Annotated in this window: 214 protein-coding genes, 5 tRNA genes, 1 other RNA gene, 2 pseudogenes and 1 riboswitch (1 of these 223 cut by a window edge); of the genes and pseudogenes, 98 read left to right on the top strand and 124 right to left on the bottom strand. The window is 57.2% G+C overall.

Going from position 1 to position 228,523, the window contains the following annotated elements; all coding sequences use genetic code 11:
• The 3 genes from truC to syd form a co-directional block, all read right to left on the bottom strand.
• On the bottom strand, positions 1-185 hold the beginning of the coding sequence (truC, locus tag DW56_RS07360; protein WP_161808550.1) for a tRNA pseudouridine(65) synthase TruC. 601 nt of this gene lie to the left of the window's left edge; only the first 185 of its 786 coding nucleotides appear in the window; it begins with the start codon at positions 183-185; its stop codon lies off the left edge, out of view.
• 2 nt (positions 186-187) lie between these two features.
• On the bottom strand, positions 188-517 hold the full coding sequence (locus tag DW56_RS07355; protein WP_024554181.1) for a YqcC family protein: 330 nt from the start codon (positions 515-517) through the stop codon (positions 188-190).
• A gap of 645 nt (positions 518-1,162) precedes the next feature.
• Positions 1,163-1,708 (bottom strand): SecY-interacting protein, encoded by a 546-nt coding sequence (gene syd, locus DW56_RS07345; protein ID WP_024554183.1) that lies wholly within the window; start codon positions 1,706-1,708, stop codon positions 1,163-1,165.
• A 70-nt stretch (positions 1,709-1,778) separates the two neighbouring features.
• Here syd and queF point away from each other — a divergent pair, with 70 nt between their 5' ends.
• From queF to xni, 5 genes are all read left to right on the top strand, one after another.
• Positions 1,779-2,621 carry an NADPH-dependent 7-cyano-7-deazaguanine reductase QueF gene (gene queF / locus DW56_RS07340; RefSeq protein ID WP_024554184.1) on the top strand — a complete coding sequence of 281 codons (843 nt, stop codon included), beginning with the start codon at positions 1,779-1,781 and terminating at the stop codon, positions 2,619-2,621.
• A gap of 105 nt (positions 2,622-2,726) precedes the next feature.
• Positions 2,727-4,091, top strand: coding sequence for a nucleotide 5'-monophosphate nucleosidase PpnN (gene ppnN / locus DW56_RS07335; RefSeq protein WP_024554185.1), 1,365 nt, complete (start codon positions 2,727-2,729; stop codon positions 4,089-4,091).
• Between the two features lie 465 nt (positions 4,092-4,556).
• Complete coding sequence (locus tag DW56_RS07330) at positions 4,557-5,843, top strand: HAAAP family serine/threonine permease (RefSeq protein ID WP_024554186.1); 1,287 nt, start codon at positions 4,557-4,559, stop codon at positions 5,841-5,843.
• Positions 5,844-5,906: 63 nt separating this feature from the next.
• Positions 5,907-7,274, top strand: a complete 1,368-nt coding sequence (locus DW56_RS07325) for an L-serine ammonia-lyase (protein WP_024562098.1) — start codon at positions 5,907-5,909, stop codon at positions 7,272-7,274.
• A 130-nt stretch (positions 7,275-7,404) separates the two neighbouring features.
• On the top strand, positions 7,405-8,160 hold the full coding sequence (gene xni, locus DW56_RS07320; protein WP_024553254.1) for a flap endonuclease Xni: 756 nt from the start codon (positions 7,405-7,407) through the stop codon (positions 8,158-8,160).
• A 142-nt stretch (positions 8,161-8,302) separates the two neighbouring features.
• Here xni and rlmM read toward each other — a convergent pair whose 3' ends face one another.
• From rlmM to DW56_RS07300, 4 genes are all read right to left on the bottom strand, one after another.
• Positions 8,303-9,403 (bottom strand): 23S rRNA (cytidine(2498)-2'-O)-methyltransferase RlmM, encoded by a 1,101-nt coding sequence (gene rlmM, locus DW56_RS07315; protein ID WP_024553255.1) that lies wholly within the window; start codon positions 9,401-9,403, stop codon positions 8,303-8,305.
• Positions 9,396-9,791 (bottom strand): DUF423 domain-containing protein, encoded by a 396-nt coding sequence (locus DW56_RS07310; protein ID WP_024553256.1) that lies wholly within the window; start codon positions 9,789-9,791, stop codon positions 9,396-9,398. The genes rlmM and DW56_RS07310 overlap by 8 nt, the downstream gene beginning before the upstream one ends.
• A 45-nt stretch (positions 9,792-9,836) precedes the next feature.
• Positions 9,837-10,754 carry a glycine cleavage system transcriptional regulator GcvA gene (gene gcvA / locus DW56_RS07305; protein WP_024553257.1) on the bottom strand — a complete coding sequence of 306 codons (918 nt, stop codon included), beginning with the start codon at positions 10,752-10,754 and terminating at the stop codon, positions 9,837-9,839.
• A 346-nt stretch (positions 10,755-11,100) separates the two neighbouring features.
• The gene (locus DW56_RS07300) at positions 11,101-11,328 is read right to left on the bottom strand and encodes a YgdI/YgdR family lipoprotein (RefSeq protein WP_024553258.1); all 228 of its coding nucleotides are present in this window, start codon (positions 11,326-11,328) and stop codon (positions 11,101-11,103) included.
• A 191-nt stretch (positions 11,329-11,519) separates the two neighbouring features.
• On the opposite strand from DW56_RS07300, the gene csdA reads away from it, so the two are divergent.
• Both csdA and csdE read left to right on the top strand, forming a co-directional pair.
• Entirely contained in the window at positions 11,520-12,725 is a 1,206-nt protein-coding gene (gene csdA / locus DW56_RS07295) for a cysteine desulfurase CsdA (RefSeq protein ID WP_024553259.1), read from the top strand.
• Positions 12,726-13,169, top strand: coding sequence for a cysteine desulfurase sulfur acceptor subunit CsdE (gene csdE / locus DW56_RS07290; protein ID WP_024553260.1), 444 nt, complete (start codon positions 12,726-12,728; stop codon positions 13,167-13,169).
• Here csdE and tcdA read toward each other — a convergent pair whose 3' ends face one another.
• Positions 13,170-13,979, bottom strand: a complete 810-nt coding sequence (tcdA, locus tag DW56_RS07285; RefSeq protein WP_024553261.1) for a tRNA cyclic N6-threonylcarbamoyladenosine(37) synthase TcdA — start codon at positions 13,977-13,979, stop codon at positions 13,170-13,172. It lies immediately after the preceding gene.
• Positions 13,980-14,036: 57 nt separating this feature from the next.
• Complete coding sequence (gene mltA / locus DW56_RS07280; RefSeq protein WP_024553262.1) at positions 14,037-15,134, bottom strand: murein transglycosylase A; 1,098 nt, start codon at positions 15,132-15,134, stop codon at positions 14,037-14,039.
• 203 nt (positions 15,135-15,337) lie between these two features.
• Between mltA and DW56_RS07275 the strand changes: the two genes are divergently transcribed.
• A tRNA-Met gene (locus DW56_RS07275) sits at positions 15,338-15,414 on the top strand.
• A 41-nt stretch (positions 15,415-15,455) separates the two neighbouring features.
• Positions 15,456-15,532 (top strand) — tRNA-Met (locus DW56_RS07270).
• Between the two features lie 60 nt (positions 15,533-15,592).
• Here DW56_RS07270 and amiC read toward each other — a convergent pair.
• On the bottom strand, positions 15,593-16,840 hold the full coding sequence (amiC, locus tag DW56_RS07265; RefSeq protein ID WP_024553263.1) for an N-acetylmuramoyl-L-alanine amidase AmiC: 1,248 nt from the start codon (positions 16,838-16,840) through the stop codon (positions 15,593-15,595).
• A gap of 229 nt (positions 16,841-17,069) precedes the next feature.
• Between amiC and argA the strand changes: the two genes are divergently transcribed.
• Positions 17,070-18,401 carry an amino-acid N-acetyltransferase gene (argA, locus tag DW56_RS07260; RefSeq protein WP_024553264.1) on the top strand — a complete coding sequence of 444 codons (1,332 nt, stop codon included), beginning with the start codon at positions 17,070-17,072 and terminating at the stop codon, positions 18,399-18,401.
• Positions 18,402-18,432: 31 nt separating this feature from the next.
• Here the strand turns inward: argA and recD are convergent, their stop codons facing one another.
• The 12 genes from recD to rppH form a co-directional block, all read right to left on the bottom strand.
• Complete coding sequence (gene recD / locus DW56_RS07255) at positions 18,433-20,268, bottom strand: exodeoxyribonuclease V subunit alpha (RefSeq protein WP_024553265.1); 1,836 nt, start codon at positions 20,266-20,268, stop codon at positions 18,433-18,435.
• Positions 20,265-23,807 carry an exodeoxyribonuclease V subunit beta gene (gene recB / locus DW56_RS07250; protein WP_024553266.1) on the bottom strand — a complete coding sequence of 1,181 codons (3,543 nt, stop codon included), beginning with the start codon at positions 23,805-23,807 and terminating at the stop codon, positions 20,265-20,267. Before recB ends, recD begins: the two co-directional genes overlap by 4 nt.
• Positions 23,804-26,692: a pitrilysin gene (ptrA, locus tag DW56_RS07245; protein ID WP_024553267.1), complete on the bottom strand. Its 2,889-nt coding sequence runs from the start codon at positions 26,690-26,692 to the stop codon at positions 23,804-23,806. The genes recB and ptrA overlap by 4 nt, the downstream gene beginning before the upstream one ends.
• Before the next feature lie 155 nt (positions 26,693-26,847).
• The gene (gene recC / locus DW56_RS07240; RefSeq protein ID WP_024553268.1) at positions 26,848-30,219 is read right to left on the bottom strand and encodes an exodeoxyribonuclease V subunit gamma; all 3,372 of its coding nucleotides are present in this window, start codon (positions 30,217-30,219) and stop codon (positions 26,848-26,850) included.
• Between the two features lie 12 nt (positions 30,220-30,231).
• A complete protein-coding gene (locus tag DW56_RS07235) occupies positions 30,232-30,561 on the bottom strand; it encodes a prepilin-type N-terminal cleavage/methylation domain-containing protein (protein ID WP_024553269.1) in 330 nt (109 codons plus the stop codon).
• Positions 30,537-30,965: a DUF2509 family protein gene (locus DW56_RS07230; protein WP_049294131.1), complete on the bottom strand. Its 429-nt coding sequence runs from the start codon at positions 30,963-30,965 to the stop codon at positions 30,537-30,539. Before DW56_RS07230 ends, DW56_RS07235 begins: the two co-directional genes overlap by 25 nt.
• A complete protein-coding gene (locus DW56_RS07225; RefSeq protein ID WP_024553271.1) occupies positions 30,962-31,522 on the bottom strand; it encodes a prepilin peptidase-dependent protein in 561 nt (186 codons plus the stop codon). The genes DW56_RS07230 and DW56_RS07225 overlap by 4 nt, the downstream gene beginning before the upstream one ends.
• Entirely contained in the window at positions 31,513-31,986 is a 474-nt protein-coding gene (locus DW56_RS07220) for a prepilin peptidase-dependent protein (protein WP_024553272.1), read from the bottom strand. Before DW56_RS07220 ends, DW56_RS07225 begins: the two co-directional genes overlap by 10 nt.
• A gap of 177 nt (positions 31,987-32,163) precedes the next feature.
• Positions 32,164-32,958: a thymidylate synthase gene (gene thyA / locus DW56_RS07215; protein ID WP_024553273.1), complete on the bottom strand. Its 795-nt coding sequence runs from the start codon at positions 32,956-32,958 to the stop codon at positions 32,164-32,166.
• 6 nt (positions 32,959-32,964) lie between these two features.
• Entirely contained in the window at positions 32,965-33,837 is an 873-nt protein-coding gene (gene lgt / locus DW56_RS07210; protein ID WP_024553274.1) for a prolipoprotein diacylglyceryl transferase, read from the bottom strand.
• A gap of 152 nt (positions 33,838-33,989) precedes the next feature.
• The gene (gene ptsP, locus DW56_RS07205) at positions 33,990-36,236 is read right to left on the bottom strand and encodes a phosphoenolpyruvate--protein phosphotransferase (protein WP_024553275.1); all 2,247 of its coding nucleotides are present in this window, start codon (positions 36,234-36,236) and stop codon (positions 33,990-33,992) included.
• A 12-nt stretch (positions 36,237-36,248) separates the two neighbouring features.
• Positions 36,249-36,782: an RNA pyrophosphohydrolase gene (gene rppH, locus DW56_RS07200; protein WP_024553276.1), complete on the bottom strand. Its 534-nt coding sequence runs from the start codon at positions 36,780-36,782 to the stop codon at positions 36,249-36,251.
• A gap of 682 nt (positions 36,783-37,464) precedes the next feature.
• Here rppH and mutH point away from each other — a divergent pair.
• The 4 genes from mutH to DW56_RS07180 all read left to right on the top strand — a co-directional run bounded on the left by mutH (position 37,465) and on the right by DW56_RS07180 (position 40,463).
• Complete coding sequence (gene mutH, locus DW56_RS07195; protein WP_024553277.1) at positions 37,465-38,151, top strand: DNA mismatch repair endonuclease MutH; 687 nt, start codon at positions 37,465-37,467, stop codon at positions 38,149-38,151.
• 73 nt (positions 38,152-38,224) lie between these two features.
• A complete protein-coding gene (locus DW56_RS07190; protein WP_024553278.1) occupies positions 38,225-38,938 on the top strand; it encodes a TerC family protein in 714 nt (237 codons plus the stop codon).
• Positions 38,939-39,065: 127 nt separating this feature from the next.
• On the top strand, positions 39,066-39,284 hold the full coding sequence (locus DW56_RS07185) for a YgdI/YgdR family lipoprotein (protein ID WP_024553279.1): 219 nt from the start codon (positions 39,066-39,068) through the stop codon (positions 39,282-39,284).
• A gap of 138 nt (positions 39,285-39,422) precedes the next feature.
• Complete coding sequence (locus DW56_RS07180) at positions 39,423-40,463, top strand: NADP(H)-dependent aldo-keto reductase (RefSeq protein ID WP_024553280.1); 1,041 nt, start codon at positions 39,423-39,425, stop codon at positions 40,461-40,463.
• 71 nt (positions 40,464-40,534) lie between these two features.
• Here DW56_RS07180 and lplT read toward each other — a convergent pair whose 3' ends face one another.
• Both lplT and aas read right to left on the bottom strand, forming a co-directional pair.
• Positions 40,535-41,725 carry a lysophospholipid transporter LplT gene (gene lplT, locus DW56_RS07175; RefSeq protein WP_024553281.1) on the bottom strand — a complete coding sequence of 397 codons (1,191 nt, stop codon included), beginning with the start codon at positions 41,723-41,725 and terminating at the stop codon, positions 40,535-40,537.
• The gene (gene aas / locus DW56_RS07170; RefSeq protein WP_024553282.1) at positions 41,718-43,877 is read right to left on the bottom strand and encodes a bifunctional acyl-ACP--phospholipid O-acyltransferase/long-chain-fatty-acid--ACP ligase; all 2,160 of its coding nucleotides are present in this window, start codon (positions 43,875-43,877) and stop codon (positions 41,718-41,720) included. The genes lplT and aas overlap by 8 nt, the downstream gene beginning before the upstream one ends.
• A gap of 977 nt (positions 43,878-44,854) precedes the next feature.
• Here aas and galR point away from each other — a divergent pair.
• Positions 44,855-45,871: an HTH-type transcriptional regulator GalR gene (galR, locus tag DW56_RS07165; protein ID WP_024553283.1), complete on the top strand. Its 1,017-nt coding sequence runs from the start codon at positions 44,855-44,857 to the stop codon at positions 45,869-45,871.
• Here the strand turns inward: galR and DW56_RS07160 are convergent.
• The 5 genes from DW56_RS07160 to DW56_RS07140 form a co-directional block, all read right to left on the bottom strand.
• On the bottom strand, positions 45,859-46,308 hold the full coding sequence (locus DW56_RS07160) for a GNAT family N-acetyltransferase (protein ID WP_024553284.1): 450 nt from the start codon (positions 46,306-46,308) through the stop codon (positions 45,859-45,861). The two genes, galR and DW56_RS07160, sit on opposite strands and share 13 nt — an antisense overlap.
• Positions 46,305-47,078, bottom strand: a complete 774-nt coding sequence (locus tag DW56_RS07155; protein ID WP_024553285.1) for an FCD domain-containing protein — start codon at positions 47,076-47,078, stop codon at positions 46,305-46,307. The genes DW56_RS07160 and DW56_RS07155 overlap by 4 nt, the downstream gene beginning before the upstream one ends.
• Before the next feature lie 66 nt (positions 47,079-47,144).
• Positions 47,145-47,462, bottom strand: coding sequence for a PTS sugar transporter subunit IIB (locus DW56_RS07150; protein ID WP_024553286.1), 318 nt, complete (start codon positions 47,460-47,462; stop codon positions 47,145-47,147).
• A gap of 9 nt (positions 47,463-47,471) precedes the next feature.
• Entirely contained in the window at positions 47,472-48,899 is a 1,428-nt protein-coding gene (locus DW56_RS07145; protein ID WP_024553287.1) for a glycoside hydrolase family 1 protein, read from the bottom strand.
• Positions 48,900-48,906: 7 nt separating this feature from the next.
• Positions 48,907-50,244 carry a PTS sugar transporter subunit IIC gene (locus tag DW56_RS07140; protein ID WP_024553288.1) on the bottom strand — a complete coding sequence of 446 codons (1,338 nt, stop codon included), beginning with the start codon at positions 50,242-50,244 and terminating at the stop codon, positions 48,907-48,909.
• A 325-nt stretch (positions 50,245-50,569) separates the two neighbouring features.
• Between DW56_RS07140 and DW56_RS07135 the strand changes: the two genes are divergently transcribed.
• Positions 50,570-51,598 (top strand): LacI family DNA-binding transcriptional regulator, encoded by a 1,029-nt coding sequence (locus DW56_RS07135; RefSeq protein WP_024553289.1) that lies wholly within the window; start codon positions 50,570-50,572, stop codon positions 51,596-51,598.
• Here the strand turns inward: DW56_RS07135 and lysA are convergent.
• Positions 51,590-52,852: a diaminopimelate decarboxylase gene (gene lysA, locus DW56_RS07130; RefSeq protein ID WP_024562097.1), complete on the bottom strand. Its 1,263-nt coding sequence runs from the start codon at positions 52,850-52,852 to the stop codon at positions 51,590-51,592. The two genes, DW56_RS07135 and lysA, sit on opposite strands and share 9 nt — an antisense overlap.
• Positions 52,853-53,073: 221 nt before the next feature.
• Here lysA and DW56_RS07125 point away from each other — a divergent pair, with 221 nt between their 5' ends.
• On the top strand, positions 53,074-53,997 hold the full coding sequence (locus tag DW56_RS07125) for a LysR family transcriptional regulator (RefSeq protein ID WP_024551497.1): 924 nt from the start codon (positions 53,074-53,076) through the stop codon (positions 53,995-53,997).
• On the opposite strand, the gene DW56_RS07120 is transcribed toward DW56_RS07125, so the two are convergent.
• Positions 53,998-54,696 carry an aspartate/glutamate racemase gene (locus DW56_RS07120; RefSeq protein ID WP_024551498.1) on the bottom strand — a complete coding sequence of 233 codons (699 nt, stop codon included), beginning with the start codon at positions 54,694-54,696 and terminating at the stop codon, positions 53,998-54,000.
• A gap of 148 nt (positions 54,697-54,844) precedes the next feature.
• Here DW56_RS07120 and DW56_RS07115 point away from each other — a divergent pair, with 148 nt between their 5' ends.
• The 5 genes from DW56_RS07115 to DW56_RS07095 all read left to right on the top strand — a co-directional run bounded on the left by DW56_RS07115 (position 54,845) and on the right by DW56_RS07095 (position 59,973).
• Positions 54,845-55,168, top strand: coding sequence for a cupin domain-containing protein (locus DW56_RS07115; protein ID WP_024551499.1), 324 nt, complete (start codon positions 54,845-54,847; stop codon positions 55,166-55,168).
• A 564-nt stretch (positions 55,169-55,732) separates the two neighbouring features.
• Positions 55,733-56,623, top strand: coding sequence for a carbohydrate ABC transporter permease (locus DW56_RS07110; protein ID WP_024551500.1), 891 nt, complete (start codon positions 55,733-55,735; stop codon positions 56,621-56,623).
• On the top strand, positions 56,616-57,530 hold the full coding sequence (locus DW56_RS07105) for a carbohydrate ABC transporter permease (RefSeq protein ID WP_024551501.1): 915 nt from the start codon (positions 56,616-56,618) through the stop codon (positions 57,528-57,530). The genes DW56_RS07110 and DW56_RS07105 overlap by 8 nt, the downstream gene beginning before the upstream one ends.
• A 12-nt stretch (positions 57,531-57,542) precedes the next feature.
• Positions 57,543-58,670 carry an ABC transporter ATP-binding protein gene (locus tag DW56_RS07100; protein ID WP_024551502.1) on the top strand — a complete coding sequence of 376 codons (1,128 nt, stop codon included), beginning with the start codon at positions 57,543-57,545 and terminating at the stop codon, positions 58,668-58,670.
• Between the two features lie 13 nt (positions 58,671-58,683).
• The gene (locus tag DW56_RS07095) at positions 58,684-59,973 is read left to right on the top strand and encodes an ABC transporter substrate-binding protein (protein WP_024551503.1); all 1,290 of its coding nucleotides are present in this window, start codon (positions 58,684-58,686) and stop codon (positions 59,971-59,973) included.
• Positions 59,974-60,145: 172 nt separating this feature from the next.
• Here DW56_RS07095 and kduD read toward each other — a convergent pair whose 3' ends face one another.
• Positions 60,146-60,907, bottom strand: coding sequence for a 2-dehydro-3-deoxy-D-gluconate 5-dehydrogenase KduD (gene kduD, locus DW56_RS07090; protein ID WP_024562096.1), 762 nt, complete (start codon positions 60,905-60,907; stop codon positions 60,146-60,148).
• A 562-nt stretch (positions 60,908-61,469) separates the two neighbouring features.
• On the opposite strand from kduD, the gene DW56_RS07085 reads away from it, so the two are divergent.
• Positions 61,470-62,645, top strand: a complete 1,176-nt coding sequence (locus DW56_RS07085) for an oligogalacturonate lyase family protein (protein ID WP_024551505.1) — start codon at positions 61,470-61,472, stop codon at positions 62,643-62,645.
• A gap of 197 nt (positions 62,646-62,842) precedes the next feature.
• Here DW56_RS07085 and DW56_RS07080 read toward each other — a convergent pair whose 3' ends face one another.
• The 3 genes from DW56_RS07080 to DW56_RS07070 form a co-directional block, all read right to left on the bottom strand.
• Positions 62,843-63,523, bottom strand: coding sequence for an oligogalacturonate-specific porin KdgM family protein (locus DW56_RS07080; RefSeq protein ID WP_024551506.1), 681 nt, complete (start codon positions 63,521-63,523; stop codon positions 62,843-62,845).
• A gap of 433 nt (positions 63,524-63,956) precedes the next feature.
• Complete coding sequence (locus DW56_RS07075) at positions 63,957-65,138, bottom strand: acetyl-CoA C-acetyltransferase (protein ID WP_024551507.1); 1,182 nt, start codon at positions 65,136-65,138, stop codon at positions 63,957-63,959.
• Positions 65,139-65,287: 149 nt separating this feature from the next.
• Positions 65,288-66,487: an MFS transporter gene (locus tag DW56_RS07070; protein WP_024551508.1), complete on the bottom strand. Its 1,200-nt coding sequence runs from the start codon at positions 66,485-66,487 to the stop codon at positions 65,288-65,290.
• Between the two features lie 110 nt (positions 66,488-66,597).
• On the opposite strand from DW56_RS07070, the gene DW56_RS07065 reads away from it, so the two are divergent.
• Complete coding sequence (locus tag DW56_RS07065; protein ID WP_024551509.1) at positions 66,598-67,575, top strand: AraC family transcriptional regulator; 978 nt, start codon at positions 66,598-66,600, stop codon at positions 67,573-67,575.
• 124 nt (positions 67,576-67,699) lie between these two features.
• Here DW56_RS07065 and DW56_RS07060 read toward each other — a convergent pair whose 3' ends face one another.
• The 8 genes from DW56_RS07060 to xerD all read right to left on the bottom strand — a co-directional run bounded on the left by DW56_RS07060 (position 67,700) and on the right by xerD (position 75,794).
• Positions 67,700-68,344, bottom strand: a complete 645-nt coding sequence (locus DW56_RS07060) for a LysE family translocator (protein ID WP_024551510.1) — start codon at positions 68,342-68,344, stop codon at positions 67,700-67,702.
• Positions 68,345-68,627: 283 nt separating this feature from the next.
• Positions 68,628-68,701 (bottom strand) — tRNA-Gly (locus DW56_RS07055).
• Between the two features lie 93 nt (positions 68,702-68,794).
• Positions 68,795-69,550: an amidase activator ActS gene (gene actS, locus DW56_RS07050; RefSeq protein ID WP_024551511.1), complete on the bottom strand. Its 756-nt coding sequence runs from the start codon at positions 69,548-69,550 to the stop codon at positions 68,795-68,797.
• A gap of 145 nt (positions 69,551-69,695) precedes the next feature.
• Positions 69,696-71,213, bottom strand: a complete 1,518-nt coding sequence (lysS, locus tag DW56_RS07045; RefSeq protein ID WP_024551512.1) for a lysine--tRNA ligase — start codon at positions 71,211-71,213, stop codon at positions 69,696-69,698.
• Positions 71,214-71,222: 9 nt separating this feature from the next.
• Positions 71,223-72,321, bottom strand: a protein-coding gene (prfB, locus tag DW56_RS07040) for a peptide chain release factor 2 (RefSeq protein WP_110876819.1) whose coding sequence is annotated in 2 segments (ribosomal slippage) — positions 71,223-72,245 and positions 72,247-72,321 — 1,098 coding nt in all. Because the reading frame shifts where the segments join, the coding sequence is not laid out codon by codon here.
• Between the two features lie 97 nt (positions 72,322-72,418).
• Entirely contained in the window at positions 72,419-74,152 is a 1,734-nt protein-coding gene (recJ, locus tag DW56_RS07035) for a single-stranded-DNA-specific exonuclease RecJ (RefSeq protein ID WP_024562020.1), read from the bottom strand.
• Positions 74,153-74,155: 3 nt separating this feature from the next.
• Positions 74,156-74,875, bottom strand: a complete 720-nt coding sequence (gene dsbC / locus DW56_RS07030; protein WP_024553431.1) for a bifunctional protein-disulfide isomerase/oxidoreductase DsbC — start codon at positions 74,873-74,875, stop codon at positions 74,156-74,158.
• A 22-nt stretch (positions 74,876-74,897) separates the two neighbouring features.
• Entirely contained in the window at positions 74,898-75,794 is an 897-nt protein-coding gene (xerD, locus tag DW56_RS07025) for a site-specific tyrosine recombinase XerD (RefSeq protein ID WP_024553430.1), read from the bottom strand.
• A 101-nt stretch (positions 75,795-75,895) separates the two neighbouring features.
• Here xerD and fldB point away from each other — a divergent pair, with 101 nt between their 5' ends.
• On the top strand, positions 75,896-76,417 hold the full coding sequence (gene fldB / locus DW56_RS07020) for a flavodoxin FldB (RefSeq protein WP_024553429.1): 522 nt from the start codon (positions 75,896-75,898) through the stop codon (positions 76,415-76,417).
• Between the two features lie 7 nt (positions 76,418-76,424).
• On the opposite strand, the gene DW56_RS07015 is transcribed toward fldB, so the two are convergent.
• Positions 76,425-76,841, bottom strand: a complete 417-nt coding sequence (locus DW56_RS07015) for a protein YgfX (protein WP_024553428.1) — start codon at positions 76,839-76,841, stop codon at positions 76,425-76,427.
• Positions 76,822-77,088 carry an FAD assembly factor SdhE gene (sdhE, locus tag DW56_RS07010; protein WP_024553427.1) on the bottom strand — a complete coding sequence of 89 codons (267 nt, stop codon included), beginning with the start codon at positions 77,086-77,088 and terminating at the stop codon, positions 76,822-76,824. Before sdhE ends, DW56_RS07015 begins: the two co-directional genes overlap by 20 nt.
• A 282-nt stretch (positions 77,089-77,370) precedes the next feature.
• On the opposite strand from sdhE, the gene ygfZ reads away from it, so the two are divergent.
• Positions 77,371-78,357: a tRNA-modifying protein YgfZ gene (ygfZ, locus tag DW56_RS07005; RefSeq protein WP_024553426.1), complete on the top strand. Its 987-nt coding sequence runs from the start codon at positions 77,371-77,373 to the stop codon at positions 78,355-78,357.
• Between the two features lie 36 nt (positions 78,358-78,393).
• Here ygfZ and trhA read toward each other — a convergent pair whose 3' ends face one another.
• Positions 78,394-79,047: a PAQR family membrane homeostasis protein TrhA gene (trhA, locus tag DW56_RS07000; protein ID WP_024553425.1), complete on the bottom strand. Its 654-nt coding sequence runs from the start codon at positions 79,045-79,047 to the stop codon at positions 78,394-78,396.
• 166 nt (positions 79,048-79,213) lie between these two features.
• Entirely contained in the window at positions 79,214-79,525 is a 312-nt protein-coding gene (gene yqfB, locus DW56_RS06995) for a N(4)-acetylcytidine aminohydrolase (RefSeq protein ID WP_024553424.1), read from the bottom strand.
• Between the two features lie 167 nt (positions 79,526-79,692).
• On the opposite strand from yqfB, the gene DW56_RS06990 reads away from it, so the two are divergent.
• Positions 79,693-80,421 (top strand): MurR/RpiR family transcriptional regulator, encoded by a 729-nt coding sequence (locus DW56_RS06990; protein WP_024553423.1) that lies wholly within the window; start codon positions 79,693-79,695, stop codon positions 80,419-80,421.
• 160 nt (positions 80,422-80,581) lie between these two features.
• Positions 80,582-82,015 (top strand): 6-phospho-beta-glucosidase, encoded by a 1,434-nt coding sequence (locus DW56_RS06985; RefSeq protein WP_024553422.1) that lies wholly within the window; start codon positions 80,582-80,584, stop codon positions 82,013-82,015.
• A gap of 57 nt (positions 82,016-82,072) precedes the next feature.
• Here DW56_RS06985 and DW56_RS06980 read toward each other — a convergent pair whose 3' ends face one another.
• Positions 82,073-82,816 carry an SDR family oxidoreductase gene (locus tag DW56_RS06980; protein ID WP_024553421.1) on the bottom strand — a complete coding sequence of 248 codons (744 nt, stop codon included), beginning with the start codon at positions 82,814-82,816 and terminating at the stop codon, positions 82,073-82,075.
• Between the two features lie 72 nt (positions 82,817-82,888).
• Between DW56_RS06980 and DW56_RS06975 the strand changes: the two genes are divergently transcribed.
• Positions 82,889-83,431 (top strand): RNA 2'-phosphotransferase, encoded by a 543-nt coding sequence (locus DW56_RS06975; protein ID WP_024553420.1) that lies wholly within the window; start codon positions 82,889-82,891, stop codon positions 83,429-83,431.
• Positions 83,432-83,470: 39 nt separating this feature from the next.
• Here DW56_RS06975 and gcvP read toward each other — a convergent pair whose 3' ends face one another.
• From gcvP to DW56_RS06940, 7 genes are all read right to left on the bottom strand, one after another.
• Positions 83,471-86,344: an aminomethyl-transferring glycine dehydrogenase gene (gcvP, locus tag DW56_RS06970; protein WP_024553419.1), complete on the bottom strand. Its 2,874-nt coding sequence runs from the start codon at positions 86,342-86,344 to the stop codon at positions 83,471-83,473.
• 103 nt (positions 86,345-86,447) lie between these two features.
• On the bottom strand, positions 86,448-86,837 hold the full coding sequence (gcvH, locus tag DW56_RS06965; protein WP_024553418.1) for a glycine cleavage system protein GcvH: 390 nt from the start codon (positions 86,835-86,837) through the stop codon (positions 86,448-86,450).
• A gap of 23 nt (positions 86,838-86,860) precedes the next feature.
• A complete protein-coding gene (gcvT, locus tag DW56_RS06960; RefSeq protein WP_024553417.1) occupies positions 86,861-87,958 on the bottom strand; it encodes a glycine cleavage system aminomethyltransferase GcvT in 1,098 nt (365 codons plus the stop codon).
• Positions 87,959-88,378: 420 nt separating this feature from the next.
• Positions 88,379-89,581, bottom strand: a complete 1,203-nt coding sequence (ubiI, locus tag DW56_RS06955; protein WP_024553416.1) for an FAD-dependent 2-octaprenylphenol hydroxylase — start codon at positions 89,579-89,581, stop codon at positions 88,379-88,381.
• Positions 89,582-89,592: 11 nt separating this feature from the next.
• Positions 89,593-90,771, bottom strand: a complete 1,179-nt coding sequence (gene ubiH, locus DW56_RS06950) for a 2-octaprenyl-6-methoxyphenyl hydroxylase (RefSeq protein ID WP_024562019.1) — start codon at positions 90,769-90,771, stop codon at positions 89,593-89,595.
• Positions 90,768-92,084, bottom strand: a complete 1,317-nt coding sequence (gene pepP / locus DW56_RS06945) for a Xaa-Pro aminopeptidase (RefSeq protein WP_024551311.1) — start codon at positions 92,082-92,084, stop codon at positions 90,768-90,770. Before pepP ends, ubiH begins: the two co-directional genes overlap by 4 nt.
• Before the next feature lie 24 nt (positions 92,085-92,108).
• Positions 92,109-92,687, bottom strand: a complete 579-nt coding sequence (locus tag DW56_RS06940) for a YecA/YgfB family protein (protein WP_024551312.1) — start codon at positions 92,685-92,687, stop codon at positions 92,109-92,111.
• Between the two features lie 163 nt (positions 92,688-92,850).
• Here DW56_RS06940 and zapA point away from each other — a divergent pair, with 163 nt between their 5' ends.
• From zapA to DW56_RS06930, 3 genes are all read left to right on the top strand, one after another.
• The gene (gene zapA, locus DW56_RS06935) at positions 92,851-93,180 is read left to right on the top strand and encodes a cell division protein ZapA (protein WP_024551313.1); all 330 of its coding nucleotides are present in this window, start codon (positions 92,851-92,853) and stop codon (positions 93,178-93,180) included.
• Between the two features lie 42 nt (positions 93,181-93,222).
• Positions 93,223-93,406: non-coding RNA, 6S RNA (gene ssrS / locus DW56_RS21455), on the top strand.
• A 15-nt stretch (positions 93,407-93,421) separates the two neighbouring features.
• The gene (locus DW56_RS06930) at positions 93,422-94,018 is read left to right on the top strand and encodes a 5-formyltetrahydrofolate cyclo-ligase (RefSeq protein ID WP_024551314.1); all 597 of its coding nucleotides are present in this window, start codon (positions 93,422-93,424) and stop codon (positions 94,016-94,018) included.
• Between the two features lie 48 nt (positions 94,019-94,066).
• Here the strand turns inward: DW56_RS06930 and serA are convergent, their stop codons facing one another.
• Together serA and rpiA are read right to left on the bottom strand one after the other, a co-directional pair.
• The gene (serA, locus tag DW56_RS06925; protein ID WP_024551315.1) at positions 94,067-95,305 is read right to left on the bottom strand and encodes a phosphoglycerate dehydrogenase; all 1,239 of its coding nucleotides are present in this window, start codon (positions 95,303-95,305) and stop codon (positions 94,067-94,069) included.
• A gap of 272 nt (positions 95,306-95,577) precedes the next feature.
• Positions 95,578-96,237, bottom strand: coding sequence for a ribose-5-phosphate isomerase RpiA (gene rpiA / locus DW56_RS06920; RefSeq protein WP_024551316.1), 660 nt, complete (start codon positions 96,235-96,237; stop codon positions 95,578-95,580).
• A 165-nt stretch (positions 96,238-96,402) separates the two neighbouring features.
• Between rpiA and argP the strand changes: the two genes are divergently transcribed.
• Positions 96,403-97,296: a DNA-binding transcriptional regulator ArgP gene (gene argP, locus DW56_RS06915; RefSeq protein ID WP_024551317.1), complete on the top strand. Its 894-nt coding sequence runs from the start codon at positions 96,403-96,405 to the stop codon at positions 97,294-97,296.
• A gap of 27 nt (positions 97,297-97,323) precedes the next feature.
• Here the strand turns inward: argP and DW56_RS06910 are convergent, their stop codons facing one another.
• The 6 genes from DW56_RS06910 to epd form a co-directional block, all read right to left on the bottom strand.
• Positions 97,324-98,118: an oxidative stress defense protein gene (locus DW56_RS06910; RefSeq protein WP_024551318.1), complete on the bottom strand. Its 795-nt coding sequence runs from the start codon at positions 98,116-98,118 to the stop codon at positions 97,324-97,326.
• Between the two features lie 104 nt (positions 98,119-98,222).
• The gene (gene argO, locus DW56_RS06905) at positions 98,223-98,855 is read right to left on the bottom strand and encodes an arginine exporter ArgO (RefSeq protein WP_024551319.1); all 633 of its coding nucleotides are present in this window, start codon (positions 98,853-98,855) and stop codon (positions 98,223-98,225) included.
• Between the two features lie 139 nt (positions 98,856-98,994).
• Complete coding sequence (gene mscS / locus DW56_RS06900; protein ID WP_024551320.1) at positions 98,995-99,966, bottom strand: small-conductance mechanosensitive channel MscS; 972 nt, start codon at positions 99,964-99,966, stop codon at positions 98,995-98,997.
• A gap of 192 nt (positions 99,967-100,158) precedes the next feature.
• A complete protein-coding gene (gene fbaA / locus DW56_RS06895) occupies positions 100,159-101,235 on the bottom strand; it encodes a class II fructose-bisphosphate aldolase (RefSeq protein WP_024551321.1) in 1,077 nt (358 codons plus the stop codon).
• Between the two features lie 98 nt (positions 101,236-101,333).
• Complete coding sequence (pgk, locus tag DW56_RS06890; protein WP_024551322.1) at positions 101,334-102,497, bottom strand: phosphoglycerate kinase; 1,164 nt, start codon at positions 102,495-102,497, stop codon at positions 101,334-101,336.
• A 48-nt stretch (positions 102,498-102,545) separates the two neighbouring features.
• Positions 102,546-103,565 carry an erythrose-4-phosphate dehydrogenase gene (gene epd / locus DW56_RS06885; RefSeq protein ID WP_024551323.1) on the bottom strand — a complete coding sequence of 340 codons (1,020 nt, stop codon included), beginning with the start codon at positions 103,563-103,565 and terminating at the stop codon, positions 102,546-102,548.
• 347 nt (positions 103,566-103,912) lie between these two features.
• Between epd and DW56_RS06880 the strand changes: the two genes are divergently transcribed.
• Entirely contained in the window at positions 103,913-105,049 is a 1,137-nt protein-coding gene (locus tag DW56_RS06880; RefSeq protein ID WP_029697289.1) for an ADP-ribosylglycohydrolase family protein, read from the top strand.
• Between the two features lie 58 nt (positions 105,050-105,107).
• Here DW56_RS06880 and tkt read toward each other — a convergent pair whose 3' ends face one another.
• Positions 105,108-107,099, bottom strand: coding sequence for a transketolase (tkt, locus tag DW56_RS06875; protein WP_024551325.1), 1,992 nt, complete (start codon positions 107,097-107,099; stop codon positions 105,108-105,110).
• Positions 107,100-107,380: 281 nt separating this feature from the next.
• Between tkt and loiP the strand changes: the two genes are divergently transcribed.
• A complete protein-coding gene (loiP, locus tag DW56_RS06870) occupies positions 107,381-108,139 on the top strand; it encodes a metalloprotease LoiP (protein WP_024551326.1) in 759 nt (252 codons plus the stop codon).
• 70 nt (positions 108,140-108,209) lie between these two features.
• On the opposite strand, the gene speB is transcribed toward loiP, so the two are convergent.
• The 4 genes from speB to DW56_RS23210 form a co-directional block, all read right to left on the bottom strand.
• On the bottom strand, positions 108,210-109,130 hold the full coding sequence (speB, locus tag DW56_RS06865; protein WP_024551327.1) for an agmatinase: 921 nt from the start codon (positions 109,128-109,130) through the stop codon (positions 108,210-108,212).
• 216 nt (positions 109,131-109,346) lie between these two features.
• Positions 109,347-111,323 carry a biosynthetic arginine decarboxylase gene (gene speA / locus DW56_RS06860; RefSeq protein ID WP_024551328.1) on the bottom strand — a complete coding sequence of 659 codons (1,977 nt, stop codon included), beginning with the start codon at positions 111,321-111,323 and terminating at the stop codon, positions 109,347-109,349.
• Positions 111,316-111,462 carry an acid stress response protein YqgB gene (yqgB, locus tag DW56_RS21445; RefSeq protein ID WP_139152782.1) on the bottom strand — a complete coding sequence of 49 codons (147 nt, stop codon included), beginning with the start codon at positions 111,460-111,462 and terminating at the stop codon, positions 111,316-111,318. The genes speA and yqgB overlap by 8 nt, the downstream gene beginning before the upstream one ends.
• A 91-nt stretch (positions 111,463-111,553) precedes the next feature.
• A complete protein-coding gene (locus DW56_RS23210) occupies positions 111,554-111,697 on the bottom strand; it encodes a hypothetical protein (protein WP_422652281.1) in 144 nt (47 codons plus the stop codon).
• Positions 111,698-112,128: 431 nt separating this feature from the next.
• On the opposite strand from DW56_RS23210, the gene metK reads away from it, so the two are divergent.
• The 8 genes from metK to ruvX all read left to right on the top strand — a co-directional run bounded on the left by metK (position 112,129) and on the right by ruvX (position 119,324).
• Positions 112,129-113,283: a methionine adenosyltransferase gene (gene metK / locus DW56_RS06855; RefSeq protein ID WP_024551329.1), complete on the top strand. Its 1,155-nt coding sequence runs from the start codon at positions 112,129-112,131 to the stop codon at positions 113,281-113,283.
• Positions 113,284-113,686: 403 nt separating this feature from the next.
• Entirely contained in the window at positions 113,687-115,081 is a 1,395-nt protein-coding gene (locus DW56_RS06850; protein WP_024551330.1) for a sugar porter family MFS transporter, read from the top strand.
• A gap of 82 nt (positions 115,082-115,163) precedes the next feature.
• Entirely contained in the window at positions 115,164-115,676 is a 513-nt protein-coding gene (locus DW56_RS06845) for a SprT family zinc-dependent metalloprotease (RefSeq protein WP_024551331.1), read from the top strand.
• An 82-nt stretch (positions 115,677-115,758) separates the two neighbouring features.
• Positions 115,759-116,466 carry a deoxyribonuclease I gene (gene endA / locus DW56_RS06840; RefSeq protein WP_024551332.1) on the top strand — a complete coding sequence of 236 codons (708 nt, stop codon included), beginning with the start codon at positions 115,759-115,761 and terminating at the stop codon, positions 116,464-116,466.
• Between the two features lie 74 nt (positions 116,467-116,540).
• A complete protein-coding gene (rsmE, locus tag DW56_RS06835) occupies positions 116,541-117,272 on the top strand; it encodes a 16S rRNA (uracil(1498)-N(3))-methyltransferase (RefSeq protein WP_024551333.1) in 732 nt (243 codons plus the stop codon).
• A 12-nt stretch (positions 117,273-117,284) separates the two neighbouring features.
• On the top strand, positions 117,285-118,232 hold the full coding sequence (gene gshB, locus DW56_RS06830; protein ID WP_024551334.1) for a glutathione synthase: 948 nt from the start codon (positions 117,285-117,287) through the stop codon (positions 118,230-118,232).
• A gap of 112 nt (positions 118,233-118,344) precedes the next feature.
• The gene (locus DW56_RS06825) at positions 118,345-118,908 is read left to right on the top strand and encodes a YqgE/AlgH family protein (RefSeq protein WP_024551335.1); all 564 of its coding nucleotides are present in this window, start codon (positions 118,345-118,347) and stop codon (positions 118,906-118,908) included.
• The gene (ruvX, locus tag DW56_RS06820) at positions 118,908-119,324 is read left to right on the top strand and encodes a Holliday junction resolvase RuvX (protein ID WP_024551336.1); all 417 of its coding nucleotides are present in this window, start codon (positions 118,908-118,910) and stop codon (positions 119,322-119,324) included. The genes DW56_RS06825 and ruvX overlap by 1 nt, the downstream gene beginning before the upstream one ends.
• Before the next feature lie 169 nt (positions 119,325-119,493).
• Here the strand turns inward: ruvX and DW56_RS06815 are convergent, their stop codons facing one another.
• Positions 119,494-120,186 (bottom strand): IclR family transcriptional regulator, encoded by a 693-nt coding sequence (locus DW56_RS06815; protein WP_024551337.1) that lies wholly within the window; start codon positions 120,184-120,186, stop codon positions 119,494-119,496.
• A 55-nt stretch (positions 120,187-120,241) separates the two neighbouring features.
• On the opposite strand from DW56_RS06815, the gene DW56_RS06810 reads away from it, so the two are divergent.
• Entirely contained in the window at positions 120,242-122,500 is a 2,259-nt protein-coding gene (locus DW56_RS06810; protein WP_029589751.1) for an FAD-dependent oxidoreductase, read from the top strand.
• Here the strand turns inward: DW56_RS06810 and DW56_RS06805 are convergent, their stop codons facing one another.
• Positions 122,501-123,514: a type IV pilus twitching motility protein PilT gene (locus DW56_RS06805; RefSeq protein WP_024551339.1), complete on the bottom strand. Its 1,014-nt coding sequence runs from the start codon at positions 123,512-123,514 to the stop codon at positions 122,501-122,503. It abuts the gene before it with no gap.
• Positions 123,515-123,531: 17 nt separating this feature from the next.
• On the opposite strand from DW56_RS06805, the gene DW56_RS06800 reads away from it, so the two are divergent.
• Genes DW56_RS06800 through hemW form a run of 5 tightly spaced genes read left to right on the top strand, consistent with a single transcriptional unit; the run spans position 123,532 to position 126,840 of the window.
• Entirely contained in the window at positions 123,532-124,245 is a 714-nt protein-coding gene (locus DW56_RS06800) for a YggS family pyridoxal phosphate-dependent enzyme (RefSeq protein ID WP_024551340.1), read from the top strand.
• 15 nt (positions 124,246-124,260) lie between these two features.
• Positions 124,261-124,815, top strand: a complete 555-nt coding sequence (locus tag DW56_RS06795) for a YggT family protein (protein ID WP_024551341.1) — start codon at positions 124,261-124,263, stop codon at positions 124,813-124,815.
• The gene (gene yggU / locus DW56_RS06790) at positions 124,812-125,102 is read left to right on the top strand and encodes a DUF167 family protein YggU (protein ID WP_024551342.1); all 291 of its coding nucleotides are present in this window, start codon (positions 124,812-124,814) and stop codon (positions 125,100-125,102) included. The genes DW56_RS06795 and yggU overlap by 4 nt, the downstream gene beginning before the upstream one ends.
• 15 nt (positions 125,103-125,117) lie before the next feature.
• Entirely contained in the window at positions 125,118-125,711 is a 594-nt protein-coding gene (locus DW56_RS06785) for an XTP/dITP diphosphatase (protein ID WP_024551343.1), read from the top strand.
• A complete protein-coding gene (gene hemW / locus DW56_RS06780; RefSeq protein WP_024551344.1) occupies positions 125,704-126,840 on the top strand; it encodes a radical SAM family heme chaperone HemW in 1,137 nt (378 codons plus the stop codon). Before DW56_RS06785 ends, hemW begins: the two co-directional genes overlap by 8 nt.
• Positions 126,841-126,918: 78 nt before the next feature.
• Here hemW and ftsP read toward each other — a convergent pair whose 3' ends face one another.
• The 3 genes from ftsP to parC form a co-directional block, all read right to left on the bottom strand.
• A complete protein-coding gene (gene ftsP, locus DW56_RS06775; protein WP_024551345.1) occupies positions 126,919-128,331 on the bottom strand; it encodes a cell division protein FtsP in 1,413 nt (470 codons plus the stop codon).
• An 80-nt stretch (positions 128,332-128,411) separates the two neighbouring features.
• The gene (locus DW56_RS06770) at positions 128,412-129,149 is read right to left on the bottom strand and encodes a 1-acylglycerol-3-phosphate O-acyltransferase (protein ID WP_024551346.1); all 738 of its coding nucleotides are present in this window, start codon (positions 129,147-129,149) and stop codon (positions 128,412-128,414) included.
• Positions 129,150-129,444: 295 nt separating this feature from the next.
• Entirely contained in the window at positions 129,445-131,715 is a 2,271-nt protein-coding gene (gene parC, locus DW56_RS06765) for a DNA topoisomerase IV subunit A (RefSeq protein ID WP_024551347.1), read from the bottom strand.
• Between the two features lie 343 nt (positions 131,716-132,058).
• On the opposite strand from parC, the gene DW56_RS06760 reads away from it, so the two are divergent.
• Together DW56_RS06760 and DW56_RS06755 are read left to right on the top strand one after the other, a co-directional pair.
• Positions 132,059-132,640 carry an NAD(P)H-dependent oxidoreductase gene (locus DW56_RS06760; protein ID WP_024551348.1) on the top strand — a complete coding sequence of 194 codons (582 nt, stop codon included), beginning with the start codon at positions 132,059-132,061 and terminating at the stop codon, positions 132,638-132,640.
• Between the two features lie 31 nt (positions 132,641-132,671).
• Positions 132,672-132,989: a putative quinol monooxygenase gene (locus DW56_RS06755; protein ID WP_024551349.1), complete on the top strand. Its 318-nt coding sequence runs from the start codon at positions 132,672-132,674 to the stop codon at positions 132,987-132,989.
• 71 nt (positions 132,990-133,060) lie between these two features.
• On the opposite strand, the gene parE is transcribed toward DW56_RS06755, so the two are convergent.
• From parE to nudF, 5 genes are read right to left on the bottom strand one after another with little or no spacing between them, the layout of a single operon-like run.
• On the bottom strand, positions 133,061-134,953 hold the full coding sequence (parE, locus tag DW56_RS06750; RefSeq protein ID WP_024551350.1) for a DNA topoisomerase IV subunit B: 1,893 nt from the start codon (positions 134,951-134,953) through the stop codon (positions 133,061-133,063).
• A gap of 42 nt (positions 134,954-134,995) precedes the next feature.
• Positions 134,996-135,571 (bottom strand): esterase YqiA, encoded by a 576-nt coding sequence (yqiA, locus tag DW56_RS06745; protein WP_024551351.1) that lies wholly within the window; start codon positions 135,569-135,571, stop codon positions 134,996-134,998.
• The gene (gene cpdA, locus DW56_RS06740) at positions 135,571-136,398 is read right to left on the bottom strand and encodes a 3',5'-cyclic-AMP phosphodiesterase (RefSeq protein WP_029589750.1); all 828 of its coding nucleotides are present in this window, start codon (positions 136,396-136,398) and stop codon (positions 135,571-135,573) included. The genes yqiA and cpdA overlap by 1 nt, the downstream gene beginning before the upstream one ends.
• 24 nt (positions 136,399-136,422) lie before the next feature.
• A complete protein-coding gene (locus DW56_RS06735; protein WP_024551353.1) occupies positions 136,423-136,845 on the bottom strand; it encodes a DUF1249 family protein in 423 nt (140 codons plus the stop codon).
• Positions 136,846-136,847: 2 nt separating this feature from the next.
• Positions 136,848-137,480 carry an ADP-ribose diphosphatase gene (nudF, locus tag DW56_RS06730; RefSeq protein WP_024551354.1) on the bottom strand — a complete coding sequence of 211 codons (633 nt, stop codon included), beginning with the start codon at positions 137,478-137,480 and terminating at the stop codon, positions 136,848-136,850.
• Positions 137,481-137,690: 210 nt separating this feature from the next.
• On the opposite strand from nudF, the gene tolC reads away from it, so the two are divergent.
• From tolC to DW56_RS06715, 3 genes are all read left to right on the top strand, one after another.
• On the top strand, positions 137,691-139,223 hold the full coding sequence (gene tolC / locus DW56_RS06725) for an outer membrane channel protein TolC (protein WP_024551355.1): 1,533 nt from the start codon (positions 137,691-137,693) through the stop codon (positions 139,221-139,223).
• Between the two features lie 157 nt (positions 139,224-139,380).
• Positions 139,381-140,061, top strand: a complete 681-nt coding sequence (locus DW56_RS06720) for a DUF1190 family protein (RefSeq protein ID WP_024551356.1) — start codon at positions 139,381-139,383, stop codon at positions 140,059-140,061.
• Between the two features lie 5 nt (positions 140,062-140,066).
• Positions 140,067-141,227, top strand: a complete 1,161-nt coding sequence (locus tag DW56_RS06715; protein WP_024551357.1) for a glutathionylspermidine synthase family protein — start codon at positions 140,067-140,069, stop codon at positions 141,225-141,227.
• Positions 141,228-141,256: 29 nt separating this feature from the next.
• Here DW56_RS06715 and ygiD read toward each other — a convergent pair whose 3' ends face one another.
• Positions 141,257-142,045: a 4,5-DOPA-extradiol-dioxygenase gene (ygiD, locus tag DW56_RS06710; protein ID WP_024551358.1), complete on the bottom strand. Its 789-nt coding sequence runs from the start codon at positions 142,043-142,045 to the stop codon at positions 141,257-141,259.
• A gap of 196 nt (positions 142,046-142,241) precedes the next feature.
• On the opposite strand from ygiD, the gene zupT reads away from it, so the two are divergent.
• Positions 142,242-143,021, top strand: coding sequence for a zinc transporter ZupT (zupT, locus tag DW56_RS06705; RefSeq protein WP_024562056.1), 780 nt, complete (start codon positions 142,242-142,244; stop codon positions 143,019-143,021).
• A 49-nt stretch (positions 143,022-143,070) separates the two neighbouring features.
• On the opposite strand, the gene ribB is transcribed toward zupT, so the two are convergent.
• Positions 143,071-143,724, bottom strand: coding sequence for a 3,4-dihydroxy-2-butanone-4-phosphate synthase (ribB, locus tag DW56_RS06700; protein ID WP_024562055.1), 654 nt, complete (start codon positions 143,722-143,724; stop codon positions 143,071-143,073).
• 109 nt (positions 143,725-143,833) lie between these two features.
• Positions 143,834-143,982, bottom strand: a riboswitch (FMN riboswitch).
• Between the two features lie 123 nt (positions 143,983-144,105).
• On the opposite strand from ribB, the gene ubiK reads away from it, so the two are divergent.
• A complete protein-coding gene (gene ubiK / locus DW56_RS06690) occupies positions 144,106-144,477 on the top strand; it encodes a ubiquinone biosynthesis accessory factor UbiK (RefSeq protein ID WP_024554268.1) in 372 nt (123 codons plus the stop codon).
• Positions 144,478-144,525: 48 nt separating this feature from the next.
• Here ubiK and hldE read toward each other — a convergent pair whose 3' ends face one another.
• From hldE to DW56_RS06675, 3 genes are all read right to left on the bottom strand, one after another.
• Positions 144,526-145,953 carry a bifunctional D-glycero-beta-D-manno-heptose-7-phosphate kinase/D-glycero-beta-D-manno-heptose 1-phosphate adenylyltransferase HldE gene (gene hldE, locus DW56_RS06685; protein ID WP_024554269.1) on the bottom strand — a complete coding sequence of 476 codons (1,428 nt, stop codon included), beginning with the start codon at positions 145,951-145,953 and terminating at the stop codon, positions 144,526-144,528.
• A 67-nt stretch (positions 145,954-146,020) separates the two neighbouring features.
• Entirely contained in the window at positions 146,021-148,858 is a 2,838-nt protein-coding gene (glnE, locus tag DW56_RS06680; protein ID WP_024562054.1) for a bifunctional [glutamate--ammonia ligase]-adenylyl-L-tyrosine phosphorylase/[glutamate--ammonia-ligase] adenylyltransferase, read from the bottom strand.
• Positions 148,859-148,875: 17 nt separating this feature from the next.
• On the bottom strand, positions 148,876-150,177 hold the full coding sequence (locus DW56_RS06675; RefSeq protein WP_024552833.1) for a CYTH domain-containing protein: 1,302 nt from the start codon (positions 150,175-150,177) through the stop codon (positions 148,876-148,878).
• A gap of 248 nt (positions 150,178-150,425) precedes the next feature.
• Here DW56_RS06675 and DW56_RS06670 point away from each other — a divergent pair, with 248 nt between their 5' ends.
• Together DW56_RS06670 and DW56_RS06665 are read left to right on the top strand one after the other, a co-directional pair.
• Entirely contained in the window at positions 150,426-151,046 is a 621-nt protein-coding gene (locus DW56_RS06670) for a TIGR04211 family SH3 domain-containing protein (RefSeq protein WP_024552834.1), read from the top strand.
• A 98-nt stretch (positions 151,047-151,144) separates the two neighbouring features.
• A complete protein-coding gene (locus DW56_RS06665; protein ID WP_024552835.1) occupies positions 151,145-152,392 on the top strand; it encodes a multifunctional CCA addition/repair protein in 1,248 nt (415 codons plus the stop codon).
• A 4-nt stretch (positions 152,393-152,396) separates the two neighbouring features.
• On the opposite strand, the gene bacA is transcribed toward DW56_RS06665, so the two are convergent.
• Both bacA and folB read right to left on the bottom strand, forming a co-directional pair.
• The gene (bacA, locus tag DW56_RS06660) at positions 152,397-153,215 is read right to left on the bottom strand and encodes an undecaprenyl-diphosphate phosphatase (protein WP_024552836.1); all 819 of its coding nucleotides are present in this window, start codon (positions 153,213-153,215) and stop codon (positions 152,397-152,399) included.
• Positions 153,216-153,340: 125 nt separating this feature from the next.
• Positions 153,341-153,700, bottom strand: a complete 360-nt coding sequence (gene folB, locus DW56_RS06655) for a bifunctional dihydroneopterin aldolase/7,8-dihydroneopterin epimerase (protein ID WP_024552837.1) — start codon at positions 153,698-153,700, stop codon at positions 153,341-153,343.
• A 106-nt stretch (positions 153,701-153,806) separates the two neighbouring features.
• On the opposite strand from folB, the gene plsY reads away from it, so the two are divergent.
• Positions 153,807-154,433: a glycerol-3-phosphate 1-O-acyltransferase PlsY gene (gene plsY / locus DW56_RS06650; protein WP_024552838.1), complete on the top strand. Its 627-nt coding sequence runs from the start codon at positions 153,807-153,809 to the stop codon at positions 154,431-154,433.
• A 34-nt stretch (positions 154,434-154,467) separates the two neighbouring features.
• On the opposite strand, the gene tsaD is transcribed toward plsY, so the two are convergent.
• On the bottom strand, positions 154,468-155,484 hold the full coding sequence (gene tsaD, locus DW56_RS06645) for a tRNA (adenosine(37)-N6)-threonylcarbamoyltransferase complex transferase subunit TsaD (RefSeq protein WP_024552839.1): 1,017 nt from the start codon (positions 155,482-155,484) through the stop codon (positions 154,468-154,470).
• Positions 155,485-155,518: 34 nt separating this feature from the next.
• Between tsaD and DW56_RS22340 the strand changes: the two genes are divergently transcribed.
• The 5 genes from DW56_RS22340 (at position 155,519) to DW56_RS06620 (ending at position 160,443) form a co-directional block, all read left to right on the top strand.
• Positions 155,519-155,716, top strand: coding sequence for a hypothetical protein (locus tag DW56_RS22340; protein ID WP_139152811.1), 198 nt, complete (start codon positions 155,519-155,521; stop codon positions 155,714-155,716).
• Between the two features lie 17 nt (positions 155,717-155,733).
• Positions 155,734-155,949, top strand: a complete 216-nt coding sequence (gene rpsU, locus DW56_RS06635; RefSeq protein ID WP_001144069.1) for a 30S ribosomal protein S21 — start codon at positions 155,734-155,736, stop codon at positions 155,947-155,949.
• 114 nt (positions 155,950-156,063) lie between these two features.
• Complete coding sequence (gene dnaG, locus DW56_RS06630; RefSeq protein ID WP_024552841.1) at positions 156,064-157,809, top strand: DNA primase; 1,746 nt, start codon at positions 156,064-156,066, stop codon at positions 157,807-157,809.
• Between the two features lie 152 nt (positions 157,810-157,961).
• Positions 157,962-159,800, top strand: coding sequence for an RNA polymerase sigma factor RpoD (gene rpoD / locus DW56_RS06625; protein WP_024552842.1), 1,839 nt, complete (start codon positions 157,962-157,964; stop codon positions 159,798-159,800).
• A gap of 220 nt (positions 159,801-160,020) precedes the next feature.
• On the top strand, positions 160,021-160,443 hold the full coding sequence (locus DW56_RS06620; RefSeq protein ID WP_024552843.1) for a hypothetical protein: 423 nt from the start codon (positions 160,021-160,023) through the stop codon (positions 160,441-160,443).
• Positions 160,444-160,706: 263 nt separating this feature from the next.
• Here DW56_RS06620 and mug read toward each other — a convergent pair whose 3' ends face one another.
• Positions 160,707-161,213: a G/U mismatch-specific DNA glycosylase gene (gene mug, locus DW56_RS06615; protein WP_024552844.1), complete on the bottom strand. Its 507-nt coding sequence runs from the start codon at positions 161,211-161,213 to the stop codon at positions 160,707-160,709.
• A gap of 127 nt (positions 161,214-161,340) precedes the next feature.
• Here mug and DW56_RS06610 point away from each other — a divergent pair.
• Positions 161,341-161,416, top strand: a tRNA-Ile gene (locus DW56_RS06610).
• A 128-nt stretch (positions 161,417-161,544) separates the two neighbouring features.
• Here DW56_RS06610 and DW56_RS06605 read toward each other — a convergent pair.
• The 9 genes and pseudogenes from DW56_RS06605 to DW56_RS06570 form a co-directional block, all read right to left on the bottom strand.
• Entirely contained in the window at positions 161,545-161,883 is a 339-nt protein-coding gene (locus DW56_RS06605) for a DUF1493 family protein (RefSeq protein ID WP_024552875.1), read from the bottom strand.
• Between the two features lie 193 nt (positions 161,884-162,076).
• Positions 162,077-162,346, bottom strand: a complete 270-nt coding sequence (locus DW56_RS06600; RefSeq protein WP_024552876.1) for a hypothetical protein — start codon at positions 162,344-162,346, stop codon at positions 162,077-162,079.
• 74 nt (positions 162,347-162,420) lie between these two features.
• Entirely contained in the window at positions 162,421-162,786 is a 366-nt protein-coding gene (locus DW56_RS21430; RefSeq protein ID WP_199899851.1) for a DUF2778 domain-containing protein, read from the bottom strand.
• Positions 162,787-163,367: 581 nt separating this feature from the next.
• Complete coding sequence (locus DW56_RS06595) at positions 163,368-163,640, bottom strand: hypothetical protein (protein ID WP_024552877.1); 273 nt, start codon at positions 163,638-163,640, stop codon at positions 163,368-163,370.
• Positions 163,624-164,172, bottom strand: coding sequence for a DUF2778 domain-containing protein (locus tag DW56_RS21425; protein WP_071789759.1), 549 nt, complete (start codon positions 164,170-164,172; stop codon positions 163,624-163,626). Before DW56_RS21425 ends, DW56_RS06595 begins: the two co-directional genes overlap by 17 nt.
• A 107-nt stretch (positions 164,173-164,279) precedes the next feature.
• Positions 164,280-164,684, bottom strand: a pseudogene (locus DW56_RS06585) (4Fe-4S cluster-binding domain-containing protein); the annotation flags it as partial.
• On the bottom strand, positions 164,647-167,022 hold the full coding sequence (cutC, locus tag DW56_RS06580; protein ID WP_024552878.1) for a choline trimethylamine-lyase: 2,376 nt from the start codon (positions 167,020-167,022) through the stop codon (positions 164,647-164,649). The pseudogene DW56_RS06585 and the gene cutC, both read right to left, overlap by 38 nt.
• Before the next feature lie 11 nt (positions 167,023-167,033).
• Positions 167,034-167,363 (bottom strand): DMT family transporter, encoded by a 330-nt coding sequence (locus DW56_RS06575; protein WP_024552879.1) that lies wholly within the window; start codon positions 167,361-167,363, stop codon positions 167,034-167,036.
• Positions 167,360-167,707 (bottom strand): DMT family transporter, encoded by a 348-nt coding sequence (locus tag DW56_RS06570; RefSeq protein ID WP_024552880.1) that lies wholly within the window; start codon positions 167,705-167,707, stop codon positions 167,360-167,362. The genes DW56_RS06575 and DW56_RS06570 overlap by 4 nt, the downstream gene beginning before the upstream one ends.
• Positions 167,708-168,140: 433 nt before the next feature.
• Here DW56_RS06570 and DW56_RS06565 point away from each other — a divergent pair, with 433 nt between their 5' ends.
• Both DW56_RS06565 and DW56_RS06560 read left to right on the top strand, forming a co-directional pair.
• A complete protein-coding gene (locus DW56_RS06565; RefSeq protein ID WP_024552881.1) occupies positions 168,141-168,593 on the top strand; it encodes an SgcJ/EcaC family oxidoreductase in 453 nt (150 codons plus the stop codon).
• Positions 168,594-168,953: 360 nt separating this feature from the next.
• On the top strand, positions 168,954-169,889 hold the full coding sequence (locus tag DW56_RS06560) for a LysR family transcriptional regulator (RefSeq protein ID WP_024552882.1): 936 nt from the start codon (positions 168,954-168,956) through the stop codon (positions 169,887-169,889).
• A gap of 87 nt (positions 169,890-169,976) precedes the next feature.
• Here the strand turns inward: DW56_RS06560 and mdcH are convergent, their stop codons facing one another.
• The 10 genes from mdcH to DW56_RS06510 form a co-directional block, all read right to left on the bottom strand.
• Positions 169,977-170,876, bottom strand: a complete 900-nt coding sequence (gene mdcH / locus DW56_RS06555) for a malonate decarboxylase subunit epsilon (RefSeq protein WP_024551590.1) — start codon at positions 170,874-170,876, stop codon at positions 169,977-169,979.
• The gene (locus DW56_RS06550; RefSeq protein WP_024551589.1) at positions 170,873-171,490 is read right to left on the bottom strand and encodes a malonate decarboxylase holo-ACP synthase; all 618 of its coding nucleotides are present in this window, start codon (positions 171,488-171,490) and stop codon (positions 170,873-170,875) included. The genes mdcH and DW56_RS06550 overlap by 4 nt, the downstream gene beginning before the upstream one ends.
• Before the next feature lie 3 nt (positions 171,491-171,493).
• Positions 171,494-172,453, bottom strand: coding sequence for an AEC family transporter (locus DW56_RS06545; protein WP_024551588.1), 960 nt, complete (start codon positions 172,451-172,453; stop codon positions 171,494-171,496).
• Between the two features lie 159 nt (positions 172,454-172,612).
• Positions 172,613-173,413 carry a biotin-independent malonate decarboxylase subunit gamma gene (gene mdcE, locus DW56_RS06540; RefSeq protein ID WP_024551587.1) on the bottom strand — a complete coding sequence of 267 codons (801 nt, stop codon included), beginning with the start codon at positions 173,411-173,413 and terminating at the stop codon, positions 172,613-172,615.
• Positions 173,413-174,246 (bottom strand): biotin-independent malonate decarboxylase subunit beta, encoded by an 834-nt coding sequence (locus tag DW56_RS06535; RefSeq protein WP_024551586.1) that lies wholly within the window; start codon positions 174,244-174,246, stop codon positions 173,413-173,415. The genes mdcE and DW56_RS06535 overlap by 1 nt, the downstream gene beginning before the upstream one ends.
• Positions 174,239-174,538: a malonate decarboxylase acyl carrier protein gene (gene mdcC / locus DW56_RS06530; protein ID WP_024551585.1), complete on the bottom strand. Its 300-nt coding sequence runs from the start codon at positions 174,536-174,538 to the stop codon at positions 174,239-174,241. Before mdcC ends, DW56_RS06535 begins: the two co-directional genes overlap by 8 nt.
• 9 nt (positions 174,539-174,547) lie before the next feature.
• Positions 174,548-175,408, bottom strand: coding sequence for a triphosphoribosyl-dephospho-CoA synthase (locus tag DW56_RS06525; protein ID WP_024551584.1), 861 nt, complete (start codon positions 175,406-175,408; stop codon positions 174,548-174,550).
• Complete coding sequence (gene mdcA / locus DW56_RS06520) at positions 175,408-177,063, bottom strand: malonate decarboxylase subunit alpha (protein ID WP_024562052.1); 1,656 nt, start codon at positions 177,061-177,063, stop codon at positions 175,408-175,410. The genes DW56_RS06525 and mdcA overlap by 1 nt, the downstream gene beginning before the upstream one ends.
• 242 nt (positions 177,064-177,305) lie before the next feature.
• Positions 177,306-177,551 carry a hypothetical protein gene (locus tag DW56_RS06515; RefSeq protein WP_024554658.1) on the bottom strand — a complete coding sequence of 82 codons (246 nt, stop codon included), beginning with the start codon at positions 177,549-177,551 and terminating at the stop codon, positions 177,306-177,308.
• 115 nt (positions 177,552-177,666) lie between these two features.
• Positions 177,667-178,062, bottom strand: a complete 396-nt coding sequence (locus tag DW56_RS06510; RefSeq protein WP_024554659.1) for a VOC family protein — start codon at positions 178,060-178,062, stop codon at positions 177,667-177,669.
• Between the two features lie 207 nt (positions 178,063-178,269).
• On the opposite strand from DW56_RS06510, the gene DW56_RS06505 reads away from it, so the two are divergent.
• A complete protein-coding gene (locus DW56_RS06505) occupies positions 178,270-178,803 on the top strand; it encodes a VOC family protein (protein WP_024554660.1) in 534 nt (177 codons plus the stop codon).
• An 11-nt stretch (positions 178,804-178,814) separates the two neighbouring features.
• Here the strand turns inward: DW56_RS06505 and DW56_RS06500 are convergent, their stop codons facing one another.
• Positions 178,815-179,888 carry a cellulase family glycosylhydrolase gene (locus DW56_RS06500; RefSeq protein ID WP_024554661.1) on the bottom strand — a complete coding sequence of 358 codons (1,074 nt, stop codon included), beginning with the start codon at positions 179,886-179,888 and terminating at the stop codon, positions 178,815-178,817.
• A gap of 509 nt (positions 179,889-180,397) precedes the next feature.
• Between DW56_RS06500 and DW56_RS06495 the strand changes: the two genes are divergently transcribed.
• The 6 genes from DW56_RS06495 to crtB are packed head-to-tail and all read left to right on the top strand — an operon-like array spanning position 180,398 to position 187,260.
• Positions 180,398-181,336 carry a polyprenyl synthetase family protein gene (locus DW56_RS06495; RefSeq protein WP_024554662.1) on the top strand — a complete coding sequence of 313 codons (939 nt, stop codon included), beginning with the start codon at positions 180,398-180,400 and terminating at the stop codon, positions 181,334-181,336.
• Positions 181,337-181,387: 51 nt separating this feature from the next.
• The gene (fni, locus tag DW56_RS06490) at positions 181,388-182,428 is read left to right on the top strand and encodes a type 2 isopentenyl-diphosphate Delta-isomerase (RefSeq protein ID WP_024554663.1); all 1,041 of its coding nucleotides are present in this window, start codon (positions 181,388-181,390) and stop codon (positions 182,426-182,428) included.
• Positions 182,425-183,684: a glycosyltransferase gene (locus DW56_RS06485; protein WP_024554664.1), complete on the top strand. Its 1,260-nt coding sequence runs from the start codon at positions 182,425-182,427 to the stop codon at positions 183,682-183,684. The genes fni and DW56_RS06485 overlap by 4 nt, the downstream gene beginning before the upstream one ends.
• Complete coding sequence (gene crtY / locus DW56_RS06480) at positions 183,681-184,847, top strand: lycopene beta-cyclase CrtY (RefSeq protein WP_024554665.1); 1,167 nt, start codon at positions 183,681-183,683, stop codon at positions 184,845-184,847. Before DW56_RS06485 ends, crtY begins: the two co-directional genes overlap by 4 nt.
• 8 nt (positions 184,848-184,855) lie before the next feature.
• A complete protein-coding gene (locus tag DW56_RS06475; protein WP_029589749.1) occupies positions 184,856-186,337 on the top strand; it encodes a phytoene desaturase in 1,482 nt (493 codons plus the stop codon).
• Positions 186,334-187,260, top strand: a complete 927-nt coding sequence (crtB, locus tag DW56_RS06470; protein ID WP_029589748.1) for a 15-cis-phytoene synthase CrtB — start codon at positions 186,334-186,336, stop codon at positions 187,258-187,260. The genes DW56_RS06475 and crtB overlap by 4 nt, the downstream gene beginning before the upstream one ends.
• Here the strand turns inward: crtB and DW56_RS06465 are convergent.
• Positions 187,166-187,732, bottom strand: coding sequence for a sterol desaturase family protein (locus tag DW56_RS06465; protein ID WP_024562341.1), 567 nt, complete (start codon positions 187,730-187,732; stop codon positions 187,166-187,168). The two genes, crtB and DW56_RS06465, sit on opposite strands and share 95 nt — an antisense overlap.
• Before the next feature lie 124 nt (positions 187,733-187,856).
• On the opposite strand from DW56_RS06465, the gene cobD reads away from it, so the two are divergent.
• Positions 187,857-188,954, top strand: coding sequence for a threonine-phosphate decarboxylase CobD (gene cobD / locus DW56_RS06460; protein ID WP_024554581.1), 1,098 nt, complete (start codon positions 187,857-187,859; stop codon positions 188,952-188,954).
• On the opposite strand, the gene DW56_RS06455 is transcribed toward cobD, so the two are convergent.
• The 7 genes from DW56_RS06455 to cbiB form a co-directional block, all read right to left on the bottom strand.
• Positions 188,942-189,418, bottom strand: a complete 477-nt coding sequence (locus tag DW56_RS06455) for a GNAT family N-acetyltransferase (RefSeq protein WP_024554582.1) — start codon at positions 189,416-189,418, stop codon at positions 188,942-188,944. The two genes, cobD and DW56_RS06455, sit on opposite strands and share 13 nt — an antisense overlap.
• Complete coding sequence (locus tag DW56_RS06450; protein WP_024554583.1) at positions 189,409-189,699, bottom strand: type II toxin-antitoxin system TacA family antitoxin; 291 nt, start codon at positions 189,697-189,699, stop codon at positions 189,409-189,411. Before DW56_RS06450 ends, DW56_RS06455 begins: the two co-directional genes overlap by 10 nt.
• A gap of 85 nt (positions 189,700-189,784) precedes the next feature.
• Positions 189,785-190,837, bottom strand: a complete 1,053-nt coding sequence (gene cobT, locus DW56_RS06445) for a nicotinate-nucleotide--dimethylbenzimidazole phosphoribosyltransferase (RefSeq protein ID WP_024554584.1) — start codon at positions 190,835-190,837, stop codon at positions 189,785-189,787.
• Positions 190,838-190,858: 21 nt separating this feature from the next.
• Complete coding sequence (gene cobS, locus DW56_RS06440) at positions 190,859-191,599, bottom strand: adenosylcobinamide-GDP ribazoletransferase (protein ID WP_024554585.1); 741 nt, start codon at positions 191,597-191,599, stop codon at positions 190,859-190,861.
• Complete coding sequence (gene cobU / locus DW56_RS06435; protein WP_024554586.1) at positions 191,596-192,144, bottom strand: bifunctional adenosylcobinamide kinase/adenosylcobinamide-phosphate guanylyltransferase; 549 nt, start codon at positions 192,142-192,144, stop codon at positions 191,596-191,598. Before cobU ends, cobS begins: the two co-directional genes overlap by 4 nt.
• Positions 192,138-193,652 carry a cobyric acid synthase gene (locus tag DW56_RS06430; protein WP_024554587.1) on the bottom strand — a complete coding sequence of 505 codons (1,515 nt, stop codon included), beginning with the start codon at positions 193,650-193,652 and terminating at the stop codon, positions 192,138-192,140. The genes cobU and DW56_RS06430 overlap by 7 nt, the downstream gene beginning before the upstream one ends.
• A 45-nt stretch (positions 193,653-193,697) precedes the next feature.
• Positions 193,698-194,654 (bottom strand): adenosylcobinamide-phosphate synthase CbiB, encoded by a 957-nt coding sequence (gene cbiB / locus DW56_RS06425; protein WP_024554588.1) that lies wholly within the window; start codon positions 194,652-194,654, stop codon positions 193,698-193,700.
• A gap of 665 nt (positions 194,655-195,319) precedes the next feature.
• On the opposite strand from cbiB, the gene DW56_RS06415 reads away from it, so the two are divergent.
• The 3 genes from DW56_RS06415 to yjiA are packed head-to-tail and all read left to right on the top strand — an operon-like array spanning position 195,320 to position 198,719.
• A complete protein-coding gene (locus DW56_RS06415; RefSeq protein ID WP_024554590.1) occupies positions 195,320-197,473 on the top strand; it encodes a carbon starvation CstA family protein in 2,154 nt (717 codons plus the stop codon).
• Positions 197,474-197,530: 57 nt separating this feature from the next.
• Entirely contained in the window at positions 197,531-197,734 is a 204-nt protein-coding gene (locus DW56_RS06410) for a YbdD/YjiX family protein (RefSeq protein ID WP_024554591.1), read from the top strand.
• A 19-nt stretch (positions 197,735-197,753) separates the two neighbouring features.
• On the top strand, positions 197,754-198,719 hold the full coding sequence (gene yjiA / locus DW56_RS06405) for a GTPase (RefSeq protein ID WP_024554592.1): 966 nt from the start codon (positions 197,754-197,756) through the stop codon (positions 198,717-198,719).
• A gap of 160 nt (positions 198,720-198,879) precedes the next feature.
• Here the strand turns inward: yjiA and DW56_RS06400 are convergent, their stop codons facing one another.
• Positions 198,880-199,377, bottom strand: a complete 498-nt coding sequence (locus DW56_RS06400; RefSeq protein ID WP_024554593.1) for a DUF4760 domain-containing protein — start codon at positions 199,375-199,377, stop codon at positions 198,880-198,882.
• A 403-nt stretch (positions 199,378-199,780) separates the two neighbouring features.
• On the opposite strand from DW56_RS06400, the gene DW56_RS06395 reads away from it, so the two are divergent.
• The 10 genes from DW56_RS06395 (at position 199,781) to DW56_RS06350 (ending at position 212,844) form a co-directional block, all read left to right on the top strand.
• Positions 199,781-201,337 carry a class I adenylate-forming enzyme family protein gene (locus DW56_RS06395; RefSeq protein WP_024562288.1) on the top strand — a complete coding sequence of 519 codons (1,557 nt, stop codon included), beginning with the start codon at positions 199,781-199,783 and terminating at the stop codon, positions 201,335-201,337.
• Complete coding sequence (locus DW56_RS06390) at positions 201,334-202,941, top strand: acyl CoA:acetate/3-ketoacid CoA transferase (protein ID WP_024554712.1); 1,608 nt, start codon at positions 201,334-201,336, stop codon at positions 202,939-202,941. The genes DW56_RS06395 and DW56_RS06390 overlap by 4 nt, the downstream gene beginning before the upstream one ends.
• Positions 202,938-203,672 carry a 3-oxoacyl-ACP reductase FabG gene (fabG, locus tag DW56_RS06385; RefSeq protein WP_024554711.1) on the top strand — a complete coding sequence of 245 codons (735 nt, stop codon included), beginning with the start codon at positions 202,938-202,940 and terminating at the stop codon, positions 203,670-203,672. The genes DW56_RS06390 and fabG overlap by 4 nt, the downstream gene beginning before the upstream one ends.
• Before the next feature lie 9 nt (positions 203,673-203,681).
• The gene (locus tag DW56_RS06380; RefSeq protein ID WP_024554710.1) at positions 203,682-204,872 is read left to right on the top strand and encodes a thiolase family protein; all 1,191 of its coding nucleotides are present in this window, start codon (positions 203,682-203,684) and stop codon (positions 204,870-204,872) included.
• Positions 204,873-205,008: 136 nt separating this feature from the next.
• Positions 205,009-206,346, top strand: coding sequence for an MFS transporter (locus tag DW56_RS06375; RefSeq protein ID WP_024554709.1), 1,338 nt, complete (start codon positions 205,009-205,011; stop codon positions 206,344-206,346).
• Positions 206,347-206,360: 14 nt separating this feature from the next.
• A complete protein-coding gene (locus tag DW56_RS06370; protein WP_024554708.1) occupies positions 206,361-207,239 on the top strand; it encodes an SMP-30/gluconolactonase/LRE family protein in 879 nt (292 codons plus the stop codon).
• A 95-nt stretch (positions 207,240-207,334) separates the two neighbouring features.
• Positions 207,335-208,672 carry an MFS transporter gene (locus DW56_RS06365; protein ID WP_024554707.1) on the top strand — a complete coding sequence of 446 codons (1,338 nt, stop codon included), beginning with the start codon at positions 207,335-207,337 and terminating at the stop codon, positions 208,670-208,672.
• Between the two features lie 97 nt (positions 208,673-208,769).
• Positions 208,770-209,927: a CdaR family transcriptional regulator gene (locus DW56_RS06360; protein ID WP_024554706.1), complete on the top strand. Its 1,158-nt coding sequence runs from the start codon at positions 208,770-208,772 to the stop codon at positions 209,925-209,927.
• 267 nt (positions 209,928-210,194) lie between these two features.
• Positions 210,195-211,574, top strand: a complete 1,380-nt coding sequence (locus DW56_RS06355; RefSeq protein WP_024554705.1) for an MFS transporter — start codon at positions 210,195-210,197, stop codon at positions 211,572-211,574.
• Between the two features lie 13 nt (positions 211,575-211,587).
• The gene (locus DW56_RS06350) at positions 211,588-212,844 is read left to right on the top strand and encodes a gallate dioxygenase (RefSeq protein WP_024554704.1); all 1,257 of its coding nucleotides are present in this window, start codon (positions 211,588-211,590) and stop codon (positions 212,842-212,844) included.
• Positions 212,845-213,010: 166 nt separating this feature from the next.
• Here the strand turns inward: DW56_RS06350 and DW56_RS06345 are convergent, their stop codons facing one another.
• From DW56_RS06345 to DW56_RS06330, 4 genes are all read right to left on the bottom strand, one after another.
• The gene (locus DW56_RS06345) at positions 213,011-213,259 is read right to left on the bottom strand and encodes a DUF2442 domain-containing protein (protein ID WP_024554703.1); all 249 of its coding nucleotides are present in this window, start codon (positions 213,257-213,259) and stop codon (positions 213,011-213,013) included.
• Positions 213,243-213,485 carry a DUF4160 domain-containing protein gene (locus tag DW56_RS06340; protein WP_024554702.1) on the bottom strand — a complete coding sequence of 81 codons (243 nt, stop codon included), beginning with the start codon at positions 213,483-213,485 and terminating at the stop codon, positions 213,243-213,245. Before DW56_RS06340 ends, DW56_RS06345 begins: the two co-directional genes overlap by 17 nt.
• Positions 213,486-213,657: 172 nt before the next feature.
• Positions 213,658-214,194, bottom strand: a complete 537-nt coding sequence (locus DW56_RS06335; RefSeq protein ID WP_024554701.1) for a tannase/feruloyl esterase family alpha/beta hydrolase — start codon at positions 214,192-214,194, stop codon at positions 213,658-213,660.
• A gap of 70 nt (positions 214,195-214,264) precedes the next feature.
• A complete protein-coding gene (locus DW56_RS06330) occupies positions 214,265-215,506 on the bottom strand; it encodes a LysR substrate-binding domain-containing protein (RefSeq protein ID WP_029589747.1) in 1,242 nt (413 codons plus the stop codon).
• A gap of 129 nt (positions 215,507-215,635) precedes the next feature.
• On the opposite strand from DW56_RS06330, the gene galB reads away from it, so the two are divergent.
• From galB to DW56_RS06310, 4 genes are read left to right on the top strand one after another with little or no spacing between them, the layout of a single operon-like run.
• Positions 215,636-216,376, top strand: coding sequence for a 4-oxalmesaconate hydratase (gene galB / locus DW56_RS06325; RefSeq protein WP_024554699.1), 741 nt, complete (start codon positions 215,636-215,638; stop codon positions 216,374-216,376).
• Positions 216,373-217,086 (top strand): 4-carboxy-4-hydroxy-2-oxoadipate aldolase/oxaloacetate decarboxylase, encoded by a 714-nt coding sequence (locus DW56_RS06320; protein WP_024554698.1) that lies wholly within the window; start codon positions 216,373-216,375, stop codon positions 217,084-217,086. Before galB ends, DW56_RS06320 begins: the two co-directional genes overlap by 4 nt.
• Position 217,087: 1 nt before the next feature.
• Positions 217,088-218,179: a 4-oxalomesaconate tautomerase gene (locus tag DW56_RS06315; RefSeq protein ID WP_024562307.1), complete on the top strand. Its 1,092-nt coding sequence runs from the start codon at positions 217,088-217,090 to the stop codon at positions 218,177-218,179.
• A gap of 8 nt (positions 218,180-218,187) precedes the next feature.
• Positions 218,188-219,054, top strand: coding sequence for an NAD(P)-dependent oxidoreductase (locus DW56_RS06310; protein WP_161808547.1), 867 nt, complete (start codon positions 218,188-218,190; stop codon positions 219,052-219,054).
• 24 nt (positions 219,055-219,078) lie between these two features.
• Here DW56_RS06310 and DW56_RS06305 read toward each other — a convergent pair whose 3' ends face one another.
• The 3 genes from DW56_RS06305 to trmB are packed head-to-tail and all read right to left on the bottom strand — an operon-like array spanning position 219,079 to position 220,893.
• The gene (locus DW56_RS06305) at positions 219,079-219,795 is read right to left on the bottom strand and encodes a YggN family protein (RefSeq protein ID WP_024553646.1); all 717 of its coding nucleotides are present in this window, start codon (positions 219,793-219,795) and stop codon (positions 219,079-219,081) included.
• 52 nt (positions 219,796-219,847) lie between these two features.
• Positions 219,848-220,174 (bottom strand): YggL family protein, encoded by a 327-nt coding sequence (locus DW56_RS06300; RefSeq protein ID WP_024553647.1) that lies wholly within the window; start codon positions 220,172-220,174, stop codon positions 219,848-219,850.
• Complete coding sequence (gene trmB, locus DW56_RS06295) at positions 220,174-220,893, bottom strand: tRNA (guanosine(46)-N7)-methyltransferase TrmB (RefSeq protein WP_024553648.1); 720 nt, start codon at positions 220,891-220,893, stop codon at positions 220,174-220,176. The genes DW56_RS06300 and trmB overlap by 1 nt, the downstream gene beginning before the upstream one ends.
• Positions 220,894-221,048: 155 nt before the next feature.
• Here trmB and mutY point away from each other — a divergent pair, with 155 nt between their 5' ends.
• From mutY to mltC, 3 genes are read left to right on the top strand one after another with little or no spacing between them, the layout of a single operon-like run.
• Entirely contained in the window at positions 221,049-222,101 is a 1,053-nt protein-coding gene (gene mutY, locus DW56_RS06290) for an A/G-specific adenine glycosylase (protein ID WP_411431237.1), read from the top strand.
• Positions 222,102-222,129: 28 nt separating this feature from the next.
• Complete coding sequence (locus DW56_RS06285; protein ID WP_024553650.1) at positions 222,130-222,405, top strand: oxidative damage protection protein; 276 nt, start codon at positions 222,130-222,132, stop codon at positions 222,403-222,405.
• Positions 222,406-222,447: 42 nt separating this feature from the next.
• Positions 222,448-223,539, top strand: coding sequence for a membrane-bound lytic murein transglycosylase MltC (gene mltC, locus DW56_RS06280; RefSeq protein WP_024553651.1), 1,092 nt, complete (start codon positions 222,448-222,450; stop codon positions 223,537-223,539).
• Between the two features lie 175 nt (positions 223,540-223,714).
• Here mltC and DW56_RS06275 read toward each other — a convergent pair whose 3' ends face one another.
• Positions 223,715-225,850 carry an ornithine decarboxylase gene (locus DW56_RS06275; protein ID WP_024553652.1) on the bottom strand — a complete coding sequence of 712 codons (2,136 nt, stop codon included), beginning with the start codon at positions 225,848-225,850 and terminating at the stop codon, positions 223,715-223,717.
• A 532-nt stretch (positions 225,851-226,382) separates the two neighbouring features.
• On the opposite strand from DW56_RS06275, the gene DW56_RS06270 reads away from it, so the two are divergent.
• The 3 genes and pseudogenes from DW56_RS06270 to DW56_RS22135 all read left to right on the top strand — a co-directional run.
• Positions 226,383-227,102: a DUF554 domain-containing protein gene (locus tag DW56_RS06270; RefSeq protein ID WP_024553653.1), complete on the top strand. Its 720-nt coding sequence runs from the start codon at positions 226,383-226,385 to the stop codon at positions 227,100-227,102.
• A gap of 103 nt (positions 227,103-227,205) precedes the next feature.
• Positions 227,206-227,281 (top strand) — tRNA-Phe (locus DW56_RS06265).
• 505 nt (positions 227,282-227,786) lie between these two features.
• A pseudogene (locus DW56_RS22135) lies at positions 227,787-228,201 on the top strand (Arm DNA-binding domain-containing protein); the annotation flags it as partial.
• Positions 228,202-228,523: the final 322 nt, after the last annotated feature.

The following is a 228,523-nucleotide window of genomic DNA, read 5'->3' as shown; positions in this document are numbered from 1 at the left end:
ATCAGCAACACGCCGGAGGTGGGCCTGTCGAGACGATGGGCGGTAAAAACGTGCTGACCAATCTGGTCGCGCACCGTCTGCATCACCACCACTTTTTCATCACGGTCGAGCCAGCTGCGGTGCACCAGCCAGCCGGAAGGCTTATTCACCGCCACCAGCCATTCGTCCTGATAGATAATCTCCAGGCTCACGCGTTATCCCCTGTAAACAGCGCATCCAGCTCCAGCAGTAAGGCCAACACCGCCTCACGGCCCGGGTGCTGCGCTTCCAGGGCAATTTCATAATAGGGCGCAACCGCGAAAGCGCCGGGGAGTTCGCCGCCAGCATCCAGCAAGGCGTGCATACGCGGGATTAACACCCACTGCAACCATTCGTAAGGCTCCAGCGTGTCCATACAAAAAGGCTGCGTGCTGTTGAATGCCTCCGCTTGCGGCGGGGAGCTTTGCCAGAGCTGATGCTGGCGGAGCGTCGCTTCAACGCGCAAAAGCTGCTGACGAAGTTGTTCTTCGCGTGTCATGAGGACCTCGATTGGGTAGTTAGCCGGGGGCGAAGCATAGCATTGCGTGGCGCAGAGGAAAAAAGCATAAAAAAAGGGAGCACTGTAAAAACAGTGCTCCCGGTTCGTTTCGCAGCAGTCCGGCTACTTTTAGTGCTCCCTGCTCGTCCATGACAACTTTTCCAGCGGCCTTGCGACCTGTCATCCTTTTTAATGCATCCTGCATCACATCATCCTGACGTTTACTTTGCGCCCCCCTGACGCATCGTCCTTAGTCATCCTGACCCACCGTTCATCCTGATCGGCTCTCATTCTCCTTCCTGGAGGTGTCCCTTAGCGCTCCTGCGCTCTCCTCTTGCTCCGTTCCTGAAGCTTTTCCTTTGCGCTCTCCAGCGTGTCCCCTCTTGTGAAGCCCCATCATCCTGACAGCCACTTCACCGCGCGACTCCTTGTCGACGCAGATAGAATCGCTTATTGCCCGATGTCTTACAAGGCATCTTAACTACGCAATTCCACTTAAGTTTCATTCGCAAGTTGTAGATTTTTGCTTAAGCGGCTAATAAATAAAGAAATAATAAAAATGCCTTATAAGGAAATCCCGAAACGTTGCACGGATGTCTTACACGCCTGTGAGAGATCTCTTACAAAGCGAGGAGCAAAAACGGCTTACACGTCCGGCTCCAGCGCTTGCAAAAAGGCGGCCAGGTCTGGCGACAGCACGCTTTTCTGCTTTGTTCCTACCCTTTCACGCACCACTTCGCCGGTGAGGTTACAGAGCGAAATGACCTCCATTTCATCTTCCAGCGTGGCGAGAAAAAGCGTGGGCGAAAGCTTCAGGCGCTTTTGCATCACCAGATGCCCAATCAAATTCTCCTGTACGCGCTGAAAATCGTCTTCACTCCAGGCCTGTAGCAACGTCAGAGAAAGGTCGCTGAAGCGCGCCGGCATGTCGCCTGCAAGCTGCGACGCATAAAAGGCGTGCGCCGAGGGCTGCAACCGGATATCCAGCGCCCGCTCCACCGCCTCCAGCGTGGCGAAAGAAGAAAAAGGCTGCGGCTGCCATTCGACAGTTTCGCCCCGCGTAGTGATAATGCAAGGCGACGGCACGCCGTAAAGCGCCTCGCTTTGCGGGCCGGTTCCCGCTTTTTTTCGCCAGGCTTCGCAGTAGCGGTCAGTAAAAGCGGCGAGCGCCAGTCGTACTTCGTTATCCACCAGATTCTCTCTCTTTGCCAGGTACGGTACACTTAGCGCCATATTGTACCCGTATTATTGATGGTGACGCATGTCTTATGAAAACCACCAGGCGCTGAGCGGCCTGACGCTGGGTAAAACCACAGATTACCGCGACGAATATGACGCCTCCCTGCTCCAGCCTGTTCCGCGCAGCCTGAACCGCGACCCGCTCGGCCTGCGCGCTGAGAGCCTGCCGTTCCACGGTGCGGATATCTGGACGCTTTACGAGCTCTCCTGGCTTAACCAGAACGGTTTGCCGCAGGTCGCCGTCGGCGAAGTTTCCCTGGATGCCCGCAGCCGCAACCTTGTCGAGTCAAAAAGCTTTAAGCTTTATCTGAACAGTTTCAACCAGACGCGCTTTTCCTCATGGGAACAGGTGCGGGAAACGCTGCAACGCGATTTAAGCGCATGCGCCGAAGGCGATGTGGAGGTGCGCCTTTACCGTCTTAGCGAGCTTGAAGGCGAGCCGGTGGCGCATTTTCATGGCGAATGCATCGACGAGCAGGAAATTGTGATTGATAGCTATGAGTTTGATGCAAATTACCTGCAAGGCGCAGCGGGCGAAAAGGTGGTGGAAGAGACGCTGGTAAGCCACCTGCTCAAATCAAACTGCCTTATCACCAACCAGCCGGACTGGGGTTCGGTGCAGATCGCCTATCGCGGACCGCAGATAGACCGCGAAAAGCTGCTGCGTTATCTGGTTTCTTTCCGCCACCATAATGAGTTTCACGAGCAATGCGTGGAGCGCATCTTTAATGACATTCAGCGTTTTTGCCAGCCCGAAAAGCTGAGCGTTTACGCGCGCTACACTCGCCGCGGCGGGCTGGATATCAACCCCTGGCGCGCCAACACCGTTTTCCACCCCGCCACGGGACGCCTGGTTCGCCAGTAAACCGCCGCCCGCCAGGACATTTTCTCCCGGCGGGTTGTTAAACCGAACAGCCGGGGGCTATTGTAATCAGAGGGAGCGGCGTTTCTCGCCCCGTAAGGAGCTCACTTGATTACACATATTAGCCCTCTTGGCTCAATGGATTTATTGTCGCAGCTGGAAGTGGACATGCTCAAACGCACCGCCAGCAGCGATCTTTATCAACTTTTCCGCAACTGTTCGCTTGCGGTGCTCAATTCGGGAAGCCAGACCGACAACAGCAAAGAATTGCTGTCGCGCTTTGAGAGTTTCGACATCAACGTGCTGCGCCGCGAGCGCGGAGTGAAGCTTGAGCTTATCAATCCGCCGGAAGAAGCCTTTGTGGACGGGCGCATCATCCGTTCAATTCAGGCGAACCTGTTCGCCGTGCTGCGCGACATCCTCTTCGTTAACGGACAAATCTTCAACGCCGGACGCTTTCAGCACCTCAACCTGGAAGACTCTATTCACATTACTAACCTGGTCTTTTCCATTCTGCGCAACGCCCGGGCGCTGCACGTTGGCGAAGCGCCGAACATGGTGGTGTGCTGGGGCGGCCACTCCATTAATGAAACCGAATACCTGTACGCTCGCCGCGTCGGCACCCAGCTTGGCCTGCGTGAGCTGAATATCTGCACCGGCTGCGGGCCGGGCGCGATGGAAGCCCCGATGAAGGGAGCGGCGGTAGGCCACGCCCAGCAGCGCTACAAAGACGGGCGTTTTATCGGTATGACCGAACCGTCTATTATTGCCGCCGAGCCGCCAAACCCGCTGGTTAATGAGCTGATCATCATGCCCGACATCGAAAAGCGTCTCGAAGCCTTTGTGCGTATCGCCCACGGCATTATCATTTTCCCGGGCGGCGTGGGCACAGCGGAAGAGTTGCTTTATCTGCTCGGCATCCTGATGAACCCGCATAACCGCGAACAGGTGCTGCCGCTTATCCTCACCGGCCCTAAAGAGAGCGCCGATTACTTCCGCGTGCTGGACGAATTTATCGTTAATACGCTGGGCCATCAGGCACGCGAGCATTATCGCATTATCATTGACGACGCCGCCGAAGTGGCGCGGCAGATGAAAAAAGCGATGCCGATGGTAAAAGAGAACCGCCGCGAGACGGGCGATGCCTACAGCTTTAACTGGTCGATTCGCATTGCGCCCGATTTACAGGTGCCTTTTGAGCCTTCGCACGCCAACATGGCGAACCTGAAACTTTATCCTGACCAACCGACGGAGCTGCTGGCCGCCGACCTGCGCCGCGCTTTCTCGGGTATTGTGGCGGGTAACGTGAAAGAGGTGGGCATCCGCGCCATTGAGCAGTTCGGGCCGTACAAAATCCACGGCGACCCGCGCATGATGAAGCGAATGGACGACCTGCTACAGGGCTTCGTCGCCCAGCACCGTATGAAACTGCCCGGCTCCGCCTACATTCCCTGTTACGAGATTTGCACCTGATAAACCCGACTCATAAGGCGGCTCAATAGCCGCCTTTTTTATTGCGTAAATTCGCCTGCCGAAACCGTTTGCTTCGTTTTTATCCCCGCCAATAATCATTTGAATTTATCTATTAGCAAGGTTAAACGCTGTAGCGCGTCGTTTTTGCAGAGAAAAATGATCTATTCGATTCCCTTATGTTTACCTCCCGCGCCGCAAATGGCAGGCTTTGCACGCCTAAATACTGATTAATGTTTTGAAAGTAGACAGATGCCCTAAAAAACGCCCTTTATATAGGTGGATTATTGCATTTGGGATCGCGATCACTGATGCATTCGTAACATGAATGTATCTTTCCGCCCGCCAATAGTTACGGGGAAAAATTATAAAAAACCCGCTATCAACAGCGTTTCATTTTACAGTCAGGCGATTTTTCATTGGATATGACTAAAAACCTGATATTTAAGCTTCCTTCAGGAGATACAGATGGAAACCACTCAAACCAGCACAGTTGCTTCCGTTGAAGCACGCAGCGCCTGGCGCAAAACCGACACCATGTGGATGCTGGGACTTTACGGCACCGCTATTGGCGCAGGCGTACTTTTTCTGCCCATCAACGCAGGCGTAGGCGGCATGATCCCGCTTATCATCATGGCAATCCTTGCTTTCCCGATGACCTACTTCGCGCACCGCGGCCTTACCCGCTTCGTGCTTTCCGGTAAAAACCCGGGCGAAGACATCACCGAAGTTGTGGAAGAACATTTCGGCGTGGGCGCGGGCAAGCTCATCACCCTGCTCTACTTCTTCGCGATTTACCCGATCCTGCTGGTTTACAGCGTGGCGATCACCAACACCGTTGAAAGCTTCATGACGCACCAGTTGCAGATGACAGCGCCGCCGCGCGCTATTCTGTCGCTGATCCTGATTGTCGGCATGATGACCATTGTGCGCTTTGGCGAGCAGATGATTGTTAAAGCGATGAGCGTACTGGTATTTCCGTTTGTCGCCGCGCTGATGCTGCTGGCGCTTTATCTGATTCCGCAGTGGAATGGCGCCGCGCTGGAAACCCTCTCTTTGAGCAGCGCAACGACCGGCAACGGCTTGTGGATGACGCTGTGGCTCGCCATCCCGGTAATGGTCTTCTCCTTCAACCACTCGCCGATCATCTCTTCTTTCGCCGTTGCGAAGCGTGAAGAGTATGCAGAGGGCGCCGAGAAGAAATGCTCCAGCATTCTGGCTCGCGCGCATGTGATGATGGTGCTGACCGTCATGTTCTTCGTCTTCAGTTGCGTACTGAGCCTGACGCCGGAAAACCTGGCGGAAGCGAAAGCGCAGAACATCTCCATTCTCTCTTACCTGGCGAACCACTTTAACGCCCCGATCATCGCCTGGATGGCGCCGATTATCGCGATTATCGCCATCACCAAATCCTTCCTCGGCCACTATCTGGGCGCGCGCGAAGGCTTTAACGGCATGGTTATTAAGTCGCTGCGCGGCAAAGGCAAAACCATTGAAATCAACAAGCTGAACCGCATTACCGCCGTGTTCATGCTGGTGACCACCTGGATTGTGGCGACGCTCAACCCAAGCATTCTCGGTATGATCGAAACGCTGGGCGGACCGATTATCGCGATGATCCTGTTCCTGATGCCGATGTACGCCATTCAGAAAGTACCGGCGATGCGCAAATACAGCGGCCACATCAGCAACGTCTTTGTGGTTGTCATGGGCCTTATCGCTATCTCCGCTATTTCCTACTCCCTGTTTAGCTAATTGCTCTTCTGCGCCGTCTTCACGGCGGCGCACGCTCTTCCCGGCACAAGCAACGGACGCATCATGATCAGTGTTTTCGATATTTTTAAAATTGGCATTGGCCCTTCCAGCTCTCACACCGTGGGGCCGATGAAAGCGGGCAAGCAGTTCACGGACGATCTTATCGCGAAGGGATTACTGCTGCGCGTAACGCGTGTGGTAGTGGATGTTTACGGCTCGCTGTCGCTAACGGGCAAAGGCCACCATACCGATATCGCCATTATTATGGGGCTTGCTGGCAACCTGCCGGACACGGTAGACATCGACGCCATCCCGCACTTTATTCAGGACGTGAATACACATGGCCGCCTGCTGCTGGCGCAAGGCCAGCATGAGGTAGAGTTCCCTGTTGACCAGTGCATGAATTTTCATGCCGACAACCTTTCGCTGCATGAAAACGGTATGCGCATTACTGCGCTGGCGGGCGAAACGGTGCTCTACAGCCAAACTTACTACTCCATCGGCGGCGGCTTTATTGTGGATGAAGCCCATTTCGGGCAGACCAACGCGGCGCCGGTCGAGGTGCCTTATCCTTACCGCAACGCGGCCGATTTGCAGCGCCACTGCCAGCAGACCGGGCTTTCTCTTTCGGGCCTGATGATGCAAAACGAACTGGCGCTGCGCAGTAAAGCGGAGCTTGAAGCGCACCTTGCTGGCGTCTGGGATGTTATGCGCAGCGGGATCGAGCGCGGCATTACCACGGAAGGGGTGTTGCCGGGCAAACTTCGCGTACCGCGTCGCGCCGCAGCGCTTCGCCGTATGCTGGTCAGCCAGGATAAAACTAACGCTGACCCGATGAACGTGGTGGACTGGATAAACATGTTTGCGCTGGCCGTTAACGAAGAGAACGCGGCAGGCGGCCGCGTGGTGACGGCGCCCACTAACGGCGCGTGCGGCATCGTGCCGGCGGTGCTGGCCTATTACGATAAGTTCATTCGGGAGGTCAACGCCAACTCCCTGACCCGCTACCTGCTGGTGGCGAGCGCCATCGGCTCGCTCTATAAAATGAACGCCTCTATTTCCGGCGCGGAAGTGGGCTGCCAGGGGGAAGTGGGCGTCGCCTGCTCAATGGCGGCGGCGGGGCTTGCCGAACTGCTTGGCGCCAGCCCGGCGCAGGTTTGCATTGCGGCTGAAATCGGCATGGAACATAACCTGGGGCTAACCTGCGACCCGGTAGCGGGCCAGGTACAGGTGCCCTGTATCGAGCGTAACGCCATTGCGGCGGTGAAAGCGGTCAATGCGGCGCGCATGGCGCTGCGGCGCACCAGCGAGCCGCGCGTCTGTCTCGATAAAGTCATTGAAACCATGTATGAAACCGGCAAAGACATGAACGCGAAATATCGCGAAACCTCCCGCGGCGGACTGGCGATGAAAGTCGTCGCCTGCGACTAAGGCTTCATCATTTTTCCGCCCGGCCCCGGGCGGATTTTTTTGCGAGTCACCTTCCTGATTTCCTCCCTTTTCTGGCCCGCATCCTGCTGAAATGGTAGGGTTAGCCCATCTTTTACAGCGGGGTAAGCCAGTGGCCCATTTATTAATCGTCGACGCGCTCAACCTGATTCGACGCATTCATGCGGTGCAGGGTTCCCCCTGCGTTGAAGCGTGCCTTCATGCGCTTGACCAGTTAATTTTGCACAGTCAGCCCACCCACGCGGTGGCGGTTTTTGATGACGACGCGCGAAGCCAGGGCTGGCGGCATCACTTGCTGCCGGACTACAAAGCGGGGCGCCCGCCGATGCCGGAGGCGTTACAGGCGGAAATGCATGGCCTGCGCGACGCCTTCACGCGTCACGGCGTTGCCTGCTGGGTAAGCGAAGGCGATGAAGCCGACGATCTTGCGGCAACGCTTGCGGTAAAAGTGGCGGCGGCGGGCCAACAGGCCACCATCGTCTCCACCGATAAAGGCTATTGCCAGTTGCTCTCTCCCGCGGTTCGCATTCGCGACTATTTTCAGAAACGCTGGCTGGATGCGCCGTTTATCGCCGCGGAGTTTGGCGTTGAACCGCAGCAGTTACCCGATTTCTGGGGGCTTGCCGGCATCAGCAGCAGTAAAATCCCAGGCGTTGCGGGTATCGGGCCTAAAAGCGCGACGCAGTTGATTACGCAATTCGGCACGCTGGAATCGCTTTATGAAAGGCTCGACGAAGCGCCGGAGAAATGGCGCAACAAACTGGAGACGCATAAAGAAAGCGCCTTCATTTGCCGCGAAGTGGCGAGGCTTAAAACGGATTTGCAGCTCAACGGCAATTTACAGCAGCTAAGGCTGGCGGGAAGGTAAGCGCGGCGCCGATCATACGCGGCTTAGCGGCTGGCGGGCGCAACGTTTCACTGCTCTTGTCTGTCTGGTTCGCGCGTTAAGCGTACAAAAAAGGCAGGTACGCGCCCTGCCTTATTCACTTTTAACCTTTGCGGTTAACGCCTTAACGCTCGTCGCGACGGCCGCCTACCGCTGCCCACCAGCGGCGAACGTGAACGGTGACTTCCTCGCGGTCATGATAAAGCTGACGCGCCTGGATTTCTGCGTTGATGCCGTTCGCTTCCAGTTGCTCGCGGATAAAAGCGATATTCTGGGAAACCTCTTCATAGCGCTTTTTCATCGGCAGCTTCAGGTTGAAAATCGTCTCCCGACACCAGCCATTGACCAGCCATTGCGCCATCAGCGCCGCCACTTTCGCCGGCTTTTCAACCATGTCGCACACCATCCAGGAGATGTTGTTGCGGTTCGGGCGATAGCGGAAGCCATCTTCGCGCAGCCACGTGACCTGCCCGGTATCCATCAGGCTTTGCGCCATCGGGCCGTTGTCCACGGAAGAAACCCACATGTTGCGTTTTACCAGCTGATAGGTCCAGCCGCCAGGGCAGGCGCCCAGGTCAACCGCATACATCCCGTTCGCCAGCCGCTCGTCCCACTCATCGGCAGGAATAAAAACGTGAAACGCCTCTTCAAGCTTCAGCGTAGAGCGGCTCGGCGCATCCGCCGGGAACTTCAGGCGCGGAATGCCCATATAAAAAGGCGAATTGTTATTCGTGTAAGAGTAACCGGCGTAGCAGCAGCCTGGCGCAATAAAGAATACGTGCACTACCGGGCGCTTAGCCGTTTCAAAATTCGCCAGGATTTTCGCTTCGCGCAGCGCGGCACGAAGCGGCACCGTAAACTTACGGCAGAACTTCATCAGCTCTTTGCTTTCGTTGGTGTCCGCCACTTCCACGCGCAGCTCGCCGCCTTTTTCCACTACGCCCTGTAGCATGCCGACAATCGGCGTCACGCGGTCTTCAGGCGGCAAATCGGTGAGCAGCTCGCCCGCCACGATCATCTGGCGGGCAAAAATCAGCGAGCTGAACGGCAGCTCGCGGCCAAGCTTATCCGCCTCTTCTGGCTGATAACACTCAAACACCACATAACCAGACTGCTCTTTAACGCGGGCGAACCCGTAAACGCCAAGCTGCGCGGCTTTATCGGTTATCTCCGCCGCGCACTCTTTTTCAAATCCCTGGCGGCAGTACAAAATGACTTTATTCATGAACCGAACCTTTACGCTTCAGACGCACCGCGCCAATTAACATCAATACCCAACCTGCAAGGAAACTTACGCCGCCCACCGGCGTGACAAACGCCCAGAGCCTCAGGTGCGAAAGCGCCAGACAATAAAGGCTGCCGCTAAAAAGCACCGTGCCGAGCGCGAGAAAAACGCTGCTCCAGTAAAACCAGATGCTGATGCGGCGTTGCATCGCCACCGCCAGCCCAAAGATGGCAAGCGTGTGGAACGCCTGATATTCAAGGCCGGTTTGTATCCAGCCCATTTCCACAACGCCTAATGATTTGCTTAAAACGTGCGCCCCAAAAGCGCCGAGAGCCACAAAAATAAAGCCACTAATCGCGGCGAAAATCAGCATAAAACGGCTGGTCATGTTGTAACCCTAAAAGTCAGGCGCGCCGGGGCGCGCAAAATGGTGTTATTGCTCGTAGCGAAAACGGAATTTTTCTTGCTCGCTGGCCGCTTTCGCCAGTATCCATTGACGAAAGGCCGCTATTTTACCCAGTTCTGCCTGGCTGTCATGACAAACCAGATAAAATGCATTTTTACTGACCAGCACATCATTAAAAGGACAGACCAGCCGGCCTGCTTCGATCTCTGACTGCGCCATCACATTATTGGCGAGCGCGATGCCCTGCCCGTGAATAGCCGCCTGCAATACCATGGCGCTGTGGCTGAAAATCGGCCCCTGCTGCACATTGATATGATTAAGACCAAGCTGGCGCGTATAAGTTTGCCAGTCGCGGCGAGAAGCATCGTGCAGCAGCGTGTGCTTTTCCAGATCCTGCGGCGTTTTTAGCGGCTTTTCGCCGGTGAGCAGCAGCGGAGAGCAAACCGGCAGCAGATATTCGGCGTACAGCTTTTCCACTCTGAGCCCGGGCCAGTTGCCGCGCCCGTAAAAAATCGCCACATCCACATCGTCTGCAAGCTTGTCTTCTTCACGGTCCACCGCCTGAATACGTACATCGATGCCCGGGTAAGCCGAGTTAAAGCTGGAAAGCCTCGGCACCAGCCAGTGAATGGCGAAGCTTGGCAGCAGGCTTACCGTCAGGGCGCCTTTGGCGCTGCGGGCCTGAAGTTTGCGCGTCGCTTCCGTCAGCTGAGAAAAGATCTCTTTGATGTCGAGGAAGTAGCTTTGCCCCTCTTCAGTCAACAGCAGCGAGCGGTTGCGACGGCGAAACAGCTTCAGGCCCAGAAAATCCTCAAGCGACTTGATTTGATGACTTACCGCCGCCTGGGTGACAAAGAGCTCGTCTGCGGCTTTGGTAAAGCTTAAATGACGCGCGGCGGCGTCAAAAACGCGTAATGCGTTTAATGGGGGTAATCGCTTGGACATGGTTGCTGGGTTTCGTGTTAATGCTCATTAACAAAAAGGATAACAAGACGTCACCTATTAGTTTTTTTTATCTGAGACATTATAAATTGTCCGTTGAGGTTGCACCAGCAAATACCTATAGTGGCGCCACTTCCTGAGCCGGAACGAAAAGTTTTTCGGGATGAGCGTTCTGAGGGACTTTTGGCTTACGGTTGTGATGTTGTGTTGTTGTGTTTGCATTTGGTCTGCATTTCAGACCATGGTAGCAACGCTACCCTATTTCACTTCCTGTACATTTACCCTGTCTGTCCATAGTGATTAATGTAGCACCGCGAATTGCGGTGCTTTTTTTTGCCTGATACCGGGCTTATTTCTCCAGCGCAACCATCTCTTTCACGTCAGAACGGTTGATCTGCTGCTGGTTGCCGTTGGCGTCTTTATACTTAATCATGCCGGTTTCATCGTCAGTCTTTGGTTTACCGTCGGAGACGATAGAACGGCCATCGTTTGTGTGCATCACATAATTCGGGCCAGAACACGCACTCAGAGCGAAGGCCATCATACAAGCGGATACTACAGCGGCTGTCTTTTTCATCTTCTTCTCCTTGTAGAGTTTAATGCTATATAAACTTCTTCTACTGACAGGCTTAAATGTTCACCTAACATTATTCAGCATAACCTTCCCTCCCTGATTTGCCAGAATAAACAGACTAATCCGATGGTTATGAACTTCCTTGTACGGACGCGATAAATGCGCGACGATCGGGCTCTATTATGAGGAGCATTATGAAAGCATTTAATCCCGCCCGTTTTCGCGGGCAGTTTCCGGCGCTGGCCGATGCGGGCGTCTATCTTGACAGCGCCGCCACCGCCTTAAAACCGCAGGTGGTGATTGAAGCGACGCAGCAGTTTTACAGCCTGAGCGCAGGAAATGTGCACCGCAGCCAGTTTGCCGAAGCGCAGCGCTTAACGGCGCGCTACGAAGAGGCCCGTAGCGCGGTGGCGCGCTGGCTTAATGCGCCAGAAAGCAAAAATATCGTCTGGACGAAAGGCGCGACCGAAGCGCTGAATCTGGTTGCGCAGTGTTACGCTCGCCCGCGCCTGAAGGCGGATGATGAAATCATCGTCAGCGAAGCGGAACATCATGCCAACCTTGTTCCCTGGCTGATGGTGGCCGAGCAAACCGGCGCGCGCGTGGTGAAGCTGCCTGTCGGCGCCGATCGCCTGCCGAACCTTGCCAGACTTCCCGATCTGCTTAACGAACGCACCCGCATTCTGGCGCTGGGACAGATGTCGAATGTGACCGGCGGCTGCCCGGATCTCGCCCGCGCCATTACGCTTGCTCATCAGGCAGACGCCATCGTGGTTGTAGACGGCGCGCAGGGCGTAGTGCATTGCCCGCCGGACGTGCAGGCGGTGGATATCGACTTTTACGCCTTTTCAGGCCACAAACTTTACGGCCCGACCGGCATCGGCGTGCTTTATGGCAAAGGCGAATTGCTGGAGCAGATGTCGCCCTGGCTTGGCGGCGGCAAGATGATCACTCACGTCTCTTTCGACGGTTTTAAAACGCAGCCGGCGCCTTACCGTTTTGAGGCAGGAACGCCAAATGTCGCGGGGGTTATCGGTCTTAGCGCGGCGCTGGAGTGGCTGGACGAGATAGATTTAGTGAAAGCGGAAAGTTATAGCCGCGGCCTGGCCACGCTGGCTGAAGCCGGGCTGTCAAAACGACCGGGTTTTCGCTCGTTCCGCTGCCAGGATTCCAGCCTGCTGGCCTTTGATTTCGCCGGTGTGCATCACAGCGATATGGTGACGCTGCTGGCGGAATATGGCATTGCGCTGCGCGCAGGCCAGCACTGCGCGCAACCCCTGCTGGCGGCGCTTGGCATCAGCGGCACGCTGCGCGCCTCTTTCGCGCCTTACAACACCCAGAGCGATGTCGAAGCGCTGATTGCCGCCATCGACCGTGCGCTCGCTATTCTGGTGGATTAAATGACAACCGCTTACCTTGCCGGACACCCTTTCGGCGCCTCTGTTACCGCCGACACGCTGCGCCAGACTTTCGGTTCGCTGACGCAGTGGGAAGAGAAATATCGCCAGCTTATCCTGCTGGGCAAACAGTTGCCCGCCCTGCCGGATGACCTGAAACGTGAAGAGATCGAGATCCCGGGATGCGAAAACCGCGTCTGGCTCGGTCACACCCGCCAGCCAGACGGCACGCTGCATTTTTACGGCGACAGCGAAGGTCGCATTGTACGCGGTCTGCTGGCCGTGCTGCTGGTGGCGATAGAAGGCAAAACGCCGCAAGCCTTGCTGTCGCACGAGCCGCTGGCGCTCTTTGATGAACTGGGGTTGCGCGCGCAGCTTAGCGCATCGCGCAATCAGGGGTTAACGGCGCTGGCCGACGCGGTGAAACAGGCGGCCCGCGCCGGGTAATTACCGCGCCTCGCGCGCGGCTTTCGCCATCATTTTTTTCAGCGCATGGGAGACCGCCACAAAGCCGAACGTGGCGGTAACCATGGTCGCTGCGCCAAAACCGGAGGCGCAATCCATCCGTTTTGGCCCTTCCGCCGTGCTTTTCATCGCACATACCGTGCCATCCGCCTGCGGGTAAACCAGCGCTTCGGTGGAAAAGACGCAATCGACGCCAAGCTTGCCTTTGCTGTTCTTAACCACGCCAAAATCGCTTTTCAGCCGCTCGCGCAGTTTTGCCGCCAGCGGATCCTGAATCGTTTTCGCCAGATCCGCGACCTGGATTTGCGTCGGGTCAATCTGCCCGCCCGCCCCGCCGGTGGTCACCAGCGGAATTTTATAACGACGGCAATAAGCAATGAGCGCCGCTTTAGGCCGCACGCTGTCGATGGCGTCAATAACGTAGGTGAAACCCTGATTAAGATGCTGCGCTACGTTATCCGCTGTAATGAAATCATCCACCACCGTAACGCGGCACTCGGGGTTTATCTGGCGAATGCGATCCGCCATCACCTCTGCCTTCGCCAGCCCTACGTTATCGCGCAGCGCATGGATTTGCCGGTTGGTGTTAGTGACGCAGACATCATCCATGTCGATAAGCGTGATGGCGCCTATACCGGTGCGGGCCAGCGCTTCCGCCGCCCACGACCCGACGCCGCCGATGCCAACGACGCAGAGATGGGCGTTAGCGAAAAGCTCCAGCGCGGTTTCGCCATATAAACGGGCGGTGCCGCCGAAACGGCTTCGCCAGGCATCAGTAAGAACGACTGCCATGATAACCTCGGGTAATTCAAATGAGCGGGCGGCGTGACCGCCCGCAAAAGGCAGGGATTAACCGCTGAAGACATTGCCTGCGCCCGGCGCTGTTTTCAGCACCCAGACGCGACCGTAGTGATTATACCAGCCTGCGCGGTGCCCCGCTTCCGGGCCGATCCCCTGGTAAATATCGAAGTGCTGGCCTTTGATGGCGCCGCCGACATCCAGCGCCACCATCAGGCGTAGCTCATATTGTCCGTTGAACTTGCCGTTATTGTCCAGCAGCGGAACTTCCGCCAGCAGCGTGGTGCCCGGCGGGATAATTGAACGGTCAGAGGCCACCGAAGCGCGGCCGATAAGCGGCACCGCGCTCGCACCTTTCACCGGCGCATAAGATTGCGGTTTAAAGAACACAAACGACGGGTTCTGCTCAAGCAGTTCGCGCACTTCCGCTTCGCTGTGGGTTTCGCCCCACTGGCGGATCGCCTGCATCGACATGTCTTCTTTTTTCACTTCGCCGCGGTCGATCAACACTTTGCCGATGCTGCGGTAAGCGTGACCGTTTTTGCCTGCGTAGGCGAAGAAGTTAAGCGGACGTCCGTCGCCAAAATCGATATAACCGCTGCCCTGCACGTCCATAATGAAGTTATCCATCAGGGAGTTGCTGTAAGCCAGGACGTAATTTTCACTCAGCGCGCCTGCGTAAATTTCGGCGCGCGACGGCAAACGACCACGCTTAGGCGGCATGCGGTAAATCGGGTACTGGAATTCGCCCTGACGGGTATAGCGCGCCTGCACGACCGGCGTGTAGTAACCGGTGAACTGCACGTTGCCATAATTATCGGCCCCTTCCATCTGCCAGGCGTCTATACCGAACTGGCGCAGCGAACGGGTATCGCCGCCCGCGCGCAGCCACTCCTGCACGGCGCTGTAAACGCTGCTCTGGCTACCGTACAGACGCGGCGAGGCGTTGCGGATTTCGCTCACCTGCTTTGAAAAATCGCCCGCATTAATGGGCGCGCCCACGGCATCCGGCTGATTGACCAGTGAGAACGGCTGATGAAACTTACCGTCTTTATATTGTTGACCGCGATCGGTCGGTTTAGAAGAACAGGCCGCGAGGATCGCCACCATCGCTCCTGTCGCCAGATATTTTGCCAGACGCCCTTTCATTACTCTCTCCACGTTACCGCATTCCGCAGGCGAAGATAGCAAACACGCGGGTTCAATGAAACGGCTGCGCCTTAAGCAGAATCAAATAAGGATAAAAAATAAACAGATGGCGGGATATTTCAGCAAGTGCGCCTGATGATGGCGGTTTGTTTTAAAAAAAGGTTGCAACGAAAGCTCAGCGGAGTATAGTGCGCTTCCACGGACGCGGGGTGGAGCAGCCTGGTAGCTCGTCGGGCTCATAACCCGAAGGTCGTCGGTTCAAATCCGGCCCCCGCAACCAATTAACGCGCCGTGCGCGACAATGTGAAGTAGTATGACGGACGCGGGGTGGAGCAGCCTGGTAGCTCGTCGGGCTCATAACCCGAAGGTCGTCGGTTCAAATCCGGCCCCCGCAACCAATCATAAAATGAACACCCTGACGGGTGTTTTTTTTTGCCTGAAATAAGGCAAAAGGCGCGTTAACCGCGCCTTGCCAGCGTCCCGCCATCGGCGAAATAGGCTTTAATGCCCGCCAGAATCGAAACGGCCACCTCCTGCTGAAAGGCCGCCGTGCGCAACTTTTTCTCTTCCTCAACGTTACTGATAAACGCTGTCTCGACCAGTATCGAGGGAATATCCGGCGCCTTCAGTACGGCGAAGCCCGCCTGATCGACGCTGTTTTTATGCAGTTTGTTAACGTTGCCAAGGCGATTCAACACCTCTTTGCCAAATTTCAGGCTGTCGGAAATCGTCAACGACTGCACCATATCGAACATCGTATGGTCCAGGTAAACATCCCCGCTTTTGCTGACGCCGCCGACCAGGTCGGCCGCGTTCTGCGTTTGCGCCAGATATTTCGCCGCGGTGCTGGTGGCGCCTTTGGTGGAAAGCGCAAATACCGACGAACCGCGCGCCGCCCGGCTGGTAAAGGCATCGGCGTGAATAGAAACAAAGAGATCGGCGCGCTGCTTCTGCGCCTTCGCCACACGCACTTTCAGTGGGATAAAAATATCCTCGTTGCGCGTCATATAGGCTTTCATATTGCTCTCTTTTTCAATGAGCGCCCTTAATCGCCGTGCGATTTGCAACACCACATCTTTTTCACGCGTTTTGTATTTCCCTATGGCCCCGGGGTCTTCCCCACCGTGGCCCGGGTCTATCATGATGACGATAGGCCGATCGCGCCCCGCTTTGCCAGGCTGCGGGCCACCCTGCGGCGCTTTTTTATCCAGCTCGCCTTTGTTGTAATCTTCCAGCAACGCCAGTAGCGGATCCTGCTCGCTGGCGCTGTCGGCCGGATAGAGATCGATAACCAGACGCTCTTTAAATTCCGCCACCGGAGCCAGGGCAAACAGATGCGGCGTGACGTTCTTTTTCAGCTCGAAAACCATCCGCACCGTTTTGGGATCAAACTGCCCGACGCGCGCAGATTTAATAAAGGGATCGTTATGGCTTATCTGGTTGCCCAGTCCTTTCAGCACAGAGTTAAGGTGCACGCCTTCAATATCCACCACCACGCGCTCAGGATTACTAAGCGCAAACTGGCGATATTTCAGCACGCGGTTCGATTCGAGCGTGACGCGGGTATAGGCGGAAGCGGGCCAGACGCGCACCGCAACCACCTGGCTTGAAGCGGCAAAGCCAATCTGACTGACGCTTAATAACCACATGGCGCCCGTCCCCTGCAACAGCTGACGACGGCTTAAAGATTTACTGGAACCAGACATGCCTCTCCCGAGCAAAAAAACGAAACCCTGACATAACATCGTAAAAACAGGCGAAAAACTTTAGCGAATGGTGCCCTGACTGTCATCTATAAAAGGGTAAACATTCGATTTACGCTTTTTTTGCGCCATGTTTAATGCTCGTGCTGAGTGAAATTGTTGCTTGCATGGCTGAACAGAAAAGAATAAAAATACATAAATTACGAATAATAATTCATTGAGAGGTTTAGCCGTGGTGAAGGAGCGTCGAACCGAGCTGGTCCAGGGATTCCGTCATTCCGTTCCCTATATTAATGCTCATCGGGGAAAAACGTTTGTCATTATGCTTGGCGGCGAAGCCATTGAGCATGAAAATTTCTCCAATATTGTCAACGACATTGGTCTGCTTCACAGCCTTGGGATCCGGCTGGTGGTCGTCTATGGCGCGCGTCCGCAAATCGACGCTAATCTCGCCGCTCATCATCACGAACCGCTTTATCACAAGCATACCCGCGTCACCGACGCCCGCACGCTCGATCTGGTTAAACAGGCGGCCGGCCTGCTGCAACTTGATATCACCGCCCGCCTTTCTATGAGCCTTAACAACACGCCATTGCAGGGCGCGCATATCAACGTGGTAAGCGGCAACTTTATTATTGCCCAGCCGCTTGGCGTGGATGACGGCATAGACTACTGCCACAGCGGCCGCATCCGCCGTATTGACGAAGAAGCCATTCATCGCCAGCTCGACAGCGGCGCGATTGTGCTGATGGGGCCGGTGGCCGTCTCCGTTACGGGGGAAAGCTTTAACCTGACCTCAGAAGAGATAGCGACACAGCTGGCTATCAAACTTAAAGCGGAGAAGATGATCGGCTTTTGCTCTTCGCAGGGCGTAATGGATGAAAACGGCGAGATTGTTTCGGAGCTGTTCCCGAATGAAGCCCAGACGCGCGTAGAGGCGCTGGAAGCGGCGGGAGATTACCATTCCGGTACGGTACGTTTCCTGCGCGGCGCAGTGAAAGCCTGCCGCAGCGGCGTGCGCCGCAGCCACTTAATCAGCTATCAGGAAGATGGCGCATTGTTGCAGGAGCTGTTCTCGCGTGAAGGCATCGGCACACAGATTGTTATGGAAAGCGCAGAGCAGATCCGCCGCGCTACCATTAACGACATCGGCGGCATTCTTGAGCTTATTCGCCCGCTTGAGCAGCAGGGCATACTGGTGCGTCGCTCCCGCGAACAGCTGGAGATGGAAATTGATAAATTCACCATCATCCAGCGCGACAACCTGACTATCGCCTGCGCTGCGCTCTACCCTTTCCCCGAAGAGAAAATCGGCGAAATGGCCTGCGTGGCGGTGCATCCTGATTACCGCAGCTCCTCCCGTGGCGAAGCGCTGCTGGAGCGCGTGGCGAGCCAGGCGAAGCAAATGGGGCTTAGCAAGCTTTTTGTGCTGACGACCCGCAGCATTCACTGGTTCCAGGAGCGCGGCTTTACGCCAGTAGACATCGATTCGCTGCCGGAGAGCAAAAAGCAGATGTATAACTACCAGCGGCGCTCAAAAGTGCTGATGGCGGACCTTACCTGACACGGCCAGGCCGCGCAAAAGCGCGGCCTTTTTATGCCCTGAAGCTTTCCATCAGCCCGCTGCGCCGCTCGGTGCGGGTCGCTATCGCCTGCTCAAACACCCGATCGTCGGCATAAAGCGACAGCCTGCTGCGCGCACGGGTTATGGCGGTATAAACCAGTTCACGCGTTACCACGGGAACAAACTGGCCGGGGAGAATTAGCGCCGCGTGGTCAAATTCCGACCCCTGCGATTTATGCACCGTCATCGCCCAGGCGGTATCATGCGCAGGAAGGCGGCTTGGCTGCACGGGTTTTACCGAGCCATCCGGCATTGGGAACCAGACGCGCAGCCCCTGCCCCCTGTCGAGCGCAATGCCAATATCGCCGTTAAACAGCCCCAGCGAGCTGTCATTACGGCTAATCATTACCGGTCGGCCTTCATACCAGCGAGAAAGCGGCACGCGCTTGATAAAACGCCGCTGCGCCAGCGCCTGCTCCAGCCGCTCGTTTAATCCGCCCACGCCAAACGGCCCTTCACGCAGCGCGCAGAGCAATTGAAAGTCGCCAAACGCCTGCAATACGGTTTGCGGCTCTGCGCCTTCACGCAATGAACTGAGAAAACGCTCGTAGCCCTCCAGCGCATCGACAATCATTTGCGCGTAATCGTCGCCGCTTTGCAGCGGTTTTTTGGCGATATCCGTAAAGTTCTGAGTAAACGCGCTATGCGCCGCCCGGTGGTCGCTGCTGTTAACGGCGAAAGCCAGCCGCCCAATGCCGGAATGGCTGCCGAAGCGATAGCTTTTTTGCAGCAGACAAAGACAATCCCGCAACTCAGCGGCGTGCTCGCTTTCCCCTGCGGCTATCTGGCAGCCGGTGATGCGGCTCAACTCCTGCGCTCTGGCGGCAGTAAAACCGTGGCTGACATAGTGACACACATCGCCGAGCACCGCGCCGGCCTCCACCGAGGCGAGCTGATCGCGGTCGCCTAAAAAAATCACCCGCGCATGGGGCGGAAGCGCCGCGATTAGCCGCGCCATCATCGGCAGGTCAATCATTGACGCTTCATCCACGACCAGCACATCCAGATGCAGCGGATTGCCTTCATGGTAGCGCAGCCGCTGGCTGCCAGGCTGCGCCCCCAACAAGCGGTGCAGCGTGCTGGCTTCATCCGGCAGCGCCTCTTTTTGTTTTTGCGCCAGCGGTAAACGGCGCAGCGCGCCGCCAAGCGACTCGGTCAGACGCGCCGCAGCTTTGCCGGTAGGCGCGGCAAGACGAATACGTGGCGGCTTTTCCCCCGCCAGCCGGACTAACGCCGCCAGCAGTTTGGCGACGGTCGTTGTTTTTCCCGTGCCCGGACCGCCGGAAATCACGGAAATACGGCGAGTCAATGCCACCGCCGCCGCGACTTTCTGCCAGTCCACCTCATCGGCGGGCGCGAACAGCTCATTCAGCACCTCGTTCAGCTTCGCCTCATCTGCCGCGATAACCCGGTTTTGCTGGCGGAAAAAAGCGGCGACCGCCTGTTCGTGACGCCACATGCGGTTGAGATAAAGCCGCTCGCCAATAAGCTTGAGCGGCGTTGGCGCGCCGTCATCGCTTACCGCCCGGGAAGCCAGCAGCACTTCATGCCAGTTTTGCGGGTTTCCCGCCGCGTCGAACAGGGTTTTTGCAAATGCTTCCTGCGGCCTGCCGGAAAAGCAGTGTTCGACGCACAGGCGGCTCACGGGCAGACAAACATGCCCTTCGCCTGCGTCACGGCTGACCAGCGCCGCCGCCAGCATAATGGCCGGCTCGTCATTGCTCGCCACCATCATGGCGAACTGCGCATCCAGCGGCCGCAGCAGTTTCTGCTCTACCGCCTGTCGGATAAGCTCCTGCATTTTCATATCGTTGCCTCCTGTTCACCGGCAAATAGCGCATCCATGCCCTCTACCAGTTCCAGCGCCGGACGGGTGGTGAAAATGCCTTGCGAAGCGTCATCACCCGAGACCCCGCGCAAAAAAAGATAAATGACGCCGCCGAAATGGCGTTCGTAATCGTAATCCGCCAGCCGGTGGCGCAAGTAGCGATGCAACGCCAGGGTGTAAAGCTGGTATTGCAAATCGTAACGGTGCGTCTGCATCGCCTGCGCCATCGCCTCGCGGGTATAAGCCTGCGGGCTGTCGCCAAGCCAGTTGGACTTGTAATCAAGCAGGTAGTAACGCCCCTGCCAGCGGAACACCAGGTCGATAAAGCCTTTCAGCATGCCGCGCACCTGACGGAAATCGAGCGGCGGGCAGGATGCGGAAAGCGGGTCGTGGCGGCGAATAAGCGCATCCAACGCCTCGGGGGCGAGCGTGGCGTTGATCGGCACATAAAACTCCAGCTCCACCTGCTTCTCTTTCGGCCCGAGCTGGTTAAGCGATACGCCGCTTTCATTAAGCGGCGCGCGCAATATGTTCTCTATCCACTCCGTCATCACTGGCTGCCAGGCATCGTCAAAGCCGCCCAGTAAGAGCTGCTCGCTGACCCACGTTTTTTCTACCGGCTGCGTGAAATCGAGATTTTCAAACAGGCCATGCAAAAAGGTACCGGGCGACGCGCCGCGAGGAAAAGTATGCGGCGTCTTTTCAGGCTCGCCTGAAGATTCCCGGTCGCCCGCAGCATCGATATCCAGTTTTGGCACCCAGTCCTGCGCAAAAGAGGGACCATGCTGCTGCAATCCGGAATAGCTGGTGACACGCCATTCATCAACGATACGGCGTTGCAACTCGCGCGCAGCGAGGCTTAACGCCTCGCCAGGCGGCGGCGCCCAGGGCTGGTTGTCCGGCTCTGTCGGGAAATCCAGCGCGATGGCCTCATCGCATAAGGCTTCAAGGCAACGTTTAAGGCCAGCGGCATCCAGCGCCTCGCCTTTCTGGATAAGCCGGCCAAGGGCGCTGCGATGCAAATCCGTTTCGCCATTTTTTGCTCCCCGGCTACGGAAGAGCGGCGCGATGCCCAGGCTGCAATGCCAGACCGAGCGGGTAAGCGCCACATAAAGCAGGCGTAAATCTTCCGCCAGTCGTTCCGCTTCCGCAAGCTCGACGCTGCTGGCGTCGTTGCTTAAATCCAGCACTGCCGCGAAGGTTTCGCGATCGTGGTAAAAACCGGTCTTTTGTTCGCGGAAATCGGCGATAAAAGGCAGCCAGACCAGCGGATACTCCAGGCCTTTGGATTTATGGATGGTGACTATCTGCACGAGGTGCTTATCGCTCTCAAGGCGCAACTGCTGACTGGCGGCATTGGCGTCTGGCTCGGCGATATGCTGGGCCAGCCAGCGTACCAGCGCATATTCGCTGTCTGCCTGGGCGGAGGCCTCCTGCAATAGTTCGCTCAGATGAAGGATATCCGTCAGACGCCGCTCGCCGCCAGGGGTCGCCAGCAAGTTTTCTGCCACATGGCGTTTTGTCATTAGCATACGCAACATGGGCATTACGCCGCGCTTCAGCCAGATTTGCCGGTAGCCGTCAAACTCTTCCACCAGGTTATCCCAGGCGTTCTCATCCTGGTTGAGCGCTTCGATGGCTTGCGCATCCAGTCCCAGCATGCTTGCCGCCATTGCGCTGCGCAGGCGAGTCTCGATTTCAGGCGCCAGCACCGCCTGTAGCAACCAGAGCAGCTCAAGCGCTTCCTGAGTGGCGAAGACGCTGTCACGATTGGAAAGATATACGGAAGGAATATTGAGCGCATTCAGCGCTTCGCGCACAACCGACGCCTCGATCCGGTTACGCACCAGCACGGTAATATCGGATGCCCGCACCGCTCTTGTTTCGTCTCCTTTACAGAGCAACGCTTCGCCGCGCAACCCCGCCGTCAGCCAGTCGCGAATCTGGTGCGCGCAGACCCGCGCCATGTATTGTTGGTAATCGCTTACTCCGGCTCCTTCGCCTTCCATTAGCCAGAACTTCATCGCCGGTTGCGTTTTTCCCTGCACAATAAAGCGCAGCGACTGGTTACGCGACGCCGATTTCACCGGCAGAAAAGGGATATCCTGAAACAGGAAAGGATTGTCCAGCAGGCCGAACAACCGGTTTACGCTTTCCACCATCCCGGGCGCCGAACGCCAGTTGGTGTCGAGAGTATAGTGAGCGCTAACTTCGCTACGCGCCTTCATATAAGTGAAGATATCGGCGCCGCGAAAGGCGTAAATGGCCTGTTTCGGGTCGCCTATCAGCAGTAGCGCGGTTTCAGGCTGACCAAGCCAGATACGGCGGAAAATACGATATTGCTGGGGATCGGTATCCTGAAATTCGTCGATCATCGCGGCCGGATAGCGGGTACGGATAGCCAATGCCAGGGCGTCGCCGCCCGGCTGGTGCAACGCTTCATCCAGCCGACTTAGCATGTCATCGAAGCCCAGCTCGCCGCGACGGCGTTTTTCCTGGGCGACGGTAGCGCGTATTTCCGTCATCGCCCGCGCCATCACCAGGTCGCGAATAGTCAGCGGCTCCAGCAACAGCTCATCAATCGCTGCAAACAGCGGATGGCGCGGCGGCTCGCCTTTTTTTGTCTTTTCAATCAGGTTTGACTGCGCGAATTTAGCAAGCGCTTCCGGCAACTGATAAGACTGCGTCTCTTCCTGAGCCCAGGCATTAACTTTATCGAGCCAGTTGGGCAGGTTTTTACTGCTGAAACTGCGTTTATCAACACCGGAGCTGGCGATCATGGCGCCGATTTCGCCCGCAAGAGAACGCCACTGCGCTTTTATTTGATCGATGCGCTCAATGATGCGCTGATGGCGTGCTTCAAGCGTCTCTTCATCGGGTGGCGGCGTTTTAATTTGCGGCGCTTCGCCGTGCAAAAAACCGCTGATATCACGCAGCAGGGATTCCGGCCCGTCCCACAATTCGCTGATAGCACGGGCGACCGCTTTTGGCAGCGGGTAACAGTGGCGCCGCCAGAAATCCGCACACGCCTGGTAGCGCAGCAGAGATTCATCTTCAATGAGCTGTTGTTCAAACGGCATGCCGGATTCGAAGGCGTTCAGGCTAAGCATGCGCTGACAAAAACCATGAATGGTAAAAATCGCCGCCTCATCCATTTGCCGTTCGGCCAACAACAGCGTTTGCGCCGCGTGGCGCTTATCCGGGATCTCATCAAGCAGCCGCTGGTAGAGCGCATCGTCGGTGCGTTCGCGCAGGCAGGCGACGCGCAGCTCGTGAATATTGCTGCGAATACGTCCGCGCAGCTCTTCCGTGGCGGCTTCGGTAAAGGTTACGACCAGCAGCTCTTCAACGGACAGCGGCCGGGTATGGGCGTTTTCGCCGCCCAGCCCCAGCAATAACCGCAGATAAAGCGCGGCGATAGTAAAGGTTTTCCCCGTCCCGGCAGAGGCTTCTATCAGCCTTTCACCCAATAACGGCAAGCGAAGGGGATCAAGGGACTCTGCTCGTTCATCGGTCATTCTTTGTCACTCATCAGGGGTAAAGATTGTTGCAAACCGCTGACGCTCTCCTGTACTTCCCAGCCCTGCGGCGCAGCATAGTCCGCTTTGCCGTCGTGCGTGCCGGACACCTGAGATAAAACCGCCATGCCGGTTGGGGCAATCACCGCCTGGTGAAAGAAGTCGGCCAGTTTTTGCGGCGTCAGCTTTTTAATTTCCGCGACGACTTTATCACGTGAATCAAAAGCCATATTACCCCGGTCGAAATCTTTACTGACCCGCGAGGCTTCTTCTGAAAGCGTCTGCGGCGCCTGGAGCATCTGATTAATCACCCCTTGCTGCGTCTGGGCGAACTCCTGCGGATCAAGCTTGCGCAGTCGTTCCTCTACCGCTGGGAAGAACGCTTTATAGCGCTCCCACAAGAAAGCGGGCTGTTTATCGCTGCTTTGCAGCAGGAACCCTATGCCCCACTGGCGCCCGATACCCATCGGGAAGGCGAAAACGGCATACCCTAGCTGCTCCTGGGTGCGCAGCTGGTTGTAAAACCAGGGCTGAACAATCTGGCCGAGCAGCGCGCTGTAAGCCGAACTGACGGTTTCGTCATACCCTTTCGGCACAAACACCGCCGCCAGCGCCGAATCGGTGCTGCCGCCTGCTTTGTTGAAGATAACCTGCCGCTTTTTGTCTACCAGCACATCTTTATTGCGACACCATTCGTTGCCGTTCGCGCCAAGCGACGTCTTCACCGCGTGGGCAAGTTTGCCGGCCTGCTCCGGGGTTATATTGCCAAGCATCAAAAACTCAGGACGCCCCCCGGTCTTGAGGTTGCTGCGGTAGTCCATCACCTCCTGCAATGTAATGTTATCCAGCAACGCCCGACGCGCTTCGCGCTGGAAATAAGGCACCTGGGACACCATTTGCACCGGCATGATAGCCTGTTCGTAGGCTTTGCCTTTTTCCGCAGACTCCAGCATGCGGCTGTACCAGGATTTTGCCTGCTGTAGCTGCTCTTCCGTCGCGGTATAGGAGAAGTACCCATTCAGTAAGGCCTGGAAAAGCTGCGGCAACCGCTGCGTATAGCCATTGGCGTTCAGCATCAGTCCGTTGTTGGCATTGGTAGAGAAACTGATACCGCCCACCGCCGCCTGGTTGCTCAATTCATCCAGCGCCACGCCAGCCAGGTAATCATTGAGCGCAAACAGCACCTGATTTTTCGCGCTGTCCATTGCCTGCGGGTTACGCAGCACCATCGTAATATCTGCTCTCGGTTCAAGACCAAAATAGCGGCTTGGGCTATAAAGTACGCGCAGTCCCGGTTCATTAATCAGCAGTTCCGGGTGAAGGTACGTTTTTTCCGGCTTAATGAGCGTGAAATCATCCGGAATATAGGGGTTTAGTTGCGGTAATTTAAGCGCGATCTTATCCGCCTGCTCGCGCCAGCTTTTAAGCGTAGCGGCGGGGATTTTATCTACCTGATAAGGCGCATCGACAAAGTAAGCCGTTTTGTTATGCGGTTCGTCAGGGCTGATATACCAGATACGCGCGTTCTCCGGCGTCATCATCGCCAGACGCGCTTTTATCGCCTGCGGATCGTACCTGTCAGCAATGTTCACTACATCGAGCGTATGCGCGATCGGCACGCGGATCATCGTATCCGCCAGCCATTCCACATACTCCATATCGCGCGTAATAGAGGGATAGCGAAAGTCGAGATCGAGCACGTTCGCCAGCTCATCGAAATAACGCTTGTCGATGCCTTTTTCACGTAGCGTGTTCAGATAACTAAAGACAGCGGCAACGACGCTATCGCGCTGCGCCAGCCCTTTATCCGTCAGCGTGACGGAAATAGCGAGCACGCCGCTATTGCCGTTGACGACCGGGTCTGAGTCGGCGCGCACGCCTTCGGCCAGCCCCTGCTTTTGCAACCAGTCGGAAAGCGTATCCGCGCTGCGGTTGCCAATGAGATAACCGATCAGCTCATCCGTTTTGCTGCGAAACTGGTCGCTGTTGTTTTCAATACGAAACTCTATGCGCACCACTTTTCGCGGCATCACCGGCACATAATGAATAACGATCCCCTTTTGCGCATCAGTGACCACAGGAACGTTAATAGCGGGCTTTTCAATATTTTTATTCGGTACGCGGCCATAGGTCTGCGCCGCAAGCTTCGCCAGTTCCGGCAACGGACGGTTACTGTAAATGACCGCTTTCATCAGGTTGGCGGAGTAGTATTTATCGCGAAACGCCACCAGCGCCTGCTGTAACGGGCTGCCCGGCTTATCGCGCAGCGTTTCCAGATTGCCGCCAGAGAAACGAGAGCCGGGATGAGCCGGATTAAGGGTTTCCGCGCTGACCTGCGCCATGCGCATACCATCGCGGGCGCGGGCCATCGTCAGTTCAGCGTTCACCGCATTGCGCTCGCGATCGGCGTAGACTTTTGCCAGGGTTGGCGCGGCAATGGCGTCCGCCAGCCTGTCTACCGCGCCGTCCAGCGCATCGTTTTCCACTTCCAGGTAGAACGCGGTGCGATAAGGCGCCGTGCTGGCATTATGGCTGCCGCCGTGCATTTTCAGATATTCAGCAAGGCTGTCTGGCTGCGGATACTTCTTCGACCCCATCAGCGTCATGTGCTCAAGGTAGTGAGCAAGACCGAGATGGTCGTCAGGATCCTCAAGCGAACCTACCGGCAACACCAGCGCTGACAAGGACTTAACGGCCTGCGGATCGCTAACCAGCATGACCACCATACCGTTATCAAGACGAATAGCCTGGTACTGGCGGTTATCTTTTTCGCTTTTGCGGATGGTTTCCTTTATGGGTTGCCAGCCAGTATCTGCCTGAGTGAGAGGAGCCCAAAGGGCCACGGAGAAACAGAGCGCTTTAAACCAGGTCTGGCAATCAGGCATTTACGAACCTCTTAATCACAAAAACTCCTGAGCTTTTCATCATTAACAACCGCTCTCCCGTAACGGGATCGTTTTGTCGTTTTTTGCATCGGCCCTGAGCAAGATGCGCATCATAAAGGAAACGGATCCGGCTGCGCAATTTTTATACAGTAACGTTATTTTTGATTGAATCTGAAAAGCGGCAGCAGGTAGCGCTGCGCTTCGCGGATAATCGCCTCGTAATATTCCGGCTCCAGGCTACGCCAGAGACGCTGATACCAGATATCCGCGCCTTCGCCTTCCACCATCTGGTTGCCTGTCCAGGCCTGCAACAGCTTGTTGCGCGCTTTTTGCTGCGTTTCTTCATCCCAGGCGATGGTGTCGCTGGCCGGGTCGTAGCACGCCTTCAGCCATTCGCCGCCGCTCTGCGAGAGCAAAACCAGCGGGCTGCTCATTCCTTGCTTATACCCTTCAATCAAGTCGACGAGATAACCTCGCGCCTCTTGCGCCTCAAGCGCAGGAAAACGCCACTGGGTCTCTTTCCGCCCGTAAAGGCGGCTGGTTCCCTTACCGCCGCTGGCACAGTAGACCAGATGCTCAAGCCAAAGTTGCATTCCATGCTCAACCCTTAGCAGAGAAGGCCGCCAGCGTAGCAGCCCATCTTCCTGCACATGCTGCAACCAGCCGGTAAGCTGTACGTTGTTTAGCGTAAGGTCGATCTCCTGGCTTTCGCTGGTGCTGCGCTCAGCGGTGACTCTGTCCGCCAGCGTCTGCATCTCCAGCAGCTGACTTTCCCAAAAAATTTCGCCAAAAGCGCCGTAGGGCAACTCCCCTGCCGCGCGATAGCGGCGGTAGAGCATATCGGGATCTTCTTTTTCAACCAGCGTATTTAATAACTGCTGATTGAGCTGATAACGGCCCAGGCTATCCAGCGTGAAGGGCTCGGCATCCGGCAGCTCGCTCTCTTCGGTACGAAAATTTACCTTAAGGCGCATCTGGAAAAATGCCCTTACCGGGTGGCGCCAGAAGCGCTGCAACTGCTCGAAAGGCAGCTCTTCTACGGGTGCCGGCGCCAGCGGTTTAATAAACTCCGGGTGCGCCTCGCCCTGCTCGCTTGCCGCAGGCAGCCACTCGCGGGCATAGCTTTGTAATTCACGGGCCGGCAGGAAATTTTCCGCGTCAAACGGCGTGCGGGGATGCAAACGCGTAAGGTGCGCTTTAACTCTGCGGGCGCTTTCGTCGCAGTTAAGGGCTTCGTCTCCGGGCAGATAGTGGCTCTGCGCCAGATAATCGATAAGCTCCTGCACCAGTACCGAGGGATATTTCTCGCTGTTATCCTGAATGGAGCGGCCGATATAGCTGATATAAAGACGCTGTTGCGCTGATATGAGCGCCTCCAGAAAAAGGTAGCGGTCATCATCGCGACGGCTGCGATCGCCGCGCAGCGGCTTCTGGCTCATTAAATCAAACCCCAGCGGCGAGAGCGTGCGGGGATAAACGCCATCGTTCATCCCAAGCAAACAAACCACTTTGAAGGGGATAGAGCGCATCGGCATCAGCGTACAAAAGTTAACCGGCCCGGCCAGAAAACGCTGGCTGATACGCTCCTGATCGAGACGCTGCGCCAGTTCATCACGCAGCAGGTTCAGCGGCACGCTGCCATCATAATGGCCTGCCATGCCCTGCTCTATCATCTCTTGCCATTGCTGCTCAATGAGCGCTAACGCCGCCTCGGTCTCTTCATCCGGCTCGAAGAAGCTTTCCAGCATATCCCGGCAAACAGGCAGCCATTCCGCCAGCGGTCTCGGCTGAGAAAGCCCTTTACGCCAAAGGTTAAGCTGCATCAACAACTCGGCAAGGTGCCCTACCAGTTCGGCTATCAGCCCGCTGGACTCATCGTAGGGCAATACCTCCTGCCATTCGCCGACATGGCTTTCCATGGCGTAACCCAACAGCATACGCGTCAAGCCGAACTGCCAGGTATGCTGGCCTGTCGCAGGCAAAGCCAGTTCACGCACGTTGTCGTCATCAATGCCCCAGCGTACGCCTGATTCATTGACCCACTGGCGCAGGTAAAGCAGGCCTTCTTCATTGATGGAGAAGCGGGCGGCAAGCGCAGGCACCTCCAGCAAAGCTAATACATCTTCCGAGACGAAACGGCTGTCCGGCAGGGAAAGCAAAGTGATAAAAGCTTCTAGCGCCGGATGCGCCTGCCGCGCTTTACGATCGGAAATCGCCCAGGGCAGCCAGCGTTCGTTACTGGCGCTACCGAAAACGGCCTGAATAAAAGGGCTGTAGCTGTCGATGTCCGCCACCATGACGATGATATCGCGAGGCGTGAGTTCCGGGTCAGCCTCCAGCATGCGCAACAGCTGGTCATGCAATACTTCCACTTCACGTTGCGGACTATGGCAAACATGCACAGCCACACTGCGATCGTCAGGATCCAGCGGCCTTTTATTTTCGCTTCGCTCAAACTCTTCCAGCGTAACGCCTGCCAGCGCGTTGTTGCGCAGCTCCAGCAAGTCATATTGCAGGCTGTGCAGCAAATTATCAGGCTCGACATCGACGAAAACGTCGAGTTCTTCAAAGTGCTCAAGCCCTGAGAGCAGGTAAGAATAGTCGCGTCCAAGCTTGCCCCATGAAGCAAGCAGCGGATTGCCGACTTCCTGCTCGCCCTCTTCATTAAAGAGCGAAAAAGCCGTCTCGTTGTCTTTAAACAGCGGCGAGGTGCCCGCCTGCGCATGCCGCTGCCGCTGACGGCTCATGAGACGCGCCAGAAATGCCGGGTCTTTAATATCGCCCCAGTAGTAGCGGCAGGGGTTAGTAAACAACAGGTGAACATCAATATGCCTGCCGAGCGCCTGTAACGCCTGCAAATAGACCGGCGGCAAGGCCGAAATACCGCAAATAAAAACGCGGGCGGGCAGCCCAGCCGGGCGTTCAGTGGCGTTTTCCAGCTTTTCGATAAAACGTTGATAAAGATTGGCGCGGTGCCACTGCGGCTGTCCCAGTTGCGCGGTATGCTCCACTAACGCTTTCCACAGCGGCGCCTGCCACTGTTGCGCATCGCCAAGTCCTTCGACCTCCTGCCCCGCCTCCCAGCGCGTCAGCCACTCCGGACGGTAGACCAGATACTGGTCGTAGAGATCCGCCACACGTGAAGCGAGCTGAAAAAGCTTACGCTTGTCGTCATCGTCATTGAGGTAATGACGCAACATCGCAAACTCAGGACGCGGCAGCATCCCCGGCAGCAGCGTCATGAGCTTCCAGCTCATATTCTGTTTAGTAAACGCGCTCTCTTCCGGAATATTGTGCAGCACGCGCACAAACATATCCCAGATAAAACTGGCAGGCAGGGGAAACGTTATGTTGGCGGCAATACCAAACTTCTGTGCGAGGGTCATCTGCAACCACTGGGCCATACCGGTGCTCTGCACCAGCACAACTTCAGGCTCGAAAGGATCGTCGAGCGGCTGGCGTTCAACGATAAACTCCATGATCGCTTCCAGCACATCCAGCCGGTTGGAGTGGTAAACCCGTAACATAAAATCTCCTGACTACAGACCGGACGGGCAGTGTAAACGGGCTAATTGCCCTTGCCTGCCTGTTGGGCTGGTAACAATAACCGAAATGCTGACACATCCGACCAAGGATGTCTCCACCCTCGTCGCTTTCCATCCTTGCGGCAGCCCCGGCGGTGCGATTTCTGCTTGCTGACTCGCAAAACGCCACAGCTGGCGCGCCTGCCACTGCGACTGAAACCCCATCGCCAGGGCCCGGTAAAATCCGCTTAGCGAGACGATAACCACCATAAAGAGCATCATAGCGACAAGCACTTCCGGCAGGCTAAAACCCGCTTCGCTCATGGCGCGACGGGAAGCTGACATTGCGAAGCCTCCAGTGGACAAAAATCCAGCCAGCCGCGAGCGCGGTATTTTATCCCCGCCGTGTCGGGTTCAGCTCTGCGCCAGAGAATTAACGCATCGCTATGCACTGTATCCTGCGCGGCCACAACGGCTTCGCCTTTTCCTGTCTGCTTCACGCAAGCGCGCCCCTTATACGCGGTAAATGCCTGGCACTGCCACTCCCAACTTAGCGTCCAGCGCTGCTTTTCAGCCCACGCGAGAGTAGAGACAGCAGCAGAAAATTGTTTCAGCGCCCGCCTCTCACTTGCCACCGAAACATACCGGGCGTTGAGTTGTTGTTGCAATCCGCCCAACATAAGCGACCCCAACAGCAGTAACATCAAAACCGCTGAAAGCGACGACACGCCTTTTTGTTTGTTGGTCATAAGTTGTATCCAACAACGCTATGTTCAATATTGACCTGCGAACCGCCATAGCTAAGCGGCGTAGCCGCCAGGCGGATAATCATCAGCGGCGGCAAGCCGCTGCGCGCCTGCTGTTTTACAGCGAAGGCATCAACGCGCATTTTTTGCGGATCGGTGATTTTCTCCCACCCTTTGCCATCGCACTGCGTGGCGCCCCGCTGTGTTTCCAGGCTTTTCTCCCGCAAGCGGTAACCGGTTTGCTCCGCCTCCGCTGAAAAAGCCTCCCATTTGCCATTGCTGTTAGCATCCCATTGAATGATGACGCACTGCCCCTGCGAGGCGATTTTCAGCGGCTCACCGGAACAACTGCCATAGCAATATCCTGCACGCTGTAGCTGCTTACCCACAGCAAAAGCGAGTTGCCATAATTCTTCCTGCATGGCTGCCTGTTGCGTCTGGCGCAAGACGCCAAAGTGCAATGCGGGCAACATTCGCACCGCTCCAAGAAGCAATCCGCTGCTGATGGCTAAGGCAATCAGCGTCTCCAGCAAAGAAAAACCTTTTGTTTTTACTGGCATGACGCGCTTCCCCCCGCCGGACAGAGCCGTATGCGTCCCCACACGGAGACAGTAATGCGCCACTCTCCCGCCGGGCTGCTCAGCAAAATATGGCCGGGCCATGCGGTATTTCGCATGCCGTAAAAGGCGAGGTCTGGCGTGATTTCCGCAACAGTCACCTCGCTCCAGCGCGGCGAAAATTGCCGCTTGTCGCCCGGCTTACAGGTTTTCTCCTGTTCCGCTTCGCTGCCTGTGCACCACGTTTGCCCTTCCCGCTTCAACCAGAGCTTGTGGTCGCGGTTGTGCCAGTTAGCGTCTTCACGCAACTGCTCAAGGTAATCTCTGAGCTGACACGCCGTTTGCCAGAGCCGCTGTTGCTGCTGCCAGCGTTGCCAGCCATAAAGCCCACCCGCGCTCACCATAGCGACAATCGTTATTACTAACATCATTTCAATCAGGCTATAGCCCTGCTCGTTTCTGTTCATTGCGGCAGTCTGCCAGTCGCCAAAAAAACCACGAGCGCCGTTTTTCAGTTTCTGAAGTCATCTCGTAAGAAACTTTACGGCTTGCAAGCTATTGCATGAACACTGGAAGACAGCTCGGGAGAATGAAACGAGGGGAAGAAAAACCGGCGCGCAACGGCGCCGGTTATGGCAGCCTGTTTAAATCGCGACAGGTGCTTTGATAGCGGGATGCGGGTCGTAACCTTCTATTTCGAAGTCATCGAAGCAGTAGTCGAAAAGCGACGCCGGCTTGCGCTTGATAATAAGCTTCGGCAGCGGACGCGGCTCGCGGGTCAACTGCAAACGCGCTTGCTCCAGGTGGTTGCTGTAAAGGTGCGTATCGCCGCCGGTCCAGACAAAATCGCCCGGCTCCAGGTCACACTGTTGCGCCATCATATGCACCAGCAGAGCGTAGCTTGCAATATTAAACGGCAGACCGAGGAAGACATCGCAGGAGCGCTGGTAAAGCTGGCAAGACAGTTTTCCATCCGCCACGTAGAACTGGAAAAAAGCGTGGCAAGGCGCCAGCGCCATTTTATCCAGTTCGCCGACGTTCCATGCGGAAACGATGATACGTCGAGAATCCGGATCGCTCTTCAACTGGTTTAACACGGTGGTGAGCTGGTCGATATGGCGGCCATCAGGCGCAGCCCAGGCGCGCCACTGTTTGCCGTACACGGGGCCTAAATCGCCCTTTTCATCCGCCCACTCGTCCCAGATGGTGACGTTATTATCGTGGAGGTAAGCGATGTTGGTGTCGCCTTTTAAGAACCACAGCAACTCATGAATAATGGAGCGCAAATGGCAACGTTTGGTCGTCACCAGCGGAAACCCTTCGCGCAGGTTAAAGCGCATCTGGTGACCAAAAATAGAGAGCGTGCCGGTGCCGGTACGGTCGTTTTTCGGGGTGCCCTCATGGAGCACCTTATTCATCAATTCAAGATACTGTTTCATTACGTCTCACGAAATTTGCTGCTGCGGGCGACGGTAAGCCCAGACCATCATAGCGATGCCGGCAATAATCATCGGAATAGAAAGGATCTGCCCCATGCTGATGTACTGCACCCATGCGCCAGTAAACTGCGCGTCTGGCTGGCGGAAGAATTCGACGATGATACGAAACGCGCCGTAACCGATCAGGAACAGCCCCGAAACTGCGCCGGTTGGGCGAGGTTTACGGATAAAGAGGTTCAGAATGATAAACAGCACGATGCCTTCAAGCGCCAGCTCATAAAGCTGGGAAGGATGGCGCGGCAGCACGCCATAGGTGTTAAAAAGCGATTGCCACTCCGGGTGCGCTGGCAACAGCGCCATATCTTCGCCGCGGGAGTTTGGGAAAAGCATCGCGAACGAAAAATTCGGATCGACGCGGCCCCAGAGTTCGCCATTGATAAAGTTGCCAAGGCGACCGGCGCCCAGACCAAAAGGTATCAACGGCGCGATAAAATCGGACACCTGGAAAAAACTGCGCTTAGTGCGTTTCGCGAAGACAATCATAACCACAATCACGCCGATAAGGCCGCCGTGGAAGGACATGCCGCCGTCCCAGACCCGGAACAGATAAAGCGGATCCTCAAGAAACAGAGGCAGGTTATAAAAGAGGACATAACCAATACGGCCGCCGAGAAACACGCCCAGAAAACCTGCATACAGCAAATTTTCCACTTCGTTTTTCGTCCAGCCGCTGCCGGGACGATTAGCGCGACGAACGGCAAGCCACATCGCAAAAACAAAACCTACCAGGTACATCAAACCGTACCAGTGCAACGAGATCGGCCCAATAGAAAAAATTACCGGGTCAAAATCGGGAAAATGCAGATAGCCACTCTTCATCTGTCACCACAAGTCGTTGTTATTCCGCTGAAAGTGGACAGCGGTAATATGCTGCGCACCTTATTCCGGGTGCTCCCAAAGAGCCGAATCATAGCATAAAGCCCGCCAGGAGACGGCGGTAAGTTGTAAAAGATGTGTAAGAGTAAAAGCCGTTACAAGCCGCCGCGAATCAGGCCGCCCATGCCGCGCCGTTCCATAAACGCCGCCACCTGATGGCGCACTTCTGCCGCCAGTTGCGCCTCCAGGCTGCGTTGCGCCAGGGCTTGCGCTTCTTCAAGCGTAATATGACGCAGCAGATATTTAACGCGCGCCACGGAGCGACCATTCATCGACAAATGATGGAACCCCATACCTACCAACAGCGCAACGCACATCGGATCCCCTGCCATCTCCCCGCACAGGCAGAGATCGATATTATTGCGCCGCGCCTCAATCGAAATAATATTGAGCGCCCGCAACATGCCGGGGTGAAGGCTGTCGTAGAGGTTAGCCACGCGGGTATTGTTGCGATCTACCGCCAACAAATATTGCGTTAAATCGTTAGTGCCGACCGAGATAAAATCGACCCGGCTCGCCAGTTGCGGCAGCATGAAGATCATAGAAGGAACTTCCACCATTACGCCGACGCGCGGTCGGGGAATGGCGTAGCCCAGCATCTCTTCCACTTCACGCCCGGCGCGGTCAATCAGACGGCGCGCTTCGTCCACCTCGTCAATGCTGGTGATCATCGGCAGCAAAATGCTGAGATTGCCCGTCGCCGCGTTAGCGCGCAGCATGGCGCGCACCTGGATCAAAAAGATCTCGGGCTGATCAAGCGTAATGCGAATGCCGCGCCAGCCAAGACAGGGGTTCTCTTCGCTTATAGGCATATAAGGAAGCTGTTTATCCGCGCCGATATCCAGCGTGCGCAGGGTAACGGGCTTATCGATAAACATCTGCAACATGCCCTGATACTGCGCAACCTGCTCTTCTTCGGAAGGAAAGCCGCTTTGCAGCATAAAGGGAATTTCAGTGCGGTAAAGACCAATGCCGTCGATACGGCTGCCAAGCTTTTGCTCATGCTCCGGGCTGAGACCCGCATTAAGCATGACCTGCACCCGCTCGCCGCTTTTCAGCTCGCCTGGCTGCTCGACATCCCCTTCGGCAAGGCGGCTTAGCTCATTTTCTTCCGTTACCAGCCGCTGGTATTCCTGCAACAGTACCGGTTCCGGATCGACCAGCAACTCGCCGCGGTAGCCATCCACCACCAGCATTCGATGATGCAATACCGAAGGCTGAATATCTGCGCCCATCACGGTGGGAATACCCAGCGCGCGCACCATGATGGCGGCATGGGAGTTGGCTGCGCCGTCGCGAACCACGACGCCTACCAGCCTGTCCTGCGGCAGTTCGGCCAGGGTCGTCGCGGAAAGCTCATCGGCGACCAGCACGAAACGCTCAGGCCATGTATTTGGCCCCTGAATGTTGTCATCAAGATGAAACAGCAGACGCTGGCCAAGGGTGCGCAAATCGCCGGCGCGCTCTTTAAGGTAGCCGTCAGTCAGCGCCGCAAACTGCTCGGCGAATTTCTCAATAACCTTTTTTACCGCCCACTCGGCCACTGAGCCTTTATCGATTTCGTTATAAAGCTCCCGGCGCAGACGGGCGTCGGAAAGCAGGTGCGAGTAGAGATCAAAGATAGCCGCCGTCTCTTTTTGCGCGCCGACGGCGAACCGTTTGCTGTAGCGGCGAAATTCGCCCGAAGCTGCTTCCAGCGCCGCGGTAAGGCGCTCTCGCTCAAGCGCGGTATCAAGGGTGGACGCTTCGTAAACCTGCTCCATCAAAGGGAGCGTGGTGTCCATCCATCCCTGCGCTATGGCGACGCCCGGAGAAGCAGGCAGCGCCCGGATACGCGTCTGGCGATACTGACCAAACAGCGCGGCAAGCTGAGATTGCGAAAGGATGGCCGCCATTTGTGTGGCGAGCGTGACGAGAAAAGACTCTTCGCTTTCATCATACTGGCGCAGCTCGCGCTGCTGCACCACCAGCACGCCCAATAGCTGGCGACGCTGAATAATAGGCACGCCAAGAAAAGCGCGATAGCGTTCTTCTTTAACGGAAGGAATATATTTAAAGCTGGGGTGCTTCTGGGCATCCGCAAGGTTGATAGGCTCAGCCAGTCGCCCGACTAAACCTACGATCCCCTCATCAAATGCAAGCGTAACGGTACGGCCGCGCGGTTTTTTCAACCCGCGCGTCGCCATCAGGTAGTAACAGCGCCTGTCGTGATCGGCTAAATAAACCGAGCACACCTCGGTGTCCATCGCAAGACAGATGTCATTCACCAGGATGTTCAGCGCCTCGCTAAGGCGCGGGGCGCTGGCCACCTTCTCAACTATTTCTCGCAACCGGGTGAGCATGATTTGCGTGGCTTAACCTCTTTTACGTCGCCAGGCAGGGGAAGCGCTTCTTGTGGGCGGCGCCGCTTCCTGCAAGGGCATCACTACGCTTGCGAACTCTTTCATCACCCGACGATAGACATCGCGCTTAAAGGAGACAACCTGACGTACCGGATACCAGTAACTGACCCAGCGCCAGCCATCAAACTCCGGTGTGCTGCTGGTCTGCATATTGATATCGGTGTCGTTGCTCACCAACTGCAAAAGAAACCATTTTTGCTTCTGGCCGATACAAACCGGCTTTGTGTCCCAACGCACCAAACGTTTTGGTAATTTATAACGCAACCAGTTGCGGGTGGTGGCGAGGATGCGGACATCTTTTCGTTGTAAACCGACTTCTTCGAAAAGCTCGCGATACATCGCCTGTTCCGCCGATTCGCCAGGATTGATGCCACCTTGCGGAAACTGCCAGGAGTGTTGGCCAAAACGCCTGGCCCACATTACCTGCCCCTGACGATTACAGATCACGATACCAACATTCGGGCGGTAGCCATCATCATCGATCACCGGACTACCTCAAAATAAACCTGGATAGTAACGATTGTTTCATACTCCTTTGTGACGGTAAACCACTCTGTTAAGCGCACCGTCAAGGAATAAACATTGAATAATTCACAAAAACACTACGACTTATAAACAGCGTTGCGCCAGCAAGGCGGTTTTTATTCACTTTTTCTGTGGATATCATTGTGCAGAAGTAGCGGATTTCCCAGGGAAAACCCAGGACTATTCTGTACAGCCCGGATATGTAATTTTACATATAACTTTATTTTTCATAGTATTAAAATAAAAAAACGGTCTCCCTGGCAGTGAAACGTGATGATCATCACATATCTGATCCCAGGAGTGATGAAAGATCGACCAGAGCCGATTTTATCCACAGATTGTGCCAATAAGTTAGTCACAACCTGACGAAAAAGTGCAAAAACTTGTCTCGTCAAGCCTGTAAATCGAACCAGTAGTCCCGACTTTTCACAGTTATCCCATTTTTCTGTGGATAACATGGTGTAAGATCCTGTTCATTGTCAGTGACCAGATTGGTAAAACCGGCTTTACGCTGAAAATAACTGCTGCGGTATTAGCTAAAAAATCAATTGAATCAAATATCTGTGTTATTTGCTCACAGCCGGGCCTACACTGTCCACAAGCGCCTTTTTTACTGTTCATTTTTTAACCTAACGGAAAAGCTATGTTGTCACCTACCCCCTTAGGCCATCCGCCGGAAAATGAAGCTCAACTGCTTGCGCAGGCAGGCGTGCTGGCAGGCCGCACGCTCGGCGAGCTTGCTTCGCTTGCTGGTTTGCCTGTTCCCCCGGATTTAAAGCGCGATAAGGGTTGGACTGGCGTCTTGCTGGAGTTGTGGTTGGGCGCCAGCGCGGGCAGCAAACCTGAGCAGGATTTCGCCGCGCTTGGCGTGGAGTTGAAAACCATCCCCATTGACCGCCAGGGGCGTCCGCTGGAAACAACGTTTGTCTGCGTCGCGCCGCTAACGGGCAATTCTGGCGTGGTGTGGGAAACCAGCCATGTGCGCCACAAACTAAAGCGCGTGTTGTGGATCCCGGTGGAAGGCGAGCGCGCCATCCCTCTTGCCGAACGACGCGTAGGCTCGCCGCTGCTCTGGAGCCCGTCGCCGCATGAAGAGGCGCAACTGCGTCAGGACTGGGAAGAGTTAATGGATCTTATTGTGCTCGGGAATGTTGAGCGGATCACCGCCCGCCATGGCGAAGTGTTGCAGCTTCGCCCTAAAGCGGCGAACAGCAAAGCCCTTACAGAAGCTATAGGCGCACATGGCGAAACCATTCTCACGCTGCCGCGCGGCTTTTATCTGAAGAAAAACTTTACCGGCGCCCTGCTGGCGCGGCATTTTTTGTTATAAAGAGATTAAATTTTTTGCCCGGTCGACCCACATGCATATAATTAGCGTTTTCTTTATAAGCAGGACTTTTTAGATGTTATTTGCATGGGTAACAGATCCCAACGCCTGGCTGGCGCTCGGTACGCTGACGCTGCTGGAGATAGTGCTTGGGATCGATAATATTATTTTCCTCTCTCTGGTTGTCGCAAAACTGCCTAAATCGCAGCAAGGCAAAGCCCGAAAACTCGGCCTTGCCGGCGCCATGATCATGCGTCTGGCGCTGCTGGCGTCCATCGCCTGGGTCATTAAACTCACCCAACCGCTGTTTACCGTGATGGGACAGGAGATCTCCGCGCGCGATTTAATTTTGCTGCTCGGCGGTCTGTTCCTTATCTGGAAGGCGAGCAAAGAGATCCATGAATCTATCGAAGGCGAAGAAGAAGGGCTTAAAACCAACGTCCACTCTTTCTTCGGCGCGATTTTCCAGATAATGCTGCTCGATATTATCTTCAGCCTGGATTCGGTTATTACCGCAGTTGGCCTCTCCGATCACCTGTTCATTATGATGGCGGCTGTAGTCATCGCCGTAGGGGTGATGATGTTCGCGGCGCGTCCGATTGGCGAATTTGTCGAGCGCCATCCTTCGGTGAAAATGCTGGCCCTTTCGTTTTTGATCCTGGTAGGCTTTACGCTGATGCTGGAAAGTTTCGATATTCACGTACCTAAGGGCTATATCTATTTCGCCATGTTTTTCTCCATTGCGGTTGAAAGCCTCAATTTGATACGTAACAAGAAAAATCCTCTTTAAACTCAAGCGCTCCTTCGGGAGCGTTTTTTATTTCTCTTTAAGAATTGGCTGCTTTTTTGTCGCGCTTCGCTGGTTTTTACTAGAATGAGTTAGTTAATCATTCCCAATCCATACGAGGCGAATAACGATGAATAAATGGGCTGTGGTAATTTCCGCTGTGGGTCTGGCTTTTGCGGTTTCCGGCTGTAGCAGCGACTATGTTATGGCGACAAAAGATGGGCGTATGATCCTCACCGACGGCAAACCGGAAGTTGACGATGATACGGGCCTGGTAAGCTACCGCGATCCGCAGGGCAATGAACAGCAAATCAACCGCGATCAGATTTCACAAATCATTGAACGTTAAAGTATAAAAGGCCAGCTGACTCACTGGCCTTTTCGTTTTTTGTGCGGCCTCCTCTTCCCCTTTCGTCCCCCCTCTGCCATGTTTATATTCCTTTGTCGGGAAGTGCCTGACGCAGTCTGAAGAATAAGGAAGCCGGCTATGCATTATCACCGTATCCCTCATAGCTCACTTGAGATAAGCACACTGGGACTGGGCACCATGACCTTTGGTGAGCAAAACAGCGAAGCCGAGGCGCATGAGCAGCTTGACTACGCGGTAAGCCAGGGAATCAACCTCATCGACGTGGCGGAAATGTACCCGGTCCCGCCGCGCCCCGAAACCCAGGGCCTGACCGAAACCTACGTCGGCAACTGGCTAAAAAAGCGCGGCAATCGCGAAAAGCTGATTATCGCGTCTAAAGTCAGCGGTCCGAGTCGGAACAACGACAGCGGCATTCGTCAGAACCAGGCGCTGGACCGTAAAAATATCCGTGTCGCGCTGGATGAAAGCCTTAAGCGCCTGCAAACCGACTATCTTGACCTTTATCAGGTGCACTGGCCGCAGCGCGCCACTAACTGCTTTGGCAAGCTGGGTTACAGCTGGACAGAGAGCGCGCCTGCCGTAACGATCCTGGAAACGCTGGAAGCGTTAACCGAGTACCAGCGCGCCGGGAAGATCCGCTATATCGGCGTTTCCAATGAAACCGCCTGGGGCGTAATGCGCTACCTGCATCTGGCGGAAAAGCACGATCTGCCGCGAATCGTGACGATCCAGAACCCCTATAGCCTGCTCAACCGCAGCTTTGAAGTGGGCCTGGCGGAAGTGAGCCAGTTTGAAGGCGTTGAACTGCTCGCGTATTCCTGTCTCGCCTTCGGCACGCTCACCGGCAAATATCTTAATGGCGCGAAGCCTGCGGGCGCGCGCAATACGCTGTTTAGCCGCTTTACGCGCTACAGCGGTGAACAGTCGCAAAAAGCGGTGGCAGCCTATGTGGAGATCGCCAGGCGCCACGGGCTTGACCCGGCGCAGATGGCGCTGGCCTTCGTTCGCCGTCAGCCTTTTGTCGCCAGCACGCTGCTTGGCGCCACCTCGCTTGAACAGCTGAAAACCAATGTGGAAAGCCTGCATCTGGAATTGAGCGAAGAGGTGCTGGCGGAGCTGGAAGCGGTGCATCAGGTATATACCTACCCGGCGCCGTAAGCGCGGCGCTTAACCGCCCTGCAAAAGCCCTTGCTCTTAAGACAAAAAGACCCGCCGAAGCGGGTCTTTTTTTATTGCTTACGCCGCCAGATCCAGAGGCCAGCAATAGCCAGCGCGAAGATAGCGCCGAAGCCGACGCCAATGCCCACCACCGGCGCGCCAGCTTTTACCGCCAGAGAGTAAAGGCCCAGCATCAGCAGCATGGCCGTGTTCTCGCCAAGATTTTGCACCGCTATCGCATTGCCCGCTCCCACTGAGCGCTTGCCGCGTTCCTGCAACAGAGCATTAAGCGGCACCACGAAAAAGCCGCCGAAAATACCAATCAGCATCAGCAGCAGATAAGCGGGCAACAACGCCTGCTGGAGCGCGAACGCGATAACCGCGAGGCCGATCAGGATCCCTGCCGGCATGCAGCGCGCGACGGTTTCCAGGGTAACCAGTTTCGCCGCCGCGCCTGCGCCAAGCACAATGCCAATCGCCACCATCGCATTAAGGTAGGTGGGCGTCGCGTTATCGGTAATGCCAAGCGCGACCGGCACCCACAGCACCAGCAGAAAGCGCAGCGTAACGCCAGCGCCCCAGAACAGGCTGGTGCCGACCAGCGAAAAACGCGTTTCATCGTTTTTCCATAGCACCCGGCAGGCGTTAAAGAAGCTGCGGGTCATCAGCGCAAAATGCCAGGATTGCCCCGGACGCGCCGGCGCCAGTTTGGGAATAAACAGGTTGGCGACTACCGCCCCTGCGTAAACCAGCGCACACACCGCAAGCGCTGCGCCGATATGCCAGTCTGCCAGCACGCCGCCCGCCACCGAGCCGACAAGGATTGCGGCAATGGTGGATGACTCCATCAGGCCGTTGGCTTTTACTAACCGGTCGCCGGTAGTCAGTTCGCCGAGAATGCCGTATTTGGCAGGCGAATAAGCCGCCGCGCCAATCCCCACCAGCGTATAGCCAATAAAGGGGTTAAAGCCGAAGCCGATGGCTGCCGCGCCAATAAGTTTCAGGCTGTTCGCCACCATCATGACGCGTCCCTTGGCGAAGCTGTCGGCCACCTGGCCGACAAACGGCGCGAAAAGAATATAGGCGGCGACGAACACCATTTGTAGCACCGGCTGGCTCCAGTCCGGATAGACCTGCGCTTTCAGCACGGCGAGCGTGGCGAAAAGCAGCGCGTTATCGCCAAAGGCGGATAAAAATTGCGCGGCGATAACCGCCAGCATGCCGCGGGAAAAGAGCGACGGAGAAAGTTGGGCGTCATGCATGCGTCTGTTCTTCCTGGTCGACCATTGATTTCAGGGTGACGAAATCGGGCTTGCCGCTGCCCAGCACCGGCAGTTGCTTGAGGTAACGAATATCGCGCGGCACCGCCAGCTCCGGCACGCCGTGCGCCCGTGCCTGCTGCTGGAGTGTTTCGCGCGTGAGTTCGCTGTCGGTTGTAAACAGCACCAGCGCCTCGCCTTTAGCGGCATCGCTCTTGATAGCGGTGGCGTGCATTTTTTCCGGCGACACCGCCAGCGCCAGCTGTTCCACCATCTCAAGCGAAACCATTTCGCCAGCGATCTTCGCGAAGCGTTTGGCGCGTCCCTGAATCACCACATAGCCCTGTTCGTCGAAGGTGACGATATCACCGGTGTCGTACCAGCCTTTCTCGCTTTCACCGCTGGCGTTTTCCGCCGTCGGCTCCTCCAGCACACCCGGTTTTTCCACGCGCAGGTAGCCTTTCATCACGTTCGGGCCTTTCAGTTGCAGACGTCCGCCTTGCTCAATGCCCGGCACTGCCAGTAAACGCGCGTCCATAGCCGGCAAAATGCGGCCCACGGTGCCAGGCTTCGCCGCCATCGGCACGTTGATGGACACCACCGGCGCGCATTCGGTCACGCCGTAACCTTCCAGAATGCGCAGGCCGAATTTGTCCTGCCAGATTTGCTTTGTGCTCTCCTGCAATTTCTCCGCGCCAGCCACTACATAGCGCACGCGGTAGAAGTCGTACGGATGCGCAAAGCGGGCATAGTGACCAAGGAAAGTGGACGTGCCGAACAGCACGGTGCAGTTGCGGTCATAAACCAGTTCAGGCACAACGCGGTAATGAAGGGGGCTGGGGTAGAGAAAGACTTCCGCACCGGTTAAGAGCGGCGTGAACAGCCCTACCGTTAAACCAAAAGAGTGAAACAGAGGCAGCGCCGACATAAAGCGGTCGCGCGCGGTGAAGTCGGCAATAGTGCGGATTTGCTCAACGTTCGCCAGCAAACTTTTATGGCTGTGCACCACCCCTTTCGGGTTGCCTTCCGAGCCGGACGTGAAAAGCACCATCGCGGCGTCTTCCGGCTGCTGCGCCACTTGCGCCAGACGCGGCGCCAGCAGGTGGCCGAAAATCCAGAGTTTATCGGCGGTGGTGATTTCACCGCGCAGATCTTCCAGGAATACCCAGCGAACCGAGTCGATCTGCTCGATCAAATGGCCGAGCTTGCCTTTTTCAATAAACTGGCGGGAGGTAAAAATGGTGTTGATCTGCGCAGCCGTAATGGCGCTGTTCAGCCCTTTCACCCCGGCGGTGTAGTTCATCATTGCCGGAATGCGGGCGCGCATAGAGGCGCCGAAAATCACGGCGGCGCTGATGCCGGCATTCGGCAGCATCAGGCCGATGGTTTCGCCAGGCTTGCTGTACTTATCCAGAATCCGGCCGACAAAAAGCGTTTTCTTGAGCAGGCTGCGGTAAGTGTCTGGCTTGAAGTTAATATCTTCGACGCAATTTTTGCCCTCGCCGTAGCGATGCGCCGCCGAAAGCAGCGCTTCAAACAGCGTTTCGCGCGGGCGCACCGCCATTCGCGCTTCCATCATGATCTGGTGCAGCATTTCGCCCGCCAGACGACGGCGGTCGCGGGCGCGCGGCGCATCCGGCATCGGAATGGTCGTCGGCGGCAGGATATGCAGATCGATTGCCGGGAAGAGGCGGCGCTTCACCAGCCCTTTCAGACGGCTGGTAAAGGTAAGCTCCGCGCCTTCGATACGCATCGGCACCACTGTCGCGCCTGATTTCGCGGCGACGAAGCCCGCGCCGTCATAAATTTTCATCAGCGAGCCGCTGACCGAGATACGCCCTTCCGGGAAAATCACGACCGGCCTGCCCTGGCCGATTAACCGCACCAGCTGCTTAACAGACATCGGTTTTGTCGGATCCAGCGGCACAAAATCGATAAACGACGTCAGGGCGCGCATATACCACTGGTTGCTGATAGAGGTATAGACCGCAAACACCGGGCGCACCGGTAAGAAAAGCGCGAGCAGCACCCCGTCCATAAAAGAGACGTGGTTCGGCGTAATCAGCACGCGCGGCTGGCTCAATGCCCGAATGTCGCCGTGAAGCTGTACGCGGAACAGTATGCGAAAGAGGCTGCGGAAAAATCCAAGAAGCATCTCAACTCCCTTTGTCTTCAGTTATCAACGATGAAGTATAGTCGCGGCAGATTACACGAGTTGTCGAGCGTGAGCGACAGCTGAAGAACACACAGGGGGCGCGACGTCCGGATCTGGAAGAAAGATTCAGAATGCAAAAATAGGGGGTTTGGTAGGAGAAGCAGAAAACCTGCGCATCCGCGAAGGCCTGGTGTCATGCTTGTGGTTATCTTCACCCTGGCATCGCCCTGAATCGCAGGCAAAAAAAATCTGCGCATCCGCGAAGGCATGGTGTAATGCTTGTGGTCAGCAGTTAACTGGCTCCACCTGGCAATACTTCTGGTTATCTTCACCCGGGCATCGCCTGAATCGCAAGATCGCAAAATCGCAGGCAAAAAAAACCTGCGCATCCGCGAAGGCCTGGTGTAATGCTTGTGGTCAGCAGTTAACTGACTCCACCTGGCAATACTTCTGGTTATCTTCACCCGGGCATCGCCCGAATCGCAAAATCGCAGGCAAAAAAAAACCTGCGCATCCGCGAAGGCCGGGTGTAATGCTTGTGGTCAGAAGTTAACTGACTCCACCTGGCAATACTTCTGGTTATGTTCACTTGGGCATCGCCCGAATCGCAAAGTCGCAAAACCGCAGGCAAAAAAAAACCTGCGCATCCGCGCAGGTTGGTGTAATGCTTGTGGTCAGCAGTTAACTGACTCCACCTATCAATACCTCTGGGATCTCAAATCTAGCAGCAGCGGTTTACCCGCCGCTACACGGCAATCGCAACAGCGCATCGCAAAGTGTAACCAAAGGTTTTGTTTGACATTATTGCCCGTTTTTCAGTTACACATGACAAAACGGCGTGCCATGTAACGATTACACTCAGCTTTTGGATACCGCCCACAAAATACAGGCATGTTTAAGGGCACTTGCTTGAAGTGATGCGCCTTTTCCGTAACACTTAACGGTGTGTAAACGTTTACCCATGCAGAAGGTGTTTTATGGCGACTATTAAGGATGTTGCGCGGCTTGCGGGAGTCTCTGTCGCCACCGTGTCTCGCGTCATTAACGATTCCCCTAAAGCCAGCGACGCATCGCGTCAGGCGGTGACAGAAGCGATGGAAACGCTCAATTATCACCCCAACGCCAACGCCCGCGCGCTTGCCCAGCAAAATACCGAAACGGTAGGCCTTGTGGTCAGCGACGTCTCCGACCCTTTTTTCGGCGCGATGGCGAAAGCGGTGGAACAGGTCGCCTATAACACCAACAATTTTCTGCTTATCGGCAACGGTTATCACAACGAACTCAAAGAGCGGCAGGCAATAGAACAGCTTATTCGCCACCGCTGCGCCGCGCTGGTTGTGCACGCCAAGATGATCCCGGATGAAGAACTCGCCCCGCTGATGAAGCAAATTCCAGGTATGGTGTTGATTAACCGCATCCTGCCTGGCTTTGAGCGCCGCTGCGTGGCGCTCGACGACCGGTACGGCGCCTGGCTTGCCACGCGCCATCTTATTCAGCAAGGCCATACCCGTATCGGCTATCTCTGTTCAAACCATGCGATCTCCGACGCTGAAGACAGGCTGCAAGGCTATTACGACGCGCTGAAGGAGCATGGTTTGCCCTGCAATGAAAGGCTGGTGAGTTTTGGCGAGCCGGACGAGAGCGGCGGCGAGCAGGCGATGACCGAACTGCTGGGACGAGGTAAACAGTTTACCGCCGTGGCCTGCTATAACGACTCAATGGCCGCGGGCGCAATGGGCGTGTTAAACGACAACGGCGTAGACGTGCCGAAAGAGATATCGCTTATTGGCTTTGATGATGTGCTGGTTTCACGCTACGTGCGGCCAAGGCTTACTACTATCCGCTATCCGATAGTGACAATGGCGACCCAGGCGGCGGAACTGGCGCTGGCGCTGGCCGATAACCGCACGCCGCCGGAAGTCACCCACCTCTTCAGCCCAACGCTGGTAAGGCGCCACTCGGTCGGCGCGCCGCCGGAGAATCAAAGCCCGTAGCGATAAAGATGAACAGACTTATCGGGGTACTCCAGCCCGTCGCCGATATACTGCCAGCCGGAGCGTTCATAATAGTCTTTGCAGGCGGAATAAAGATAAAGCTCGCCAAAGCCTAACTGGCGGGCATAACCAATAACCGTTTCCTGCAACATTCCGCCAAGCCCCTTGCCGCGCTGCGATTCATCAATATAAAGCGCGGCGAGCCATGGAAAGAGATCCTGGCGGCTGATTAAATCGCAGCGCCACAGCCCAACGGTTCCCAGCAAGGTTTCCCCTTCGACGGCGATAAAGGTCAGCGGCAGCGCGCCTGGCTTCTGGCTGTGGTCGACGATACTGGCGAAAAAGTCGCGCGGCTGGGCGGGGCCGAACGCCTGCCAGAGCCAGTCGGTAACGCGCTCCGCATGCTGCGGGGCTTCATAAAGCGGCTGGATAATCACTGCATTTTGCCCTGAAAAATGGGTACGGATTCAAACAGGTAGCCGTCGAAATCGGGCGCATCGGCATCCGACAGCTCCAGCAGGCTGTTTTTGGTGTTTTCAAGATGCTGCCACATCGCCTGCCAGGCGCCCATGACATCGCGGCGGCGCAGGGCGGCAAGAATAGTCTGGTGTTCGCCAAGCCACTTCAACCGGTAGCTGCGGCTTTCAATATGGGCGTGCAGCTGTTGCCAGAGCGGGCTGCTGTCCATATGACGCCAGATGCTCTCGACCGTAGCGAGCAACATCTGGTTTTGCGAAGCGCCCGCCAGCACCAGGTGAAACAGCTTATAGTTATCCTGGCTGCTGTCGTTCATGGCGATGGCGCGCTGTTCCTGCTCCAGAATGCGCTTAAGGTTATCGATATCGGCTTTGGTAGCCATTTTCGCCGCAAACGCGGCGATATTGCTCTCCAGCAACTGGCGCGCCTGAAGCATCTCAAACGGCCCGATATCGCTGTTAAAAAAGCGCTCTTCCTCAGTCTCGTTTTCGGTGGGGATGCGCATCACGTAGACGCCGGAGCCCTGGCGGATATCCACCGTGCCCTGCAACTCCAGCATTAACAGCGCCTCGCGCACAATGGTGCGGCTAACGCCATATTTCTCTGCGATATTTCGCTCTGGTGGCAGCCGCGAACCGACAGGATAGTGGCCCTGGATTATCTGCTCCCTGAGGTCCTCACCAATCTCCTGGTACTGCTTTTTTTCGGGCGGAACAGCCACCTTATCCACGATATCACCTGTGTACTGAATTGAGCCTGAGAAGCTTTTCCGCCTGAAAAGCGGAAAAAACGCGCACTAGATTACCAGACTCAGCGCCTGATCGAGAACTTTCGCGCCGTTTAAGGTGCCATAAGCCATCGTATCGATAACATCGATAGGGATGTGGTGTTCATCGGTCAGCTTTTTGTTCTCGGCAAGCTTGAAGCGCACCTGCGGCCCCAGCAATACCGCCTGAATTTCTGCGCCGTGGCTTTGCAGTTCATCGCGCAGGTTTTGTTCCGGGATGGCGTAAATGTGGTATTCAAGCCCCCGCTCCGCCGCCGCCTTCTCCATTTTCGTCACCACAAGCGAGGTGGACATGCCTGCTGAACAGCACAATACGATACGTTTCATGATCGCTCCTTATTTCCACTCGTCATCAATATTCAGGTTAAGGGTGCGGGTTTCGCGAAGCGCTTTGTACCAGCTGGCTGATTTCTTCGCGCGCCGCGCCCGGTTGTTTTGCAGGTCGATTTCAATCAGCCCGTAGCGGTTTTTGAACGCATTCATTGGCGAAACGTTGTCGGTAAAGGCCCAGAGCATGTAGCCCTGGCAGTTTGCTCCCGCTTCGCGGGCAAGCAGCGTCTGGTAAAGATGCTCGCTGATAAAACCGATGCGGTAGTCATCCTGAATCACCCCTTCGGCGTCGCGGAACTGCCCTTCGTTCTCAATGCCCATGCCGCTTTCGGCGATAAACCAGGGAATGTTGCGGTAATCGTTTTTAATGCGCATCGCCATATCGAAAATGATGCGCGGATAGATTTCCCAGCCACGGGATTTATTCATACGCCGGCCCGGCAGTTCGAACGCTTCGTAGTAATAGGCCGGGTGAAACGGCGTTTGCGGGTTCCAGGCGCGCGACGGCGCTTTCACCCGATGCGGGTAATAGAGATTGATGCCAAGCTCATCGACGGTGTTATCGCGAATGAGCGCCAGCTCGTCAGCGGTGTAATCCCATTGCACGCCGTGCTGCTCCAGCAGCGCCACCAGCGCCTGCGGATAGCTGCCCTTGACCATCGGGTCGAGGAACACGCGGTTATAGAAGAGATCGTAGATTTCCGCCGCTTTTACGTCATGCGGCGCGCTGGAGCGCGGGTAGGTGACTTCCGGGTTCAGGATAGCCCCCACGCTGCCCTTGTAGCCTTTTTCGCGAAACAGTTTCACCACTTTGGCCGTGGCGAGGTTTTTATGGTGGTTCCACTGCATCCAGGTGGAGGTGTTCTGCTCATAAGGCCAGCGCAGCGCGTCCAGATAAACGCGCGTTTGCACTACAACAGGTTCGTTGAAGGTAAACCAGCGCGACACTTTCTGGTGGTAGCGTTCAAAGACCTTTTCGGCATAAAGCACAAACAGCTCTACTACTTTCTTTGACGCCCAGCCGCCATAATTTTCAAACAGATAAGCGGGCAGTTCGTAATGCTCAAGACAGATCATCGGCTCAATGCCAGCCGCCACGATCTCATCGATAAAATTGTCGTAATAGCGGGCGTACTCTTCGTCCACCACGCCGTTTTCATAATCGGTAAAAAAGCGCGACCAGTTGATGGAGGTGCGGTAGTGCGTCAGCCCCGCCTGCTTCATCAGCGCCACCTCTTCCCGGTAGCGGTTATAGAGATCGGTGGCGACAGCCGGGCCGTAGCCGTCGTGCCAGACGTGGCGGTCGTTTTTGTACCATATATCCATATAGGAATCCTGGCCTTCTTTCTTGCCGCTCCAGCCTTCGGTCTGCCAGGCGGACGAGGCCGCGCCCAGAATAAAGTCCTGCGGAATAGTAATGCTTTTTTGACTCATGCTGTCCTCACGCGTTTTTGGCCATTTCCGGGTTGGCGGCCTGCAACTGCGCCTGCTCGGCGCGACGGGAAGCCACTTTCACAAACGGCAGATAAATCAGGATTGAAACCAGGATACAGACCAGCTGCGTTACTACGGCGCCCATAGAGCCGGCGGTGGAAAGCCAGGCGTTGATCAGCGGCGGCGTAGTCCAGGGCACCATGACCACCGCTTTGCCGGCAAAGCCCATCACAGTGGCGAAATAGCCAATCGTGCCGGTCACCAGCGGGGTGATGATGAAAGGAATGGCCAGGATCGGGTTGAGCATGATCGGCATACCAAATATCACCGGCTCGTTGATGTTAAAGATGCCCGGCCCGAAAGAGAGTTTGGCTATCTCTTTCATCTCTTTGCGTTTAGTGGCGATCATCACCGCAATCAGCAGACCAATGGTGAGGCCCGAACCGCCGATGCTCATATAAACATCCCAGAACGGCATGGTGATGATATTCGGCACCTCTTTGCCCTGCTCGAAGGCGCTCATGTTGACGGTTATCGCGCCAAGCAGCAGCGGCTCGCGGATAGGCTTAATCATCTGGTTGCCGTGAATGCCGATAACCCAGAAAAGTTGCGCCACAAACATCAGCAGCAGGATCCCAGGCAGGCTTTGCACCACGCGCTCCAGCGGTTGCTGCACCACCTGGTAAACCGCATCGTAAAGGTACATGCCGGTTAACTGATGGAAGACAAAGCCGAAGGTCGCGATAACCGTGGTGGTGATAATGGCCGGGATCAGCGCGGAAAAAGAGGCGGAGACGTTAGGCGGCACGGTATCCGGCATTTTGATGCGCAAACCCGGACGGCTTTCCAGCCAGCAGTAGATCTCAACGGAAAGAATGGCGATAAACATGCCGAGGAACAGGCTGCGGGTATCGGAGAACTGGCGCGCCAGCACATCCTTCACCACATGCATCTGCCCGTCGATCATCATCTCAAGCGTGGTGGGGGTGACGCAGATAAAGCAGATCACCGCCAGCAGACCGGGAAAGAGCGTTTTAATGCCGTTAATCCGGCCAAGCTCAATACCAATCAGAAAGACCGCGCCGATATTTAAAAAATTGAGCGTCGCGTAGTTAATGGCGCTGGTAATGGGCTTGAGCGCGGCGAGAAAAGAGAGCGCCTGGAAGCTGGCCAGACCGTTTTTCGGATCCAGCACCATATTGGAAATCAGAACGGAAAACGCGCCGACGATAATCACCGGCATCAGGGTAATAAACGATGCCTTGATCGCCATAATGTAGCGGTAGCTGTTGAATTTCGTGGCGAAACTGCCCAGCGAGTCAATCAGCTTTTCCTGTAGTGCCATAGGGTATGACCTCAGTTAGGGGTTATTGTTATGGTGGACGGAGACCGCGAACTTCCGTTTTTTGGTATGCCAAAACATAGATTCCGCCGCGGTAATTATCTGTGACCGATCTCGCACTACCGATGATTGGTATTCCGCAACGGCGGTTCACAGGGAATTTGGCATACCACATTCCCTTTTCTTTAGCAGGGTATTTACCTGTGGTTAAAATTACCGCCTGAAAGCGTGATCGCGCCGGAGCTATTGGCGTAAGCTCGCCCCGCCCCGCTCAACAAACGGCGCGCTGTGATAAACTGCACAGCAATAAGCGACAGGAGAGTAATGAATGGCAACGATGCTGGATGTTTCATTGCGTGCGGGCGTTTCGAAGGCCACCGTCTCGCGCGTGCTGAACGGCACCGGGCAGGTGAAGGAGAGCACCCGTAAACAGGTGTTCCGGGCGATGGAAGAGCTGGGCTACCGGCCTAATTTTCTCGCCCGATCGCTTGCTCACCGCACCAGCAACAGCATTGGCCTTGTGCTCTCCACTTTCGACGGTTTTTACTTTGGCCGCCTGCTGCAACAGGCGTCGCGCCAGACGGAAACCCACGGCAAGCAGCTTATTGTCACCGACGGGCACGACACGCCCGCCCGCGAGCTTGAAGCGGTGCAGATGCTGGCCGACCGCCAGTGCGACGCCATCGTGCTTTATACCCGCCATATGAGCGAAAAAGAGATAATGTCGCTGATTGACGCCATTGGCGTGCCGCTGGTGGTGATTAACCGCGACGTTAGCCAGGCGCGCGAGCGCTGCGTGTTCTTCGAACAGCAGGACGCCGCGTTTCAGGCGGTGGATTACCTCATTCAGCAAGGCCACCGGGAGATTGGCTGCATTACGGTGCCGATCAACACGCCAACGGGCAAAGCGCGGCTGGCGGGTTACCGTAAAGCGCTGGAAAAACACGCCATCGCGTGGGACGAGCGGCGGGTGAGATACGGCGATTCAAAAATGCAGAGCGGCTATTCGCTTTGTCAGGAATTGCTCCAGAGCGGCGCAACGTTTACCGCACTGTTCGCAGGCAATGACGATATGGCGCTCGGCGCCTCGAAGGCGCTGCACCAGGCGGGGCTTCGCATTCCGGACGATATTTCGCTGTTCGGCTTTGACGACGCGCCCAGCGCCGCGTGGCTGGAGCCGGGGCTTTCCACCGTCTATTTGCCTATCGACAACATGATCACCACCGCCATCGACCAGGCTATCCGGCTCGCCAATGACGAGCCGCTGGAGCCTATTCCGCCTTTTACCGGCAAACTGGTGCTGCGCGATTCGGTAACGAAAGGGCCGTACTATGACGGCCCGCAGGGTTCAGAGTAATTCGAGCGCCAGCAGCTCTTCGATAGTCTGACGACGGCGAATCAGCCGCGGCTCGCCATTATCAAACAGCACTTCCGGCAGCAGCGGACGGCTGTTGTAGTTGGACGACATCGAGGCTCCGTACGCGCCGGTATCGTGAAGCACCAGATAATCGCCAGGCTTGACCTGCGCCAGCGCGCGGGTTTCCACCTTGCCCCCCTCCTGCTGGGTAAAGACATCGCCCGATTCGCACAGCGGCCCGGCGACAACGGTATCGATAAGCGGGCTGTTGCTGAGATCGCGCCCGTCTGCCGCCAGCGCTGAAATATGATGATAGCTGCCGTACATAGAAGGCCGCATCAGATCGTTAAAGCCCGCGTCGATCAACACAAAATGGCGGGATCCCATCTGCTTCACGCTACGCACCTGCGCCACCAGCACGCCAGATTCCGCAACCAGGAAACGCCCGGGTTCGATCTCAAGCTTCACCGGATGGCCGAGATGGTCGGCGATTTTTTCCCGCGCCGCATTCCACAGGCCAAAATAGTGATCGGTGTCGATAGCTTCTTCACCATAGCGATAAGGAATGGAGAGACCACCGCCTGCGGAGATAGCCTCCAGATCCTGGCCGAACTCCACAACCTGACGCACCATCGCCCCGCAGACCTGTTCGAGGTGGCCGTAATCCACGCCGGAGCCGATGTGCATATGGATGCCCACCAGCGTCAACTGATGGCGCTGCATAACGGCCAGCGCCTGCGGCAGATCGCTGTGCCAGATGCCGTGCTTGCTGTTTTCGCCGCCGGTGTTGGTTTTCTGACTGTGACCGTGGCCGAAACCCGGGTTCACGCGCAGCCAGACGCGATGCCCCGGCGACACCGCGCCAAGTTGCTCCAGCATATCCACTGAACCGGCATTCACCGGAACGCGCAGTTCGCTTACGCGCGCCAGGGTCGCCTCATCAATCACATCGGCGGTAAAAACCACGTCATCCGGGTTGTTCTGCGGATCGTAACCCGCCGCCAGCGCGCGTTCGATCTCGCCGAGCGAGACGGAATCAACCTTCACGCCCTGCTCGCGCATCAGGCGGAGGATATGAATGTTAGAGCACGCCTTCTGGGCAAAACGCACCACGTCGAACTGCTGCAACTGCGCAATGCGCTCACGGATAATCTGCGCGTCATAGGCCCAGACCGGGCAGCCAAACTGTGCGGGCAGGCGGCTGAGGTTGGCGGCATTGAGTGCGGTTTCGGTGTTGTCTAACGGACGTGGCATAGCTGGCTCCTTATTCGCTTTTCCTCATTACGCCATAACGGGAAGTGAAGAAAAAATATCGTTTTCTCGGGAGTCTATGCAAAACTGATATAGTTAAGCGCGTTTGCGCCTCGTCCTTTTCCTCGCCTGGGGAAATGCTGTGAAAAGAGATAAATGACCTCGCGGTTTTCCTGGCATAACAGCAGGCGGCGGGTCTGGCTGATGAATAAAAGGAAACCAGCATGCCTGGCGTTACGTTGCGTCATATCGAAATTTTTCATGCGGTGATGACCGCCGGCAATCTGACCGAAGCGGCCGGGCTGCTGCATACTTCACAGCCTACCGTCAGCCGGGAGCTGGCGCGTTTTGAAAAGCTGATTGGCCTTGAGCTTTTTACCCGCAGCCGCGGCAGGTTGCACCCGACCGTACAGGGGCTGCGGCTGTTTGAAGAGGTTCAGCGCTCCTGGTATGGCCTGGACCGCATAGTCAGCGCCGCCGAAAGCCTGCGCGAATTTCGCCAGGGCGAACTCTCCATTGCCTGCCTGCCGGTTTTTTCGCAATCTTTTCTGCCGCTGCTGCTGAACCCTTTTCTCACGCGCTACCCGGACGTCAGCCTGAATATCGTCCCACAGGAGTCGCCTTTGCTCGAAGAATGGCTTTCCGCACAGCGGCACGATCTGGGACTGACGGAAAACATCGCCACCCCCGCAGGCACGGAACGCCTGACGCTGCTGACCTTAAACGAAGTGTGCGTGCTGCCCGCCCGTCACCGGCTTGCGAAAAAAACGGTGCTGACGCCGCAGGATTTCGAAGGAGAAAACTACATTAGCCTTTCGCGCACCGACAGTTATCGCCAGCTGCTCGACTCGCTGTTTCAGGAGCATGAAGTGAAACGGCGGATGGTGCTGGAAACGCACAGCGCGGCATCCGTCTGTGCGATGGTGCGCGCAGGGGTGGGCATCTCGGTAGTGAATCCGCTTACCGCGCTGGATTACGCCGCAAGCGGCGTTGTGGTGCGGCGCTTCAGCGTGGCGGTGCCTTTTACGGTGAGCCTGATACGTCCGCTGCACCGTCCCGCTTCGGCGCTGGTGGAGGCGTTCAGCGCCCACCTGCAACAGCAGATGGGCCTTTTCACCACGCCGCTGGAAGCGTTACTGGCGAACTGATCAGGCTTCGTCCAGCATAAACTTCACCGCTGCGGCGGCATGGATAGCGGCAGTATCAAAGACCGGCAGCGGGCAATCTTCCTGCGCCAGCAAAAGGCCTATCTCGGTACAGCCGAAAATAATGCCCTGCGCCCCTTGCGCCGCAAGCTTAGCGATCTCCTGCTGATAAAACGCTTTTGAAGCAGAGGTGAACTGGCCGCAGCAGAGCTCGTCAAAAATAATCTGGTTGATGCGCGCCCGCCCCGCGTCGTCTGGAATAAGCGAGTGAATGCCATACTCGCTGGCGAGCCGTCCGCGATAAAAGTCCTGCTCCATGGTGTAGCGCGTGCCCAGCAGCGCCACGGTTTGCAGGCCAGCTTCGCGAATGGCGCTGCCCGTCGCCCCGGCAATATGTAAAAACGGCAGCGCGCAGCGGGTTTCGATATGGTGCGCCACTTTATGCATGGTGTTGGTGCACAGCACGATGCCCTCAGCTCCTGCCTTTTGCAGGCCCAGCGCCGCCTGCGCCAGCATCTCCCCTGCCCGGTCCCATTCGCCGCTCGCCTGGCAGGCTTCAATTTCATGGAAATCGACGCTGTGAAGAAGGATTTTTGCGGAGTGCAGGCCACCCAGCCGCCCTTTCACCCCTTCGTTTATCAACCGGTAATAAGGCACGGTCGATTCCCAGCTCATGCCGCCCAGCAAGCCAATGGTTTTCATATCGCCTCCGTGAATATATCTCCAACGTTATACCAGACAGCCATAGCAAATGTGATCGGCTTTCCACTTCCCGCGTCTCGCGTTTCCTTTATCTTTCGGCCAGGATAGATTATTTGAAACGTTGTTTTACTTATTAAGAGGCGGCTTCATGTTTACCTTTCATAAAGAGACCCGGCTTGAAGATCTCGGCAATGGCGTTTCGCGCCGTATCCTTGCCCACGACGGCAAAATGATGGCGGTAGAAGTGCATTTCGAGGAGGGCGCCGTGGGCCCGATGCATAACCATCCCCATGAACAATTAACCTATGTGCTCTCTGGCGAATTTGAATTTACCATCGGCGATGAAACGCACCGCGTCAGCGCTGGCGACACGCTTTATAAAAAGCCGCACGTTATGCACGGCTGCGTTTGCCTGAAGCCCGGCACGCTGCTCGATACCTTTACCCCCATGCGGGAAGATTTCCTGAAATAAAAGCGCAACCGGCTCGCCTTACGCGCGTTCGAAAACGACATTATTCATGGCGAGATAATTTGACGGGTTAATAGAAAATAGCCGCCAATATTATCTCGCTAATGATTACATTAATTCTGGTAGTCGCTTTTCCATCTCATTAATGGCAAAACTTCTGCGGGCAAAAAAGTGAGGCGCCGTACAGGCCCCTGGCATTTTGCTTTTTTACCGTTTCCCTTGTTAAAAACGCGGGCGCAGATTTCTGCTGGCGCCTTAAAACCCTACCCGCTTCAAATTTCCAAAACAGCGTTTCGACTCTGATCACATTTCCGTTATTTATCGAATGACGGCGAAATAAATAGCAATAAAATAAATTAAAACGTCGTTTTACAAAAAAGAAACGGCAGTTCATTTAGTTGACACGCCCGCGTTTAGCTTCACCGGCGCCGTGGCGAAAACTTGCTTCACATATCAATAAATACAAAGAGATAGCCAGAGTTTGCTTTCTGAAAGGCGGCTCTCGCTTTCGTCGTGGCACGTATCCGAACCTCTGATTTTTAACCCTTGATTGCCAGGTAGGTATGTATGAATGAAAACAAGTTGCTGGGACTGGCCTGGATATCGCCCTACATAATAGGGTTGATAGTCTTTACGGCCTTCCCTTTTGTTTCTTCTTTCTTACTCAGCTTTACCGAGTATGACTTGATGAACCCGCCCGTATTTAACGGTATTGAAAATTACCGCTATATGCTGACGGAAGATGATCTGTTCTGGAAATCAATGGGCGTCACTTTCGCCTACGTATTTCTGACGATCCCGCTGAAGCTCGCTTTTGCGCTGGGCATCGCTTTCGTGCTCAATTTCAAATTGCGCGGCATCGGCTTTTTCCGCACCGCTTATTACATTCCGTCAATTCTTGGCAGCTCCGTCGCCATCGCCGTGCTCTGGCGCGCGCTGTTTGCCATCGACGGCCTGCTGAACAGTTTTATCGGCGTGTTTGGCCTGGATCCTGTGAACTGGCTGGGCGAACCTTCGCTGGCGCTGATGTCGGTAACGCTGCTGCGCGTCTGGCAGTTTGGATCGGCGATGGTGATTTTCCTGGCGGCGTTGCAAAACGTTCCGCAGTCGCAGTATGAGGCGGCGATGATCGACGGCGCGTCAAAATGGCAGATGTTTATGAAAGTCACCGTGCCGCTGATTACGCCAGTGATTTTCTTTAACTTCATCATGCAGACTACGCAGGCATTCCAGGAATTTACCGGACCGTATGTCATTACCGGCGGCGGCCCGACCTACTACACCTATCTTTTCTCGCTCTACATCTACGACACGGCGTTCAAGTATTTCGATATGGGCTACGGCGCGGCGCTGGCGTGGGTGCTGTTCCTGGTGGTAGCGCTGTTCGCCTCCATAGCCTTTAAATCCTCGAAATACTGGGTCTTCTACTCTGCCGATAAGGGAGGCAAAAATGGCTGACATTCAACAGGAACAACTCTCTTCACGGCCTGAAGCAAGCAACGCCGAGCGCGAAGTGGCGCGCACGCTGCGCCGGGAGAAAATAAGCCGCGCAGTACGCTACGTTATTTTGCTGTTTGTCGGTCTGCTGATGCTCTATCCGCTGGCGTGGATGTTTTCGGCCTCTTTCAAGCCAAACCATGAGATTTTCACCACGCTGGGCCTGTGGCCGACCCACGCGACCTGGGATGGCTTTATCAACGGCTGGAAAACCGGCACGGAGTACAACTTCGGCCATTACATGCTGAACACCTTTAAGTATGTCATTCCAAAAGTCTTGCTGACGGTTATCTCCTCCACCATCGTGGCGTACGGCTTTGCCCGCTTTGAGATCCCCTGGAAGAAGTTTTGGTTTGCCACGCTTATCGCCACCATGCTGCTGCCAAGCACCGTGCTGCTTATCCCGCAGTACCTGATGTTCCGCGAGATGGGCATGCTGAATAGCTACCTGCCGCTCTGGCTGCCAGTGGCTTTCGCCACCCAGGGGTTCTTCGTCTTTATGCTGATTCAGTTCCTGCGCGGCGTGCCTCGCGACATGGAAGAAGCGGCGCAAATAGACGGCTGCAACTCTTTCCAGGTGCTCTGGTATGTGGTGGTGCCCATCCTTAAACCGGCAATGATCTCGGTGGCGTTGTTCCAGTTTATGTGGTCGATGAACGACTTCATTGGGCCGCTGATTTATGTCTATAGCGTCGATAAGTACCCCATCGCGCTGGCGCTCAAAATGTCTATCGACGTCACCGAAGGGGCGCCGTGGAACGAAATTCTGGCAATGGCGAGCATCTCCATTCTGCCGTCCATCATCGTCTTCTTCCTGGCCCAGCGCTACTTCGTGCAGGGCGTGGCCAGCAGCGGAATTAAAGGTTAACGAGGGAATATCATGGCTGAGGTTATTTTTAATAAGTTAGAAAAAGTCTATTCCAACGGCTTTAAAGCGGTTCATGGTATCGACCTGAAGATAGCGGACGGCGAGTTCATGGTCATTGTCGGCCCTTCGGGCTGCGCTAAATCCACGACGCTTCGCATGCTCGCCGGGCTTGAAACCATCAGCGGCGGTGAAGTGAAAATCGGCGAAAAAGTGGTGAATAACCTGGCGCCGAAAGAGCGCGGCATCGCGATGGTGTTTCAGAACTACGCGCTTTATCCGCACATGACGGTGCGCGAGAACCTCGCCTTCGGCTTGAAGCTCAGCAAGCTGCCGAAAGATCAAATCGCCCGCCAGGTGGACGAAGCGGCGAAAATCCTGGAGCTGGATGAACTGCTCGACCGTCTGCCGCGCCAGCTTTCCGGCGGCCAGGCGCAGCGTGTGGCGGTGGGCCGCGCCATTGTAAAAAAACCGGATGTCTTCCTGTTTGACGAGCCGCTTTCCAACCTTGACGCCAAGCTGCGCGCCTCCATGCGCATCCGTATTTCCGACCTGCACAAGCAGTTGAAGCAGAGCGGCAAGCCTGCCACCACGGTTTACGTTACCCACGACCAGACCGAAGCGATGACCATGGGCGACCGCATTTGCGTGATGAAGCTTGGCCATATCATGCAGGTGGATACGCCAGATAACCTTTACCACTTCCCGAAAAACATGTTCGTGGCGGGCTTTATCGGCGCGCCGGAAATGAACATCAAGCCTGGCAAAGTGGTGGAACAAGCGGGACGCCTGTTTGTAACGGTAGGCGGCGATACGCTGGCGCTGACCGAACGCCAGCAGGAAAAGCTGGCCGGTTATGCGGGTCAGAATGTCTTTTTCGGCGTGCGTCCGGAGTATGTCTCTGTCTCCGATACGCCCTATGCCGAAGCATGCGGCACCGGCGAACTGGTGCGCGTAGAGAATATGGGGCATGAGTTTTTCGTCTACCTGAAAGTGGCGGACTTCGAACTCACCTGCCGCATTCCTTCCGATGAAGCTAAGCCCATGATTGAAAAAGGGCTTAATCGCAAGGTGTACTTCAAGTTCGACATGAATAAATGTCATATTTTTGACGCAAAAACAGAACAGAACCTCTCTCTCTGACAGGAGTCCCATAATGAAAAAATTACTACTGGGCGCAGCGATTACCTCTACCCTCACCCTCTGCGCGTTTCCTTCGCTGGCGGCGGAAAACGTCGACCTGCGTATGTCCTGGTGGGGCGGCAACGGCCGTCACCAGGTCACGTTAAAGGCGCTGGAAGAATTTCATAAGCAGCATCCGGAAATTAGCGTGAAGCCGGAATACACCGGCTGGGACGGCCACCTCTCCCGCCTCACTACTCAGATAGCAGGCGGCACCGAGCCGGATGTGATGCAGACCAACTGGAACTGGCTGCCGATTTTCTCGAAAAACGGCGACGGTTTTTACGACCTTAACCAGGTTAAAGATGTTATTGACCTTAGCCAGTTTGACGCCAAAGAGCTGCAATCCACCACCGTTAACGGCAAGCTCAACGGTATTCCGATTTCCGTTACCGCCCGCGTCTTCTATTACAACAACGAAACCTGGAAAAAAGCGGGCGTGGAATACCCGAAAACCTGGGATGAGTTAATGGCGGCTGGCAAAGCGTTTGAAAGCAAGCTCGGTAAGCAATACTACCCGGTCGTGCTGGAACATCAGGATGTGCTGGCGCTGCTTAACTCTTATATGGTGCAGAAATACAACCTGGCGGCCATTGATGAGAAAACCAAAAAGTTCGCCTACAGCAAAGAGCAGTGGGTGGAATTCTTCGGCATGTACAAAAAGCTCATCGACAGCCACGTGATGCCGGACACCAAATATTACGCCTCATTCGGCAAGAGCAACATGTATGAAATGAAGCCGTGGATCCAGGGCGAATGGGCGGGCACCTACATGTGGAACTCCACCATTACCAAGTATTCCGACAACCTGAAGCCGCCGGCGAAGCTTGAACCAGGCGCCTACCCGATGCTGCCGGAAGCGAAAGACGCCGGGCTGTTCTTCAAACCGGCGCAGATGCTCTCTATCGGCAAATCCACTAAGCATCCGAAAGAGGCAGCGCAGCTGATTAACTTTCTGCTGAACAGCAAAGAAGGTGTGGCGGCGCTGGGCCTTGAGCGCGGCGTGCCGCTGAGCAAAGCGGCGGCGGAACAACTGACGAAAGAGGGCGTGATTAAAGATGAAGATCCCTCCGTCGCCGGGCTGAAGCTTGCGCAGTCGCTGCCGACGACGCTTGCCGTTTCGCCTTATTTTGACGACCCGCAGATCGTTTCGCAGTTCGGCACCGCGTTGCAGTACATCGACTACGGTCAGAAATCGGTGGAAGAGACCGCCGCTGAGTTCCAGCGCCAGGCGGAGCGTATTTTGCGTCGCGCCGCACGCTAAGTCTGTTATTCGCCTGCTGATACCCTGCCCTTTGCGGCAGGGTATTTTTTTCGTTTTATAAGGAACGTGAGCTTAGCCGCCCACAGGCTACAGCGTGCAGAGCGCAGCGCCAGCCGCCTTCTGTAAATAAAAAAGCCTCCGCGAGGGAGGCTTTTTTAACAGCGAATAACGCTTAACGCGCCAGCCAGCCGCCGTCTACCGCGACGGTGTAGCCGTTGATGTAATCAGAGGCGCTGGACGCCAGGAACACAACCGGCCCCATTAAGTCGCTCGGCAGACCCCAGCGGCCCGCCGGGATGCGATCGAGGATTTCTGCGCTGCGCTGTTCGTCGGCGCGCAGTTGTTGGGTGTTATTGGTGGCCATATAGCCAGGCGCGATAGCGTTAACATTAATGTTGTGCTTCGCCCATTCGTTCGCCATCAGGCGAGTAATGCCCATTACGCCGCTTTTGGACGCAGTATAAGAAGGCACGCGGATACCGCCCTGGAAGGAGAGCATAGAAGCGATATTGATAATTTTGCCGCCGTTACCCTGGGCGATGAACTGTTTCGCCACGGTCTGAGACATAAAGAACACGCTCTTGATGTTCAGGTTCATTACGTCGTCCCAGTCTTGCTCGCTGAAGTTGATCGCATCTTCACGGCGGATAAGGCCTGCGTTATTCACCAGCACGTCAATATGACCGAACTCCGCTACCGCGCGTTCAATAAGCTCAGGAATGGCGTCGATTTTACGCAGATCGGCGGTCAGGCTCAGGAAACGGCGGCCCAGCGCGGTGACGCGCTCGATGGTTTCCGCAGGTTCGACAATGTTAATGCCAACGATATCGCAGCCCGCCTCGGCAAGCCCGATAGCCATGCCCTGACCCAGACCGGTGTCGCAGCCGGTCACTACAGCGACTTTACCTTGAAGAGAAAATGCATCCAGAATCATGTGTGTTTCCTTGTTAATCGAGCCTGTCACGAACAGGCGTGACTGTCATTACGCTGTCCGCAGCTCGCGCCGTTTTATGACAGCAAGGGATAAAACAGCGGCAGCACGGACTTATCGTTGCCTGCCTCATCAACAAAACATCGTTTCGTTTTCATCAGTGGCATCATCTTAAACCTACCGAAACACGTTTTCAATTATACTTAAAACAATGTTTCAATTTTTTGGCCTGTTCATTCCAAATTTGATGTTGCGATCACGCTTATTCTTAATCCTGTTAAAATCGCATTCATTGCATTTCAAAAAAATCCATTTATAAACAGAAAGATGGAAATAAAATGTGATAACGCACAAACAGAGGAATACAAGAACTACGGGATGTTGAAGCCGCGCCTGAACACAAATTGGCGCCTGGTTAAATGCGCGCAACGGCAAAACAAAGGCACGAAAAAAGGACTTATGAAACAAAAGTGCGCCAGCAGTCACACAAGTTGAAACGATGTTTTGATAAATTATTAATCTATTTTTGAAAATAACTTACGGAACGATAACCGAGGAGCGCACTATGGCGAAAGGCATGCGGGTTAAACTGAATTATGAGGTCAGCCGTGACCCGGATACGGGGGCGGAAGTGACGCGCTTAACGCCGCCGGAAGTGACCTGTCACCGTAACTACTTTTATCAAAAGTGCTTCTTTAACGATGGCAGCCATTTGCTGTTTGCGGGCGAATTTGACGGGCACTGGAACTACTATCTGTTGAATCTGGAGAAAGCGGAAGCGGTGCAACTGACCGAAGGCGCTGGCGACAACACATTTGGCGGGTTTCTCTCGCCTGACGATGCCTTCCTCTATTATGTGAAAAACGATCGCGCCCTTTACGAAGTGAACTTAAAAACCCTGGCCGAACGTGAAGTCTACCGCGTGCCGCCGGAGTGGGTGGGCTACGGCACCTGGGTTGCCAACAGCGACTGCACCAAACTGGTGGGCATTGAAATTGCCGCAAGCGATTATGTGCCGCTGAGCGACTGGAAAATCTTCCACGATTTCTTTCATAAAGGGCCGCATTGCCGCCTGCTGCGCGTGGATCTGCAAACCGGCGCGAGCCAGACTATCCACGAAGAGAAGCTGTGGCTCGGCCACCCTATTTATCGCCCGTTCGACGACAATACTGTCGCGTTCTGCCATGAAGGCCCGCACGATCTGGTGGATGCGCGCATGTGGCTGGTCAACGAAGATGGCAGCAACATACGCAAAGTGAAAGAACATGCAGAAGGCGAAAGCTGCACCCATGAATTCTGGGTGCCGAATGGTTCCGCGCTGGTCTATGTCTCTTACCTGAAAGGAAAACAGGGGCGTACCGTTTATCGCTTTGACCCGGAAACGAACCTTAACGAAGAGATCATGCCGATACCTGCCTGCTCTCACCTGATGAGCAATTTTGACGGTACGTTGCTGGTGGGCGACGGCTCCGGCACGCCGGTGGATGTAAAAGACACTGGCGGTTACACCATCGACAACGATCCTTACCTCTATGTCTTTGACGTTGCGAAAAAGGCTTACTATCGCGTCGCGCGTCACGATACCTCCTGGGCCACCTTCGCCAACAGCCGCCAGGTCACCCATCCGCATCCTTCTTTTACACCAGACGACAGCGCCGTGCTTTTTAGTTCAGATAAAGACGGCAAGCCCGCCATCTATATTGCGAAATTACCTGAGCAGCGGGAAATGCTGCAAGCCTGATTCAATGAGTGGCTCCGTAAGTGGTCTTGCCCTCTCTGTACGAGAGGGCTTTTTTATTTCTGTCGATAATAAATAAAAAAAAGCCGTCCACAGGACGGCCAGCCATTTCGGAGATAAGCACAACAGAAATAATATAAAAGCACATCTGAAAAACCCTGACAGTGTTAGCAGGGTTTTAATCGAGGGTTAAAACATTATCAGAAGCTGTAAGCAACGCCAACGCGTAAACGTGTCTGGCGTTCGTCGGTGCTTTTCACGCCCACGTTACCCACTTCAAAATAAGGCGACCAGTTTTTATCGATCTTATAAGCGACTTTGGCATTATATTCGTTGGAATAGTTTTTATTATTATTACGCGCAAAGCCCTGATCGCTTTTTGCGTAGACATAGTTCAGTTCAGTACGCCATTCACCGAGCGCGAAACCAACCCAGGCATCGCCGCGGTTTACACGGTCGTCATCCTCGGCGCCGTCCGGCACGCGGGTATATTCATAACGGTAACGCGCCGCCAGATAAATACCATTGTCGAAGCTGTACTGCACATGAAGGTTCGGCTTATAAATGGTTTTGCTGTCGCCGCTTTCCAGCGTGAAACCTGGCGTAATGGCAATATTATCCGTGGCTTTCCAGCGCCAGCTGATGTTGTCTTCATGGCCGCTGCCTACCACTTCATTAAAGGGGCGGGACTGCTCGTCGCCGCCGGAACGCCATTTGGCTTCCACGCCAAAGCCAAATCCATTCTCGAAACGATGCGACACGGCTACGCGGTCGGCGTTAGAACCGCTGTCGATATATTCATGACGGAGATCCACGGTAACGGCCTGCGCCGTAAAGGTTGCGCCACACAAAACCGCCAGACCCAGAGCTTTCTTAAACATAGAGTACCCTTAGTAAAATGATGTTTCGTTTTTATGGAACTGCATTTTATTTTTAAGAAATGATTATTTAAGTGATCCGGATCGTAATTGGTTGTTTCAAAAATAACGAAAAAAGACCGCGTGATGGCGCGCAATAAAAAAGGCGTAAAAGCACAGGCAAAACCGTTTTCGATCACAAAAAAAAGCCGTTTCTGGTTTTTATTTTTTATTTAATTTTGCAGGGGATGCTTTGTTTCAAAAAGAGTGAAATAAAAGCATTTCTAATAATAAAGTGGGTGACTGGTTGAGACGGTATTATTTAAATAAAGCGTAATGCGGATACTTAGCAGAAGCAGGCGGCGCACGTAATCAGGCATCAATGCGTAATCAAATAACTATTTCCCCCAAATAAAAACGCCTTCACGAGGAAGGCGTCATTTATTCCTGGGTCTTATTACTCACGGTCGATAGCCAGCGCTACGCCCTGACCACCGCCTATGCAGAGCGTAGCGAGTCCTTTGCGCGCCTGCCGTTTTACCATCTCATGAACCAGCGACACCAGAATGCGACAGCCGGAAGCGCCAATCGGATGGCCCAGCGCAATAGCCCCGCCGTTGACGTTAACTTTGTGCTGATCCCATTCCAGCACTTTGCCGACGGATAGCGCCTGGGCGGCAAAAGCCTCGTTCGCTTCAATAAGATCCAGCTCGTTAAGCTGCCAGCCTGCCCGTTCAAGGCATCGCCTTGTGGCGTAAACCGGTGCAATGCCCATAAGCGCCGGGTCCACCCCAACGCTTGCGAAAGCGCGAATGCGCGCCATTACCGGCAGATTCAACTCTTCCGCTTTGCTGGCGCTCATCATCATGACCGCCGCCGCGCCATCGTTAATCGAAGAGGCGTTGCCCGCCGTTACGCTGCCGCTTTTTTCAAAAGCGGGCGCGAGCCTTGCAAGCCCTTCCGCGCTGGCGTCGGTGCGAGGTTGTTCATCGGTATCCACGATGATCGACGCGCCGCGCGGTCGCTCAACGGCGACCGGAACGATTTCATCGCGAAAGCGCCCGCTGTCGATGGCGGCGCGCGCCTTTTGCTGCGAAGCCAGCGCCCAGGCATCCTGTAATTCACGGCTGATGCCATATTCACGCGCCAGGTTTTCGGCAGTAACGCCCATGTGATAATCGTTAAAGGCGTCCCACAGGCCGTCATGCACCAGGCTGTCGATAAGCTGGCTGTTGCCAAGCCGCGCCCCGGTGCGGCTGTCGATAAGCACATGCGGCGCCCGGCTCATGTTTTCCTGGCCGCCGGCAATCACGATATCGGCTTCGCCGCACTGAATAGCTTGTGTCGCCAGATGGAGCGCTTTTAGCCCCGAACCGCAGACATCGTTGATGGTGATAGCGGATACGGTGTTCGGCAATCCGCCTTTAATCGCCGTTTGCCGGGCCGGGTTCTGCCCTGCGCCTGCGGTGAGCACCTGGCCAAGTATCACTTCATCAACCTTGTGCGGGCTTACGCCCGTGCGGGATAACAATGCTTCTACCACCAGGCTGCCCAGCTCTACCGCGGAGCGGGAGGCCAGCGCCCCCTGAAAACAACCGATGGGCGTACGCGCAGCCCCGACGATCACCACATCTTTCATGTTTCACACTCCCCTGACAGAACCGGCCTATAGTAGTCGATTGTTAAGAAGTGTTATCAAGCTTGTATAAAAAGAGTGAATACAATCACGGCTTATTTGTAGAGGGTTGTCAGACAGATAAAAGAAAGGGCGCCTGATGCGCCCTTTTCTTATTCTGTTGTCGCCAGCGGTTTGACCCTGACCGCCAGCAGCACCGTCGCCATCGCGGCAAGCAGCAGTAATGCGCTACCGGTAAAGACGCCGGTCGCGCCGTTCATATCAAAGATAATGCCGCCGCCTGCCGCCCCTGCGCTGATAGCCAGCTGGATGGACGCCACCAGCAGGCCGCCTGCGCTTTCGGCTTCGTCCGGCACCGTACTGGCAAGCCAGGTGGACCAGCCCACCGGCACCATGCCGAACGCCAGACCCCACAGCGCCACCAGCACGCCGTCCAGCAGCGTTAGATGGCCGAAGAGCGTTAACAGTAACGCCAGCACGCCCATCAGACCCGGCGCCAGCGCCAGCGTATGGCGAAGGCTGCGGGAGATAAAGTGCCCGGCAAGAGAAGTGCCGATAAAATTCACCACGCCGAAAGCGAGCAGGATCAGCGAAATAGCGTCAACGCCCGCTCCGGCGACTTTCTCAAGAAACGGACGCAGGTAGGTGAAGAAGGCAAAATGGCCGCTGAAAATCAGAATGGTCGACAGCAGACCCGCCACTACGCCGGGGCGCTTAAGCACTTTTATCAGCGTATGCAGGCTGCTGACGTTCTCCGGCTTCATGGCCGGCAGTACCCAGAGCTGCCACAGCAGCGCCAGTACGCCCGGCAGCGCCGTCAGCGCGAAGACCGCTCGCCAGCCAATCAGGTTGCCAAGGAAGCTGCCGAGCGGCGCGGCAACTACCGTCGCCATCGACACGCTGGAAAAGATTATCGCCAGCGCTTTCGGCACCTGCGCGGCGGGAACCAGACGCATCGCCGTTGCAGTAGACATCGCCCAGAAGCCGCCCAACGCCACGCCAAGCAGCAGACGCCCGACCAGCAGTAAATCAAACGAGGGCGCCCAGGCCACCATTACGCTGGAGACGGCCTGTAAAAAGGAGAAGAAAATCAGGACCCAGCGGCGGTCAATGTTGCGAGTGGCAGCGGTTATCAGCAAACCGCTGAAAAGCGCCACCAGCGCCGTGGCGGTAACGGCCTGGCCCGCAGTGCCTTCGCTAATGCCAAGGCTGCTTGCCATCGGGGTTAACAGGCTTGCCGGCAGGAACTCCGCAGTAATCAGCCCAAATACGCCAAGCCCGAGCGACCATACGGCAGGCCAGGCGGCTTTTGCAGGTGCCGACGTCGCGGCAGCGGCGGTGCAGGAATTCATTAACTTATCTCCAGCAATATATTTACACAGGCGGCAAGGATAGGCAGTTCTGCCAGGACGATCTATGACATATAATCCTCATCTATTGATAATTCGTCCGGAGTTGCCGCATGACCACCCACGCCCCCGATCTCACCAGCGAACTCTTGCGCGGTATGCGTCTTTCCGGCGTTAACTACCGGCGAATTGAAGCCTGCCGCCCGTTCGGCGTGCACTTTAACTACGCGCCGGGTCGCGCGCAGTTTCATTTTGTCAGCCGCGGGCCGCTGCTGCTGCGCACCGTCAGCGGCAAGATCTATGAGCTGGAGAGCGGCGACGCGCTGCTGATGCCCAACGGCGACGCTCACACGCTGCTTTCTGAACCCGAAGCCAGCGTGGTGGAAGTGGCGCAACTTGCAACCGAACCGTTGTGCAAAACGGTGTGCGAAATTAGCAAGGCAGACGAGAACGATCTTCCCCAACCGCCTGCCGTTGTATTCAGCGCTTGTATGGATTTTGAGTTGGGTGGCATGCAACCCCTGGTCAACGCCATGCCGGAAGTGATGCTGATAAGCCGCTTACAGAAGAGCTGGCCGGAGATCCAGCCGCTGCTCGCCGCGATGGAGCGCGAGTCGCTGACGCGACAGGCCGGTTACGCCACGATCCTGGCCAGGCTTGCTGACGTGGTGGCGGCGCTGATCGTTCGCGCCTGGGTAGAGTGCGGCTGCGGCAAAGCCACTGGCTGGGTGGAGGTTTTGCGCGACCCGAAGCTGAGCCGCGCCATCTATGCCATGCACCGCAAGCCTGGCGAAAACTGGACGGTGGAGAAGCTGGCGCGCGAGGCGGGCACCTCCCGCTCGGTTTTCGCCGAGCGCTTTCTTGCCGCCACTGGCAGTTCGCCGGCGCGTTACCTGACCGAGCTGCGCATGCGCCTTGCGGTGCAGTACATTAGCGAGGCGCGCCAGCCGCTGGAATCTGTCGCGTTTGAGCTTGGTTACAGTTCGCTCGCCGCCTTTAGCCGGGCATTTAAGCGCATTACCGGTAAATCGCCGGGGGCGGTACGGGAGCCGGTGGGGCTGGACGCGCTTTCCGGTCAAAGAGCCGTGTAGTTGCAAAGCGAGCGCCGGTTGTGGCGGGCAGACAACAAACGGCGCAAGGCTTCAGGCCCCTGCGCCATCTCCCTTAAAAAGTTAGAGCAACCGTTTATTACGCGCCGCTTTTCACTCATATTTTTTAGCGACGTGTGAACGCCAGCCTGATGCCCAATGCAATAAATGTCGCGCCGACAATGCGATCCAGCAGCTTTTGCAGAGATCTATTCTGCGAAACGGCGCTCGCCGCGCTTCCGGCCAGAAAGGCAAAAGTCATGTCCGTTAAGTACGCAATCATGGCATAAACCAGCCCCAGTACAAGGAACGAAACGGCATGATGATGGCCTTCAGGCGTAACAAACTGCGGAAAAAAAGAGATAAAAAACAGCAAGACTTTTGGATTAGTGAGGGTGGTGATAAAGCCTTTTGCAAGCAGATTACCGGAATCGAGCCTGCGCCTGGCCAGTGGTAGCGCATCGCTACCGGATCCTTTTTCGCTAACGGTACCGACAATCATTTTGACGCCCAGGCAAACCAGGTAAGCGGCTCCGGCATACTTAATCAGTGTGAACATCCATGGAGAAGCCGTGATCAGCGCCGTTAACCCCACCGCGCTCGCGACGGCATGGGTGCAGCTTCCTAACGCTACGCCAGTTGCAGAAATCACCCCGGCGCGCCTTCCATTCGCAACGCTTTGCCCTACGACATAGGCAATATCAGGCCCTGGAGTAATGGATAAAAGCAAAACAGAAAGAGCGAAAAGCCCAAAATGAGTAATATCAAGCACAGCTACCTCTCTTCATTCATGCGTAAATACCAAATCTCATAAAATCAACATGCATGTTAACAATGTATTATTATGCATTCTATGAATATATTTATTCAGCAAGGGATGGTGGAGAGAAAACTGAACGATGCTTGCTTGTTAGCGAGGCCATGCTTTTTATCACCGACGATGCAGTGGATAACGACGGTTACTGATAAATAACAGCGCGGCAGGAACAGAAATATTCAATGGCGCATTGAACGAGAAGCTGACACAGGGATTGAGTTTTGAAGGCAAGCGATGCTGGAGCGGGCGAAGGGAATCGAACCCTCGTATAGAGCTTGGGAAGCTCTCGTTCTACCATTGAACTACGCCCGCTTTGAGGTGCGTATGGCATTATAGCCCTTCACCTTGCGATGGCAACCCCCGCCTTTTACTAACTGACGGAATAATAAGCAGTTGCCATTTTCATTAGCAGGAAGGCGATTTCCCCTGGGGCGGCAAATAACGCTGCGGATCCAGCGCCGTGGCGCGATAGCGGATCTGGAAATGCAGCCGCACGGAGTCCGCTCCGCTGCTGCCCATGGTGGCGATTTTTTGCCCCGCCTTAACCGACTGGCCGTTATTCACAAGCGTCGTGTCATTGTGCGCGTAAGCGGTGATGTAATCGTCAGTGTGCTTGATCATGATGAGATTGCCGTAGCCGCGCAGCTGGTTGCCGACGTAGACCACTTTACCCGCCGCCGATGCGTAAATCGGCTGTCCCCGCTGGCCTGCGATATCTATCCCTTTGTTGCCGCCGTCCGACGTTGAATAACCCATTATCACTTTACCGCTTGTCGGCCAGCGCCAGCAGCGCTGCCCTACTGGCGGCGCATCCACTTTCGGCAAAGCGGCAGGCTTGCGGGAAGCTGTCGTCGTGCGGGAAGCCGTACGCGAAGCGCCTGAGCTTGCAGAGGATTTCACGCGCAGCCGCTGTCCGACTTCTATCGTATAAGGAGGAGAAATGTTGTTAAGCCGCGCCAGTTCGCCAACGCTGCTGCCGGTCATTCTTGAGATGCGGTAGAGCGTGTCGCCGCGCTTAACCGTGTAGGTCGAGCCGCTGTAGCTGCCTTTCGTCGCGTTCGACACCCCTGCTTTATTGCTGGAACAGGCGGCAAGAAAAAGACAAAAAATCAGGCAACAGCCTTTTTTCTTCAGTAAGGCGGACGACCAATCCGTGCTCAAAACAGCTCCTCGTTACAGACGTTAATCAATTGACGGCGCTTATCTTAGCAGTTCCGTTTCGTTCGCCCAAACCCGCTAAGGCTGTAAAAAAGAAAAAGCCGCGCGCTCTTTGCGGAACGCGCGGCTTGATGGCAAGCGTGACGGGTTATTTCACCGGACGCATCGCCGGGAAGAGGATCACGTCGCGAATGGTGTGGCTGTTGGTAAAGAGCATGACCATACGGTCAATACCGATACCAAGACCGGCAGTGGGCGGCAGCCCGTGCTCCAGCGCGGTTACGTAATCTTCGTCATAGAACATCGCTTCGTCGTCGCCAGCATCTTTTGCGGCAACCTGATCCTGGAAGCGCTGAGCCTGGTCTTCCGCATCGTTCAACTCGCTAAAGCCGTTGCCGATTTCGCGTCCGCCGATAAAGAACTCGAAGCGGTCGGTAATTTCCGGGTTCACGTCGTTGCGGCGCGCCAGCGGAGAAACTTCGGCCGGGTATTCAGTGATGAAGGTCGGCTGAATCAGATGCGCTTCGGCGACTTCTTCGAAGATTTCGGTCACAACGCGGCCAAGGCCCCAGCTTTTCTCGACTTTGATGCCAATGGACTCGGCAATGCCTTTCGCCTTCCCGAAATCATCCAGATCCGCCATTTCGGTTTCCGGGCGATATTTCTTGATGGCTTCGCGCATGGTCAGCTTCTCGAACGGCTTGCCAAAGTCGAACACTTCGTCGCCGTACGGCACTTCGGTGGTGCCCAGCACATCCTGCGCCAGCTGGCGGAACAGAGACTCGGTCAGCTCGATCAGATCTTTGTAGTCCGCATACGCCATATAGAGTTCCATCATGGTGAACTCAGGGTTATGACGAACGGAAATCCCTTCGTTGCGGAAGTTACGGTTGATTTCGAACACGCGCTCAAAACCGCCCACCACCAGACGCTTCAGGTAAAGCTCCGGCGCGATGCGCAGGTACATGTCGAGATCCAACGCGTTGTGATGAGTGATAAACGGACGCGCGGAGGCGCCGCCCGGGATCACCTGCATCATTGGCGTTTCCACTTCCATAAAGCCGCGGCCAACCATGAACTGACGAATGCCAGCCAGAATTTGCGAGCGCGCTTTGAAGGTATTGCGGGATTCTTCGTTGGCGATCAGGTCAAGATAACGCTGGCGGTAACGCGCTTCCTGATCCTGCAAGCCGTGGAATTTATCCGGCAGCGGGCGCAGCGCTTTGGTCAGCAGACGCAGCTCGGTGCAGTGGATAGACAGCTCGCCGGTTTTGGTTTTGAACAGTTTGCCGCGCGCGCCCAGGATATCGCCAAGGTCCCACTTTTTAAACTGCTCGTTGTAGACGCCTTCCGGCAGGTCGTCGCGTGCGACATAAAGCTGGATACGGCCGCCCACATCCTGGAGGGTAACGAAGGAAGCTTTACCCATGATGCGGCGCGTCATCATACGCCCCGCCACGCTCACTTCTACGTTCAGCGCTTCCAGATCTTCATTGGTTTTTTCATCGAACTCAGCGTGCAGATGGTCTGAGGTCTGGTCGCGGCGGAAGTCGTTCGGGAAAGCGACGCCCTGCTCACGAAGCGCAGCCAGCTTCTCACGGCGCGTTTTCAGCTCATTATTAAGATCGACTGCCGCTTCTGCGCCCTGTGGTTGTTGTTCAGACATGTTGGTTCCTCATAACCCTGCTTTCAAACTTGCTTCGATGAATTTATCCAGATCGCCATCCAGCACCGCCTGGGTATTGCGGGTTTCCACCCCGGTGCGCAGATCTTTGATGCGGGAATCGTCCAGCACGTATGAGCGAATCTGGCTGCCCCAGCCGATATCGGATTTGGTATCTTCCATGGCCTGCTTTTCAGCATTTTTCTTCTGCATTTCCAGCTCGTACAGCTTCGCTTTCATCTGCTTCATGGCCTGGTCTTTGTTCTTATGCTGCGAACGGTCATTCTGGCACTGTGTAACTATACCGGTCGGGATATGGGTAATACGCACCGCCGATTCGGTACGGTTAACGTGCTGACCGCCCGCGCCCGAAGCGCGATAGACGTCGATACGCAGATCCGCCGGGTTGATTTCGATATCGATGTCGTCGTCCACTTCCGGATAAACGAACGCGGAGCTAAACGAGGTGTGACGACGGCCGCCGGAGTCAAACGGGCTCTTACGCACCAGGCGGTGTACGCCGGTTTCAGTACGCAGCCAGCCGTAGGCGTAATCGCCGGAAATTTTAATGGTGGCGGATTTCAGGCCAGCCACTTCGCCTTCAGACTCTTCGATAACTTCCGTTTTGAAGCCGCGCGCTTCCGCCCAACGCAGGTACATGCGCAGCAACATGCTGGCCCAGTCCTGCGCTTCGGTGCCGCCGGAGCCTGCCTGAATATCGAGATAGCAGTCGGCGCTGTCATATTCGCCAGAGAACATGCGGCGAAACTCAAGCTGCGCAAGCTTCGCTTCCAGCTGATCCAGCTCGACGACGGCCTCGTTGAAGGTCTCTTCGTCGTCGGCTTCCACAGCAAGTTCAAGCAGACCGGACACGTCGTCCAGCCCCTGCGCCATCTGATCCAGCGTTTCTACGATAGCTTCCAGAGAGGAACGCTCTTTACCGAGCGCCTGAGCGCGTTCCGGTTCGTTCCAGACATCCGGCTGTTCAAGCTCGGCGTTTACTTCTTCCAGTCGTTCTTTCTTGGCATCGTAGTCAAAGATACCCCCTAAGAACGTCGCTGCGCTCCGTGAGGTCCTGAATGCGGTTTTTTACCGGGTTAATTTCAAACATGGTCTGTAAGATCTTTTAGTGATGACGAATGTCAAAATGCGGTCGTAAAACGGAAAGTCTACCGGATTTACGCCGCCTTTTATAGCGAATCCTGGCGTTAAACTGGCCAGAGATAGTCGATGATTAACTGCACGTTACGGTTGCCGCGAAACTCGTTTACATCAAGCTTGTAAGCCAGTTCCACTTCACGTACGCCCTGATCGGGCCAGCGGGTGGTATCAATGTTAAACGCGATACCATCAAGCAGAGGACCGCCGCCGACCGGCTCCAGCATAAGCTTCAGGTGGCGCTCGCCCACCAGACGCTGTTGCAGAATGCGAAAACGTCCGTCAAACAGCGGTTCGGGGAACATTTGTCCCCAGGGGCCCGCTTCGCGCAGCATTTCCGCCACTTCCAGCGTCATCTCTTGCGGCGCCAGCGCCCCGTCGGACCAGATTTCGCCCTGTAGCATCGCCGGATCAAGCCAGTCGTTCACCAGGTCGGAAAAACGTTTCTGGAATTCATCAAAACGCGCCGCTTCCAGCGACAGCCCCGCCGCCATCGCGTGACCGCCAAATTTCAGCATCATGCCGGGGTAAAGGGTATCAAGACGCTCCAGGGCGTCGCGCATATGCAGCCCCTGCACGGAGCGGCCCGAGCCTTTCAACAGCCCCTCGCCCGCTGGCGCGAAAGCGATAACCGGGCGGTGAAACCGCTCTTTGATGCGCGACGCCAGGATGCCCACCACCCCCTGATGCCACTCGGGATGGTAAATAGCGATACCGGCAGGCAGCGTTTCCGCGCTGCGCTCAAGCTGCTGGCAGAGCGCGAGCGCTTCCGCCTGCATGCCCTGCTCAATCTCTTTACGTGTCTGGTTCAGCGCGTCCAGCTCATTGGCCAGCATGCGCGCTTCGCCGATGTTGTCGCAAAGCAGCAGCGCCACGCCGACCGACATGTCATCCAGCCTGCCTGCTGCGTTGAGCCGCGGACCGAGCGCAAAACCGAGATCGCTTGCCGCGAGCCGTTGCATATCGCGGTTAGCGATCTCCAGCAACGCGCGAATGCCGGGGCGGCATTTGCCGGCGCGAATACGGCTTAAGCCTTGCCAGGTCAAAATACGGTTGTTGGCGTCCAGCGGCACGACGTCCGCTACGGTGCCGAGCGCGACGAGATCGAGATACTCGGCAAGATTAGGCATGGGAATGCCCTTCTCTTCAAACCAGCCCGCCTCACGCAAATGCGCGCGCAGCGCAAGCATCAGATAGAACGCGACCCCAACGCCCGCCAGCGATTTTGACGGAAATTCGCAGTAAGCCAGGTTTGGGTTGACCAGCGCGTCCGCTTCCGGCAGCGTTTCACCTGGCAGGTGGTGATCGGTAACCAGCACCGGGATCCCTAGCTCGTGAGCGCGGATCACTCCTGCGTGCGAGGAGATCCCATTGTCCACCGTCATGATCATCTGCGCGCCGCGAGCATGGGCCTGATCCACCACTTCCGGGCTCAGTCCGTAACCGTCGTCGAAACGGTTAGGCACCAGATAGGCGACATTGCCGCCGCCGAGGGCGCGCAGGGCCAGCACGCTAAGCGCGGTGCTGGTGGCGCCGTCGGCGTCGAAGTCACCCACGATCATAATTCGCAATCCTTCGCGAAACGCGCTGTGCAGCATTTCCACCGCCTGCTGAATGCCGCCCAGTTTCTGCCAGGGCAGCATGCCTTTGACGCTGCGCTCCAGCTCCTCAGCGCGCTTAACGCCACGGCTGGCATAAAGCCGTTTCAGCAATGGCGGTAATTCGTCGGGCAACTGAGCGGACTCATCCGCCACCCGACGACGAAGTTGCGTTTGTTGTTTCACCCGTTACTGCCCACCTGCCTTCAGCGGCTTATCATGTTCATTCAGGAAAGCTTTCATCTCTTTCGGCCCCTGATAGCCCGGAACAACGTAGCCGTTGCTCAATACAATCGCAGGGGTGCCCTGCACGCCGAATTGCACGCCCAGCGTATAATGTTTAGCAATGTTCATATCGCAGCTGGCTGGCGCGGTCTGGCCGCCGTTCATCGCGTTATCAAATGCTTTGTTCCGGTCTTTGGCGCACCAGATAGCCTGCATATCTTTCTCCGCCTGGCTTTGCAGCCCCTGGCGCGGGAAAGCGAGATAGCGCACGGTGATGCCCAGCGCGTTGTAGTCTTTCATCTCTTCATGCAGCTTGTGGCAATAACCGCAGGTAATGTCAGTGAAAACGGTGATGACATGCTGTTCCTGCGGCGCTTTGTAAACGATCATCTCTTTTTCGAGCGCGTTGAGCTTACCGAGCAGCAGCTGGTTGGTGACATTCACCGGCTGGGCGCCGCTGACGTCGTAAAGCGGCCCCTGGATCATCTGCTTGCCGTCTTCGGTAACGTAAATCACGCCGCTATCCGTCAGCACGGTTTTCATGCCCGGCAGCGGAGACGCCTGAATCTCTCCACCCTGTACGCCAAGCTTCGCCAGCGACTGGCGAATCGCGGCCTCATCGGCATGCGCGAATCCAGAAAGCGTCGCCGCCAAAAAAGAGAGCAGTAAAACCTGTTTTTTCATAACCGATCCTTTGATATCGCACTCACGCCCGCGGGTGGTGCTGTTGATGTAATTGCCGCAGCCGTTCAGTCGCCACATGAGTATAAATCTGCGTGGTGGAGAGGTCGCTATGCCCCAGCAGCATCTGCACTACGCGCAAGTCTGCGCCGTGGTTAAGCAAATGCGTGGCAAAGGCGTGGCGTAAAACGTGCGGTGATAATTTTTCGCTGTCGATACCCGCCAGTTGAGCATAATGCTTGATGCGATGCCAGAAGGTCTGGCGCGTCATTTGCTGGGCTCGGCTGCTGGGAAAAAGCACATCCAGCGACTGGCCGTTAAGCAGCCAGGGCCGACCGTGCGCGAGATACTGTTCGAGCCAGTAAACCGCCTCTTCGCCAAGCGGCACCAGCCGCTCTTTATTGCCTTTGCCGATAACCCGCACTACGCCCTGGCGCAGGCTGACGTCGCTCATCGTTAGCCCTGTCAGCTCCGATACGCGAAGCCCGGTGGCGTATAACACCTCAAGCATGGCTTTATCGCGCAGTTCGATGGGCTGATCTGTTACTGGCGCTTGCAGCAGGCGTTCAACCTGCGCTTCGCTGAGATCTTTCGGCAGCCGTTGCGGCAGCTTTGGCGAAGCGAGCATGGCGGCAGGGTCGTCCGCCCGCGCTTTTTCGCGATAAAGGTGCTGAAACAGACGGCGCATGGCGCTAAGCAAGCGGGCAGTGCTGGTCGCTTTGTATCCGCCTTCCACTCTTTCTGCCAGCAACGTCTGGAGATCGTCGCGCTGGACGGTAAGTAATGTCAGCCCGCGATGATGCAGCCATTGAGCAACCATCGTCAGGTCGCGCCGGTAGGCGCTCAGGCTGTTCTGGGCGAGATTTTTCTCAAGCCACAGCGCGTCGAGAAACGCTTCTATACGAGCTATATCTTGTTCCATCGCTTTTTCGCCTTGCTCCTGGGTCGCGCCATTATGCCTGATAGCAGGCGGGATCTGGTACACTGGCGCTTCTGCAGATGAAGAAATGAGATGTTACCGCTATGAACATTGGTCTTTTTTATGGTTCCAGCACCTGCTACACCGAAATGGCGGCAGAAAAAATCCGCGATATTCTTGGCCCCGAGCTGGTAACGCTGCATAACCTTAAAGATGACTCGCCCACCCTGATGGAGCAGTACGATGTGCTTATCCTCGGCATTCCTACCTGGGATTTCGGCGAACTCCAGGAGGACTGGGAAGCCGTCTGGACGCAGCTCGACGACCTGGCCCTTGAAGGTAAAATCGTGGCGCTCTACGGCATGGGCGACCAGCTAGGGTATGGCGAATGGTTCCTGGACGCCCTTGGCATGCTGCACGATAAACTCGCGCTGAAAGGCGTTAAGTTTATCGGCTACTGGCCTACCGAGGGCTATGAATTTACCAGCAACAAGCCGGTGATTGCCGATGGCCAGCTGTTTGTCGGCCTGGCGCTGGATGAAACCAACCAGTATGACCTGAGCGAAAGCCGCCTTGAAAACTGGTGCGAGCAAATTTTAGGTGAAATGGCGGAGCAATTTGCCTGAGTCGGTTTCAGGAAGAGGTGTGGCCTGGCCGTTGCAGCAACAAACGCCGCAGATCGCGCCACTCCCCTTCTGCCATACTGTCTGCCGCCAGCCACAAATGCTGGCGTCGGGAAGTCTGAACGTCGCGCAGGCGCAGCATCATGCCGCTAGTGAGCATCCACGGCGCGCCGACGATTTCCCATTCGCTCTCCTGCCAGCGCAAGCGATAATCGGCAGTGAGCTTCACTTCGCCCTGACAGGCATGAATGCGCCGCTGGCTGCGCACGCAGTCGAATACCACCAGAGAAAGCAGCAGCAGCCAGACCGGCATATAGCTCAGCGGCCAGGGCAGCAGCAATATGGCCGCCGCCACAAGACCGTGGATCAGCAACGAAAACCACTGCGCTCGCCAGGAGACGCGTATATCAGATTGCCACAGGACCACGTTCCTGATTCCGTGTCTGGATTAACTGCACCATCCGCGCCAATTCCGCATCCGCAGGCTTGCCGTGATTCATCAGCCAGTTAAATAAATCAGGATCGTCGCATTCAAGCAGGCGGACAAACAGCTGTTTGTCTTCATTGCTCAGCGAGTCATATTCATACTCGAAGAACGGCATGATGGAGATATCCAGTTCGCGCATGCCGCGACGGCATGCCCAGTGAATTCGGGCTTTGTTGTTGATGTCCATGTGCATATTCCCGCTTAACCGCTTTTGGAAGTCGACGGCTAGTGTACCGCTTTTTTCCCCGGCTTTTGATATGAATGTTACGAATTGCGAGGCGTTATCCAGGAAAATAATTTCCTCCAGTAATAATTTAATTTTGATGCGATGTAACTTCCATTCTTCATTAAGCGCACAAAAGGGGATATCAAAACGCTTGCATTGTCCGCAGCCTCCTCAACAATATGGAGTTATGGCGCTTCTGGCGTTAACGTAATCTCGCGTAAGCAACCTGGGACATTAATTGTTATGGTATTCACCCCGTTTCCTCCGCGTCAGCCCGCCGCCGCAGCGCGTCTGCCGCTGACGCTTATCTCTCTGGATGACTGGGCGCTCTCTACTCTGACCGGCGCCGACAGTGAAAAATATCTGCAAGGCCAGGTGACGGCAGATGTCGCCCAGCTGGCGGAGAACCAGCATTTGCTCGCCGCGCACTGCGATGCGAAGGGCAAAATGTGGAGCAACCTGCGTCTGTTTCGTCACGCCGACGGTTTTGCCTGGATTGTTCGTCGCAGCGTGCAGGAAACTCAGCTGACGCAGCTGAAAAAATATGCCGTTTTCTCAAAAGTCACTATTGCCGCTGATGATGAGGCCGTACTGTTGGGCGTAGCGGGTTTTCAGTCGCGCGCGGCGTTAGCGAATCTTTTTACCGCTCTGCCTGATGAACAAAACCCGGTGGTGCGCGAAGGCGCAACGACGCTGCTGTGGTTCAACTTGCCAGCCGAGCGTTTTCTTCTGGTAACGGATAAAACCACCGCCGCAAACATTACGGAAAAATTGCGCGGCGAAGCGCAGCTTAACTCCAGCCAGCAGTGGCTGGCGCTGGATATCGAAGCAGGCTTCCCGGTTATTGACGAGCCGAACAGCGCGCAGTTTATTCCTCAGGCGACCAACATTCAGGCGCTGGGCGGCATCAGCTTTAAAAAAGGCTGCTACACCGGCCAGGAGATGGTGGCGCGGGCGAAATTCCGCGGCGCCAACAAGCGCGCGTTGTGGTTTCTGGCAGGCAAAGCGAGCCGCGTGCCGCAGGCAGGCGAAGACCTTGAACTGCAAATGGGCGAAAACTGGCGTCGCACCGGCACCGTGCTGGCGGCAGCGCAGCTTGATGACGGCCGTTTGCTGGTGCAGGCGGTGATGAATAACGATATGGAGAGCGGCAGCGTATTCCGCGTGCGGGATGAAAGCAGCCAGACGCTGGCTATCGAGCCGCTGCCTTACTCGCTGGAAGAGGCGTAAGCCTGTAGCCCCCTCGTGCAGACGAGGGGGCCGACATTATTTAATGTAGAGATAAATGGCCAGGAAGTGACATACGCTGCCGCCGAGCACAAAGCCGTGCCAGATGGCGTGGTTGTAAGGGATGCGTTTACAGACATAAAAAATCACCCCCAGCGTATAGATTATGCCGCCCACTGCCAGCAGCGTTACGCTGCCCGCCGCCAGCTTTACCGCCATCTGATAAATCACCACCAGCGAAAGCCAGCCCATCGTCAGGTAAGTCGCCAGCGAGAGGATCTTAAAGCGGTGCGCGATGGTGAGTTTGAACAAAATCCCCAGCAGCGCCAGGCTCCAGATAACAATCATCAACCCTTTCGCCAGCGGCGAGTTCAGCCCGACCAGCAAAAAGGGGGTATAGGTGCCTGCTATCAGCAGGTAAATAGCGCAGTGGTCGAATTTCTTCAGCCAGACTTTGGCTCTGGCATGCGGAATAGCGTGATAAAGCGTGGAAGCCAGAAACAGCAGGATCATGCTGCCGCCATAAAGGCTATAACTGGTGATAGCCATGGCGCTGGCGTTGGTATCCGCCGCCTGCACCAGCAGCAGTACCAGGCCGACTATCCCAAACACCAGACCAATACCGTGGCTGATGCTGTTGGCTATTTCCTCAGCCAGCGAATATCCCTGGGCGATTAATGGTTTGCGAACCATAGTGAAGCTCCGACAGACGTGTCAAAAAATATGCAACGTGCATAGCGTAACTGAGAATGATTTCAGTGAACACCTGTTCGCTAAAATAAATCTGTTACCTGCCGCAACCGCACCGTTTCGCTTTGTTCACTACCCTTTGCAGCATCTGAAAAAGCTTACAGCTGTATTATGAAATCTTTTTGAAGGCGATGACATAAAGTTTGTCCAGCCCCGGATAAATCTCGCTAATCACCTGGCGCAGACCAGCCAGCGTCATGTTTTCCTGCCGGGCATGTTCATCGTTCAGTTCGTTAAGCGTCACGGGCGTGATGCTGATCACCTCAAGCGTGCAAAAGTAAGCGTTATCTTCGTAACGCCCGGTGCGCAAACGCTGACCCGGCCTGAAGTGGGATTCAGCCTCGTCGCGAATAGTAATGGTTTTGCGCCCGGCCAGAATGTCCGTCTCAAAGCGGGCAAAAAAAGTTATGTCGTTCGGCATCCTGTTCTCCTTCTGGAAACGTAAAAATGCATGATAAGCGCCAGCGGCAGGTTATGCATTGGCAAACGAAAGAATGGCGCTGCGAACCGGGATTTGTGGCAGCATTAGCGATATGATGAGCAGCTTGTGCTGTCAGCTATTATGCGAAGGAAGCCACGCCCGTGACGATGTTTACCCACTCCGCTATCGCAAGCCTTAATAACCTGGAGATGATGGTTTATAACTTTGTCATTAAAAACCGTGACAAAGTCATGTACATGACCATTCGCGAACTGGCGGACGCAGCGGGCGTCTCTACCACTACCGTGCTGCGTTTTTGCCGCAAGCTTAACTGCGAAGGCTATTCGGAATTCCGGGTGCGCTTTAAATTATATTTAGAGCAGAATGAACCTCAGCAAACTAATTTTGGCGCCAGCGAAATTATCAGTTTCTTCAGAAGCGTAAACAATGAAGAATTTGATAATTTGCTGGATCGCGCAGTCGATATTATTCTTGCGTCCGAACGCATTATTTTTGTTGGCGCCGGTACTTCAGGCTCCTTAGCGAAATATGGCGCGCGCTTTTTCTCAAATGTCGGGAAATTCAGCAACCATATCGACGATCCTTATTTTCCCGTTACCAATGACATGGCGAAAAATGCGCTGGCTATCTTCCTTTCCGTATCCGGCGAAACGGCGGAAATTCTGCGTTTCGCCAGCCAGTTCAGCCTTCACCGTTGTAAGGTGCTCTCTATTACCAGCCACGACAACTCCTCGCTGGCGAAACTTGCCGATTTCAACCTCTCCTGGCATGTGCCGCAAACCCGTATTGCCGGGGTATATGACATTACCACGCAGGTGCCGGTAATTTATATTCTGGAGACGCTGGGCCGCAAAATGGCGAAAAAACTGGCATAAAAAAACAGGCTGTTTTTCATTTGTAACAAGTCACGCACACCGCTATTTGTTATAGCGTGACTTTTAAAAGTCCTTTGTTAGACTCAATTCAGATTTTAATTGGCTCGTCGGCATTTATTGCTTTTTGCCCTATTTGCTGAACAACGAAGAGATAAATGAAATGAAGCAACTGACACTTCCGAAAGATTTCCTCTGGGGCGGCGCGGTAGCGGCGCATCAGGTTGAAGGCGGCTGGAACCAGGGCGGCAAAGGCCCAAGCATTTGCGACGTGCTGACAGGCGGCGCGCATGGCGTACCGCGCGAAATTACCGAATCCGTCGTGCCGGGAAAATACTACCCCAACCACGAAGCGGTCGAGTTTTACAGCCATTACAAAGAAGACATCAAGCTCTTCGCCGAAATGGGCTTTAAATGTTTTCGCACCTCCATCGCCTGGACACGCATTTTCCCGAAAGGCGACGAAGCCGAGCCGAATGAAGAAGGGCTGAAATTTTACGACGCAATGTTCGATGAGCTGCTGAAATATAACATCGAGCCCGTTATCACCCTTTCCCACTTTGAAATGCCGCTGCATCTGGTGCAGCAATATGGCGGCTGGACTAACCGTAAAGTAGTCGATTTCTTTGTACGCTTCGCCGAAGTGGTGTTTGAGCGTTACAAAAATAAGGTCAAATACTGGATGACCTTTAACGAAATCAACAACCAGCGTAACTGGCGCGCCCCGCTGTTCGGCTACTGCTGCTCCGGCGTGGTCTATACCGAGCATGACAACCCGGAAGAGACGATGTATCAGGTGCTGCACCACCAGTTCGTGGCCAGCGCGATGGCGGTGAAAATCGGCCACCGCATCAATCCGCAGATGCAGATCGGCTGCATGCTGGCGATGGTGCCGCTCTATCCTTTCTCCTGCAAGCCAGAGGATGTGATGTATGCGCAGGAATCCATGCGCGAGCGCTACGTGTTCACAGACGTGCAGCTGCGCGGCTACTACCCTTCTTACGTGTTGAACGAGTGGGAGCGCCGCGGCTTTAACATCAAAATGGAAGCGGGCGACGAACAGATCCTGCGCGAAGGCTGCTGCGACTATTTAGGCTTTAGCTATTACATGACCAACGCCGTTAAAGCCGAAGGCGGCAGCGGCGACGCGCTGACCGGCTTCCAGGGCAGCGTGCCAAACCCGCACGTGAAAGCGTCCGACTGGGGCTGGCAGATTGACCCGGTGGGCCTGCGCTATGCGCTGTGCGAGCTTTATGAGCGCTACCAGAAGCCGCTGTTTATCGTCGAAAACGGTTTTGGCGCTTACGACAAAGTGGAAGCAGATGGCAGCATCAATGACGATTACCGCATTGACTACCTGCGCGCCCATATCGCTGAAATGATGAAAGCAGTGACTTATGACGGCGTAGACCTGATGGGTTACACCCCGTGGGGCTGCATCGACTGCGTCTCGTTCACCACCGGTCAGTACAGCAAGCGCTATGGCTTTATCTATGTGAACAAGCACGACGACGGTACGGGTGATATGTCCCGCTCGCGTAAGAAAAGCTTTAACTGGTACAAAGAAGTAATTGCGAGCAACGGCGAGAAACTCTGAGGTTTCCCCTGAGCATCCCTCTCCCCGTCGGGGGAGAGGGAGCAGGATCCGCAGTGGCTACTTCCCGCCCGCCAGCTCGATAAAGCTTCCCGTCACATAAGAGGCTTTATCGCTCAGCAACCAAGCGATAGCTTCCGCCACCTCTTCCGGCTGGCCGCCGCGCTGCATCGGCAAAGCGGATTTAACCCGATCCACACGCCCAGGCTCGCCGCCGCTGGCGTGCATTTCGGTGTAAATCAAGCCGGGACGCACGCAGTTTACCCGCACGCCCTGCCCCGCCACCTCAAGAGACAAACCGATAGTTAACGTATCGACCGCCCCTTTTGACGCCGCGTAATCCACATATTCGCCGGGCGCGCCAAGCCTTGAAGCCGCTGAGGAGACGTTAACAATCGCTCCGCCCTGGCCGCCATGATGATGAGCCATGCGTTTAACGGCTTCGCGGCAGCAGAGAAAGTAGCCGGTAACGTTAGTGTGCAGCACGTTATTAATGCGCTCGGCAGTAAGCGCCTCGACGCGGCACTGGGTAAACAGAATGCCCGCATTATTAACCAGCGCGCCAAGCGGCTCGCCAAGCGCGTCTGTCTGTTCAAACATCGCCATAACCTGCGCTTCGTCTGCAATATCCGCCTGCACCGCCAGCGCTTTTCCGCCTTTGGCCTGAATGGCTTTCACGACCTCCTGCGCCGCCTGGGCGTTTTTGTGGTAATTCACCACAATGGTATAACCCTGCTCTGCCAGCAGCAGCGCCGTGGCGCGGCCAATACCGCGGCTGGCGCCGGTGATAAGTGCAACAGACATCGTTTTCTCCTTTTTATTCGGGTAATTATCGGCGATGCTTCGACGCGTGAAGGCAACAGACAAAGGTAAAAGATGAAATCGCACGCCGACATCAGCAAATTTTTAAGTTACGTTTTGCGCCACCAGCCTGAATCGGTTGGTTTACAACTCAGCAGCGAAGGCTGGGCTTCAACAGACGAACTGATCGCCTGCGCCGCTAAAGCGGGCAGGCGCCTTACGCCGGAAATCATTGAAGCCGTTGTGCGTGATAACGACAAAAAACGTTTTGTATTGAGTGAAGACAAACTACACATTCGCGCCGTGCAGGGACACTCCACAAAACAGGTAGCTATCGACTGGGAAGAAAAGGTGCCGCCGACGATGCTTTATCACGGCACGGCCACTCGCTTTATTGAAAGCATTCGCCAGAAAGGGTTGATTGCCGGTTCTCGCCACTATGTGCATCTTTCAGGCGATGAGGAGACGGCCGTCGCCGTTGGCGCACGCCACGGCAAACCGGTCGTACTGAAAATCCATGCCGAACGGATGCACCAGCAAGGCTATGCTTTTCATCAGGCGGATAACGGCGTCTGGCTGACCCTTGCCGTGCCGGTTGAGTTTATCGCGTTCGAATAAAAAAGGGCGCCGCAGCGCCCTTCGTCATCAGATTGCCGTTTACTGGTATTCGCTCATCGGCACGCAGGAGCAGAACAGGTTGCGGTCGCCGTAGACATCGTCCAGACGTTTTACCGTCGGCCAGTACTTGTTGCCGAAGCCTGCCGGGAAGGCCGCCAGCTCGCGGGTATACGGGCGATCCCAGGCTTCCATCAACTCTTGCTGCACGTGCGGCGCGTTCACCAGCGGGTTATCGTCCGCCGGCCATTCGCCTTTCGCCACGCGGTCAATCTCCATGCGGATAGCCAGCATCGCGTCGATAAAACGGTCCAGCTCGGCTTTGCTTTCCGATTCCGTCGGCTCCACCATCAGCGTGCCCGCCACCGGGAAAGACATGGTCGGCGCGTGGAAGCCGTAGTCGATAAGGCGCTTGGCGATATCCAGCTCGCTAATGCCGGTGGCTTCTTTTAACGGACGAATATCCAGAATGCACTCATGCGCCACGTGGCCGTCGCGGCCGGTATAGAGCACCGGATAAGCCGATTTCAGCCGCGTGGCGATGTAGTTGGCGTTCAGGATAGCCACCTGGCTTGCCTGCTTCAGCCCTTCGGAACCCATCATGCGGATATACATCCAGCTGATCGGCAGAATAGAAGCGCTGCCGAAAGGCGCGGCGGAAACGGCGCCCTGACGGGTCAGCATGCCTTCAATCTGCACCACGCTGTGGCCCGGCACGAAAGGCGCAAGATGCGCTTTAACGCCAATCGGTCCCATGCCCGGGCCGCCGCCGCCGTGCGGAATGCAGAACGTTTTGTGCAGGTTGAGGTGAGAGACATCCGCGCCGATGTGGCCGGGGGAAGTGATGCCCACCTGCGCGTTCATGTTCGCGCCGTCGAGGTAAACCTGGCCGCCGTACTGATGAACGATTTCGCACACTTCGCGAATCGTCTCTTCATACACGCCGTGGGTCGACGGGTAAGTCACCATGATGCAGGAAAGTTTGTCGCCCGCCTGCTCCGCCTTCACGCGCAGATCCGCCAGATCGATATTGCCCTGTTTGTCGCAGGCGACCACCACCACTTCCATTCCCGCCATTTGCGCGGAAGCGGGGTTGGTGCCGTGGGCGGAACTCGGGATAAGGCAGATATCGCGCGCGCCTTCGTTGCGGCTTTCATGATAATGGCGAATAGCCAGCAGGCCTGCGTATTCCCCTTGCGCGCCGGAGTTCGGCTGCATGCACAGCGCGTCGTAGCCGGTCAGCTTCACCAGCCAGTCGGAGAGCTGGCTTATCATATGGTGATAGCCTTCAGCCTGATCCGCCGGACAGAACGGGTGCAGCTCAGCAAATTCCGGCCAGGTGATGGGGATCATTTCCGCAGCGGCGTTCAGCTTCATGGTGCACGAGCCGAGCGGGATCATCGCCTGGTTCAGCGCCAGATCCTTACGCTCAAGCGAATGCATGTAACGCATCATTTCGGTTTCGCTGTGGTAGCGGTTAAAAACCGGATGCGTGAGGATCGCGTCGTCGCGCAGCATGGCCTGCGGAATCGAGCGGCTGTCGAGCGCGACATCTTTATCCAGCGCGTCGATATCCAGACCATGATTATCGCCCAGCAGCACGCTGAACAGACGCAGCACATCTTCGCGCGTAGTGGTTTCATCAAGCGTCACGCCTACGGCATTCAGGATGTCGCTTCGCAGATTGATTTGCGCCGCTTGCGCACGCGCCAGCACGGCGGCTTTATCCGTCACTTCCACGCAAAGCGTGTCGAACCAGGTTTTATGACGCAGCTTCAGCCCTTTGTTCTGCACGCCTGCCGCGAGGATATCCGCAAAGCGGTGAATGCGGCTGGCGATGCGCTTTAAGCCCGCCGGGCCATGGAACACGGCATAAAGGCTGGCGATATTGGCCAGCAGCACCTGAGAGGTACAGATATTGGAGTTCGCTTTTTCGCGGCGGATATGCTGTTCGCGGGTCTGCATCGCCATGCGCAGCGCGGTGTTGCCCGCCGCGTCTTTGGACACGCCGATAATACGGCCAGGCATAGAGCGTTTGAATTCGTCTTTCGCCGCAAAGAACGCCGCATGCGGGCCGCCGTAGCCCATCGGCACGCCAAAACGCTGGGCGGAGCCGAAGACGATATCCGCACCCTGCTTGCCTGGCGCCGTAAGCATAACCAGCGCCATAAAGTCCGCCGCTACGCTCACAATCACTTTGCGCTCTTTGAGTTTTTCAATCAGCGCGCTGTAGTCATGAACTTCGCCCGTGGTGCCCACCTGTTGCAGCAGCACGCCGAAAATATCCTGATGGTCGAGCGCCTTGTCCGGCGCATCCACAATGACTTCAAAACCGAACGTTTCCGCGCGGGTACGCACCACGTCCAGCGTCTGCGGATGAATATCCTGCGCCACAAAGAAGCGGTTTGCGCCTTTCAGTTTACTGACGCGTTTTGCCATCGCCATGGCTTCGGCGGCGGCGGTCGCTTCATCCAGCAGCGAGGCGGAGGCGATATCAAGCCCGGTTAAATCCAGCGTAACTTGCTGGAAGTTCAGCAACGCTTCAAGACGGCCCTGCGACACTTCCGGCTGATAAGGGGTATAAGCGGTGTACCAGCCTGGGTTTTCCAGCATATTGCGCAGGATAACCGGCGGCGTATGCACGGCGGTATAGCCCATCCCGATATAGCTTTTAAAACGCTTGTTGCGACTGGCGATGGCTTTCAGCTCCGCCAGCGCGGCGAATTCGGTGGCGGCTTCGCCGATAAAAGGCGGCGCGGCCAGTTGGATGTCGGCGGGGACGATCTGCGCGGTCAGCGCATTCAGCGAGTCCGCGCCGACGGTGCGCAGCATCTCCTGCTGTTGCGAAACAGAGGGGCCAATATGGCGTTCAATAAAAGCTTCGCGGTTTTCCAGCTGGCTCAGGGTCTGGGTCATGGGCGATATTTCCTGAAACGTGCAGTGAAGCAAATTAATGCGATGGGTGTGGTTTTGCTCTGCGAAGAAGGGAAAGCCGGCGCTTATCCCTTCTCCGGCAGGATTACTCGTCTTCTAAGAGCGCTTCATAGGCCGCCGCATCAAGCAGCGCCGCCACTTCGCCTTCGTCGCTGGCTTTGATCTTAAAGATCCAGCCTTCGCCGTAAGGCGCGCTGTTAACCAGCTCCGGGGAGTCGCTCAGCGCGTCGTTCACGGCGACGATTTCGCCGCTGACCGGAGCGTAAATATCGGAAGCCGCTTTTACTGATTCCGCCACGGCGCAGTCATCGCCTGCCGCCACGGTCGCGCCGACTTCCGGCAGGTCAACGAAAACCATGTCGCCCAGCAGCTCTTGCGCGTGCTCGGTAATGCCGACGGTGTAAGTGCCGTCCGCTTCCTTACGCAGCCATTCGTGTTCTTTGCTGTACTTCAGTTCATTCGGCACATTGCTCATGCTTATTCTCCAGATAGCAAAACTTAGTGGGCGACCGGTTTACCGGCGCGAACAAAAATTGGTTTGGTCACTTTTACCGGCATTTCGCGGTTGCGGATCTGCACAATGGCGGTATCGCCGATACCGGCAGGCACGCGCGCCAGCGCGATGCTATAACCAAGCGTAGGGGAGAAAGAGCCGCTGGTGATCACGCCTTCGCATATGCGGCCCAGTTCATCGGTAAAGCGAACCGGCTGCCCGCCGCGCAATACGCCTTTCTCGGTCATGATCAGGCCGACCAGCTGCTCAGTGCCCTCTTCGCGCTGCGCCTCGAGCGCTTCGCGGCCGATAAAATCGCGCTCCTGCGGCTGCCAGGCGACAGTCCAGCCCATATTGGCGGCAAGCGGTGAAACGCCTTCGTCCATCTCCTGGCCGTATAAATTCATCCCCGCTTCAAGGCGCAGCGTATCGCGCGCGCCCAGGCCGCAGGGCTTAACGCCCGCTTCTACCAGTTGCGCCCAGAAACCTGCCGCTTTCTCGTTCGGCATGGCGATTTCATAGCCTGCCTCGCCGGTGTAGCCCGTCGTGGCGATGAACAACTCGCCTGCCTGCACGCCGAAAAACGGTTTCATGCCCGCGACGGCTTCACGCTGTTCGTCGTTGAAAAGCGTGGCGGCTTTCGCCTGGGCGTTCGGCCCCTGCACCGCGATAAGCGATAAATCGTCGCGCACGGTAACGGAAACGGCAAACGGCTCCGCGTGTTCATTAATCCATGCGAGATCTTTCTCGCGGGTAGCGGAGTTCACCACGAGGCGGAAATAATCTTCAGAAAGGAAATAGACAATCAGGTCGTCGATGACGCCTGCGGAGGCGGTAAGCATGGCGGTATAAAGCGCTTTGCCGGGTTGGGTGAGCTTTGCAACGTCGTTTGCCAGCAGGTGGCGGAGAAATTCCCGGGTGCGCTCGCCGCGCAGGTCGACAATGGTCATATGCGAGACGTCGAACATGCCTGCGTCGTTACGCACCGCGTGATGCTCATCAATCTGCGAACCATAATGCAGCGGCATCATCCAGCCGTGAAAATCCACCATACGTGCGCCACAGTGAACATGCTGCTCATACAAAGGGGTCTGTTGGGCCATCTTTTCCTCGTTTTTCTGCCGGGTCGGTGATGGTGTTGGGCCTCTGACTGCCGCGCCCGCCATCTGTCATCGACACCGATCCCGGCATCGACGCAAACGTTACCTTTTGCCTGACGTTATCACTGAAATGGCGTGTAAACCATAAGGTGAGTTAAGCCATCACATTAGCTTATGGCCAGAACAGGGAAAATGCGCCGCGCTATTTCTGACTGCTTAATGGCAACAATGAGTATTTAATCAGTATTAAGCTCTGGCAGATAAGGCATCAATAAGTAATAACAACCAAATTCCGGCAAGAATTTCCTGAAGAGAAAAACAGAGGGATGAGAAAAAGTAATCTGAAAAAGGTGGTGAAATTAGAATATTTCAAATGAGTGAACACTTCTCTTTCCGGCTGGCGAAAAGAGAAGTGTGACGCAGTTAACGTAACCAGTCGGGCAGGTCGTGAAGCCCCATCGCCTGACGAAGCAGTTGCGGCTTAACGCCGGGCAGCGTATCGGCAAGTTTGAGTCCGAAATCGCGCAGCAGCTTTTTCGCCGGGTTGTTGCCGGCAAACAGTTCGCGAAAGCCCTGCATGCTGGCAAGCATCACCGCCGCGCTGTGCTTGCGGCTGCGCTCATAGCGGCGAAGGTAAAGGTGCTGGCCGATATCTTTGCCCTGCGCATACAGGCGGCGCAGCTCGGCTATCAGCTCGGCGGCATCCATAAAACCCAGGTTGACGCCCTGTCCGGCAAGCGGATGAATGGTATGCGCAGCGTCGCCTACCAATGCCAGCCGGTGCGCGGCGAACTGACGCGCATAGCGTCCGGTAAGCGGAAATACCTGCCGCTCGCCTTCCACTTTGGTTAGCCCCAGACGGTTATCAAACGCCACGCAAAGCGCCTGGTTAAACTCCTCTTCACGGAGATGCTGCATACGTTGCGCTTCCAGCGGCGGCAACGACCAGACGATAGAGCAAAGGTGCGGATCGTTAAGCGGCAAAAACGCGAGGATGCCGTCACCGTGAAAAACTTGCCGCGCCACCGCGCCGTGCGGCTCTTCGCTGCGGATAGTCGCCACCAGCGCCGAGTGTTCATAATCCCAGAACGTCAGCGGGATATCCGCTTTATCGCGCAGCCACGAGTTAGCGCCGTCGGCGCCCACAACCAGCCTTGCGGTCAGCATGTTGCCATCTTTCAGCGTCAAAAAGGCTTCGTTCTCGCCCCATGCCACCTGCTGTAATTCGGCAGGCGCCAGCAACGTAATGTCTTTGCCCTGCTGCGCCTTATTCCACAACGCCTGGTGAATAACGTTGTTTTCGATGATATGACCAAGATGACTGTAGCCAAAATGCTTGTCGTCAAAGTCGATGCGCCCGAAGCTGTCTTTTTCCCACACTTCCATACCGTGGTAAGCGCAGGCCCGCTGCTGCACGATATCGCGCCAGACGCCGAGCTTTTCCAGCAATTTTTCGCTGGCGGCGTTAATAGCGGATACGCGCAGCGAAGGCGGCGCATCGGCGGCTACCGGTTGCGGCGGCTGGTGCTCCAGCACCGCCACGCGCAGGCCGCAGCCTTCCAGTCCGCAGGCTACCGCCAGCCCCACCATGCCGCCGCCTACAATCGCCACATCTACGCTTTGCACATTCTTCTCCTTTAACGCGCAACCCAGCCAAGGGTGCGTTGCGCCAGCGCGTCACGCGCCGGGGTAAATAGTTCCATCGCCATTAATCCCAGGTTGCGCCCTACGACCAGCGGCGCCCAGCGGTTGGCAAAAACATGCACCAGCCCGTCGGTCACGCCGATGGTGGCGGCTCGGTCCTGGCGGCGTCGGCGCTGGTAAGCCGCCAGCACCGGGTAGCTCCCGGTATCCTGCTTCGCGCTATGCGCCTCGGCCAGCGTTTCCGCCAGGGTCATCACATCACGCAACCCGAGGTTGAACCCCTGCCCGGCGATGGGATGCAGCGTCTGGGCGGCGTTGCCCACCAGCACGGCGCGATGCGAAATAGCCTGCGAAGAGCGCGTAAGCGCCAGCGGATAAGCGCTTCGCCCGCCGGCATGGGTAATGCGCCCCAGCCGCCAGCCAAACGCTTTTTGCAGCTCATGGCAAAAGCGGGTTTCATCCCAGGCCATGATCTCCGCTTCTTTTTCCAACTGATGACACCACACCAGCGAACTGCGGCCGCCCGACATCGGCAGCAACGCAAGCGGGCCATACTCAGTGAAGCGCTCAAAGGCGCGCCCGTTATGCGGCTGTGAAGTGGTTACGTTCGCGATAACCGCCAGCTGGTGGTAAGGCTCGTGCCGCCAGGTGATGCCGCACTGCGCTCCCAGCGCCGAACGCGTACCGTCCGCCGCCACCAGCAGGCTGCCGGAAAGCGTGGCGCCGCTCTCAAGCGTCACGCTTACGCCCTCTTCGCTGCGCGTGAAGCTTGCGACTCGCTCGGGGCAATGCACCTGAACGCCAGGCGCCTTGCGCAACATGCTAAAAAGCCGCTGTCCGACATCGTGCAGTTCTACCACCTGGCCCAGCGCGGCGATGTCATACTCTTTCGCCTCCAGCGTGACGAAGCCCGCATGGCCGCGGTCGCTGACATGCACGGTTTTGATAGGCGTGGCTTTATCCGCAATCGCCTGCCAGACGCCGAACCGCGCCAGCTGCTGACAAGTGCCGTGGGCAAGCGCGATAGCCCGCGCGTCGAACCCCGGATGGGCGGCTGACTCCGGCGCGCTGGCCTCAACCAGATGCACCGGCAGCGCGCCGCGCGTGAAGTGAGAAATCGCCAGCGCCAGCGTCGCGCCGGTCATGCCGCCGCCGATGATAATGACGCTCATGCCTGACGCGCCGCCGCCATCAGCGCTTCGATATCGTCTGCGGATTTCACCACGCTGCTTGTGAGGTTCTCGTTGCCGGTTTCGGTGATGAGAATGTCATCTTCGATACGGATGCCGATGCCGCGGTATTCCGGCGGCACGTCCGCATCCGGCGCGATATACAGCCCCGGCTCAACGGTCAACACCATGCCAGGCTCCAGCGTGCGCGAACGGTCGGGGCCATAAAAGCCCACATCGTGCACATCCAGCCCCAGCCAGTGGCTCAGCCCATGCATGAAAAAAGCGCGGTGGGCGTTATCGGCAATCAGTTGCTCGACATCGCCTTTGAGAATGTCGAGCTTAACCAGCCCGCTGACCATAATGCGCACCACTTCGTCAGTCACTTCCTGAATGGAGGTTCCCGGGCGGAACAAACGCAGGGAGGTTTCAAGCGATGCCAGCACGATGTCGTAAATCGCGCGCTGGGCCGGCGTGAACTTACCGTTCACCGGGAAGGTGCGGGTAATATCGCCCGCGTAGCCCCGGTATTCGCAGCCCGCATCGATAAGCACCAGATCGCCGTCGCGCAGTTCGCTCTCGTTTTCGGTGTAATGCAAAATACAGCCGTTTTCTCCGCCGCCGACGATGGTGTTGTAGGAGGGAAAACGCGCGCCGTGGCGGTTAAATTCGTGCAGGATCTCCCCTTCCAGCTGATATTCAAACATCCCCGGGCGGCAAACCTGCATTGCCCGCGTGTGGGCAAGCGCGCTGATTTCGCCCGCACGGCGCAGCACGTCGATCTCTTCTGCCGATTTGAACAGGCGCATTTCATGCACCCACGGACGCCAGTCGGTGAGCGTAGCAGGGGCCGCCAGGTTCTGGCGCGAGCCGCGGCGCAGCTTGTCCAGCGCGCTAAAAACGATGTTGTCGGCGTAAGGATACTGGCCCTGGGCGTGGTAGACCACGTCCAGGCCATTCAGCAGCTGGTAGAGTTGCTCATCGATTTCATCAAAGGCGAGCGCGCGGTCAACAGCCAGTTTTTCCGGCGCGGCCTCCTGCCCCAGGCGGCGGCCAAACCAGATTTCAGCGGTTTTGTCGCGCACGCGGTTAAACAGCACGCTGTGATTATGCGTATCGTCGCTTTTGATTAGCACCAGCACCGCTTCCGGCTCGTTAAAGCCGGTGAAATACCAGAAGTCGCTGTTCTGTCGATACGGATATTCACTGTCGGCGCTGCGCGTGGCCTCGGGCGCGGCGAAAATCAGCGCGGCGCTGGCGGGCGCCATCTTCGCCAGCAACGCCTGGCGACGGCGGAGAAACTCTACCTGTGTCATTGCACCTCCTGCTGCGTTTTTATTTTAGTGTAGCGTGGGCTTACGAATTTCCGGCGCGGTCGGCGCATTGCGCGTAAAAGTGTCATGGCACAACAGCGCCGCTACGCGCACGTATTCAACAATCTCCTCCAGCGACATCTCCAGCTCTTCCTGGTCTTCGTCCTCGTCGTAGCCCAGTTGCGCAATGTTGCGCAGATCGTCGATGGCTTCGCCCGTTTCGCCGGTAACCTTATCAAGCTTAGGCTGCGTGACGCCAAGCCCCAGCAGGAAATGGTTAACCCAGCCCGCCAGCGCATCGGCGCGGTCGAATACGCTCACGTCGTCGCCTTCCGGCAGATAAAGCTGGAACAGAAAACCGTCGTCTTCAAGGTTGTCGCTGGTGGCGGCGTGCAGCTCGCGCAATGCCTGCGCCAGCTGCTGACCAAACGCCAGCCCCTCGTTGGTGAGGTCATGCAGCAGCGGTTGCCAGCTGGCGTCCTTGTTGCCGCCACACAGCATTCCGCTGATCAGACCGTGCATTTCCGCAGGGGTCAGCCCCACGCCTTGTTGGTTAAGCAACTGGCCGAGCTCGCCGTAGCGAGGCATTTGGTTCTGTATAGACATGCGCATTCATCGTCGTTGAGGGGATATTCATGGTATGCTACCACTCTGGGCCCTGGTGATACCAGAAAAGGGCTTGTATCTCCTTATCAGGGTAGCTATAGTGTCGCCCCTTCGCCGCCCCGGAAGGCGCGAACGGCAGGTGAATCAACAGCAGGAAGGTGGAATGTCTGCACAACCAGTCGATATCCAAATTTTTGGTCGTTCACTGCGGGTGAACTGTCCGCCAGAGCAGCGGGATGCACTAAACCAGGCGGCGGAAGATCTGAATCAACGGTTGCAAGATCTGAAAGTTCGCACTAGAGTCACCAATACTGAGCAACTGGTTTTCATCGCGGCGTTGAACGTCTGTTATGAGCTGGCTCAGGAAAAGACCAAAACCCGTGATTACGCGGCCAGCATGGAACAGCGTATTCGGATGCTCCAGCAGACCATCGAGCAAGCATTGCTTGAGCAAGGTCGCATAAGTGAGAGAACGGGACCAAAGTTTGAATAATGCTTCAGGGTCTACTATGGTAGAGTGACCGTGAAGGAAAAAATTTCTCTGAGATGTTCGCAAGTGGGCCAGTCCCCTGAGCCGATATTTCAAAAAAACAGAATGTGACGCTCCACGGTTGGTGAGCATGCTCGGTTCGTCCGAGAAGCCTGAAAACCGTGACGACGCATTCACCTTGAACCGCGGGTTCAAGGGTTACAGCCTACGGCGGCATCTCGGAGATTCCCCCTCTTTTACTACCATGACGCAACGCCCTGTTATTCCTGAACTCAGACAGCAAATCCGTAAAGAAATACGCCAGTTACGTCGTGCTATCACGCCGCAAGCGCAGCGACAATTCGCCGAGCGTGCCGCCGCGCGCATGCTGGCTTATGCGCCAGTGGTGGAAGCAAAAACCGTGGCGGCCTTTCTTTCATTCGATGGCGAGCTGGATACCCGCCCGCTTATCGAAGGGCTCTGGCGCGCCGGCAAACAGGTTTATCTGCCTGTGCTTCACCCTTTTAGCCCTGGCAATTTGCTTTTTCTACGCTACTTTCCGCACAGTGAATTACTGCTGAATCGTCTGAAAATTTATGAGCCGCCGCTTGATGTGCGCCACGTTTTGCCCCTGAGCGAACTGGATGTGCTGGTCACGCCGCTGGTGGCGTTTGACGCCCAGGGGCAGCGCCTTGGCATGGGCGGCGGCTTTTATGACCGCACGCTGCAAAACTGGCGCGAACATGCGCTTTCCCCTGTCGGTTACGCCCACGATTGCCAGCAGGTAGCCGCCCTTCCCGCAGAGAAATGGGATATCCCGCTGCCTGCGGTTGTTACGCCGTCAACGCTCTGGACATGGTAAGCGCCCACAAAAAAGCCCGCCGAAGCGGGCTTTTTTCGTAACAGGCAATCAGTAAAGCAGGCGAGCGCGGATAGTGCCCGGAATCGCTTTCATGCTCTGTAGCGCTTTGTTCGCGACCTCTTCCTCGGCATCGATATCAATCACCACATAGCCCATTTGCGGCGTGGTTTGCAGATATTGCGCGGCGATGTTAATGCCCTGCTCGGCGAAGATCTGGTTGATGGCGGTCAGCACGCCCGGACGGTTTTCATGAATATGCAGCAACCGGCTCACGGTGCCGCCGTGCAGCGGCAGCGAAACTTCCGGGAAATTCACGGCAGAGAGCGTCGAACCGTTGTCGGAATATTTCACAAGCTTGCCCGCCACCTCAAGGCCGATATTTTCCTGCGCTTCCTGCGTGGAGCCGCCGATGTGCGGCGTCAGGATAACGTTGTCGAATTCGCACAGCGGAGAGTTGAACGGATCGCTGTTTGTTGCCGGCTCCGTCGGGAATACGTCGATAGCCGCGCCCGCGAGATGCTTACGCGAAAGCGCGTCGCACAGCGCCGGAATATCCACCACGGTGCCGCGTGCGGCGTTAATCAGCAGCGCGCCGGGCTTCATCAGCGCCAGTTGCTCTGCGCCAATCATATCTTTCGTCGAGGCATTTTCCGGCACGTGCAGGCTTACCACGTCGCTCATATTGAGCAGGTCGGAAAGATGCTGCACCTGTGTGGCATTGCCAAGCGGCAGCTTGCTTTCGATATCATAAAAGAACACATGCATGCCGAGCGATTCCGCAAGGATGCCAAGCTGGGTGCCGATATGGCCGTAGCCGATAATACCCAGCTTTTTGCCGCGCGCTTCATAAGAGCCTGCCGCCTGTTTGTTCCAGATACCGCGATGCGCTTTAGCATTCGCTTCAGGAATACCGCGCATCAGCAGCAGCAGCTCGCCAATAACCAGCTCAGCCACGGAACGGGTGTTGGAGAAAGGCGCGTTAAAGACCGGCACGCCGCGTTTCGCCGCCGCATTCAGGTCAACCTGATTGGTGCCGATGCAAAAACAGCCTACCGCCACCAGCTTTTCCGCTGCGGCGAAAATCTCTTCGGTCAGATGGGTACGGGATCGCAGGCCAATAAAGTGAGCGTCACGGATCGATTCTTTCAGCGCGTCGCTGTCCAGCGCGCCTTTATGGTATTCGATATTGGTGTAACCTGCCGCGCGCAGGCTATCGATGGCTTTCTGGTGAACGCCTTCCACCAGCAAGAATTTAATTTTGTCTTTCTCCAGTGATACTTTTGCCATTTCCCGACCCTGTCTTGTCTTATCAGATAGTGTACTGAGCAATAAGTCAGCCTTCTGCCAACATATCAAAATTTGCGGGTCCGGCAATATGAACGTTTGCGTCAGCCGCCTGAAGAAAAGTCACGCAGCGCGTAAAGGCAGAAGAAAATCTTGTGTGGCGGAAATATGACGGCAGAAACAGAAAAGCAGAGGCGACAAATGTGACATATGTCACCAAATTTCGCGGTTAAGATTTTTTTACACTGACGGGGCGCGCAAGCGCCCCGGTCAGATCATTTCACAATGGTCTTAACGCCTTCCGCGGTGCCAATCAGCGCAACGTCTGCGCCGCGATTAGCGAACAACCCTACCGTCACCACGCCAGGAATAGCGTTAATCGCATTTTCCATGGCGATCGGCTCCATGATGGAAAGACCGTGAACATCAAGAATCACGTTGCCGTTGTCGGTCACCACGCCCTGACGATATTCCGGGCGCCCGCCCAGCTTCACCAGTTGACGCGCGACGCTGCTGCGGGCCATCGGGATGACCTCAACCGGCAGCGGGAAGTTGCCGAGGATATCCACCTGCTTCGAGGCGTCAGCGATGCAGATAAACTTCTCTGCTACCGAAGCGATGATCTTCTCACGCGTCAGCGCTGCGCCGCCGCCTTTGATCATCTGCATCTGGCCGTTGATCTCATCCGCGCCGTCGACGTAAATGCCAAGCGAATCCACGTCGTTGAGATCGTAAACGGGAATGCCGAGGCTTTTCAGCTTCGCGGTGGAGGCATCCGAGCTTGATACCGCGCCATCAATCTGGTTTTTGATGGTGCCGAGCGCGTCAATAAAATGCGCCGCCGTGGAGCCGGTGCCTACCCCGACAATCGTTCCCGGCTGCACATACTGAAGCGCGGCCCAGCCCACTGCTTTTTTCAGTTCATCCTGCGTCATGATCTTTTGCCTGTGTGTGAAAACTGTGGCGCATTATAGAACAGGCGCGCTGAAAAAGACCGCTTTCGCCGGAGATACTCCTCCGATCATTGCGGTTTCTGCCTGTGCCTGGCAAAAATTTATGTCATAGTGCGAAACATTACGATTCAGGAGTACGCTAAAAAGATGAAACGCCCGGACTACAGAACGCTACAGGCGCTGGATGCGGTCATTCGCGAACGTGGGTTTGAGCGCGCCGCGCAAAAGCTGTGTATCACCCAGTCCGCCGTGTCGCAGCGTATTAAGCAACTGGAAAATATGTTCGGCCAGCCTTTGCTGGTTCGCACCGTGCCGCCGCGTCCGACCGAACAAGGCCAGAAACTGCTCGCGCTATTGCGCCAGGTAGAGTTGCTGGAAGATGAATGGCTTGGCGATGAACAGACGGGCACAACGCCGCTGCTGCTTTCGCTTGCGGTCAACGCCGACAGTCTGGCGACATGGCTGCTGCCCGCACTGGCGCCGGTGCTGGTCGACTCCCCTATTCGCCTTAACCTGCAAGTAGAAGATGAAACCCGCACGCAGGAGCGCCTGCGCCGCGGCGAAGTGGTGGGCGCGGTAAGTATTCAGCCGCAAGCGCTGCCAAGCTGCCTTGTGGATAAGCTGGGGGCGCTTGACTACCTGTTTGTCGCCTCAAAAGCGTTTGCCGAACGCTACTTTCCCAACGGCGTCACCCGCTCTGCCTTGCTGAAAGCGCCCGCCGTCGCCTTCGACCACCTTGACGATATGCATCAGGCTTTCTTGCAGCAGAATTTCGACCTGCCGCCGGGCAGCGTGCCGTGCCATATCGTTAACTCTTCCGAAGCTTTTGTGCAGCTTGCCCGCCAGGGCACTACCTGCTGCATGATCCCGCATTTGCAGATTGAGAAAGAGCTGCAAAGCGGCGAGCTTATCGATCTGACTCCCGGCCTCTGCCAACGCCGGATGCTCTACTGGCACCGCTTTGCGCCGGAAAGCCGCATGATGCGCAACGTCACCGATGCGCTGCTGGAATATGGGCATAAGGTGCTGCGTCAGGAATAAAAAAACCCGCCAAAGGCGGGTTTTTCTTTAGTGGCTGGAAGCGCCATTCGCGGCTGGCGCGGCAGTTTGCCCCGGCGCGCTGTTAAGCGACGCAGGCGCAGACTGGCTCTGGTCCGCTTGCAGTTCAAACACCACATCCACCTGATCGTCAAACTGGATAGTTTGTTGATCGTAGGTGTCCTGCGCGCTGACCGGCGCGGCAGCTTCCGCTTTCATCATGCGAACCATCGGGCTCGGCTGGTAGTTTGAGACATGATAACGCACGCTGTACACCGGCCCCAGGCTGCGCTTAAAGCCGCTGGCGAGCTGTTGCGCCTGGCGAACCGCGTCGTCGATGGCCGCTTTGCGCGCCTTGTCTTTATACTCTTCCGGATGCGCAACGCCGAGCGACACGGAACGAATTTCATTAAGACCCGCTTTCAGCGCGCCATCCAGAAGTTCGTTAAGCTTATCAAGCTGGCGCAGCGTGACTTCCACGGTACGAATAGCGCGATACCCTTTAAGCTGGGCTTTGCCATCTTTCAGATATTCATACTCCGGCTGCGTGCGCAAATTCGCCGAGTTAATATCTTTTTTCTCTACATTATTTTGTTGCAGAAAACCGAGGTATTGCGCAACGCGATCGTCAGCCTGCTTCTTGGCAGACGCGGCGTCTTTCGCCGTGACGTTTACCTCAATTGCCAGCGTCGCGATATCCGGAACCGCATCCACGCTCGCCGTCCCTGAAGTCACAATATGCGGGCCGTTCGGCAATTCATTTGCCTGAAGCGTCGTTGAGCCGAGTGCGACGAAAGCCGCCAGCGCCATCACTTTAAACTTCACTGTTTCTCCTCCGTGCTGCGTTTCACTGAAGTGGCCCGACCTGCGGGTGCGGGCTTCTGGCTGCAAGCTTAACGTTCTTAAAATAAATGTCTATCAGAGAAGGTTTAGAGCAGCGCGTTTATGTGCGCTATACCCTCGCGGGCAAGCTGGAAGGCGATAACCCACATCACTACGCCGACCACGCTGTTAATAACGCGCTGCGCTTTTGCGGTGCGCAGACGCGGCGCAAGCCAGGCCGCCAGCAGCGCCAGACCAAAGAACCAGAGAACAGAAGCGCTGATGGTACCGAGCGCGAAAGCCCGCTTCGGCATTTCCGCCAGTTGCCCGCCAAGGCTGCCGAGCACCACGAACGTGTCCAGATAAACATGCGGGTTAAGCCAGGTAACGGCGAGCATGGTGGCGATAATGCGCAGCCTTCCCTGCTTCATTACCTGCGCGCTCGTCAGTTCTATATGCTGGCTGAATGCCGTTTTAAGCGCGCCGAAGCCATACCAGAGCAGAAAGGCAACGCCGCCCCACGTCACCAGCGCCAGCAGCCAGGGCGACTGCATAAGAATGGCGCTGCCGCCAAACACGCCTGCGCATATCAATACGATATCGCTCAGCGCGCACAGTGAAGCAATCATCAAATGATACTGGCGACGAATACCCTGGTTGAGCACAAACGCATTTTGCGGGCCAAGCGGCAAAATCATTGCCGCGCCTAAAGCAAGCCCTTGAAAATAATAAGTTAACACTGTGTTTTCCTGAAACTTTGCAGAGAGAAAACAAGTGTAATGCGCTTTATTTATTAGCCCAAACGCAAAATTTTAATCACTTATTAGCGTTGCTAATAACAGAAAGCACAAAAAAGCCAGCGTTACGCTGGCTTCGGGTTTACTGCGCGCCGGAAGGTTTATCCTGCGCGGCGGGCTTTGCATCTTCTGCTGACGGTTCCGTGATGATGGCAGGGCGTTTCGGCTCCGGCTTCGCTGCCTGCGCCTGCTCCTGCTCCTGTTTCGGCTGCGCCAGCTGCTTCACGTTTACGTCCATCTGCGGATACGGAATGCTGATACCTTCGGCATCCAGCGCTTTTTTCGCCCGCTCAAGGATATCCCAGTAGACTTCCTGCAAGTCGCTGCTTTTGCTCCATGCGCGGATCACGAAGTTAATGGAAGAGGCGCCCAGCTCATTCATACGCACCGTTCTTTCGCGATCTTTCAGGATACGTTCGTCAGACATCACAATATCGGTAAGGATTTCACGCACGCGATCCACATCCGCATCGTAAGAAACGCCGATGATCAGCTCATTGCGTCGAACCGGCTCACGGGAATAGTTAATGATATTGCCCGCAATGATTTTGCCGTTCGGCACCACAACATATTTACCGTCAGCGGTAATCAAGGTGGTGGAGAAAATCTGTACATGCTGCACGGTACCCGCAATGCCGCCGAGATCGACATATTCACCGGCGCGGAAAGGACGGAACGTCACCAGCAGCACGCCCGCAGCAAGGTTAGACAGCGAACCCTGCAACGCCAGGCCTACAGCCAGACCAGCGGCGCCCAGCACGGCGATGACCGATGCGGTCTGTACGCCTACGCGGCCCAGCGCGGCAATCAGCGTAAAGGCAATAATGCCGTAACGCACCAGCGCAGAAAGAAAATCCGCCACGGTGGCATCGACATGGCGCGCTACCATCACCCGGTTAATGGTGTTGGAAATGGCGCGGGCCACAATCATCCCGACAATAATAATCGCTATCGCGGCCACAATGTTGACAGCGTAGCTCAGCAGCAGTGCCTGGTTGCGTACCAGCCAGCCCCCTGCGTTGTTTATGCTGTCTACCACATTCAAATCTTCCATTCGGCGCTCCTCGTAATGACCCCGGCCAGGTTAAAAATGCACTGCCTGCAAGACGGCAGCAAAGTGTTTTAAGGGTAAACAAAACGGCGGCATTACGCCAGGCGGCTGAGGGGAGGCAGCGTTGCAGCAGGTTGATTTAACAAACAGAAAGGCCCGCCAGTGGCGGGCCTGATAGCGGATTACGGCAATTTGTTACAGAACGTCAATCGCGTTCAGTTCTTTGAATGCCTGCTCCAGACGCGTCACCATGCTGGCCTGCGCTGCACGCAGCCATACGCGCGGGTCGTAGTATTTCTTGTTCGGCTGATCTTCCCCTTTCGGGTTGCCGAGCTGACCTTGCAGGTAAGCTTCGTTCTCTTTGTAGTACTTCAGGATACCTTCCCAGGTTGCCCACTGGGTGTCGGTATCGATGTTCATTTTGATGACGCCGTAGCTTACGGAGTCTTTAATTTCCTGAGCGGAAGAACCGGAACCGCCGTGGAACACGAAGTTCAGGCTGTTGTGCGGCAGGTTGTGTTTCTTAGAAACATATTCCTGAGAATCGCGCAGGATGGTCGGGGTCAGCTTCACGTTACCCGGCTTGTAAACGCCGTGCACGTTACCGAAGGAAGCCGCGATGGTGAAACGGTGGCTGATAGCGTTCAGTTTGGTGTACGCGTAATCAACATCTTCCGGCTGGGTGTACAGAGCGGAAGCGTCCATGTGGCTGTTATCCACGCCGTCTTCTTCGCCGCCGGTGCAGCCCAGTTCAATTTCCAGGGTCATGCCCATTTTGGACATGCGCTCCAGGTATTTGGAGCAGATTTCAATGTTCTCTTCCAGAGACTCTTCAGACAGATCGATCATGTGAGAAGAGAACAGCGGCTTGCCGGTGGCAGCGAAGTGTTTTTCACCCGCGTCCAGCAGACCGTCGATCCACGGCAGCAGTTTTTTTGCGCAGTGGTCGGTGTGCAGGATAACCGGAACGCCGTAATGTTCAGCCATCTGATGAACATGGTGCGCGCCGGAAATGGCGCCCAGAATGGCGGCCTGCTGGCCTTCGCCTTTAAAGCCTTTACCGGCGATAAATGCTGCGCCGCCGTTAGAGAACTGAACGATAACCGGCGCTTTTACTTTTGCAGCGGTTTCCAGAACGGCGTTGATGGAATCAGTACCCACGCAGTTTACCGCTGGCAGCGCGAAGTTGTTCTCTTTAGCTACCTGGAACACTTTCTGTACGTCGTCACCTGTGATGACGCCCGGTTTTACGAAATCAAAAATTTTAGACATGTTACGTAGTCCTGTATCTTCGGCCGTTAGAAAAAGTGCGAGCCCTGACTGTCAAAGCACGCTGAAAACAACGGGCGAGGAAGCCTCGCCCGTAACTGTTACTGCTTAGCGCGCTCTTCGAGCATGGCGACTGCCGGCAGAACTTTGCCTTCCACGAATTCGAGGAATGCGCCGCCGCCGGTAGAGATGTAGGAGATTTTGTCGGCAATGCCGAACATATCGATCGCCGCCAGCGTATCGCCGCCGCCTGCGATGGAGAATGCGTCGCTGTCAGCAATGGCGCGGGCAACGATTTCGGTGCCTTTGCGGAAGTTCGGGAATTCAAACACGCCAACCGGGCCATTCCACAGAATGGTTTTGGCGTTTTTCAGGATTTCAGCCAGTTTTTCGGCGGAAACGTCGCCCATATCCAGGATCTGCTCATCATCTTTGATTTCAGAAACGGATTTCAGCGTCGCAGGCGCAGTTTCAGAGAACTCGGTCGCCACGCGAACGTCGGTCGGAACCGGAATATCGCAGGTGCCCAGCAGGCGTTTGGCTTCTTCAACCAGATCCGCTTCGTACAGGGATTTACCTACGTTGTGGCCCTGAGCGGCAACGAAGGTGTTCGCGATACCGCCGCCTACAATCAGCTGGTCGGCGATTTTAGACAGGGAGTCCAGCACGGTCAGCTTGGTGGAAACTTTTGAGCCGCCAACGATAGCGACCATCGGGCGAGCCGGCTCTTTCAGCGCTTTGCCCAGCGCATCCAGTTCTTCCGCCAGCAGCGGGCCTGCGCACGCTACGTCTGCGAATTTGCCAACGCCGTGGGTAGAAGCCTGCGCGCGGTGCGCGGTGCCGAACGCATCCATAACGAACACGTCGCACAGCGCGGCATATTTTTTCGCCAGCGTTTCGTCGTCTTTCTTCTCGCCCTTATTGAAACGGACGTTTTCCAGCACAACCAGTTCGCCTTCAGCGACTTCAACGCCGTCGAGGTAATCTTTAGCCAGGCGCACCGGGGCATTCAGCTTGTCTTTGAGATAGTTCACTACCGGCAGCAGAGAAAATTCTTCGTTGTACTCGCCTTCGGTCGGACGACCCAGGTGAGATGTCACCATGACTTTCGCGCCCTGTTGCAGCGCCAGTTCGATGGTCGGCAGAGAAGCGCGAATACGCGCGTCAGAAGTCACTTTCCCTTCTTTAACCGGTACGTTCAGATCGGCACGGATAAGTACGCGTTTACCTGCCAGATCCAGATCGGTCATCTTAATTACAGACATGGTGAATCCTCTCGTTGATTCTAAAGTTTTGCAGACGCAAATTGCGTCTTACCTGAAACCAATAGCTGCCATGGCTAACGTCGTGTCGAGCATTCGGTTAGCAAAGCCCCATTCATTATCACACCACACCAGTGTTTTGATGAGGTGCGCCCCACTCACCCTTGTCTGCGTGCCGTCCACAATGGCACTGTGCGGATCGTGGTTAAAATCAGTTGAGACCAACGGTAATTCCGTATAGTCAACTATACCATGAAATGCACCCTGTGCCGCTTTTTGCAGCAACAGGTTGACATCACAGGCTTTTACCGGCTGAAGCACCGAGACGCTCAGATCAATCGCCGTCACGTTGATTGTCGGCACGCGCACGGCGATCGCTTCAAAACGGTCATGAAATTTCGGAAAAATTCTACTGATGCCTGCCGCAAGACGCGTATCCACGGGGATGATGGACTGGCTGGCGGCGCGCGTGCGGCGCAAGTCAGGGTGATAGGCGTCGATAACCTGCTGATCGTGCATGGCCGAATGGATAGTCGTGACGGTGCCAGACTCAATGCCGAAAGCGTCGTCGAGCAGTTTTATCACAGGAATAATGCAATTTGTGGTGCAGGAGGCGTTAGAGACGATGCGATGTTCAGCTTCAAGCTGCGCCTGGTTGACGCCGTAAACCACCGTCGCGTCCAGATCGTTGCCGCCGGGATGGGAAAACAGCACTTTCTTCGCGCCGGCTTCAAGATGCGCCATGCCATCTGCGCGGGAACCGTAAACGCCAGTACAATCCAGGACAATATCGACGCCGAGTTCGCGCCAGGGCAACGCTTCGATGGCAGGCTGGTGCAGCAGGCGAATGGTGTCATTGCCAACCCACATCAGCTCTGCTTCCTGGCGAACATCCCAGGCGAAGCGGCCATGGCTGGTGTCATACTTCAATAAGTGAGCCATGCCTGCGGCATCCGCCAGCTCGTTGATAGCCACCACGGTGATTTCAGCCCGGCGCCCGGATTCGTATAACGCGCGAACCACGTTACGCCCGATGCGGCCGAAACCATTAATCGCTATGCGTAGGGTCATAGGTCTCCTGCAAAGCATTCCCGAATTGAGATGGCTGACAGAGTAATGCAGCCATACTCTGAGGGGAATCCTCGCCTGTCACAAACTGCATCTGTTTGATTGTTTGTCGAACATTTATCCGACTGAAACGGTTCAGCCAGAATAATCGAAACGTGGAATAAAAGGAATGATATGCAAGGGAAAGCGCCTTAACTTCTGACCTGCGTCACATTTTTGCTGGAATAAATTCCAGTTAACCGCAGCCTGTTCCTTCCCGGGCAACCACTTCCCTGCCCTCTCCAGGAGGTTACGCGACGGGTGTTATCTTCCTGGAATAAGCGCAGCTAACTTTAACCTGGGAAAATGCCATGCCGAATAATTCGGTATCTGAAAAACCTGCCGACTTAAACACGCTGCGCCTGCGTTTTCGCGGCTGCCTGCTCGGCGGCGCTGTCGGCGATGCGTTAGGCGGCCCGGTAGAATTTTTAAGCTGGCCGGAGATAACAGCGCGCTTTGGCGAGCAGGGCGTGCTCGATTACGAAGTGGCCTGGGGCGGCAAAGGGAAGATAACCGACGATACGCAAATGACGCTTTTTACTGCTGAGGGGCTGCTGCGTGGCTGGGTACGCGGCGCGATGCGCGGCATAGCGCCTGCTTTCGCCAGTACAACCGCTCACGCTTACCTGCGCTGGCTGCTGACTCAGGGCGTACGCAATCGTCACGGCCTTCTTAATACCGCTTGCCTTTCCGGCTGGCTTATTCAGCAGCCTGCGCTTTTCAGCGCTCGTGCGCCGGGCAATACCTGTCTGAGCGCATTGCGCGAGATGAAAGCCTTTGGCGAGCCCGCCCGGAATAACAGCAAAGGCTGCGGCGGCGTAATGCGCGTGGCGCCGGTAGGGTTATTTTATGCAAGCTTTAACGAAAGCGACGCCGCCCGACAGGCTTTTGATATGGGATGTAAGCTCGCCGCGCTCACCCATGGCCATCCTACCGGCTGGCTGACCGGCGGCGTACTGGCGGCGCTGGTTTTTTATCTTGCGCGCGGAGAAACGCTCAACACGGCGCTGAATAACGCGCTCGCTTTACTGAAAACAGAGCCTGCGCATGAGGAGACGCTCCACGCCCTTGAACATGCGCAAACCCTGGCGCTGGCGACAGTTTCGCCCCACGAAGCCATTGCGCAGCTTGGCGAAGGCTGGGTAGCGGAAGAGGCGCTGGCTGTCGCCCTTTATTGCGTAATGAAAGCCCGCTCTTTCGAGCATGGCGTACTGATGGCGGTTAATCACGGCGGTGATTCCGATTCCACAGGCGCCATTGCCGGCAACCTGCTTGGCGCAATCTATGGCGCAGCGACAATCCCTTCAGGCTGGTTGCAGGCGCTGGAGTTAGCGGAAGTGGTTCAGGGGATGGCGGACGACTTACTGGACTATCGGGACTGGGAAATATCAGAGTATAACTTCACGCCGTTTACCGAAGCGATGCATAAGAAATACCCCGGCGACTAGCGATAATAAAAAACGGGAGGCGCCAGGCCTCCCGTTTGTTTTGCTTTAGCAAGCGCGATTACAGCAGCGCTTTCGCCTGGCTTACCACGTTATCCACGGTGAAACCGAACTCGGTGAACAGCTGCTCTGCCGGTGCGGATTCGCCGAAGGTGGTCATGCCGACAACCGCGCCGTTCAGACCAACATACTTGAACCAGTAGTCCGCGATGCCCGCTTCGATAGCGACGCGCGCGCTAACCGCTTTCGGCAGTACTGCTTCGCGGTAAGCCGCATCCTGCTTGTCGAACGCGTCGGTAGACGGCATGGACACCACGCGCGCTTTCACGCCTTCAGCCGTGAGTTTTTCCCATGCGGCGACGGCCAGTTCAACTTCAGAACCGGTAGCGATGAAGATCAGCTGCGGCTGACCGTCACACTCTTTCAGCACGTAAGCGCCGCGGGCGATGTCTGCCAGTTGCTGCTCGCTGCGCTCCTGCTGCGCCAGGTTCTGGCGAGAGAAAATCAGCGCGGTCGGGCCGTCATGACGCTCTACAGCGTATTTCCACGCTACTGCGGATTCCACCTGGTCACACGGACGCCATGTGCTCATGTTCGGCGTTACGCGCAGCGCCGCCAGCTGTTCAACCGGCTGGTGAGTCGGGCCGTCTTCGCCAAGACCGATGGAGTCGTGGGTGTAGACCATCACCTGGCGTTGCTTCATCAGCGCCGCCATACGCACCGCGTTACGGGCATATTCCACAAACATCAGGAAGGTGGAGGTGTACGGCAGGAAACCGCCGTGCAGCGCGATGCCGTTGGCGATAGCGGTCATGCCGAATTCACGCACGCCGTAGTGAATGTAGTTGCCTGCCGCGTCTTCGTTGATCGCTTTCGAACCAGACCACAAGGTCAGGTTGGAAGGCGCGAGGTCCGCAGAGCCGCCGAGGAATTCCGGCAGCCACGGGCCGAACGCTTCAATGGTATTCTGGGAAGCCTTACGGCTGGCGATTTTTGCCGGGTTCGCCTGCAATTTCGCAATAAACTCCTGCGATTTAGCCGCGAAGTCTGCCGGCATTTCGGCTTTCATGCGGCGAGTAAATTCAGCGGCTTCCTGCGGGAAGGCTTTCGCGTAAGCGGCGAACTTCTCGTTCCAGGCGCTTTCTTTCACAGCGCCCATCTCTTTGGCATCCCACTGCGCATAAATGTCAGACGGGATCTCAAACGGCGCGTGCTTCCAGCCCAGCTGTTCACGGGTTGCCGCTACTTCCGCGTCGCCCAGCGGCGCGCCGTGGGAGTCGTGCGTGCCCGCTTTGTTCGGGGAACCGAAACCGATGATGGTTTTGCACATCAGCAGGGACGGTTTGTCGGTAACAGAACGCGCTTCTTCAATCGCGCGCTTGATAGCGTCGGCGTCATGGCCATCGACGCCGCGCACCACGTGCCAGCCGTAAGCTTCGAAACGCTTAGCGGTGTCGTCGGTGAACCAGCCCTCAATGTGACCGTCGATAGAAATGCCGTTGTCGTCGTAGAAGGCCACCAGCTTGCCAAGACCCAGCGTGCCCGCCAGGGAGCAAACTTCATGGGAGATGCCTTCCATCATGCAGCCGTCGCCCAGGAAAGCGTAGGTGTAATGGTTAACAATCTCGTGACCCGGGCGGTTGAACTGCGCCGCCAGCGTTTTTTCCGCAATGGCCATGCCCACGGCGTTAGCGATGCCCTGCCCCAGCGGACCGGTGGTCGTTTCCACGCCTGCGGTGTAGCCCACTTCCGGGTGGCCCGGGGTTTTAGAGTGCAGCTGACGGAAGTTTTTCAGCTCGTCGATCGGCAGGTCGTAGCCGGTAAGGTGCAGCAGGCTGTAAATCAGCATCGAGCCGTGACCGTTAGAGAGCACGAAACGGTCGCGGTCAGCCCAGCTCGGGTTCTGCGGGTTATGGTTCAGGAAATCACGCCACAGGACTTCGGCAATGTCAGCCATACCCATCGGGGCACCCGGATGACCGGATTTGGCTTTCTGTACTGCGTCCATGCTGAGCGCACGAATAGCATTGGCAAGCTCTTTACGAGAGGACATTTTGACTCCAGATCGGATAGTTAAAGGCCACGCCTTAGTAACGACTTGACTACCACGCGTTATGGGCTACGCCCGGAAAAAGTGGCAAACAATGTAACCCAAGCGGATGGGCATGTACATGGAGCATCCTTTTGTTGCTTAAGAAATCTCTGGATCATGCTCGCAGCTTGCGCAACGGCCTCGCTCATCGCGCACTCCCTTCTTTATACTGCTCATCATGCCGGTAAAATCAGCTGGCGATGCTCTACACTTTTTAATCACTTATTTGCGGAAGCACACACATGAAGATGCGCGCTATCCTGCTCGCCATGGGCACGGCGGCCCTGCTGAGCGGTTGTCAAAACATGGATTCTAACGGCCTGCTCACATCGGGCGCCGAGGCGTTTCAGGCTTACACGTTAAGCGATGCGCAGGTTAAAGCTTTAAGCGATGAGTCCTGTAAAGAACTGGACAGCAAGGCGACCATCGCCCCGGCAAGCAGCACCTACAGCCAGCGACTTGAGAAAATCGCCTCGGCGCTTGGCGACAACATCAACGGTCAGCCGGTGAACTACAAGGTTTACGTGACCAAAGATGTTAACGCCTTCGCCATGGCCAACGGCTGCATCCGCGTTTACAGCGGCCTGATGGATATGATGACCGACAACGAAGTGGAAGCGGTTATCGGCCATGAAATGGGTCACGTTGCGCTGGGCCATGTGAAGCGCGGCATGCAGGTGGCGCTTGGCACCAATGCGGTACGCGCCGCGGCCGCTTCCGCAGGCGGCGTTGTAGGCAGCCTGTCGCAATCGCAGCTTGGCGCGCTTGGCGAACAACTGGTTAATGCGCAATTCTCGCAGCGTCAGGAGTCGGAAGCAGATGACTACTCCTACGATCTGTTGCGCAAGCGCGGCATCAGTCCGCTGGGTCTCGCCACCAGTTTTGAAAAGCTTGCTCAACAGGAAGCAGGCCGCCAGAGCTCCATGTTTGATGACCACCCGGCCTCAACCGCCCGCGCAGAGCATATCCGCGAGCGAATGGCCGCCGACGGCATCAAATAAAAAAGCGGAGCCGCTTTCGCGCGCTCCGCCCTGCAAAAAAGCCGGTTAATACCGGCTTTTTTATCGCCTTTTACGCGCCTTTTTTCGCCGCCTGGATATAGAGCATCTCCAGCGCCAGCGTTGCCGCAGCAAGCGCGGTGATGTCTGACTGATCGTAAGCCGGCGCCACTTCCACAATGTCCATGCCGACAATGTTCAGATCCTGAATGCCGCGCAGCAATTTCAGCGCGCGATCGGAAGTCAGGCCGCCAATCACGGGCGTACCGGTACCCGGCGCGAACGCGGGATCCAGACAGTCGATGTCAAAAGTCAGGTAAACCGGCATATCGCCCACAATCTGCTTAACCTGAGCCACCACATCCGCTACGGAGCGGTCATTCACCTGCGGCGCATCCAGCACGGTAAAGCCGTTGTCTTTGTCAAACTCGGTGCGAATACCAATCTGCACGGAACGGGTCGGGTCAATCAGCCCTTCATTCGGGGCGGTGTAGAACATCGTGCCGTGGTCGAATTCGCAGCCGTTAGAGTAAGTGTCGGTATGCGCGTCGAAGTGCACCAGCGCCATTTTGCCGAAGTGTTTGGCGTGCGCGCGCAGCAGCGGCAGCGTAACGAAATGGTCGCCGCCAAAAGAGAGCATACGCTTGCCGGCCGCCAGCAGTTTCTCCGCATGCGCCTGCAAGTTCTCGCTCATTTCACGCGCGTCGCCAAAGGCATAAACCAGGTCGCCGCAATCGACTACGTTCAGGCGCTGGCGCATGTCAAAATCCCACGGGAAGCGGTTGCCTTCCCAGGCCAGGTTAGTGGAAACCTGACGGATTGCCGCCGGTCCGAAGCGGCTGCCCGCACGGCCTGACGTCGCCATATCAAACGGAATGCCGGTGATGACCCACTCAGCGTCGCTGTCGTACGGCTGGAAATTAACCGGCAAACGCAAAAAACCAAAGGCGTTGGATACCAGGGAGTTGTCGTACTGATGGCCTAAGGTGTTCATGAACATGACCTCTTGGTTACGTGAAAAAGCGATAAAAAAAATCCCCTCCGCGTCGTTAAACCCGACGAGGAAGGGATTGATAGGTGTAGAGCTTGTTGCGGCAGATTATCGCTGGTAATTCCAGCAGGTTCAAGCCTGCGGCGCTCGCGATCTGCCTTGCGTAAAAGCGCGTGCTAACGGCACAGGCAGGCGGCTTTGCGGCCCCCTGCCCCATGCTTATTCATCTTCCAGATAAGTGTAGCCGTAAAGCCCCGCTTCGAACTCTTCCAGGAACTGCTGTTGCAGCGCCTCGTCAAGCCCGGTCTGCTTCACCTGATCGCGAAAATGGGTCAGCAGCGTGTTGGGATCAAGCTGCACGTATTGCAGCATATCCGCTACGGTATCGCCTTCATCGGAAAGCTCCACTTCCACACTGCCATCCGGGAAGACAAACACGTCCACCGCTTCGGTGTCGCCGAACAGGTTGTGCATGTTGCCCAGGATCTCCTGATAAGCGCCCACCATAAAGAAGCCCAGCGGCGGCGCGTTGTCCGGGTCGTAATCCGGCAACGGCATGGTGGTCGCGATACCGTCGCCATCGACATAATGATCGATGGTGCCGTCGGAGTCGCAGGTGATGTCCAGCAGCACGCCGCGGCGGGTTGGCGCCTGATCAAGCCCTTCAAGCGGCAGCACCGGGAAGAGCTGGTCGATGCCCCACGCGTCCGGCATAGACTGGAACAGCGAGAAGTTGACGTAAATTTTATCCGCCATGCGCTCCTGCAACTCGTCAATAATCGGACGGTGCGCGCGGTTTTGCGGATCAAGCTGCTTTTGCACTTCATGGCAGAGATTTATATAAAGCTGCTCTGCCCAGGCGCGCTCCTGCAAGCTGAACGTACCGGAAGAGTAACCGATATGCACATCGTGCAGGTCCATCTGGCTGTCGTGCAGCCATTCGCGCAGCGAACGGCGGGTGCCCGGCTGGTGCATCTCTTGCCAGGTTTCCCACATGCTTTGCAGCGGACGCGGGGCATCTTCTGCCGGCGCGGTCGGCGTGGTGAATTCGTTACGCTCCACGCCGATGATGTTAGAAACCAGCACGGTATGGTGCGCCGTTACCGCACGCCCCGACTCGGTAATCACCGTCGGGTGCGGCAAACCATTTTCTTCGCAAGCGTCGCCGATAGCCCAGATGATGTTATTGGCATATTCGTTAAGCCCATAGTTCACGGAGCAATCAGACTGCGAGCGCGTGCCCTCATAGTCTACGCCCAGGCCGCCGCCTACGTCGAAGCACTGGATTTGTACGCCAAGCTTATGCAGCTCAACGTAGAAACGCGCCGATTCACGCACGCCAGTAGCGATGTCGCGAATATTCGCCATCTGCGAGCCGAGATGGAAGTGCAGAAGTTGCAGGCTGTCGAGGCGCCCTGCTTCGCGCAGCATCTCGACCAGCTTCAGCACCTGAGTCGCGGCCAGGCCGAATTTCGACTTTTCGCCGCCGGAAGATTGCCATTTGCCGGAGCCCTGGGAAGCAAGACGTGCGCGTACGCCCAGGCGCGGCACCACGTTCAGGCGCTCCGCCTCCTCCAGCACGATCTTAATTTCCGACATCTTCTCAATAACGAGGTAGACCTTATGGCCCATCTTCTCGCCGATCAGCGCCAGGCGGATGTATTCGCGGTCTTTGTAACCGTTGCAGACAATCACCGAACGCGTCATGCCGGCATGCGCCAGCACCGCCATCAGCTCTGCTTTAGAGCCCGCCTCCAGACCCAGCGGCTCGCCGGAATGGATAAGCGATTCGATAACGCGACGGTGCTGGTTTACCTTAATGGGATAAACCAGGAAGTAGTCGCCATTGTAGCCATAGGATTCACGGGCGCGCTTGAACGCCGCGTTGATGGAGCGCAGGCGGTGTTGCAGGATCTGCGGAAAGCAGAACAGCGCCGGCAGGCGCTGGCCCTGAGCTTCACGGGATTTCACCAGTTTGGCGAGATCGACGCGCGCGTCGGGGACGTCCGGATCGGGGCAAACGCTGATGTGGCCCAGCTCGTTGACGTCGTAATAATTATTGCCCCACCAGGCAATATTGTAAGTACGCAGCATCTTGCTGGCTTCCTGAGAGCTCATTGCCACCTCCTGCATAGAACGTAGTACACCCTGTTCGCCTGCTGACGAAGGGGAAACCGAAGACATGTCGTCAGACATAGCGAACCTCATGTTTTTTCAAAAGTGTAAAACAGTTAACTACTATCGCAGCGTTACAGTGCGATAACAACCCATAAACAGACGGGTTCGCCAGCAGATAGCGCTGACCGCCCGACCGAGCGACCGGTTTCTTTTCCATACTATTGTAAAACACGTAACCGAACTCCGTATGACGGGTCGGCGAAACCACGAGAAAACTCCTGAATTTCAGGAGCGCCCTTGTTCAGTGATTACCAGACGTAACCGGCCCGGGAATCCTGAGAAGCGCCGAGATGGGTGTAACATCGGCAGGTTTGCAAAGAAGATATGCAGAGTGCGGGGGATGAAAAGGCACCAGAATGGTGTGCCGGAATAAGCGGGTAACAATGGTTCATTATTTCGTATCACCTCCACGCATACGGTGATGTATGCGACAAGCCAAAGCCTTAAAAATCACTGCTTAACCCGGCTGGAAGTGGGCGACACGAGGGCAACCATCGTGCGCTTGAATGCATAAGCCGCGCGCGCCGTTTTATACCGACAACAGGGTTAAAAAGCAAAATAAAAATGTGTGCTTTGCAGGCGTTATCAGAAATCTTCTGTGGCCCTTTCTTTACTGCGCATACTGGCGCGCAAAAATCGCTGGAAATGAGGTTAAGAATTCACCTAGAATAGCCGTCCAGAAGTTAATCCATCTATACTGATTAACATTCAGACAGCCCGTTCCGTTAAATGCGGGGGCGTTTTTCCGTTCAGAATATCGCGCTGGACTGGCGCTTTTACGCAGCAGTCTGAACTAACCGAATTACTCCAGGGTGAAGAGAATATGGCTAAACACCTTTTTACGTCCGAGTCTGTATCAGAAGGGCATCCCGATAAAATCGCTGACCAGATTTCCGATGCCGTGCTGGACGCTATCCTTGAACAGGATCCGAAAGCGCGTGTAGCGTGTGAAACTTACGTTAAAACCGGCATGGTGTTGGTCGGCGGCGAAATCACCACCAGCGCGTGGGTAGATATCGAAGAAATTACCCGCAACACGGTGCGTGAGATCGGCTACGTGCATTCCGATATGGGCTTTGACGCCAACTCCTGCGCCGTCCTGAGCGCTATCGGCAAGCAATCTCCGGATATCAACCAGGGCGTTGACCGCACTGACCCGCTGGAACAGGGCGCGGGCGACCAGGGCCTGATGTTTGGCTACGCGACTAACGAAACCGATGTGCTGATGCCGGCGCCGGTCACCTATGCTCACCGTCTGGTGCAGCGCCAGGCTGAAGTGCGTAAAAACGGCACGCTGCCGTGGCTGCGCCCGGATGCGAAAAGCCAGGTTACCTTCCAGTATGACAGCGGCAAAATCGTTGGTATCGACGCGGTCGTGCTCTCTACTCAGCACGCCGAAGATATTGAGCAAAAAGCGTTGCAGGAAGCGGTCATGGAAGAGATCATCAAGCCGGTTCTGCCTGCTGAATGGCTCAACGAATCCACGAAATACTTCATCAACCCGACCGGACGCTTCGTTATTGGCGGCCCGATGGGCGATTGCGGCCTGACCGGTCGTAAAATCATCGTTGATACCTATGGCGGCATGGCGCGCCACGGCGGCGGCGCGTTCTCTGGTAAGGATCCGTCTAAGGTAGACCGTTCCGCTGCCTATGCCGCACGTTACGTTGCGAAAAACATCGTAGCGGCAGGCCTGGCCGATCGCTGTGAGATTCAGGTTTCTTACGCTATCGGCGTAGCGGAACCGACCTCCATTATGGTGGAAACCTTCGGAACCGAGAAAATCGCGACCGAGCAACTGACCCTGCTGGTGCGCGAATTCTTTGACCTGCGCCCGTATGGCCTGATCCAGATGCTGGATCTGCTCCACCCGATCTATAAAGAAACCGCGGCGTACGGCCACTTCGGTCGTGAAAACTTCCCGTGGGAGAAAACCGACAAAGCGCAACTGCTGCGCGACGCTGCCGGTCTGAAATAAATCTCCGCCGCATTGCCTCCAGGGCCAGCCTCGTGCTGGCCTTTTGCATTTCTGGCGGCCATTTCTGCGCTTTCTTTTCCGCCCGCTATACTTCCTCGCAGTACGCTTTTCGTTTCGTCCTGGAAGCGATTACATGACGATTTTGCTACATATATTTTCAGATTATTCCTTATGCATGGTAAAAGAACGCATTCTGTTACATGCCGCTTCGGTTTAGTCTGAAATTTATCCGGCTATTCTGTTGGATAGTAACCTAATAGCCTGATAAATAACGGTTTTAGCGAATTACACAACTTGACAGTGATGTAACCGATTACACTCATGTGATTCGTATCACATCTTTTTACGGTACGCTAACCTACGATTCACATTGATAAAACCAATAACCCAACTGGAGGGCGGTATGCCTGACAATAAAAAACAGGGGCGTTCAAACAAGGCCATGACGTTCTTTGTCTGTTTTCTCGCGGCCCTGGCGGGACTGCTTTTTGGCCTCGACATTGGCGTGATTGCGGGCGCATTGCCCTTTATTGCTGATGATTTCCAGATCACTTCACACCAGCAGGAATGGGTGGTCAGCTCAATGATGTTCGGCGCGGCGGTCGGCGCGGTGGGCAGCGGCTGGCTCTCTTCCAGCCTCGGGCGTAAAAAAAGCCTGATGATTGGCGCGGTGCTGTTTGTGGCAGGCTCGCTCTGCTCCGCTTTCGCGCCAAACGTTGAAATTCTGATTGTTTCCCGCGTGCTGCTGGGTCTGGCGGTAGGTATCGCTTCCTACACCGCCCCGCTCTATCTCTCTGAGATTGCGCCGGAAAAAATCCGCGGCAGCATGATCTCGATGTATCAGCTGATGATTACCATCGGTATCCTGGGCGCCTATCTTTCCGATACCGCCTTCAGTTACACCGGGAACTGGCGCTGGATGCTGGGTGTGATCACCATCCCGGCGCTGCTGCTGCTGATTGGCGTGTTCTTCCTGCCAGACAGCCCACGCTGGTTTGCCGCCAAGCGCCGCTTCCACGATGCTGAACGCGTGTTGCTGCGTCTGCGTGATTCCAGCGCCGAAGCGCGTAACGAGCTGGAAGAGATCCGTGAAAGCCTGAAGGTGAAACAGAGCGGCTGGGCGCTGTTTAAAGAGAACAGCAACTTCCGCCGCGCGGTATTCCTGGGCGTGCTGCTTCAGGTCATGCAGCAGTTCACCGGCATGAACGTGATCATGTATTACGCGCCGAAAATCTTTGAACTGGCCGGGTATTCCAACACCACCGAACAGATGTGGGGCACCGTGATTGTCGGCCTGACCAACGTGCTGGCAACCTTTATCGCTATCGGTCTGGTGGACCGCTGGGGCCGCAAGCCGACCCTTATTCTGGGCTTTATCGTGATGGCCGCGGGCATGGGCATTCTGGGCACGATGCTGCATATGGGCATTCACTCGCCGGGCGCGCAGTATTTTGCCGTCGCCATGCTGCTGATGTTTATTATCGGCTTTGCCATGAGCGCTGGCCCGCTGATCTGGGTGCTGTGCTCTGAGATCCAGCCGCTGAAAGGCCGTGATTTTGGTATTACGCTCTCAACCGCGACGAACTGGATCGCCAACATGATTGTCGGCGCCACCTTCCTGACCATGCTCAATACGCTTGGCAACGCTAACACCTTCTGGGTTTATGCGGCGCTGAACCTCTTCTTTATCGTATTGACCGTCTGGCTGGTGCCGGAAACCAAACATGTGTCGCTTGAGCACATTGAACGTAACCTGATGAAAGGTCGTCGCCTGCGCGAGATTGGCGCGCACGATTAACCTTTCCGGCCTCTCTCCTCACGGGGAGAGGCTTCTCTCTGCCGCTTGCCCTCCCCTGCGCCATTCTCTATGCTCTGCCGTTATGAAAACCCCACGTCTCCCTATTGCCGTTCAACAGGCCGTTATGCGCAGCCTGCGCGAAAATCTGCAACGCGCGAACCTGCATCTTGCCCGCAACTACCCTGAGCCGAAAATCGTTTATCAGCAACGCGGCACGGCAGCGGGCACCGCCTGGCTTGAGAGCAATGAAATTCGTCTTAACCCGGTGTTGCTGATGGAAAACCAGCAGGCGTTTCTTGACGAAGTGGTGCCGCACGAACTGGCGCATCTGCTGGTATGGAAACATTTTGGCCGCGTGGCGCCGCACGGCAAAGAGTGGAAATGGATGATGGAAACGGTGCTGGGGGTGCCTGCTCGCCGCACGCATCAGTTTGAGCTGCATTCCGTACGCCGTAATACCTTCCCTTACCGCTGTGGCTGCCAGCAGCATCAGCTTACGGTGCGTCGCCATAACCGCGTGCTGCGCGGCGAAACGGAGTATCGCTGCGTGCGCTGCGGCGAAAAGCTGCGCCCGGAACCCCCGCCTTTATCCTGAACCGGAAATTTTAAGCGTCTTTGAATTGCTTCTGGCGCTTTCCTTCGTTACGGTGCGAGCACTTGTCACATGGAGTTGGAAGATGTCTCGCAAAATTTCGCTTACGGTGGCGCTAAGCGCCGCTCTGCTTTCCAGTGGTACGTTTGCCGCAGGTATTCATAGTTTCTCTCAGGCTAAAGCCGCCAGCGTGAAAGTGAACGCTGACGTACCGGGCGATTTCTACTGCGGTTGCAAAATTACCTGGCAGGGAAAAAAGGGGATCCCGGATCTGGAGTCTTGCGGCTACAAAGTGCGTAAAAATGAAAACCGCGCTTCGCGTATCGAGTGGGAGCATGTGGTACCCGCCTGGCAATTCGGCCATCAGCGCCAGTGCTGGCAGGATGGCGGCCGTAAAAACTGCGATAAAGACCCGATCTACCGCCAGATGGAAATCGACCTGCATAACCTGCAACCTGCGGTGGGCGAAGTGAACGGCGATCGCGGTAATTTCCTCTACAACCAGTGGAAAGGCGGCGAAGGCCAGTACGGGCAGTGCGAAATGAAGGTCGACTTCAAAGACAAATCCGCAGAGCCGCCTGCCCGCGCCCGCGGCGCCATCGCCCGCACCTATTTCTATATGCGCGACCAGTACAAGCTTTCGCTTTCTCGCCAGCAGACGCAGCTGTTTGAAGCCTGGAACAAGCTCTATCCGGTGACGGCATGGGAATGCACCCGCGACGAGCGTATCGCTCGCGTGCAGGGCAATCACAACCCGTATGTTCAGCAGGCTTGCCAGGCACAAAACCGCTAACCTACACTAGCGAACATTGTTTATTGCGCGCGCCGCCAGAAGCCGGGCGCGCCCTTGCTGGCAGAAAAAGACCTATGCGAATTCCCCGCATTTATCATCCCGAACCCATTACCCCAGGCCAGGAGCTGACTCTTAGCGAAGACGCCGCCAACCATGTAGGCCGCGTGTTGCGCATGGGGGCCGGGCAGGCATTACACTTATTCGACGGCAGCAATCAGCTTTTCGACGCCGAAATTGTCCACGCAGATAAAAAAAGCGTGCGCGTGAACGTGCTTAAAGGCGAAATAGCGGACCGTGAATCGCCGTTGCACCTTCATCTGGGCCAGGTGATGTCGCGCGGCGAAAAAATGGAATTTACCATCCAGAAATCAATAGAACTGGGCGTGAATGTCATTACGCCGCTGTTTTCTGAGCGCTGCGGCGTTAAGCTTGATGCCGAACGGCTAAGTAAAAAAATTCAGCAGTGGCAAAAAATCGCCATTGCGGCCTGCGAGCAGTGCGGCCGCAACCGCGTGCCGGAGATTCGCCCTGCCATGGATCTTGAAGCCTGGTGCGCGCAGCAGGATGAAGGGCTGAAACTTAATCTTCATCCCCGCGCCGAGCACAGCATCAACACGCTGCCGCTGCCGGTTGAGCGCGTGCGGCTGCTGATTGGCCCGGAAGGCGGCCTGTCGGCGGATGAAATCGCCATGACGGCGCGCTACCATTTTACTGATATTCTGTTGGGACCTCGCGTTCTGCGCACTGAGACTACCGCGCTCACCGCCATCACCGCGCTACAGGTGCGTTTTGGCGATCTGGGCTAAAGGAGAAAGAGAATGATTAAGCTCGGCATCGTGATGGACCCCATCGCAACCATCAACATTAAAAAAGACACCAGCTTCGCTATGCTGCTGGAAGCGCAGCGCCGTGGGTATGAGCTGCACTATATGGAGATGGCGGACCTTTACCTGATTAACGGCGAAGCGCGCGCCCGCACCCGCCGCGTCAGCGTGGAGCAGAACTACGACAAGTGGTATGAATTCGGCGCTGAGCAAGATATTGAACTGGCAGAGCTCGACGTTATCCTGATGCGCAAAGACCCGCCGTTTGATACCGAATTTATTTACGCAACCTACATTCTTGAGCGCGCCGAAGAAAAAGGCACGCTTATCGTTAACAAGCCGCAGAGCCTGCGCGACTGCAACGAAAAACTCTTCACCGCCTGGTTCCCGGATCTCACCCCGGAAACGCTGGTGACCCGCAATAAAGCGCAGTTAAAAGCGTTCTGGCAAAAACATGGCGATATCATCCTCAAACCGCTGGATGGCATGGGCGGCACCTCTATCTTCCGCGTAAAAGAGGGCGATCCGAACCTTTCGGTTATTGCCGAAACCCTGACGCTGCTTGGCAGCCGCTACTGCATGGCGCAAAACTATCTGCCGGCGATTGTCGATGGAGATAAGCGCGTGCTGGTGGTGGACGGCGAACCGGTGCCTTACTGCCTGGCGCGTATTCCCCAGGGCGGCGAAACGCGTGGCAACCTGGCCGCAGGCGGCCGTGGCGAACCACGCCCGCTGAGCGAGAGCGACTGGGCTATCGCCCGCCGCGTAGCGCCGACGCTTAAAGAGAAAGGGCTGATTTTCGTTGGGCTGGATATCATCGGCGATCGCCTGACGGAAATTAACGTCACCAGCCCCACCTGCGTGCGTGAAATTGAAGCGGAATTCCCCATCTCCATCACCGGCATGCTGATGGACGCCATTGAGAAACGCCTGGCAAAATAATCTTTACGGCGGGCGCAAGCCCGCCTTTTCCTCCCACCTGGTGACAGCCCGCCACTTTGCCCGCATACTTGGCCTTGTCGCTTTTTCAACCAGGACTACAGAACCTTTGACAATGAATTTACAGCATCACTTTCTGATTGCCATGCCGGCGTTGCAGGACCCGCTCTTCCGGCGTTCCGTGGTTTACATCTGCGAATATAACGACGAAGGCGCCATGGGGATCGTTATCAACAAGCCGCTGGAGAACCTGCAAGTCGAAGGGGTTTTGCAAAAGCTTAAGATCAACCCGGAACCGCGCGACCCGGCTATTCGCCTGGACAAGCCGGTATTTCTCGGCGGGCCGCTGGCGGAAGACCGCGGTTTTATCCTGCATACGCCGCCGGATAAATTTGCTTCCAGCATCCGCATTTCCGATAACACCATCATCACGACTTCACGTGACGTGCTGGAAACCATGGGCACTGCGGAGCAGCCTTCTGACATCATCGTGGCGCTGGGCTACTCCTCATGGGAAAAAGGTCAACTGGAGCAGGAATTGCTGGAAAACGCCTGGCTTACTGCGCCTGCGGATCTCAATATCCTTTTCCGCACCCCGATTGCCGACCGCTGGCGCGAAGCGGCGAAACTCATCGGTATTGATATCCACACTATGCCCGGCGTGGCGGGGCATGCCTGATGAGCGGAACATTACTGGCCTTTGACTTCGGCACCCGCAGCATCGGCGTGGCGGTAGGCCAACGCATTACCGGCACCGCCCGTCCGCTTACGGCGCTAAAAGCGCAAAACGGCACGCCAGACTGGTCGCTTATCGAAAAGCTTCTGAAAGAGTGGCAGCCGGAAAAAGTTATCGTCGGGCTGCCGCTGAATATGGATGGCACCGAACAGCCGCTTACGGCCCGCGCCCGCAATTTTGCTAATCGCATCCATGGACGTTTTGGCGTAGCGATGGCGCTGCATGACGAAAGGCTCAGCACCGTAGAAGCGCGCTCAGGGCTTTTTTCCCGCGGCGGCTTTCGCGCGCTGGACAAAGGCAGCGTGGATTCCGCTTCCGCCGTCGTTATTCTGGAAAGTTACTTCGAGCAGCATCCCTGACCCGCACTCTCTTTTGTCCGTGGCGCGGCTACCCGCCCCGCCCGTTTCTCTTCGAGCCACTTCACATTTCCCGGCGGCGTTTTGCCAAAATCTTTGTGTTTCTATAAAAGAGACACAATAGTAAAGCGAATTAACACCGGATACGCCCGTCAGCGCAAGCAAAGAGCGATCAGGCAGCGTTGAGCAGCAGCGCCGCCAGTTCGTGTAACTGGCGAAGGCGAGCGTCGATTTCCGCTTCGGAAATATTCCACATGCCTGCCAGCGCAAGCGAGGCGTTATGCATATCCAGCGGCTTCGCCATGGAGATCTCGCCATCATCGTGACGCCAGACGACATGTCCTTGCTCACGCTGCTGCGCCAGATGGGGAGCCAGCGCCGCCCACTGTTCAGGCGTGAAGCGAGGCGCCAGCGCTTCGTCGCTTTCCGAAGCCAGCAGCGACATGCCGATAACCGATTGCCAGGCGGGGAGCATGCGAAATCCGGCCAGCGCCTGGCCCGGCGGCGAGCCTGGCGAGGCGTGGTAGATGTAAGTAACCTGGTCCTCCCACAGTACCCCGAGCGCCACCACAATTTCTTTTGGGGCGTGACGCTCAAGCTGCGGCAGCGCCTGCGAGAAAAGCGCAGATCCCCGGATAGCCTGCGCGGCAAGCGCATGAATGCCGGGCCCGGGAAGATAGCGCCGCTGCTCATCCTGCATGGTGAGGCCGATGGACGCCATGGTCATCAGAAGGCGGTTAACGCGCGTGGTGTTGATGTTCATCAGGCGCGCCAGTTCGCGACAGCCAATGGCGCGGTCGCTGGAGACCAGATATTGCAGGCAACGGATGCCGTCGATCAGGCTTTGATTGGGTTGTGATGACATAGCAGCCTTAGGTTGCGTGAATTGAGTCGTGCTCTTTAAGAAGGATACAAACATTATGCAGATCTTTCACCAAAGCGCCGCCCGGGCTTTTCCGCAAGAGCAACTTCATGCTGACTTGCTGGTGGCAGGCGGCGGGCTTTCCGGTCTCTGCGCGGCCCTCGCGGCTGCACGCGAAGGGTTGCAGGTCGTGCTGGTTCAGGACCGTCCCGTGCTCGGCGGTAATGCCTCAAGCGAGGTGCGGCTGTGGGCCAACGGCGCCACGTCGCATATGGGCAATAATAACCGCTGGGCGCGCGAAGGCGGCATTATGGGCGAAATTCTTGAAGAAAACCTGTATCGCAATAAAGAAGGCAACCCGGTTATGTTTGACCTGGTGCTGCTGGATATGGCGCAACGGGAGCCAGGACTTACGCTTTTACTCAACACCGCGCTGTTTGAGGTTTCCACAGACGGTCAGCGTATTACCAGCGTAAAAGGTTTTAACGCCATTAATGAAACCTTTTATCTCATTACGGCAGAGCAGTTTTGCGACGCTACCGGCGACGGCGTACTCGGCTACCTTGCCGGTGCGGAATACCGCGTCGGGGCGGAAGCCATTGAAGAGCTTGGCGAAAAAATGGCGCCGGGCGAACACTTCGGCCACAAGCTCGGCCATTCGATCTATTTCTACACCAAACGAACAGAAGGCCCGGTGCGCTTTACGCCGCCCTCCTTCGCCCTGCGCGAAATAACAGCCATCCCGCGCTACACGCGCCTGACTTCCACCCTCAACGGCTGCGACCTCTGGTGGCTGGAATGGGGCGGCAGGCTGGATACAGTGCACGACAGCGAAGCCATCAAGTGGGAGCTTTGGAAGATTGTCTGGGGCGTCTGGGATTACATTAAAAATTCAGGCAACTTCCCGGACGCGGAGAACATGACCATCGAATGGGTCGGCGCGATTCCCGGCAAGCGTGAAAGCCGCCGCTTTATGGGCGAACACCTGCTCTGCCAGCAGGATATTATTGAGCAGCGCGACCATTACGACGCCGTCGCCTACGGCGGCTGGTCTATCGACCTGCACCCGGCAGACGGCGTTTACAGCATGCACGACGGTTGCCGCCAGTTTCACAGCAAGGGGACTTATACCATTCCTTTGCGCTGCCTCTACAGCCGTTCGCTGGACAACCTGTTTTTAACCGGGCGGCTGATTTCGGCGTCTCACGTCGCCTTCGGCAGCGCGCGGGTCATGTGCACCTGCGGTCTGCTGGGTGAAGTGGTTGGCCGCGCCGCCGCACTTTGCCGCCAACACCAGTTTACCCCGCGCGAGCTGGCGCAGCGTGAAAACGTCCCGCTTTTGCAACAGCATTTGCAAGCCGTTGGCTGTTACCTCCCCCGGCATCGGCTTAATGATCCAACGCGCGGCGCTACCGTCTGCGCCAGTAGCGAGTACAGCTTTTCAGACCTGCCTGCCAGCGGCGAATGGCTGGGGCTGCATGCCCGCATGGCCCTGTTAGCGCCGCTAAAAGCGGGTGAGCCGCTTCCCTCTTTAACCTTCACGCTGCGCGCAACTACCCCGCAGCGCCTCAGGGTCAGCCTGTTAACCAGCGAAAAACCCGGTAATTACACGCCTGAGAAGATACTGTCTGAGCGCGAACTTTCCGTCGCTCAGACAGGCGATCACACCCTGCATTTTGATTATGCCGCCCCGCATGACCAGTACTTGTTTATCGTCTTTGACCGTAACGAAGAGGTTGAGATCGCGCTAACCGATATCGACCTGCCGGGCATCATAACGGTGTTTAACAGCCAGAACTCCCGTGTAGCGAAGCACGCCAGCCAGATTGTCAATGGCGACTTTGGCGTGGAGGCGTTCGACTTCTGGCTGCCGCGCCGCCGTCCGCATAACCTGTTGCCCGCGCTGCGCCTGGGCTCGCCGCTGCGTTGTTATCAGGCGGAGAACTTGCTGAATGGCCGCCTGCGCCCGGAGCAGCATTTCAACGGCTGGGCGCCTAGCCCTGAAGATCAACAGCCGACCATGGTCTGGCGCTGGGCGCAGCCGCAGCTTATTAACGCCCTCACGCTGGTGTTCGACAACGATTTCGACAACGCGATGGAAACCGTACAAATGGGCCATCACTTTGCTGTTAATCCGCACTGCGTTACGCGCTACCGGCTCTGGATTGATGAAACGCTGGCGGCAGACGTTACCGAAAACCACCAGTCAGTGAATGAACACAGGTTTAGCAAGCCGCGGCAGGCCTCTGAAATCAAACTGGAGATACTCGCTACCGCTGGCGCGTTGCCCGTGCTTTATTCGCTTAACGTGCGCTAGCTAACCCCATTTCGCCGTTTGCGGCGGCACGGCGGCGATTTTACCCTCGTCGATACGTGCCGCCAGGCTGTGCGCAAAGCTCTGCATCCCCTGCTGCCTGCCGGTGTCGAGTTGCCCGGGCAACTGATGGCTTTTGCCTTCGCGAATCAGGTTCGCCACCGCCGTGGTATTGATAAGTAGCTCGTACAGCGCCACGCGGCCGCCATCGCGCGCGTCTACCAGCTTTTGCGCCAGCACCGCCCGCAGGCTGCCGGCGAGTTGGCTGCGTACGCAGGTTTTCTCTTCAGCCGGAAAGACATCCACCAGCCGCTCCACAGCCTGCGCCGCGCCCCGCGTATGCAGCGTCGCCAGCACAAGGTGGCCCGTTTCGGCCGCGCTCAGGGCGAGGCGAATGGTTTCGCTATCCCGCAGCTCGCCCAGCAGGATGACATCCGGGTCTTCGCGCAGCGCGCCGCGCAAACCGTCGTTAAAGCTTCGGCAGTGAATGCCCACTTCCCGCTGCTGGATAAGAGAGCGTGCGCTGGCATGCTGAAACTCAACCGGATCTTCCAGCGTAAGGATATGCCCTTCCAGCGTCTGGTTGAGGTAATCGACCATTGCCGCCAGCGTGGTGGATTTGCCGCTGCCCGTTGCGCCCGTCACCAGAATCAGGCCGTCCGGCGACCGCAGCAGCCCGGTTAGCGCTGCTGGCGGATCAAGCGCCGATAATTGCGGGCAGCGCGTTGGCAACAGGCGCAACGCGAGCGAAAGCCCCTGCTGCTGGCGGAATGCATTTACGCGCAGCCGCGCGCCGCCTGGCAGCGTAATGGCGAAATCCAGCTGTCCGTTGAAGGCAAGCTCGCTGCGCTGGGTTTCATTAAGCCAGTTGTTGAGCAGCGCTTCAGGAACGGGCGCGGCGTGAGGGGCTGGCTCCAGCCTGCCGCATCGTCGCCATCGCGCAGGCAACGCGCTGCACAGGTGTAGATCCGAAACGTTATGCTTTACACTAAGCGCCACCAGTTCATCCATATCCATACCGCTTCCCGATAATCATGAGTGAGATAGAACGCAACTTAGCGCAAGTGCAGCAGAAGATCTCAGCGGCGGCCCAACGCTGCGGCAGGTCTTCAGAAGAAGTTACATTGCTTGCAGTAAGCAAAACCAAACCTGCGAGCGCCATCGCAGAAGCTATCGCCGCCGGACAGCGCGCCTTTGGGGAGAATTACGTGCAGGAGGGAGTGGAGAAGATCCTTCACTTTCGCCAGAGCAGCGTTGAGGGGTTGCAGTGGCACTTTATCGGCCCGTTGCAGTCCAACAAAAGCCGTCTGGTGGCCGAACATTTCGACTGGTGCCATACCGTTGATCGGTTACGCATCGCCAGCCGCCTGAGCGACCAGCGCCCTGAACATATGGCGCCGCTTAACGTGCTGATCCAAATAAACATTAGCGATGAGCAGAGCAAATCCGGCATTGCCCTGGGCGAGCTGGACGCGCTGGCGGAGCAGGTAGCGCAACTGCCGGGCGTTCGCCTGCGGGGGTTAATGGCCATTCCTGCGCCTGAACCTGACTACGCGCGCCAGTTTGCCGTCGCAAGCCAAATGGCGGTAGCATTTAGCGGGCTTAAGCGCCGTTATCCGACTGTCGATACTTTATCTCTGGGCATGACCGACGACATGGAGGCCGCGATAGCGGCAGGCAGCACCATGGTGCGCATTGGAACCGCCATTTTCGGCGCGCGGGATTACACGCGCCGTACTGAACAATAACTACTGAGGAACGCCATGCTGACGTTGACTTTTCTGGTCAAAACCCTGATTGAGCTGTACGTGATGGTACTGCTGCTGCGCATCTGGATGCAGTGGTCGCGCTGCGATTTTTATAATCCGTTCGCGCAGTTTATTGTAAAGGTAACGCAGCCGGTGATTGGGCCGCTGCGCCGCATTATTCCCTCCCTTGGGCCGATTGATACCGCCTCGCTGCTGGTGGCGTTTATTCTGACCACGCTAAAATACCCGCTGCTGCTGCTTATCCAGGCGGGCGTGCTGTCGCTGGATCCTATGAACCTGCTGGTTGGCGCGCTCTCTTTGTTAAAATCCGCAGGAACGCTGGTTTTTTGGGTCATTATCATCCGTTCGCTGATGAGCTGGGTCAGCCAGGGCCGCAGCCCTGTTGAATATGTGCTGATGCAAATGACCGAGCCGATGATGGCGCCGATTCGCCGCGTTATCCCGGCGATGGGCGGCATTGATTTCTCGGCGATGGGCGTAATTATTATCCTGTATCTCCTGAACTACCTCGGCATGGATCTCTTCCCGGGGCTGTGGTATTTGCTGTGAGCGCAGTCAGCCACAGCGCGGACGGGCTGGTTTTACGGTTATACATTCAGCCGAAAGCCAGCCGGGACGCCATCGTGGGCGAGCATGGCGACGAACTGAAAGTCGCCATCACCGCCCCGCCAGTGGATGGTCAGGCCAATGCGCACCTGCTGAAATTTCTGGCAAAGCAGTTTCGCGTCGCCAAAAGCCAGGTCATCATTGAAAAAGGCGAGCTGGGCCGCCATAAGCAAGTCAGAATCATTAATCCGCAAAACATCCCGGCGCAAGTCGCGGCGATAACCGATTAATCACAGGATTTCACTATGCAAAAAGTTGTTCTCGCTACCGGCAACGCCGGTAAGGTGCGCGAGCTGGCCTCGCTGCTGCAAGACTTTGGGCTGGAGGTAGTAGCGCAGACCGAGCTTGGGGTCGATTCCGCTGAAGAAACCGGCCTGACCTTTATTGAGAATGCCATCCTGAAAGCGCGGCACGCGGCGCAGGTTACCGGTCTGCCGGCGATTGCCGATGACTCCGGGCTGGCGGTAGAAATTCTGGGCGGCGCGCCGGGCATTTACTCTGCGCGCTATGCAGGCGTTGACGCCACCGACCAGCAGAACCTTGAAAAACTGCTGGCGGCGCTTGAAGAGGTGCCGGAAGGCAAGCGCCAGGCGCACTTTCACTGCGTGCTGGTTTATATGCGCCACGCCGAAGACCCAACGCCGCTGGTGTGCCATGGCAGTTGGCAAGGCGTGATTACCCGCGCCCCGGCTGGCGAAGGCGGCTTTGGTTATGACCCGATATTCTTTGTCCCTTCTGCGGGCAAAACCGCGGCGGAACTGACGCGGGAAGAGAAAAGCGCTATCTCCCATCGTGGGCAGGCGCTGAAACTGTTACTGGAAGCAATGCGTAATGGCTAATTTGCCACCCTTAAGTCTCTATATTCATATTCCCTGGTGCGTGCAGAAATGCCCTTACTGCGACTTTAATTCGCACGCGCTGAAAGGCGAGGTGCCGCACGACGACTACGTGCAGCACCTTCTGACCGATCTTGATAACGACGCGCCTTATGCCCAGGGGCGCGAGGTGAAAACGATATTTATCGGCGGCGGCACGCCAAGCCTGCTTTCAGGCGCCGCGATGCAACAGTTGCTTGATGGCGTGCGTGCGCGCCTGAATCTGGCTGCCGATGCGGAAATCACCATGGAAGCTAACCCAGGCACCGTGGAAGCAGACCGCTTCGTTGAATACCAGCGCGCCGGGGTTAACCGTATTTCCATTGGCGTGCAAAGCTTCAGCGAGCCGAAGCTTACGCGTCTTGGCCGTATTCACGGGCCGCAAGAGGCGAAGCGCGCCGCGAACCTGGCAGCCGGCTTAGGGCTTCGCAGTTTTAACCTCGATTTGATGCACGGCCTGCCGGACCAGTCGCTGGAAGAGGCGCTGGACGACCTGCGTCAGGCCATCGCCCTTAATCCTCCTCACCTGTCGTGGTATCAGCTGACCATTGAGCCGAATACGCTGTTTGGCTCTCGCCCGCCTACGCTGCCGGATGACGACGCGCTGTGGGATATCTTCGAGCAGGGCCATAAGCTGTTGACCGCTGCGGGATATCAGCAATATGAAACGTCGGCCTATGCGAAACCGGGTTTTCAGTGTCAGCACAATCTGAACTACTGGCGGTTTGGCGATTACCTCGGTATCGGCTGCGGCGCGCATGGCAAGGTCACATTCCCGGACGGGCGTATTCTGCGCACCGCGAAAACGCGCCACCCGCGCGGCTATATGCAAGGCAAATACCTTGATCGCCAGCATGAGGTGGAAGCGGCGGACAAACCGTTCGAGTTCTTTATGAACCGTTTTCGTTTGCTGGAAGCGGCGCCGCGCGCGGAATTCGCGCTTTATACCGGCTTAGATGAAAGCGTGATTCGCCCGCAAATAGAACACGCTATCGCGCTTGATTACCTGACAGAAACGCCGCAGAGCTGGCAAATTACCGACCACGGTAAGCTGTTCCTTAATTCGCTGCTGGAGCTGTTCCTGGCGGAATAAGCGTAAGCGAGCGGCGATAAAAGCATGCCGTCAGCCATAAAAAAAGCCGCTCATCAGCGGCTTTTTTGTCGTTGTCGCTCATGGCGAGGGGTTCACCAGCAGTTGCCCCACCGAGCCACGGTCTGCCATTTCCAGCGTCTGGCTGCGGTACAGGAACGGGAAATGGCTCCAGGAAGGCTGGCCGAACCAGACCAGCAACTCCACCTGGCCATCCACCCAGACGGTATCCTTCCAGCCGCGATCCTCCGGGAAGGGCGCTGCGCCGTTAACGTTGCGCACCAGGAAGCTCACCCCTTCGATATGGAAAGATTGCGGCATCTCCGCACGTACCGTCCAGCGCTCCCACGTGCCCTGTTGGGCCTGAACGTCAATACGTTTCATATCCCAAAGCTGGCCGTTGATGCCAGGGTCGTCGCCCAGGTTAATTGTGCGGTTATTTACCGGGGTGCCGTTTATGATTTCATCGGGCAGCAACCGCATCGGCAGATTATCGGTCACCAGCGGCAGCAGCCCGGTTGGCCGCAGCGTCAGCACCAGCGTGGAGATCAGTATGCGCGAAGGTTCGAAGAACCCACGGATCCTGTCCACAATCGACGCCGCTTCGCCGCAGGTAATAGACACTTCATCGCCGTTGGTCATATCGACCAGCACTTCGCGCCGCTCGCCAGGCGCCAGCGACAGCTGCTTGACTGATACAGGCGCGGGCAGAAATCCCTGATCGCCTGCGATAACGTGCAGCGGCCGGCCGTCGCTCATTTGCAGCTGGTAACGTCGGGCGTTAGAAGCGTTCAACAGGCGCAGACGCACCCAGCCGCGTGAAACTTCCACATAAGGACTTTGCGCGCCGTTCACCAGCAGCGTATCGCCAAGAAAGCCGCCGCTCCCCGGCTCGCTGTACTCAGGCGAACCGAAGTTATCCAGCCGCTTGTCCTGAATGATCACGGGAAAGTCGTCCACGCCGTAGTGGTTCGGCACGGGTAAGGATTTACTGACGTCATCTTCCACCAGCCACATGCCCGCCAGGCCGTTATAAACCTGCTGCGCGCTGCGGTTCGGCGTATCAGCGTGATACCAGAGCGTAGCGGCAGACTGGCGAACAGGCAGCACTGGCGCCCAGTCTGCGCTGGGACTCATCATTCTCGCCGCCCCGCCAATCAGCGGCCCTGGCACCTGTAGCCCGCTTATCGTCATGGCGACATTTTCCTGCAAGCGGTTGCTGTAAATCATCTTAACGTCGTCGCCGTTCCAGACGCGTATGGTTGGCCCCATATAGCGCCCGTTGAAGCCCCACACCTGCGCGCGGGTGCCGGCAGCAAAAGACCAGTGCGCGCGTTGCAGCGTTAAGAAGAGCGGCTGACCGCGCCGGGACTCGAGCAGCGGGGGCACAGGCAGCGCCGGTTGCTGTCCTGCCGCGCTGGCCTTCAGCGGTACCGCGCCTGCGCAGAGGGCTATACCCGATGCCTGAATAAATTGACGCCGGCTGAATGACATACTTGCTCCATGAATAAAGTCTGACGACCGGCGTTGCGCGCCTGTCGGAAGGGGCCGCCTGGCCCCACTACGGTTGCGGATTATCGCTTACCCGCGGCTTCGCGCTCGGCCACTTCTTTATTCAGCTCGTCAATTTTCGCTTCCATGAGCTGACGACAGTGCGCGGCCAGGTCGCGAACCTGATCTTTGCTCCAGGCGCTGGTATCGATGGGCGGCAGCATTTCGACAATCACCAGCCCGTTATTCCAGCGGTTAAGGTTAATTTTATTGCTGGTGTTAGAGACGCAGACCGGCACAATCGGCACGCCTGCGGCGATAGCGGCGTGGAACGCGCCCGTTTTAAAGGGCAGCAGCCCGCGGCCCCGGCTGCGCGTCCCTTCCGGGAACATCCAGACGGAAATATTACGCTTGCGGATCTGCGACACAACGGTCGCAATGGTCGTATGGGCTTTGGCGCGGTTATCGCGATCGATCAGGATGTTGCCGGTAAGCCAGTAGAGCTGGCCGAAAAACGGGATCCAGACCAGGCTTTTTTTGCCAACGGTAACGGTAGGCGGCTGGACGATATTTGCGGCCGTCACCATATCGTAGTTGTTCTGGTGGTTGCCAATGTAGATGGCATTGCCATATTTTTCCGCGCCTTCTGGCTTGCGGGTTTCCACCTTCAGACCGAAAACGGGCGCGAGACGGCCGAACAAATGGCCAAAAGTTGCAACATGACGAGGATTACGTGGACTAAACAGGCACCAGATGGAGCCAAGAATGCATACAACAATGCAATAAAGCACAACAATAATCAGACGAACAATATATAGCATAACTACCTCTGAAGCCGCAGCCGCTGGTCAGTATACCCGAATCGTTCGGGGCATGGTCAGGCGCCGCTGTCGGCTCATCATGTTGAGGATCCCAAAACAGTTATTTTTATGCGCAACGCGCTAACAAACAATGGGTTCGATGGGAAAAGTTTACGCAGAGCCGGTCAGGCCACGCCAGGTCAGTGCCGGGTTAAGCTTCGCCTCTCGCCCGCCCCCTCCCGCAAGGGAGAGGGCCGTGGTGGCCGGGTTCATCTCTGGCGCTTTGCTCCAACACCTTCTGTTTAAAAAGCCCGGCTTACTCTTCGCTGTCGCCCACTGTAGGGCGCGCCGGAGAGTCAATCTCTACGCGGTCGATGCGCTGCAAGCCGCGCATCAGCGTACCGCGACGCCCGCGCTCGCCATGCACTTTTTGCAGCTCCTCGGGGCGAAGCTTAATTTTGCGCTTGCCTACATGCAGCGTCACGGTGCTTTGCGGCGGCAGGATGTTGAGATAAGCGAGCTTATCTTCGCCTTTCGCCGCTTCTGCCGAAGGAATGGAGATGATTTTGTTGCCTTTGCCTTTAGAAAGCTGCGGCAGATCGGCAACCGGAAACATCAGCATGCGCCCCGCCTGAGTAATAGCCAGCAGCATATCGTCGTCGTGGTGGATCTCCAGCGGCGGCAGCACGCTGGCGTTTTCCGGCAGCGTGATAAGCGCTTTGCCCACGCGGTTACGGGCTATCAGATCGTTAAAGGTACAGACGAAGCCGTAGCCCGCGTCGGAAGCCATTAACAGCTTCTGCTCTTCCGGCGCCATCAGCATATGTTCAACAACGGCGCCCGGCGGCAGCGTCAACTTGCCGGTGATGGGCTCGCCTTGTCCGCGCGCGGAAGGCAGCGTTATCGGGTCAAGCGCATAGCTGCGGCCGGTGGAGTCGACAAACACAACCGGCTGGTTCGTCTTGCCTTTGGCGGACGCTTTCCAGCTGTCCCCCGCTTTATAGCTAAGCCCTGGCGCGTCGATATCGTGGCCTTTAGCGCTGCGCACCCAACCCATTTGCGAAAGCACGATGGTTACCGGCTCGGACGGCAGCATATCGTGCTCGCTCATCGCCTTCGCCTCTTCGCGCTCATTGAGCGGCGAACGGCGATCGTCGCCGTAGGCATCGGCATCCGCCTGGATCTCTTTTTTCAGCAGCGTGTTCATCTTGCGCTCGGAAGCGAGGATGCCCTGGATCTGGTCGCGCTCTTTTTCAAGGTCGCTCTGCTCGCCGCGAATTTTCATCTCTTCAAGCTTAGCGAGATGACGCAGTTTCAGTTCGAGAATGGCTTCCGCCTGGGTTTCGCTAATGCCGAAACGGCTGACCAGCACCGGCTTCGGCTCATCTTCGCTGCGGATAATATGGATAACTTCGTCGATATTAAGAAACGCAACCAGCAAACCTTCCAGGATATGCAGGCGCTTGAGGACTTTCTCCAGACGATAATTAAGACGACGGCGCACCGTATCGCGACGGAAAGCCAGCCATTCGGTGAGGATCTCCAGCAGGTTTTTCACCGACGGGCGACCATCAAGCCCAATCATATTGAGGTTGATGCGATAGCTTTTCTCCAGGTCCGTCGTGGCGAAGAGGTGGTTCATCACCTGCTCCATATCCACGCGGTTGGAGCGCGGCACAATCACCAGACGGGTCGGGTTTTCGTGATCGGATTCATCGCGCAGGTCATCGACCATCGGCAGCTTTTTCGCGCGCATCTGGTTTGCTATTTGTTCCAGTACGCGCGCGCCGGAAACCTGGTGCGGCAGCGCGCTAATAACCACTGCGCCATCTTCTTTTTTCCAGACGGCGCGCATACGCACGGAGCCGCGGCCGCTCTGGTAAATCTTACGGATTTCGTCGCGCGGGGTGATGATTTCCGCCTCGGTCGGGTAATCCGGCCCCTGCACGATATCAAGCAGGTTTTCAAGCGTGCTTTTCGGGTTCTCAATCAGGCTGATGGCCGCTTTGGCGACTTCGCGCAGGTTGTGCGGCGGAATATCGGTCGCCATGCCTACCGCGATGCCGGTGGTGCCGTTCAGCAAAATATTCGGCAGGCGAGCCGGCAACATTTTCGGCTCCTGCAACGTCCCGTCGAAGTTAGGGATCCAGTCCACTGTTCCCTGGCCTAACTCGCCCAGCAGCACTTCGGCATATTTCGACAGGCGCGATTCGGTATAACGCATCGCCGCGAAGGATTTCGGATCGTCCGGCGCCCCCCAGTTCCCTTGGCCATCGACCAGCGGGTAACGGTAAGAGAAAGGCTGCGCCATCAATACCATCGCTTCGTAACAGGCGCTGTCGCCGTGCGGGTGATATTTACCCAGTACGTCGCCCACGGTACGCGCCGACTTTTTAAATTTCGCGCTGGCGTTTAACCCCAGTTCCGACATCGCATAGACAATACGGCGCTGAACAGGCTTAAGCCCGTCGCCGATAAACGGCAGCGCGCGGTCCATGATGACGTACATGGAGTAGTTGAGATAGGCGTTTTCCGTAAACTCATGCAGCGCGAGGCGCTCTGCACCGTCGTGAGTCATATCGCTCATTAATTCTTTTCCTCAGACCGTGGTGTAGCTTTACACGCGTCAATGCCTGCCCGCCGGGCAGATCTTTGCCCGCGATAGTACCTTATCCGCAGGCGTGCTGTCACAGTATTGTATATACGATCAGGCTTTTCTGCCGGGTGGGCGTGCGTCAATTTATCGTTGCGTAGTTGCCGTCAGTATAGTGCCTTTACCGCGTTGTTCATCGTGGGAACTTGCTGGTTATCTTTCTGCTTTCGCTTTGATTATTGCTTTTTAAGCAAAAGTCTTTGCTCAATTTGCTCATTTTGCCGCGCCGCCTGCTGCGGTAAAATTAATGCCAAACGTAATAGTTAGAGGATAAATAATGAGCAACGTACTTATCATCAATGGCGCGAAAAAATTCGCTCACTCCAATGGCCAGCTTAACGACACCCTGACCGAGGTCGCGGAAGGTTTTCTGCGCGACGCCGGGCATGATGTTCAGGTGACTCGCGCCGACAGCGATTATGACGTTAAAGCCGAAGTACAGAAGTACCTCTGGGCCGACGTGATTATTTACCAGATGCCGGGCTGGTGGATGGGCGCGCCGTGGACCGTTAAGAAATACATTGACGATGTTTTCACCGAAGGCCACGGCTCGCTGTACGCAAGCGATGGCCGCACCCGCTCAGACGCATCCAAAAAATATGGCTCCGGCGGCCTGCTACAGGGCAAAAAATATATGCTGTCGCTGACCTGGAACGCGCCGCTGGAAGCGTTTGACGACAAAGAGCAGTTCTTTCACGGCGTAGGCGTGGACGGCGTTTATCTGCCGTTTCATAAGGCTAATGAATTTATCGGCCTGAGCGGTCTGCCGACCTTTATCGCTAACGACGTCATCAAAATGCCGGACGTGCCGCGCTATGTTGCAGAATATCGCGAGCATCTGGCGAAAATTTTTGCTTAACTGAAAGGCGGTTTTACAAAAGGAGTTAACCATGCTGACAGTGATTGCAGAAATTCGTACCCGCCCTGGCGCGCATCATCGCCAGGCGGTGCTGGACGCCTTTCGGAAAATTATCCCGACGGTGCTGGCGGAAGAAGGTTGCCACGGCTACGCGCCGCTTATCGATCACGCCGCAGGCGTAGATTTCCAGACCAGCGCGCCAGACTCCATCGTGATGCTGGAGAAATGGGAAAGCGTGCAGCATTTGCAGGCGCACCTGCAAACGGCGCACATGAAATCCTGGAGCGAAGCGGTAAAAGGCGATGTACTTGATACGCATATTCGCATTCTGGAAGAAGGCGTGAAGTAAGCGGCTTAGCGCTAAAAAAAGAAAGGCGATGAGAACCATCGCCTTTTTTATTGCCTGCCGGAGCGGGACCGTTATACCTCGATATCCGCGAGGTCGCCCTTTTCCTGCAACCAGTTGCGCCGATCTTCAGAACGCTTCTTGGCGAGCAACATATCCATCACCGCCTGCGTACGTTCGTCGTCGCCATCGCTGATGGTTAACTGCACCAGGCGACGGGTGTTCGGATCCAGCGTGGTTTCACGAAGCTGCATCGGGTTCATCTCGCCGAGCCCCTTGAAGCGCTGCACGTTCGGTTTGCCCTTCTTGCGCTTAAGCTGCTCCAGCACGCCGGCCTTTTCTTCTTCGTCCAGCGCGTAATAGACCTCTTTACCCAGATCGATACGGTAAAGCGGCGGCATAGCGACATAAACGTGTCCGCCTTTCACCAGCGAGCGGAAATGCTTCACGAACAGCGCGCAAAGCAGCGTGGCGATGTGCAGCCCGTCGGAGTCCGCATCCGCCAGGATACAGATCTTACCGTAGCGCAGCTGGGTCAGGTCTTCACTGTCGGGGTCAATGCCGATAGCCACGGAGATGTCATGCACCTCCTGCGACGCCAGCACCTCATCGGAGGAGACTTCCCAGGTATTCAGGATCTTGCCCTTGAGCGGCATGATAGCCTGATATTCGCGGTCGCGGGCTTGTTTGGCGGAACCGCCTGCCGAATCCCCTTCCACCAGGAAAAGCTCGGTACGCGCCAGATCCTGCGCGGTGCAGTCGGCAAGCTTGCCAGGCAGCGCCGGGCCGCTGGTGAGCTTTTTGCGCACCACTTTTTTGGCCGCGCGCAGACGACGCTGGGCGCTGGAAATTGCCATTTCCGCCAGCATTTCCGCCGCCTGCACGTTCTGATTCAGCCACAGCGAGAACGCATCTTTCACCACGCCTGAGACAAACGCCGCGCACTGGCGGGACGAGAGACGTTCTTTGGTCTGACCGGCAAACTGCGGATCCTGCATTTTCACCGAAAGCACATAGGCGCAGCGATCCCAGATATCTTCAGCGGAAAGCTTCACGCCGCGCGGCAAAATATTGCGGTATTCGCAAAATTCGCGCATCGCGTCCAGCAGCCCCTGGCGCAGGCCATTTACATGCGTGCCGCCCTGCATCGTGGGGATCAGGTTAACGTAGCTTTCCGTAAGCAGCTCGCCGCCTTCCGGCAGCCAGAGCAGCGCCCAGTCCACAGCCTCGGTATCACCCGAGAAATTGCCGATGAACGGTTTTTCCGGCAGCGTGATCAGGCCATTAACCGCCTCAGTGAGGTAGTCGTTCAGGCCATCCTGGTAACACCAGCGCTGCTCGGTATTATTAACTTCATCTTTGAACGTGATTTCCACGCCCGGGCACAGCACCGCTTTGGCTTTCAGCAAGTGAGTAAGGCGCGATACGGAAAAACGCGGGCTGTCGAAGAACTTCTCGTCCGGCCAGAAATGAACGCTGGTACCGGTGTTGCGCTTGCCGCAGGTGCCGACCACGCTCAGATCTTTCACCTTTTCGCCGTTGGCGAAAGCGATGTTGTAAACCTGCCCGTCGCGGCGCACGTTCACTTCGACCCGGGTCGACAGCGCGTTGACCACCGAGATCCCCACGCCGTGCAGGCCGCCGGAGAACTGGTAGTTTTTGTTGGAAAATTTGCCGCCTGCGTGCAAACGGCAGAGGATCAGTTCAACAGCCGGAACGCCCTCTTCAGGGTGGATGTCCACCGGCATGCCGCGCCCATCGTCGATAACTTCGAGCGACTGATCGGCGTGCAGGATAACGTCCACGCGCTTCGCGTGCCCGGCCAGCGCTTCGTCCACGCTGTTATCAATTACTTCCTGGCCCAGATGGTTGGGCCGGGTGGTATCGGTGTACATCCCCGGACGACGGCGAACCGGCTCAAGCCCGGTGAGTACCTCGATGGCATCGGCATTATAGGATTGCGTCATGATTTAATCGTCAGATAACAAAACGGAATCGATACTCCAGGCTTAGCGCAGCCCGAGGAAATCGACAATCTGGGTGAAATAATCTTCGAAGCCTACAAAAGCGTGGTTACCGCCGGTCTCCACCGTCTGGCGGCAGGAGGCGTAATACGCCACCGCCTGGCGATAATCCAGCACTTCGTCGCCTGTTTGCTGCAACAGCCAGATGAGATCCGGCGCTTCCAGCGGGTCTATCTGCATGACTTTAAGATCGTAAATGTGGCGAGACTCTAACACATATTGCTGCCCGGTGTAGGGGTTCTCATTGGCGCCTAAAAAATCAATGAGTAATTCATAAGGGCGTACCGCCGGATTCACCACGACGGCAGGCAGCATAAAACATTGCGAAAGCCAGGTCGCGTAATAACCGCCAAGCGAAGAACCCACCACGCCAAGCGCGTCGCCGCCATGCTCCATCACCAGCGATTCAAGCAGCTCCGCGGCCTCGGCCGGGTAAGCCGGCAACTGCGGCACAACCATCTCAATTTCAGGATGATGTTGCGCAAGCCAGCGTTGCAGGCTGGTGGCTTTGGCGGAGCGCGGCGAACTGTTGAAGCCGTGCAAATAGAGAAGCGTCGGCATCAGTAGCCTTCTGAGGCGATATCCGGGCGAAACTGCGCGCTGGTCAGGCGACACACTTCCGTGGTCAGCGTGCCGTCCGGGTGCAGTTCAAGCCAGCGCCAGCCAGGCGCGATAGTATCCAACGTGAAGTTGGCGCAGTGGGGCTTAAACTGCACGCAAGTGGAAGGCGTGGCGAGTATACGCCGCCCGTTCCAGTCCAGATCGAGCTCCTGATGGATATGGCCGCACAGCAAGTTTGTTACCCGAGGGAAACGGCTCAGCACTTCATCCAGCGCCGGCGCGTTGCGCAGGCTGTGCTGATCGAGCCAGCTACAACCCGCAGGCAAAGGGTGATGATGCAACAGCAGCAACGTATGACGATGGGGCGATTCGCTAAGCTTACGTTCCAGCCACTCCAGTTGATACTCGCTAAGTTCACCATGAGGTACGCCAAACACCTGGCTGTCGAGCAGCACTATTTGCCATTTATCGCCTGCCGTCACCTGTTTTGCTGGAGAGATACCCGCTTCCTGTAGCGCGCTGTACATAGCGGGCTGAAAATCATGGTTGCCGGGCAGCCAGACGCAGGGCGCGGCCATCGACGCGATGCCTGAAGCGAAGTGCTGGTAGGCCTCGGGCGAGTGATCCTGCGCCAGGTCGCCGGTTGCGACAATCAAATCGCACGGACGCTGCTGTTCATGGATAGCCGCCAGTACCGCCTGATAGCTTTCCCAGGTTTTAATGCCGAGCAGCGTTTCTTCTTTTCCGGCAAACAGGTGGGTATCGGTTATTTGCAAAATCCTGATGCTGGCGTCGCCATCAACAGGAAGGTTTAACAGGCTTTCCAAATGGTGTCCTTAGGTTTCACGATGCTAACAAACCGGAATCGCCATCGCTCCATGCGCTAAACAATAGCGCAACCAGTCAGCAAGAAACTGGTTAATTTGATGCTTTTCATCGCGCTGATGCAACTTTTTATTCGGATAATCATAGCGCGCTTTAAAACGAAATATCTGCTGGCTCGAACACACTTCCGCCACCATCGCGTCATGGTAAAGCCGAACGGACATCGACGGCAGGCTCCAGTAACTGACCTTCGGCGCAGTCTGTTCTATTTCCACAAGGGTAGTGTAACGGGTAGATTCCAGGATAGTTAATCGGTATTGCGCGCTATTGACCTGATAGCTCACGGTTTCGCCCACCTCGTCGTTGCGTGGCAGCAGGCGGCGCAGCTGAGCGAAGTTGGTTTCGCACAGGCGCATCATTTCTGGGAAGTCAGGCGTATAGCGCTTCATTTTCAGGTGTTCCACTCTTGTCTCAATGCTTCATGATGTAATTGCAGCCATTGCAATGCGATGACCGAGGCTGCGTTATCGATTTTCCCCTCTTCAACCCACAGGTATGCCTGCTCCCGACTTACCACATGAACCCGAATATCTTCGTTTTCATCAGCCAGACCGTGAATCCCTTTCGCGGTCGTGGCGTCCACTTCGCCTGCCATTAAAGAAAGGCGCTCGCTGGTGCCCCCCGGGCTTGCCAGATAACTCATGAATTTTTTAACCCGGCCGACGGACAGCCCGGCTTCTTCCATCGCTTCGCGGCGGGCGACCTCTTCAACCGTTTCGCCAGGCTCAATCATGCCTGCCACCAGCTCCAGTAACCACGGCGTTTCGCTGGTGTCGTAGGCGGCGATACGAATCTGTTCGATAAGCACTACCTCGTCGCGCACCGGGTCAAAGGGTAGCAGTACTGCGGCATGACCGCGCTCAAAAATTTCACGCTTGATTTCGCCACTCATTTCGCCGTTGAAAAGGCGGTGACGAAAGCGGTAAAGATCCAGTGAAAAAAAGCCGCGATAGAGCGTTTCTCGTGCAATAATTTCTACATCGTTTTTGGCGAACGTAACGGCTGATTTGGCGGGTTTACTCATGATGTTTTCCACTCCTTTATAGTGGCGAATCTGGTAATTTCAAGCCACTTTACCTGCTGCTGGTGCGGGTATGTGGTAGATTGATGAAATTTAAAGGCAGATGGCACGTTACGCCAAGCCGCACGGCAGGCTGACTCTGTTAGAATCGGCGATCATTTTTCGACTTCTGTCAGCGCTAACAATATTTTTGCTTCACAACAAGGAATGCAAATGAAGAAACTGCTCCCCATCCTTATCGGTCTGAGCCTGACGGGTTTCAGCGCCATGAGCCAGGCAGAGAACCTGTTGCAGGTTTATCAGCAGGCACGTTTAAGTAACCCGGATCTTCGTCGATCCGCTGCTGACCGTGACGCCGCATTCGAAAAAATTAACGAAGCACGCAGCCCCTTGCTGCCGCAGTTAGGTCTGGGTGCCGATTACACCTATACCAGCGGCTTTCGCGATAGCGACGGCGTAAATTCCAGTGTCACCAGCGGCTCGCTGCAACTGACCCAGACTATCTTTGATATGTCGAGATGGCGCGCCCTGACGTTGCAGGAAAAAACCGCAGGCGTCCAGGATGTCACTTATCAGACAGACCAGCAGACGCTGATCCTCAACACCGCTACCGCCTATTTTAACGTACTGAGCGCCATTGACGCCCTTTCTTACACAGAAGCGCAAAAACAGGCGATTTACCGCCAGTTGGATCAAACCACCCAGCGCTTTAACGTAGGCCTGGTTGCGATTACCGACGTGCAGAACGCCCGCTCCCAGTACGATACGGTGCTGGCGAACGAAGTGACCGCGCGCAACAATCTGGATAACGCAGTAGAACAACTGCGCCAGGTAAGCGGCAACTACTATCCGCAGCTTGCTTCTCTGAACGTTGATACTTTCAAAACCAACAAGCCGGACAACGTCAACGCACTGCTGAAGGAAGCGGAAAACCGCAACCTGACCCTGTTGCAGGCGCGTCTGAGCCAGGATCTGGCGCGTGAGCAGATCCGCTACGCGGAAACCGGTCACCTGCCGACGCTGGGCTTAACCGCCTCCAGCAGCGTCTCCGACACCTCTTACAGCGGCAGCGCGACGCGTGGAAACGCCATCAGCAGTTCGAGTTACGCAGACCGTAATATCGGTCAGAACTCTGTCGGCCTGAGCTTCAATCTGCCGATCTACAGCGGCGGTTCGGTAACGTCGCAGGTCAAACAGGCGCAGTTTAACTTCGTCAGCGCCAGCGAGCAGTTGGAAAGCGCGCACCGCAGCGTGATCCAGACCGTGCGTTCTTCCTGGAACAACATCAACGCTTCTATCAGCAGCATTAAAGCTTATGAGCAGGCCGTGGTTTCCGCGCAAAGCTCTCTGGACGCTTCTGAAGCGGGTTACGCGGTAGGTACGCGTACCATTGTCGACGTACTGGATGCGACCACCACGCTTTACAACGCGAAACAGCAGCTTTCCAGCGCGCGTTATAACTACCTGATCAACCAGCTCAACATTAAAGCGGCGCTCGGTACGCTTAATGAACAGGATCTGGTTGCGCTGAACACGACGCTCGGCAAGCCGATCCCGACTTCGCCGGAAAGCGTAGCGCCGGAGAATCCGCAGCAGGACGCCGCGGTAGACAGCTTCACTGCGAATGTTAATGCCGCCGCTAATGGCGAAGGCAACGACGCAGCGATGTCGACCGCCCAACCTGCCGCTTCGGTACAACCTGCCGCGGCCAGCCGCACCTCTGGCGCAAACCCGTTCCGCCAGTAATTGCCCTTCAGGCGTGATGCGTCAGCGCGCATCACGCCTTTACGTAAGGCAACGTAAAGATCCCCTGCCCTCGCGGCCCTCCGCTTTAATTTCAACCACTCATCCACTATCCTGAGCACCATAACTGTGCAATATCTCTGGGGCCAGGAAGAAAATAATGAAACGGACAAAACAGATAAATCACGCTACGTTCCGCAAAAGCTGGAACGCGCGTCACCTTACACCGGTGGCCTTTGCGGTCACCGCGGTCTTTATGCTTGCCGGTTGCGAAAAAAGCGATGAAACCGTACAGATGTTTCAGAACGCGGATGACTGCTCGCAAGCCAACCCGGGCAAAAGCGCCGAGTGCACCACGGCCTATAACAACGCCCTGAAAGAAGCCGAGCGCACCGCGCCGAAGTATGCCACTCGTGAAGATTGCGTGGCGGAATTCGGCGAAGGGCAGTGCCAGCAGGCGCCTGCTCAGGCAGGCATGGCGGGAAGCGGTTCAACGGAAAACCAGGCGCAGGCGCAGAGCAGCGGCAGTTTCTGGATGCCGCTGATGGCGGGCTACATGATGGGCCGTCTGATGGGCGGCGGCATGGGCTTCGCGCAGCAGCCGCTTTTCAGCTCCCGTAACCCGGCAAGCCCGGCTTACGGCCAATATACCGACGCCAGCGGCAAGAGCTACGGCGCCGCGCAACCGGGCCGTACCGCTACGGTTCCTAAAACCGCGCTGGCGCCGAAGCCGGCAACCACCAGCACTATTACTCGCGGCGGTTTCGGTGAAACGGTAGCGAAGCAAAGCGCGATGCAACGCAGCGCGGTGGGCACTGGCTCCCGCTCAATGGGCGGCTAAACGCAATGGAAAGAATCGCTATCAGCGAGCGCCCGGACTGGCGCGAGAAAGCAACCGAATACGGCTTCAACTTTCACACCATGTACGGCGAGCCATACTGGTGTGAAGAGGCTTATTACAAACTGACGCTGGCGCAGGTTGAACGCCTTGAGGCGGTAACGGAAGAGCTGCATCAGATGTGTTTGCAGGTGGTGGAAAAAGTGGTCGCCAGCGACGAGCTGATGGCTAAATTTCGCATTCCTAAGCACACCTGGGAGTTTGTCCGCCAGTCATGGCGTACGCAGCAACCTTCGCTTTACTCACGTCTCGATCTCGCCTGGGACGGCGCAGGCGATCCGAAGCTGCTGGAGAATAACGCCGATACGCCAACCTCTCTGTACGAAGCCGCTTTTTTTCAGTGGATCTGGCTTGAAGATCAGCTCAACGCAGGCAAGCTGCCCGCGGGCAGCGATCAGTTCAACAGTTTGCAGGAACAGCTGATTGCGCGCTTCGCCGAGCTGAAAGAGCAGCACGGCTTTAACCTGTTGCACTTCGCCTGCTGTCGCGACACGGTTGAAGATCGCGGCACGGTGCAGTATCTACAAGACTGCGCCGCCGAAGCGCAGCTGCCAGGCGAATTCCTGTTTATTGAAGATATTGGCCTTGGCGAAAAAGGACAGTTTACCGATCTTCAGGATCAGGTTATCGGCAACTTGTTCAAGCTCTACCCGTGGGAGCATATGCTGCGCGAGATGTTCTCCACCAAACTTGAAGATGCAGGCGTACGCTGGCTGGAGCCTGCCTGGAAGAGCATTATCTCGAATAAGGCGCTGCTGCCGATGCTCTGGCAAATGTTCCCTAACCATCCGAATTTGCTTCCTGCCTATTTTGCCGAAGACGATCACCCGGAGCTGGCGAAATATGTTATGAAGCCAATCTTCTCACGGGAAGGGGCCAACGTTTCTATCGTCGAAAACGGCCAGCCGATCGCGCAGGTAGAAGGGCCTTATGGCGAAGAAGGGATGATCGTCCAGCAGTTCCACCCGCTTCCTAAGTTTGGCGAAAGCTATACGCTGATCGGCAGCTGGTTGATTAACGATCGGGCGGCAGGCATCGGGATCCGTGAAGACCGCGAGCTTATCACGCAGGATCTCTCCCGCTTTTACCCGCACATTTTTGTTGAATAACTCGAATGGCGCGGCTAACGCGCCATTTTTTATCCCACCTGCACCGAAAGCATACTGAGAGACCCCATTTCCATTCCCTCTACCGGCACGCTCAATGGCTCCTCGCCATTCCACGCGCCAAGCACATAGAGTAACGGCAAAAAATGCTCCGGCGTAGGGTTCGACAGGCTGCCGCCTTCATGGTTGAGATAATTCACCAGCGGGTGCGACTGCGCTTCGCCCTGCCAGCGCAGGTTTTCTTTAACAAAGTTATTGAACGATTCCGCCCAGGCATAGGGTGCGCTTTCGCCATGCCAGCGCGCCGTGCGCAGGTTATGGACGACGTTGCCGCTCGCCACCAGCATGACGCCTTCATCACGCAACTGCGCCAGCTTTTTGCCTTGTTCATAATGCCAGACGGGCGGTTTGGTGCTGTCTATACTCAGTTGCACCATGGGGATATCAGCCTCAGGGTACATTTTAATCAGCACGCCCCAGGAGCCATGGTCAAATCCCCAGGCTTCGCGATCGAGCGTCACCGGCACTGGCGCAAGCAGTTCCGCCACGCGATGCGCAAGTTCAGGCGAACCGGGCGCAGGGTAACGCGTATCGAAAAGCGCCTGTGGAAAGTTACCGAAATCGTGAAGGGTTTCTGGCTGCTCCATAGCCGTCACGCCTGTACCGCGCGTATACCAGTGAGCCGAGACCACAACTATCGCTTTCGGGCGCGGCAAGGTATCGCCAAGCTGGCGCCAGGCGCGGGTATAATGATTGTCCTCCAGCACATTCATAGGGCTTCCGTGGCCAAGAAAAAGTGCGGGCATGCGAGAAGAAGCCATGGTGATATCCTTAATAAAGCGGAGTCGTTAATGGCTTCAACCTTACGCGCTTTGATGGCAGGAAGAACTCAGATAAGCATGATGATCATCATCAGAAATTTTGAATGTAAGAAATGTGTAAAAGACCCTGCGGTTACTCGACCTTTATTGTCCGGCCCTTTACATTAATGAGAATCATTATCATAAGGAGCGTTTCATGTCTGTGCCTCTGATCCTGACGTTACTGGCGGGCGGCGCCACTTTTATCGGCGCTTTTTTAGGGGTTCTCGGCCAGCGGCCATCTAACCGCCTGCTGGCGTTTTCGCTGGGCTTTGCCGCAGGCATCATGCTGCTCATTTCGCTGATGGAAATGCTGCCTGCCGCGTTGCATGAAGAGGGAATGTCGCCAGTACTGGGTTATGGCATGTTCATTGTTGGTTTGCTTGGCTACTTCGCCCTGGACCGCATGCTGCCGCACGCGCACCCGCAGGATTTACTGGATAAAGGCCACGGCGAAGCGCACGGCGTGCGTAATTTACGGCGTACCGCTCTGCTGCTGACGCTTGGCATCAGCCTGCATAACTTCCCGGAAGGGGTCGCCACGTTCGTTACCGCCAGCAATAACCTGGAGTTGGGCTTTGGCATTGCGCTCGCCGTTGCGCTGCACAATATTCCCGAAGGGCTGGCGGTGGCCGGGCCGGTTTATGCCGCAACGGGCTCTAAACGTAAAGCGGTGATCTGGGCAGGCGTTTCCGGTCTTGCGGAGATTATCGGCGGCGTGCTGGCATGGCTTATTCTGGGCTCGATGGTGTCGCCAGTGGTTATGGCTTCCATCATGGCTGCGGTGGCGGGGATCATGGTGGCGCTTTCAGTCGACGAGCTGATGCCGCTTGCTAAAGAGATAGACCCGCATAATAACCCAAGCTATGGCGTGCTGTGCGGCATGTCGGTAATGGGTTTTAGCCTGACGCTGCTGCAAACCAGCGGCATCGGCTGAAAAAAAAGCCCGGTATAAAAACCGGGCTTTTTACTGTTCGCTTTACGCCTTAGCTGGCTTTACGCGCATGCGCCTGGCGGTAAGCCACCAGATCTTCAATCGTGACGACAGCCATATTGTGCTGCTTCGCAAAAGCGATGCACTCCGGCGCGCGCGCCATTGAGCCGTCGTCGTTCGTCAGTTCACACAGCACGCCTGCTGGCTTAAAGCCCGCAAGCGTAACCAGATCGATAGTCGCCTCAGTGTGGCCGCCGCGCGTCAGCACGCCGCCCGGCTGCGCGCGCAGCGGGAAAACGTGGCCCGGACGGTTGAGGTCGGACGGCTTAGCGTCATCGGCAATCGCCGCGCGAATCGTCGTAATGCGGTCAGCAGCGGAAACGCCGGTGGTGACCCCGCGCGCCGCTTCAATCGTCACCGTAAAGCCGGTGCCGTAGGCGCTGGTGTTATTTTCCACCATCATCGGCAGATCGAGCTGCTGGCGGCGCTCGTCGGTAAGGCACAGGCAGACAATGCCGCTGCCGTGGCGAATAGTCAGCGCCATTTGTTCAATGGTCATGGTTTCGGCGGCGAAGATCATATCGCCTTCGTTTTCACGGTCTTCGTCGTCAAGCACCATCACACCGCGATGTTCACGCAGCGCGGCCAGCGCGTTTTCCACGCGTTCAAGCGGAGTACCAAAAGAGGAAAGAAGCGTCTGATTCATGGTAAAGAAACCTCATTAAAATTATGGATTACCAGAATCAGGGCGGTCTTAGGAGTGCCGAAAAGCGGCCAAAAAAATAACGTGAGCGGACGGCATGCCGTCGCTTGATCGTTACTCTCTCCCATCCGGACTTTAACCGTCGGCCCCGGAATTTCACCGGATCTGCTGACCTTCAGAAACAACCTGAAGCGCTCGCGGGCTTTCAGCGTTCGCTGATTTACCGCCGGTGGGGAATTTCGCCCCGCCCTGAGAATAAGCGGGTTAACTATAACGCCAATGATTATTGTCGGCAATGTATTCGATTCAAACATTTCCGGTTTATCCCCTCGGGATCAGGGATTACAATTAAAGTTCAAACCGTTGAAGATCAGGGAAACCGCTATGATTGACCCGAAGAAAATTGAACAGATCGCCCGTCAGGTCCAGGAATCGATGCCAAAAGGGATCCGCGAGTTCGGGGAAGATGTCGAGAAGAAGATCCGCCAGGTTCTGCAATCCCAGCTGTCGCGCCTTGACCTGGTGAGCCGCGAGGAATTTGATGTACAAACTCAGGTGCTGTTGCGCACCCGTGAAAAACTGACTGCGCTTGAACAGCGCCTGACCGAGCTGGAAAACCGTGGTACCGGTACGCCTGCTGCGGCTTCAGCGACCACGACAACCGCTACGCCTGCGACGGCGGCGGCAGTTACCGCCGAGCCGGTTACCCCGCCGCCGGCTATTCCGCCGGTCGATAATATCGAAAAGCAGGACTAACCGTCGTTTTCAGGCCCCCTGCCGGAGCACGGGGCCTGAGCCGTTCAGTTAGCTGTTTTTCTGTATTTTTTTGATGATATTGGTGGTAGAGCAACCATCTTCAAAGTTGAGCACCAGCACGTCGCCGCCGTTGGCCCACACTTCTTTACTGCCTGCGATCTCTTCGGGCTTATAATCGCCGCCTTTAACCAGCAGATCCGGCAGGATTTCGCCGATCAGTCGCTGCGGCGTATCTTCCTCAAAAGAGACCACCCAGTCTACCGCCTCCAGCGCGCCGAGGACGACCATGCGCTGCTCAAGCGGGTTAACCGGACGCGTCTCGCCTTTCAGACGTTTGGTCGAGGCGTCGCTGTTTACGGCTACGATAAGACGGTCGCCCAGCTTGCGCGCGTTCGCCAGATAAGAGACGTGGCCTGCGTGCAAAATGTCGAACACGCCGTTGGTCATAACCACTTTCTCGCCGCGCTTGCGCGCAGCCTGCACCGCCTCTTTCAGCCCCTGCTCGGTCATGACGCCGAAGCCGGTCTCTGAACGCCCGCGCACCGCATTTTCCAGCTCGATGGGCGAAACGGTCGACGTACCCAGCTTGCCGACCACCACGCCCGCCGCGGCGTTAGCGAAATAGCAGGCTTCTTCCAGCGTGTTGCCTGCCGCAAGCGTTGCCGCGAGTACGCCGATAACGGTGTCGCCTGCGCCGGTCACGTCATAAACTTCCTGCGCCTGCGTCGGCAGATGGAACGGTTCTTTGCCCGGTTGCAGCAGCGTCATGCCCTGCTCGGAACGGGTGACCAGCAGCGCCGAAAGCTCGTAATCGGCAATCAGTTTCATGCCGCGCTCGACAATCTCTTGCTCGCTTTTGCATTTGCCGACAACCGCTTCAAATTCAGAGAGGTTCGGCGTAAGCAGCGTCGCGCCGCGATAGCGTTCGAACTCGGTGCCTTTCGGGTCGATAAGCACCGGTACGCCCGCCTTGCGCGCAAGCTTAATCATCTGCTGTACGCTGGCTAACGCCCCTTTGGCGTAATCGGAAAGCACCAGCGCGCCAATCTGCCCCAGCGCCTGGTTAATGCGCTCGTGCAGCGGTTCCGGGTCTACGCCTTCGAAACCCTCTTCGAAATCAAGACGAATCAGCTGCTGGTTGCGGGAAAGCACACGCAGTTTGGTGATGGTCGGGTGCGTCGGCACCGAGACGAAATCACATTTGACGTTTACGCCCGCCAGCGTCTGGCTTAGGGCGCGCGCCGCATCGTCAATGCCGGTAAGTCCCACAAGGCGGGAATTCGCGCCGAGGGAGGCGATGTTCATCGCCACGTTGGCCGCGCCACCCGGGCGCTCTTCGATAGTATCGACTTTCACTACCGGCACGGGCGCTTCTGGTGAAATGCGGCTGGTGGGGCCATACCAGTAGCGGTCCAGCATCACATCGCCCACTACCATGACGCCTGCGCGCTCGAATTCGGGCAGCGTTACTTTCATTCCTGACTCTCCTGAGAGACACCAAAATTTGCGCGCGATGATAGCATAATTACGCTCAATCGCACGGTTAAGGCAGCAGCCAGCGCCGCCAGCTTGCGCGCACCTGCTCGCGTTCCGGGTTAAACGCCCCCTGCTCTACGTGGCCCGGCAATTCCTGAAGCGCCAGATGATGCAGCTCGTCGCGAAGCGTAACGTAAGCGTGGGTTAACGCTTTCGCTTCCGCCTCTTCCATAATGTCGTTTTGCGCCAGCAGCTCAAGAATGCGCACATTATCGGACCAGCGCGTCAACTTCGGCTTCTGCCCGGCGTAGCGCAGCACCAGGTACTGGGTGATGAACTCGATATCGGTAATTCCGCCTTCATCTGCTTTGATATCGAAGCGATCGCGATGCTTATTGCCAAGGTGCGCACGCATTTTTTCACGCATTTCCCGCACTTCAGTTTGCAGCTTCTCGCCTTCCCGCGTACCGGAGAGAATGTGGTGGCGGATCTCGTCGAAGCGAGATTTAAGCTGCGGCTCGCCGTAGACGATGCGGGCGCGCACCAGGGCCTGATGTTCCCAGGTCCAGGCTTCGTTTTGTTGATAATCGGCGAAAGCGTCTGTCGTGGTGACCAACATGCCAGCCGCGCCTGACGGGCGCAGACGGGCGTCCACTTCGTACAAAATGCCTGATGAAGTTCGGGTGCTGAAAAGGTGCATAATGCGCTGCGCAAGCCGCAGATAAAACTGACGCCCGTCGATTTCCCGCTCGCCATCGGTCATCACTTCCACCGGACAATCGTGCAGAAAGACCAAATCGAGATCGGAGCTGTAGCCCAGCTCCCAGCCGCCGAGCTTACCGTAACCCACAACCGCGAAACCGCGGCCTTCACGGTCGCGCAGGTGCGTCGGCTGGCCGTAGCGCGCCACCATCTGGCCCCAGGCCTGCTGCACAACGGCGTCGATAATCGCTTCCGCAAGCCATGTTAAGTGATCGCTCACTTTCATCACGGGAAGCGTGCCGGCGATATCTGCCGCCGCCACGCGCAGCAATTGCGCCTGCTTAAACTGACGCAGCGCCTCAAGCTGCTGCTCTTCATCGTCGTCCGGCACGCGCAGCAGGTACTGGCGCAGCTCGTCGCGATAGGCATTCATCGCCGTTGGCTGATAAAGGGTATTGGGGTCGAGCAACTCATCCAGCAGCAGCGGGTAGCGCGCCAGTTGCCCCGCCACCATCGGCGAGGCGGCGCACAGACGAATAAGATGTTTCAGCGCGCCGGGAAATTCCGTTAACAATTCCAGATAAGTGGTGCGGGTGACGATGCCGGAAAGCAACGGCGTAAGGCGCGACAGCGGCACCGCCGCATTATTGCTGGCGCACACTTCGCAGAGCAGGCGCGGCATTAGCTGGTCCAGCACCTGACGACCGCGCGGGCCAATAGTGCGTTTGTCTGTCTCACGGCGAAAATCGGTCAGCAGCGACAGCACCCGGGCGCGGCACTCCTCGCTAAGGTGAGCCAGCACCGGCGTGGCGTCGTCGGCGTCGAGCGCGTCATGCCATAACTCACGCCAGCCTTCGTTAAGCTTGTCCTCTTCCGCATCAGGCTCGTCGTCGCCGATAAGCTCGTTAAAGACGCGGCGCACCGCCGCCATGTGTTCATCGAGCGCCGCGTGCATGCTTTCCCATTCTTCGGCGCCCATCGCCCAGGCGAGCCGGGCGCGGTTAAGTTCATCGCCGGGCAGCGTCTGGGTTTGCTCGTCATTAATGCTTTGCAGCAGGTTTTCAAGGCGGCGTAAAAAGAGATACGACTCGCGAAGCCGCGCGGCATCGCCTTCGGGCAGCAGGTGAAGCTGTTCGATAGCCGCAAGCGTCGGCAGCAGCGAACGCGACTGCAAAGCCGGCTCGCGCCCGCCGCGGATCAGCTGGAATACCTGCACGATAAATTCGGTTTCGCGAATGCCGCCCGCGCCGAGCTTGATGTTATCGGTCAGGCCGCGGCGGCGCACCTCGCGGGCAATCATGCTCTTCATATTGCGCAGCGACTGGATCACGCTGAAGTCGATATAGCGGCGGAAAACAAACGGGCGCAGCATGGCGCGCAACTCCTGGCTCCACGCGTCGTCTTTGTCGCCCATGATGCGGGCTTTCACCATCGCATAGCGCTCCCAGTCGCGCCCCTGCTCCTGGTAATAATCTTCCAGCGCGGCGAAACTCAGCACCAGCGGGCCGCTGTCGCCGAAGGGGCGCAGCCGCATATCCACGCGGTAGACAAATCCATCCTGGGTGGGCTGGTCGAGCGCTTTAATGAGCCGCTGGCCGAGGCGGGTAAAGAACTGGGCATTGTCCAGCTCGCGCCTTCCCCCCTGCGTTACGCCGTTTTCGGGCCAGGCGAAAATTAAATCAATGTCTGAGGAGAAGTTCAGCTCGCCGCCGCCAAGCTTGCCCATGCCCAAAATCATCAGCGGCTGCGGCACGCCCTGCGCGTTGCACGGCGTTCCCCACTCTTTGCAGCAGGCGGCGTAAAGCCAGTCGCGGGCGGCGACAATCAGCGTTTCAGCAAGCTGGCTGAGCTGTTGCAGCGTCTCTTCAGTAGAAAGAAGCGAGAGCGTCTGCGCCCAGGCGATACGCACCATAATGCGGCGACGAAACAGCCGCAGCGCGCGCATCAGCGTCGCTTCGTCGTGCACTTCCTGTAGCGTCTCGTGCAGCAAGGCAGGGTAAGCCTGCCACTCCTGCGCCTGCGGCGGCGACTGCTGAAGCTCGCTTAGCCACTCCGGATGCGCGCTGACCGCTTCACGAACAAAGTCGCTGAAGGTCAGCGCCGCGCGGGCGTCGTCGTTATGAATTGCGCCGTCGAGGGCGGCGGGAAGCCGCTCCGTTACGGTTTGCCAGTGCTGTTGCAAAACTGAAGAGAGCGGCTTCATGGTGGGTTTCCCTGCGGTTATTTTTTCCCGCTGTGCAGCCAGAACGGCGCCTGCGAGATAGCCTCGTTGCGGAAATGTTCTATCTCAATACGCTGGCGGGTTTCAATGGCGTGACGCAATCCCTGCCAGTTTTCCAGCCAGAAAAGCGCGACGGTTTCATCATAGACGCCAGCCAGCAGCCGCAGCGCGTCCAGCTCGCGCGAAAGACGCGGCAGCTGATCGCCGTAGCGATCGCCCAGCGGCTGTGCAAAAGCGCTCTTCAGTTCAGAAGCGTGGCGGGAAAGATTGATATCGGCGAAGCGTTTGAACGAGTCCGCCATTTTCTGGCGCGCTTTGTCATCAAGAAACGGCTGCCAGCCGCGGGAGATCAGCCAGTCGGTCAGCGTCAGCCGGGCTGTGCTTTGTTCCGCGCTGTAAGCAACGGTCTCTGCCGACGCTTCCGAAGCCAGCGTTGCTTCGCACTGGGTCAGCAGGTCGCGTAAGCGAGTGCTTGCTTTTCTTGGCACGATAGCGCCGAACAGCGCCAGCGTATGGCGCACAAGGCCAATCGCCTCCTGCACATGGTATTTTGCTTTTTCATTGCCGCGCAGCCAAAGCTCTTCATGATAAAGCCAGTGGTCAAGCGCCAGCTCCAGCGCGGCTTCCATTCCCTGTTCAACCGTGGCTTTCGGCGGCAGCTTAAGCAGCGTCAGCGGTTTGATTTCCCGTTTCGGGTTGCCCTGCGCAAGATGATAGCCGCGGGCGGCTTTGCTGAGGTTGCCCTGGCGCAGGCCGGGTTGCGAAACCAGCTGGCGCGCAAGTTTCAGCACGTCGGCCGGGTTGCCGGAAAGCAGCTCAAGCTCCAGTTCGCAAATCGGCTCCGCATGCTCGCCCGCTTTCACTTCACCGAGATCCAGGGCCAGCTCGATGCGGCTTTCGCCTTGCGTCACGACCCATCTCTCACGATGAAAATCGGTGCTGAATAACGGCTGCGCCGCTGCCTGCATCGCCTGCGGCGTCAGCCCTTCCGGCCAGATTTCCGCCGGGAAGCGCGCCAGGTCCAGTTCGGGTTTTTCAAGCGCAATATTGTACTCGGGGCGCTGATGAAGGCCGCCAACCGTACGGCCTGCGATTTTGATCGTCATCTCATAGCAGCCGTTATCGCCGCGAATACGCAGCCCCATGCCGTGCTGGCGCAGCTGTTTATCCGGCGTCTCGTAATAGATATTAAGCAGTTGGCGGGGGGCGCTGTGTTCAGCGCTAAGGCCGCCGAGCGTTGCGCGCAGCGCATCAACGTGAGCGGGATGGACGATAAATTTCAGTTCGATTTCCTGAGCCATAGTCTCTGATTTCTGGTTGCGTCACACCGGAAGAAATTCCAGCGAACTTAATAGCCTGGTATCTGTCAGTAGATAGTATTTTGCGGAAAATTGCCACGTTTCAGGCAGAGAAGCCGCAGTAAAACCCTTGAGCCGCGGGGGCAGCGCGCGAAGGATGACCAGGATGATTCTCATTCAGGTTTGCGCTTTGCATCGTCAGACTGTTGCCACTACTATCGTTCCACATTTCCGACAATAATGACCCGATAATGCAGAAATTACGCCTTATTTGCTTTTCTTTGCTCGCGCTTGGCATCACTACCGCAGCCCATGCCGATGAAAAACGTTACGTTTCGGATGAGCTGAATACCTGGGTCCGCAGCGGCCCGGGTGATAATTATCGCCTGGTCGGCACGCTGAACGCCGGCGAGGAAGTGACGCTGTTGCAAAGCAATGACAGCACGAATTACGGCCAGGTGCGCGACAGCAACGGCCGTACCGCCTGGATCCCGCTCGGGCAGTTAAAAGCGGAGCCCAGCCTGCGCACCCGGGTGCCGGACCTGGAAAACCAAGTCAATACGCTAACGCAGAAGCTTAACAATATTGATGCCACCTGGAACCAGCGCACCGCCGACATGCAGAAAAAAGTGGCGGCGAGCGACAGCGTGATTAACGGGCTGAAAGAACAAAACCAGAAGCTGAAGAACGAACTGATCGTGGCGCAAAAGAAAGTGAACGCCGCGAATATTCAGCTGGATGATAAACAGCGCACCATCATTATGCAGTGGTTTATGTATGGCGGCGGCGTGCTGGGCGTGGGGCTGCTACTGGGGCTGCTGCTGCCGCACATGATCCCAAGCCGTAAACGAAAAGACCGCTGGATGAACTGATCTCCCTTCGGGCAGCGCTACGCTGCCCTTTTCTTTCGCCATCTCCTCTACACTTAACGTATTATCTGTCGGCAAAATTGAGAGCTGGAGAAAGTTGGGTGAAGAGTTATCTGGTTGGCGGCGCAGTACGGGACGCCCTGTTGGGCTTACCGGTGAAAGACAGAGACTGGGTGGTAGTCGGCGCTACGCCGCAGGAGATGCTGGATAACGGTTATCAGCAGGTAGGAAAAGATTTCCCGGTCTTTTTGCATCCGCATAGCCATGAAGAGTACGCGCTGGCGCGCACCGAGCGCAAATCGGGACAAGGGTATACCGGTTTTACCTGTTACGCCGCGCCGGATGTGACGCTGGAGCAGGATCTGCTGCGCCGCGATCTCACCATTAACGCCATCGCCCAGGATGAAAACGGCGGCTACATCGACCCTTATCACGGCCGCGCCGATATTGAAAAACGGCTGCTGCGCCATGTTTCTCCCGCGTTTAGCGAAGATCCGCTGCGCGTGCTGCGCGTTGCCCGCTTCGCCGCCCGCTATGCCCACCTTAATTTTCGAATCGCGCCAGAGACTCTTGAACTGATGCGCGACATGGCGCATAACGGCGAGCTGGCGCACCTGACGCCGGAGCGCGTCTGGAAAGAGACCGAAAACGCGCTTACCAGCCGCAATCCGCAAGTGTTTTTCATGGTGCTGCGTGAATGTGACGCCCTGAAAGTGCTTTTTCCGGAACTGGATGCGCTGTTTGGCGTACCGGCGCCGGAAAAGTGGCACCCGGAGATAGACACCGGCATTCACACGCTGATGACGCTTTCCATGGCGACCATGCTAAGCCCGGCGGTGGACGTGCGTTTCGCTGCCCTGCTTCACGATCTCGGCAAAGGGCTAACGCCGAAGCACCTGTGGCCGCGTCACCACGGTCACGGCCCGGCAGGCGTAAGGCTGGTGGAAAAAGTCTGCCAGCGGTTTCGCGTGCCGAATGACATCCGCGATCTCGCCAGACTGGTGGCGGAATTCCACGATCTCATCCACACCTTCCCTGTTCTGAAGCCGCGCACCATTGTTAATCTGTTTGATTCCATCGACGCCTGGCGCAAGCCGCAGCGCGTTGAGCAGATCGCCATTACCAGCGAAGCGGACGTACGCGGACGCACCGGCTTTGAAGCGAACGATTATCCACAGGGTCGTTTGCTGCGCGAGGCATGGGAAGTGGCGAAAAGCGTCTCGCCCAAAGAGGTGGTGGAGGCAGGCTTTACCGGCGCAGATATTCGCGAGGAGTTAACTAAACGGCGTATTCGCGCGGTGGCGAACTGGAAAGCGGAGCGTTGCCCCCAGCCGCAGGCTGAGGGCTGACGCTTTACATAAAGACGAGGTAGACCGCACCCGCCACGATAAAGCGATAGATGGCGAACGGAATAAACGAGATGCGCTTAATAAGATGCAGGAAAGTTTTAATTGCAACCAGCGCCACGATAAACGCGGTGATGAAGCCCACCGCGAACATCGGCAGATCGTTCATTGTTAAAAAGCCAATGCTTTTATAGAGATCGAGCGCGGTGGCGCCCATCATCATCGGCACCGCCAGCAGGAACGAGAACTCAGAGGCCGCGTAGCGGCTAACTCCCATCAGCATGCCGCCGGAAATGGTCGCCCCCGAGCGCGAGAAGCCAGGCCACAGCGCCAGACACTGGAAGCAGCCAATCATGAACGCCTGGCGGTAAGTCATGTCGTCAAGGCCCAGCGCGCGCGGCTCTTTGGGCTTCAGGCATTCAGCGGCAATCAACAGCAAGCCGCCGACCACCAACGCATACATCACGTTTATTGGGTTAAACAGCGACTTGATGGTGTCGTGAAATACCAGCCCCAGCACTACGGCGGGCACCATGCCGAGCAGAATATGGATGAGCGAAAGCCGGCCTTTGCCGGTGCCTTCGTGCGGCGGATGACCAAAATGAATGCCGATAAGCCCAAACAGGCGACGCCAGAACATCACGACCACCGCCAGAATGGAGCCGAGCTGGATAACGACTTCAAAGGTTTTCGCCGTCTCGCCTTCAAAGCCCAGCAGGTGACCGACGATAATCATATGGCCGGTACTGGAAACAGGCAGGAACTCCGTCAGCCCTTCAACCACGCCAAGTATCGCCGCCACGAGCAGCGAATGCATATCACTCATTAACTAACCCTCGTACCCCAAAAAATGACATAAAAAAGCGGCTGACGCATCACGACAGCCGCGAAAGGTCCTGCTGTAAGACCGGTATACCCGCGTTTGGTTTAATCATTATGAAATTAAATGATTTATTTAGGATTATTGCCACGCTCAATGATGACGCCGACATTCGCCGCCTGCGCGACGGCGCCAGGCTTACTGACTTTAATACGCACCCAGGGCGCATTGAAACGCGTAAGGATGATTTGCGCTACCTCTTCAGCCACGCGCTCCACCAACGCGAAGCGGCCTTGCTCTACGTGGTTGACAACCGCTTGCGTCACGTCGGCATAGCTCAGGCAGTCGTTCACGTCGTCACTGCTTGCCGCCGCCCGGTTATCCCATGCGATTTCGATATCGAACACCAGCTTTTGTTGAATGGTCTGTTCCCAGTCATACACGCCAATAGTGGTAATTACCGAAAGCTGCTCTATAAATACAATATCCATCACGCCCTGCCTGTTTTTGGGTCAGCCGGATACCACTTCCGGCGAAATATGCGTATTATCCACAGATGCAGCAAATAAAACGACATTTTCACAACGGAACAGCGTCATGAGTGCAATCGCGCCTGGAATGATCCTCCTCGCGTATCTTTGCGGCTCAATTTCCAGCGCCATTCTGGTCTGCCGCATCGCGGGTCTGCCAGACCCACGCGACAGTGGATCCGGCAATCCCGGAGCGACCAACGTCCTGCGAATTGGTGGTAAGGGAGCAGCCGCAGCGGTACTGATTTTCGACGTCCTGAAAGGGATGCTGCCAGTCTGGGGCGCTTATGCGCTGGGCGTGACGCCGTTCTGGCTTGGGCTTATCGCCATCGCCGCCTGTCTTGGCCATATCTGGCCGGTCTTCTTTAATTTTCGTGGCGGCAAGGGCGTGGCCACCGCTTTCGGCGCCATTGCGCCGATAGGCTGGGACTTGACTGGCGTAATGGCCGGCACCTGGCTGCTGACGGTGCTGTTGAGCGGTTATTCTTCGCTTGGCGCAATCATCAGCGCGCTGGTGGCGCCGTTTTATGTCTGGTGGTTTAAACCGCAGTTTACCTTCCCGGTCTCGATGCTCTCCTGTTTAATCCTGCTGCGCCATCACGACAATATCCAGCGGCTCTGGCGTGGCCAGGAGACCCGCATCTGGGAAAAACTACGCAAAAGACGGGCGCTGAAGGCACAAAAAAAGGAGTGAACATTCACTCCTTTTTTATTGCTTCGCCTGACGGTTACTGCGCTGGCGGCAGCTCCGCCAGCGGCCAGCGCGGGCGTACGGTGACGCCAAGGCCCGCCGCGCCGCCCGCCTTCAGACGCACCATTCCGGCGTACGCTATCATCGCGCCGTTATCCGTGCAGAATTCCGGACGCGCGTAAAAAACTTCGCCTTTCCGCTTTTCCATCATCTCTGCAAGGCGCGCGCGCAGCGTGCGGTTAGCGCTTACGCCGCCTGCCATCACCAGCCGCTTAAAGCCGGTTTGATCCAGCGCGCGGCGGCATTTGATCATCAGCGTATCCACTACCGCATCTTCAAACGCGCGCGAAATATCGGCACGGGTTTGATCATCGTTGCCGTTATCGCGAATGGTATTCGCGGCGAAGGTTTTCAGGCCGGAGAAGCTGAAATCCAGCCCCGGGCGGTCGGTCATTGGGCGCGGAAAGGTAAAACGCCCCGCCACGCCCTGAGCCGCAAGCTTAGAGAGCATCGGGCCGCCGGGATAATCCAGCCCCAGCAGTTTAGCGGTTTTGTCGAACGCTTCGCCCGCCGCATCGTCGATGGATTCGCCGAGCAGTTCATATTCGCCGATGCCGGTCACGCTAATCAGCTGGGTATGGCCGCCGGAGACCAGCAGCGCCACAAAGGGAAATTCAGGCGGATTATCTTCCAGCATAGGCGCCAGCAGGTGGCCTTCCATATGGTGCACCGGGATCGCCGGCACATCCCAGGCAAACGCCAGCGCGCGGCCTACGGTGGCTCCAACCAGCAGCGCGCCGACCAGCCCTGGCCCTGCGGTATAAGCTACCGCGTCGATCGCCTGCGCTTCCAGGCCCGCCTCTTTCAGCGCGGCCTGGATTAGCGGCACGGTTTTGCGCACGTGGTCGCGCGAGGCGAGCTCCGGCACGACGCCGCCGTAGTCAGCATGCAGTTTTACCTGACTATACAATTGGTTGGCTAACAGCCCTTTCTCATCGTCATAAATGGCGATGCCGGTTTCATCACAGGATGTCTCAATACCCAGTACACGCATGGCTTTTTTACCTCTTTCGCATGGCGCGCAGTGTATGACGGTACGCCTGCGATGTAAAACTTTGCTCAACCCAGGCGGGCGGCTCGTGTATAATGCCGCCCCCTGGAAGCAACTGCACAAAAAGCAGGTTTCTGCCGCTGCTGATGCTTTACAAAGCAGCAGCAATTGCAGTAAAATTCCGCACCATTTTGAAATAAGCTGGCGTTTTGATGCCAGCAGCAAACCGAATTAATCAAAGGTGAGAGGCACATGCCGGTAATTAAAGTACGTGAAAACGAGCCGTTCGACGTTGCACTGCGTCGCTTCAAGCGTTCCTGTGAGAAAGCAGGTGTTCTGGCGGAAGTTCGTCGTCGTGAATTCTATGAAAAACCGACTACCGAACGTAAACGCGCCAAAGCTTCCGCTGTGAAACGTCACGCGAAGAAACTGGCTCGCGAAAACGCACGCCGTACTCGTCTGTACTAATTCCCTGAGGGGCATCTCCCCTCAGCGACAGACAGAGTTGTAGTTGTAGAGGCCGTGCTTCCGAAAGGAATGCGCGGCTTATTTTCGTTTATGGACTGATAAAAAACGGGGCTTATGGCTGGACGAATCCCACGTGTCTTTATCAATGACCTGTTGGCTCGCACCGATATCGTCGACCTGATTGACGCACGCGTAAAGCTCAAGAAACAGGGCAAGAATTATCATGCGTGCTGTCCTTTCCATAACGAGAAAACCCCCTCTTTCACCGTAAACGGTGAAAAACAGTTTTATCACTGCTTCGGCTGCGGCGCGCACGGCAACGCCATCGACTTTCTGATGAACTACGACAAGCTCGAGTTCGTTGAAACCGTCGAGGAACTGGCGGCCATGCATAATCTCGACGTGCCCTATGAAGCAGGCAACGGTCCCAGCCAGATTGAACGCCATCAACGCCAGACGCTGTACGAACTGCTCGACGGCCTGAATGCGTTTTATCAGCAGGCGCTGGCGCAGCCGGGCGCTGAACCGGCCCGTGAGTATTTGCAAAAGCGCGGCCTGAGCGAAGAGGTGATTCGCCACTTCGCCATCGGTTACGCGCCGCCGGGCTGGGATAACGTGCTTAAGCGCTTCGGCGGCAACGGCGAGAACCGCAAATCGTTAATCGATGCGGGCATGCTGGTGACCAACGATCAGGGCCGTAGTTACGACCGTTTCCGCGAGCGGGTGATGTTCCCCATTCGCGACAAGCGAGGCCGCGTTATCGGCTTTGGCGGTCGTGTGCTGGGCGATGCCTTGCCGAAGTACCTGAACTCCCCGGAAACCGAGATTTTCCACAAGGGCCGCCAGCTATATGGCCTTTATGAAGCGCAGCAAAGCGACCCGAACCCTTCTCGCCTGTTAGTGGTTGAAGGGTATATGGACGTTGTGGCGCTCGGCCAGTACGGCATTAACTATGCGGTGGCGTCGCTAGGCACCTCAACCACAGCGGAGCATATTCAAATGCTCTTCAGGGTGACCAACACTGTCATCTGCTGTTACGACGGTGACCGCGCGGGACGCAGCGCCGCCTGGCGGGCGCTGGAAACGGCCCTGCCGTACATGACCGACGGGCGTCAGCTACGCTTTATGTTTCTGCCCGATGGTGAAGACCCGGATACGCTGGTGCGCAAAGAGGGCAAAGCAGCGTTTGAACAGCGAATGGAGCAGGCGCAGCCGCTTTCCACTTTTCTGTTTAACACTCTGCTGCCGCAGGTGGATTTAAGTTCGCCGGACGGTCGCGCGCAGCTCAGCACGCTGGCGCTGCCCTTAATCAGCCAGGTGCCCGGCGAAACGTTGCGTATTTATCTGCGCCAGGAGCTTGGCAACAAGCTCGGCATTCTGGACGACAGCCAGCTTGAGCGGCTGATGCCCCGACAATCGGATAATGCCCAATCGCGCCCGGCGCCGACGCTAAAACGCACAACCATGCGTATACTGATAGGGTTGCTGGTGCAAAACCCGGAGCTGGCGCCGCTGGTGCCGTCGCTTGCGGGGCTTGATGAAAGCAAATTGCCTGGCCTCGCGCTCTTCGCCGAATTGGTGAAGACGTGTCTTTCGCAGCCTGGTCTGACCACCGGTCAGCTGCTTGAGCACTATCGCGGCACAAAAGAGGCCGCCGCCCTTGAAAAACTCGCAACCTGGGACGATATAGCAGATAAGGACATCGCAGAAAAAACGTTCACGGACTCGCTGGACCATCTTTTCGATTCAGCGCTGGAGTTAAGATTAACGGAATTAATCGCCCGCTCGCGCACGCATGGGCTTACGCCAGCGGAGCGAGAAGAAGTACGCGTGATAACCGAAGCACGCGCCAAAAAATAAATTTCCGCGGCTTAATTGCCGATTATATATCGGGACACCCCCGAAAGCCGCATGACGGGCAGCGGCAATAAAAGAAATTAGCTCGCAATGTTATTGTTGGCGGCAACGCCTACCGACACCAACCCTCATGAAACAAGTGTGGATACCGTCTTATGGAGCAAAACCCGCAGTCACAGCTGAAGCTTCTTGTCACTCGTGGTAAGGAGCAAGGCTATCTGACCTATGCTGAGGTCAATGACCATCTGCCGGAAGATATTGTCGACTCCGACCAGATCGAAGACATCATTCAGATGATCAACGACATGGGCATCCAGGTAATGGAAGAGGCCCCGGACGCCGACGATCTGATGCTGGCGGAAAACACAGCGGATGAAGATGCTGCCGAAGCCGCCGCGCAGGTGCTTTCCAGCGTGGAATCTGAAATCGGGCGTACCACCGACCCGGTGCGCATGTATATGCGCGAAATGGGTACCGTAGAACTTCTGACGCGTGAAGGCGAAATCGACATCGCCAAACGCATCGAAGATGGTATCAACCAGGTACAGTGCTCTGTTGCAGAATACCCGGAAGCGATCACCTATCTGCTGGAGCAGTACGATCGCGTAGAAGCAGGCGAAGCCCGCCTGTCCGATCTCATCACCGGCTTTGTCGATCCCAATGCGGAAGAAGAGATGGCGCCGACCGCCACTCACGTCGGCTCTGAACTCTCTCAGGAAGAGATGGATGATGACGAGGATGAAGACGAAGAGTCTGACGACGACAGCAGCGATGATGACAACAGCATCGACCCGGAACTGGCGCGCGAGAAGTTTGTCGAGCTGCGCACCCAGTACGAAGTCACCCGCGATACCATCAAAGCCAAAGGCCGCAGCAACGCCGCTGCGCAGGAAGAGATCCTGAAGCTTTCTGAAGTCTTTAAGCAGTTCCGTCTGGTGCCGAAGCAGTTCGACTACCTGGTGAACAACATGCGCGCCATGATGGACCGCGTACGTACCCAGGAACGCATCATCATGAAGCTGTGCGTTGAGCAGTGCAAAATGCCGAAGAAGAACTTTATTACGCTCTTCACCGGCAACGAAACCAGCGAAACCTGGTTCAACGCCGCTGTCGCCATGAACAAGCCGTGGTCTGAGAAGCTCAACGACGTGGCGGAAGATGTGCATCGCAGCCTGCAAAAGTTGCAGCAGATTGAAGAAGAGACCGGCCTGACCATCGAGCAGGTTAAAGACATCAACCGTCGCATGTCTATCGGCGAAGCTAAAGCCCGCCGTGCGAAGAAAGAGATGGTGGAAGCGAACCTGCGTCTGGTGATTTCTATCGCCAAGAAATACACCAACCGCGGCTTGCAGTTCCTCGACCTGATTCAGGAAGGCAACATCGGCCTGATGAAAGCGGTGGATAAGTTTGAATACCGCCGTGGCTATAAGTTCTCTACTTACGCCACCTGGTGGATCCGTCAGGCTATCACCCGCTCCATCGCCGACCAGGCGCGTACCATCCGTATTCCGGTGCATATGATTGAGACCATCAACAAGCTCAACCGTATTTCGCGCCAGATGCTACAGGAGATGGGCCGCGAGCCGACGCCGGAAGAGCTGGCCGAGCGCATGCTGATGCCGGAAGATAAAATCCGTAAAGTGCTGAAAATCGCCAAAGAGCCTATCTCCATGGAAACGCCGATCGGCGACGATGAAGATTCGCATCTGGGGGACTTTATCGAGGATACCACCCTCGAGCTGCCGCTGGACTCCGCGACCACGGAAAGCCTGCGCGCCGCCACGCACGACGTGCTGGCAGGCCTGACCGCCCGCGAAGCGAAAGTACTGCGTATGCGTTTCGGTATTGACATGAATACCGACCATACGCTGGAAGAAGTGGGTAAACAGTTCGACGTTACCCGCGAACGTATCCGTCAGATCGAAGCGAAGGCGCTGCGCAAGCTGCGTCATCCGAGCCGCTCTGAAGTGCTGCGCAGCTTCCTCGACGATTAATCGTCGCTTCCTGATTAAGCCCTCCTCGCGAGGGCTTTTTTATTGCCGCTTTTCCTGCCCTGCCTGATAGCGCTCGCCATGCTGCTTTGTTTTGTGAGCATGCCGGTTAGTTAAGGAAAATTCATTTGTCAGGATTATGTTTCGTAATGTAATTTCCCTCTGTTTGAGCCAATCGAACCGGCTTCGTGTGTTTTTAAACACAGCAAGGAACCCCATACGAATGAATAAAATGATGCTAGCGACGCTTTGCGTCGTTCTGGCAGGCTGCGTAAACAAGTCTCAAAAGCCTGATTCTCTGGTTACGCCTGTGTCTGCTCAGCCTGCCGCAGTGGCGCCGCAGCCGGTTTCTCCGCCGCGTGCTGAACAGGACACCAGCAGCCTGATGGCGCACGAGACCTGCCGCAAGGAGCTGGAAGCGCTGCGAGCCTACGGACCGCGCACCTATAACCGTTACGCCGGCGAAATGGCGGCGCTGACCGCGAAGACCAGCAAGTTCCTTTCGGTGAAAGAGGACCTGAACCCGCGCATAAATGAGCTTGTTATGAGCGCTTATCAGTCACGCATGCAGACGCTCTGCTACAAAATTGAGACCTCGCTCGGCCAGATGCTGGTCGACCAGGCGACAGCCAACCTCGCTGAATAACGCAAAAACCGCCTCTCAGAAGGCGGTTTTTGTTTAACTTTGTCGCGCTCCGGGCAGGAGAAGCGAAGCGCCGCTGTCATCAACATACTGTGTCCCCCGCTTTCCTACTCTCCTTATGCGAAGAAAAGATATAAGGGGCTAACGTTCCAGCTTGCCACCCTGCTGTCGCCTGGAGAAGCGAAACGCCGCTGGCTTTGCCCTTCTCCCGGCAAAGGGACGGAACACCGGGTGAATGATTTTGCACAATACGAATCGTAACTGCCCTAGCGTCCCCGCATCGCCAGCGCTTCATCCAGTTCGCTATAGGCCTCAACCAGCTTATCCAGCGAGGCGCGGTTCAAACCGCTCGGGTTCGGCAACACCCACACTTCCGTTTCGCCAATGGTAATAACCTGCTTTCCCCACTTCACGCCGCGCTGGCTGAATGCCTGCTCAAACGCTTTCTTTCCCAGCACCGCCAGCGCGTGCGGCTGATACTGTTCAATCTTCTGCACAAGCAAACGCCCGCCTTCATGCAGCTCCTGCTTTGCCACTTCGCTCGCCTGCACCGTAGGGCGCTCAACCAGCATGGTGATGCCGCAGCGGGTATCCAGCAGCTCATGCTCTTCTTCAGGCTTAAGCTGGCGTTCAGTAAACCCGGCCTGATGAATAACCTTCCAGAAACGGTTGCCCGGGTGGGCGAAGTGATACCCGGTGTGCGCCGACGACTTGCCGGGGTTAATTCCACAAAAAACCACGCGCAGCCCTGGCGCGATGATATCGGTGATCATATCTATCCCCTGATAACCTACAGATTCTTAAAGTATAAAGCCTGGCGGAGAGGTTGCTTAGAAAAACAGCATACGTTACCGCGCAGGCTGGATTGACACCGCCACTTCCTTTATAATCCAGCGCCACGGCCCCTTAGCTCAGTGGTTAGAGCAGGCGACTCATAATCGCTTGGTCGTTGGTTCAAACCCAACAGGGGCCACCAAATTTTAGCTGTAAAATCATATAATTAAGCCACCTCGCAAGGGTGGCTTTTTTGTTTTTCAGATGTGGAGTGGCGACAAAATGGCTCCAGAGGCTCAGGGTTGCCATTAATCATTGCGCGCGGCTCGCTTAGTTTCGCAGGTGGGACTCATCAAACAACCATTTTCCGGCGCGTGCAGACTCGATATACATTGCTATGGTCAATGCTTTTTGATCTTCACTTTGCGGCTTACGGGAAAGGAGAGATCTCGTTTTCCAGGGATAGTAATGACTTAAAGAAAAGCGGGCTGGCTCAATATCAAAGTGACTGAAAAATTTCTCTGTCATTTCAGCTATATCATCAGCCTCGAAAAACTCTTGCAGCGTAGCGCTATCATCAATCTCAACTTTTCTGAACAGTGTTGTCACTAAAGGTAATGCGTTCTTAATAAATTGTCTGACCAGATCATCAAATGAGAGATTCGTCATTATTTACCTTCAGACACTGAACAAACTCAACGCGTCTAATGCAAATCATCGTGACTAGCCGATGAATTGTATTAGATGCTGCATCTGGCGTTCAAACATTCTCATCACCCTTACAGCTCGGCGTAACTGGAATATATAAACCCATCCCGGAATAGAAAAAGCAGCGCGCCGATTGGAACGCATACTAAAGCGTTCAACGCGACGCTTTTCCATACTTTTTATCAATCAGTGCTGATAAACCGAACACTAATAATAGTGACAACAGAAAGCTTATGACGAGCATAACAGCATAAATTAATGGCGCCCTTCCGCTAAAGCCATAATATTGCAACACCTTAAGCAATGGCTCAAAAAACGCCCAACCGTTTCCCCAGACAAACCACCAGGTAACTAAATCACTGCTGCCTGTAAAAGCATAAATCGGAAAGGTCAGGAGCAGAGCGGCTAAGATCTTTTTTATCACTTTACATATACCTTACCATAGTAATAGAGCGGGGAACCTGGCACCTTCTCCATCTTCTGTGATTTGAGAAATGTTCAAAGCCGATGATACTGAATTACATCGGGTAAAGTAATACACCCTTCGCTAACTCCAAACCGTCCTGTAGGATGTAATCGAAATTGGCCGCGCTGTACCCCATTGATAAACGTAACGTCATCTATCACACCGTCATTACGGTAGAGCGCAAACCATCCAGCCCGATGGGTACCCGCCAGGGTATCCTGCATAAAATCACGCATTTTTCCTAAGCGTCCACCGCTTTCCCTGTCAATGATATAATACTCTCCGCCGGGTAGCGGGCCATCAAAGGGCACAGGGGTAGAGTTCGGTTGATTACGATCCCGCGCGTTACCCGAAAAAGCAAAAAAGTTACCGAGACCGTGGCAAACCAGATTCGACATAGGCTTCCCGTTTAAATAAAAATAACATTGCGCCGTCATACTATTCATTTCCCTTGAATTAAGAATAACATCTCATCTATTCTTGATGTTATTTATGTAGTTGAACAAGAAAGATCGCTCGTCTGGCATGCGAATAAGCCGTCGTGGTTGCCGCGACGAGCTTTAATCTTATAATTTTGAAGCCCCCCTTTCTCACCACGCCGAATTAACAAAGCATATAATTCCCGTGCTGCGCCAAAATAAAAACAGGAGGGATTTTTTAAACAAAGAATAATCAAATTACCTGCATAAACTGCCAGCCTCGCTATACCCAGGCAATATCCGAAAAACGGCCCCAACCTCTTTTACTATTACAGTGATACCACAGTACAATTAACCGCTTAAAAACTACCATACCGAAAGCAGCGCAACCATTACTCAGCAAAAAATCGGAATCAATATAAAGCCATACCGTTACGTGACCCTTTATTAATCTCATCCTCTCCGTTACAACAACTTTTAACTTTATAAAAAGAACCGGGCATCAGGTTCGATTTCGCCCCTATCTACTTTCCCTTTTATTAAAATGGGTGAAAAAAACGTTAAGTATTACGCAATAGCCAAACTATCTTTTCCCCCAGAAATACGGCCACAGCCGCCGCCAACGCATTAAATACGATGTACATAGTGAAATAGTTATCCTCTACGCGATCGGGGTAAGGCTCCGGTTTCTCAGTCGGGATGTAATTCATCAGGTTCGTGACGGTAAATTTCAGACTTTCGGCCAGCGGGTTGAATACTCCTGAAATCATCAGCGCAAACGTGATAGCCAGAAATATCAGCAGCCGGATCGACCATTTAGCTGGACGTGGCATCACAACTCCCAGACGTATTACCAATCACCGTTACGTCACCATAAGCCCACAGCTTATCTCCCTGTAAAATGCGATGACGGTGGGCTTTTAGCAGCGCAGATCGCACCATGTAAAAGTCACGGGACAGAAAAAAGGTTATACACCCCTCACTGATTCCCGATCCGTCTGGGCGAGGTGGATGCAAACGGAAATGACCGCGCTGATAATGATGACGCGCATCGACGTCAAAGTTCATGTAGTCATCTACGAGCCCATCCTTTCTGAACAGCGCAAACCAATCGTAATAATTATTACCTGTGAATGCGTGTTTAAACCAGGTTTGAGTATGGGAGTAAAAACCACCTTCCGGACGGTCAACTATCCAGTAGCTACCCGGGGGAACGGTCGCATTCGTCATGTAAGAACATTCTGGCTTGTTTACCAGAGCGCCCAACCCGGAGAAAACCGGAAACGAACCAACGCCGCCCACATCCAAACGGGCCACGCGGCCTTCGTCGTAGAGATGATTAAAATCGACTCTGCAACTAATCATTAAGCCACCACTCGCTGATTCCATGAGTCTGTATATGAAATATTCCCGTCAAGATAAAGCCAGGTGATGCTTTCATACGCCAGCGAAACTGATTCAGTAGGGTTGTTGGCTACATTTTTAACCACTGACCAGGGCGCAAAACCGGCCGTTTCAATCGCCGTGTGAATGCCCTCCGCGCTCAGCGACTCAAGTAAGGCGCGGGCGAACGGCGCCTGCAACATTACCTCGCCCCCGCTCAGGGTCACTCCGCCGCCCGACACCAGGTAATAAGGCACATCCCGCGCCACCTCCTTGCGCACCGCGTCGAGGGTTATCGCGCTTTGCGTCGATGCGCCGCGCGCCTGCGCCCAGCTTTCCGGGTTACAACACCATGCGCAACGCATATGGCAGCCCTGGAAAAAAACCACGCTTCGGATGCCCGGGCCGTCGTGAAGCGAAAACCGCTGGATATTAAACACGTTGCCTTTGGGCGCTTCAGGTGATGTTTTGCACAGTCCGGCTGATAATTTCATCCTGTACCTCCCGGCTGAGTTCAGTGAAAAAGGCGCTATAGCCCGCAACGCGAATCATTAAATTTTTATATTTTTCAGGTTCTTTTTGCGCACGCTTCAGCTCTTCGTTATCCACGTAGCTAAACTGCATCTGCGCATTACCCAGCATGCTGGCGGTACGCAAAAGATGGATGATATGCGCGGCGCCTTCTTCGCTCTCCAGCATGCCATGCATCAGCTTCAGGTTATGCACCATGCCTATTTCCATCTCTTCGACGTTGATTCGGCTGACGGAGTTAATGACCGCCGTCGGGCCTTTGAGATCCGTTTGCTGAGCGGGGCTTATCCCGTCGGCAAGCGGTTTTCCCGCCAGCCGCCCTGAAGGCAGCGCGCCCGTTATCAGGCCAAAAGGCGTATTGTTGGAAATAGAGAGCGTGCCGTGGGTAAAACGCCCATACAGCATCCGGTAACGCCGATGCTCCTGCTCGGTGAAGTGGATAATATCTCTGGCAATTTCATCCACCTCGGTAATGTCATTGCCATATTTCGGCGCCTCAAGGCAGGCGTGATGCAATGCTTCATAGCCAACAAAATTGGCCTTTAACGCCTGGATAAGTTCCGCCAGCCCTGCGAACCGTTGTTCATAAACAACTTTTTTTACCGCCATTAGTGAGTTGGCCAGATCGGCAAGCCCTGTCCAGATCAAACCCGGCCCGTTGTTGAGCCAGGCCCCGCCGGCTGTCACGTCGGCGCCCTTTTCCATGCACCCTTCAATCAGGCTTGAAATTAACGGTTTAGGCGCATATTGCCGGTGCAAATCCTGTACAATCAGCGTGGCCTGCGCGGCTTTGGCGGTGATAGCGGCGAGCTGTTGTTTCACGGCCCGTTCAAACTTAACAAAGCTGTTTAGCTCCTCCGCCGTTCCCGTCTGCGGCCCCAGCCGCCGGCCGCTTTCGCTGAAGCCATTATTCAGTGCCAGTTCAAGCGCGCGGGTAAAGGTGGTGTAACCCACCGAAGTCCACTGGTACATCTTCCCGGATTTTTGCGGCTCCACGCAGCCCATCAGGCAGTAATCGCGGGCATCGTCATAATCGAACCCTTTACGCAGCATCATTTTGATATGCGCATCGTCGAAATGGCACGCCGGAAAGCCCGTACCGCTGCGGATCACCTCGACAATCTGGCGCAAATAGTAATAGGGCGATTGATTATGGATACGGGCGGCAAGGCTTGGCTGGTAGATTTTCAGTCTGGAAACGCAGTCCATTATCATCAGCGTTAATGGATTGGTGGCATCACCCCCTTCCCGTTTTTGCCCGCCCACCACGATATTGATAAAGGGCTGGTAGCCGGCAAAATAGGTCGCCGTGGAGGCGCTGCAAATCCATAAGCTTTCCGCGAGCTTAATCATCCAGCAGCTAAGCAACTCTTCCGCCTGGGCTGGCGTAATGCGGTTACACGCCATGTCGCGCTCAAGGTAAGGCCATAAATACTGATCAACGCGCCCGGGCGAAATGCCGGTCTGGTTTTCTTCCAGGCAAAACAGCGACTGAACAAACCACAGCGACTGCAACGCCTCATGGAACGTTTCGGGTGGAAACTCCGGCACCCGGTAACAAATCTGCGAAAGCTGCATCAGTTCAGCTTTGCGCCGGGGATCGTTCTCCTTAAGCGCCAGGCTCGCTGCGTAGTCGCCGTAGCGGTGCGCGTAGCGGATCACCGCATCGCAGGTGTGCTGTATGCCTTTATAAAAATGGTATTGCCGGATGTCCTCTTCCCGGGTCAGCTCCAGGCGCTCCATGGCGTCCAGCGCACGCTGGCGGATACCGCCCATTCCTTCACGTAGCAAAAATTGATCGTAGCCCGGGCAGGAATCGCCGCCGCCATTTTGCGTTTTAATGGTGACGTCGCAAACCCCTTCATCGTGGCACCATTCCCACAGGCCCGCCGCACGCAGGCGCGTTTCCGCCATTTCATCGAGCGAGCGCCCGCGCCAGAAAGGAAAAACGACTTCCTTTAAAATCCGCTTCGACTCATCGCTTATCTGGTAAGGATCCTGCGGGCGCGTACTGAGGCTATCCAGCTCCTCCTCCACCCATCGCCAGCTAATTTCAGGGGAAACTTCGCCGCCCCTGGCGCCGCCAGCGGGATGGCTGATAATCAGTTCATCGTCGCCAATCCATAGCGGCGCGGTTTCGCATGCCCGCAAAAAAGCCAGCGCCCGTAGGGTGTTGATTTCAAGCCCCGGATTCTCTTCATAAACTTGTGTAACGGCCTGCGCCCTTGAGACCGAAATAAACGGCTTAGCGCGAAAGTAGTTATTACGTAATTTTTCAATACGAGGAGAAAATGTGTTCATTGCTTCACTCCTTATGCAAAACCCATTAACAGAGTTCCCGTGACAATTAAACCGATGCCGGTTTTTTCAAAGAGCGTAACTTTTTGCCCATACCAGGCAGCGCCCACCACCGTGATAAACACCACGCCCATACCGCACCAGAAGGAATAGGCCACGCCCGGGATCATTAACTGCATCGCCTGTGATAAAGAATAAAAACAGGCGAAATAGCCGAGGGCGCAAAAGGCTGTCGGAAGAAAGCGGCGAAAATGCCGCGTTTGCGGCAGCATAGAGGTAGCAAACACCTCCGATAAAATAGAGATAAATAGCCACATCATGCTCATAAAAATCATCTGAATCATAATTGCCTGACCACTTTTCTGTCATTAATATGCGAAACGACAACGCCTGCCACAATAAACCACATGCCCATAAACCGACCGCCGGTAATGGGCGTATGAAAAGCGAAAATGCCGATAAGATTAATCGCGACAATGCCGACGCCTGACCATATTGCATAAGCCACGCCCATTTTTATTGTGCGAAAGACATACGTCATAATGTAAAAGCAAATAGCGTACCCGAGAACGGACAATACCGAAGGTAACACTTTGCTAAAGCCGTTTGATAAAACAAGCATTGTCGTTGCAAATATTTCAAACAGGATTGCGACGACAAGCTTCTTGTATCCGTTATTTAAGATCATAGGAAACCTGTAAGCCTCGTTAAGTCATAAAACCAGCGCCAGCGGGAGCCTGCAAGGGGTAACGCCTGCTCGTTTTCTCAGGCCCTATTCAAGCAGAACCGCCTGTGCATCAGAAGTTAAAATTAATACGGCGTAGATATATAGTTTTTTATTTTGCTTAAATTACATATGAAGCATTAACCACCACAAGGAGTTGGTCGCCAGATTTGGGTTGCATCGTGGACGAAGTAAATTAAGGCGCGAAGAGTTAATGAATGGTCGGCATCAGGGCCATTGCCATTTATTAAAAAATAAGAGGCTGAACAGCAGCGAGAAATGTCCGCAGACGTTTTTAAAGAAAATAATCTCCCTGTAATGAATTGTAAGGGGTGTTGTTTCAATAATAAATTAAAAGGATAGTAGCGCCACCAAAACCACATAAAGAGAATGGATTATGAAAAAGCTATTAAGCGTCGCCGCACTGTTAACTTTCACCGTATCCACCGCGTTTGCCGCCACAAATAAAGAGTGCGTAAAAGTTGATAACGCGCAAATTGAAGCGCTGTTTGATAAATGGAACGCCTCATTACAAACGGGTGACGCTCATAAAGTTTCGGAAAACTATTTGGGCGATGCGGTTTTATTACCGACCGTCTCTAACCAGGTACGCCTTACTGATGAAGAACGCGTCGATTATTTCAAAACTTTCCTGGAGAAAAAACCCGTCGGGAAAATTAACAGCCGAACCATTCGCCTGGGCTGCAATAAAGCCATTGATACCGGCACCTATACATTTACCTTCGCAGATAACACCCACGTTACGGCGCGCTATACATTTACCTGGGCCTGGAATGGCAAAGAGTGGAAAATTTCTTCTCATCACTCATCGGCCATGCCGGAAGGGTAAATTAACCCGGGCGAAAAAGATCCCGGCCTGAAATAACGCCGTTATTATTCGCCGACGCGTAACCCACCCTAATAAAAAGCCCGCCTGTTGCGGGCTTTTTTATGCAGGCGGATCCCGGTTGCCGAAAATGCGGGTAACGCTTACCGTGTCGTTTTGCCGCCGCTTTCCGTGAGTGATGTTGCGACGTGCTGGATGAAAGAGCGCTCATCGTGCTGCCTTACGACCGCGTTCAGATTGAACTCAACGCCGCTGCGCAAAGCGGGTCATCACCTCCCGCTTTCTGACGCCTGCAACGCCCCATTACCCACATCGCCCCGCCAGCGGTTACACTTACCCTCCCCCTTTCTACGCAGGCCCGGCATGAAATTAGATATCGACGACGACATCACCTTTCGCAAGCTCTCCATCTTTATGGCGTTTATGGAGAAGGGAAATATCGCCCGCACCGCAGAAGCGCTGGAGATCAGCGCCGTCAGCGTGCACCGCGCGCTGCACAGCCTGGAAGAAGGGGTGCGTTGCCCGCTGTTCGTCCATAAAGGGCGCAACCTGGTGGCGCTGCCCGCCGCCGAAACGCTGCTGGAATATTGCCAGGAAGCTATCGGGCTGCTGGCGAAAGGCATTGATGAAACGCGTCGCGCCGCAGGCGTCGGCCAGGGGCGACTGCGGGTCGGCACGCTCTATTCGCTCACGCTCGAAACGGTGCCAAGGCTGATTATGGGGATGAAGTTGCGCCGCCCGGATCTGGAGCTGGATCTCACCATGGGTTCAAACCAGGTGCTGCTTAATATGCTGGAAGATAATGTGCTGGACGCGATTTTGATTTCCGTCTCGGAAGCGCAAATCGACCGCAAACTGCTGGAGGTGATGCCGCTGTTCCACGACGATATTTACCTTGCGGCGCCAGCCGCGGAAGCGCTGGATAGCAGCCACGAAGCGGATCTGCGCCACTACAAAGACCGGAAATTCGTCTCGCTGGCGGAAGGGTTCGCCACTTACGCCGGGTTCCAGGAGGCGTTTCACGTGGCGGGGTTCGAGCCGGATATCGTCACCCGCGTCAACGATATTTTCTCCATGCTGAGCCTGGTGCAGGCGGGCGTCGGCTTTTCGCTGGTGCCGGGACGCATGAAAAAGCTCTATGAGAAAGACTTACAGCTGGTGAAGCTGGCGGAACCTTACCAGATGCGCCAGCAGATCGCGCTGGTCTTCGCCCGCAGCCGCGAGCGGGACCCTAACCTGCTGGCGCTGGCGGCGGAAGGCCGCATGTACGCATTAAGCCTGCATGGCAAAAGTGAATAATACCGCCGGCAGGCTTCGCCAGCGCCACGCCGCTGCGTTCTGGAGAAATGCGCTTGCTTTCCCGGCCTTCCCGGCCAGGCAGAAACGTTAATAATGCAGCTTACCCGCGAGATGCTTTGCCACCGCCACGCCGCTGCGCTCAAGGGAGATGCTCTCGCCTTCCCAGCCCGCCTGGCGGGTTAAGCAGGTAAGCACGCCGCCGGGCGGCATTTCGATCGCCAGCCTGCCTTCGCGCTCGCGCGCGGCAATCATCGCCTCCTGCCAGCGCACCGTGCGCGCCATGTTGAAAGCGAGGTCATCAGCGATGCGCTCCGGCTGCCACAACACCCGGGCGGTGCTGCCGCTCAGGTAAGCGCACTGCGGTCGGCGTAACGTAACCTCTGAAAACGCCTGTGCCAGCTTGCGCGCCGGTTCATCCAGCAACGCGCAGTGCGAAGGCACGCTCACCGCCAGCCGGTTCACTTTGGTGGCGCCCAGCGCCAGCGCCGCTTCACCCACCGCCGCCATCTGGTCATCACGCCCGGCAATCACAATCTGCGTCTCGGCGTTAAGGTTTGCGATATACGCGCCGTGCGCCGCAGTCAGTTTTTCCACCTGGTCGAGGCGCAGGCCGATGATCGCCGTCAGGCCGTAGCCTTCCGGGTAGGCCTGCTCCATCAGGACGCCGCGCAGCGCCACCAGTGTTAAGGCATCGCGAAAGTCGAGCGCCCCGGCAATGACGGCCGCCGGGTAAGCGCCAATGGACAACCCGCTGACGATATCCGGCTTCACCCCCTGCGCTATCAGCGACCGGGCGGCGGCGACGCCCGCAATCAGCAGCGCCAGCTGCACCGCCCTTGTGTGGCGCAGCGCCTGCGGCGTGTCGAGCGTTGCCAGCTCGTCGCCTAAAACCTCGCGCGCCTCGCGCTGCGTCTCGTCATCCGCCAGGTGTTGCAGCATGCCGGGGCGCTGCGTCCCCTGTCCGGGAAAGGTAAAAACAATCTTCATGCATCCTCCCTGCGCCAGGGGTCGCTCACAAGCTGCGGTCCCTGGTTGGTTTTTAACAGCGCGCGCCCGTCACGCAGCCACTCGCCGAGCGAGAACGCGCCGAGCGACGTCTCCACCTGGGTATCGGCGCGGCACGGCAGCTGTGCGACCAGGCGCTGCCATTCAGCGAACGCAGCAGGCGCAACGGGCGCGGGCGCGCGGATTGTCAGGTCGAGATCGCTTGCCGCATGCAGCACCGGCACCTCGGTCGCCAGCGCGTAGCCAGTGGAGCCGGTAATGCCCCACGCCCACGGCCAGCGCCGTTGGGCAAGCTGAATGGCGGCCTGCACCGGCTGTTGAGAGACAAACGGCGAGCGCAGAAGCCATTGCAGGTCGGCCAGCGACTCGGGCGTGACCACGCGCACAACCGCCTGCGGCGCCACCCAGCCTGCGGCGCGCTGCTCGCGCTTCATGCCGCGCACGCCGACCGGAATAAGCCCCTCCCTGCTCACGTCACGCCGCACCACAACCGGCAACCCGCTGCGCCACTGGTCATTCACCCAGGGTTCGTTAATGCCCTCAAGGGCTTCGCGGCGGCTAATCCAGAGTAAGTCGTGCGGGCGCGGCGTGGTCATGGCTCAGAGTCCTTGCGTTAAGGTGATGAAAAGCGGCAGCGAAAGTATGCTCAGCACGGAGCTTAGCAGCAGCACCGCTTCCGCATCCGGCGACTGTACGCCGAAACGGTTGCCGAACACCACGCCGAAGAAGCCCGCCGCCAGCGCAATCATCAGAATGGCGGTGATAGCCACCGGGCCGCTCAGGCCAAGCGCCAGCACAATACCCCAGGCGATAAACGGCTGAATAAGCAGTTTGGTGATCGTCGCGAGGCTCACCATCGCGTTAATTTTCAGCTTACGGGCGGAAAGAATAACACCGGTCAGGAACAGCGCGGCAGCGGTGGCGGCAAGGCCGAGCGGCTTGATAGCGGCCAGCGCCAGGTCTGGCATTTTAATGCAGATGGCAGAGAGCACCACGCCGAGCAGCGGGCCCCAGACAATCGGTTTTTTCACCGAGCGCCACATCAGCACCGGCAGCATGGCAAGCGTCGAACCGCTGTTCTCGCCGCTGGCGCGCGCTTTTTCGCGCTCAAGGATAAGCAGGCAGAACGGGGTCATCAGCACCGAGCCGCAGGCGATGGAAACCGCCACGGAAAGCGACGTGGACGACCCTTCTCCCAGCACGCTGCCAAGAATAGGCAGCCCGAGCGCGGCGTAGTTCGGCAGCGCCACGGTCAGCGTCAGTACAGCGGCGTCCTGGGGCGATTTTTTAAACGGGCCGACGGCCAGGAAGTAAATAGCGGCGTAGGTTATCCACATCGCCAGCACCAGCACCACAATCAGTGGCGTTTGTGCGACGATGCCCGCCCACGGCGTCTGCACGGTGGCGCTAAACAGCGCGGCGGGCAGCGCGAAATCCATCACAAAGATATTGAGTAAGGAAACGTTTTGGTTATCCACCATTTTTGCTTTGCCGGCCCAGAAACCGAGCAGCATGATGACAAAAATAGGTGCAAGAGCATGAACAATCACGTAAGTCATAAAATCACCTGTAATGAAAGAATAATCAGCACTGGTGCGATGGTTTGCTCTGCCGCGTGCGTCGCCCGTGGCGAGCTTTATAGTTTTTTCAGATGCGGCGGGCCGGTGGGCGTATCGCTACGCCCACGCGTGCCGCTATCCGGCAGGTCTTACTTTTATTTACCAGCTGGCGCGAAGACGTTCGCGAACCAGTTGAGAACTACGGCGGTTTTCCGCGTCAGGACGACCTTTCCGGCTCGGATCCTGGCGTGCGTCGTGAATGGCCCGTTGCAGGGTGCTGTTTACCTGCGCCAGATCGTCTGAAGTGGGGGCGTCCGGGTTGCTGATATCCAGCAGGTCGGAAAGCAGCCCCAGGGTGGCGTAGTTCGCCACGTCATACGCCATCGGCGGAATGGTGGCCGCCAGTTTTTCCAGCGCGTCGACGGTGCGAAGCGTAATGCGCGCGGCGGATTCTTTCCCCATCGCATGCACCATCACCCCTTTATCGTTAAAGGCGATGAGCTTGTTGGCCTGGTAGCCGTGGGCAAGAAACGCCCCGGACATCGCCTTGCCGACGATAAGCCCAATCACCGGGTGCCCTGCAAGGCGCGCCCTGGCATAAGCCCCTGCCGCGCCCGCCAGCGCCTGGTGAATACCGAACGCCTCTTCGCGGCGGCCATAGGCCTGGCTTGGCACGTCAATGACCGCGATGATTGGGCGCTTCACGCTGTTATCCGCGTCCGCTTTAATGGTTTCGCTGACCACTTTCGCCAGCGTCCACCCTTCCAGCAGCCCTACCTCGCCTTTCGCGGCGCGCGGGTAGTGGTTGTTGGCATCCGGCACCACGGCGATAAAACGCGCCGGCTCGCCGTTAAAATCGGCGTCCGCTACCTGCACGGAGGGGCAAAGGCCTTCCAGACGAACCGCGTTGGGCGCGAGTTTTTCAAGCCATAAGGCGCCCCGGCTTACTGCGTTAGTCATTATTTTTCCTCCCGGGCAAAAAGCTGTTTGATCTGCTCTGCGTCCGCCTGTTTCGAGGTATCGAAACGGCTCAGGCGGGCCAGGAAATCGTCATATTTATCGCTGCGGTGCTGTTCCGGCACGCCTCTGGCAATGGCGTCGTTCATGGCGGCTTTCACCGCGTTCACGCCATCGCCTACCAGCGCATCCACCAGCCCGCTCTGGTAGCGGGTCTCGCCGCCGGTCATGCTCCAGATAAACGGACGGTCGCGGGAGTCGTACTCTTCCACGCCCGCTTCCTGCTCAATAACCTGCGGACCGTTAAGGCCAAGGCGCGCCTCGCGGGTGACGATAAGATAGCTGCACAGCGCGGCGGCAATAGACATCCCGCCGAAGCAGCCCACGGTACCGGCGATGATCCCCACGACCGGGGTATAGCGGCGCAGGTCGACGATAGCCGCGTGAATATCCGCGATCGCCGCAAGGCCAAGGTTGGCCTCCTGCAAACGCACGCCGCCGGTTTCTAAGCAGAGCACCGCCTGGGTGGGGATGCCGTTGCGGTTATCTTCCGCCGCCAGCTCAAGCGCTGCGGCCATTTTCGCGCCGGAAACTTCCCCCATGCTGCCGCCCTGGAAGGTGCCTTCGATGGCGATAACTACCGCAGGCTGGCCGTTGATAGTGCCTTTCGCCACCACCATGCCGTCGTCAGCCTGCGGCACAATGCCCTGCTTACCAAGCCACGGCGACATCACCTGCTCAAACGGGTCGAGCAGTTCACGGAAGCTGCCTTCATCCAGCAGCGCTTTGGCGCGGTCACGCGCCCGGAGTTCGATAAAGCTGCGATCGTTACGCATGGTTCGCCTCCTCAAAAACTTGTTCGATGCGAATGCGGGCCACGCCCGGCGTCGCGCCGAAATCGTGGATAATCAGCTTGCCCGCGGGCAGCCCGTTCAGCAGGCTTAAGCGTTCAAAGAGCGCGTTCCAGCGCGCGGTGCTGTTATCCACGGAGGTGGTGATCTCAACATTGAGCGCCTGTTCGCTGTCTGCGGTGAAAAGCACTTCCATATCACCGGACCCGACAACCCCCGCCAGCGCTCTGCCGCTCAGCGTGCGGCTTGCGGGGAATGACAATGTAATCTGTTCCATAACACCCTCTTAATCGGTTATTCGGGATAGCGCGCCCACGCGGTCGAGATAGAGCGTGGCGGCGAGCAGGTCGGCGGCGCCGCCCGGCGAGGCGTTGAGCGCCAACATGTCGCTGTCCAGTCTTGCCAGCTCGCGGCGGCCCTCTGCGGTGGCGACGCCGCCTGCGGCCAGCACGGCGCGGGCGCCGCGCTGCATGGCGTAGTGGCCGGTCAACCCGGCGCGGTTCAGCACGCAGGTGTCGCTAAGCGACGTCATGATGGCCATTAACGCGTCCAGCCGGGCGTCGTTCTCGGCGGCGCCCCGGCGGCGGCTTTCATGCAGCTGCGGCAACGCCAGGTTCATCACATGCGGAAATCCCTGCTGCGCCTCTTCGCGCGCGCCCGGCACCTGATAACGGCGCGTGGCGCGTAGCCCCTTGCTGAAGCCTTTGGGCGCAGCGTGGTCCGGCAGGCTGGCGAGCCGCGCGGCGGCCAGGGCGATAGCGTCGGCATCTGCCGCGCCGCCCAGCATCGCCGTCGCGCTCACTAACAGCCCCAGCGCCCAGATAGCGCCGCGGTGCGTGTTCACGCCGCCGGTTGCCGCCATCATCTGCGCTTCGCCTTCGCGACCAAGACGCCCTACGGTTTCACGCAGCGCGATATCTGCCGGACGCTGCCAGCTTTGCTGCGCCAGCGCGTGAAAGGTGGGCGTCAGGCTGTGGGCCGACCGCTCCATCAGCGCAAGCGTCAGGTCGTGGTGCGCGCCGCTTCCCCGACAGTCCACCAGACCCGGCTTCGGGGTGAGCCTCGCTTCATCAATCAGGCAGGCGGTGGCGATATTCGCCAGCGCGTCGGCGGCGCCTTCAGCGTGAGTCAGTGGCTGTCTGTTCATTACCAGCTCCGGAATTTAGCAGGTGGGTTGTAAAGCCCGCCGGACCATTCCACCAGGTCGGCGACGCTGCTGGCGGCCAGCAGCGAGCGGGTGGCGTCGGCGCGGCGAATCCCCATATCTTCCGGGTAAACCACTTTGCCGCTCTTACGCAGTTCGGCGACGCGCGCCGCATCCACGCCAAGGCCGATATCGGTAATGCCCGCTACCGCCGCCACCATCGCCCGGCGTTCTTCCAGGCTTTCGGCGCGGTAGAGGTAGGCGATGCCCTCTTCGGTGAGCACATGGGTCACGTCATCGCCATAAATCATTACCGGCGCCAGCGGCATGCCGGAGGCTTTCGCCACGTCCACGGCGTCGAGTTTTTCCACGAAGGTCGGTTTCACGCCGGCCTGGAAGGTTTCGACCATCTGCACCACCAGCTTTTTACCGCGCTGCATCGGGTCCGGCTCGGTGATCATGTTGAGCCAGGCCGGGGTGGCGTGGCGGCGGCCGTGCGGATCGTGGCCCATGTTCGGCGCGCCGCCGAAGCCGGAAAGACGACCGCGGGTAACGGTAGAGGAGTTAGCGTAGCCATCTACCTGAAGCGTCGAGCCGATAAACATATCCACCGCATACTGGCCTGCCAGCTGGCAGAAGGCGCGGTTAGAGCGCATGGAGCCGTCGGCGCCGGTAAAGAAGATGTCCGGGCGGGCGCGGATGTACTCTTCCATGCCCAGCTCGCCGCCGAAGCAGTGCACGCTTTCCACCCAGCCGCTTTCAATCGCCGGGATCAGCGTCGGATGCGGGTTTAAGGTCCAGTGCTTACAGATTTTGCCTTTCAGGCCGAGCTGTTCGCCGTAAGTCGGCAGCAGCAGTTCAATGGCGGCGGTGTTAAAGCCGATGCCGTGGTTAAGCGACTGCACCTGGTGTTCGGCGTAAATGCCTTTGATAGCCATCATCGCCATCAGGATGTGTTCTTGCTTAATCAGGCGCGGGTCGCGGGTAAACAGCGGTTCGATAAAGAACGGTTTGTCCGCCACCACCACGTAGTCAATCCAGGAGCCGGGGATATCCACGCGCGGCAGGTCGCACTCGTCATCAACCAGTTCGTTAACCTGGGCGATAACGATGCCGTCGTGAAACGCGGCGGCTTCCACCAGCGCCGGGGTATCTTCGGTACTCGGCCCGGTGTAGAGGTTACCTTTGCGGTCCGCTTTGTAACCGGCAATCAATGCCACGTTTGGCGCCAGGTCAACATAGAGGCGCGAGTAAAGTTCGATGTAGGTATGGATGGCGCCGATTTCCAGCAGGCCATCTTCCAGCAGTTGCGAAATGCGTAAGCTCTGGGTGCCGGAGAACGAGAAGTCGAGTTTGCGGGCGATGCCTTTTTCGAAAATATCAAGATGCTCGCTGCGCCCTACGCTCGGCATGATCATATGCAGGTCGTGCACTTTTTCCGGGTTTACTTCGGCGAGCATGCGGGAGAGAAAATCCGCTTGTTTCTGGTTGTTGCCCTCAAGCACGACCCGGTCGCCGGGCGCGATCAGTTTTTCCAGCATATCGGCAAGCGCTTCGGTTGGAAGCACCTTGCCCTGCACGGGAACAGAAGCCAGTCGCCGCTGTTTCTCCGTGCGGCGCGTGTTCCAGACACGCGCTGGCGTTTGGTTAGCTGTCATTATTTACCTCCAGGGATAGCGAATCTTTATGATTTGCTTAACGCTGAACAAAGTCTGCGCGCTGGCGGTAAATCCATCAATTAAGTTAGCAGGCGAATCATTACTCTCAGAGTAACAATTAAAGTTGTAATGTTTGCGCCGGATCGTATTTCTCTTTCCAGTAACCTGTTAAGCGACTGATTTTGGCAGCAAAGCGGTTTATTTATTAATGCGCCTGACGCTGGCTGGCGGCGCGCCGGGTTTTAACGACGTGAAGCGTTATACCATTGCGTAAACATATAAACCGTCAGGCAAGCGAGCCCGGCTGAAAAGAGCACCATAAACGTCAGCAAAGAGATCATTAAATCGAACGTCTGGCCGAAGCTGGCCAAAAAGCCCAGCAGCAGCAGATAAACAGGCGGAATAAAATGAAACATCAGCCAGGGAATAAGAACGCTGAAAATCATTACGGTGACCAAATAAAGTAACCGGAGGTGGGTTTTGCGCATGGCTAACCGCCTTTTATTTTCTCGTGCAGCAATAAGCTTGCAGGCGTCAGTACGCTAACGCCCTTCCGCTGACTTTCTACCTGAGTTAATAAAATAAAGAAATAAAAACGTCTGCTTATATTTGCGGCCAGCGCTGGTTTTGAATAACCAGCCGGTAGCCGTCAGGGTCGACAAAGGTTTTCCCGTTTTTATCCCAGTACGGATTGAAAGCGGAAACAGCCCGAAAGCCGCTCTCTTCAAGCTCTGTGCAAACCTGTCGCCACTGCGCGGCGTCCGGGTAATAGAGCACCAGTAAATCTTCTTCTGTCGGCGCGGGCTTAACAGGATGATGCAGGCAGGCGGTCAATTCTATATGCCACGGCAGCCCGGCATGCCCCATCATAATGCCGCTAAAGCCATCGTGGTCGGTAAAGGCCCCGAGGCGCTCAAAACCCAGCCCGCGGGCATAGAGCTGAAAAGTGGTTTCCGGGCTGGCGACCGGTCTGGCAATACGCATATGCATGAAGCGCATTAATAACTCCTGTCATGAAATAATGGCGATAAAACTATACCCTTCCCGCCTTGCGGCATTTGTCCGCCAGAGCTTTTAAACGTTAAAAAGCAGGGGCGTTTATTCATTAAAAGAGTTATTAATATCGCGCCGTCATTATTTCCTGCCGCTCATATCCTTTACGCCTTCAACTACACTTTTTCATTTTGTTAAGCAGAGGAGAACGGCATGACCATTCGCGGCGTGGAACATATTGGATTAACGGTGCCCGATATTAACCAGGCGGAGCAGTTTTTTATTAACGCCCTGGAGGCGAGCGTGCTTTATCGCATCGTGCCGGATAACGATCCGCAGAAATCCATCGCCGGCGACGGGCTAACGACCATTAACGGTTTTCCTGCCGATATGCGCATTACCGGTTTAACCATGCTGCGCCTGAAAAACGGCTGCAACATTGAGCTATTCCAGGTGCTGCCCGCCGCCACGGTGAAATCAAACTCCATCGGTCACGAAGGCATCAGCCACTTCTCGGTTTATGTGGATGACATTTACGCAGCGGCGCAGAAGCTGCGTCAGCATGGCGCGCAACTCTTCGACGGGCCGAACGACTGCTTCGCCCAGGAAGAGGGCCAGGGCAACCAGACCTGGTTTTGCCGTACGCCCTTTGGCGTGCTGATCGAGTTAATTACGCTGCCTTCAGAGATTCAGTATGACCAGGGCGCCACGCAAAAACGCTGGCTCCCGGCGCGTAACGGCGAATAAAAAGCGCGGCGTTACCCGCTCTCTTGCGCCAGCTGTTTTATCAGCGCCGTTTCCGTTTCATCAAAGGCGACGCCGGTTTCGTCCAGCAGGTCATGGAACCAGCCGGGCGACGCGCCGCTGTCGATGCCGGTAAACCCAGGCCAGGGCAGCCAGGTCTGGGTGCGCCCTTTCACCAGCCCCCACTGCCAGCAACCGATGCCCTGCGCCTTGAACAGCGGCAGCTGTTCATGCATCACCGACGCCGCGTGCCGCGCCATCCATTCGGTGCAGAGTAGCGGGCGCTTAAACTGCCGCAGGTACGCAATCGCCTGATGAAGCTGCGCCAGCGGCACGTAAGCGTGGAAAGAAATAATGTCGGAGAGCGCCAGCGCCCGCTGGTCCGTGGGGTGCGAGTAAACCGGCGCGATCGGATCCTGCCCGGCGAGAATATGCCATGCGCCCACCGTTAACGGCTGTTCAGGGTCCATTTCCCGCGCCCAGCGGAACGCCTGCACCATCAGGCGATGGCTGCGTTTTTCCAGGGCGGGGTCGAAGGCGCTACGCCCGGCGGGGGTAAAAATCATGCGGTTGGTGGGCTCGTTATAAAGATCCCAGATGATGATGGTTTTATCGTGGGCGAAATGGCCGACGATGTCTTTAACATAGCGCTCAACCGGCCCCCACAGCGCCGGGCGCATGACGATATTGCGCCCCGGGCTCGCCGCCGCCTGGCTGTTATGCACGCCCGGCACGGGCAGTTTTTGCTGGCCCAGAAAAGGCGGTTCGCCAGAGAAGCCGCAGTCGTCCATCAGCGTTAACATCACGCGAATGTCGTTCTGCCGGCATATTGCCAGGAACTGCTCAATGCGGCGAATAAGCCCGTCGCGGTCATGCTCCCAGACGATAAAAGGCAGGTTGGTGCGCAGGCTGTTAAAGCCGATGGCTTTGGCCCACTGCAATTCCTGCGCGATGCAGGCGGCATCGAACGTCTCCTGCTGCCACATTTCGGTCCAGTTAACCGCCGTGCGCGGCAGGTAATTGAACCCGCGCAGCCAGCCTTGCTGCGCATGCCATTGCCAGGCTTTTTCTGTCGACCATTTACGCATAATACCGGCCTCCTGACGAAAGACCTTATTAGCTACTTTATCTCATACTGGATAAACCACCAGTATTTAGAGTGATAAAGTCGATCCGCCGCACATAATTTCAGCTAAAATATTTGTTATAAATTTCAATTAGTTATCAACAGAAAAAGCGCTTCATCAGAACGCGATAAACGCGCCGTAAGCGGTTAACTTTAAAGGCTTTTGAAAAGGGCGAGCTCTTGTAGCGCCAGGATGAAATGCGCTGTGTCGCCGTGAGGTAATCAACTGAAAAGTAAGCAGTACTCATTTTCTGACCGCCGTTCGGCGACAGCGTTTAATGCTTTCAACCGTTAACACAGCGCTTTCATTCAAATTCAGCGCGGCGTATAGCCCTACAACAAGAGGGAGTTTCTTATTTAAGTTCAGCGGCTTTGGGCTGTAAAGTTATCCAGGAAAATGGAAATTGTACAAGCTTGCGACTACGTTTATGGACATAACCACAGCCATGCCTCAGTTCAGGAAACGCGATGATGACAGGCACCGCCGACGAAGCCTTACGCCATGACTGCGAACTGCAAAGTATGCGCAAAAACATTGAACACCGACTCGATTCGCTGTTGCCGCAGACGGAAGAAAGCGATCTGGTCACGCAGGCGATGCGCGATGCCACGCTGGCGCCGGGTAAACGCATCCGCCCGCTGTTGATGCTGCTGACGGCGCGCGATTTAGGCTGCGAGCCTTCTCATCCCGGCCTGCTCGACCTCGCCTGCGCGGTGGAGATGATCCACGCCGCCTCCCTCACCCTTGACGATATTCCCTGCATGGACAACGCCGCTATGCGGCGCGGGCTTCCCACTATTCACCGCAAGTTCGGTGAAAACGTCGCCATCCTCGCGGCGGTGGCGCTGCTGAGCAAGGCGTTTGGCGTAGTCTCGGCCGCGGAAGGGTTAACGGATGCGGGGCGCGCCATAGCGGTCGGCGAGCTGTCCGCCGCGGTGGGCACCCAGGGGCTGGTGAAAGGGCAATATCAGGATCTGCGCGAAGGCTGCGAGCCGCGCAGCACCGAGGCGATTCATACCACTAACGATTTAAAAACCGGCGTGCTGTTCAGCGCTTCGCTGCAAATGGCGGCTATCGCAGCGAACGCCTCCGGCGCGGCGCGCGCGCGGCTGCGCAGCTTCGCGCTCGATTTCGGCCAGGCTTTTCAATTGCTTGACGATCTCATCGACGGCCTCGCCACCACCGGCAAGGACATCAATAAAGATGCCGGTAAATCCACGCTGGTCGCGGCGCTTGGCAACGAGCGCGTCCACCAGCGGTTGCAGGAACACTTATTGCGCGCCGACGAGCACCTGGCGGTGGTGTGCAGCCACGGCGGCGCCACCCGGCAGTTTATGCATAGCTGGTTTAACCAACAGCTGGCGGTTCACCCTGCGTTTATGACGGCTCCCCCGCTCTGTCAGCGGTAAAACAGTTCCGCTCAGCCAGCATAATCACGACGTTACCCTACCGGAGCAGTCATGAAGGAAGAACTCATCCAACGCAAGAACGATCATCTGGATATCGTTCTTGACCCTGCGCGGGCCACCAATAAAGTGACTACCGGCTTTGAGCGCTGGCGTTTTGAGCATTGCGCGCTGCCGGAACTCGACCTCGACAGTATCAATCTGGAGACGTTGCTGTTCGGCAAAAAGCTCAAGGCGCCGGTGTTGATTAGCTCCATGACCGGCGGCGCGCAGCGGGCGCAGCATATTAACCAACATCTGGCCCAGGCGGCGCAGACGCTGGGGCTGGCGATGGGCGTGGGTTCACAGCGCGTGGCGCTGGAGGCGGAAAATGATTTCGGCCTGACGGGCGAGCTGCGCCGTATCGCGCCGGATATTCCGCTGCTGGCGAACCTTGGCGCGGCGCAGATAGCCGGGCCGGGCGGCGCGGATTACGCGCGCCGGGCTGTGGAAATGATTCAAGCGGACGCGCTGATTATCCACCTCAATCCGCTTCAGGAAGCGCTGCAAAACCGGGGCGATCGCGACTGGCGCGGCGTGCTGGCGGCTATTCGCCGCACGGTGGAAGCGCTCAGCGTGCCGGTGGTGGTGAAAGAGGTCGGCGCCGGGCTGTCGTTGCCGGTGGCGAAACAGCTGGTAGAAGCGGGCGTGGCGATGCTGGATGTCGCAGGCGCAGGCGGCACCAGCTGGGCCGCCGTCGAAGGCGAACGCGCCGCCACGTCGCGCCAGCGGGCCGTCGCTATGGCGTTTGCCGACTGGGGCATTCCCACCGCCCGGGCATTGCGCGATTTGCACGACGGGCTGCCAGGCACGCCGCTTATCGCATCCGGCGGTATTAACAATGGCATTGACGCCGCCAAAGCGCTGCGCCTTGGCGCGCATCTGGTCGGCCAGGCGGCGGCGGTGCTCGGCAGCGCCAACACCTCGCAGGAGGCGGTTATCGACCACTTCGCGGTGCTGATTGAACAGCTGCGGGTGGCCTGTTTCTGCACCGGCAGCGCGGATCTGGTGGCCCTGCGCGCTGCGCCGCTGATTGCCGTCTCGCAGGAAGCATGAGCCACTACGCCGTTATCGCCCCGCCTTTTTACAGCCACGTCAAGGCGCTGGAAGCGCTGGCCGCCGAGCTTGCCGGGCGCGGCCACCGCATAACCTTTATTCAACAGGCGGAAGCCAGACCGCTGCTGGGCGACCCCCGGCTTGCCTTTCACGCCGTTGGCGAAGAGACCCACGGCACGGGCAGCCTGCCGCAAACGCTGCGTCTGCTGGCGCGTCCTGACGGGCTTTCGCTGTTCCGTCTTATCGATAATCTGGCGGGCATTACCGATATGCTCTGTCGCGAGCTGCCGGGCGCGTTGAAAACGCTGGAGGTGGACGGCCTGATTGTCGACCAGATGGAACCCGCGGGCGCGCTGGCGGCAGAGGCCGCGGGGCTGCCTTTTATCTCGGTCGCCTGCGCCCTGCCGGTGAACCGTGAAGCGGGGCTGCCGCTGCCGGTAATGCCCTTCGACTATGCGACCAACGAGCGGGCGCTGCGCATCTACCAGGCGAGCGAGCGCGTCCACGACTGGATGATGCGCCGCCAGAATGCGGTGCTGGCGCGCCATGCCGCCGCTTACGGTCTGACGCCGCGCCGCGGGCTGCATGAATGGCTTTCGCCGCTTACGCAAATCAGCCAGACGCTGCCCTCGCTCGATTTTCCCCGCTACCGCCTGCCGGAATCGTTTCACCCGGTAGGGCCGCTGCGCCCGCCTGTCGCTGCCGGGGAGCCGGAGGCGCGCCTGCGCGACGCGCCGCTTATCTTCGCCTCGCTCGGCACATTGCAGGGCCACCGTTTCGGGCTGTTTAAGAAGATAACCCGCGCCTGTCGGCGCATCGGCGCAGAGCTTGTGATAGCGCACTGCGGCGGGCTGACCGTTTCTCAGGAAGAGAAGCTGCGCGCCCTTGGCGCAAGCCAGGTGGCGGATTTTGTCGACCAGCCCGCGATGATTCGCAAGGCGCAGGCCGTCATTACGCATGGCGGATTTAATACCGTGCTGGACGCCGTCGTCGGCGACACGCCTGTCCTCGCCCTGCCGATAGCCTTCGACCAGCCCGGCGTGGCGGCGCGGGTCGTCTACAGCGGCATTGGCGAGCGCGTTTCGCGTTTCGCCACCAGCCGCACCCTGGCCCGGCAACTGCAAAAGGTGCTGACGAAGCCGCACTATCGCGAGCGCCTGACTGAAGTGCGGGCCGATCTCAAACGCGCAGGCGGCGTGACGCTCGCCGCCACGCTCGCGGAACAGGCGCTGGACAGCGCGCAGGAGAGGCGATGAAACCGCAATGGGATCTGATTCTGGTGGGAGCGGGGCTGGCGAACGGGCTGATAGCCTGGCGCCTGCGCCATCGACAGCCGCACCTGAAGGTGTTGCTGCTGGAAGCGGGGCCGCAGCCGGGCGGCAACCACACCTGGTCTTTCCACGAGCCGGACCTGACGCCAGAGCAGCTTGCCTGGCTTTCGCCGCTGGTGGCGCACCGCTGGCACGGTTATGACGTGCGTTTTCCCAACCGGGAGCGCACCCTGCCGGGCGGCTATCTGAGCCTTACCTCAGCCTGTTTCAGCGCTATGCTTCGCCAGAAGCTCGGCGAAACGCTGCGCTGCAACGCGCCGGTGAGCCAGTTGGCGCCCGGCGAAGTGACGCTGGAAAACGGCGAGCGGCTCACCGCCCGCGCGGTGATTGACGGCCGCGGGCCGAACACAGACGAGCATGTCGTCTCCGGCTTTCAGGCGTTTATCGGCCAGCAGTGGCAACTTTCGCAGCCCCACGGCCTTACGCGCCCTATCCTGATGGACGCGACGGTCGACCAGCAGCAGGGCTATCGCTTTGTTTACACCCTGCCGCTTTCGCCCGACACGCTGTTGATTGAAGATACTTATTACACCGACCACCCGGAAATAAACCAGCCGCAGGTGCGGGCCAATATCCATGACTATGCCGCCGCCCAGGGCTGGCGACTGGCCAGCCTGCAACGGGAAGAGCACGGCTGCCTGCCCATTACGCTTGCCGGCGATGTTCGCGCATTCTGGCGCAGCAAGGCGGGGCAGCCTGCAAGCGGCCTGCGCGCCGGGCTGTTTCACGCCACCACCGGCTACTCGCTGCCACACGCGGTGCGCCTTGCCGACCTTATCGCCTGGCAAACCGATTTTTCGCATTCGCATCTGTACGCGCTTATCGCCAGCCATGCGCAAAAAACATGGCGGCAGCAGCGTTTCTTCCGCCTGCTTAACCGCATGCTGTTTCTTGCCGGGCGGCCTGATGCGCGCTGGCGGGTTATGGAGCGCTTTTACGGGCTGAACGCCGGGCTGATTGCCCGCTTTTACGCCGGACGGCTTACGCCTGCCGATATCGCCCGCATTCTGAGCGGCAAGCCGCCAGTGCCTGTCGGCGAGGCGATGCTTGCCATACTTAAACAGCCGCTGCGGCAACGAGGACGATGAAAACGACCATGGAAAAGACAATTGTGATCGGCGCCGGTTTCGGCGGCCTGGCGTTAGCCATTCGGCTACAGGCGGCGGGCGTTCCTGTGCTGCTGCTGGAGCAGCGCGATAAACCCGGCGGGCGCGCCTACGTCTACGAAGACCAGGGTTTTACATTCGACGCCGGGCCGACGGTTATCACCGACCCGAGCGCCATCGAAGAGCTTTTCACGCTGGCGGGCAAAAACATGGCGGATTACGTAGAGCTGCTGCCCGTTACGCCGTTTTATCGCCTCTGCTGGGAATCGGGCAAGGTGCTGGATTACGACAACGACCAGCAGAAGCTTGAAGCGCAGATTGCGCGCTTCAACCCAAAAGATGTGGAAGGTTATCGCCAGTTTCTCGCCTATTCGCAGGCGGTGTTTAAAGAAGGCTATCTGAAGCTTGGCACGGTGCCGTTTCTTTCGTTTCGCGACATGATGAAGGCAGGCCCGCAGCTGGCGCGCCTGCAAGCCTGGCGCAGCGTTTACGGCGTGGTGTCGAAATTTATCGAAGATGATTATCTGCGCCAGGCGTTCTCATTTCATTCGCTGCTGGTGGGCGGCAACCCGTTCGCCACCTCGTCTATTTACACGCTTATCCATGCGCTGGAGCGGGAATGGGGGGTCTGGTTCGCCCGCGGCGGCACCGGCGCGCTGGTGCAGGGGCTGGTGCGGCTGTTTGAAGATCTCGGCGGCAAAATTGAACTGAACGCCCGGGTAAAACGCATCGAGGCCGCCGGCGCGCGCGTGACCGGCGTAACGCTGGAAGATGGCCGCACCTTTCCGGCCTGCGCCGTTGCCTCCAATGCCGATGTCGTTAACACCTACCAGAAGCTGCTCGGCCACCATCCCGCCGGGGCGCAGCGTTCAGGCAAACTTAAGCGCAAGCGGATGAGCAACTCGCTGTTTGTGCTCTACTTTGGTCTGAATAAACAGCACACGCAGCTTGCGCACCACACCGTCTGCTTCGGCCCACGTTACAGGGAACTGATTCACGACATTTTTAACGGCGACCAGCTTGCCGACGACTTCTCGCTCTATCTGCACGCCCCCTGCGTGACCGACCCTTCACTTGCGCCGCCCGGCTGTGGAAGCTATTACGTGCTGGCGCCGGTGCCGCACCTGGGCCGCGCCGATATCGACTGGACGGTGGAAGGCCCGCGTCTGCGCGATCGCATTTTCGATTACCTGGAGCAGCGCTACATGCCGGGCCTGCGCGACCAGCTGGTAACGCAGCGCATCTTCACGCCGTTTGATTTTCGCGACCAGCTCGACGCCCACCTCGGCTCCGCCTTTTCCATCGAGCCGCTGCTGACCCAGAGCGCCTGGTTTCGCCCGCACAAACGCGACGAACATTTCGCCAACCTTTACCTTGTCGGCGCAGGCACCCATCCGGGCGCGGGCGTGCCGGGGGTGATTGGCTCGGCGAAAGCCACCGCCGGGCTGATGCTGGAGACGCTCACGACATGAACCAACCGCTGTTAAACCACGCCACGCAGACCATGGCGGCAGGCTCGAAAAGCTTTAATACGGCGGCGAAGCTGTTTGACGCCGAAACGCGGCGCAGCGTGCTGATGCTCTACACCTGGTGTCGCCACTGCGACGATGTAATAGATGACCAGACGCTGGGGTTTGCCGCCGGGACCCGCGCCGAAACGGGTACTGAACAGCGGCTGGCGGAGCTTCAGGCGCTCACCCGGCGCGCTTACCGTGGCGAGCCGATGAGCGACCCGGCCTTCGCCGCCTTTCAGGAAGTGGCGCTCGCCCATGCCATTCCCGAGCGCCAGGCGCTGGACCATATCGAAGGCTTCGCCATGGACGTGCGCGGCGAACATTACGAGACGATTGAAGACACGCTGCGCTACTGCTACCACGTGGCGGGGGTGGTGGGGCTAATGATGGCGCGGGTGATGGGGGCGCGCGACGAGGCGGCGCTGAACCAGGCCTGCGATCTGGGGCTGGCGTTTCAGCTCACCAACATTGCGCGCGATATCGTGGAAGACGCGCACAACGGGCGCTGTTATCTGCCCGCCCGCTGGCTGCATGAAGCGGGGCTGTCGCCGGAAAACTTCGCCGCGCCGCACAACCGCGAGCGGCTTGCCGGCGTGGCCCGCCGTCTGGTGAACGAGGCGGAGCCTTATTATCGCTCGGCAAAAAGCGGCCTCGGCGCGCTGCCGTTGCGATCGGCCTGGGCCATCGCCACCGCCCGCAGCGTTTATCGCGAAATTGGCTTTAACGTGGTAAAAGCCGGGCCGCAGGCGTGGGATCGGCGCCAGAGCACCAGCAAAGCCCAAAAGCTTACTCTGCTGGCGTCGTCGGCCGGTCTTGCGCTGGGCTCGCGCTTTTCGCGGCGGGCTCCCCGCCCTGCCGGGCTGTGGCGGCGTCCGCTTTAGGCTTGCGTCCGTGGCGGCGGCGCAGCTCCGCTTTAAGCGCTTCCGGCTTCGCCGCATAAAGAAAACCGAAAGAGACGCACCCTTCTTTGCCGTTCACCGCATGATGCAGGCGGTGCGCCTGGTAAAGCCGCTTGAGGTAGCCGCGGCGCGGAATGTAATTAAACGGCCAGCGGCGATGCACCAACCCGTCGTGAACAAGGAAATAGAACACCCCATAGAGCGTCATGCCCGCGCCAATCCACTCTAATGGCCACCAGCCCGCCGTGCCCAGCGCGATTAACGCAATAGCAAGCAGCGCGAACACCACGGCATAGAGATCGTTAACCTCAAACCAGCCGTGACGCGGCTCGTGGTGCGAGCGATGCCAGCCCCATCCCCAGCCGTGCATAATGTATTTATGGGCAAGCGTCGCGATTGCTTCCATCAGGCAAAACGTCGCAATGACGATAAGCGTATTCCACAGCACCAGCATACTTTCTCCCGTTCAGTGCGAAGCTATCCCAGCATGGAGGGTAGTTCATCCCGTCAATTAAGCCACTTTTCCGCGCCGCGTGTATAAGGCTACACTGGCGAAATCGCGTTATCAGGAGCCTGTTATGGCCTTACTTTCCAGCCAGCACGGCGGCAACACCCGCGAAGCGGCGGCGCTTTACGGCTTTGAAGAAGCGCAGCTGCTCGACTTCAGCGCCAATATTAACCCGCTCGGCATGCCCGCCACGCTAAAACAAGCCATTATCGCTAACCTTGCGCTGGCGGAGCGCTACCCCGACCCCGAATACCAGGCGCTGCACCAGCGGCTGGCAACTCATCACCGCATTGCGCCCGACTGGGTGCTGGCGGGTAACGGCGAAACGGAACTGATTTTCTTGCTGACCGCCTGGCTGCGCCCCCGCCGCGCCCTGCTGCTGACGCCAGGTTTTGCCGAATACCGGCGGGCGCTGCAAAAAACAGGCTGCGAGATTGTCGATTACCCGCTGACGCAAGCGAACGGCTGGCAACCTGACGACGGGCTTCTGAAAGCGTTGACGCCCGGCCTCGACTGCCTGTTTCTCTGCACGCCCAACAACCCTACCGGGCTGTTGCCCGACGAGGCGCTTATCATGGCGATTGCGCGGCGCTGCGGGGATTGCGGCATCACGCTGATTGTGGATGAAGCGTTTCTGGATTTTGTGCCCCAGGCGCCGGGGCTTATTCCCTTTCTGGCTGAGCTTCCCCACGTCTGGGTGCTGCGCTCGCTAACCAAGTTTTTCGCCATTCCCGGCCTGCGGCTCGGTTATTTAGCCTGCGCCGACGTGCGGGCCGTCGCCGCCCTGCGTGCAGAGCGCGAGCCGTGGAGCATTAACGCCTTCGCGGCGCTTGCGGGGGAGATGTTATTTGAAGATAAAGCCTATATCGACGCCACTCTGGCGTGGCTCAACCAGCAGCGGCCCTGGCTTTACGCGGAGCTGGCGAAAATCGCGGGCGTGACGGTATGGCCGGGCGTCGCCAATTATCTCTTTTTGCGCTGCGACGCGCCGGGGCTGGATTTGCAGGCCGCGCTGCTGGCAAAACGCATTTTAATACGCAGCTGCGCCAACTACCCGGGGCTCGACGCGCGCTACTACCGCGTGGCGGTGAAATCCCGGGAGGCCAACGCGGCGCTGGTCGCGGCACTGAAGGAAATACTCCCGGCTGGCAACATTTATAGCCGATAAAAAAGCCTGTCTTGCGCGATAGCCGACTGCACAAAACCAAAACGCTCGTAGAATGCCCGGGCGTTATCGTCTATTGCATGAACCATAACGGCCTTGACGCCGATGTGGTGAGCAACCCGGGTTGCGCGCATCACCGCATCCTTCAGCAACCACTGACCGAGCTTTCGGCCCTGGTAGTTTGCATCGACCGCCAGCCGCCCCAGCAAGATAACCGGAATGGGCTCCGGCATATTTTGCCGCATCCCCCGGGAAACACTATGGCGGCTGACGGAACCGGAAGCCAGGGAGTAATAACCAGCCACAATATTCGTATCCGTCTGGCAACTGACAAACGTTCGTGAAGCCTTCAACGCCTGGTTTTTTAACGCCCGGCGTAAAAGCCAGTCGTCCAGAACAGGGTTACCACAGCGGAATTCCGTTAAAACGTGCTTATCCGTAAGCAATACAGGCTGGCTTATTCCCATTCAGGCTTCACATCCATTAAACGCTGGCGGCCTTCGGCGTTCTGGAGCGGCGACTCCAGATCCTCTATAAATGCGTCGTATTGCTCGTCATCCAGCATGAACAGACGCTGATCCAGAATGATATTCTGGGCTTCCTGACAGGCCAGCTCCAGAATGAAATCGGTGCGGGATTTTTTAACCAGACTTGCAGCGTAATCAATAACTGCTCGCTCGGCATCCGTTGCCCGCAGATTTATCTGGTTATCCCTGGCCACTTTCGGCGCACGGGTGATTACAGGCATAGACTCTCTCTAAGGTAACAATTTGCTATACGTAAAGCTTACCCCGCAAGGTAGCAATATGCTATACAAAATTTAGCGCTACTCATCAGCCCGGCAGCACGATATGGCTGCCGGCCAGCGTACCCATGTTGTTGTAAACCGCGCAGGCGGCGTCCACGAGGTGCATCGCCAGCGCCGCGCCGCTGCCTTCGCCAAGGCGCATATCCATGTTGAGATAGGGCGTGAGCTTTAATTCATCAAGCGCGATTTGCGCTCCCTTCTCCGCCGAAAGGTGGGAGGGAATAAGATAGTCATGCACTGCGGGGGCGATGCGGCAAGCGGCGAGCGCCGAGGCGTAAGAAAGAAAACCGTCCAGCACCACCGGCAGCCCGCACGACGCCGCGCCGAGCATTACGCCCGCCATGCCGACGAGATCAAACCCGCCGACTTTCGCCAGCACCTCCAGCCCGTCGCTTGCCTCCGGTTGGTTTACCGCTATTGCCCGGCGCACCACGTCGACTTTATGGTGCAGCCTTTCCTGCGGGTAGTTGGCGCCCATGCCCACCACGTCCTGCGGGTCGCGCTTCGCCAGCACGCTGATGATAGCGGCGGCGGGCGTGGTGTTGCCCATCCCAAGCTCGCCCACGCCGAAGAGCCGCACGCCCTGCGCCGCCAGTTCGCGGGTATGGTTCGCGCTTGCCAGCAGCAACTGTTCCGCCACCTCGCGCCGCATCGCCGGGCCGCGGGCGATATTGCCGGTGCCGCGCGCCACTTTCAGGCAGGCGACGCCCGCCAACGGTTCGCAGTCGATGCCGATATCAACAACGTGGACCTTCGCCCCCACGTTCGCCGCCAGCACGCATACGCCGGTGTGGTGTTGCAACATATTCAGCGCCTGGATCGCCGTGATCGCCTGCGGCGATACGGTTATCTGTTCTTCATAAACGCCGTGATCGGCGCACATCACCACAATCGCTTTTTGCGAAACCTCCAGGCGGGCGCGAAAACCCGGCATGGCGGCAAGCTGCGCCGCCAGATCCTCCAGCCGCCCGAGGCTGCCGGTGGGCTTAAGCAGGCCGTCAATATGTCGCCGCGCGCGGGCGGCGGCCTCATGGTCAGGCGCAGGAATGGCGTTAATCAGTGAGTCGAGAGTTTGCATACAGCTGTCCGTCAGGCTGGCTTACAGCAGCGCCAGCAAAAAGATAAATTCGCCAAGCTCAATGGCCGCGCCAAGGGTGTCGCCGGTTTGCCCGCCCAGCGTGCGCTTCAGCGCAAGGGCGAGCAGATAAACCGCAACCAACGTCAGCGCGAAAGCGATAAGCCCGGCCGTCTGCCCCAACAGCGCGCAGAACAGCGCGCCGATCGCAAGCGTAATGGCGCTCTGCATGCCCGTCACTTTGCCGATGAACAGGTTGCCAAGCCCCTCTTGCCGGGCATAACGCTGGCGGTACATCAGCAGCACGCAGGCGCTCCTGCCCGCCACGCAGGCGCAAACCAGCGCAGGCAGCATATGGCCGCCGCGCAGCGCCAGCTCGTTCACCACCAGCACCTTGCCGAGCAGCACGAAAATCAGCCCCAGCCCGCCGTGCGTGCCGAGGCGGCTGTCGCGCATGATCTCAAGCATGCGCTCGCGCTTGCGGGTGGAGAACACGCCGTCGCAGGTATCCGCCAGCCCGTCCAGATGAAAGCCGCCGGTCAACAGCGCCAGCGCCAGCACGCTGAAGAGCGCCGCGAGCGGCGTGCCGCACCCGCGCTCCAGCGCCAGAAACACGACGCCGCTGAGCGCGCCGAGCAGCGCGCCTGCCAGCGGAAAGAAGACGACGCCGCGAACATAGCGCTCGGTTTCCACGCCCTGCGATAAGCGCGCGGGCACCGGCAAACGGCTCATAAAAGCGAGCGTGGCGAAAAACAGACGCATCATTTAATTTTGACTCCAATCCCGGAAACCACCAGCCAGACTTCATCCGCCGCCTGCGCCAGCCGCTGGTTTACCCTGCCTGCAATATCCCGGAAATGGCGCGCCAGCCTGTTCTCCGGCACGATGCCCATTCCCACCTCATTCGTTACCAGAATGACCGGCGCGGGACAGCGTTCGCAGGCGTGGATAAGCGCAGTGATTTCCTGCTCGATCTCCGCCTCGATAGCCGCGTAATCCCACGTTTCTTCCGCCGTATCGCCGACAAACGCGAACAAGATGTTGCTGATAAGCGTGGTGACGCACTCCAGCAACACCGCTTCCCGCGGGTCGTTGTCGGGCGTGATGAGCTTATCCAGCTCGCGCCAGGCCTCGACAGTGCGCCAGTGGGCCGGGCGGCTTTGCTGATGGTGGCGCACCCGCGCCGCCATCTCGTCGTCCAGCACCCTGGAGGTGGCGATATAAAGCACCCGCTCCCCCGCCTGCGCCGCAAGCGTTTCGCCATGACGGCTTTTGCCGCTGCGCGCGCCGCCGGTAATCAGCTTCATAATTCTGGCTCCTGATGGTCGCGCATAATCTGATAAATTCTGGTGATATCAATGTGCTCGCGCATGGCACTTGCCAGCTTGTCGAACTGCTGTGATTTCCAGGCAGCGTAATCCAGCGCCTCGCCCGCAAAAGGCGCTAATCCTTTGCGCAGACGCAGGCTGTCCAGCAGGGCGCGGGTAAAGGCGCCGTTATCAAACAGACCGTGCAGGTAGCTGCCTGCCACCTGCCCGTCGGGGCTTACCGCGCCGTCCTGTTTTTCTTCGCCAAGGCGAGCGAAAGGCCGCGCGTTTTTACCTAAGGTGGTTTCGCCCATATGGATTTCATAACCCTGCAAGGCAAGGTTGCCGGCGGCGCTGAACAGCCCCGGCAGCGGCAGGGTTTCGCCCGCCACCTGCGTGGTGGTTTTTTCAAAGGCGAAACGGGTGGTGACGTCCAGCAACCCAAGCCCCATTGCCTCGCCAAGGCCCGATTCCACCGCATCTGTTATCTGGCCGCCCAGCATCTGGTAACCGCCGCAGATGCCGATGACCAGCACGCCCTTGCCATGCTGCGCGAGCAGGGCGTCGGCAAGGCCGCTTTCACGCAGCCAGCGCAGGTCGCCAAGGGTGTTTTTGCTGCCGGGCAGGATAATCAAGTCTGCGTCCGTCAGTTCGTGGGCGCGGGCGACATAACGCACGCGGGCATCCGGCTGCGCCGCCAGGGCGTTGAAATCGGTAAAGTTGGCGATGTGCGGCAACTGCACCACGGCTATCTCCAGCTCGCGCTTGTCGCGGCGGCTGTATTTGCCGCGCTGCAACGCCACGCCGTCTTCATCTTCCAGATCGATATCCAGCCAGGGCATCACCCCCACCACCGGCACGCCAGTCAGCGCTTCAATCTGTTCAATGCCGGAAGTGAGCAGCGCCACGTCGCCGCGAAACTTATTAATGATGACGCCCTTTACCCGCCAGCGTTCATGCTCCTGTAAAAGCGCCAGCGTGCCGTAAATGGCGGCGAAGACGCCGCCGCGATCGATATCCGCCACCAGCAGCACCGGACAGCGGGCCATCTCCGCCATGCCCATGTTGACGATATCCCGGTCGCGCAGATTGATTTCCGCCGGGCTGCCCGCCCCTTCCAGCACTATCGCCTCATAGTCGGCGGCCAGCGATTGGTAAACCGCGCTGACCTGCGCGCGCAGCTCAGTTTTAAAATGGTGGTAGCTCACCGCGTCCATGTTTTTCGCCACCCGGCCCATCAGCACCACCTGCGCCTGACGGTCGCTGGTAGGCTTGAGCAGCACCGGGTTCATGCGCACATCCGGGGCGATGTTCGCCGCCTGCGCCTGAAAAATCTGCGCGCGGCCCATCTCTTTGCCATCCGGCGTAATGCCGGAGTTCAGCGCCATGTTCTGCGATTTAAAGGGCGCCACGTTCAAGCCATCCTGATAAAAAATGCGGCACAGTCCGGCGACCAGCACGCTTTTGCCGACGTCGGAAGCGGTGCCCTGGAGCATAATGGCGAGGCTCATCGCGCCTCCTCAGTAAAATTACGCACGTTTGCGCTCCTTATGAAATTACGCGCCGCAGATGGCCAGACGCAGCAGGGCAAACAGCAACAGCGCCAGCGTCGACGCCACCAGCATTAAGCGCACCGAGCGGGGAATATCCTCCACCGTCACTTCGCGCCGGGCATCGCCTATCCAGGGTTTTTCCACCCATTCGCCGAAATAGCGGTTCGGCCCGCCAAGGCGAATGCCGAGCGCCCCGGCGACCGTCGCCTCTGGCCAGGCGCAGTTGGGGCTGCTGTGCTGGTAGCGGTCGCGCCAGCCGATGCGCAACGCGGCAGTTGGGTTCAGACGGCAGACAGCCGCCGCGCAGGCGAGCAATAGCCAGCTTAACCGCGCCGGGATAAAGTTAGCCGCATCGTCCAGGCGAGCGGAAACCATGCCGATGTGACGGTACTTTTCGTTTTTATAGCCCACCATGGAATCCAGCGTATTCACCGCCTTGTAGGCCAGCATCAGCGGCGCGCCGCCGACCAGCAGAAAAAAGAGCGGCGCGATAACGCCGTCGACGCTGTTTTCCGCCACCGTCTCTACCACGGCCCGCGTGATTTGCGGCGCTTCCAGTTGCGAAGTGTCGCGCCCGACGATGCGCGAAAGCTGCTGGCGGCTGCGCGAAAGCGAACCGGAACGCAGCGCCTGCTCCACGCCGCGCGCCTCGTCGGCGAGGCAGCGTGCGGCAAGCGAGACGTAAATCATCCACACTTCCAGCAGCCAGCCAAACCAGGGATGAATGGCCTGCGCCATTTTCAGCGCGCCGAACGCCGCGCCAAAGGTGATCCCCACCACCACCAGCCACAGCAACGCCCCGCCTGCGCGCAACTGGCGGGGCGTATGGCAACGGGCGCGAATCACCTTTTGCGTGCGGGAGATCAGCGCGCCTACCCAGCGTACCGGGTGCGGCCAGCGCGGCGGGTCGCCCAGCAGCAAATCGAGCGCAAAAGCGATAAACCAGGCGAGGAGCGTCACAAGCGGGCGCCTGACAAAAGCGGAATAGAACAATGGCGGTGTGTTGCGGGTTGCATCGGCCGTTCCTTGCTTGCAGGGCGCAGCCGTAAAAGGCGTCGCCACTGCCAGAATAAGAAGCGAAAATCTTGCCTCAGCAGCGGGCCGCTATGCCACTCTTATTTCTGAAAAAACGATAAACCGATGGTATCCGCAACGCGGTCATACCTGTCGAATAGCCGTCCTCCCGGCAGACCACACGCTATTACCTCGCCTTACGTTGTGAGCTATTGGCCGTGGCGACCAGCATATTCATGGCTGTTTGCGAAATTTAAGCGCTGAGGAAGCGGCAGACGCCGCCTTTTTCAGCCAGCCGCAAGCCACCCTCCTCCCTGGCAATTTCCTAAAAGAAACCATAACCATCTTTTCGCGCCATTTCCGGCGCGTTTTAACACCTTTTCGCGTGATATGAATCACATTAATCAGCCCTGCTTTCCCACCCGCTAACCGTTTGCCGCGCTATACGACCATTCAGGGTAGCTATAGCGCCGCTTAAGGATTTCTCAACCCCGCGCCCCGGTCGTTTTGTCATCATAAGCAGCATGGCAAAAGCCGCTTTTTTTCTTACCTCCGGCGCGGTGATGGGTAGCTGCCGCGCCTGTATCGACGACTGACAAACAGGTTCTTCCATGAACGCGAAAACACTTCTTAAGCACTTGCCCTGGCTCGTCCTGGGAATAATCGGTGCGTTTTGCCTCTCTATTGTCGCCCTGCGGCGCGGCGAGAGCGTAAGCGCGCTATGGATCGTAGTGGCTTCAGTCTCCGTCTATCTGGTGGCCTACCGCTATTACAGCCTTTACATCGCGCAGAAGGTCATGAAGCTCGACCCGACGCGCTCCACCCCGGCGGTCATTAATAATGACGGCCTGAACTACGTGCCGACCAACCGCTATGTGCTGTTCGGCCACCACTTCGCCGCCATCGCAGGCGCAGGCCCGCTGGTCGGGCCGGTGCTGGCGGCCCAGATGGGCTACCTGCCCGGCACGCTCTGGCTGCTGGCAGGCGTGGTGCTGGCAGGCGCGGTGCAGGATTTCATGGTGCTGTTCATCTCTTCCCGCCGCAACGGCGCTTCGCTTGGCGAGATGATCAAAGAGGAGATGGGTCCGGTTCCTGGCACCATCGCGCTGTTCGGCTGTTTCCTTATCATGATCATCATCCTGGCGGTGCTGGCGCTGATTGTGGTGAAGGCGCTGGCGGAAAGCCCCTGGGGCGTCTTTACCGTCTGCTCGACGGTGCCTATCGCGCTGTTTATGGGTATTTACATGCGCTTCCTGCGCCCGGGCCGCGTGGGCGAAGTTTCCGTTATCGGCATCGTACTGCTGGTGGCCTCCATCTGGTTTGGCGGCGTCATTGCTGCTGACCCGTACTGGGGCCCGGCGCTGACCTTTAAAGACACCACCATCACCTATGCGCTGATTGGCTATGCGTTTATCTCCGCGCTGCTGCCGGTGTGGCTTATCCTCGCGCCGCGCGACTACCTCGCCACCTTCCTGAAAATCGGCGTGATTGTCGGCCTGGCGGTGGGCATCCTGATCCTCAATCCGCAGTTAAAAATGCCGGCCGTAACGCCATTTATTGATGGCACCGGCCCACTGTGGAAAGGCGCGCTGTTCCCGTTCCTCTTTATCACCATCGCCTGTGGCGCGGTTTCCGGCTTCCATGCGCTGATTGCTTCCGGCACCACGCCGAAACTGCTCGCCAGTGAAACCGATGCGCGTTTTATCGGTTATGGCGCGATGCTGATGGAATCTTTCGTGGCGGTGATGGCGCTGGTTGCGGCGTCTATTATCGAACCGGGCCTCTACTTTGCAATGAATACCCCGCCTGCGGGCCTCGGCTTCACTATGCCGAACCTGCATGAGCTGGGCAGCGCCAACGGCCCGGCGATTATGGCGCAGTTGCAGGATGTTACCGCTCATGCCGCGGCCACGGTCAGCTCCTGGGGCTTTGTCATCTCGCCCGATCAAATCCTGCAAACCGCGAAGGACATCGGCGAGCCTTCCGTGCTGAACCGCGCAGGCGGCGCGCCGACGCTGGCTGTGGGTATTGCGCACGTGTTCCACAAAATCCTTCCGGCGGCCGATATGGGCTTCTGGTATCACTTCGGCATTCTGTTTGAAGCGCTGTTTATCCTCACCGCGCTGGACGCAGGCACCCGCTCGGGCCGCTTTATGTTCCAGGACCTGGTGGGCAACTTTGTGCCGTTCCTGAAAAAAACCGATTCGCTGATTGCCGGCATCGTGGGCACAGCGGGCTGCGTGGGCCTGTGGGGCTACCTGCTTTACCAGGGCGTGGTGGATCCGCTGGGCGGCGTGAAGAGCCTGTGGCCGCTGTTCGGTATCTCTAACCAGATGCTGGCGTCTGTCGCGCTGATGCTTGGCACCGTCGTGCTGGTGAAGATGAAACGCACGAAGTACATCTGGGTAACCGTGCTGCCTGCAATCTGGCTGCTTATCTGCACTACCTGGGCGCTGGGCCTGAAGCTGTTCAGCACCAACCCGCAAATGGAAGGCTTCTTCTACATGGCGGGCGAGTATAAAGCACGCATCCTGGCGGGCGGCGCAGAGCTGACCGAACAGCAGATTGCCAACATGAACCACATCATTGTTAACAACTACACCAACGCCGGGTTGAGCATTCTCTTCCTGATCGTGGTTTACAGCATTCTCTTCTACGGCATTCGCACCGCGATGAAAGCGCTGCGCGCCGACAAGCCGGTGGCGAAAGAGACGCCGTATGTGCCGGTGCCAGCTGAAGGGGTGAAAATCTCCTCCGGTCATTAATCACAACCTTCATGCGCCCCGCTACCTGCGGGGCGCATGCTTTTTCAGGATACAACCATGTTTGGTCAATTAGGCGAAGCGGCAAAATACCTGGGTCAGGCGGCCCGCATGTTGATTGGTATTCCGGACTACGATACCTATGTGCAACATATGAAAGAAAACCACCCCGATAAGCCTTACATGACTTACGATGAGTTCTTCCAGGAGCGTCAGCAGGCGCGCTACGGCGGGAGTGGCAAAGGCGGCATGCGTTGCTGCTGAAATTAACGGGAGAGAGATGATGCAACCTGTAGCGGTAACGCTGTTAACCGGCTTTCTCGGCGCGGGCAAGACCACGCTGCTGCGCCATATTCTTGAGGCCGACCACGGCCAGAAAATTGCGGTTATCGAAAACGAATTTGGCGAAGTGCCGATTGATAACGCGATTATCGGCGATCGCGCCACGCAGATTAAAACCCTGAGCAACGGCTGCATCTGCTGTAGCCGGTCGAATGAGCTGGAAGACGCGCTGCTCGACCTGCTCGAAAAGCGCGACAGCGGCGAAATCAACTTCGACAGGCTGGTGATTGAGTGCACCGGCATGGCGGACCCCGGCCCCATTATTCAAACCTTTTTCGCCCACGAAACGCTTTGCGAGCGCTACCTGTTAGACGGGGTGATTACCCTTGTGGACGCCGTACATGCAGACCAGCAGATGAACCAGTTCACTCTGGCGCAATCGCAGATTGGCTATGCCGACCGCATTCTGCTTACCAAAACGGATGTGGCGGGTGAAAACGATGCGCTGCTGGCAAGGCTTGCGCGCATCAACGCCCGCGCGCCGGTTTATACCGTCGTTCATGGCGAAATCGACCTCGGTCTGCTTTTCAACGTGCAGGGTTTTATGCTGGAAGAACGCATTGTTGAAAAGGCGCCGCGTTTTCATTTTGTCGCCCCTGTGCAAAACGCCGTAGGCTCTATCGTTGTGAACCTCGACTACCCGCTGGCGCTGGATGCCGTTTCGCGCACCATGGAAGGGTTGCTGCTGGATTTCGCCGACCGTCTGCTGCGCTATAAGGGAATGCTCTATATCGAAGATGCGCCGCGTCGGCTGCTTTTTCAGGGCGTGCAGCGTCTTTACAGCGCCGACTGGGACCGCGAATGGGCGCCGGAAGAAACGCGCCAGAGTACCATTGTCTTTATCGGCCTTGAGTTGCCGGAAGCGGAAATTCGCGCCGCTTTCGCCGCGCTGGCGCCGAAAGCGTAATAAACCCGATTCATGGCGGCTACGGCCGCCTTTTATTACGCGCTCATCTATTTATTATTTATGCGGCGCGCTAAAAACGTCGGGTAAATAATGAAAGCGGTAACGCGAATCAGGAATAAAAATAGTGAAGCAATACATTCTGACCAGCCGCGGGCTTGTCTTAACGGTGTCTTTTTAAGGGTGCTTTCCGCCATCGGCTTACCAGCCATTCAAACTCCTGCCAGGTGGTATCGGAATGAATATGTTCCCTTACCGCTTTCACTAAAGGCTCTGCAATATCCCATGTTTCCATCACAGTGGCATACGACGTGCGTTTAATCATATTTTCATCGTATATCCCCTCCCGGAGGCTGACAGCGACCCGCTCATAAAAGTTAAGGATGTATTGCAGCTTACGTCGCTCATTCAATATTTCGGGCGTGACAGGCGCCTCATGGGACGAAAAAACATACGACCGAAAGGATTTACCGGAAAAGTGTACCTTTTTCAGAATATGAAGCGCTTCAAGATACTGCTGATCTTTTCTGCTTGCGAAAAGAAAAATGGCCGTTTGCGTTTTTTTAGCCGTACGAACGTTATAAATAATAGTTATCGTTGCAACAATAACGCCGATAAATACGAGAACATTGTTGATTAAGTGTGAATTACTGGTTTCCATAATTATTTATTCATCTATAAAAAAGGCGGGGGTAACCCGCCTTTGAATAATTAACTCGATCAAAACCCATCAAATTCATCAAAAGCCATTTTATATTATCTCCTTAAAATATAAGAAAGCCTTAGCGCCTTCCCGAAAATAATACTTAACCCAAATTCAGGGCGCAAAATAAATTGTCGTGACCTGCGAGTTATGCCGCATTTAAATAACGGGCTTTTGCAACGTTTCTGGCGCTGTGCTTTGCCTTCTCCCAAAAACCATGACCCTGCTCGCGCCGCATTGTGCCAAGTTACAATGATGATGTTGTTTTGTTGATTTTTTGTTGTGAATAAGCCCGCAACTTGCCCCTGCTTCTCTACCCTAGACTGCTGGCATTGCCACCGAGCTTTGTCAGGAGAGACCCATGAGCAGCAGCTGCGCCGACTTTCAGAACCTCTATCAGGCCCTGCGCCGCAGCGCGGAGCGCCGCCCGGACGCGCTGGCGCTGGCATTTGAAAACGAGCGTTACCGCTACCGCGATTTTCACCAGCGCGTTCAGCAGACCATGGCGCAGCTTTCCAGCGTCTGGTCATTGCACAAAGGCGACCGCATCGTGCTTGCCTTCGGCAACCGCCCCGCCTTTTGCGAGATTTTCTTCGCCGCTATGGGCCTTGGCATTGAGGTGGTGCCGTTCAGCACCAAGCTCAAGCAGGAGGAAGGCGAAGGGCTGGTGGCGCACATTGCGCCGCAGGCGGTCTTTTTTGACGCTAACGGCCAGGACTGGCTGTCGCGTACCCAGGGGGCGCGCTGCGTGTCGCTGAGCGAATGGCAAGCGCTTGTGCTGCCAGCTGCAACGCTTGCGCAAGAGGCGAGCCTGAGCCGCGACGACGCCGCCATTATTATGTTTACCTCCGGCACGACGGGCGAGCCGAAAGGCGCGGTCATCACGCATGGCAACCTGCTTAGCGCCGTTGAGGCCTATGCGCACGGGCTGTCGCTGGGCGAAGACGACAGCACCGTGCTGGCGGTGCCGATTTACCACATTACCGGCCTCTCCGCCCTGCTGGCGCTCTTTGTATACCTGGGCGCCGCCATCTGGCTGCAACTGCGTTTTAATGCAGCAGAAGTCATGAACACCGTGCGCGAGCAGGGCATCACCTTTCTGCATGGCTCGCCCACGGTCTTTATTCTGCTTTGCCAGGCGGCGAAGGCGCAGAGCGAGAGCGTGCCGCAAACCTGGCCGACGCTGCGCGCCGTCGCCTGCGGCGCAGGGCATCTTAATGAGGGACTGGTGCGCGAGCTTAAAGAGTGCTTTCCCCGCACCGCCATTCACCCGATTTACGGCCTTACCGAGACCACCTCCCCCGCCACTATCTTCCCGCAGGATGTCTGGGGCAGCGCGAAAACCGGCAGTTCCGGCCAGGCGATCCCGGGCCTTGAGATAGCCGTTTGCGACGATGAGCAAAAACCGCTCGGCCCCGGTCACATCGGCCATATCTGGCTTAAAGGCGCGGTGGTGGTAAGCGACTACTGGCAGCGTAGCGAGCGCCGCCCCGCCTGTAACGCAGAAGGCTGGTTCAATACCGGCGATATCGGTTATCTCGACGAAGATGGCTTTCTTTTCATTAAAGATCGCAGCAAAGACATGATTAACCGCGGCGGCGAGAAAATTTATTCCATTGAGCTTGAAAACATTCTGTCCACCTACCGGGGCGTGAAAGAGGTGGCGGTTATCCCGGCGCCAAGCCCGGTTTACGGCGAAGAGCCGGTGGCGTTTATCGTCGCCGACAGCCAGCAAAGCCTGACCAGCGAAGAGATTCTGGGCTGGCTGAAGGCGAAGGTGGCGCGCTTTAAGCTGCCGGCGCGCATTATTTTCACCCGCACCCTGCCGCGCACCCATAACGGCAAAATCAGCAAGCGTCAGCTGCGGGCGCGCCTTGCTGAGCATATTCCTTATTTGTCCCCGGAGGAGAAAGCGTGAAAACGACCTTTATCAGCGCCCAGGAAGCCGCGCGCCTTATCAAAGACGGCGATACGGTCTGCACCGTCGGCATGACGCTTATCGGCGCGGCGGAATCGATACTCAAAGCGATTGAAGCGCGCTTTTTGGCGCAAAACACGCCGCGCGGCCTGACGCTGGTGCACGCCGCAGGCCAGAGCGACCGCCAGCGCGGCAACCAGCATTTCGCCCATCCGGGGCTGGTTACGCGCATTATCGGCTCCCACTGGGGCCTTGCGCCGCGCTGGATGGCGATGATCAACAACGACGACGTGGAAGCCTGGTGCCTGCCGCAGGGGCAGATGGTGCATCTTTACAGCGCGATGGCCGCCGGTCTGCCGGGGCGGCTTTCCCAGGTGGGCTTAGGCACGTTTGTCGACCCGCGCATTGAGGGCGGGCGCATGAACCGCCGCACCCGCGAGCAGCCAAACCGCGTCGAGCACCACACCTTTCGCGGCGAAGAGTTTCTCTTCTATCCCGCGATCCCGCTGGACGTGGTGATTGTGCGCGGCACCCACGCCGACGAAGACGGCAATCTCTCTACCGATGAAGAAGCCATGAAGCTTGAAGTGCTGCCTGCCGTGCTGGCGGCGAAGCGCTACGGCGCGAAGGTGCTGGCGCAGGTGAAATACCGCGTGGCGCGCGGCTCGCTGCACCCGAAAAGCGTTACCGTGCCCGGCACGCTGATAGACGCCATCGTCGTCTGCGACGAACCAGAGACTGACCACCGCCAGACCTCCGGCTGGGCCTTCGACCCGTCGCTTTGCGGCGATATCCGCCTGCCGGCGAGCGAAAGCGCCCCGTTGCCGCTTAGCCTTCGCAAGCTGATTGGCCGCATCGCCTGCCGCTACCTGACGCCGGGCTGCGTTATTAACCTCGGCACCGGCATTCCCAATGATGTGATCGGCGCGATTATTCACGAAGAAGGCGTGGGCGACGACGTCACCATTACCGTGGAATCTGGCATCTACGGCGGCTTGCAGGCGGGCGGCACCGATTTCGGCATCGGTCGCAACTTAACCGCCATGATTAGCCATCAGGACCAGATGCTCTACTACAACGGCGCGGGCGTGGACATCACCTATATGGGCGCAGGGGAAATGGACCCGCAAGGCCATGTTAACGCCACGCGGCTTGGCGCTTCCTGCCCTGGCGCGGGCGGTTTTATCGACATCACCCAGAACGCCCGCCACGTGGTGTTTTGCTCGTCGTTTACCGCCAAAGGGCTTGAGATCGCCTGTGAAAACGGCGCGCTGCGCATTGTACAGGAAGGCGAAGTCTGCAAGTTCGTCAACGCCGTCGATCAGATCTCTTACAACGGCGAACTGGCCCGTAAAAAAGGCCAGACGATGCATTACGTTACCGAGCGCGCGGTATTTGAGCTGCGCCCGGAAGGGCCGGTGCTGGTGGAGATTGCGCCGGGCATCGACCTTGAGCGCGACGTACTGGCGCAGATGGCCTTTCGCCCGCTTATCGATCCGAAATTAACCGTGATGGAGCGCGCGCTGTTTGACGAGCCGCCTTACGGCCTCGCCGCCGCGTTCTCTCGTCAGCCACAACCTGACCTGCAAGGAACTGAAAAATGAAACTCACCGGTAAAACCGCCATTGTGACCGGCGCCGCCCGCGGCATCGGCTTTGGCATCGCCCAGGTGCTTGCGCGCGAAGGCGCGCGGGTTGTCATCGCCGATATGGACCCGCGCGGCGAAGAGTCCGCCGCCGCCCTGCGCCAGTGGGGCAACGAGGCGCTGTTCATCACCTGCAATATTGCCAACAAAGCGCAGGTGGAGGCGCTGTTCGAACAGGCCGAAGCGGCCTTCGGCCAGGTCGATATTCTGGTCAACAACGCGGGCATTAACCGCGACGCCATGCTGCACAAACTGACGGAAACGGACTGGGACACGGTTATCGACGTCAACCTCAAAGGCACCTTTTTCTGCATGCAGCAGGCGGCTATCCGCATGCGCGAGCGCGGATATGGGCGCATCGTCAACATCGCCTCGGCAAGCTGGCTTGGCAACGTCGGGCAGACCAACTACGCCGCCTCTAAAGCGGGCGTGGTGGGGATGACCAAAACCGCCTGCCGGGAACTTGCCAGAAAAGGAGTAACGGTAAACGCCATCTGTCCGGGCTTTATCGACACCGACATGACCCGCGGCGTGCCGGAAAAAGTGTGGGAGATGATGATCAACAAGATCCCGGCGGGCTTCGCAGGCGAAGCGAAAGACGTGGGCGAATGCGTGGCGTTCCTCGCCTGCGACGGCGCGCGCTATATCAACGGTGAAGTGATTAACGTCGGCGGCGGCATGGTGCTGTAAGGAGAAATGATGAAACAGCCTAACGATATTGTGATTGTCAGCGGCGTTCGCACCGCCATCGGCGCCTTTAACGGCAGCTTCGCCCATACCCACCAGCATGACCTGGGCGCGGCGGTGATCCGCGAAGCGGTCGCCCGCGCGGGCATCGCGCCTGAAGAGGTGGATGAAGTGGTGGTGGGCAACGTAGGCCAGGTGGCGGAAAGCGGCTTTATCGCCCGCGTCTGCCAGCTTCGCGCCGGGCTGCCGAAAGAGACTACCGCCTACTCCGTTAACCGTCAGTGCGGCTCCGGTTTGCAGGCGATTGCCGACGGCATGATGGCTATCCAGACCGGCCAGGCGAACGTGGTGGTGGCCTGCGGCACCGAGAACATGACCCAGCTCCCTTACTACCTGCGCCAGGCGCGCGACGGCTACCGCATGGGCAACGGCGTGCTGGAAGATGGTCTTATCTCTATCCTCACCTGGCCCGAAGGGCCGTACCACAACGGCATGACGGCGGAGAACGTGGCCGAGCGTTTTAACATCAGCCGCGAAGCGATGGACGATTTTGCCTGGTCCAGCCAGCAAAAAGCGCTGAAAGCGATTAGCGAAGGGTACTTCCGCGAGCAGATCCTCGGCATCGAGGTGCCGGACGGCAAGAAAGCGACCCGCCTGTTCGATACCGACGAGCATCCGCGCAACACCCCGCGCGAAAAGCTCGCGACCCTGCGCCCGGCCTTTAAGAAAGAGGGCGTGGTGACGGCGGCCAATGCTTCCGGCATTAACGACGGCGCGGCGGCGCTGGTTTTAATGACCCGCGAGCAGGCGGAAAAGCGGGGCTTAACGCCGCGCATGCGCATCAAAGGCTGGGCGGTGGCGGGCTGCGGCGCGGAGATCATGGGCTTTGGCCCGGCGCCTTCCACCCGCCGCCTGATGGACAAGCTTGGCCTGGATATTCAGTCGGTCGATCTGATCGAGCTGAACGAAGCGTTCGCCGCCCAGGCGCTGGCGGTAATGAACGATCTGAAGCTTGATCCGGCGCGGGTGAACGTTAACGGCGGCGCTATCGCGCTTGGTCATCCGGTGGGCGCGAGCGGGGCCATCCTGCCGGTGAAACTGATGTATGAGATGGAACGCAGCGGCGCGCGCACCGGGCTTGTGACCATGTGCATCGGCGGCGGACAAGGGATTTCCATGCTGTTCGAGCGCGAAGGCGCTTAAGAAGAACGGCCCGATGTGGGGCATCGGGCCGGGACGTCGTGCGGGTCATCGCCCCTGCGACAACGTGAGCTGACACAGCGGGATCTCGCCGATCCCGGCAAAGGTCTTTGACCGTTACAACGGGAGAATAGTAACCATGTCCGCAATAAATGAAAAGCCGACGGGCGGGGCGCAGGCGCGCATCACCCACAAAAAGATCTACCGCCACCTGCTGCCGTTGTTGATCGTGGCGTACATCATCAGCTTTATCGATCGCACCAATATCGGCATGGCGAAAGCCAGCATGTCGGTGGATCTGGGCCTCTCCGCCACGGCGTTTGGCCTGGGCGCGGGGCTGTTCTTCCTGACCTATTCGGTGCTTGAAATCCCAAGCAACCTCTTTCTGGCGAAGATTGGCGCCAGGCGCTGGATAGCCCGCATCATGATAACCTGGGGGCTAATCTCCTGCGCCATGGCCTTCGTCACCGGCCCGTGGTCTTTCTACGCCATGCGCCTGCTGCTCGGTGCCGCCGAAGCGGGGCTTTATCCCGGCATTATTTACTATTTAACGCTCTGGTTTGGCCGCGAAGAGCGCGCCAAAGCCACCGGTCTGTTCCTGCTCGGCGTTTGCTTCGCCAATATTATCGGCGCGCCGCTTGGCGGCTTGCTGCTGAATATGGACGGCATTGCGGGCTGGGCGGGCTGGCAGTGGATGTTCTTTATCGAAGGCTTGCCGGCCGTGGCGCTGGCGTTCGTGGTCTGGCGCGTGCTGCCGGACAAACCCGCCGACGCGAAGTGGCTCGATAAACAGGACGTGGAATTTATCGAAACCACCCTTGCCCGCGAAGCGCGCGAGGCGAACCACGCCCCCTCCTCTTTCTCACTGAAAAAGGCGCTCGCCACCCGCGTGTTCCTGCTGCTGGTGCTGGTTTACTTCGCCCACCAGTTCTCGGTTTACGGGCTGAGCTACTTCCTGCCGGGCATTATCGGCAGTTGGGGCGATCTGTCGCCGCTCCAGGTCGGCTTGCTGACCGCCATTCCGTGGATTGCCGCTGCCTGCGGCGGCGTGCTGCTGCCCCGTTTCGCCCGCACGGAGGGCCGCTCGCGGCGCATGTTAATGGTGGGGTATCTGGTGATGGCGGTGGGCATGGCAATTGGCGCGACGGGCGGCCCTTCTGTCGCCATGATCGGCTTCTCTGTTACCGCGTTTATGTTCTTCGCCGTGCAATCCATCATCTTTAGCTGGCTGCCTTCCATTATGAGCGGCAGCCTGCTGGCGGGCAGCTTTGGCCTGCTTAACTGCCTTGGCCTGTGCGGCGGTTTTCTCGGGCCGTTTATCCTCGGCGCGTTCGAAGACCGCACCGGCTCGCCCACGTCCGGCCTGTGGTTCGCCGTCGGGCTGCTGGTTATCGGCGCGCTGGTGGCGACGCTTATCCGCAGCCGCCCCGCCTCTTCCCTTGCCGCAGGCCCGGTGGCGCGCGGCGAAAAAATCTGAACCTGGAGAACGCCATGCGTATTGAGGTATTGATTGATTTAAAAACCCGGCTTGGCGAAAGCCCGGTCTGGGACGTGGAGCAGCAAAGGCTCTACTGGGTGGACAGCCAGGACGGGCGCGTTTTCTCCTGCAACGCGCAGGGCGGCGCGATAAAAAGCTGGGACGTGCGGCAAAAAATTGGCTCTATGGCGCTGCGCCAGAATGGCGAAGGGGCGGTGGTGGCGCTTCAGCACGGCGTGCATCTGCTTGATTTCGCAAGCGGCGAGCTGGAACTGCTGCACAACCCGGAAGCGGATAAACCGCATAACCGCTTAAACGATGGCAAGGTTGACCGCCAGGGACGCTTTCTGTTTGGCTCGATGGACATGCGCGAAGAGGAGCCGAGCGGCGCGCTCTACCGGCTGGACGCCGACCTCTCGCTGCACACGCTTGAGCGCAACATCATTTGCTCTAACGCGCCCTGCTGGAGCCCCGGCGGCGAGACCTTTTACTTCGCCGACACCTGGACGGGCGAAATTCGCGCCTGGGATTACCACGCCGCCACGGGCGACATTTCCCGCGAGCGGGTCTTTTGCAAAGTGGACCGCAGCGAAGGCGGCGCGGCGGACGGCGCCACGGTGGACAGCGAAGGCTACCTGTGGAACGCGCTGGTCTACGCCGGCAAGCTGGTGCGCTATACGCCGGACGGCGAAGTGGACCGCATCATCACCATGCCGGTTAAGAAAGTGACCAGCGTGATGTTCGGCGGCGAAAACCTCGACGTGCTTTACGTCACCTCCATGGCGCAGCCGCCCCTGCCGCGCTTCCCGGAAGATAACCAGCCGCGCGGCAGCCTGTTTGCGATTTACGGCTTAGGCATTACCGGCGTGCCCGAGCGCCGCTTCGCCGGTTAACTTGCTCGCCGCGAAAAACAAACCTAATACGCGGCGCTTAACTCTGACCCTGACCATCAGCGGCCCGCATAAAAGCGGGTCGTGGAGACAACAACATGAGCATCATTAATTCTTCTCCCGCAGCGGCAAAACGCGGGAAACGGCAAGCTATACATCGTTTTTCCTGGGTTTCGTTACTGGTCTGCTGGCTGATTTGGGTACTGAACGCCTACGACCGCGAGATGATCCTGCGCTTAGGCCCGGTTATCTCCCGTGAATTTTCGCTCTCGCCCGAGCAGTGGGGCAATATCGTGGCGCTGATTATGGTGGCGCTGGCGGTGCTTGATATTCCCGGCTCCGTCTGGAGCGACCGCTACGGCTCCGGCTGGAAGCGCGCCCGCTTCCAGGTGCCGCTGGTGCTGGGCTACACCGCGCTCTCGTTTATTTCCGGCATTAAGGCGATAAGCCACGGGCTGACGAGCTTCGTGCTGCTGCGCGTGGGGGTAAACCTCGGCGCGGGCTGGGGCGAGCCGGTGGGCGTGAGCAACACCGCCGAATGGTGGCCGAAAGAAAAACGCGGTTTCGCGCTTGGCGTGCATCACACCGGCTACCCGATTGGCGCGCTGTTAAGCGGCGTGGTGGCGAGCATCGTGCTTACCACTTTCGGCGAAGGCAACTGGCGCTACTGCTTTTTGGTGGCGCTGGTCGTTGCCATTCCGCTGATGATTTTCTGGGCGAAATACTCCACCGCCGCACGCATCAACACGCTCTATAACCACATGGACGAACAGGGCTTTACCCGCCCGGCGGCGCTTGAGAGCAACAGCGTGCAAAAAGGCGACGGCATGAAGACCTTCGTCAAAACACTGCGCAACCGTAATATTTCGCTCACTGCCGGCAACACGCTGCTGACGCAAATCGTCTACATGGGCATTAATGTGGTATTGCCGCCGTATCTGTATCACGTTTCCGGGCTTTCACTTGCCGCTTCCGCCGGGCTTAGCATTATCTTTACCCTTACCGGTACGCTTGGCCAGGTTATCTGGCCGTGGCTGTCCGACAGTCTGGGGCGCAAGCGCACCCTGATTTTATGCGGTCTGTGGATGAGCGTCGGCATCGCGCTGTTTTACTTCGCCACCAATATGCCGCGTCTCGTCGCCATTCAACTCTTTTTCGGGCTGGTGGCGAACGCGGTATGGCCGATTTACTACGCGATGGCTTCAGACTCCGCCGAAGAGAGCGCCACCTCCACCGCTAACGGCATTATCACCACCGCCATGTTTATCGGCGGCGGGATTTCGCCGCTGCTGATGGGCTGGCTGATTCAGCTTGGCGGCGGCTGGGAGAGCGTCACCGGCTACGTCTACACCTTCTTCACCATGGCGGGCTGCGCGCTGCTCGGCGTGCTGTTGCAGCTGATGACGGTAGATAAAACGCCGCGCCACAGCCATTAAGAGCAACGCCTGCCCGGCGCAGGCGAAGAGAAGACCTGACCCCTCGCTCCGCCCGCGCAGGCGGGCGAGGGCCTGACCAGAACGGGCGGACATCTGCATGATTATTACTACGGCGCTGGCCAATGAGATTGTCGCCCGGGCGATGGCGATTATTCATCACAACGTTAACGTGATTGATCACCGGGGGCAGATAATCGCCTCTGGCGAACGGCACCGCCTTGGCGAGCAGCATGAGATCGCCCGCGAGGTGATCCGCACCGGCAAACGCATCAGCATTCACAATGCCGCGCAAGCGGCGCGCTTTGCGAATGTGCATCCGGGCATCAATCATCCCATTATCGTGGATGACCAGGTGGTGATGGTGGTGGGCGTCAGCGGCGACCCGACGGTCATCAGCCGCTACGCGGAGCTGGCTATTCTCACCGCTGAACTGCTGGTGCGCCAGTCGCTGGAAATGCGTGAAGTGAACTGGCGCCAGCGCCTGCGCGACACGCTGTTTGCCCAGTATCTGGAGCATGGCGAAGCGCCGCAGGGCGAAGAGGCGCTAAAGCGCCTTGCGGAGCTGGGCTTTACGCTCGCCACGCCTGTTGTGCCGGTAGTGGTGATGGTGGAAGTGGCGCAGCAGCACTTAAGCGACGTGCTGGGCACCTTGCTGAGCGAGTTTTCGCAACAGCCGGGCGTGAAAGAGGTGATCCTGCTCGGCAGCAACGAGATCCTGATTTTAGGATCGGTGAAAGAGGATCAGGAGGCGCTGCTCGGGCGGATCGGGTTTATCCTCAGCAACCAGATAAGCCACTACCACATCGGCGTGGGCGTGCGGGCGGACAGCGCGCCGGACATCCGCGAAGCGATCCAGTTCGCCCGCTCGGTGATTGAGGTGGGCAGCAAGGTGCAGCCGCAGCGGCAAATTTACTACTTTCGCGAAATGGCGATGCTCTGCCTGTTCCGGGTGCTGGAAAACAGCTACATGTTCAACTTCTTCAACAACAACGTGCGCCAGCTGCTGGAGCATGACTCCGGCGAGGCGCTGCTCGACACCCTCGACTGCTTTATCAACAACAACGCCGAGGTGGGGAAAACCTCCCAGCAGCTTGGCATTCACCGCAATACCCTCGCCTACCGGCTGGCGCAGATCAAAAAGCAGATCCAGCTCGACCCGATGGTCTTTACCGACCTTGTGCAGCTTTCGGTTTCGGTGCACTGCTACCGCCGCCAGAACCCGCGCCAGAGCGAGTGGATAGATACCTTAAGCTAACCGCTCCGCCCGCCCGGGCGGAGCACTCCCATAAATAAAACGCATAGCCAACGCAGGCGTTATGCATAAGCCATCCTGAAATCAGGCTGAAAAAGCGGTTATTTCCCTCACTTGCTTTTGCCACGTTCATCACACAATAAAAATTACTCATAGGGGTAAAACTGTTTTTTGCCGGACACCCCTGCCGCGCTGACTTAAGTTGAGGTGGCGGTTTCACAACAACAATAGCCGCTCACATCCTTACCGCCTGCTTAAGGAAGTCACCCTATGAGTCAACCTGAGGTCATTGACGTAAAAGCGTGGATCGACGCCCGTCCGGTATCCCGCTTTCAGTGGAGCGTTCTGCTGCTCTGCTTTGTCATTATTATGCTGGACGGCTACGACGCCGCCGTGATGGGCTTTATCGCCCCGGCGCTGATTGAAGACTGGGGCATCAGCCGCGCGCAGATGGGGCCGATTCTGGGCGCCGCTATGTTTGGCGTGGCCCTCGGCGCGCTGATTGCCGGCCCCCTCTCTGACCACTTCGGCCGAAAAAAAATCCTGATTTTTTCCGTGCTGGTGTTTGCAGGCTTCAGCCTGGCGGGCGCGATGGCCCGCTCGCCTGGTGAACTGGCGCTGCTGCGCTTTTGCACCGGGCTTGGCCTGGGAGCGGTGATGCCTAACTGCGTGACGCTGGTGTCGGAATATATGCCGGAGCGGCGCCGGGGGCTGATGATCACCCTGATGTACAGCGGCTTTAACTTCGGCTCCGGCTTCGGCGGATTTATCGCCGCGTACCTGCTTTCCCATTACAGCTGGCATTCGGCGCTGGTTTTCGGCGGCGCGGTGCCGCTGCTGCTGTTGCCGGTGCTAATGTGGAAACTGCCCGAGTCGGCGATGAATATGGTAGTGCGTAAAGTGCCGCGCGGCGCGATTGCCGACACCCTTAACCGCCTCGGCGGCACGTTTACGGCGAATACCGTTTTCACGCTGCAAACGCCGGAAATCAAAAAGCATGGCAAAGTGACGCAGCTTTTTCGCGACGGCTACGCCCGCGGCACGGTGGCGCTGTGGCTGACCTATTTTATGGGGCTGTTCGTTATCTACCTGCTGAACGGCTGGCTGCCGACCATTCTGCGCTCCGGCGGCTTTTCATTGCAGCAGGCGGCAATCATTACCGGCCTGTTCCAGCTCGGCGGCCCGCTTGGCGGCATTATCGTCGGCTATTTGATGGATCGCATGCAGGCGAAAGCCGTTATCGCCGCGACCTATTTCCTGGGCTGCCTGTGCCTGTTTACCCAGGGGATGATGGACTTCGGCTCGGTGATGCTCTCGGTGCTGATCTTTATCAGCGGCATGTGCATTAACGGCGCGCAGAACGGGTTGCAGGCTTATTCGCCCGCCTATTACCAGACGGAAATCCGCGCCACCGGCGTAAGCTGGATGCACGGCATGGGGCGCATCGGCGCGATTTTAAGTTCGACGCTCGGCGGCGTGATCATGCTTTCGGTGCCGGGCCACTCTTCGATTTATCTGGTGCTGGCGCTGCCCGCCCTGCTTGCCGGGTTCTGCATCCTTCTGCATCGTATGCTTAAGTTCAATACCCGGATGACCGGCATTAGCCCAGGCGATGTCACCGCCTTGTCGCAAAGTTTAAATAACCGCTAAGTGGAGTAAGCTCATGGCCCGTATCATTGGCGGCATCGCCGTATCCCATACCCCGACGATTGGTTTCGCCGTCGACCACAATAAACAGGAAGAGAGCGCCTGGGCGCCCATCTTTAAAAGCTTCGAGCCGATGCGCCGCTGGCTCGACGAGAAAAAACCGGACGTGCTGGTCTATATCTTCAACGACCACGTGACCTCGTTTTTCTTCGATCACTATTCGGCCTTTTCGCTGGGCATTGATAATGAATATGGCGTCGCGGATGAAGGCGGCGGCCCGCGCCACCTGCCGCCGGTCAAAGGCGACGCGGCGTTGTCGCGCCATATTGGCGCAAGCCTGATGGCGGACGAGTTCGATATGTCATTCTTTATGAACAAGAAGCTTGACCACGGCCTGTTTTCGCCGCTCTCCGCCCTGCTGCCGTTCGAGGCGGGCTGGCCGACAAAAGTGATCCCGTTGCAGGTTGGCGTTTTGCAGTTCCCCATTCCGAGCGCGCGCCGCTGCTATAAGCTTGGCCAGGCGCTGCGACGCGCCATTGAGAGCTACCCGGAGGATATCAGCGTGGCGCTGGTGGCCACCGGCGGCCTTTCCCACCAGGTGCACGGCGAGCGCTGCGGTTTTAACAACACCGAATGGGACGCGCAGTTTGTTGATCTCATCGTTAACGACCCGGAAAAACTCGCAGAGATGACGCTCGCCGAGTACGCCACGCTTGGCGGCATGGAAGGCTCCGAGGTGATTATGTGGCTGATTATGCGCGGCGCGCTGTCGGCGAACGTCACCGAGACCTGGCGCGACTATTACCTGCCGTCGATGACCGGCATCGCCACGCTGATCCTTGAGAACAACGCGCGCACGCCGCCGGTGGATACGCTTTCTCGCCACCGCGAGCATATCGCGCGCCAGTTGAGCGGCGTGGAAAAGCTGCCGGGCACCTATCCCTTCACCCACGAGCGCAGCCTTAACGCCATCCGCCTCAACAGCTTTCTGCATAAGCTGATTGAACCCGCATGGCGCGAGCGCTTCAAAACCGCGCCGCAAGCGCTGTATGAGGAGGCGGGACTCACGGAAGAGGAGCGCCAGCTGATTAGCGACCGCGACTGGCGCGGGCTTATCCACTACGGCGCCAGCTTTTTCCTGCTGGAGAAAATGGGCGCGGTGGTGGGGGTCTCTAACCTGCACATCTACGCGGCGATGCGCGGCGTCTCGCTGGAGGCGTTCCAGCAAACCCGCAACCAGCAGGTGCTTTACTCCGTCGCGGGCGATAAATAGCCGACGGCCTGAAAACAGGGCCAGTTGAAAAGGCTGGCCCTGGGCACCAGGTGTAAAGTCTTTTGTCGGGTGCGATACCAAAAATGCGTTGATGGTGCGCGGTCGCCGCCAAATCAGGTGGTTGCCGCCAAATCAGGTGGTTGCCGCCCCTGCGGCGGCGCAAAGCTTAAACAACGCTGGGCGGCTGGCGCGTGATATCCCCCCGGCCTGCCAGCAGCCCTTCCACTGAAATATCTTCATCAAGCGCTTCCCAGTGGATGCCGCAGGGGCTGAGTTCCCAGCCTGCGCGCCCCTCTGCGCTGGCGTTAAGGAGACGGGGAAACCAGGCAAGCGGCGCGCCGATAACGCGTGCGTCAGACAGCTCAACCCATAAAGTCTGCTCGTCAAAACGGACATATTTAGCTGAAATAGTCATACCATGCTCCGGCAAATTCATGTTGATGACGGGTAACAAGCAGCAGCAACTCTGCCATTTCGCGCGGTCTGAATCCATGACAGGAGGCAAGTTCCACCTGAGGCATAAGCCAGAATTTTGCTTCCGCCCCGTTTTTACGTACATGAATATGCGCAGGCTCTTGCGGCTTGCCCTCATTAGAATAAAAGAAAAATGCGTATCCTCGCAGACGAAGTATAACGGGCACAGGGTATAGCGCCTCCTGGCGGATCGGTTCCTGAACCCTTCTGTTATCACCTGTCTGCTGCGCTTCCCAACCGTCATTACAGCGCGTTGCGCGCCCTCTCCGGCAATAAAAAAGGGAAGACGCAACGCCTTCCCCCAAAATGCGGCGCAGGCCGCAAAGCGGCCCACGCAGTTTATTCGCCTGCCGATGCCTGGCCGTAGTCGCGCTGTATCCGCGCTCTGGAAGCGACGGCCGTCGGGTGTTGGGCGCGAAAGGCGAAATCCTGGCGCTTTTGCGGATCGTTGCCGGAATCGGTCTCTTCCTGCGAATGGCCCATCTGCGTGGCCGCCGCCATGAAACGGCCTGTATCAAGCGGCACGCAGCCTGCCGCCGCGCCAGCGTTGAGCGTAAGGCCGCCGCACAGTTCGCCGCAGCCAGTTTGCGCATAGCGGCCGCTCCAGCTCGCCATCGGCAACAGCGTTTGCCGGGTAATGGCGGGCGCCGCGCAGAAGCGCCCGTCGTTGAGCCTGTTCTCTTGCGCGGATAGCGCCTTGCTGCCGCCAGTCACGGATAAATCGCTGCCGCTTAGCGCCTCGCACGCCATTACCGGCAGCGTCACCTGCGGCGCCTGCGCGCTGCGGGTTTGCGCCCACAGCACCGCCATGTTGAGGCTGTCGATCGCCAGCAGAAAAAGACAGAGCGCGCGCCCCGCCGTCAGAAATCCTGCCATCTCCCTCGCTCCGCTTTATATCGTTATGGCTCAAAGCCTAGAGAGAGAAAGTCAGGCAAAGTGGAAGTGATTAAGGTTGTCTGTAAAGAAATGTTTCTTCCCGCGCGCAGCGGCGCAGATAGCCCAGCAGCGCCTCGGTGGCGGGCGACGGCAGACTGCCTGCGCGAAACGTCAGGCCGATGTCGCGGCGGGTCTGCGGCAGCGCCACCGGCAGCGCCGTCAGCACGCCCGCTTCCAGCTCCCAGGCAAGCTGGCTTTTCGAGACCGCCGCCAGCATGTCGGAGTGCAGCAGCAGCCCGCGCACCATCGCCAGATCCCCCGTCTCCACCACCGGGCGCGGCGCTTCAACGCCAAGCGCCGTGAAGGCGGCGTCCAGCATCAGGCGTGCGGGCGTCCCGGCGCGCGGCAGCACCCAGCGGGCCTGCGCCAGCCCGTCGCGCAGCGCGTTTTCCTTATGCAGCGGATGATCGTTGCGCGCCAGTATCACCATCTCTTCTTCAAACAGCACTTCGCTGGCTAAATCCGGCGCCTGGCGGGTATTGCGCAGCGCGCCGAGGATGAAATCAATATTGCCGGCGCGCATCTCAGACACCAGCGCGTCGAAGGGGCTTTCGTTGGTCAGCACCTGAATGCCGGGGTGCGCGGCGAGAAACGCGCTTACCGCCTGCGGCAGCAGCCGGGTGCGGCTGAGCGGCAGCGCGCCGATGCGCACCACGCCCTCAAGCACGCCGCGCCGGGCGGCGATATCGGCGTAGATATGCTGCAATTCATTCATGCAGCGGCTAAGGTTCGGGTAAATCAACGTCGCCGCCTGGCCGGGCATTACCCCCTCCGGCGTTCGGCGAAAGAGCGCGAAGCCGCTGCCTTTTTCCAGCGTTTTTAGCGCGGCGCTGACGGCGGGCTGGGTAATATTGAGCAGATTCGCCACCGTCTGGGTATGGTTAACGTGATAGAGCTGTAAAAATATCTCTAAGCGGCGGGCGTTAAATAAATAAATGGGCTCAATAAACTCTTTATTCTCTTTATTTTTAAGCCGCGCCAGAATAAGCGGCACTGCATTTAATTCCTCAATGGCGTGCTGCGCGCGCGGTAAAATACATTTCCCGTAATCCGTTAATACCATGCCGCTAAAGTGGCGCTCAAATAATGGCACCGATAAAACGTGTTCGAGATCACGAATCGAGCGCGTAATTGCAGACTGCGTGCGAAATAAATCATTGGCTGCCTGAGAAACAGAGCCGCGTTTCGCCACCTGACAAAAAGCCCTTATTTGCATGATATTTAATAGATTAGTTTCATTATCCCGCGCCATTTTCCCGCTCCTCTCGCCAGGCTTTTCTGTCCAGAACATAAATAAAAATCATAGGCTGCGCAAACAAAATGATTACCGCAAACAGGGCCGCTATGACACGCTTTTAAAAAAAGCGATGAGGGAAAAAATATGTCCGGTTCCGTTACGAAAAAAAGCGCGCTGGTCGTCAGCGCCCATTCCGCTGATTTTGTCTGGCGCGCGGGCGGCGCTATTGCGCTGCATAATGCGCGGGGTTACGACATGCATATTGTCTGCCTCTCATTTGGCGAAAGAGGCGAGTCGGCCAAATTATGGCGCAAGGGCAATATGACCGAAGAAAAGGTAAAAGCCGCCCGCCGCGAAGAGGCGATGGCCGCTGCCGATATTCTTGGCGCCAGCGTCGAATTTTTCGACCTCGGCGACTATCCGCTGCGCGCCGACAAAGCGGCGCTGTTCCGCCTGGCGGACGTATACCGCCGCGTGCAGCCGCACTTTGTGCTGACGCATTCCATGCAGGATCCCTATAACTACGACCACCCGCTGGCCTCCAGCCTTGCCCAGGAGGCGCGCATCATCGCCCAGGCGGAAGGCTACCGTCCCGGCGAAACCGTGGTGGAAGCGCCGCCGGTTTACTGCTTTGAACCGCACCAGCCGGAGCAGTGCAACTGGAAGCCGGACGTGCTGCTGGATATCACCTCCGTCTGGGATAAAAAATATCAGGCCATCCAGTGCATGCAGGGCCAGGAGCACCTCTGGGAGTACTACACCCGCGTGGCGCTGCAACGCGGCGTGCAGGCCAAGCGCAACATCGGCATTACCGGCTCGCGCGTCATCACCCACGCCGAAGGCTTTATGAGTATTTTCCCACGCGTCACGGAGGATCTGGCATGAACCTGCTCGGTAAAAAAGGGGTGGTTATCCGCAGCCTCCCCCGCAGCGAACCGGCCGTGCTGCGCCAGTACGCGGCGCTTGGCGTAGCGACCGTTCATGAGGCGCACGCGCGCCAGGGGTTGCTCAGCCCGGACATCCGCCCGATCCAGCAAGGCGTGAGCGTGGCGGGCAACGCCGTGACGGTGCTGGTGACGCCCGGGGATAACTGGATGTTCCATGTGGCGGTAGAGCAGTGCCAGCCGGGCGATATGCTGGTGGTGGCGCCCACCTCCCCCTGCACGGACGGCTTTTTCGGCGATCTGCTCGCCACCTCGTTGCAGTCTCGCGGCGTTATCGGCCTGGTGGGCGACATCGGCATCCGCGATTCGAATACGCTGCGCGAGATGGGCTTTTACGTCTGGTCCCGCGCCGTTTACGCCCAGGGAACGGTAAAAGAGACGCTCGGCTCGGTGAACGTGCCGGTATTGTGCGGCAACCAGCTGGTGACGCCGGGCGATATCGTGGTGGCGGATGACGACGGCGTGGTGATTGTTCCCCACGCGCTGGGCGACGCCGTGCTGGCGAAAGCGCTTGCCCGCGAAGAGAACGAAACCCTTAAGCGCGAACGCATGCGCAACGGCGAACTGGGGCTGGATATCTACAATATGCGCCCGCGCCTCGCGGAAAAAGGTCTGCGCTATTACGACCGCGCGCAGGACGTGGAGGAATAAGATGGCGCAGCGCAAAATCCCCTGCCTGCTGATGCGGGGCGGCACCTCAAAAGCGGCCTGCTTTCTGGCGGCGGATTTGCCCGCCGACCTGGCGCTTCGCGACCGCGTGCTGCTGGCGGTGATGGGCTCGCCCGACCCGCGCCAGATTGACGGCATCGGCGGCGCGGACCCGCTGACCAGCAAGGTGGCGATAATTACCCCTTCCGCCAGGCCGGACGCGGACGTCGATTACCTCTTCGCCCAGGTCAACGTGGAGAAAGCGGTGGTGGATTATGGTCAGAACTGCGGCAACGTGCTCGCCGCCGTCGGCCCCTTCGCCATTGAAAAAGGGCTGGTGGAGGCGCGCGCGCCGCTTACCACCGTGCGCATTTATATGGAAAACACCGGGCAGACAGCCGTCGCCTCGGTGCCGACAGACGCAGACGGCGTGGTGTATGAAGGCGGCCTGCACATCGACGGCGTGCCCGGCACGGCGAGCGAAATCGTGCTCAATTTTCTTGATATCGCCGGTTCAGGCTGCGGGGCGCTTTTCCCCACCGGCCAGCCGCGCGACCGCTTCGACGGCGTGGAGGTGACCTGCATCGACAACGGCATGCCGGTGATCCTGCTGCGGGCGGCGGACGTAGGCCGCAGCGGTTACGAAAGCCGCGACGCGCTGGATAACGACCATGAACTGAAAGCGCGGCTGGAGTCCATCCGCTTGCAGGCGGGGCCGAAGATGAACCTGGGCGACGTCTCACAGCGCACGGTGCCGAAAGTCACGCTGCTCGCCGCGCCGCGCAGCGGCGGCGCTATCTCCAGCAGGACGTTTATCCCCCACCGCTGCCATGCTTCCATCGGCGTGTTTGGCGCGGTCAGCGTCGCCACCGCCTGCATCATGCCGGACACCGTCGCCGCCGGGCTTTACCATGCCTCGCCCGCGCAGGAGGGGCGCCAGCGCGTGAGCGTGGAGCACCCGAGCGGTGAATTCAGCGTGGTGATAAGCCGCAACGCGCAGGGCGAGCTTACCGGCAGCGGCCTGCTGCGCAGCGCCCGGCTGCTGTTTGACGGGCGCGTCGCTATTCCGGCCAGCCTCTGGCCGCTCATCGAATAAGGGATACCATGATGCAGATTGCTTTTATTGGTTTTGGCGAAGCGGGCGGCATACTGGCCCGCGACCTGGCGGCCCGCTGCCGCGTCGTTATCTGGGATATAAAGCTCGACGGCGAGGAACGTGAGGCGATGCTTTCGAAAGCGCAGGCGGCGGGGGTTCACGCCGCGTCATCGCTCAGGGAGGCCGTGGCCGACGCCTCGCTGGTGTTCTCCACCGTTACCGCCTCTTGCGCGCAGGAGGTGGCGCAGCAGACCGCGCCGCTGCTGCACGCGCAGCAGACTTTCCTCGACCTCAACTCCGTCGCGCCGGACACCAAGCGCCGTAGCGCGCAAAGCTTTACCCAGGCGCGCTACATTGATGTGGCGGTGATGGCGCCGGTGCCGCCCGCCCGGCTCGCCACGCCGCTGCTTATCGGCGGGCGCGACGGCGAAGCCTTAACGGCGCAGCTTAACGCGCTGGGGCTGAATGCGCGCTATGGCGCTGAAGAGGTGGGCCGGGTGTCCGCCATCAAAATGTGCCGCAGCGTGATGATTAAGGGGCTGGAGGCTCTGACCACCGAATGCCTGAGCGCGGCGCGGAAATATGGCGTGGAAAATGAAGTGCTGGCCTCGCTGCACGCGAGTTTCCCGTCGCTTGGCTGGGACGGCGAACTGCCGGATTACCTGATTAGCCGCGTGGCGGAACATGGCGCGCGCCGGGCCGCGGAAGTGCGCGAGGTGGTCAGCATGTTAAACGACGCCGGGCTGGAGGGCTGGATGAGCCGGGGGACGGTGGAAACGCAGCAACAGATGGTGGATAAGATGGCGGCGCAGCAGATTCGCTACGCCGACCTCGCGCCTTTCCACTGGCAAACGCTGGCGGATAAGCTCAACTAACGCGGGGGCGAAGCGCCCCCTTTTTTACTTCAGGCTGCCGACCAGCGCCTGGCGCTGCTCTTCAAGCTGAATGGTGCGGTTGCAGACGTCGCGGCCGAACTGCTGGAAATCCGCTTCCTGGTTTTTCCATTCGTTCTGAATAGCGGTTTGCAGGCCGCCGAGGCTTCCCAGTACGCCCTGCAACGGGTTGCCGCCGCCTTTGATGACCGCTTTAGCGCCCATCTCGTTGATGCTGTCCTGCAAAATGCCGCCCATCGCCTGGTTCACCAGTTGCTGGCCGTCGGCCCGCACCTGATCAATCGCTTTATAATGGAACGTCAGACCGTCGGCGCGATGCTCGATGATGCGGTTCATTTGCGTTTTTAGCTGTTTATCAAGCTGCGTCAGGCGGTTACGCATGTTGCTGCTTTCGCCCACCTGTTCGGTGATGATTTTATCCAGCGCCACGCGCCCTTTTTCCACCCGCGACCGCGCGCCGTCATCAATCCACGGCAGCGTGGCGCGCAGCTGTTTCTGGTAGTCGAGCGCCTGCTGGCGCTGGGCGGCGTTCAGGCTTTGCGCTTTGCCGTTAAAGGTCACGCTGCCGTCCGGGCCGAGAAGCAGGTCGCCGTTTTCCCCCACCACCTGCACGGTCTGAGGTTTCAGCACCACGTCGTCGCGCGGCGTGACGCTGCACTGGTAGTCCGCATGGGCCTGCGCCGCCGTTATCAGCAGCGCCCCCAGCAGGGCTTTACGCATCATAGTGACTCCTGTAAGACAAAACGGGCCGGTTATACCGACCCGTTAAACTGCATTAATCCCACCACACGTCGAAAAGATCGCTTAAGCGGATCTCTTCAAGCTGCTTCTCTTCAAGCCATTTACGAACCAGCGCCTGATCTTCTTCAGTGCATTTGCCAATCTGCTCTTTGCACACCAGCCCTTCCCAGGCGAGATAGCCGCTGCCGTCGAAGGCGAGGCCGTTTGGCGCTATCACCTCGTTGATGAAATCATCAACGATTTTATCGATTTGCTCTTCCGACGTGCCTTGCGGGAAGCGCCAGGCGACAGAAAATCCCAGCTCCTGGAATTCGTCGATGTGCATCTTTTTACGCAAGCGGCGGCTGCGGTGTTTTGCCATTATTTCACCCTCTCGAACATTAAGTCCCATACGCCGTGACCGAGACGATGGCCACGCTGTTCAAACTTGGTCACCGGGCGCGAGGCCGGGCGCGGTACGTAGTCGTTGCTTTCGGAAAGATTTTTGTAGCCCTCAAGCGAAGACATCACTTCGAGCATATGTTCCGCATAAGGTTCCCAGTCGGTGGCCATGTGGAACACGCCGCCGGGCTTGAGCTTGCTTTTCACCAGCTCCGCAAACGGCGCCTGAACGATACGGCGTTTATTATGGCGCGCTTTGTGCCATGGGTCAGGGAAAAAGAGCTGCACCATGGAAAGAGAATTGTCAGGAATCATTTTGTGCAGCACTTCCACCGCGTCGTGACACATCACGCGCAGGTTCTCCACGCCCTCTTCGTGAGCGGAGCTTAAGCAGGCGCCGACCCCTGGCGAGTGAACCTCAATGCCGAGAAAATTTTGCTGCGGGTTGCTCTTCGCCATCTCTACAAGCGATGCGCCCATGCCAAAGCCAATCTCCAGCGTAACCGGCGCTTCGCGGCCAAACAGCGCGGCGAAATCGAGCGGCTGTTCGCTAAATTCAACGCCCATCACCGGCCAGTAGTGGTCCAGCGCGTGCTGCTGCCCTTTGGTCAGGCGCCCCTGGCGGCGGACAAAGCTGCGAATACGGCGCAGCGGGCGGCCGTTTTCATCAAATTCCGGTGAAATGACGTCGTTATTCATGGCGATTCATCTGTCTGAGTTAGTGTGCGGAAAACGGGCATTATCCAAAGATAGTGGGCCGATGCAAGCGCCGGAAAGTTCCTGTTTACAGCCCTGAGGCGCTGTGCTGCAATCAGCCCCCTCTTCTTTTTTACGCCGGACCTCACGCTTTAATGATGCAGCCTCAGCAATTCTCCCGCCAGGTGCTCGACTGGTATGACAAATACGGGCGCAAAACCCTTCCCTGGCAGCAGGAAAAAACGCCTTATAAAGTATGGCTTTCCGAGGTGATGCTGCAACAAACCCAGGTGACGACAGTTATTCCTTACTTTGAGCGCTTTATGGCGCGCTTTCCCACTGTTTCCGATTTAGCCGACGCGCCGCTGGATGAAGTGCTTCATCTGTGGACCGGCCTTGGCTATTACGCCCGCGCCCGCAATTTACACAAAGCGGCGCAACAGGTGGCGACGCTTCACGGCGGTCAGTTCCCGGACACGTTCGACGCCGTTTCGGCGCTGCCAGGCGTTGGCCGCTCCACCGCCGGCGCGGTTTTATCGCTCTCGCTTGGTCAGCGTTTTCCGATTCTTGACGGCAACGTTAAACGCGTGCTGGCGCGCTGCTACGCTGTAGAGGGCTGGCCGGGGCGCAAAGAGGTGGAAAAACGCCTGTGGGAGATAAGCGATGCGGTAACGCCAGCGCAAGGGGTGGAGCGCTTTAATCAGGCGATGATGGATCTCGGCGCGCTGGTCTGCACCCGCTCAAAACCGAAATGCGAGATTTGCCCGCTTAATAACGGCTGTGTGGCTTATGCCCAGGGCTCGTGGGCGAAATACCCTGGTAAAAAGCCCAAACAGCAACTGCCCGAAAAAACAGGCTATTTTTTACTGATGCAACAAGGCGACGAGGTTTACCTTAACCAGCGTCCGCCAAGCGGCCTGTGGGGCGGCCTGTTTTGTTTCCCGCAGTTCGCCAGCGAAGCGGATTTACGCGCCTGGCTGCACGAGCGCGGCGTTGAAGCGCACGGTCTGACGCAGTTAACCGCCTTTCGCCATACATTCAGCCACTTCCATCTGGACATTGTGCCGATGTGGCTTTCCGTGTCCGGCAGCGGCGCATGCATGGATGAGGGAACGGGTCTCTGGTATAACTTAGCCCTGCCGCCCGCCGTCGGGCTGGCGGCGCCTGTAGAGCGCCTGTTACAACAGTTACGCGCCGGGGCGCTGGCTTAAGCCGCGCCGCGCCGCAAAAGAGGACATTATGAGCAGAACCATTTTTTGCACTTACCTGCAACGCGAAGCCGAAGGCCAGGATTTCCAGCTGTATCCGGGAGAGCTTGGCAAGCGCATTTATAACGAGATCTCAAAAGAAGCCTGGGCGCAGTGGCAGGCGAAGCAGACCATGCTCATCAACGAGAAAAAGCTCAATATGATGAACCCGGAGCACCGCAAGCTGCTGGAGCAGGAGATGGTGAACTTCCTGTTCGAAGGGAAAGACGTACACATCGAAGGCTATACGCCGCCAGAAAAACAGTAAGGGCCTTCGGCCCTTTTGCCAAAGCCAGGACGCACTTCAGGAATGAATAAAAAACTACTCGCGCTTGCTCTGGTCGCGCCGTTATTAGTTTCCTGCTCCAGTAATAAGAAAGCTGAAAACGCCTATAACGAGGCCTGGATTAAGGACACCAACGGTTTTGACATTCTGATGGGCCAGTTTGCCCATAACATTGAAAATATCTGGGGATTCAATGAAGTCCTGATTGCAGGACCGAAAGATTATGTGAAGTACACGGATCAATACCAGACCCGCAGCCACATTAACTTCGATGAAGGGACGATCACCGTCGAGACTATCGCCGGCACCGATCCGGCGGATCGCCTGCGCAAGGCGATCGTCACCACCCTGCTGATGGGCGACGATCCTGGCTCTATCGATCTTTACTCTGACATTAACGACATTCAGATCTCTAAACAGCCGTTCCTCTATGGCCAGGTGGTGGACCAGACCGGTCAGCCGATCCGCTGGCAGGGACGCGCCAACGATTTCGCGAATTACCTGCTGCAAAATCGCCTGAAAAGCCGCAGCAACGGCCTGCATATCATCTACAGCGTCACCATTAACCTGGTGCCGAACCACCTCGATAAGCGTGCGCACAAGTACATCGGCCTGGTGCGCAAAGCGGCGCGCAAATATGGCGTGGATGAGTCGCTGATCCTCGCTATCATGCAGACCGAGTCCTCTTTCAACCCGTACGCCGTAAGCCGCTCTGATGCGCTGGGGTTGATGCAGGTAGTGCAGCACAGCGCCGGGAAAGATGTGTTCCGCTCGCAGGGCCGCTGGGGCATGCCGAGCCGCAACTATCTGTTCGATCCGGAAAGCAACATTGATACCGGCACCGCGTACCTGGCGATGCTGAACAACGTTTACCTTTCCGACATCAGCAACCCGACGTCGCGCCGCTATGCGGTGATCACCGCCTACAACGGCGGCGCGGGCAGCGTGCTGCGCACCTTTGCAAGCGACAAGATTGAAGCCGCGGCCATCATCAACAATATGGATCCGGGCGAGGTTTACCAGACGCTGACGACCCGTCACCCGTCTGCCGAGTCTCGTCGTTATCTGTATAAAGTGGATACCGCGCAGAAAACTTACCGCCGCGGCAAAGGGTGATGGCGTTGGCATAGTTTGCCGGATAAACCCACTCCACTCGTCACAGCGCTACGCTTCTGGCTAACGATGTGCGGGTGGCAAAAGGTTATGTCTGCCAGCGCGTTGCGTTTCTGTTCCTCACTTCACGCGACCGTGCCAGGGGCTTTAATAGCGGCGCCCTGGCACCCCGTTTTCCTTACCCGCGCAGCATATAGCCATATAACCGCTTAATGCCGTCGGCGTCGGTTTCGCTGTAGACCCCCTGTAATTCCGGCGAAAAGCCCGGCAGCAGGTTTACTCCCTCTTCCAGCGCCAGGAAATAGCGCAGCGCCGCGCCGCCCCACACTTCGCCCGGCACCACGCAGAGCACGCCCGGCGGATACGGCAATGCGCCTTCCGCCGCCACGCGCCCTTCGGCATCGGCGAGGCGCACCAGCTCCACCTCGCCGCGAATAAACGCCATGTTCGCATCCTGCGGGTTCACCGCCACTGGCGGCAGGCTTTCGCGGCGGAACATCGCTTTTTGCAGATCTTTAACGTTAAAACTGACGTAGAGATTGTGCATCTCCTGACAAAGCTGGCGCAGGGTGTAGCCTTTATAGCGCACCGGGTATTTCTGCCAGATGGTCGGCAGCACGTCGGCAAGCGGCGTGTCGTCTTCAATGTGGCGCTCGAACTGCGCGAGCATCGCCACCAGGTGCGCCATCTTTTCCGTGCTTTCGGCAGGCGTCAGCAGAAACAGTATCGAGTTAAGATCCGCCTTCTCCGGCACAATGCCGTTTTCGCGCAGGTAATTCGCAAGAATAGCCGCCGGTACGCCGAACTCGCTGTATTCGCCTGTCGCAGCATCGATGCCCGGCGTGGTCAGCAGCAGCTTGCACGGGTCGACCATATACTGCTCGCGCGCATAGCCGTGAAAACCGTGCCACGAGGCATTTGGCTCAAAGGTGAAGAAGCGGCGCTCGCGGGCCATCAGTTCAGTGGGGTGATCCTGCCAGGGGCGCCCCGCCACCGTTTCCGGCACGAAGGGTTTGATCATCTTGCAGTTGGCGATGATTGCTTTGCGCGCCTCAATGCCCTTCTCCACACATTCCGCCCACAGCCTGCGGCCGCTCTCCCCTTCGTGAATTTTGGCGTTCACGTCGAGCGCGGCGAACAGCGGATAAAACGGGCTGGTGGAGGCGTGCAGCATAAAGGCGTTGTTCAGCCGCTTGTGCGGGCAGAAACGCGCCTGGCCGCGCAGGTGGTTGTCTTTTTTGTGGATTTGCGATGTCTGCGAGAAGCCCGCCTGCTGCTTGTGCACCGACTGGGTAACGAAAATTCCCGGGTCGTTCTCGTTGAGCGTGAGCAGCAGCGGCGAGCAGTCGGCCATCATCGGGATAAACTGCTCGTAGCCGACCCATGCGGAATCAAACAGGATGTAGTCGCACAGCGGCCCCAGCTTATCCACCACCTGGCGGGCGTTGTAGACAGTGCCGTCGTAGGTGCCGAGCTGGATCACCGCCAGGCGGAACGGACGAGGGCGATCGGCGCGATCGGGCGCGACTTCGCGGATCCGATCGCGCAGGTAATCTTCATCAAAACAGTGGGCGTCGATGCCGCCGATAAAGCCGAACGGGTTGCGCGCCGCCTCGAGATAAACCGGCGTGGCGCCCGCCTGGATCAACGCGCCGTGGTGGTTCGACTTATGGTTGTTGCGGTCGAAAAGCACCAGGTCGCCGCGCGTCAGCAGCGCATTGGTCACTACCTTGTTGGCAGCCGACGTGCCGTTCAGCACGAAATAGGTTTTATCGGCGTTAAAAACCTTCGCCGCGAACTTCTGCGCATGCTTCGCCGATCCTTCGTGAATGAGCAGGTCGCCAAGCTTCACATCCGCATTGCACATATCGGCGCGAAAGAGGTTCTCGCCGAAGAAATCATAAAACTGCCGCCCCGCCGGGTGCTTTTTGAAAAACTCGCCGTGCTGGTGGCCCGGGCAGGCGAAGGTGCTGTTTTTCATCTCTACGTACTGGTAGAGCGTGTCGAAGAACGGCGGCAGCAGGTTTTCTTCATAGGCGACCGCTGCCGCTTCCAGCTCCAGAAAGCCCTGCGCGTTGCCGGTGATAACGCCGGTGACGTCAGCATTTACCGTTCCCTCTTCCGTCAGCACAAATACCGGCAGGTTAAAGCCGGTGCGTTTGAGCAGGGCCAGAATGCCGCTGCGCGTGTCGGCAACGGTGAGCACCACCGACGCCACGTCGGTAAAGTCGGTGTTATCCAGCGTCACCACTTCGCGGTGCGTGGAAAGTGACGTCGCCAGATCATGGCTGGCGGCGATTTTTAATGATTTCATAAGCACAAAGACCCGTAACAAAGGGGTGAGCGCCTTCAGGCACAGCATCGGGAATAGCCCGGCGAAGGTGTCTTGCGTGGTCTGACTGGGTTCCAGCTCCGACCGCCAGACATCAGTAAAAACAGAGCGGTTCTGGTCTTACTGTTGTCCTACAGTGAGCGTGCGTTAACCTCACCGCATGGTGAGCGAAGGAAGCGACCGGAAGAGACAACGGGCGTGCGGCTGCGAAAGGCTTCGCAGAGCAGGCGCTGTGGCGAGTAACAGCATAAAAGCACCCCGTGTGGTGAAGAAAAGTCGCGCAATAATGGCACCTTCTGCCGGGACGGGCAACCCGTGAAAAGCCTTTTACGCAGCGCGATTTTGCCCTGTGGTTTTAATCCTTTAAATTTCAATAAACTATTTTTAGCTTCGCGCTTAAAACTGCAAATTTCTCGCATAATAATGCGTAACAAGGGATTTCGGGCGGGCGCAACGCGAGGAAAAAGCGCATGCGGTTTATGCTTAAAGCTCACACGTTTTGCGGGAGACGACCATGGTAACAGGGCCTTTTATTAACGCCGCCGCCGTGCTGCTGGGCGGGTTGATTGGCGCGGCGCTGAGCCAGCGGCTGCCGGAGCGGCTGCGCACCTCGATGCCTTCTATCTTCGGCCTGGCGTCGATGGGCATTGGCATTTTGCTGGTGGTGAAGTGCGCCAACCTGCCGGTGATGGTGCTTTCCACCCTGCTCGGCGCGCTGATTGGCGAGCTTTGTTACCTGGAAGGCGGCATCAGCAAGGCGGTGAAGAACGCAAGCAGCCTCGCGCAGCGGCTGCGGCCCGGTAAAAAGGCGAACCCGGCGCAGGAAAACTACGTGCAAAACTTTGTCGCCATTATCATTCTGTTTTGCGCCAGCGGCACCGGGGTTTTCGGCGCCATGCGTGAGGGGATGACGGGCGACAACAGCGTGCTTATCGCCAAGGCGTTTCTCGACTTCTTCACCGCCACGATATTCGCGACCTCGCTCGGCATTGCGGTAGCGTCCATCTGCGTGCCGATGCTGCTGATTCAGCTTACGCTTGCGTATTGCGCGGTGTTTATCCTGCCTCTCACCACGCCCGCGATGATGGCGGATTTTACCGCCACCGGCGGTCTGCTGCTGCTGGCGACGGGGCTGCGTATTTGCGGCATTAAGATGTTCGCGGTGGTGAATATGCTCCCCGCCCTGCTGCTTTCGATGCCGCTTTCGGCGCTCTGGATGCATTTTTTCGCCTGAACGTTCACAAACGCAGCAAACTGCTGCGGGAATGTGCGGACGGCGCGCAATTGGGTGAAAATGTTTGACGAAAGTAGCCGATTCAGGTTTAATGCGCCCCGTTGCCCGGATAGCTCAGTCGGTAGAGCAGGGGATTGAAAATCCCCGTGTCCTTGGTTCGATTCCGAGTCCGGGCACCACTTATTCAGAGAACCCGCCCAAAAGGCGGGTTTTTGCTTTTGGGCTTTCCGGACTCTCCATCGAACTCCGTTCGATTGTTCGCCACCTCCCTGTGGCTCACCCCTGCGGGGCCAGCGCGTAAACGCGCTGTGCAAAAACGCTCCCGGCGTTTTTGTCCGAGTCCGGGCACCACTTACTCAAAGAACCCGCCCAAAAGGCGGGTTTTTACTTTTGGGCTTTCCGGACTCTTCATCGAACTTTGTTCGATTGTTCGCCACCTCCCTGTGGCTCACCCCTTCGGGGCCAGCGCGTAAACGCGCTGTGCAAAAACGCTCCCGGCGTTTTTGTCCGGGACCGGGCACCACCTTTCCTTTTTTATGCTTCCTTATAAATCCCCGTCTGTTTGTGGTTCTGTGAGTTAGCGTAAATATCTTTCTGGTACCTTTTGATTTATCCCTATGTATCCGGAAAATTTGGCATCAGAGTATGGGTCGTTCAGTTCGATGAACGATGCAGACCCGTATTATGGCCCTGAATGACAGTAAAATCCGCGCAGCTAAGCCCCTCGCTAAATCTTACAAACTCACCGACGCGCAAGGTCTGTACCTGACGGTATCCCGTAGCGGTACTAAGTTATGGTATTTTCGCTATTGCTTCGGCGGCAAAGAAAACCGCCTGGCTTTTAGCGCTTATCCGCTGGTCATGCTGGCGGAAGCCCGCAAGAAGCGCGATGCCGCGCGTAAGCTGCTGGCGTCCGGTATCTGCCCTGCCCTTCGCAGATCCGCAAGATGGATAACGCCGCTGTTAACGAATCCCGCACATTTAAATTTATCGCCACTGAGTGGCACACCAGTTGCCTGAAACTTTGGTCGGAAGGCCACGTCGATAAAATCCTGACCTGCCTGAAGCGCTATGTTTTCCCGATATCGGCGCAATGGATAGCTCACCACATAGAAAAGACGGCTGTGCGAGATACCCTTATGCACCCGCTTATGGCCGGGCAGAAGCGAAGGTTCCAGATCGTCGAGCGAGGCGCCGGTGGCGATCACCACCAGATCCGACCGACGCGCGATATCCAGGGCTGAAATATCGACAAACGGGCGGGTATCAATAATCAGGCACTGATTATTACCTGCGGCTTTCAGCGCCACGTCGTGGCGGCGATAAACGCCCGTTTCCACTGACAGGGGGTGATGCTGCCAACTTACTGATTTAGTGTATGATGGTGTTTTTGAGGTGCTCCGGTGGCTTCTGTTTCTATC

The sequence above is a fragment of the Franconibacter helveticus LMG 23732 genome (assembly GCF_000463115.2).
Classification (GTDB): Bacteria; Pseudomonadota; Gammaproteobacteria; order Enterobacterales; family Enterobacteriaceae; genus Franconibacter; species Franconibacter helveticus.
Note: the sequence above shows the minus strand (reverse complement) of the source record. Positions and strands in the feature narration are given on the sequence as shown.

Excerpts from the sequence above, each read along its gene's own strand:
- DW56_RS21425 (WP_071789759.1), bottom strand. The coding sequence starts at position 164,172 with ATGATTAGTTGCAGAGTCGATTTTAATCATCTCTACGACGAAGGCCGC.
- tkt (WP_024551325.1), bottom strand. The coding sequence starts at position 107,099 with ATGTCCTCTCGTAAAGAGCTTGCCAATGCTATTCGTGCGCTCAGCATG.
- mutY (WP_411431237.1), top strand. The coding sequence starts at position 221,049 with ATGCAGCCTCAGCAATTCTCCCGCCAGGTGCTCGACTGGTATGACAAA.
- DW56_RS07225 (WP_024553271.1), bottom strand. The coding sequence starts at position 31,522 with ATGCCAGTAAAAACAAAAGGTTTTTCTTTGCTGGAGACGCTGATTGCC.
- mdcH (WP_024551590.1), bottom strand. The coding sequence starts at position 170,876 with ATGAAGATTGTTTTTACCTTTCCCGGACAGGGGACGCAGCGCCCCGGC.
- DW56_RS07230 (WP_049294131.1), bottom strand. The coding sequence starts at position 30,965 with ATGACCAACAAACAAAAAGGCGTGTCGTCGCTTTCAGCGGTTTTGATG.
- parE (WP_024551350.1), bottom strand. The coding sequence starts at position 134,953 with ATGACGCAATCCTATAATGCCGATGCCATCGAGGTACTCACCGGGCTT.
- xerD (WP_024553430.1), bottom strand. The coding sequence starts at position 75,794 with ATGGAACAAGATATAGCTCGTATAGAAGCGTTTCTCGACGCGCTGTGG.
- DW56_RS07065 (WP_024551509.1), top strand. The coding sequence starts at position 66,598 with ATGACCACCCACGCCCCCGATCTCACCAGCGAACTCTTGCGCGGTATG.
- DW56_RS06990 (WP_024553423.1), top strand. The coding sequence starts at position 79,693 with ATGTTTACCCACTCCGCTATCGCAAGCCTTAATAACCTGGAGATGATG.
- DW56_RS06545 (WP_024551588.1), bottom strand. The coding sequence starts at position 172,453 with ATGACTTACGTGATTGTTCATGCTCTTGCACCTATTTTTGTCATCATG.
- thyA (WP_024553273.1), bottom strand. The coding sequence starts at position 32,958 with ATGAAACAGTATCTTGAATTGATGAATAAGGTGCTCCATGAGGGCACC.
- ftsP (WP_024551345.1), bottom strand. The coding sequence starts at position 128,331 with ATGTCATTCAGCCGGCGTCAATTTATTCAGGCATCGGGTATAGCCCTC.
- tolC (WP_024551355.1), top strand. The coding sequence starts at position 137,691 with ATGAAGAAACTGCTCCCCATCCTTATCGGTCTGAGCCTGACGGGTTTC.
- DW56_RS06850 (WP_024551330.1), top strand. The coding sequence starts at position 113,687 with ATGCCTGACAATAAAAAACAGGGGCGTTCAAACAAGGCCATGACGTTC.
- DW56_RS06505 (WP_024554660.1), top strand. The coding sequence starts at position 178,270 with ATGACCATTCGCGGCGTGGAACATATTGGATTAACGGTGCCCGATATT.
- folB (WP_024552837.1), bottom strand. The coding sequence starts at position 153,700 with ATGGATATTGTATTTATAGAGCAGCTTTCGGTAATTACCACTATTGGC.
- DW56_RS06880 (WP_029697289.1), top strand. The coding sequence starts at position 103,913 with ATGCCGAATAATTCGGTATCTGAAAAACCTGCCGACTTAAACACGCTG.
- DW56_RS06605 (WP_024552875.1), bottom strand. The coding sequence starts at position 161,883 with ATGACGAATCTCTCATTTGATGATCTGGTCAGACAATTTATTAAGAAC.
- DW56_RS06825 (WP_024551335.1), top strand. The coding sequence starts at position 118,345 with ATGAATTTACAGCATCACTTTCTGATTGCCATGCCGGCGTTGCAGGAC.
- hemW (WP_024551344.1), top strand. The coding sequence starts at position 125,704 with ATGGCTAATTTGCCACCCTTAAGTCTCTATATTCATATTCCCTGGTGC.
- DW56_RS06410 (WP_024554591.1), top strand. The coding sequence starts at position 197,531 with ATGTTTGGTCAATTAGGCGAAGCGGCAAAATACCTGGGTCAGGCGGCC.
- DW56_RS07330 (WP_024554186.1), top strand. The coding sequence starts at position 4,557 with ATGGAAACCACTCAAACCAGCACAGTTGCTTCCGTTGAAGCACGCAGC.
- fabG (WP_024554711.1), top strand. The coding sequence starts at position 202,938 with ATGAAACTCACCGGTAAAACCGCCATTGTGACCGGCGCCGCCCGCGGC.
- DW56_RS07110 (WP_024551500.1), top strand. The coding sequence starts at position 55,733 with ATGAATGAAAACAAGTTGCTGGGACTGGCCTGGATATCGCCCTACATA.
- DW56_RS07220 (WP_024553272.1), bottom strand. The coding sequence starts at position 31,986 with ATGAACAGAAACGAGCAGGGCTATAGCCTGATTGAAATGATGTTAGTA.
- hldE (WP_024554269.1), bottom strand. The coding sequence starts at position 145,953 with ATGAAAGTAACGCTGCCCGAATTCGAGCGCGCAGGCGTCATGGTAGTG.
- ruvX (WP_024551336.1), top strand. The coding sequence starts at position 118,908 with ATGAGCGGAACATTACTGGCCTTTGACTTCGGCACCCGCAGCATCGGC.
- rsmE (WP_024551333.1), top strand. The coding sequence starts at position 116,541 with ATGCGAATTCCCCGCATTTATCATCCCGAACCCATTACCCCAGGCCAG.
- DW56_RS06305 (WP_024553646.1), bottom strand. The coding sequence starts at position 219,795 with ATGATGCGTAAAGCCCTGCTGGGGGCGCTGCTGATAACGGCGGCGCAG.
- DW56_RS06575 (WP_024552879.1), bottom strand. The coding sequence starts at position 167,363 with ATGATTCAGATGATTTTTATGAGCATGATGTGGCTATTTATCTCTATT.
- DW56_RS06310 (WP_161808547.1), top strand. The coding sequence starts at position 218,188 with ATGATGCAGATTGCTTTTATTGGTTTTGGCGAAGCGGGCGGCATACTG.
- DW56_RS06300 (WP_024553647.1), bottom strand. The coding sequence starts at position 220,174 with ATGGCAAAACACCGCAGCCGCCGCTTGCGTAAAAAGATGCACATCGAC.
- DW56_RS06330 (WP_029589747.1), bottom strand. The coding sequence starts at position 215,506 with ATGGCGCGGGATAATGAAACTAATCTATTAAATATCATGCAAATAAGG.
- mdcC (WP_024551585.1), bottom strand. The coding sequence starts at position 174,538 with ATGGAACAGATTACATTGTCATTCCCCGCAAGCCGCACGCTGAGCGGC.
- DW56_RS06350 (WP_024554704.1), top strand. The coding sequence starts at position 211,588 with ATGGCCCGTATCATTGGCGGCATCGCCGTATCCCATACCCCGACGATT.
- ygiD (WP_024551358.1), bottom strand. The coding sequence starts at position 142,045 with ATGGCTTCTTCTCGCATGCCCGCACTTTTTCTTGGCCACGGAAGCCCT.
- DW56_RS07325 (WP_024562098.1), top strand. The coding sequence starts at position 5,907 with ATGATCAGTGTTTTCGATATTTTTAAAATTGGCATTGGCCCTTCCAGC.
- DW56_RS06795 (WP_024551341.1), top strand. The coding sequence starts at position 124,261 with ATGCTGACGTTGACTTTTCTGGTCAAAACCCTGATTGAGCTGTACGTG.
- yjiA (WP_024554592.1), top strand. The coding sequence starts at position 197,754 with ATGCAACCTGTAGCGGTAACGCTGTTAACCGGCTTTCTCGGCGCGGGC.
- yqfB (WP_024553424.1), bottom strand. The coding sequence starts at position 79,525 with ATGCCGAACGACATAACTTTTTTTGCCCGCTTTGAGACGGACATTCTG.
- DW56_RS06270 (WP_024553653.1), top strand. The coding sequence starts at position 226,383 with ATGGTAACAGGGCCTTTTATTAACGCCGCCGCCGTGCTGCTGGGCGGG.
- DW56_RS06720 (WP_024551356.1), top strand. The coding sequence starts at position 139,381 with ATGAAACGGACAAAACAGATAAATCACGCTACGTTCCGCAAAAGCTGG.
- cobD (WP_024554581.1), top strand. The coding sequence starts at position 187,857 with ATGGCCTTACTTTCCAGCCAGCACGGCGGCAACACCCGCGAAGCGGCG.
- mdcE (WP_024551587.1), bottom strand. The coding sequence starts at position 173,413 with ATGACTAACGCAGTAAGCCGGGGCGCCTTATGGCTTGAAAAACTCGCG.
- ubiK (WP_024554268.1), top strand. The coding sequence starts at position 144,106 with ATGATTGACCCGAAGAAAATTGAACAGATCGCCCGTCAGGTCCAGGAA.
- nudF (WP_024551354.1), bottom strand. The coding sequence starts at position 137,480 with ATGAGTAAACCCGCCAAATCAGCCGTTACGTTCGCCAAAAACGATGTA.
- mltA (WP_024553262.1), bottom strand. The coding sequence starts at position 15,134 with ATGAAAGGGCGTCTGGCAAAATATCTGGCGACAGGAGCGATGGTGGCG.
- DW56_RS07125 (WP_024551497.1), top strand. The coding sequence starts at position 53,074 with ATGCCTGGCGTTACGTTGCGTCATATCGAAATTTTTCATGCGGTGATG.
- yqgB (WP_139152782.1), bottom strand. The coding sequence starts at position 111,462 with ATGGAAAAGAAACCGGTCGCTCGGTCGGGCGGTCAGCGCTATCTGCTG.
- gshB (WP_024551334.1), top strand. The coding sequence starts at position 117,285 with ATGATTAAGCTCGGCATCGTGATGGACCCCATCGCAACCATCAACATT.
- DW56_RS06395 (WP_024562288.1), top strand. The coding sequence starts at position 199,781 with ATGAGCAGCAGCTGCGCCGACTTTCAGAACCTCTATCAGGCCCTGCGC.
- queF (WP_024554184.1), top strand. The coding sequence starts at position 1,779 with ATGTCTTATGAAAACCACCAGGCGCTGAGCGGCCTGACGCTGGGTAAA.
- DW56_RS07080 (WP_024551506.1), bottom strand. The coding sequence starts at position 63,523 with ATGTTTAAGAAAGCTCTGGGTCTGGCGGTTTTGTGTGGCGCAACCTTT.
- DW56_RS07145 (WP_024553287.1), bottom strand. The coding sequence starts at position 48,899 with ATGAGTCAAAAAAGCATTACTATTCCGCAGGACTTTATTCTGGGCGCG.
- DW56_RS07085 (WP_024551505.1), top strand. The coding sequence starts at position 61,470 with ATGGCGAAAGGCATGCGGGTTAAACTGAATTATGAGGTCAGCCGTGAC.
- DW56_RS06620 (WP_024552843.1), top strand. The coding sequence starts at position 160,021 with ATGAATAAAATGATGCTAGCGACGCTTTGCGTCGTTCTGGCAGGCTGC.
- DW56_RS07075 (WP_024551507.1), bottom strand. The coding sequence starts at position 65,138 with ATGAAAGATGTGGTGATCGTCGGGGCTGCGCGTACGCCCATCGGTTGT.
- DW56_RS06940 (WP_024551312.1), bottom strand. The coding sequence starts at position 92,687 with ATGTCTATACAGAACCAAATGCCTCGCTACGGCGAGCTCGGCCAGTTG.
- rpoD (WP_024552842.1), top strand. The coding sequence starts at position 157,962 with ATGGAGCAAAACCCGCAGTCACAGCTGAAGCTTCTTGTCACTCGTGGT.
- DW56_RS06475 (WP_029589749.1), top strand. The coding sequence starts at position 184,856 with ATGGAAAAGACAATTGTGATCGGCGCCGGTTTCGGCGGCCTGGCGTTA.
- endA (WP_024551332.1), top strand. The coding sequence starts at position 115,759 with ATGTCTCGCAAAATTTCGCTTACGGTGGCGCTAAGCGCCGCTCTGCTT.
- DW56_RS06485 (WP_024554664.1), top strand. The coding sequence starts at position 182,425 with ATGAGCCACTACGCCGTTATCGCCCCGCCTTTTTACAGCCACGTCAAG.
- zupT (WP_024562056.1), top strand. The coding sequence starts at position 142,242 with ATGTCTGTGCCTCTGATCCTGACGTTACTGGCGGGCGGCGCCACTTTT.
- ribB (WP_024562055.1), bottom strand. The coding sequence starts at position 143,724 with ATGAATCAGACGCTTCTTTCCTCTTTTGGTACTCCGCTTGAACGCGTG.
- DW56_RS07180 (WP_024553280.1), top strand. The coding sequence starts at position 39,423 with ATGCATTATCACCGTATCCCTCATAGCTCACTTGAGATAAGCACACTG.
- DW56_RS06815 (WP_024551337.1), bottom strand. The coding sequence starts at position 120,186 with ATGTCATCACAACCCAATCAAAGCCTGATCGACGGCATCCGTTGCCTG.
- DW56_RS07185 (WP_024553279.1), top strand. The coding sequence starts at position 39,066 with ATGAATAAATGGGCTGTGGTAATTTCCGCTGTGGGTCTGGCTTTTGCG.
- DW56_RS07150 (WP_024553286.1), bottom strand. The coding sequence starts at position 47,462 with ATGAAACGTATCGTATTGTGCTGTTCAGCAGGCATGTCCACCTCGCTT.
- lgt (WP_024553274.1), bottom strand. The coding sequence starts at position 33,837 with ATGAAGAGTGGCTATCTGCATTTTCCCGATTTTGACCCGGTAATTTTT.
- DW56_RS06500 (WP_024554661.1), bottom strand. The coding sequence starts at position 179,888 with ATGCGTAAATGGTCGACAGAAAAAGCCTGGCAATGGCATGCGCAGCAA.
- DW56_RS07135 (WP_024553289.1), top strand. The coding sequence starts at position 50,570 with ATGGCAACGATGCTGGATGTTTCATTGCGTGCGGGCGTTTCGAAGGCC.
- DW56_RS06455 (WP_024554582.1), bottom strand. The coding sequence starts at position 189,418 with ATGGGAATAAGCCAGCCTGTATTGCTTACGGATAAGCACGTTTTAACG.
- DW56_RS06370 (WP_024554708.1), top strand. The coding sequence starts at position 206,361 with ATGCGTATTGAGGTATTGATTGATTTAAAAACCCGGCTTGGCGAAAGC.
- DW56_RS07095 (WP_024551503.1), top strand. The coding sequence starts at position 58,684 with ATGAAAAAATTACTACTGGGCGCAGCGATTACCTCTACCCTCACCCTC.
- gcvP (WP_024553419.1), bottom strand. The coding sequence starts at position 86,344 with ATGACCCAGACCCTGAGCCAGCTGGAAAACCGCGAAGCTTTTATTGAA.
- DW56_RS06495 (WP_024554662.1), top strand. The coding sequence starts at position 180,398 with ATGACAGGCACCGCCGACGAAGCCTTACGCCATGACTGCGAACTGCAA.
- recD (WP_024553265.1), bottom strand. The coding sequence starts at position 20,268 with ATGAAAATGCAGGAGCTTATCCGACAGGCGGTAGAGCAGAAACTGCTG.
- ygfZ (WP_024553426.1), top strand. The coding sequence starts at position 77,371 with ATGGTATTCACCCCGTTTCCTCCGCGTCAGCCCGCCGCCGCAGCGCGT.
- DW56_RS06355 (WP_024554705.1), top strand. The coding sequence starts at position 210,195 with ATGAGTCAACCTGAGGTCATTGACGTAAAAGCGTGGATCGACGCCCGT.
- epd (WP_024551323.1), bottom strand. The coding sequence starts at position 103,565 with ATGACCCTACGCATAGCGATTAATGGTTTCGGCCGCATCGGGCGTAAC.
- parC (WP_024551347.1), bottom strand. The coding sequence starts at position 131,715 with ATGAGCGATATGACTCACGACGGTGCAGAGCGCCTCGCGCTGCATGAG.
- DW56_RS06415 (WP_024554590.1), top strand. The coding sequence starts at position 195,320 with ATGAACGCGAAAACACTTCTTAAGCACTTGCCCTGGCTCGTCCTGGGA.
- cutC (WP_024552878.1), bottom strand. The coding sequence starts at position 167,022 with ATGAACACATTTTCTCCTCGTATTGAAAAATTACGTAATAACTACTTT.
- ptsP (WP_024553275.1), bottom strand. The coding sequence starts at position 36,236 with ATGCTCACCCGGTTGCGAGAAATAGTTGAGAAGGTGGCCAGCGCCCCG.
- DW56_RS22340 (WP_139152811.1), top strand. The coding sequence starts at position 155,519 with ATGACGGTACGCCTGCGATGTAAAACTTTGCTCAACCCAGGCGGGCGG.
- pgk (WP_024551322.1), bottom strand. The coding sequence starts at position 102,497 with ATGTCTGTAATTAAGATGACCGATCTGGATCTGGCAGGTAAACGCGTA.
- loiP (WP_024551326.1), top strand. The coding sequence starts at position 107,381 with ATGAAGATGCGCGCTATCCTGCTCGCCATGGGCACGGCGGCCCTGCTG.
- DW56_RS06535 (WP_024551586.1), bottom strand. The coding sequence starts at position 174,246 with ATGCGTAACGATCGCAGCTTTATCGAACTCCGGGCGCGTGACCGCGCC.
- lplT (WP_024553281.1), bottom strand. The coding sequence starts at position 41,725 with ATGCATGACGCCCAACTTTCTCCGTCGCTCTTTTCCCGCGGCATGCTG.
- tsaD (WP_024552839.1), bottom strand. The coding sequence starts at position 155,484 with ATGCGTGTACTGGGTATTGAGACATCCTGTGATGAAACCGGCATCGCC.
- DW56_RS06320 (WP_024554698.1), top strand. The coding sequence starts at position 216,373 with ATGAACCTGCTCGGTAAAAAAGGGGTGGTTATCCGCAGCCTCCCCCGC.
- DW56_RS06985 (WP_024553422.1), top strand. The coding sequence starts at position 80,582 with ATGAAGCAACTGACACTTCCGAAAGATTTCCTCTGGGGCGGCGCGGTA.
- aas (WP_024553282.1), bottom strand. The coding sequence starts at position 43,877 with ATGCTTCTTGGATTTTTCCGCAGCCTCTTTCGCATACTGTTCCGCGTA.
- argP (WP_024551317.1), top strand. The coding sequence starts at position 96,403 with ATGAAACGCCCGGACTACAGAACGCTACAGGCGCTGGATGCGGTCATT.
- gcvH (WP_024553418.1), bottom strand. The coding sequence starts at position 86,837 with ATGAGCAATGTGCCGAATGAACTGAAGTACAGCAAAGAACACGAATGG.
- DW56_RS06785 (WP_024551343.1), top strand. The coding sequence starts at position 125,118 with ATGCAAAAAGTTGTTCTCGCTACCGGCAACGCCGGTAAGGTGCGCGAG.
- DW56_RS06550 (WP_024551589.1), bottom strand. The coding sequence starts at position 171,490 with ATGACCACGCCGCGCCCGCACGACTTACTCTGGATTAGCCGCCGCGAA.
- DW56_RS06315 (WP_024562307.1), top strand. The coding sequence starts at position 217,088 with ATGGCGCAGCGCAAAATCCCCTGCCTGCTGATGCGGGGCGGCACCTCA.
- galB (WP_024554699.1), top strand. The coding sequence starts at position 215,636 with ATGTCCGGTTCCGTTACGAAAAAAAGCGCGCTGGTCGTCAGCGCCCAT.
- DW56_RS06565 (WP_024552881.1), top strand. The coding sequence starts at position 168,141 with ATGAAAAAGCTATTAAGCGTCGCCGCACTGTTAACTTTCACCGTATCC.
- bacA (WP_024552836.1), bottom strand. The coding sequence starts at position 153,215 with ATGAGTGATATGCATTCGCTGCTCGTGGCGGCGATACTTGGCGTGGTT.
- speB (WP_024551327.1), bottom strand. The coding sequence starts at position 109,130 with ATGAACACCTTAGGCCATCAGTACGACAACTCCCTGGTATCCAACGCC.
- metK (WP_024551329.1), top strand. The coding sequence starts at position 112,129 with ATGGCTAAACACCTTTTTACGTCCGAGTCTGTATCAGAAGGGCATCCC.
- mug (WP_024552844.1), bottom strand. The coding sequence starts at position 161,213 with ATGATCACCGATATCATCGCGCCAGGGCTGCGCGTGGTTTTTTGTGGA.
- trmB (WP_024553648.1), bottom strand. The coding sequence starts at position 220,893 with ATGAATAACGACGTCATTTCACCGGAATTTGATGAAAACGGCCGCCCG.
- DW56_RS06465 (WP_024562341.1), bottom strand. The coding sequence starts at position 187,732 with ATGCTGGTGCTGTGGAATACGCTTATCGTCATTGCGACGTTTTGCCTG.
- speA (WP_024551328.1), bottom strand. The coding sequence starts at position 111,323 with ATGTCTGACGACATGTCTTCGGTTTCCCCTTCGTCAGCAGGCGAACAG.
- DW56_RS06715 (WP_024551357.1), top strand. The coding sequence starts at position 140,067 with ATGGAAAGAATCGCTATCAGCGAGCGCCCGGACTGGCGCGAGAAAGCA.
- rlmM (WP_024553255.1), bottom strand. The coding sequence starts at position 9,403 with ATGAATAAAGTCATTTTGTACTGCCGCCAGGGATTTGAAAAAGAGTGC.
- DW56_RS06595 (WP_024552877.1), bottom strand. The coding sequence starts at position 163,640 with ATGCCACGTCCAGCTAAATGGTCGATCCGGCTGCTGATATTTCTGGCT.
- fbaA (WP_024551321.1), bottom strand. The coding sequence starts at position 101,235 with ATGTCTAAAATTTTTGATTTCGTAAAACCGGGCGTCATCACAGGTGAC.
- yqiA (WP_024551351.1), bottom strand. The coding sequence starts at position 135,571 with ATGCCGACGCTTCTCTATTTGCACGGCTTCAACAGTTCGCCGCGCTCC.
- galR (WP_024553283.1), top strand. The coding sequence starts at position 44,855 with ATGGCGACTATTAAGGATGTTGCGCGGCTTGCGGGAGTCTCTGTCGCC.
- DW56_RS06675 (WP_024552833.1), bottom strand. The coding sequence starts at position 150,177 with ATGGCTCAGGAAATCGAACTGAAATTTATCGTCCATCCCGCTCACGTT.
- ptrA (WP_024553267.1), bottom strand. The coding sequence starts at position 26,692 with ATGCCTGATTGCCAGACCTGGTTTAAAGCGCTCTGTTTCTCCGTGGCC.
- DW56_RS06760 (WP_024551348.1), top strand. The coding sequence starts at position 132,059 with ATGAGCAACGTACTTATCATCAATGGCGCGAAAAAATTCGCTCACTCC.
- tcdA (WP_024553261.1), bottom strand. The coding sequence starts at position 13,979 with ATGGCAGTCGTTCTTACTGATGCCTGGCGAAGCCGTTTCGGCGGCACC.
- recC (WP_024553268.1), bottom strand. The coding sequence starts at position 30,219 with ATGTTACGGGTTTACCACTCCAACCGGCTGGATGTGCTGGAAGCGATC.
- mdcA (WP_024562052.1), bottom strand. The coding sequence starts at position 177,063 with ATGACAGCTAACCAAACGCCAGCGCGTGTCTGGAACACGCGCCGCACG.
- DW56_RS07300 (WP_024553258.1), bottom strand. The coding sequence starts at position 11,328 with ATGAAAAAGACAGCCGCTGTAGTATCCGCTTGTATGATGGCCTTCGCT.
- mltC (WP_024553651.1), top strand. The coding sequence starts at position 222,448 with ATGAATAAAAAACTACTCGCGCTTGCTCTGGTCGCGCCGTTATTAGTT.
- lysA (WP_024562097.1), bottom strand. The coding sequence starts at position 52,852 with ATGCCACGTCCGTTAGACAACACCGAAACCGCACTCAATGCCGCCAAC.
- DW56_RS06735 (WP_024551353.1), bottom strand. The coding sequence starts at position 136,845 with ATGAAGCGCTATACGCCTGACTTCCCAGAAATGATGCGCCTGTGCGAA.
- DW56_RS06810 (WP_029589751.1), top strand. The coding sequence starts at position 120,242 with ATGCAGATCTTTCACCAAAGCGCCGCCCGGGCTTTTCCGCAAGAGCAA.
- DW56_RS07235 (WP_024553269.1), bottom strand. The coding sequence starts at position 30,561 with ATGTCAGCTTCCCGTCGCGCCATGAGCGAAGCGGGTTTTAGCCTGCCG.
- DW56_RS06800 (WP_024551340.1), top strand. The coding sequence starts at position 123,532 with ATGAGTGAGATAGAACGCAACTTAGCGCAAGTGCAGCAGAAGATCTCA.
- DW56_RS07070 (WP_024551508.1), bottom strand. The coding sequence starts at position 66,487 with ATGAATTCCTGCACCGCCGCTGCCGCGACGTCGGCACCTGCAAAAGCC.
- DW56_RS06365 (WP_024554707.1), top strand. The coding sequence starts at position 207,335 with ATGAGCATCATTAATTCTTCTCCCGCAGCGGCAAAACGCGGGAAACGG.
- DW56_RS06285 (WP_024553650.1), top strand. The coding sequence starts at position 222,130 with ATGAGCAGAACCATTTTTTGCACTTACCTGCAACGCGAAGCCGAAGGC.
- DW56_RS07310 (WP_024553256.1), bottom strand. The coding sequence starts at position 9,791 with ATGACCAGCCGTTTTATGCTGATTTTCGCCGCGATTAGTGGCTTTATT.
- DW56_RS06670 (WP_024552834.1), top strand. The coding sequence starts at position 150,426 with ATGCAGAAATTACGCCTTATTTGCTTTTCTTTGCTCGCGCTTGGCATC.
- DW56_RS06400 (WP_024554593.1), bottom strand. The coding sequence starts at position 199,377 with ATGGAAACCAGTAATTCACACTTAATCAACAATGTTCTCGTATTTATC.
- gcvT (WP_024553417.1), bottom strand. The coding sequence starts at position 87,958 with ATGGCCCAACAGACCCCTTTGTATGAGCAGCATGTTCACTGTGGCGCA.
- DW56_RS07120 (WP_024551498.1), bottom strand. The coding sequence starts at position 54,696 with ATGAAAACCATTGGCTTGCTGGGCGGCATGAGCTGGGAATCGACCGTG.
- DW56_RS06980 (WP_024553421.1), bottom strand. The coding sequence starts at position 82,816 with ATGTCTGTTGCACTTATCACCGGCGCCAGCCGCGGTATTGGCCGCGCC.
- dnaG (WP_024552841.1), top strand. The coding sequence starts at position 156,064 with ATGGCTGGACGAATCCCACGTGTCTTTATCAATGACCTGTTGGCTCGC.
- DW56_RS07100 (WP_024551502.1), top strand. The coding sequence starts at position 57,543 with ATGGCTGAGGTTATTTTTAATAAGTTAGAAAAAGTCTATTCCAACGGC.
- lysS (WP_024551512.1), bottom strand. The coding sequence starts at position 71,213 with ATGTCTGAACAACAACCACAGGGCGCAGAAGCGGCAGTCGATCTTAAT.
- DW56_RS06380 (WP_024554710.1), top strand. The coding sequence starts at position 203,682 with ATGAAACAGCCTAACGATATTGTGATTGTCAGCGGCGTTCGCACCGCC.
- DW56_RS06515 (WP_024554658.1), bottom strand. The coding sequence starts at position 177,551 with ATGCGCAAAACCCACCTCCGGTTACTTTATTTGGTCACCGTAATGATT.
- plsY (WP_024552838.1), top strand. The coding sequence starts at position 153,807 with ATGAGTGCAATCGCGCCTGGAATGATCCTCCTCGCGTATCTTTGCGGC.
- DW56_RS07140 (WP_024553288.1), bottom strand. The coding sequence starts at position 50,244 with ATGGCACTACAGGAAAAGCTGATTGACTCGCTGGGCAGTTTCGCCACG.
- DW56_RS06525 (WP_024551584.1), bottom strand. The coding sequence starts at position 175,408 with ATGAACAGACAGCCACTGACTCACGCTGAAGGCGCCGCCGACGCGCTG.
- dsbC (WP_024553431.1), bottom strand. The coding sequence starts at position 74,875 with ATGAAAAAACAGGTTTTACTGCTCTCTTTTTTGGCGGCGACGCTTTCT.
- rpiA (WP_024551316.1), bottom strand. The coding sequence starts at position 96,237 with ATGACGCAGGATGAACTGAAAAAAGCAGTGGGCTGGGCCGCGCTTCAG.
- cobT (WP_024554584.1), bottom strand. The coding sequence starts at position 190,837 with ATGCAAACTCTCGACTCACTGATTAACGCCATTCCTGCGCCTGACCAT.
- DW56_RS06930 (WP_024551314.1), top strand. The coding sequence starts at position 93,422 with ATGACGCAACGCCCTGTTATTCCTGAACTCAGACAGCAAATCCGTAAA.
- trhA (WP_024553425.1), bottom strand. The coding sequence starts at position 79,047 with ATGGTTCGCAAACCATTAATCGCCCAGGGATATTCGCTGGCTGAGGAA.
- DW56_RS06805 (WP_024551339.1), bottom strand. The coding sequence starts at position 123,514 with ATGGATATGGATGAACTGGTGGCGCTTAGTGTAAAGCATAACGTTTCG.
- DW56_RS06375 (WP_024554709.1), top strand. The coding sequence starts at position 205,009 with ATGTCCGCAATAAATGAAAAGCCGACGGGCGGGGCGCAGGCGCGCATC.
- rpsU (WP_001144069.1), top strand. The coding sequence starts at position 155,734 with ATGCCGGTAATTAAAGTACGTGAAAACGAGCCGTTCGACGTTGCACTG.
- amiC (WP_024553263.1), bottom strand. The coding sequence starts at position 16,840 with ATGTCTGGTTCCAGTAAATCTTTAAGCCGTCGTCAGCTGTTGCAGGGG.
- serA (WP_024551315.1), bottom strand. The coding sequence starts at position 95,305 with ATGGCAAAAGTATCACTGGAGAAAGACAAAATTAAATTCTTGCTGGTG.
- DW56_RS06770 (WP_024551346.1), bottom strand. The coding sequence starts at position 129,149 with ATGCTATATATTGTTCGTCTGATTATTGTTGTGCTTTATTGCATTGTT.
- csdE (WP_024553260.1), top strand. The coding sequence starts at position 12,726 with ATGACAACCGCTTACCTTGCCGGACACCCTTTCGGCGCCTCTGTTACC.
- sdhE (WP_024553427.1), bottom strand. The coding sequence starts at position 77,088 with ATGGACATCAACAACAAAGCCCGAATTCACTGGGCATGCCGTCGCGGC.
- crtY (WP_024554665.1), top strand. The coding sequence starts at position 183,681 with ATGAAACCGCAATGGGATCTGATTCTGGTGGGAGCGGGGCTGGCGAAC.
- DW56_RS06275 (WP_024553652.1), bottom strand. The coding sequence starts at position 225,850 with ATGAAATCATTAAAAATCGCCGCCAGCCATGATCTGGCGACGTCACTT.
- pepP (WP_024551311.1), bottom strand. The coding sequence starts at position 92,084 with ATGACACAGGTAGAGTTTCTCCGCCGTCGCCAGGCGTTGCTGGCGAAG.
- DW56_RS07190 (WP_024553278.1), top strand. The coding sequence starts at position 38,225 with ATGTTATTTGCATGGGTAACAGATCCCAACGCCTGGCTGGCGCTCGGT.
- DW56_RS07105 (WP_024551501.1), top strand. The coding sequence starts at position 56,616 with ATGGCTGACATTCAACAGGAACAACTCTCTTCACGGCCTGAAGCAAGC.
- gcvA (WP_024553257.1), bottom strand. The coding sequence starts at position 10,754 with ATGTCCAAGCGATTACCCCCATTAAACGCATTACGCGTTTTTGACGCC.
- DW56_RS07355 (WP_024554181.1), bottom strand. The coding sequence starts at position 517 with ATGACACGCGAAGAACAACTTCGTCAGCAGCTTTTGCGCGTTGAAGCG.
- DW56_RS06360 (WP_024554706.1), top strand. The coding sequence starts at position 208,770 with ATGATTATTACTACGGCGCTGGCCAATGAGATTGTCGCCCGGGCGATG.
- mscS (WP_024551320.1), bottom strand. The coding sequence starts at position 99,966 with ATGGAAGATTTGAATGTGGTAGACAGCATAAACAACGCAGGGGGCTGG.
- DW56_RS23210 (WP_422652281.1), bottom strand. The coding sequence starts at position 111,697 with ATGAACCATTGTTACCCGCTTATTCCGGCACACCATTCTGGTGCCTTT.
- DW56_RS06975 (WP_024553420.1), top strand. The coding sequence starts at position 82,889 with ATGAAATCGCACGCCGACATCAGCAAATTTTTAAGTTACGTTTTGCGC.
- DW56_RS06450 (WP_024554583.1), bottom strand. The coding sequence starts at position 189,699 with ATGCCTGTAATCACCCGTGCGCCGAAAGTGGCCAGGGATAACCAGATA.
- cobS (WP_024554585.1), bottom strand. The coding sequence starts at position 191,599 with ATGATGCGTCTGTTTTTCGCCACGCTCGCTTTTATGAGCCGTTTGCCG.
- zapA (WP_024551313.1), top strand. The coding sequence starts at position 92,851 with ATGTCTGCACAACCAGTCGATATCCAAATTTTTGGTCGTTCACTGCGG.
- recB (WP_024553266.1), bottom strand. The coding sequence starts at position 23,807 with ATGACCGATGAACGAGCAGAGTCCCTTGATCCCCTTCGCTTGCCGTTA.
- DW56_RS06430 (WP_024554587.1), bottom strand. The coding sequence starts at position 193,652 with ATGAGCCTCGCCATTATGCTCCAGGGCACCGCTTCCGACGTCGGCAAA.
- DW56_RS06510 (WP_024554659.1), bottom strand. The coding sequence starts at position 178,062 with ATGCGCTTCATGCATATGCGTATTGCCAGACCGGTCGCCAGCCCGGAA.
- DW56_RS21430 (WP_199899851.1), bottom strand. The coding sequence starts at position 162,786 with ATGTCGAATCTGGTTTGCCACGGTCTCGGTAACTTTTTTGCTTTTTCG.
- DW56_RS06845 (WP_024551331.1), top strand. The coding sequence starts at position 115,164 with ATGAAAACCCCACGTCTCCCTATTGCCGTTCAACAGGCCGTTATGCGC.
- fldB (WP_024553429.1), top strand. The coding sequence starts at position 75,896 with ATGAACATTGGTCTTTTTTATGGTTCCAGCACCTGCTACACCGAAATG.
- ubiH (WP_024562019.1), bottom strand. The coding sequence starts at position 90,771 with ATGAGCGTCATTATCATCGGCGGCGGCATGACCGGCGCGACGCTGGCG.
- DW56_RS06570 (WP_024552880.1), bottom strand. The coding sequence starts at position 167,707 with ATGATCTTAAATAACGGATACAAGAAGCTTGTCGTCGCAATCCTGTTT.
- DW56_RS07115 (WP_024551499.1), top strand. The coding sequence starts at position 54,845 with ATGTTTACCTTTCATAAAGAGACCCGGCTTGAAGATCTCGGCAATGGC.
- DW56_RS06755 (WP_024551349.1), top strand. The coding sequence starts at position 132,672 with ATGCTGACAGTGATTGCAGAAATTCGTACCCGCCCTGGCGCGCATCAT.
- DW56_RS06345 (WP_024554703.1), bottom strand. The coding sequence starts at position 213,259 with ATGACTATTTCAGCTAAATATGTCCGTTTTGACGAGCAGACTTTATGG.
- DW56_RS06335 (WP_024554701.1), bottom strand. The coding sequence starts at position 214,194 with ATGGCAGGATTTCTGACGGCGGGGCGCGCGCTCTGTCTTTTTCTGCTG.
- mutH (WP_024553277.1), top strand. The coding sequence starts at position 37,465 with ATGTTGTCACCTACCCCCTTAGGCCATCCGCCGGAAAATGAAGCTCAA.
- fni (WP_024554663.1), top strand. The coding sequence starts at position 181,388 with ATGAAGGAAGAACTCATCCAACGCAAGAACGATCATCTGGATATCGTT.
- csdA (WP_024553259.1), top strand. The coding sequence starts at position 11,520 with ATGAAAGCATTTAATCCCGCCCGTTTTCGCGGGCAGTTTCCGGCGCTG.
- glnE (WP_024562054.1), bottom strand. The coding sequence starts at position 148,858 with ATGAAGCCGCTCTCTTCAGTTTTGCAACAGCACTGGCAAACCGTAACG.
- kduD (WP_024562096.1), bottom strand. The coding sequence starts at position 60,907 with ATGATTCTGGATGCATTTTCTCTTCAAGGTAAAGTCGCTGTAGTGACC.
- crtB (WP_029589748.1), top strand. The coding sequence starts at position 186,334 with ATGAACCAACCGCTGTTAAACCACGCCACGCAGACCATGGCGGCAGGC.
- DW56_RS06560 (WP_024552882.1), top strand. The coding sequence starts at position 168,954 with ATGAAATTAGATATCGACGACGACATCACCTTTCGCAAGCTCTCCATC.